General features: G+C 60.7%; 197 protein-coding genes, 5 pseudogenes and 3 riboswitches (2 of these 205 only partly in view). Of the genes and pseudogenes, 118 read left to right on the forward strand and 84 right to left on the reverse strand.

Features of this window, described 5'->3' with window-relative positions; translation table 11 throughout:
- The 4 genes from RCO24_RS09960 to RCO24_RS09975 form a co-directional block, all read left to right on the forward strand.
- Positions 1-452, forward strand: the 3' portion of a protein-coding gene (locus RCO24_RS09960; protein ID WP_308961760.1) for an FHA domain-containing protein. It extends 283 nt beyond the left edge of the window; only the last 452 of its 735 coding nucleotides appear in the window; its start codon lies beyond the left edge, outside the window; it ends in the stop codon at positions 450-452.
- A 109-nt stretch (positions 453-561) separates the two neighbouring features.
- Positions 562-1,317 (forward strand): FHA domain-containing protein, encoded by a 756-nt coding sequence (locus tag RCO24_RS09965; RefSeq protein WP_308961761.1) that lies wholly within the window; start codon positions 562-564, stop codon positions 1,315-1,317.
- 107 nt (positions 1,318-1,424) lie between these two features.
- Positions 1,425-2,243: a protein phosphatase 2C domain-containing protein gene (locus RCO24_RS09970; RefSeq protein ID WP_308961762.1), complete on the forward strand. Its 819-nt coding sequence runs from the start codon at positions 1,425-1,427 to the stop codon at positions 2,241-2,243.
- 76 nt (positions 2,244-2,319) lie between these two features.
- Positions 2,320-2,805, forward strand: coding sequence for a hypothetical protein (locus RCO24_RS09975; protein WP_308961763.1), 486 nt, complete (start codon positions 2,320-2,322; stop codon positions 2,803-2,805).
- A gap of 12 nt (positions 2,806-2,817) precedes the next feature.
- Here RCO24_RS09975 and RCO24_RS09980 read toward each other — a convergent pair whose 3' ends face one another.
- Positions 2,818-3,285: a hypothetical protein gene (locus tag RCO24_RS09980; protein ID WP_308961765.1), complete on the reverse strand. Its 468-nt coding sequence runs from the start codon at positions 3,283-3,285 to the stop codon at positions 2,818-2,820.
- Between the two features lie 274 nt (positions 3,286-3,559).
- Between RCO24_RS09980 and RCO24_RS09985 the strand changes: the two are divergent.
- The 14 genes and pseudogenes from RCO24_RS09985 to RCO24_RS10050 all read left to right on the forward strand — a co-directional run.
- Positions 3,560-4,225: pseudogene (locus tag RCO24_RS09985) on the forward strand (response regulator transcription factor); the annotation flags it as partial.
- Between the two features lie 110 nt (positions 4,226-4,335).
- Positions 4,336-5,598: a flagellar hook protein FlgE gene (locus tag RCO24_RS09990; protein WP_308961766.1), complete on the forward strand. Its 1,263-nt coding sequence runs from the start codon at positions 4,336-4,338 to the stop codon at positions 5,596-5,598.
- A 35-nt stretch (positions 5,599-5,633) separates the two neighbouring features.
- On the forward strand, positions 5,634-7,103 hold the full coding sequence (gene flgK, locus RCO24_RS09995) for a flagellar hook-associated protein FlgK (RefSeq protein WP_308961768.1): 1,470 nt from the start codon (positions 5,634-5,636) through the stop codon (positions 7,101-7,103).
- A gap of 10 nt (positions 7,104-7,113) precedes the next feature.
- The gene (locus tag RCO24_RS10000; protein ID WP_308961769.1) at positions 7,114-8,163 is read left to right on the forward strand and encodes a flagellar hook-associated family protein; all 1,050 of its coding nucleotides are present in this window, start codon (positions 7,114-7,116) and stop codon (positions 8,161-8,163) included.
- A 36-nt stretch (positions 8,164-8,199) separates the two neighbouring features.
- Positions 8,200-8,547 (forward strand): flagellar biosynthesis regulator FlaF, encoded by a 348-nt coding sequence (gene flaF, locus RCO24_RS10005; RefSeq protein ID WP_308961770.1) that lies wholly within the window; start codon positions 8,200-8,202, stop codon positions 8,545-8,547.
- The gene (locus tag RCO24_RS10010) at positions 8,544-8,975 is read left to right on the forward strand and encodes a flagellar biosynthesis repressor FlbT (protein WP_308961771.1); all 432 of its coding nucleotides are present in this window, start codon (positions 8,544-8,546) and stop codon (positions 8,973-8,975) included. The genes flaF and RCO24_RS10010 overlap by 4 nt, the downstream gene beginning before the upstream one ends.
- Positions 8,972-9,409: a flagellar hook assembly protein FlgD gene (gene flgD, locus RCO24_RS10015; protein WP_308961772.1), complete on the forward strand. Its 438-nt coding sequence runs from the start codon at positions 8,972-8,974 to the stop codon at positions 9,407-9,409. Before RCO24_RS10010 ends, flgD begins: the two co-directional genes overlap by 4 nt.
- Positions 9,406-9,672, forward strand: coding sequence for a flagellar biosynthesis protein FliQ (gene fliQ / locus RCO24_RS10020; RefSeq protein ID WP_308961773.1), 267 nt, complete (start codon positions 9,406-9,408; stop codon positions 9,670-9,672). The genes flgD and fliQ overlap by 4 nt, the downstream gene beginning before the upstream one ends.
- 178 nt (positions 9,673-9,850) lie before the next feature.
- Positions 9,851-11,938, forward strand: coding sequence for a flagellar biosynthesis protein FlhA (gene flhA / locus RCO24_RS10025; protein ID WP_308961774.1), 2,088 nt, complete (start codon positions 9,851-9,853; stop codon positions 11,936-11,938).
- Positions 11,935-12,690, forward strand: coding sequence for a flagellar biosynthetic protein FliR (locus RCO24_RS10030; protein ID WP_308961776.1), 756 nt, complete (start codon positions 11,935-11,937; stop codon positions 12,688-12,690). Before flhA ends, RCO24_RS10030 begins: the two co-directional genes overlap by 4 nt.
- A 6-nt stretch (positions 12,691-12,696) precedes the next feature.
- A complete protein-coding gene (locus RCO24_RS10035) occupies positions 12,697-13,104 on the forward strand; it encodes a hypothetical protein (RefSeq protein WP_308961777.1) in 408 nt (135 codons plus the stop codon).
- A 44-nt stretch (positions 13,105-13,148) separates the two neighbouring features.
- Complete coding sequence (locus tag RCO24_RS10040; RefSeq protein WP_308961778.1) at positions 13,149-13,550, forward strand: rod-binding protein; 402 nt, start codon at positions 13,149-13,151, stop codon at positions 13,548-13,550.
- A 3-nt stretch (positions 13,551-13,553) separates the two neighbouring features.
- Positions 13,554-14,027: a hypothetical protein gene (locus RCO24_RS10045; protein ID WP_308961779.1), complete on the forward strand. Its 474-nt coding sequence runs from the start codon at positions 13,554-13,556 to the stop codon at positions 14,025-14,027.
- Positions 14,024-14,485 (forward strand): hypothetical protein, encoded by a 462-nt coding sequence (locus tag RCO24_RS10050; RefSeq protein ID WP_308961781.1) that lies wholly within the window; start codon positions 14,024-14,026, stop codon positions 14,483-14,485. Before RCO24_RS10045 ends, RCO24_RS10050 begins: the two co-directional genes overlap by 4 nt.
- A 44-nt stretch (positions 14,486-14,529) precedes the next feature.
- Here the strand turns inward: RCO24_RS10050 and fliI are convergent, their stop codons facing one another.
- From fliI to RCO24_RS10065, 3 genes are all read right to left on the reverse strand, one after another.
- Positions 14,530-15,858, reverse strand: a complete 1,329-nt coding sequence (gene fliI / locus RCO24_RS10055) for a flagellar protein export ATPase FliI (protein WP_308962414.1) — start codon at positions 15,856-15,858, stop codon at positions 14,530-14,532.
- A 131-nt stretch (positions 15,859-15,989) separates the two neighbouring features.
- Positions 15,990-16,715 carry a flagellar basal-body rod protein FlgF gene (flgF, locus tag RCO24_RS10060; RefSeq protein WP_308961784.1) on the reverse strand — a complete coding sequence of 242 codons (726 nt, stop codon included), beginning with the start codon at positions 16,713-16,715 and terminating at the stop codon, positions 15,990-15,992.
- A gap of 1 nt (position 16,716) precedes the next feature.
- Positions 16,717-17,511 carry a DUF1217 domain-containing protein gene (locus tag RCO24_RS10065; RefSeq protein WP_308962416.1) on the reverse strand — a complete coding sequence of 265 codons (795 nt, stop codon included), beginning with the start codon at positions 17,509-17,511 and terminating at the stop codon, positions 16,717-16,719.
- A 283-nt stretch (positions 17,512-17,794) separates the two neighbouring features.
- Here RCO24_RS10065 and motA point away from each other — a divergent pair, with 283 nt between their 5' ends.
- The 4 genes from motA (at position 17,795) to RCO24_RS10085 (ending at position 20,772) form a co-directional block, all read left to right on the forward strand.
- Positions 17,795-18,673 (forward strand): flagellar motor stator protein MotA, encoded by an 879-nt coding sequence (gene motA, locus RCO24_RS10070; RefSeq protein ID WP_308961785.1) that lies wholly within the window; start codon positions 17,795-17,797, stop codon positions 18,671-18,673.
- A gap of 80 nt (positions 18,674-18,753) precedes the next feature.
- On the forward strand, positions 18,754-19,134 hold the full coding sequence (gene fliN, locus RCO24_RS10075; protein WP_308961787.1) for a flagellar motor switch protein FliN: 381 nt from the start codon (positions 18,754-18,756) through the stop codon (positions 19,132-19,134).
- 74 nt (positions 19,135-19,208) lie between these two features.
- On the forward strand, positions 19,209-20,291 hold the full coding sequence (flhB, locus tag RCO24_RS10080; RefSeq protein ID WP_308961788.1) for a flagellar biosynthesis protein FlhB: 1,083 nt from the start codon (positions 19,209-19,211) through the stop codon (positions 20,289-20,291).
- A gap of 10 nt (positions 20,292-20,301) precedes the next feature.
- Positions 20,302-20,772 (forward strand): hypothetical protein, encoded by a 471-nt coding sequence (locus RCO24_RS10085; RefSeq protein WP_308961789.1) that lies wholly within the window; start codon positions 20,302-20,304, stop codon positions 20,770-20,772.
- 188 nt (positions 20,773-20,960) lie between these two features.
- On the opposite strand, the gene RCO24_RS10090 is transcribed toward RCO24_RS10085, so the two are convergent.
- On the reverse strand, positions 20,961-21,206 hold the full coding sequence (locus tag RCO24_RS10090) for an usg protein (RefSeq protein WP_308962418.1): 246 nt from the start codon (positions 21,204-21,206) through the stop codon (positions 20,961-20,963).
- A 205-nt stretch (positions 21,207-21,411) separates the two neighbouring features.
- Here RCO24_RS10090 and RCO24_RS10095 point away from each other — a divergent pair, with 205 nt between their 5' ends.
- The 19 genes from RCO24_RS10095 to RCO24_RS10185 all read left to right on the forward strand — a co-directional run bounded on the left by RCO24_RS10095 (position 21,412) and on the right by RCO24_RS10185 (position 38,881).
- On the forward strand, positions 21,412-22,050 hold the full coding sequence (locus tag RCO24_RS10095) for a MarC family protein (RefSeq protein WP_308961790.1): 639 nt from the start codon (positions 21,412-21,414) through the stop codon (positions 22,048-22,050).
- 143 nt (positions 22,051-22,193) lie between these two features.
- Positions 22,194-22,574 (forward strand): flagellar basal body rod protein FlgB, encoded by a 381-nt coding sequence (gene flgB / locus RCO24_RS10100; protein ID WP_308961791.1) that lies wholly within the window; start codon positions 22,194-22,196, stop codon positions 22,572-22,574.
- 3 nt (positions 22,575-22,577) lie between these two features.
- Positions 22,578-22,997, forward strand: coding sequence for a flagellar basal body rod protein FlgC (flgC, locus tag RCO24_RS10105; RefSeq protein WP_308961792.1), 420 nt, complete (start codon positions 22,578-22,580; stop codon positions 22,995-22,997).
- Positions 22,997-23,335 carry a flagellar hook-basal body complex protein FliE gene (locus tag RCO24_RS10110; protein WP_308961793.1) on the forward strand — a complete coding sequence of 113 codons (339 nt, stop codon included), beginning with the start codon at positions 22,997-22,999 and terminating at the stop codon, positions 23,333-23,335. Before flgC ends, RCO24_RS10110 begins: the two co-directional genes overlap by 1 nt.
- 22 nt (positions 23,336-23,357) lie before the next feature.
- On the forward strand, positions 23,358-24,146 hold the full coding sequence (gene flgG / locus RCO24_RS10115) for a flagellar basal-body rod protein FlgG (protein ID WP_308961794.1): 789 nt from the start codon (positions 23,358-23,360) through the stop codon (positions 24,144-24,146).
- Positions 24,147-24,170: 24 nt separating this feature from the next.
- On the forward strand, positions 24,171-24,665 hold the full coding sequence (flgA, locus tag RCO24_RS10120) for a flagellar basal body P-ring formation chaperone FlgA (RefSeq protein ID WP_308961795.1): 495 nt from the start codon (positions 24,171-24,173) through the stop codon (positions 24,663-24,665).
- Positions 24,662-25,774, forward strand: coding sequence for a flagellar basal body P-ring protein FlgI (gene flgI / locus RCO24_RS10125; RefSeq protein ID WP_308961796.1), 1,113 nt, complete (start codon positions 24,662-24,664; stop codon positions 25,772-25,774). Before flgA ends, flgI begins: the two co-directional genes overlap by 4 nt.
- A gap of 80 nt (positions 25,775-25,854) precedes the next feature.
- Positions 25,855-26,814 (forward strand): MotE family protein, encoded by a 960-nt coding sequence (locus RCO24_RS10130; RefSeq protein WP_308961798.1) that lies wholly within the window; start codon positions 25,855-25,857, stop codon positions 26,812-26,814.
- An 11-nt stretch (positions 26,815-26,825) separates the two neighbouring features.
- Positions 26,826-27,584 (forward strand): flagellar basal body L-ring protein FlgH, encoded by a 759-nt coding sequence (flgH, locus tag RCO24_RS10135; RefSeq protein ID WP_308961799.1) that lies wholly within the window; start codon positions 26,826-26,828, stop codon positions 27,582-27,584.
- 11 nt (positions 27,585-27,595) lie between these two features.
- Positions 27,596-28,087 (forward strand): flagellar basal body-associated FliL family protein, encoded by a 492-nt coding sequence (locus RCO24_RS10140; RefSeq protein ID WP_308961800.1) that lies wholly within the window; start codon positions 27,596-27,598, stop codon positions 28,085-28,087.
- Positions 28,084-28,821 (forward strand): flagellar type III secretion system pore protein FliP, encoded by a 738-nt coding sequence (fliP, locus tag RCO24_RS10145; protein ID WP_308961802.1) that lies wholly within the window; start codon positions 28,084-28,086, stop codon positions 28,819-28,821. Before RCO24_RS10140 ends, fliP begins: the two co-directional genes overlap by 4 nt.
- A 174-nt stretch (positions 28,822-28,995) precedes the next feature.
- Positions 28,996-29,919: a flagellin gene (locus RCO24_RS10150; protein ID WP_308961803.1), complete on the forward strand. Its 924-nt coding sequence runs from the start codon at positions 28,996-28,998 to the stop codon at positions 29,917-29,919.
- A gap of 351 nt (positions 29,920-30,270) precedes the next feature.
- On the forward strand, positions 30,271-31,194 hold the full coding sequence (locus tag RCO24_RS10155; protein ID WP_308961804.1) for a flagellin: 924 nt from the start codon (positions 30,271-30,273) through the stop codon (positions 31,192-31,194).
- A gap of 164 nt (positions 31,195-31,358) precedes the next feature.
- The gene (locus RCO24_RS10160) at positions 31,359-32,285 is read left to right on the forward strand and encodes a flagellin (protein ID WP_308961805.1); all 927 of its coding nucleotides are present in this window, start codon (positions 31,359-31,361) and stop codon (positions 32,283-32,285) included.
- A 282-nt stretch (positions 32,286-32,567) separates the two neighbouring features.
- A complete protein-coding gene (gene fliF, locus RCO24_RS10165) occupies positions 32,568-34,253 on the forward strand; it encodes a flagellar basal-body MS-ring/collar protein FliF (protein WP_308961808.1) in 1,686 nt (561 codons plus the stop codon).
- Positions 34,250-34,858, forward strand: coding sequence for a hypothetical protein (locus RCO24_RS10170; RefSeq protein WP_308961809.1), 609 nt, complete (start codon positions 34,250-34,252; stop codon positions 34,856-34,858). Before fliF ends, RCO24_RS10170 begins: the two co-directional genes overlap by 4 nt.
- The gene (locus RCO24_RS10175) at positions 34,855-36,084 is read left to right on the forward strand and encodes a MotB family protein (protein WP_308961810.1); all 1,230 of its coding nucleotides are present in this window, start codon (positions 34,855-34,857) and stop codon (positions 36,082-36,084) included. The genes RCO24_RS10170 and RCO24_RS10175 overlap by 4 nt, the downstream gene beginning before the upstream one ends.
- Positions 36,081-37,373 (forward strand): hypothetical protein, encoded by a 1,293-nt coding sequence (locus RCO24_RS10180; RefSeq protein ID WP_308961811.1) that lies wholly within the window; start codon positions 36,081-36,083, stop codon positions 37,371-37,373. The genes RCO24_RS10175 and RCO24_RS10180 overlap by 4 nt, the downstream gene beginning before the upstream one ends.
- On the forward strand, positions 37,370-38,881 hold the full coding sequence (locus RCO24_RS10185) for a flagellar hook-length control protein FliK (RefSeq protein ID WP_308961812.1): 1,512 nt from the start codon (positions 37,370-37,372) through the stop codon (positions 38,879-38,881). The genes RCO24_RS10180 and RCO24_RS10185 overlap by 4 nt, the downstream gene beginning before the upstream one ends.
- Before the next feature lie 389 nt (positions 38,882-39,270).
- On the opposite strand, the gene RCO24_RS10190 is transcribed toward RCO24_RS10185, so the two are convergent.
- Together RCO24_RS10190 and RCO24_RS10195 are read right to left on the reverse strand one after the other, a co-directional pair.
- Entirely contained in the window at positions 39,271-39,471 is a 201-nt protein-coding gene (locus tag RCO24_RS10190) for a hypothetical protein (protein WP_308961813.1), read from the reverse strand.
- 228 nt (positions 39,472-39,699) lie between these two features.
- A complete protein-coding gene (locus tag RCO24_RS10195) occupies positions 39,700-39,978 on the reverse strand; it encodes a hypothetical protein (protein WP_308961814.1) in 279 nt (92 codons plus the stop codon).
- A 163-nt stretch (positions 39,979-40,141) separates the two neighbouring features.
- Here RCO24_RS10195 and RCO24_RS10200 point away from each other — a divergent pair, with 163 nt between their 5' ends.
- Positions 40,142-40,945 (forward strand): lysozyme, encoded by an 804-nt coding sequence (locus tag RCO24_RS10200; protein ID WP_308961815.1) that lies wholly within the window; start codon positions 40,142-40,144, stop codon positions 40,943-40,945.
- A 70-nt stretch (positions 40,946-41,015) separates the two neighbouring features.
- Here the strand turns inward: RCO24_RS10200 and RCO24_RS10205 are convergent, their stop codons facing one another.
- The 19 genes from RCO24_RS10205 to RCO24_RS10295 form a co-directional block, all read right to left on the reverse strand.
- Positions 41,016-41,945 (reverse strand): protein-glutamate O-methyltransferase CheR, encoded by a 930-nt coding sequence (locus tag RCO24_RS10205; RefSeq protein ID WP_308961816.1) that lies wholly within the window; start codon positions 41,943-41,945, stop codon positions 41,016-41,018.
- A gap of 81 nt (positions 41,946-42,026) precedes the next feature.
- A complete protein-coding gene (locus RCO24_RS10210) occupies positions 42,027-42,392 on the reverse strand; it encodes a response regulator (protein WP_308961817.1) in 366 nt (121 codons plus the stop codon).
- A 203-nt stretch (positions 42,393-42,595) separates the two neighbouring features.
- Positions 42,596-43,075 (reverse strand): chemotaxis protein CheW, encoded by a 480-nt coding sequence (locus tag RCO24_RS10215; protein WP_308961818.1) that lies wholly within the window; start codon positions 43,073-43,075, stop codon positions 42,596-42,598.
- Entirely contained in the window at positions 43,072-45,705 is a 2,634-nt protein-coding gene (locus RCO24_RS10220; protein ID WP_308961820.1) for a chemotaxis protein CheW, read from the reverse strand. The genes RCO24_RS10215 and RCO24_RS10220 overlap by 4 nt, the downstream gene beginning before the upstream one ends.
- A 40-nt stretch (positions 45,706-45,745) precedes the next feature.
- Positions 45,746-46,261 (reverse strand): hypothetical protein, encoded by a 516-nt coding sequence (locus RCO24_RS10225; protein WP_308961821.1) that lies wholly within the window; start codon positions 46,259-46,261, stop codon positions 45,746-45,748.
- A gap of 357 nt (positions 46,262-46,618) precedes the next feature.
- Entirely contained in the window at positions 46,619-47,575 is a 957-nt protein-coding gene (locus RCO24_RS10230; RefSeq protein WP_308961823.1) for a flagellar motor switch protein FliM, read from the reverse strand.
- Positions 47,575-48,612, reverse strand: coding sequence for a FliG C-terminal domain-containing protein (locus RCO24_RS10235; protein ID WP_308961824.1), 1,038 nt, complete (start codon positions 48,610-48,612; stop codon positions 47,575-47,577). The genes RCO24_RS10230 and RCO24_RS10235 overlap by 1 nt, the downstream gene beginning before the upstream one ends.
- Before the next feature lie 234 nt (positions 48,613-48,846).
- A complete protein-coding gene (locus RCO24_RS10240; protein WP_308961825.1) occupies positions 48,847-49,446 on the reverse strand; it encodes a L,D-transpeptidase in 600 nt (199 codons plus the stop codon).
- Positions 49,447-49,743: 297 nt separating this feature from the next.
- Positions 49,744-50,130: a DUF4186 domain-containing protein gene (locus RCO24_RS10245; RefSeq protein WP_308961826.1), complete on the reverse strand. Its 387-nt coding sequence runs from the start codon at positions 50,128-50,130 to the stop codon at positions 49,744-49,746.
- Between the two features lie 64 nt (positions 50,131-50,194).
- Positions 50,195-52,048 (reverse strand): tetratricopeptide repeat protein, encoded by a 1,854-nt coding sequence (locus RCO24_RS10250; protein ID WP_308961827.1) that lies wholly within the window; start codon positions 52,046-52,048, stop codon positions 50,195-50,197.
- Between the two features lie 133 nt (positions 52,049-52,181).
- Positions 52,182-53,558 (reverse strand): HAMP domain-containing sensor histidine kinase, encoded by a 1,377-nt coding sequence (locus RCO24_RS10255; protein ID WP_308961828.1) that lies wholly within the window; start codon positions 53,556-53,558, stop codon positions 52,182-52,184.
- Complete coding sequence (locus RCO24_RS10260; RefSeq protein ID WP_308961829.1) at positions 53,545-54,222, reverse strand: response regulator transcription factor; 678 nt, start codon at positions 54,220-54,222, stop codon at positions 53,545-53,547. The genes RCO24_RS10255 and RCO24_RS10260 overlap by 14 nt, the downstream gene beginning before the upstream one ends.
- Positions 54,223-54,844: 622 nt before the next feature.
- Positions 54,845-55,405, reverse strand: coding sequence for a hypothetical protein (locus RCO24_RS10265; RefSeq protein WP_308961830.1), 561 nt, complete (start codon positions 55,403-55,405; stop codon positions 54,845-54,847).
- 56 nt (positions 55,406-55,461) lie between these two features.
- On the reverse strand, positions 55,462-55,749 hold the full coding sequence (locus RCO24_RS10270; protein WP_308961831.1) for a hypothetical protein: 288 nt from the start codon (positions 55,747-55,749) through the stop codon (positions 55,462-55,464).
- 73 nt (positions 55,750-55,822) lie between these two features.
- Entirely contained in the window at positions 55,823-56,932 is a 1,110-nt protein-coding gene (locus RCO24_RS10275; RefSeq protein ID WP_308961832.1) for an AI-2E family transporter, read from the reverse strand.
- 46 nt (positions 56,933-56,978) lie between these two features.
- Positions 56,979-58,553, reverse strand: coding sequence for a GTPase (locus RCO24_RS10280; protein ID WP_308961833.1), 1,575 nt, complete (start codon positions 58,551-58,553; stop codon positions 56,979-56,981).
- Complete coding sequence (locus RCO24_RS10285) at positions 58,550-59,839, reverse strand: DUF697 domain-containing protein (protein ID WP_308961835.1); 1,290 nt, start codon at positions 59,837-59,839, stop codon at positions 58,550-58,552. Before RCO24_RS10285 ends, RCO24_RS10280 begins: the two co-directional genes overlap by 4 nt.
- Positions 59,840-59,961: 122 nt before the next feature.
- Positions 59,962-60,348 (reverse strand): c-type cytochrome, encoded by a 387-nt coding sequence (locus RCO24_RS10290; protein WP_308961836.1) that lies wholly within the window; start codon positions 60,346-60,348, stop codon positions 59,962-59,964.
- 79 nt (positions 60,349-60,427) lie between these two features.
- On the reverse strand, positions 60,428-60,634 hold the full coding sequence (locus RCO24_RS10295; protein WP_308961837.1) for a hypothetical protein: 207 nt from the start codon (positions 60,632-60,634) through the stop codon (positions 60,428-60,430).
- Between the two features lie 144 nt (positions 60,635-60,778).
- Here RCO24_RS10295 and RCO24_RS10300 point away from each other — a divergent pair, with 144 nt between their 5' ends.
- Positions 60,779-61,165 carry a hypothetical protein gene (locus RCO24_RS10300; protein ID WP_308961838.1) on the forward strand — a complete coding sequence of 129 codons (387 nt, stop codon included), beginning with the start codon at positions 60,779-60,781 and terminating at the stop codon, positions 61,163-61,165.
- A gap of 84 nt (positions 61,166-61,249) precedes the next feature.
- On the opposite strand, the gene secD is transcribed toward RCO24_RS10300, so the two are convergent.
- The 3 genes from secD to RCO24_RS10315 all read right to left on the reverse strand — a co-directional run bounded on the left by secD (position 61,250) and on the right by RCO24_RS10315 (position 65,584).
- Positions 61,250-63,772, reverse strand: coding sequence for a protein translocase subunit SecD (secD, locus tag RCO24_RS10305; RefSeq protein WP_308961840.1), 2,523 nt, complete (start codon positions 63,770-63,772; stop codon positions 61,250-61,252).
- A 102-nt stretch (positions 63,773-63,874) separates the two neighbouring features.
- The gene (locus RCO24_RS10310) at positions 63,875-64,201 is read right to left on the reverse strand and encodes a hypothetical protein (protein WP_308961841.1); all 327 of its coding nucleotides are present in this window, start codon (positions 64,199-64,201) and stop codon (positions 63,875-63,877) included.
- 192 nt (positions 64,202-64,393) lie between these two features.
- The gene (locus RCO24_RS10315) at positions 64,394-65,584 is read right to left on the reverse strand and encodes an acetyl-CoA C-acyltransferase (protein ID WP_308961842.1); all 1,191 of its coding nucleotides are present in this window, start codon (positions 65,582-65,584) and stop codon (positions 64,394-64,396) included.
- 194 nt (positions 65,585-65,778) lie between these two features.
- Here RCO24_RS10315 and RCO24_RS10320 point away from each other — a divergent pair, with 194 nt between their 5' ends.
- The 5 genes from RCO24_RS10320 to RCO24_RS10340 all read left to right on the forward strand — a co-directional run bounded on the left by RCO24_RS10320 (position 65,779) and on the right by RCO24_RS10340 (position 71,129).
- Positions 65,779-67,080: an MFS transporter gene (locus RCO24_RS10320; protein WP_308961843.1), complete on the forward strand. Its 1,302-nt coding sequence runs from the start codon at positions 65,779-65,781 to the stop codon at positions 67,078-67,080.
- Between the two features lie 125 nt (positions 67,081-67,205).
- A complete protein-coding gene (locus tag RCO24_RS10325; protein WP_308961845.1) occupies positions 67,206-67,793 on the forward strand; it encodes a TetR/AcrR family transcriptional regulator in 588 nt (195 codons plus the stop codon).
- 107 nt (positions 67,794-67,900) lie between these two features.
- Positions 67,901-68,356, forward strand: coding sequence for a 2Fe-2S iron-sulfur cluster-binding protein (locus RCO24_RS10330; RefSeq protein WP_308961847.1), 456 nt, complete (start codon positions 67,901-67,903; stop codon positions 68,354-68,356).
- A gap of 18 nt (positions 68,357-68,374) precedes the next feature.
- On the forward strand, positions 68,375-70,543 hold the full coding sequence (locus RCO24_RS10335; RefSeq protein WP_308961849.1) for a xanthine dehydrogenase family protein molybdopterin-binding subunit: 2,169 nt from the start codon (positions 68,375-68,377) through the stop codon (positions 70,541-70,543).
- 100 nt (positions 70,544-70,643) lie between these two features.
- On the forward strand, positions 70,644-71,129 hold the full coding sequence (locus RCO24_RS10340; RefSeq protein WP_308961851.1) for a hypothetical protein: 486 nt from the start codon (positions 70,644-70,646) through the stop codon (positions 71,127-71,129).
- A 31-nt stretch (positions 71,130-71,160) separates the two neighbouring features.
- Here RCO24_RS10340 and RCO24_RS10345 read toward each other — a convergent pair whose 3' ends face one another.
- Positions 71,161-71,850, reverse strand: a complete 690-nt coding sequence (locus RCO24_RS10345) for an MOSC domain-containing protein (protein ID WP_308961852.1) — start codon at positions 71,848-71,850, stop codon at positions 71,161-71,163.
- A 207-nt stretch (positions 71,851-72,057) separates the two neighbouring features.
- Here RCO24_RS10345 and RCO24_RS10350 point away from each other — a divergent pair, with 207 nt between their 5' ends.
- Positions 72,058-73,404, forward strand: coding sequence for an FAD-binding oxidoreductase (locus RCO24_RS10350; protein ID WP_308961853.1), 1,347 nt, complete (start codon positions 72,058-72,060; stop codon positions 73,402-73,404).
- Positions 73,405-73,570: 166 nt separating this feature from the next.
- The gene (locus RCO24_RS10355) at positions 73,571-73,945 is read left to right on the forward strand and encodes a YbaN family protein (protein WP_308961854.1); all 375 of its coding nucleotides are present in this window, start codon (positions 73,571-73,573) and stop codon (positions 73,943-73,945) included.
- A gap of 25 nt (positions 73,946-73,970) precedes the next feature.
- Here the strand turns inward: RCO24_RS10355 and epsE are convergent, their stop codons facing one another.
- Entirely contained in the window at positions 73,971-75,158 is a 1,188-nt protein-coding gene (gene epsE, locus RCO24_RS10360; protein WP_308961855.1) for an exopolysaccharide biosynthesis GT4 family glycosyltransferase EpsE, read from the reverse strand.
- A gap of 424 nt (positions 75,159-75,582) precedes the next feature.
- Here epsE and RCO24_RS10365 point away from each other — a divergent pair, with 424 nt between their 5' ends.
- Both RCO24_RS10365 and RCO24_RS10370 read left to right on the forward strand, forming a co-directional pair.
- Complete coding sequence (locus RCO24_RS10365) at positions 75,583-76,905, forward strand: glycosyltransferase family 4 protein (RefSeq protein ID WP_308961856.1); 1,323 nt, start codon at positions 75,583-75,585, stop codon at positions 76,903-76,905.
- A complete protein-coding gene (locus RCO24_RS10370; protein ID WP_308961857.1) occupies positions 76,902-78,449 on the forward strand; it encodes an O-antigen ligase family protein in 1,548 nt (515 codons plus the stop codon). Before RCO24_RS10365 ends, RCO24_RS10370 begins: the two co-directional genes overlap by 4 nt.
- A gap of 47 nt (positions 78,450-78,496) precedes the next feature.
- On the opposite strand, the gene RCO24_RS10375 is transcribed toward RCO24_RS10370, so the two are convergent.
- The 3 genes from RCO24_RS10375 to RCO24_RS10385 all read right to left on the reverse strand — a co-directional run bounded on the left by RCO24_RS10375 (position 78,497) and on the right by RCO24_RS10385 (position 83,361).
- Entirely contained in the window at positions 78,497-80,125 is a 1,629-nt protein-coding gene (locus RCO24_RS10375) for a hypothetical protein (protein ID WP_308961858.1), read from the reverse strand.
- A gap of 138 nt (positions 80,126-80,263) precedes the next feature.
- Positions 80,264-81,664: an oligosaccharide flippase family protein gene (locus RCO24_RS10380; RefSeq protein ID WP_308961859.1), complete on the reverse strand. Its 1,401-nt coding sequence runs from the start codon at positions 81,662-81,664 to the stop codon at positions 80,264-80,266.
- A 248-nt stretch (positions 81,665-81,912) separates the two neighbouring features.
- Positions 81,913-83,361, reverse strand: coding sequence for a polysaccharide biosynthesis/export family protein (locus tag RCO24_RS10385; RefSeq protein WP_308961861.1), 1,449 nt, complete (start codon positions 83,359-83,361; stop codon positions 81,913-81,915).
- Positions 83,362-83,845: 484 nt separating this feature from the next.
- On the opposite strand from RCO24_RS10385, the gene RCO24_RS10390 reads away from it, so the two are divergent.
- Positions 83,846-84,841 (forward strand): glycosyltransferase family 2 protein, encoded by a 996-nt coding sequence (locus RCO24_RS10390; RefSeq protein ID WP_308961862.1) that lies wholly within the window; start codon positions 83,846-83,848, stop codon positions 84,839-84,841.
- Between the two features lie 26 nt (positions 84,842-84,867).
- Here the strand turns inward: RCO24_RS10390 and RCO24_RS10395 are convergent, their stop codons facing one another.
- A complete protein-coding gene (locus RCO24_RS10395) occupies positions 84,868-86,991 on the reverse strand; it encodes an NAD-dependent epimerase/dehydratase family protein (RefSeq protein ID WP_308961863.1) in 2,124 nt (707 codons plus the stop codon).
- A 92-nt stretch (positions 86,992-87,083) separates the two neighbouring features.
- A complete protein-coding gene (locus RCO24_RS10400) occupies positions 87,084-88,079 on the reverse strand; it encodes a glycosyltransferase family 2 protein (RefSeq protein WP_308961865.1) in 996 nt (331 codons plus the stop codon).
- A 396-nt stretch (positions 88,080-88,475) separates the two neighbouring features.
- On the opposite strand from RCO24_RS10400, the gene RCO24_RS10405 reads away from it, so the two are divergent.
- Both RCO24_RS10405 and RCO24_RS10410 read left to right on the forward strand, forming a co-directional pair.
- Complete coding sequence (locus tag RCO24_RS10405) at positions 88,476-94,475, forward strand: non-ribosomal peptide synthetase (protein WP_308961866.1); 6,000 nt, start codon at positions 88,476-88,478, stop codon at positions 94,473-94,475.
- Positions 94,476-94,644: 169 nt separating this feature from the next.
- Complete coding sequence (locus RCO24_RS10410; protein WP_308961867.1) at positions 94,645-95,652, forward strand: hypothetical protein; 1,008 nt, start codon at positions 94,645-94,647, stop codon at positions 95,650-95,652.
- A 56-nt stretch (positions 95,653-95,708) separates the two neighbouring features.
- Here RCO24_RS10410 and RCO24_RS10415 read toward each other — a convergent pair whose 3' ends face one another.
- From RCO24_RS10415 to RCO24_RS10435, 5 genes are all read right to left on the reverse strand, one after another.
- Complete coding sequence (locus tag RCO24_RS10415; RefSeq protein ID WP_308961868.1) at positions 95,709-96,827, reverse strand: Wzz/FepE/Etk N-terminal domain-containing protein; 1,119 nt, start codon at positions 96,825-96,827, stop codon at positions 95,709-95,711.
- Between the two features lie 87 nt (positions 96,828-96,914).
- The gene (locus RCO24_RS10420) at positions 96,915-97,685 is read right to left on the reverse strand and encodes a hypothetical protein (protein ID WP_308961869.1); all 771 of its coding nucleotides are present in this window, start codon (positions 97,683-97,685) and stop codon (positions 96,915-96,917) included.
- A 6-nt stretch (positions 97,686-97,691) separates the two neighbouring features.
- Positions 97,692-98,879 carry a glycosyltransferase family 2 protein gene (locus RCO24_RS10425; RefSeq protein ID WP_308961870.1) on the reverse strand — a complete coding sequence of 396 codons (1,188 nt, stop codon included), beginning with the start codon at positions 98,877-98,879 and terminating at the stop codon, positions 97,692-97,694.
- Positions 98,867-100,225, reverse strand: a complete 1,359-nt coding sequence (locus RCO24_RS10430) for a glycosyltransferase family 4 protein (protein WP_308961871.1) — start codon at positions 100,223-100,225, stop codon at positions 98,867-98,869. Before RCO24_RS10430 ends, RCO24_RS10425 begins: the two co-directional genes overlap by 13 nt.
- Positions 100,226-100,235: 10 nt before the next feature.
- The gene (locus tag RCO24_RS10435; RefSeq protein WP_308961872.1) at positions 100,236-100,733 is read right to left on the reverse strand and encodes a flavin reductase family protein; all 498 of its coding nucleotides are present in this window, start codon (positions 100,731-100,733) and stop codon (positions 100,236-100,238) included.
- A 336-nt stretch (positions 100,734-101,069) separates the two neighbouring features.
- Here RCO24_RS10435 and rfbC point away from each other — a divergent pair, with 336 nt between their 5' ends.
- The 5 genes from rfbC to RCO24_RS10460 all read left to right on the forward strand — a co-directional run bounded on the left by rfbC (position 101,070) and on the right by RCO24_RS10460 (position 106,351).
- The gene (gene rfbC, locus RCO24_RS10440) at positions 101,070-101,624 is read left to right on the forward strand and encodes a dTDP-4-dehydrorhamnose 3,5-epimerase (RefSeq protein WP_308961873.1); all 555 of its coding nucleotides are present in this window, start codon (positions 101,070-101,072) and stop codon (positions 101,622-101,624) included.
- Between the two features lie 43 nt (positions 101,625-101,667).
- The gene (gene rfbB / locus RCO24_RS10445) at positions 101,668-102,729 is read left to right on the forward strand and encodes a dTDP-glucose 4,6-dehydratase (protein ID WP_308961874.1); all 1,062 of its coding nucleotides are present in this window, start codon (positions 101,668-101,670) and stop codon (positions 102,727-102,729) included.
- Positions 102,730-102,735: 6 nt separating this feature from the next.
- Positions 102,736-103,614 carry a dTDP-4-dehydrorhamnose reductase gene (rfbD, locus tag RCO24_RS10450; protein WP_308961875.1) on the forward strand — a complete coding sequence of 293 codons (879 nt, stop codon included), beginning with the start codon at positions 102,736-102,738 and terminating at the stop codon, positions 103,612-103,614.
- A 36-nt stretch (positions 103,615-103,650) separates the two neighbouring features.
- Positions 103,651-104,523, forward strand: a complete 873-nt coding sequence (rfbA, locus tag RCO24_RS10455) for a glucose-1-phosphate thymidylyltransferase RfbA (protein WP_308961876.1) — start codon at positions 103,651-103,653, stop codon at positions 104,521-104,523.
- Positions 104,524-104,917: 394 nt separating this feature from the next.
- Positions 104,918-106,351: an undecaprenyl-phosphate glucose phosphotransferase gene (locus tag RCO24_RS10460; RefSeq protein WP_308961877.1), complete on the forward strand. Its 1,434-nt coding sequence runs from the start codon at positions 104,918-104,920 to the stop codon at positions 106,349-106,351.
- Between the two features lie 78 nt (positions 106,352-106,429).
- On the opposite strand, the gene RCO24_RS10465 is transcribed toward RCO24_RS10460, so the two are convergent.
- Positions 106,430-107,179 (reverse strand): WecB/TagA/CpsF family glycosyltransferase, encoded by a 750-nt coding sequence (locus RCO24_RS10465; protein ID WP_308961879.1) that lies wholly within the window; start codon positions 107,177-107,179, stop codon positions 106,430-106,432.
- A 482-nt stretch (positions 107,180-107,661) separates the two neighbouring features.
- Here RCO24_RS10465 and RCO24_RS10470 point away from each other — a divergent pair, with 482 nt between their 5' ends.
- The gene (locus RCO24_RS10470; RefSeq protein ID WP_308961880.1) at positions 107,662-114,156 is read left to right on the forward strand and encodes an SDR family NAD(P)-dependent oxidoreductase; all 6,495 of its coding nucleotides are present in this window, start codon (positions 107,662-107,664) and stop codon (positions 114,154-114,156) included.
- A gap of 111 nt (positions 114,157-114,267) precedes the next feature.
- Here the strand turns inward: RCO24_RS10470 and RCO24_RS10475 are convergent, their stop codons facing one another.
- From RCO24_RS10475 to RCO24_RS10495, 6 genes and pseudogenes are all read right to left on the reverse strand, one after another.
- Positions 114,268-114,480 carry a hypothetical protein gene (locus tag RCO24_RS10475; RefSeq protein WP_308961881.1) on the reverse strand — a complete coding sequence of 71 codons (213 nt, stop codon included), beginning with the start codon at positions 114,478-114,480 and terminating at the stop codon, positions 114,268-114,270.
- A gap of 118 nt (positions 114,481-114,598) precedes the next feature.
- Positions 114,599-114,874 (reverse strand): annotated as a pseudogene (locus RCO24_RS19250) (4'-phosphopantetheinyl transferase); the annotation flags it as partial.
- Complete coding sequence (locus tag RCO24_RS10480; protein ID WP_308961882.1) at positions 114,871-119,550, reverse strand: MupA/Atu3671 family FMN-dependent luciferase-like monooxygenase; 4,680 nt, start codon at positions 119,548-119,550, stop codon at positions 114,871-114,873. The pseudogene RCO24_RS19250 and the gene RCO24_RS10480, both read right to left, overlap by 4 nt.
- A 316-nt stretch (positions 119,551-119,866) precedes the next feature.
- On the reverse strand, positions 119,867-121,909 hold the full coding sequence (locus tag RCO24_RS10485) for a glycosyl transferase (protein WP_308961883.1): 2,043 nt from the start codon (positions 121,907-121,909) through the stop codon (positions 119,867-119,869).
- A gap of 70 nt (positions 121,910-121,979) precedes the next feature.
- On the reverse strand, positions 121,980-127,673 hold the full coding sequence (locus RCO24_RS10490; RefSeq protein ID WP_308961884.1) for a hypothetical protein: 5,694 nt from the start codon (positions 127,671-127,673) through the stop codon (positions 121,980-121,982).
- 111 nt (positions 127,674-127,784) lie between these two features.
- Positions 127,785-128,750, reverse strand: a complete 966-nt coding sequence (locus RCO24_RS10495; RefSeq protein WP_308961885.1) for an SDR family oxidoreductase — start codon at positions 128,748-128,750, stop codon at positions 127,785-127,787.
- Between the two features lie 406 nt (positions 128,751-129,156).
- Here RCO24_RS10495 and cobF point away from each other — a divergent pair, with 406 nt between their 5' ends.
- From cobF to RCO24_RS10510, 3 genes are all read left to right on the forward strand, one after another.
- Positions 129,157-129,924: a precorrin-6A synthase (deacetylating) gene (gene cobF, locus RCO24_RS10500; protein WP_308961886.1), complete on the forward strand. Its 768-nt coding sequence runs from the start codon at positions 129,157-129,159 to the stop codon at positions 129,922-129,924.
- An 85-nt stretch (positions 129,925-130,009) separates the two neighbouring features.
- Positions 130,010-130,232, forward strand: a riboswitch (cobalamin riboswitch).
- Positions 130,233-130,464: 232 nt separating this feature from the next.
- A complete protein-coding gene (locus RCO24_RS10505) occupies positions 130,465-132,762 on the forward strand; it encodes a TonB-dependent siderophore receptor (RefSeq protein ID WP_308961887.1) in 2,298 nt (765 codons plus the stop codon).
- 1 nt (position 132,763) lies between these two features.
- Complete coding sequence (locus tag RCO24_RS10510; RefSeq protein ID WP_308961889.1) at positions 132,764-134,278, forward strand: PepSY domain-containing protein; 1,515 nt, start codon at positions 132,764-132,766, stop codon at positions 134,276-134,278.
- 12 nt (positions 134,279-134,290) lie between these two features.
- Here RCO24_RS10510 and RCO24_RS10515 read toward each other — a convergent pair whose 3' ends face one another.
- Together RCO24_RS10515 and cobO are read right to left on the reverse strand one after the other, a co-directional pair.
- Positions 134,291-135,751: a cobyric acid synthase gene (locus RCO24_RS10515; RefSeq protein WP_308961890.1), complete on the reverse strand. Its 1,461-nt coding sequence runs from the start codon at positions 135,749-135,751 to the stop codon at positions 134,291-134,293.
- Positions 135,752-135,756: 5 nt separating this feature from the next.
- Positions 135,757-136,371, reverse strand: a complete 615-nt coding sequence (gene cobO, locus RCO24_RS10520; RefSeq protein ID WP_308961891.1) for a cob(I)yrinic acid a,c-diamide adenosyltransferase — start codon at positions 136,369-136,371, stop codon at positions 135,757-135,759.
- Between the two features lie 124 nt (positions 136,372-136,495).
- A riboswitch (cobalamin riboswitch) is annotated at positions 136,496-136,690 on the forward strand.
- 35 nt (positions 136,691-136,725) lie between these two features.
- On the opposite strand from cobO, the gene RCO24_RS10525 reads away from it, so the two are divergent.
- Genes RCO24_RS10525 through cobJ form a run of 9 tightly spaced genes read left to right on the forward strand, consistent with a single transcriptional unit; the run spans position 136,726 to position 146,025 of the window.
- Positions 136,726-136,911 carry a CbtB-domain containing protein gene (locus RCO24_RS10525; protein WP_308961893.1) on the forward strand — a complete coding sequence of 62 codons (186 nt, stop codon included), beginning with the start codon at positions 136,726-136,728 and terminating at the stop codon, positions 136,909-136,911.
- A gap of 12 nt (positions 136,912-136,923) precedes the next feature.
- The gene (locus RCO24_RS10530) at positions 136,924-137,682 is read left to right on the forward strand and encodes a CbtA family protein (RefSeq protein ID WP_308961895.1); all 759 of its coding nucleotides are present in this window, start codon (positions 136,924-136,926) and stop codon (positions 137,680-137,682) included.
- 34 nt (positions 137,683-137,716) lie between these two features.
- A complete protein-coding gene (locus RCO24_RS10535; RefSeq protein ID WP_308961896.1) occupies positions 137,717-138,094 on the forward strand; it encodes a DUF1636 domain-containing protein in 378 nt (125 codons plus the stop codon).
- Positions 138,091-139,128, forward strand: a complete 1,038-nt coding sequence (gene cobW, locus RCO24_RS10540) for a cobalamin biosynthesis protein CobW (RefSeq protein ID WP_308961898.1) — start codon at positions 138,091-138,093, stop codon at positions 139,126-139,128. Before RCO24_RS10535 ends, cobW begins: the two co-directional genes overlap by 4 nt.
- 11 nt (positions 139,129-139,139) lie before the next feature.
- Entirely contained in the window at positions 139,140-142,583 is a 3,444-nt protein-coding gene (gene cobN, locus RCO24_RS10545; protein ID WP_308961899.1) for a cobaltochelatase subunit CobN, read from the forward strand.
- Complete coding sequence (gene cobG, locus RCO24_RS10550; RefSeq protein WP_308961900.1) at positions 142,580-143,860, forward strand: precorrin-3B synthase; 1,281 nt, start codon at positions 142,580-142,582, stop codon at positions 143,858-143,860. The genes cobN and cobG overlap by 4 nt, the downstream gene beginning before the upstream one ends.
- Positions 143,861-143,873: 13 nt before the next feature.
- Positions 143,874-144,506 carry a precorrin-8X methylmutase gene (locus tag RCO24_RS10555; protein ID WP_308961901.1) on the forward strand — a complete coding sequence of 211 codons (633 nt, stop codon included), beginning with the start codon at positions 143,874-143,876 and terminating at the stop codon, positions 144,504-144,506.
- Positions 144,503-145,261 carry a precorrin-2 C(20)-methyltransferase gene (locus tag RCO24_RS10560; protein WP_308961902.1) on the forward strand — a complete coding sequence of 253 codons (759 nt, stop codon included), beginning with the start codon at positions 144,503-144,505 and terminating at the stop codon, positions 145,259-145,261. The genes RCO24_RS10555 and RCO24_RS10560 overlap by 4 nt, the downstream gene beginning before the upstream one ends.
- On the forward strand, positions 145,258-146,025 hold the full coding sequence (gene cobJ / locus RCO24_RS10565; RefSeq protein ID WP_308961903.1) for a precorrin-3B C(17)-methyltransferase: 768 nt from the start codon (positions 145,258-145,260) through the stop codon (positions 146,023-146,025). Before RCO24_RS10560 ends, cobJ begins: the two co-directional genes overlap by 4 nt.
- Here the strand turns inward: cobJ and RCO24_RS10570 are convergent.
- Entirely contained in the window at positions 145,989-146,756 is a 768-nt protein-coding gene (locus RCO24_RS10570; RefSeq protein WP_308961905.1) for a cobalt-precorrin-6A reductase, read from the reverse strand. The genes cobJ and RCO24_RS10570 overlap by 37 nt on opposite strands.
- Here RCO24_RS10570 and cbiE point away from each other — a divergent pair.
- From cbiE to RCO24_RS10600, 6 genes are all read left to right on the forward strand, one after another.
- On the forward strand, positions 146,749-148,005 hold the full coding sequence (cbiE, locus tag RCO24_RS10575) for a precorrin-6y C5,15-methyltransferase (decarboxylating) subunit CbiE (RefSeq protein ID WP_308961907.1): 1,257 nt from the start codon (positions 146,749-146,751) through the stop codon (positions 148,003-148,005). The two genes, RCO24_RS10570 and cbiE, sit on opposite strands and share 8 nt — an antisense overlap.
- On the forward strand, positions 148,002-148,409 hold the full coding sequence (locus RCO24_RS10580) for a cobalamin biosynthesis protein (protein WP_308961908.1): 408 nt from the start codon (positions 148,002-148,004) through the stop codon (positions 148,407-148,409). Before cbiE ends, RCO24_RS10580 begins: the two co-directional genes overlap by 4 nt.
- On the forward strand, positions 148,406-149,209 hold the full coding sequence (gene cobM, locus RCO24_RS10585) for a precorrin-4 C(11)-methyltransferase (RefSeq protein WP_308961910.1): 804 nt from the start codon (positions 148,406-148,408) through the stop codon (positions 149,207-149,209). The genes RCO24_RS10580 and cobM overlap by 4 nt, the downstream gene beginning before the upstream one ends.
- Positions 149,210-149,212: 3 nt before the next feature.
- The gene (gene cobA / locus RCO24_RS10590; RefSeq protein ID WP_308961912.1) at positions 149,213-150,004 is read left to right on the forward strand and encodes a uroporphyrinogen-III C-methyltransferase; all 792 of its coding nucleotides are present in this window, start codon (positions 149,213-149,215) and stop codon (positions 150,002-150,004) included.
- Positions 150,001-151,329 carry a cobyrinate a,c-diamide synthase gene (locus RCO24_RS10595; protein ID WP_308961913.1) on the forward strand — a complete coding sequence of 443 codons (1,329 nt, stop codon included), beginning with the start codon at positions 150,001-150,003 and terminating at the stop codon, positions 151,327-151,329. The genes cobA and RCO24_RS10595 overlap by 4 nt, the downstream gene beginning before the upstream one ends.
- A gap of 83 nt (positions 151,330-151,412) precedes the next feature.
- Positions 151,413-151,625, forward strand: a riboswitch (cobalamin riboswitch).
- 280 nt (positions 151,626-151,905) lie between these two features.
- On the forward strand, positions 151,906-154,146 hold the full coding sequence (locus RCO24_RS10600; RefSeq protein WP_308961914.1) for a TonB-dependent receptor: 2,241 nt from the start codon (positions 151,906-151,908) through the stop codon (positions 154,144-154,146).
- 46 nt (positions 154,147-154,192) lie between these two features.
- On the opposite strand, the gene RCO24_RS10605 is transcribed toward RCO24_RS10600, so the two are convergent.
- The 11 genes from RCO24_RS10605 to RCO24_RS19255 all read right to left on the reverse strand — a co-directional run bounded on the left by RCO24_RS10605 (position 154,193) and on the right by RCO24_RS19255 (position 163,560).
- Entirely contained in the window at positions 154,193-154,741 is a 549-nt protein-coding gene (locus RCO24_RS10605) for a DUF3299 domain-containing protein (protein WP_308961915.1), read from the reverse strand.
- 75 nt (positions 154,742-154,816) lie between these two features.
- The gene (locus RCO24_RS10610; protein WP_308961916.1) at positions 154,817-156,076 is read right to left on the reverse strand and encodes an ABC transporter permease; all 1,260 of its coding nucleotides are present in this window, start codon (positions 156,074-156,076) and stop codon (positions 154,817-154,819) included.
- Positions 156,073-156,840: an ABC transporter ATP-binding protein gene (locus tag RCO24_RS10615; protein WP_308961917.1), complete on the reverse strand. Its 768-nt coding sequence runs from the start codon at positions 156,838-156,840 to the stop codon at positions 156,073-156,075. The genes RCO24_RS10610 and RCO24_RS10615 overlap by 4 nt, the downstream gene beginning before the upstream one ends.
- Positions 156,837-157,442, reverse strand: a complete 606-nt coding sequence (locus RCO24_RS10620) for a DUF2796 domain-containing protein (protein ID WP_308961918.1) — start codon at positions 157,440-157,442, stop codon at positions 156,837-156,839. The genes RCO24_RS10615 and RCO24_RS10620 overlap by 4 nt, the downstream gene beginning before the upstream one ends.
- A 131-nt stretch (positions 157,443-157,573) precedes the next feature.
- On the reverse strand, positions 157,574-157,942 hold the full coding sequence (locus RCO24_RS10625) for a hypothetical protein (protein WP_308961920.1): 369 nt from the start codon (positions 157,940-157,942) through the stop codon (positions 157,574-157,576).
- A 243-nt stretch (positions 157,943-158,185) separates the two neighbouring features.
- Complete coding sequence (locus RCO24_RS10630; protein WP_308961921.1) at positions 158,186-159,028, reverse strand: ABC transporter permease; 843 nt, start codon at positions 159,026-159,028, stop codon at positions 158,186-158,188.
- Positions 159,025-160,209, reverse strand: coding sequence for an ABC transporter substrate-binding protein (locus tag RCO24_RS10635; RefSeq protein ID WP_308961923.1), 1,185 nt, complete (start codon positions 160,207-160,209; stop codon positions 159,025-159,027). The genes RCO24_RS10630 and RCO24_RS10635 overlap by 4 nt, the downstream gene beginning before the upstream one ends.
- Positions 160,210-160,231: 22 nt before the next feature.
- Entirely contained in the window at positions 160,232-161,005 is a 774-nt protein-coding gene (locus RCO24_RS10640; RefSeq protein WP_308961924.1) for an ABC transporter ATP-binding protein, read from the reverse strand.
- A complete protein-coding gene (locus RCO24_RS10645) occupies positions 161,002-162,120 on the reverse strand; it encodes an acyl-CoA dehydrogenase family protein (RefSeq protein ID WP_308961925.1) in 1,119 nt (372 codons plus the stop codon). The genes RCO24_RS10640 and RCO24_RS10645 overlap by 4 nt, the downstream gene beginning before the upstream one ends.
- Complete coding sequence (locus RCO24_RS10650; RefSeq protein WP_308961926.1) at positions 162,117-162,689, reverse strand: carboxymuconolactone decarboxylase family protein; 573 nt, start codon at positions 162,687-162,689, stop codon at positions 162,117-162,119. The genes RCO24_RS10645 and RCO24_RS10650 overlap by 4 nt, the downstream gene beginning before the upstream one ends.
- A 274-nt stretch (positions 162,690-162,963) precedes the next feature.
- Positions 162,964-163,560 carry a HutD family protein gene (locus tag RCO24_RS19255; RefSeq protein ID WP_374990942.1) on the reverse strand — a complete coding sequence of 199 codons (597 nt, stop codon included), beginning with the start codon at positions 163,558-163,560 and terminating at the stop codon, positions 162,964-162,966.
- Positions 163,561-163,789: 229 nt separating this feature from the next.
- Here RCO24_RS19255 and RCO24_RS10655 point away from each other — a divergent pair, with 229 nt between their 5' ends.
- The 6 genes from RCO24_RS10655 (at position 163,790) to RCO24_RS10680 (ending at position 168,922) form a co-directional block, all read left to right on the forward strand.
- Positions 163,790-164,683, forward strand: coding sequence for a branched-chain amino acid ABC transporter permease (locus tag RCO24_RS10655; protein ID WP_308961928.1), 894 nt, complete (start codon positions 163,790-163,792; stop codon positions 164,681-164,683).
- Positions 164,680-165,729, forward strand: coding sequence for a branched-chain amino acid ABC transporter permease (locus tag RCO24_RS10660; protein ID WP_308961929.1), 1,050 nt, complete (start codon positions 164,680-164,682; stop codon positions 165,727-165,729). Before RCO24_RS10655 ends, RCO24_RS10660 begins: the two co-directional genes overlap by 4 nt.
- Before the next feature lie 4 nt (positions 165,730-165,733).
- Complete coding sequence (locus tag RCO24_RS10665) at positions 165,734-167,005, forward strand: ABC transporter substrate-binding protein (RefSeq protein WP_308961930.1); 1,272 nt, start codon at positions 165,734-165,736, stop codon at positions 167,003-167,005.
- Positions 167,006-167,071: 66 nt separating this feature from the next.
- Positions 167,072-167,824: an ABC transporter ATP-binding protein gene (locus RCO24_RS10670; RefSeq protein WP_308961931.1), complete on the forward strand. Its 753-nt coding sequence runs from the start codon at positions 167,072-167,074 to the stop codon at positions 167,822-167,824.
- Positions 167,824-168,528: an ABC transporter ATP-binding protein gene (locus tag RCO24_RS10675; protein WP_308961932.1), complete on the forward strand. Its 705-nt coding sequence runs from the start codon at positions 167,824-167,826 to the stop codon at positions 168,526-168,528. The genes RCO24_RS10670 and RCO24_RS10675 overlap by 1 nt, the downstream gene beginning before the upstream one ends.
- 46 nt (positions 168,529-168,574) lie before the next feature.
- The gene (locus RCO24_RS10680) at positions 168,575-168,922 is read left to right on the forward strand and encodes a carboxymuconolactone decarboxylase family protein (protein WP_308961933.1); all 348 of its coding nucleotides are present in this window, start codon (positions 168,575-168,577) and stop codon (positions 168,920-168,922) included.
- 95 nt (positions 168,923-169,017) lie between these two features.
- Here the strand turns inward: RCO24_RS10680 and RCO24_RS10685 are convergent, their stop codons facing one another.
- Complete coding sequence (locus RCO24_RS10685; RefSeq protein WP_308961934.1) at positions 169,018-169,920, reverse strand: LysR family transcriptional regulator; 903 nt, start codon at positions 169,918-169,920, stop codon at positions 169,018-169,020.
- 116 nt (positions 169,921-170,036) lie between these two features.
- On the opposite strand from RCO24_RS10685, the gene RCO24_RS10690 reads away from it, so the two are divergent.
- From RCO24_RS10690 to RCO24_RS10700, 3 genes are read left to right on the forward strand one after another with little or no spacing between them, the layout of a single operon-like run.
- A complete protein-coding gene (locus tag RCO24_RS10690) occupies positions 170,037-170,762 on the forward strand; it encodes an SDR family oxidoreductase (protein WP_308961935.1) in 726 nt (241 codons plus the stop codon).
- On the forward strand, positions 170,756-171,241 hold the full coding sequence (locus RCO24_RS10695) for a RidA family protein (protein WP_308961936.1): 486 nt from the start codon (positions 170,756-170,758) through the stop codon (positions 171,239-171,241). Before RCO24_RS10690 ends, RCO24_RS10695 begins: the two co-directional genes overlap by 7 nt.
- 46 nt (positions 171,242-171,287) lie before the next feature.
- Positions 171,288-171,845, forward strand: coding sequence for a cytochrome P460 family protein (locus RCO24_RS10700; RefSeq protein WP_308961937.1), 558 nt, complete (start codon positions 171,288-171,290; stop codon positions 171,843-171,845).
- 159 nt (positions 171,846-172,004) lie between these two features.
- Here the strand turns inward: RCO24_RS10700 and RCO24_RS10705 are convergent, their stop codons facing one another.
- The 4 genes from RCO24_RS10705 to RCO24_RS10720 all read right to left on the reverse strand — a co-directional run bounded on the left by RCO24_RS10705 (position 172,005) and on the right by RCO24_RS10720 (position 175,854).
- The gene (locus RCO24_RS10705) at positions 172,005-173,174 is read right to left on the reverse strand and encodes a benzoate/H(+) symporter BenE family transporter (protein WP_308961938.1); all 1,170 of its coding nucleotides are present in this window, start codon (positions 173,172-173,174) and stop codon (positions 172,005-172,007) included.
- A gap of 294 nt (positions 173,175-173,468) precedes the next feature.
- Positions 173,469-173,903 carry an MgtC/SapB family protein gene (locus tag RCO24_RS10710; RefSeq protein WP_308961939.1) on the reverse strand — a complete coding sequence of 145 codons (435 nt, stop codon included), beginning with the start codon at positions 173,901-173,903 and terminating at the stop codon, positions 173,469-173,471.
- 165 nt (positions 173,904-174,068) lie between these two features.
- Positions 174,069-174,449, reverse strand: coding sequence for a hypothetical protein (locus tag RCO24_RS10715; RefSeq protein ID WP_308961940.1), 381 nt, complete (start codon positions 174,447-174,449; stop codon positions 174,069-174,071).
- A 400-nt stretch (positions 174,450-174,849) separates the two neighbouring features.
- The gene (locus tag RCO24_RS10720) at positions 174,850-175,854 is read right to left on the reverse strand and encodes a hypothetical protein (protein WP_308961941.1); all 1,005 of its coding nucleotides are present in this window, start codon (positions 175,852-175,854) and stop codon (positions 174,850-174,852) included.
- A gap of 268 nt (positions 175,855-176,122) precedes the next feature.
- On the opposite strand from RCO24_RS10720, the gene RCO24_RS10725 reads away from it, so the two are divergent.
- From RCO24_RS10725 to terL, 3 genes are read left to right on the forward strand one after another with little or no spacing between them, the layout of a single operon-like run.
- Positions 176,123-177,493, forward strand: a complete 1,371-nt coding sequence (locus tag RCO24_RS10725; RefSeq protein WP_308961942.1) for a DNA methyltransferase — start codon at positions 176,123-176,125, stop codon at positions 177,491-177,493.
- The gene (locus tag RCO24_RS10730; protein WP_308961943.1) at positions 177,490-177,861 is read left to right on the forward strand and encodes a DUF5681 domain-containing protein; all 372 of its coding nucleotides are present in this window, start codon (positions 177,490-177,492) and stop codon (positions 177,859-177,861) included. Before RCO24_RS10725 ends, RCO24_RS10730 begins: the two co-directional genes overlap by 4 nt.
- Positions 177,851-179,242 (forward strand): phage terminase large subunit, encoded by a 1,392-nt coding sequence (gene terL / locus RCO24_RS10735; protein ID WP_308961944.1) that lies wholly within the window; start codon positions 177,851-177,853, stop codon positions 179,240-179,242. The genes RCO24_RS10730 and terL overlap by 11 nt, the downstream gene beginning before the upstream one ends.
- 29 nt (positions 179,243-179,271) lie before the next feature.
- Here the strand turns inward: terL and RCO24_RS10740 are convergent, their stop codons facing one another.
- Positions 179,272-179,775, reverse strand: a complete 504-nt coding sequence (locus tag RCO24_RS10740; protein ID WP_308961946.1) for a hypothetical protein — start codon at positions 179,773-179,775, stop codon at positions 179,272-179,274.
- Between the two features lie 182 nt (positions 179,776-179,957).
- On the opposite strand from RCO24_RS10740, the gene RCO24_RS10745 reads away from it, so the two are divergent.
- From RCO24_RS10745 to RCO24_RS10765, 6 genes and pseudogenes are all read left to right on the forward strand, one after another.
- Complete coding sequence (locus RCO24_RS10745) at positions 179,958-180,176, forward strand: helix-turn-helix transcriptional regulator (protein ID WP_308961947.1); 219 nt, start codon at positions 179,958-179,960, stop codon at positions 180,174-180,176.
- A gap of 5 nt (positions 180,177-180,181) precedes the next feature.
- Positions 180,182-180,454, forward strand: coding sequence for a hypothetical protein (locus RCO24_RS10750; RefSeq protein WP_308961948.1), 273 nt, complete (start codon positions 180,182-180,184; stop codon positions 180,452-180,454).
- A gap of 518 nt (positions 180,455-180,972) precedes the next feature.
- Positions 180,973-183,795, forward strand: coding sequence for a hypothetical protein (locus RCO24_RS10755; RefSeq protein WP_308961950.1), 2,823 nt, complete (start codon positions 180,973-180,975; stop codon positions 183,793-183,795).
- Entirely contained in the window at positions 183,795-184,973 is a 1,179-nt protein-coding gene (locus tag RCO24_RS10760; RefSeq protein ID WP_308961951.1) for a cytochrome c peroxidase, read from the forward strand. The genes RCO24_RS10755 and RCO24_RS10760 overlap by 1 nt, the downstream gene beginning before the upstream one ends.
- Positions 184,974-185,063: 90 nt before the next feature.
- Positions 185,064-185,192 (forward strand): annotated as a pseudogene (locus RCO24_RS19260) (hypothetical protein); the annotation flags it as partial.
- 3 nt (positions 185,193-185,195) lie between these two features.
- Positions 185,196-186,058, forward strand: a pseudogene (locus RCO24_RS10765) (PQQ-dependent sugar dehydrogenase); the annotation flags it as partial.
- Positions 186,059-186,201: 143 nt separating this feature from the next.
- On the opposite strand, the gene RCO24_RS10770 reads toward RCO24_RS10765, so the two are convergent.
- The gene (locus tag RCO24_RS10770; protein ID WP_308961952.1) at positions 186,202-186,735 is read right to left on the reverse strand and encodes an inorganic diphosphatase; all 534 of its coding nucleotides are present in this window, start codon (positions 186,733-186,735) and stop codon (positions 186,202-186,204) included.
- 521 nt (positions 186,736-187,256) lie between these two features.
- On the opposite strand from RCO24_RS10770, the gene RCO24_RS10775 reads away from it, so the two are divergent.
- Positions 187,257-188,201: a sensor histidine kinase gene (locus RCO24_RS10775; protein WP_308961953.1), complete on the forward strand. Its 945-nt coding sequence runs from the start codon at positions 187,257-187,259 to the stop codon at positions 188,199-188,201.
- 5 nt (positions 188,202-188,206) lie between these two features.
- On the opposite strand, the gene RCO24_RS10780 is transcribed toward RCO24_RS10775, so the two are convergent.
- The 3 genes from RCO24_RS10780 to RCO24_RS10790 all read right to left on the reverse strand — a co-directional run bounded on the left by RCO24_RS10780 (position 188,207) and on the right by RCO24_RS10790 (position 190,996).
- Complete coding sequence (locus tag RCO24_RS10780) at positions 188,207-189,235, reverse strand: AI-2E family transporter (RefSeq protein WP_308961954.1); 1,029 nt, start codon at positions 189,233-189,235, stop codon at positions 188,207-188,209.
- A 58-nt stretch (positions 189,236-189,293) separates the two neighbouring features.
- On the reverse strand, positions 189,294-189,659 hold the full coding sequence (locus RCO24_RS10785) for a PRC-barrel domain-containing protein (protein WP_308961955.1): 366 nt from the start codon (positions 189,657-189,659) through the stop codon (positions 189,294-189,296).
- 497 nt (positions 189,660-190,156) lie between these two features.
- Positions 190,157-190,996: a hypothetical protein gene (locus RCO24_RS10790; protein ID WP_308961957.1), complete on the reverse strand. Its 840-nt coding sequence runs from the start codon at positions 190,994-190,996 to the stop codon at positions 190,157-190,159.
- Between the two features lie 387 nt (positions 190,997-191,383).
- Here RCO24_RS10790 and RCO24_RS10795 point away from each other — a divergent pair, with 387 nt between their 5' ends.
- The 5 genes from RCO24_RS10795 (at position 191,384) to RCO24_RS10815 (ending at position 196,028) form a co-directional block, all read left to right on the forward strand.
- Positions 191,384-191,638, forward strand: a complete 255-nt coding sequence (locus RCO24_RS10795) for a hypothetical protein (RefSeq protein WP_308961958.1) — start codon at positions 191,384-191,386, stop codon at positions 191,636-191,638.
- 1,250 nt (positions 191,639-192,888) lie between these two features.
- Positions 192,889-193,971, forward strand: a complete 1,083-nt coding sequence (locus RCO24_RS10800) for an FAD-dependent oxidoreductase (protein ID WP_308962420.1) — start codon at positions 192,889-192,891, stop codon at positions 193,969-193,971.
- Positions 193,972-194,192: 221 nt separating this feature from the next.
- Positions 194,193-194,441, forward strand: a complete 249-nt coding sequence (locus RCO24_RS10805; protein ID WP_308961959.1) for a hypothetical protein — start codon at positions 194,193-194,195, stop codon at positions 194,439-194,441.
- 79 nt (positions 194,442-194,520) lie between these two features.
- Entirely contained in the window at positions 194,521-195,444 is a 924-nt protein-coding gene (locus RCO24_RS10810) for an SDR family oxidoreductase (protein WP_308962422.1), read from the forward strand.
- Positions 195,445-195,524: 80 nt separating this feature from the next.
- Positions 195,525-196,028: a ferritin-like domain-containing protein gene (locus tag RCO24_RS10815; protein WP_308961961.1), complete on the forward strand. Its 504-nt coding sequence runs from the start codon at positions 195,525-195,527 to the stop codon at positions 196,026-196,028.
- A 242-nt stretch (positions 196,029-196,270) separates the two neighbouring features.
- Here RCO24_RS10815 and RCO24_RS10820 read toward each other — a convergent pair whose 3' ends face one another.
- From RCO24_RS10820 to RCO24_RS10830, 3 genes and pseudogenes are all read right to left on the reverse strand, one after another.
- Positions 196,271-196,459 carry a hypothetical protein gene (locus RCO24_RS10820; protein ID WP_308961962.1) on the reverse strand — a complete coding sequence of 63 codons (189 nt, stop codon included), beginning with the start codon at positions 196,457-196,459 and terminating at the stop codon, positions 196,271-196,273.
- Positions 196,460-196,810: 351 nt separating this feature from the next.
- Positions 196,811-198,394 (reverse strand): annotated as a pseudogene (gene metE, locus RCO24_RS10825) (5-methyltetrahydropteroyltriglutamate--homocysteine S-methyltransferase); the annotation flags it as partial.
- Positions 198,395-198,557: 163 nt separating this feature from the next.
- Positions 198,558-199,523, reverse strand: a complete 966-nt coding sequence (locus RCO24_RS10830; RefSeq protein ID WP_308961964.1) for an AraC family transcriptional regulator — start codon at positions 199,521-199,523, stop codon at positions 198,558-198,560.
- Between the two features lie 317 nt (positions 199,524-199,840).
- On the opposite strand from RCO24_RS10830, the gene RCO24_RS10835 reads away from it, so the two are divergent.
- From RCO24_RS10835 to RCO24_RS10865, 7 genes are all read left to right on the forward strand, one after another.
- Positions 199,841-201,766 (forward strand): TonB-dependent receptor, encoded by a 1,926-nt coding sequence (locus RCO24_RS10835; protein ID WP_308961966.1) that lies wholly within the window; start codon positions 199,841-199,843, stop codon positions 201,764-201,766.
- A 2-nt stretch (positions 201,767-201,768) separates the two neighbouring features.
- On the forward strand, positions 201,769-203,025 hold the full coding sequence (locus RCO24_RS10840; RefSeq protein WP_308961968.1) for an MFS transporter: 1,257 nt from the start codon (positions 201,769-201,771) through the stop codon (positions 203,023-203,025).
- On the forward strand, positions 203,022-204,188 hold the full coding sequence (locus tag RCO24_RS10845) for an FAD-dependent oxidoreductase (RefSeq protein WP_308961969.1): 1,167 nt from the start codon (positions 203,022-203,024) through the stop codon (positions 204,186-204,188). The genes RCO24_RS10840 and RCO24_RS10845 overlap by 4 nt, the downstream gene beginning before the upstream one ends.
- A gap of 13 nt (positions 204,189-204,201) precedes the next feature.
- Entirely contained in the window at positions 204,202-205,155 is a 954-nt protein-coding gene (dmeF, locus tag RCO24_RS10850; RefSeq protein ID WP_308961970.1) for a CDF family Co(II)/Ni(II) efflux transporter DmeF, read from the forward strand.
- A 254-nt stretch (positions 205,156-205,409) separates the two neighbouring features.
- The gene (locus tag RCO24_RS10855; protein ID WP_308961972.1) at positions 205,410-205,679 is read left to right on the forward strand and encodes a DUF3489 domain-containing protein; all 270 of its coding nucleotides are present in this window, start codon (positions 205,410-205,412) and stop codon (positions 205,677-205,679) included.
- A gap of 1 nt (position 205,680) precedes the next feature.
- Positions 205,681-206,157 (forward strand): DUF2924 domain-containing protein, encoded by a 477-nt coding sequence (locus RCO24_RS10860; protein WP_308961974.1) that lies wholly within the window; start codon positions 205,681-205,683, stop codon positions 206,155-206,157.
- Entirely contained in the window at positions 206,144-207,874 is a 1,731-nt protein-coding gene (locus RCO24_RS10865) for a recombinase family protein (protein WP_308961975.1), read from the forward strand. The genes RCO24_RS10860 and RCO24_RS10865 overlap by 14 nt, the downstream gene beginning before the upstream one ends.
- A 338-nt stretch (positions 207,875-208,212) precedes the next feature.
- Here RCO24_RS10865 and RCO24_RS10870 read toward each other — a convergent pair whose 3' ends face one another.
- Positions 208,213-208,914, reverse strand: a complete 702-nt coding sequence (locus tag RCO24_RS10870; protein ID WP_308961976.1) for a hypothetical protein — start codon at positions 208,912-208,914, stop codon at positions 208,213-208,215.
- Between the two features lie 2 nt (positions 208,915-208,916).
- A complete protein-coding gene (locus RCO24_RS10875; RefSeq protein ID WP_308961977.1) occupies positions 208,917-209,423 on the reverse strand; it encodes a Pycsar system effector family protein in 507 nt (168 codons plus the stop codon).
- A 290-nt stretch (positions 209,424-209,713) separates the two neighbouring features.
- On the opposite strand from RCO24_RS10875, the gene RCO24_RS10880 reads away from it, so the two are divergent.
- Genes RCO24_RS10880 through RCO24_RS10890 form a run of 3 tightly spaced genes read left to right on the forward strand, consistent with a single transcriptional unit; the run spans position 209,714 to position 212,956 of the window.
- Complete coding sequence (locus RCO24_RS10880) at positions 209,714-211,240, forward strand: adenylate/guanylate cyclase domain-containing protein (RefSeq protein WP_308961979.1); 1,527 nt, start codon at positions 209,714-209,716, stop codon at positions 211,238-211,240.
- Positions 211,241-211,242: 2 nt separating this feature from the next.
- The gene (locus RCO24_RS10885) at positions 211,243-212,052 is read left to right on the forward strand and encodes an E2 domain-associated cysteine-rich protein (protein ID WP_308961980.1); all 810 of its coding nucleotides are present in this window, start codon (positions 211,243-211,245) and stop codon (positions 212,050-212,052) included.
- Positions 212,024-212,956, forward strand: a complete 933-nt coding sequence (locus tag RCO24_RS10890) for a TIR domain-containing protein (protein WP_308961982.1) — start codon at positions 212,024-212,026, stop codon at positions 212,954-212,956. The genes RCO24_RS10885 and RCO24_RS10890 overlap by 29 nt, the downstream gene beginning before the upstream one ends.
- A gap of 627 nt (positions 212,957-213,583) precedes the next feature.
- Here the strand turns inward: RCO24_RS10890 and RCO24_RS10895 are convergent.
- Together RCO24_RS10895 and aspT are read right to left on the reverse strand one after the other, a co-directional pair.
- A complete protein-coding gene (locus tag RCO24_RS10895; protein ID WP_308961983.1) occupies positions 213,584-215,200 on the reverse strand; it encodes a bifunctional aspartate transaminase/aspartate 4-decarboxylase in 1,617 nt (538 codons plus the stop codon).
- A gap of 40 nt (positions 215,201-215,240) precedes the next feature.
- A complete protein-coding gene (aspT, locus tag RCO24_RS10900) occupies positions 215,241-216,929 on the reverse strand; it encodes an aspartate-alanine antiporter (protein ID WP_308961984.1) in 1,689 nt (562 codons plus the stop codon).
- Positions 216,930-217,403: 474 nt separating this feature from the next.
- Between aspT and RCO24_RS10905 the strand changes: the two genes are divergently transcribed.
- Entirely contained in the window at positions 217,404-218,924 is a 1,521-nt protein-coding gene (locus RCO24_RS10905) for an OprD family outer membrane porin (protein ID WP_308961985.1), read from the forward strand.
- Positions 218,925-219,417: 493 nt separating this feature from the next.
- Here the strand turns inward: RCO24_RS10905 and RCO24_RS10910 are convergent, their stop codons facing one another.
- The 4 genes from RCO24_RS10910 to RCO24_RS10925 all read right to left on the reverse strand — a co-directional run bounded on the left by RCO24_RS10910 (position 219,418) and on the right by RCO24_RS10925 (position 225,574).
- On the reverse strand, positions 219,418-220,020 hold the full coding sequence (locus RCO24_RS10910; protein ID WP_308961988.1) for a hypothetical protein: 603 nt from the start codon (positions 220,018-220,020) through the stop codon (positions 219,418-219,420).
- Between the two features lie 88 nt (positions 220,021-220,108).
- The gene (locus RCO24_RS10915) at positions 220,109-221,170 is read right to left on the reverse strand and encodes a trypsin-like peptidase domain-containing protein (protein ID WP_308961989.1); all 1,062 of its coding nucleotides are present in this window, start codon (positions 221,168-221,170) and stop codon (positions 220,109-220,111) included.
- 81 nt (positions 221,171-221,251) lie between these two features.
- Positions 221,252-221,719, reverse strand: a complete 468-nt coding sequence (locus RCO24_RS10920; RefSeq protein WP_308961990.1) for a hypothetical protein — start codon at positions 221,717-221,719, stop codon at positions 221,252-221,254.
- Between the two features lie 822 nt (positions 221,720-222,541).
- Positions 222,542-225,574, reverse strand: a complete 3,033-nt coding sequence (locus RCO24_RS10925) for a TrlF family AAA-like ATPase (RefSeq protein WP_374990952.1) — start codon at positions 225,572-225,574, stop codon at positions 222,542-222,544.
- Between the two features lie 516 nt (positions 225,575-226,090).
- Here RCO24_RS10925 and RCO24_RS10930 point away from each other — a divergent pair.
- The 3 genes from RCO24_RS10930 to RCO24_RS10940 all read left to right on the forward strand — a co-directional run bounded on the left by RCO24_RS10930 (position 226,091) and on the right by RCO24_RS10940 (position 229,373).
- Positions 226,091-226,822 carry a hypothetical protein gene (locus tag RCO24_RS10930; protein WP_308961992.1) on the forward strand — a complete coding sequence of 244 codons (732 nt, stop codon included), beginning with the start codon at positions 226,091-226,093 and terminating at the stop codon, positions 226,820-226,822.
- Between the two features lie 587 nt (positions 226,823-227,409).
- Positions 227,410-228,612 carry a site-specific integrase gene (locus RCO24_RS10935; RefSeq protein ID WP_308961993.1) on the forward strand — a complete coding sequence of 401 codons (1,203 nt, stop codon included), beginning with the start codon at positions 227,410-227,412 and terminating at the stop codon, positions 228,610-228,612.
- Positions 228,613-228,641: 29 nt separating this feature from the next.
- Positions 228,642-229,373 (forward strand): hypothetical protein, encoded by a 732-nt coding sequence (locus RCO24_RS10940; RefSeq protein WP_308961994.1) that lies wholly within the window; start codon positions 228,642-228,644, stop codon positions 229,371-229,373.
- An 87-nt stretch (positions 229,374-229,460) separates the two neighbouring features.
- Here RCO24_RS10940 and RCO24_RS10945 read toward each other — a convergent pair whose 3' ends face one another.
- Positions 229,461-229,742, reverse strand: coding sequence for a hypothetical protein (locus RCO24_RS10945; protein ID WP_308961996.1), 282 nt, complete (start codon positions 229,740-229,742; stop codon positions 229,461-229,463).
- Positions 229,743-229,914: 172 nt separating this feature from the next.
- Between RCO24_RS10945 and RCO24_RS10950 the strand changes: the two genes are divergently transcribed.
- Positions 229,915-230,686 carry the 5' portion of a toll/interleukin-1 receptor domain-containing protein gene (locus RCO24_RS10950; RefSeq protein ID WP_308961998.1) on the forward strand. 44 nt of this gene lie beyond the right edge of the window, so the window shows 772 of its 816 coding nt (coding positions 1-772); the start codon lies at positions 229,915-229,917; its stop codon lies beyond the right edge, outside the window.

Below are 230,686 nucleotides of genomic sequence, written 5' to 3' on the forward strand. Positions count from 1 at the left end.
TGCGGCGTCGCGGGGACAGTGAGCCGCTCGAGGTTTCGCAACAGCGTACGCAGGTGCGCCGCGTGCGACGTGAAGCGGCGGCCGAGCCGCGAGATGGCGTCCGCACCGGGCATATTCCGTTGCGGCCGCTGGAAGCTTGGATCGAAGTCGTCAACCGCGGCGACGTGGCGCCGTCCTATTCGGACCAGCGCTACAATCTCGGACGTACGCTTCTCAGAATAGGGCGCGAGACCGACAACGACGTGTGCCTCGAAGACAAGACCGTCCATCGTTATCACGCCGCCATCCATCGGACGGAAGATGCCGAGTTCGTCATCACCGATCTTTCGAGCGCAAACGGCAACGGCGTGGTGATCAACGGGCGGGCGGTCGCGGAAGCGCGGCTCGCGAGCGGAGATTTGATCGAGCTCGGTAATGCGCGGCTGAAGTTTTCGGCAGCACCTTCGGGTTGAGTGTCGCGAGAGAATGCAGGGTCTCGGCCCTGGAGGTCCACTTCGGTTTCGGAGCGTTGCGACTGTCGCGCTTTCGGAAGCCGCATAACAGATGAAGGAGGACACGATCATGTCTGGGAGCGCAGGCGGGCCGCAGGGCCAACGTTCGGGTTTTCTCGGGTCGCTCAAGGACGCGCTGGTGGCGGCGAGCCGCGAGGACACGGCGCGCCAGCAGGCTGAGGTCGCGCGGGTTGCCGCTGCGGCAAGCGAGGGCGTGATCGCCGTGTCCGGTCCGGATGCGGCCGCGCAATTGCCTCCGCCGCGCAGCGATGCCGCGCCGCCGAGCGCCGCCGAGGCCGCGCGCGAAGCACGTTCCCCGCGGGTGACGGCGGAAGCCCGCCATGTGGAATCCGATGCGCCTCCCACGACGCGCGTCGTGCGGGCCGCGCCGAAGCAGGCGGAGCCGGCTTCGCGGACCACACTCGTGCGCGGCAAGATGCAGGTGACGCGCGGGGCGTTCGACCAGGATCCGGTGGTGGGATGGTTGGTCGTCGTCGGAGGTCCCGGCATCGGCCAGTTCCGGCCGATCTTCGAGGGCAACAACTCGCTCGGACGCGCAGCCAGCAACCGTATTCCGATCGATTTCGGCGATGACGCGATCTCTTCGGAGGAGCAGGCCTATATCCGCTACGATTCGGCTGAGCGCTCGTTTCTGTTCGTGCCGAACCTTGCCAAGACCAATGTCGTTTCCCTAAATGAGAAACGGCCCACGGGCGCCGTCGAGCTTGCGCAGATGGACGTCATCACCATGGGCCGGACGCAACTTGTGTTCGTGCCGTTCTGCGGTGCCGATTTCGATTGGTCGGCGCTGCAAGAGCAGAGCTGAGGGTTTGGCGGGTTTGATTTCGGCCCGATCCTGCTCTCTCATTTTACGAGCTTGATGTTTCGCGCTTCGGACAATCAGGGTTCGAAGCGACTATGGTCCAAGGACGAATGCTAGATTTCGATCACGCAAGCCGCACCACGAAGGGTGCGCGAAATTATCAGGAAGACACGGCTCTTTTCTGGACCGGCGGGGAGGCTCGTCCTTCCGTTTCCGATACGTCGGCGTCGAATGGAGCGGCCGTAGTCGCCGTGCTTGCCGACGGCATGGGCGGGCATGCGGGCGGCGCGTTGGCCAGTCGCATGGCCTGCGAGAGCTTCATCAAAGCCTATGTCGATCAGCACGGACCGAACAAGGAGCGCCTGATCGAGGCGCTGACGGCGGCCAATCAGGCGATCGCAGACACGGTCGACGCCAATCCGATGCTCGCGGGCATGGGGTCGACCCTCGTCGGGGTGACGTTCGGCTCCGAGGGTATCGAGTGGGTCAGTGTCGGCGATAGTCCGCTGATGCTCTATCGGCGCGGCGAGATTGCGCTGCTCAACGAAGATCATTCTCTGGCGCCGGAGCTGGATCGCCTGGCGGCGGCCGGAGCGATCTCCGAGGACGAGGCGCGGCGCGATCCCCGCAGGCATATGCTGCGCTCGGCGGTGACGGGAGATGACATCGACCTTGTCGATCTGTCGCGTCGGCCGCTCAAGGTCGAGCCGGGTGATTACATCATCCTGGCCAGCGATGGTCTGCAGACGCTGGAAGCAGTCGAGATCGAGCGGATCGTGGCGGCTTATGCCGACGATGGCGCGGTTGCCGTCGCCAATGCGCTGATCCGCGCCGTCGAAGCGCTCAAGGATCCGCATCAGGACAATGCCACCGTGGTGGCCGTCCGTCTGGCGCCGCATTCGGCGGTCCAATCCTCAAACGACTCCTGACGCGCAGCGCAAGGCCCATACAAGGCATCGAATTCAGGATGTTCCCGGGGCAACCGTGCCTCGGGGAGAACCGATCTTGGTTTGGCCAACGCGCGTTCGACGCCGTGCCGACAAGCATGCCTTCGAGCAGGCTCTCGACGAGGCGCGTCTCGATCCGCACGGCGAGCCCATATTGTTCGACGATTCGAGTTCGGCCAGTTCGGCGACTGGCCCTGCCATCGGAAGCCTGGGCGACATCACAACGGCGTCTGGTTATGTCGCGCGCGAGTCGCTGGTGCGCGCTTACGATCTGGAAGGCGATCCGGGCGAGCAAGAGGCGGAGCAAGAAGAAGAGGTCACGGCGGTCCCGGTCGAGCGGCCGAGCGAGGCGGCCCGAAAGCTCAAGGAGACCCTCGTGGGCAAGGAGCACGCGCCGGGCGATCTCAGGAGGCTACGGCGCAGGTTTGCCTCTCAGAACCATCCGGATCGCGTGACACCGGAGTGGCGTGCAGAAGCGGTAAGCGCGATGGCGGAGATCAATGCCGAGATTGATCGGGCGCTGAAGCGGGCGAAGCCAGCGTAGGGGCTGTGCAACTTACTTGATGCGATAGCCGCTCTCGGCCGTATACATCCCGTCGATCGCATCCTCCCAACTGAAGGCGGCGAGGTAGTCGTTGCAGCTTCCCATGACGCGGGTCGGGTAGGCCCGCATGTGCTCGACGCGACCGCTGTTGAACCAGACCGTCACATAGAGCGGGTCTTCACCGTCTCGGCGGAGGATCTCGTTGACGCGGAACACGTCGTCGATGAAGCGCATGAACGAGCGGCGCGGGCAGTACTGCCAAGCTTGCCGCAGGCCTTTGACCTGGATGTAGTCGGGCGGTCCGAGGACCGATTGCAACTCGGTCTGGTTCATGCCCGGGGCGACGCGGGCGATTGCTTCGACGCGGAAATCGTACCGGTAGGCTTGGGCGTTGCCGGTGGTGCAGCCGGCGGCGAGGAACAACAGCATGGCCAACCCAAGCGTTTTCACCTGAGGCCGCTCGCGAACGTGAATCTGCATTGTCGCTCCCACTCAGAGACCGGGCACGCCAGCGATTAGAGCGGGGTCTGCTTGTGCCAGGCTTGAGCTTGGTCTTTCCCCCTCCGTATACGCAATATCGCAGTGAGTCTCAGTGCCGCAGGTGATCTCTTTGCGCAACACTTCAAGAGTGATTCGAGTCGGATACGGAGAAATCCTCAACAAATCGTTGATCGAAATGGCGACGCACTGCATCCCGGTTAAGTGGGGTTGCGTTTTGTGATTCGGGGGGTGCCGATGGGCGGGGGAACATCATATGATCGTCGTCGTGGACGAGCGGGCGACCGTTACGGAAGGGTATGTATCCTGGTTCAGTAGAGAGGGAATCTCGGCGTGCGGGCTCACGTCGGGCGAGTTCGAGAGCTGGGTCAGCGCCGTGTCCGAATCGGACATGAGGTCGGTCGAGGCGGTCCTTCTCGGTGAGTGCGGGAATCGGAGTGTGCTGGCGAAGACCATCCGCCGCCGTTCGACAGTCGCAGCCATCATCGCCATGAACGAGAATCGGTCGCTCGAGGAAACGCTCGATCTGTTTTCCGTCGGCGTCGACGATGTGGTGCGCAAACCCATCCACGTTCGCGAGATCATCGCACGTGTCAAAGCCATTCGCCGCCGTGCGAGCGGGGCTGCCGATTTCACGGATGTCGGCGAGATGCGCGTGTTCTTCGACGGGCGCGATCCGGAAGTGAAGGGCGAGGTTCTACAACTTCCGAGGCGCGAGCGGCGCATTCTGGAGTATCTCGTCAGCAACCGCGGTTGCCGGATCAACAAGACGCAGATCTTCAACTCGGTCTACGGCCTGTTCAGCGAGGACATCGACGAGAACGTCGTCGAAAGCCACATCAGCAAGCTCCGCAAGCGGCTTCGTCACCGGCTTGGCTACGATCCGATCGATTCGAAGCGCTATCTCGGCTACCGGCTCGTCGTCGATGCAGCCTCGGACAAAAGGGTTGAAGCTGGTGAATCCTCCAGCTTCGCGCAAGATGGTGATGATCTAATCGATAGGTCAGAGCTATTCGCAAAGGACTTGGTCGGATGAGCATTTCGGGGATGATGCGGACGAGTGCGTCGGGTATGGCTGCACAGTCCAGCCGGCTCGGCACAGTGTCCGACAACATCGCCAATGCGAGTACGCATGGTTACAAGCGGGCATTCACCGAGTTTTCGACGGTGGTGCTCGAGTCGGGCTCCGGGTCCTACGTGCCCGGCAGCGTGGACACGCAGGTCCGTTACGGCATCACCCAGCAGGGCGGCTTCGACTACACGACATCGTCGACCGACCTTGCCGTCAGCGGCAACGGGTTCTTCCTGGTCAATGACGCAGCCGGAAAGACCTTCCTGACGCGCGCGGGTTCGTTCGTGAAGATCGCCAATGGCGATCTCGTCAACGCCGCAGGCTTCACGCTTCAGGGTTACCCCCTGAATGGCGGCGTGGCCGCTGTTTCGGCCAACGGCACGACCGGCTTGCAGAACGTCAATATCAGCGGAATGGCGCTGACGGCGACGCCGTCGACGAGCGGCACGTTCTACGTGAACGTTCCGGAAGATGCCGAAATCGAAACGGATCTGCCGTCAGGCAATGCTGCAACGGCAAGTTATTCCGCCAAGACGTCGATGACCGTGGTCGACAACGTCGGTCGCGAAGTGACGATGGATATCTATTACACGAAGACCGCCGACAACACTTGGGAAGTCAGCTTCTTCGACGCATCCGAAGCCGATGCCACCACCAAAGGCTTCCCATATGGCAGCGGTCCGCTCGCGTCCGAGACGTTGACCTTCGATCCCTCGACCGGTCAGCTCGACACGGCGTTGCCGAGCCCGACGTACATGGATATTCCCGTCCCGAACGGTCAGACCTTGCGCCTCGATATGGCCGAGACGAGCGAACTCGCGGACGATTTCCAGATCGGTACTTCCGAGGTCAACGGCAACGAGCCGAGTTCGGTTGAGAGCGTGGAGTTCGCTGACGATGGGACGCTCTATGCGGTTTACGGCAATGGCGCGCGCGTCGGAATTTACAAGATTCCGCTCGCCACGGTGGCCAGCCCCGACAATCTGACGCCAGAAGCCGGAAACACCTATTCTGTCAGCGCGGACTCCGGAAACCTGCAGCTTGGTTTTGCCGGCACGGGCACTTTCGGAACCATCAAATCTTCGCAGCTCGAGAAATCGACTGTCGATACCGCGACCGAGCTTACGACCATGATCGAGTCACAGTTCGCGTTCACCGCGAACTCGAAGGTGTTCCAGACGGGTGGTGAGCTGATGGAGGTCCTTGTCAACCTCAAGCGCTAAGGCGTTTGGGATGAGCTAGGGGGGATGCGCGCGCGATGAGCCTATCGGCTAGTTTGTCCACCGCAAGTTCGTCCCTTTTCGTATCTGGCGATCAGACCTCGGTCGTTTCGAGGAACATCGCCAACGCGGACAAGGCATACTATACGCGCAAGTCCGTCGAGGTCGTCACGATCCCCGGATCGGGCGTTCGCACGTCCGGCATCACGCGCGCCGAACAGCCTGTGCTGTTCCGCCAGATTCTCTCTTCCACCTCCGCCGCAGCAACGCATTCGGCCATCGTCGACTCGCTCGATCTCCTGAACGCGACGGTCAACGACGTCGAGCTCGATGCGTCGCCGGCCGCGCTGATCAACAAGCTCCTGAACTCCCTGCAGAGCTATTCGGCCCAGCCGCAAAGCAAGCTTGCGGCCGAAGCGGCGGTTCGCGATGCGCGCAATCTCGCCGATGGCCTCAACGGTGCGGCGGCCACCGTGCAGCAGGTGCGCAACGACGCGGATACCGGAATTCAAGCGTCCGTCGATCGTATGAACACGCTGTTGGCGCAGTTCCAGACGGTGAACGATCAGATCGTCAAGGGAACGGTCAGCGGCAGCGACGTTACGGACTTCCAGGATCAACGCGATCAAATCCTTGCCAGCCTCTCGAACGAGCTAGGCATCAGGACGGTTCCGCGCGAAAACAACGACATGGCGATCTACTCCGACAGTGGAGTGACGCTGTTCGACAGGTCACCGCGCAGCGTAACGTTTGCTCGCACTTCCAACGTGTCGCCTGGCCTTCCCGGCAATGCCGTCTTTATCGACGGTGTTCCCGTTACGGGCGCCAATGCGACGATGCCTTTGCAGTCGGGGCGCATTGTCGGCCTCGTTCAGGCGCGCGACGACCTATCGCTCTCCTACGAAGCGCAGCTCGATGAAATGGCTCGCGTGCTCGTTACGGCTTTCGCCGAGTCCGATCAGGTCGGTGGCGGTCCGGACGTGCCGGGCCTCTTTACTTATGCAGGTGCGACCGGCATTCCGGCCGACGGCGTGCTGGTTAGCGGGCTCGCGAAGGCCATTCGCGTCAACGCCAACGTCGATCCCGATCAGGGCGGAACGGCGACGCTGCTGCGAGACGGCGCCATTTCCGATCCGCTGGATACGAACTACGTCTACAACACGAACGGATCTGCGAGCTATACAGATCGCATCGATCAGCTCATCGAAAAGATGAGCGCCGACTATACGTTCGACGGCGCGGCCAAGCTGGCGACGGGCGGAAAGCTCGCCGATTATTCGTCCACGTCCGTCGCCTGGCTCCAGGAGGCGCGTAAAGTCTCGGACGATGCCTATCAATACCAGAATACGCTGAATCAGCGGTCGTTCGAATCCTACAGCAAGCTCACGGGCGTCAATCTCGACGAGGAGCTTTCGCTGATGCTCGAACTCGAACGTTCGTTCCAGACCTCGTCGAAGCTGATAAGTGTCGTCGATGAAATGTACAGAGCGCTTATCGGAGCCATCTAGGTAGAGCGCCATGAAAACAACCACAGTCTCAACGGCAGCTCTGACCAACGCGACGCGGGAAACGCGTACGAACCTGCAGGTCAAGTTGGCCGAGGGCCAGAAGGAAGCGACCACCGGACGTCTCGCCGACGTGGGGCTGAGCCTCGGCTATCTCACGCAGCGCACGGTTTCGCTCCGGCAGGATCTCGACCGGCTCAACACCTTCAAGGATACAAACGCCGTCGCTTCGTCCCGATTGGAGCTTACGCAGACGACGCTCGAAGGCGTGGGAGAGGCGGCGCAAGAGTTTCTGCAGACGCTGGTCGCGGCGCGCGCGTCGCGGTCGAGCGACAATGTCGCTATCACGGACGCCAAGCAGAAACTCACCTCCTTTAACGCGGCGATGAATACCGCCGTCAACGGCGCTCATATCTTTGCTGGCGTCAATACAGACGTGAAGCCTCTCACCGACTACTACGGAACGCCGACGTCTGCCGCCCGGACGGCGATGGCCGATGCGTTTGTCAACGAGTTCGGGGTGGCGCAGTCGCAGTCCGGCGTGGAGAGCATTTCAGGGGCGCAAATGTCGGCGTTCCTCGACGGTGCTTTCAACGATCTTTTCGACACTGCGAACTGGACGGCAAACTGGTCGGCGGCTTCGGAGCAAAACATCACGAGCCGGATCAATAGTAACGAGCGAATTGCAACTTCGACAAACGCCAACGAGGCGGCGTTTCGCTCGATCGCCGCGGCCTACACCATGATCTCCGACATCGGCCTCGAGGAACTGAACGAGGAGGCCTATCAAACGGTTCTCGACAAGGCCATCGCTGTGGTCGGTCAGGCCGTTGGAGACCTGACCCAGGTTCGTGCAGGTCTCGGCACGTCCGAAGAGCGTATCGCGGCCGCGAACGAGCGCATTGAAATTCAGGTGACGATTATGAACGAGCACATCACGACGCTCGAGGGTGTCGACCCCTATGAGGCGACTGCCAACGTGAATGCCCTGCTGACGCAAATCGAAACGGCCTACGCACTGACTGCCCGCCTGCAGAATTTGAGCCTGATCAACCATATCTGAGGACCAATGCAACCGTCCGGAGACTTGGGAACATAAATGTACAAGTTCTACTACAACGAGGTTCTTGACGAGAACCCCAGAGAAGCGCGTGAGAACGAGCGGACGGCGCTCGAACGCTCGATCGAACTCCTGCAGCTCGCCGAGAAGGCGGGGCCGCAATCTCGCGAGGCGGTCGATGCGATCTACTTCGTGCGCAAGCTATGGGGGATTTTTATCGAGGATTTGGCAAAAGCCGAGAATGGCTTGCCGCCGAAGCTCAGGGCGGACCTCGTTTCCGTGGGTCTATGGGTGATGCGTGAGGCGGAGGAGATCCGGCAAGGGCGTTCTTCTAATTTTGTCGGATTGATCGATGTGTCGAGAACAATTTCAGAGGGATTGAGATGAGCGATACGACACGCGTCACGCTTCGCGCCGGCGAAAGGATTTTCCTCAACGGCGCCGTCTTGAAGTTCGAAAGCAGGACGTCTTTCGAGATCCTCAATGACGTTCCGTATCTGCTCGAAAGCGAGATCATTCACGCGCAGCAGACGGTGACGCCGCTGCGCCAGCTCTATTATATCCTTCAGACGATGGTGATGGAGCCGGCGGGCATCGAGATGGCGCGAGGCGTCTACATCGATACCATGCGCTGGTTGATGCAGACGTTCGCGAATCCCATCGTTCTGGCCGGTCTCGAAAAGATCAGCAAGCAGGTGGATGACGGTTCGCCGTTCCAGGCGCTGAAGACGCTGCGCACGTTGGTTCCGATCGAAGACGCGATCATGGGCAGCAATCGCAGTGCCGAACTTAGAGTGGTGGGAGCGGGTGCATGACAACGGTTGGTACTTCGACATCGACGACCACCACTACCAATACGAGCACGACGACCGGTACGTCGACCGGAACGTCCACGCTCGGCTATGACGCGTTCCTGAAGCTGCTGACGGCGCAGATGCAGTACCAGGATCCGACCAAGCCGATGGATTCCACGCAATTCGTCTCTCAGCTGGCGTCGTTCTCCAACGTCGAGCAGTCGGTGAAGATGAATGCGAAGCTTGACGCGATCGTCACCCAGAATGCTCTCGGTCAGGCAGACGGGCTCATCGGCAAGGTCGTGACGTCCGCCGACGAAAAGGTGAGCGGCAAGGTGGTCGCAGTGCGGATCTTCTCGGACGGTGCGCAGGCTGTGCTCGAAAATGGCAAGACGGTGCTGATGGAAGCCGGTGTGAAAATCAGCAATCCGACGGAAGAGGCTGCTGCAACATGAATCCAGCCGACGCACTCGACATCGGGCAAGCCGCCATCTGGACCGTCGTGATTGCGGCCTCTCCTGCCGTCGTCGCTGCCATGCTCGTCGGCATTTTGATCGCGCTCCTGCAGGCGCTGACGCAAATCCAGGAAATGACGCTCACGTTCGTGCCGAAGATTATCGCCATTCTGGTCGTGACCTCGTTCACGGCTCCGTTCGTCGGCTCGGTGATCTTCGCTTTCGCCGAGCAGACCTACGCACGGATCCCCAACGGGTTCTGACGTAGGGTCGCTAAAGTATCGCGGGGCTTTGCTTTTTAAGCCTCGATCCGGCTGCGGAGACCTTCGCGCAAGGTTGGTCGATCAGACTCCCCCTCTGACGAGGAATTTTTGCGAGACCGTTGAATCGCGCATAGGCCCGGCGGGGGCTTAGGCGATCTCGGTCTAGCTCGGGGGTAGTATGGCCACGACCGTTGCTGTTCCAGGCGCAGCGTCCAGGGGCAGCACACGCGACATCGGGTTTGCGGTCGGCATCGTCATTATCTTGACGGTGCTGTTCCTGCCGCTGCCGGCGATCATGATCGACATCGGCCTGGCCTTCTCCATCGCCTTTGCCGTGCTGATCCTGATGGTCTCGCTGTGGATTCACCGGCCACTCGAGTTCTCTGCCTTTCCGACGGTTCTGCTGATCGCGACGATGCTGCGATTGTCGCTCAACGTGGCGACGACGCGCCTCATTCTGTCGAACGGCGCCGAGGGACATGCGGCGGCCGGGCACGTCATCGCCGGCTTCGCCAACTTCGTGATGGGCGGCGACTTCGTCATCGGCGTCGTCGTGTTCGTCATCCTGATCACTGTGAACTTCCTCGTCATCACCAAGGGCGCCACGCGTATCGCGGAAGTGGGCGCCAGGTTCACCCTCGACGCGATCCCTGGCAAGCAGATGGCTATCGATGCCGATCTCAATGCGGGTAACATCGACGAGAAGGAGGCGATGAGGCGCCGCCGCGAGCTGGAAGAGGAAAGCGCCTTCTTCGGCTCGATGGACGGTGCTTCGAAGTTCGTGCGCGGCGACGCGATCGCGGGCCTCATCATCACCGCCGTCAACGTGTTCGGCGGAATCATCATCGGCGTGACGCGTCACGAGATGGATCTCGCGCACGCCGCCGACGTGTTCGTGCGGCTGTCGGTCGGCGACGGTCTCGTCACCCAGATTCCGGCGCTTATCATCTCGCTGGCGGCCGGCCTTCTGGTGTCGAAGGGCGGCGTACGCGGCTCTGCCGAAATGGCGGTGTTCAGCCAGCTCGGCAACTATCCGCGCGCACTTGCCGTCGCAGGCACGGTTCTGCTCGCGCTTGCCATTGCGCCAGGCCTTCCGTTCCTTCCGTTCGCACTGCTGGCGGGCGGGCTCATCTTCGTCTCGATTTCAATTCCGAAGAAACTCGCCGAAGCCAAGGCCGCCGAGGACGCGGTCAAGGCGGAAGCAGAACGGGTATCCAAGGAGGAAGCGCGGCAGTCGGTCAAGGAGCAGCTCAAGACGGCCGAAATCGAGATCTCGCTCGGCAAGCAGCTCTCGACGGCCTTGCTTTCCTCGCAAGGGGAACTCGCTCATCGCGTTGGCCGCATGCGCCGCGCCTTCGCCAAGCAGTACGGCTTCGTGGTGCCGGATATCCGCATCACCGACGATCTCGCTATTCCGAGCAAGACCTACCAGATCAAGATCCACGGCACGGTGGTGGCTTCGGAGGAACTGCGCATCGGCGACGTTCTGGTCATTACCGGCGACGGGCCGGTTCCGGACGTTCCGGGCGACGAGGCACGCGAGCCGGCGTTCGGCATGAAGGCGCTCTGGGTTTCAGAGATGTTCGCCAACACCGTCAAGCGTGAAGGCTTTAATCCGGTCGATCCGATGTCGGTGATGCTGACGCATCTGCGCGAGGTGATCCGCGGAAACCTGTCGCAGCTCCTGTCGTACAAGGACATGCGGTCTCTCATCGACCGGCTGGAACCCGAGTATCGCAGGCTGGTCGACGAGATCATACCGTCACAGCTTTCCTATTCGGGGCTTCAGGCCGTTCTCAAACTCCTGCTCGCCGAGCGTATTTCGATCCGAAATCTGCATCTCATTCTGGAGAGCATCGCGGAAATCGCGCCACACGTGCGGCGCGCGGAGCAGCTGGCCGAGCACGTTCGCATGCGCATGGCCCAGCAGATCTGCGGCGATCTTTCGGATGCGGGCGTCCTCAAGGTTCTGAGGCTCGGCAATCGATGGGATCTGGCGTTCCATCAGAGCCTCAAGCGCGACGTCAAGGGCGATGTGGTGGAGTTCGACATCGATCCGCGCCTCATCGAGCAGTTCGGAGCGGAAGCTTCCAAGGTGATCCGCGGACTTCTGGACCAGGGGCATCAGTTCGTGCTCGTCTCGGCCCCGGATGCGCGGCCCTATGTTCGCATGGTCACCGAGCGCCTGTTCCCGACGTTGCCGGTGCTATCTCACCTCGAAATTGCGCGCGGCGTGCAGGTCAAGGCTCTGGGTACGATCTCGTGATCCCGATCAACGCAGGAACGGTGCTGCTGACGTTCCTGATGTTTTGCCGGATTGGCGGCTGCCTGATGATCATGCCGGGCTTCGGAAGTCCGCGCGTGCCGGTGCAGGTGCGCGTGTTTCTGGCGGTATCCGTCACGCTGGCTCTGGCTCCGCTGGTCATCCCGGTGGTGCAGGGAGATCTCGCGAAGGCCACGCCGCCGACTGTTGTGCAACTCATTCTGTCGGAGACGCTGATCGGTGCTTCGATCGGCGTGATGGCGCGCATTTTCTTTCTTGCGCTGCAGTTCATGGGAACGGCTGCCGCGATGCTGATGGGCTTCAGCGGCATGGCCGATCCTCCGGTCGAAGAAGGCGAACCGGCGCCGGCGGTCGCGACGCTGCTCACGCTCACCGCGACGGTTCTGCTGTTCGTCACGGGTTTGCACATCGAGGTGATGCGCGCGCTGATCGCTTCGTATTCCGTGATCTCGATAACGGATCTTTTCGATCCGCAGTTCGCGCTCGCGAAAGTGACGGATGCGGCCTCGGATTCGTTCACGCTTATTGCGCAGCTGACGAGCCCATTTCTCGTCTACTCGCTGATCATCAACTTTCTGTTCGGCATCATGAACAAGATGACGCCGCTCATTCCGGTTTACTTCATCTCGGCGCCGTTCGTACTGGCGGGTGGGCTGCTGCTGCTCTACTTCACGTTCAGCGAAGCGTTGACATTGTTCATAAGCGGGTTCCAGACGTTTCTTGCCAACGGGTAAGCCTCTATGCGCGACCGGGTCCGAAGTCTCAAACGTATCGTCGAGGTCCAGAGGCATCTGCACAGCCTGGAGGAACTCAAGTACGCTCGTCTCAAGCAATCGCTCGACCAGTGCCAATCGGAGCAACGCGAGTTGGCGAACGCGCTCTCCGGCGAGGACGCTCTGCATGGGCTGTTCACGGACGTGACGGTTCGGCGCCTCAAGTCGCTTCAACAAGAGGAAACCAAGCTGCTCCCGGTCATGGAGGCGCAGGCGCGGGTTCTGCTCGCGCACAGCGGGCGGCTGCGCAATTCGGAGCGGCTTTCGGAGGAATTGGCGGTCGAACTGCGTCGGGTGGAGGAGCGCGAAGAGCTCGAGGAGCTGCTGGAAGCGCGATTCGCACTGAGCGGCGCAAGCTCCAAGCAAGACGCCTGAGTCATGGTGAGGGGAAGAAGTGTCCCCTGCGAGAGGGCCGTAATTTGGCCGCTGAACTTACAGTTCGACCGGTTGGAGACGCGAAGGCCGCGAGCGAGCCGGCGCTTTCGTCACGTGCAGGACACGTGCGCAAGACGCCCGACGCGGCCCAGAAGTTCGAGTCCTTCGTGCTCCAGAGCTTCATTCAGGAGATGATGCCGGATAGCTCGGAAAGCGTTTACGGCTCGGGGATTTCCGGCGACTTCTGGAAATCCATGATGTCCGAAAAAATCGCCGAGCAGGTTGCCGAGCGCGGAAGTCTCGGGATCGCCGACTATGTAAGGGCCGGGCACGTGGTGCCGGTTCGACCGGGCGGCTTCTCCTCGCATGAGGTCCTGAGCCACCTATCCACTTTGAACGGTTCGGTCGGAGGGCCGTTCGAGACGAAGATCAATTCCGGAGACTAAGCCATGTTTCAGCGTAATTCCCAGCCCTCACACCCCGCGCAAGGCAAGCCCGCAAATGGCGGCCCGGCTTTTGTGCCTCCAGCGGCTAGTGCCGCTGCGGCGCCAGCTGCGGCTCGTGGTCCCCTTTTGCCGATGGTCGAGATCTCGATCCAGAGGCTGGAGGAGATCGTCGAGCAGGAGACGTGGGCGTTGAAGAACCGGCAAGCTATCAACCTCAAAGACTTTAACGACCGCAAGAGCCAGGCTTTGCTCGAACTGACGCGGACGCTGCGTAACTTCCAGAGCGTGGGCACGAGTCCGGCACTGGTGGAGCGTGTCGGGTCGCTCAAAGCGAAGCTTGCGGCCAACCAAGCCATGCTCAAACTCCATCTGGAGGCGGTGCGCGAGATCTCGACCTCGCTTGCGGATGCGATCCGCCATTCCGAGTCCGACGGGACCTATACGCAAGCGATTTCGCTCGCCTACAGACGCTCATGATCAAGCTTTTGGCCATAGGTATCTGGGTTTCGATGGTGACGGTGGGCGCCGTCTTCGGCGTGCTCCAATTGCAGAAGAACAGCGGAACGGGTGAAACGGCCGCTTCTGACAAAAAACTCGAGGAACTCAGGACGAAGGCGATCAACGTGCCGATCATCGGCGGCGGCATCATTCAGGGCTACATGGTGGCGCAGTTCGTGCTGACCGTGGACAAGAACGTGCTGGTGCAGGTTCCCATCAACCCCGAGGTCTACGTTCTCGACGAGGCGTTCAAGACGATTTACGCCGGCGAGCAGGTCAACTTCCAGAACATGAAGAAGCAGGATCTTCCGCTGCTCGCAAAGCGGATCGGTGAGAACGTCAACAAGCGTCTCGGGGTCGAGATGGTTCACGACGTCCTGATCGACCAGCTTTCCTACATCCCCAAGAAAGACGTTCGCGGGCCGCCGAAGCTGTAAGATTTGGCAGCGGGCAGCGGGCAAAAGGAAGGGTGGCGCGCGGCTTATCGCGTCGCGACTTTCTGCCCGTCGTCCTTGGGATCGGGAGCGAGGGCGCGGGCGATCTCCTGGAACGGATCGACGCTCGGCTGATCGCCCAAAGACTGCTTCATGGCCTCGTATAGCTTCGGAACGATGTCGATGGCTTTGTCCAGCTCGGCGTCGGCGCCCTTCTGATAACCGCCCATGAGACGTAGATCTCGCGTGTCCTCGAAGTGGGAGATCATCGCGCGCAGCATCATCACGAGCTTTCTCTGCTCGGCCGACCATACGGTATTGGCGAGACGCGAAACGGACGTCAGCACGTTGACGGCCGGATAACGACCCTGGTCGGCGATCTTGCGATCGAGAACGATGTGGCCGTCGAGGGTGCCGCGGATGCTGTCGGCGATCGGATCGTTGTGGTCGTCGCCATCGACGAGCACCGAGAAGACACCGGTGATCGAGCCGGTTCCTTCGGCGCCGGGACCGGCCCGCTCCAGGAGCTTCGGAAGCTCGCTGAATACCGAAGGCGTATAGCCGCGTGCGACAGGGGCTTCGCCGGCGGCGAGGGCGACCTCGCGGGCGGCGTGAGCGAAGCGGGTCACGGAATCGATGATCAGCAGCACGCTGTCTCCCGCATCCCGGAAGGATTCCGCGATGGCAAGGGCCGTCTTGGGAGCAAGGCGGCGCATCATCGGGCTTTCGTCTCCGGTCGAGACGACGGTGATGGCGCGGCTGCGGTTCTGCGCGAGCGCGTCTTCCAGGAACTCGCGTACCTCACGGCCGCGCTCGCCGACGAGGGCGAGAACGACGGTATCGAAACCGCGTGAGCGCGCGAGCATCGACAGCAACGTCGATTTGCCGACGCCGGAGCCGGCGAAAATGCCGATGCGCTGTCCGGCGCAAAGGGGGGTGAACAGGTCCATCACCCGCACGCCAGATTTCAGAGGAGAGCGAACGCGCTCGCGGCTCATGGCGGCCGGCGGCTCGGCGTCGAAGGGATAGGAGCGGGGGCCTTCGAGCAAAGGCCCTTGTCCGTCGATCGCGGCGCCGAGGGCATTCAGAACGCGGCCCTTCCACGAGGCGTGGGGCCGGAGGGATTGACTTCCATGCTGCCAGGCGATCTCGCCGGGCCCGATCTTGAGATTGGCATCGAAGGGTTTGACGGTCGCGCCTTCGCCATCGATGCGGACAACCTCGCCGAGCTGCGGCGTGGGACCGGATCCGAAACTCAGGCAATCGCCCAGCTTCAATTGACGCGAGAGGCCGGAAATCTGCACGTAGGCGGGGGTGACTTGCGTAACGATACCGCCCATCCGCGTCAGCGGGATCGAGGTGGAGGCATGGGTCATCCGCAGCGCGAGCCGATCAAGGAGATTTGGCTGGCGCGGCGGGGACGCGGTTTTGTCGTCCGGTGCCTTGGTGCTTGCGGCGGCGTCAGTCATTGTGGAGTCTCGGCGCTTCAGGGGCCATACGGATTACGTCAGCTCGTCTCGCCGAGTGTTTTGACGGCCGAGGAGAGAACCTGCTCGGTCTGGCTCATGGCGTTGCTGATCGAGTCGAACGACCGCTGGATCTGGATCAGGCGCGAGATTTCGGAAACCGGATTGACGTTGGCCTGTTCCATGAAGCCCTGAACCACGCGCGTCTTGTTGAAGTCGAGCGCGGGTTCGGCTGCCATGTCCGGAATGACGCCCGAGTTCTCGAAGCGCACCAGATTGGCCTGCTCGGGAATCGTGAACAGGCCGATGACGCCGACGCGAGCCTGCCCCTGGGTTATGGTTCCGTCGCTCGAGATGCTCGGTGCCCCTCCGTTCGGGTTGAGCTGGATGGGCGCGCCGCCGACATCGAGGACGGGATAGCCGTTGAGTGTCCTGAGCTCGCCTTCGGGGTTCATCATCATGCGGCCGTCGCGTGTGTAGACGGGGCCGTTGGGGCCTTGAATGCCTAGCCAGCCATCTCCCGAGACCGCGACATCGAAAGGATTTTCAGTGCGCACGAGCTCGCCGGATTGCCGGTTGATATAGGTTTCGCGGGCGGTCACGAAGGCCGTGGGTGAATCGGTTTTGGGTGAGACGAGCTGCTCGAACTTGATTTCCTCGGAGCGGAAGCCTGCCGTGTTCACGTTGGCCACGTTGTGCGCGAGCGTGTCGAGACGACGCATCAGCGACATCTGGCCGGAAAGCGAAACGTACAGGCTGGGCTGCATTTCAGCGGCCTCCGAGTTTGAGGGTTTGCAGGCTGGCGAGGATATCGGCGGAGATGCCGATAGTGGTGGGGCTTGAAATCAGGGGCATCGCAAGCGACGACGAGAGCGACGAGGCGGCGGAACCGTTTTCCAGCTCCCACATGGACGTGAAGCGCGAGATGAACGTCTCCAGCTTCTTCGGATCTTTGAAATCGCTGACGTCGATGCGTTTGCCATACATTTCCGCCTGCTTGTCGATGTCCATCAACGACGTCTGGGCGGGAATGTTGAATGCTGTCTGCACAACCTTGAGCAGGGCTTTGTCGGCCAGGATGCCCATGGTGCTCGATATGGTAGGGGCCTTGCGGGCGAAGTAGAGGGCGAGACGGACGCCTTCGTTCTGCTCGCCGGATTTCTGCTCGAGCGATTGGCGGACAAAGCGGTCGACGGTGCCTTGCTGGGCTTCGGCGGTTGTGGTGGCGTTCTCGCCTTTGGCGGCAAAGTTGAACGTCGCCGCCAACTCCTTGAAGCGCTGATCTGCCAATGTGTTGGCGAAGGCTTTCGGGTCGGATGTGCCTTCGTTCAGCACCTTTTTGACGAACGCCTTGGCGTAGGTCATGTCCTCGAGGCCGAGGGCCTTCATAGCAAACCGAAAAACGCGGTCGTTGTTGACGAAATCGTCGACCGTTTTGATTTGCCCGATATGCTCCAGATAATATTTCGATTCGCGGGCGATCTGAGGATCCTTCGCGAGCGTCGATAGAGATCTCGTGAGGTCCTTTGCGATCAGTTTGTAGCTGTCGGATGTCGTGAGCACGGTATTCGAGCCTCGCGTGTCTCGGGTTGCCAGATTGGTCAAACCGCCTTGCCTCAGGCTGACGTCAATTCGTGCTGCAACTAGCCGGGGCCAATCTCTACGGTTCGATGTCGGTTTCGGGGAGTTCAGGGGACGCGACTGCGCTTTCGACGTGACTTGCGGAGGCTGCTCGGAGGCAGGGGATGGCCGGGGATATGCACCGCGTGGCCACAGGCCTGATCAGGCTCGCACAAGGAGGTACCCGCTAGTAATGCGTTAACAACCTTTAAAGCGAGGTTAGCTCGTGACGATCGTCCTCGGTCTTGTGGTTATGCTGGTGTGCATGCTCGGTGGCTTCATGGCCATGGGCGGGCATGTCGACGTGCTCTGGCAGCCTTGGGAATTCGTCATCATTCTAGGCACTTCGCTCGGCACCTTCATCGTTGCCAACCCCATGAAGGTGATCAAGGATACCGGCAAGGCGTTTGGCGAGGCGTTCGGCAATGCGGCGCCCACGGGGCGGCAGTATCTCGATATCATGGGGCTGCTCTATTCGCTGATGCGGGAATTGCGCAGCAAGCCTCGCAACGAGGTCGAGAAGCACATCGACATGCCGGCGGAATCCCCGATCTTTCAGAAGTTCTCGTCCGTACTGAAGAACAAGGATCTCACGATCTTCATCTGCGATTATTGCCGCCTCATCATCATCGGCAATGCGCGTACCCACGAGGTCGAAGCGCTGATGGATGAGGAAATCCAGACGCTTCGCAGTGACAAGCTCAAGGCTTATCAAGCCATCACAAATATTGCCGACGGGCTTCCCGCCGTCGGCATCATCGCGGCGGTGCTGGGCGTCGTCAAAGCGATGGGTGCCATTTCGGAGCCGCCAGAGGTTCTTGGCCATCTGATTGGTGCGGCGCTGGTCGGCACCTTCGCTGGCATCTTCTTTTCTTACGGCGTGTTCGGGCCGATCGCGACGAAAGTGAAGGGTGGTCGCGAGAAGCAGATGCGTCTCTACATCGTGACCAAACAGACACTTCTTGCATTCATGAACGGGGCCATGCCGCAGGTTGCGGTGGAGTATGGCCGCAAGACCATCTCCGCCTACGAGCGTCCGACGATCGACGAGGTCGAGGCCGAAACGGTCGGCGGCGGTGGCGGAGAAGCGAAGAAGGCGGCGTAGTCCGTGTTGCCGTGCGGTTGTCCCGCCTCTGCGGGTGAATGAAAACTAGCAACAGTCGAACTCAACTCAGGTAGATCGCGATGAGCCAAGAGGGTTCCGAATATCGTCCCGCCGCAGCCGAGCTGCAGTCGATTGCTGATTCGGCGCAAGATCCGGCCGGAGAGGCCGCGGCAAAGCCGGTCGCGGGCCAAAAGCCCCGCCATCTCGAAACGGTTTTGCAGATTCCCGTCTCGGTGAAGATCGTGCTCGGGTCGGCCACGATGCCGGTGGCCAACGTTCTGAAGCTTGGCCGTGGCGCGGTGGTGCCGCTCGACCGGAAGGTCGGAGAGCCGGTCGACGTCGTCGTCAACGGTCGCGTCATTGCACGCGGCGAGGTGGTGGTGCTCGACGAAGACAATTCCCGCTTCGGCGTGTCTCTTACCGAAGTGATCGGAAGCGCCGCGCCGACGCGCGTCGCCTGATTTCGGTTTTTGAGCCCGCCTCGCGCGGCCGTCTCTCGCTAGCTCTCGTCATCTTCTGAGCAGGTCATACCTCGATGTCAGAGGCACCAGACAAAGAGAGTAAAACAGAAGAGGCAACAGAGAAGAAGGTTCGCGACTCACTCGAGAAGGGCCAAGTCCCTCACTCGCGCGAGGCGACCACGCTGGCCTCGATGCTCGCCATTCTGATCGCCGTCTACTTTTTGCTTGCCGACAACGTCGTCAAACTTCGCTTCTCGCTCGAGAGCTTCATCGACAATCCCGGCGGGTTCGTAATCAATAGCGGGGCGGATGCCTCTGCCATTCTCTACGTGGCCGCGTTCGAAGCCGCCAAGGTGGTCGGGCCGGTCGTGCTCGTGATTATGGTTGCCGGCATTGCGGCCTCTTTCCTGCAGAACCAACCCCAGCTCGTGGTCGATCGCATCGAACCTAAGTTCGAGCGCATCTCCATCAAGAAGGGGTGGAGCAGAATCTTTGGTGTTCAAGGCCAGGTCGAATTCCTGAAGAGCTTGTTCAAGCTCTCGATCGTCGCGGTGGCCGGCTACATCGCGCTCGGAGGATCGTACCGGGAGATTTTCAACGCGCTCTTCATGGAGCCTTCTGCGATCCCGAGCCTTATGCAGGATCTCAGCATTCAGTTCCTTTTCGCGGTGGTGGTGACGACGTCGGTGCTGGTCGGAGCGGACCTCGCCTGGTCGCACTTCTCGTGGCGCAAAGAGCTCATGATGACCAAGCAGGAGGTCAAGGATGAGCATAAGCAGGCGGAAGGCGACCCGCTGATCAAGATGCGTCTCAGGTCGCTGCAGAGAGACCGTTCACGCCGCCGGATGATGGCGGAGGTGCCGAGAGCGACGCTGATCGTCGCCAACCCGACGCATTATTCCGTCGCTTTGCGGTATGTGAGGGAAGAAGGAGGCGCGCCAATCGTTCTAGCTAAAGGCAAGGACCTCATTGCGCTCAAGATTCGTTTCATTGCCGAGCAAAACGGCATTCCAATTTACGAGGATCGTGCTCTGGCACGCTCGCTCTACGCAAGCGTCGAGGTGGATAAGATGATTCCACCGGAGTTCTACAAGGCCGTGGCCGGCGTCATCCTGTTCCTGCAGCAGCGGGGACAGCAGCCTCGACGGACCATGTGAGGATCGAGATATGCTGAAACAAGGCAAAGACTATTCGCGCGAGCGTGAGAAGGCACTGGCCGATGGCATGAGAGATGTTGCCTCGGAGCTGAGGCTCGTCGATCCCGCCGATTTCATCGCCTACATCCGGACCGAGCAGTTCGGCAATATTCGCAATCTCGTGAATTCTTCGACGGAGATGTTCTTCAAGCCCGGCACGATTTGTTTTGGGCTTTCCGGTGAGGTCGATCTGCCCTGGGGATGCACGCCGTGCGTCTCGCTCGATATGGAGTTCCACCACCTCAACGTTTCCGCCTACTTCCGCCTTGTGCTGCAATCTCTGCAGGCGGGAATCGAATTGAGCTACGTCTCGTTCGAGGGAGGATCGGAAGACCCGGACCGGAATACCGAACGCCTGATCGAGGCCATCGACGACGCCCGGCTCGTTCCGCACGGGCGTAGCCGCCGGCCACAGGCCGAAGCCGCGGCGGAACGGCATTAAGCTCTCGACCCACCGCCTCAGAGAAGAGCCTGATCGCGAGAGCATGATTGCTCTTCTTCGAATAGCAATCCCGCTCTCGTCTCTTGATGAGATCGATGATTCACGCTTCGGACATTTCCCGGCGCTGCCGATTCACGCCGCGCCAGCGTCGCGACGATCGGAGCGCGTAGGTCCGAAACGATCATGGTCTAGTTGAGTCTGAACTCGGCCCCGATCAGCTTCAGCTCGCGAGGTTTGATCAGACCAGCGTGAGCGACGAGCACCTGGTGCAGCTTTCCTTCGAGATTGTTCGTCCAGAAATCGAGGAAGCTCTTGAGCTTCGGAAAGCGTGGATGGAGGTCGTACTCCTGCCAGATGTAGCTCTGCATCAATGAAGGATGATCGGGCAGGCGGTAGATGATTTCGGCGGTGGTCAAGCTATAGCCCGCAAGCATGCGGACAAAATCAGTGTCGGCGGTGCTCAAGGTCGGCTCCCGGGTTGCCAGGTTCACCGGAATAGTGTACGGCAAGCGCGGAAATTTTCAATATTCATATGTTTATTCAATTACTTAGCAGCAGTCATGACGTATTGCTAACAAGCTGCCTAGTGCAATTGCATCGCTCGGGTAGACTTGCCCGATCCGTAATCGGACTCCCGAGATGCTTGCCGCGGCGCTGACCAGCTTCACGACCTTTTTCGCGACCATCGGGCCGATCGAGGCCGCGGTGCTGTTTGCGACACTGACGCCTCAGATGGCGGAAGCGGAGCGGCGGCGGATCGCGGTGCGTGCCACCCTCATCGCGGCGGTGATTCTCTTCTCTTCGACTCTCGCTGGCGGTCCGCTGCTGAGGCAACTCGGCGTTTCCATTCCGGCGCTGCAGACGGCCGGGGGAATCATTCTGCTCATGATCGGGCTCGACATGGTGTTTGCGCGTCCCACGAGTGCGTTCAAGTTGACCCCTTCGGAAGGGGTGGAGGCGCAACGCAAAGATGACGTAGCCGTGTTTCCGCTGGCCACGCCTCTGCTCGCCGGTCCTGGCGCGATGAGTGCCGGCATTCTGCTGGCCGCCAACGCACATGGCGATGCCGTCGCGCTTTCCATGACACTTGTGGCCCTGACAACGGTCATGGCGCTTACGTTCGTCCTTCTGCTTGTTGCGCATGATCTCTCACGCTTTATCGGCGTGACGGCGCAGAGGGTTCTGATGCGGGTGTTCGGTATCCTGCTGGCGGCGATCGCGGTGCAGGCGCTGTTCAACGGCATCGGTGCAAGCGGGCTGATCGCCTCCCGCGCCTAGAGATCAAACGCTCCCCTAGGTGTTAACACTTTCTGCGGCCGAGTCTTTCTCGGCCGGGTCCGAGGTCGTGCGCAAGGCGATCACAAGGTTCGGACAAGATTGTCGCCCTACAACCGATGGAGGGTCAGGCGAGGCGCGCGCTCATGGATTCCATCAATTTCTTCTCGGTCGCATCTCAGCAAAACCGCTGGCTGTCCGTGCGTCAGTCCGTGGTTGCGCAAAACATCGCGAACGCGAATACGCCCGGCTACAAGGCGCTCGACGTCGAGCCGTTCGAGGCGGTGCTGAATTCCTCCGGTATCGAGATGCGCAAGACGCAGTCGAACCATATGACCCCCACCAGCGGCACCGGAAGCGATGCCGAGACGGAAGAAGCCGCAAAGTGGCAAGTGGTTCACTCGGGAAACAGCGTCAGCCTCGAAGAGCAGATGCTGAAGTCCGGTGAGGTTGCCGGCTCTTATGCGCGCAACACCAGCGTCATGAAGACTCTTCATCGCATGCTGCTGGCTGCTTCGCGGGGATAAGCCATGGCCGATCCGATGCAAGTTGCGATCAAGGTGGCCGCCTCGGGGCTCGAGGCGCAGTCGCGTCGCATGCTCGTGGTTTCGGAGAACCTTGCCAACGCTTCGTCGACCGGCAGCACGCCCGGCGCAAATCCCTATACGCGCCAGACCGTCAGCTTCGAATCGGCGCTCGACGATGTTTCGGGCGCAAACCTGGTTCAGGTCGACCGCGTCGATACGGACAAGAAGCCCTATCGCATCGAATACGATCCGAGCCATCCGGCTGCCGACGAGCAAGGCAATGTCAAGCTGCCGAACGTCGACATGCTCGTCGAGCTGGCCGACATGCGGGAAACGAACCGCTCTTATGAGGCCAACCTCCAGGTGGTCAAGCAGGCGCGGTCTCTGATCTCGATGACCATCGATCTTCTCAGGAGCTCATGATGCTGGACGGCGTCGGTAAGCTTTCTCCGTTTGGAACGCCGGGCACCGGCACTGCGCAGGGGCTCGCGCAGCCGACGCCCGTCACGGGTACGCCGAATGCGGTCAAGACCGAGGCGCTGCCCACGGATTTCGGAACCGTGCTCGGGCAGATGACGCTCGATGCCATCAGCACACTCAAGACCGGCGAGCAGACCGCGATCGCGGGCGTGCGCGGGCAAGCTACGACGCAGCAGGTGGTCGAGGCCGTGATGGCTTCCGAGCAGACGCTGCAGGCCGGCATCGCGATCCGCGACAAGGTCGTTTCCGCCTATCTCGAAATCAGCCGCATGACGATCTAGCGACGCAAAACAGGGCAAGTTCATGAGAGCGCTTTCCATTGCTGCGACGGGTATGAATGCGCAGCAGACAAACCTGGAGGTGATCGCGAACAATATCGCGAACATCAACACCACCGGTTTCAAACGGGCGCGAGCCGAATTCACGGACCTCCTCTACCAGGCAGAGCGGGCGGTGGGTGCGCCGGCGCGCGGAGGCGGGGCAAACGTGCCGGAAGGCGCCTATGTCGGCCTCGGTGTTCGGACGGCCGCGGTTCGAAATCTGCATGAGCAAGGCTCGCTCGTGCAGACGGGCAACAAGCTGGACGTTGCTATCAACGGACGCGGCTGGTTTCAGATTACGGGCGGGGACGGCGAGACGTTCTATACGCGCGACGGTGCCTTCAACAAGAACGACCAGGGCCAGATCGTAACCCTCGACGGTTACGAGGTGCAGCCCACGATGACGGTTCCGCAGGACGCGACCGATATCACGATCAACGAAAGCGGCGAGATCTACGTCACGGTCCCCGGACAGAACGAGCCGCAGCTGCTTGGCCAGCTGACGCTTGCCTCGTTCGTGAATGACGCGGGTCTCGAGCCGATGGGCGGCAATCTTTACAAGCAGACGCAAGCATCCGGCGATCCCGTTACCGGTGTGCCGACGGATCCCGGCTTCGGAAAAATCCATCAGCAGTATCTTGAGAACTCGAACGTTGATGCTGTGAAGGAAATCACCAACCTGATTGCCGCGCAGCGCGCTTACGAGATGAACTCGAAGGTCATTCAGACCGTCGATGCGATGTACGGCACTGTCGCCAACAACATGCGTTGAGTCGCGAGAGGAGCGGTGACGATCATGGCTGAGGCAATCCGCTCCGTTTATCGCCGGTTCGCGGCGATGACGGGCACGGCTCTGGTGGCCGCGGGTGTCCTCGCGGCATCGCTCGGTTCCTCAGCTGTTGCAGCCGATTTCGTGCTGCCGGTTCCGCGCGTCACGATCTATCCGGGCGACGCGATCAACGACGCCATGCTTATCGAGCAGGAATTCCGCGGTGCGGATGTGAAAGGTTACGCGGTTTCGCGCGACATGCTGGTCGGAAAGGTTTCGCGCCAGACGTTGCTGCCGAACCGCCCTATCGCGCAGACCGCGATCCGCGAGCCGTTCGCCATCAAGCAGGGCGAGCCGGCCGTCGTGGTGTTCATTTCGGGTGGGCTCGTGATTTCGGGAACAGCCATCCCCCTTCAGGCGGGTGCCGCTGGTGAAATCATCAGCCTGCGCAACACGGAGAGCGGCACGACGATCCGCGGCAAGGTGCAGGCCGACGGTACGGTGCGGGTAGGGATGCAATGATGAGAGCGCTCGCGCTTATCGCTCTCGCTCTTCTGGCCAGCCTGCCCGCGAATGCGGGCGGAAGCTCGGGTGTGCGCATCAAGGACATCACCGCGATCCAGGGTGTGCGCGCCAATCAGCTCATCGGATACGGTCTCGTCGTGGGTCTCAACGGTACCGGCGACAGCTTGCGCAATTCGCCGTTCACCGCGCAGTCCCTGCAGTCGATGCTCGATCAGATGGGCGTCAATATCCGAAACGCCAATTCACGCACACGCAATATCGCCGCCGTTCTGGTGACCGCCGATCTGCCTCCGTTCGCGGGGGCGGGATCGCGGATCGACGTTACGGTGTCTTCGCTCGGTGATGCGACGTCTCTCGCCGGCGGTTCGCTGGTCATGACGCCACTTAACGGCGCGGATCAGGCGATCTATGCGGTTGCGCAGGGTCCGGTTGCCGTCAGCGGCTTCTCGGCGCAGGGGCGGGCCGAGTCCGTCAGCCAGAACGTGCCGACGACGGGGCGAATTCCCAACGGCGCATTGGTCGAGCGCGAAGTCTCGGGCTCGCTCGACGACGAGGCGACGCTGGTTCTGGAGCTGCGCAACCCGGATTTCAGCACCTCTGTGCGCATCGCGGATGCGATCAATACCTATACGTCGCAGAAGTACGGGCAGCGTACGGCGCGCGAGCAGGATTTGCGCAGTGTCGTGCTGCAGCGGCCCCCACGCGTTGGTGCGGCGCGCTTCCTGGCTGAGATCGGCGAACTCGTGACGGAGGCGGATGGCCCCGCCCGCGTCGTGATCGACGAACGGACCGGAACTGTGGTGATCGGGCGCGAGGTTCAGATCGCAACGGTTGCCGTCTCGCATGGCAGCCTCACGGTTCGTATCACAGAAAGCGCGAAGGTCTCGCAGCCGGAGCCGTTCTCAGACGGGCAGACGGTGGTGGTTCCGGAGAGCTTCGTCTCCGTCAACCAGGAAGGCGCAAACCTCGCCATCATGGGTGGAACAAATCTCGAAACGCTGGTTCGGGGACTCAACATGATGGGTCTGAAGCCAACAGGGATCATCGCCATTCTGCAGGCGATCAAGACGTCGGGGGCTCTGCAAGCGGAGCTGGTCGTGCAATGACGTGGGCGCGCGAAATCGTCGAAAACCTTGAACGCGGTGGCGGGCCGAGATTTGCTGTTTGCCTAGCTGTGGCGGGACTCATGCTTGGGTTTTCTACGCCAAGTGCCGCGCAGCAGGGGTGGGTGCCGACCGTCGCGACGGCGCCCGGCGGCAGTTTCCATACGCCGCCCGCGGCCGGAAACCGGATGTCGTCGCAGATCGACCCGCGCTACTTCCCCTCCCGCACTTCTCCGCCCGCGCAAGTTCGCAATCCACTGCCGCAAGGCGCCTGGTCGCCAATCATAACGGGCGGAATCCCCGAGCCGATGCCGGCGGAGCCCAAAGTCATCACAACGCCGACTGAAGTGACGCAGGACCGCGTCGTGCCTCCGCTTCAGCCGTTGACGCCGATCCGTCCGCTTACGGCTCCGAAAGCGGTGGCTTCTGCGGAAGGCATGCAGAATTCCAAGGCCGCACAGGGCGCCAATCCAGCCCCGGTTCAGTCGGATGCTGCTGCGCCGGCGGCAGAAGACGACAGCAACGCATTGTTCAAAAAGCCCGGTCCGCTCGATACGCCGCCGCCGAATGCGACCGCAGCGCAACAGTACTGTTTCAATACCGTCGATACCGCGGCCGATGCGCGTTTCGCGTGGCAGGCCAAGAAAATCAAGGAAATGGAGGCGGCTCTCGACAAGCGGGCCCAGCAACTCGAAGCCAAGACCGAGGAATACAAACTGTGGCTTCAGCGGCGGGATGAATTCTCACGTAAGGCCCACGAAAAGCTGGTGGGGTTTTATTCGCGGATGCGTCCTGATGCGGCGGCGGTGCAACTTGCGACGCTCGACGAGGAAATGGCCGCTGCCGTGGTGACCAAGCTCGAGACGAAAGTGGCAAGCCAGATCATGGGTGAAATGAACCCGGAGCGTGCCGCCAAGATCGCGACGATCATCTCGGGTGCCGCGAAAATTCCGCCCGATCGGAGGCGTGCCACCGGTCAGTCCGAAGGCGCACCGCCCGGTCCTCCAGATGGGGCAACCCAGCCGGAGCAGCCACGATCATGACGAGGTGAGCCATGACGACGACTTGTCTTTGGCCTAAGCCGGTGCCGTCGAGGCTACCGGCCTTCGTCATTGTTGCGTTGACGCTTGCGGCGGGCGGGTGCGCCAACAAGATTGAAGATTTCGGACGGCAACCGGAGCTAAGCGCGGTCGGTGCGGGCTTGCTCGCGGACAGGGTTCCGCTTCCGGCCGAGCCTGTGCCGCAGCCTTCCTATCGCCCCGGCAATTCGATCTGGCAGGACGCGAGCGCGGATCTGTTCCGGGATCCGCGCGCGCGCAAGATCGGCGATGTCGTTACGGTCAAGATCGCGATCAAGGACAAGGCCAGGCTCGACAACAACTCCAAACGCTCGCGGGATTCCAAGAGCTCGCTCAAGCCCAAGATCGGCTACGATCTACAGACCTCCGGTGGTCTCAATCATTCGGGCGATATGAGCGTCGACGTCGAGGCGGAAGGCGAGACCTCGACCGATAGCAAGGGCGGCATCACCCGCTCGGAGAGCATCGAGCTGCTTATCGCCGCCGTCGTGACCGGCGTGCTTCCGAACGGGAACCTCATCATCAGCGGCAGCCAGGAGGTTCGCGTCAACTTCGAGGTTCGCGAGCTCAGTGTTGCCGGTATCGTCAGGCCGCGCGACATCTCGACGGAGAACGCGGTCGAGTACGACAAGATCGCGGAAGCGCGGATCTCCTATGGCGGGCGCGGCCGGATCACCGAGGTGCAGCAGCCCGCGGTCGGCCAGCAGCTGTTCGACCTTCTCACGCCGTTCTGAGGAGCGCTTCAGTGGCGAAGGACGACGGTAAGGACAAAAAGGGTGGAGGCGGTCTGGTTGGGCTGATCGTCGTGACCTTGGTCGCCCTTGGCTTCGGTGCCGGCTTCGGTTTTTTTCTGGACGGGCAGATCAAGGGCTCGGCCGAGACCAAATCGGCGGGTAAGGAGAAGGATGCTCCAGCGCCGGAAGCGGCGAGCCCGACTGTTTCGGCATCGAGCAAGATCGTCGCAATGGCGCCTATCGTCACCAACCTTGCACAGCCGAACGATATCTGGATCCGGATCGAAGCCTCGATCCTGGTGGACGGCATGGTGCAAGGAGGAGACGCGCTGGCGGCTCAACTTTCCGAGGACATCGTCGCTTATCTCAGAACCGCGGCGCTTGCCCAATTCGAAGGGCCGAGCGGCTTTCAGAATCTTCGCGAGGATCTGATGGATCGGGCGACCATTCGTGACCGCCAGCACATCAAGGACATCATCATTCACGGGGTCGTTCTGGAATGAGACGAGTCGTCCTGCTTTCCCTGTTCCTGGTGCTCATTCCCGGCGTAGCCATGGCTCAGGCGCTGAATTTCGAAGGGCTGCTGCCGGCGGGCGAGCAGACAGTTACCGGTCGCATGGTGCAGATCATTCTGATGATCACCATGCTTTCGGTGGCGCCGGGTCTCCTGATGATGGTGACATGCTTTACCCGGTTCGTAATCGTGCTGTCTCTGCTGCGTACGGGGCTCGGCCTTCAGACGACGCCGGCCAACATGATCCTCGTCAGTCTTGCGCTGTTCATGACGTTCTATGTCATGGCGCCTACCTTCGATCGGGCCTGGCAGAATGGGCTCAAGCCGTTTGCGGAGAACAAGATCACCGAGGAGGAGGCGTACGTTCAGATCACGCAGCCGCTGCGTGAGTTCATGCGTGCCAACGTCAGGCCAAAAGACCTGGAGCTTTTCGAGGATCTCGCGCAGGAGAGGTTCGGCGCCCGGCCGGCGGATGCGGAGGTCGAGCTTCGCGTGCTGATCCCGGCTTTCATGATTTCAGAGCTCAGGCGCGGCTTCGAGATGGGCTTCCTGGTGGTGTTGCCGTTTCTCGTCATCGACCTCATCGTGGCGACGCTGACCATGTCGATGGGCATGATGATGCTGCCACCGACGGTCATGAGTCTTCCCTTTAAAGTGCTGTTCTTCGTGCTGATCGACGGATGGAATCTCTTGATCGGTGGGCTTGTCAGATCGTTCCCGTGAGGCAACGGCGAGAATTTTACGTAGGGAGGCAAGTCCCCATTAACCGTGGATCAATACCTCCGCGCTATATCTATCTTCAGTGGCAGATTGGGTTCGGGGGAAAGGCCCTAAGCACGGTGCCGCGTGTAAAACGGCCGTAGTCGCGGTCTGAGTGGTGAGCGTAAGGGTAGTAACATGAGTAGCATCAATACGAACATCGCGGCGATGACCGCGTTGCAGGCGTTGAATAAAACTAACGCCGATGTGCTGAACACACAGAACCGGATTTCCACAGGTCTGCGCGTTGCGAGCGCGTCCGACAACGCCGCGTATTGGTCGATTGCTACCACTATGCGTTCCGACCGCGAGTCGATTTCCACGGTTTCCGACGCTCTCGGTCTCGGCGCCGCAACGGTTGATATCGCGTCGAAGGCGCTCGAAACATCGGTTGATGTTGCAAGCCAGATCAAATCGAAGCTCCTTGCTGCACGCTCGCCCGGCGTCGATCGCGGAAAGATCCAGGCCGAGATCGAACAGCTTCAGTCCTCGCTGCAGGACACCGTCAATGGCGCTACTTTCTCAGGCCAGAATTGGCTCGCCGTCGACTCGACCGGCACGACAAGCCGCACCCTCGTCTCCTCATTTTCACGGGATGCAGCTGGTGATATTTCGATCGGCACCATCTCGGTGGATGTCGGCGCGACAGGCTCGATGATGATCGATACGTCGGGTGGCGGCGCCGGTGTGCTCGATTCCGATCGCACGGTCACGAGCGGCGGTACATATACCATTCTGACCCTCGACATCAGCACGCTCACGGATGACACCGCTGATCTGGCGGATCTCGAGGACTATATCGCTGGCGTCGATGATGCGATCAGCTCGATTACCGGTGCGGCGACCGATCTTGGTGCCGTCAAGACGCGAATCAATCTGCAGAAGGATTTCGCCGACAGCTTGATGGATGCCATCGATACGGGTATCGGCACGCTCGTCGATGCGGATATGAACGAGGAATCGACGCGCCTCCAGGCTCTCCAGGTTCGCCAGCAGCTCGGTGTCCAGGCTCTCAGCCTGGCCAACCAGTCGGCTCAGTCGATCCTGTCGCTGTTCCGGTAAACGCGAGCGTCTTCGCGCCCCGTACGCCGCCGTTTCCTTACAGTCCCCTTCCGGAAAGCCGCACCTCAACGAGGTGCGGCTTTTCTTTTTTGCATTTTTCATCCGGCAGGCCGAGCCTTTGCGCTCCCAAAGGGGTCTCGGGATCCGGCTTAATATTCAAAATCTTACATCTTGATTCGTGTCCCCCGACCTAGCTTGCGCGGGGCTGTTCCTGTGGGCTCTTTGTGCCAGTTTGGGCCGATCTGGTGATTTTGAGGCACGATTTAACGGTTCAGTAAGCACCCCTGAGTATTTTCGATTGGGAAAGCCCGACTTGGAAGCGGGACCATACGAGTCGGAAGAGGGACAGATATGAGCAGCATCAATACGAACATCGCGGCAATGACCGCATTGCAGGCGTTGAACCAGACCAACAAGGAAACGCTGGTCACGCAGAATCGCGTTGCGACCGGCTATCGGGTCGCAAATGCCTCGGACAACGCCGCCTACTGGTCGATCGCGACGACGATGCGTTCGGATCGCCTCGCTCTTTCCACGGTTGCCGACGCACTAGGTCTCGGCGCCGCAACGGTCGATGTTGCAAACCAGGGCATCACCTCGGCGATCGATACCGCGAGCAAGATCAAATCCAAGCTTGTCGCCGCCCGCCAGCCGGGTGTTGATCGCGCCAAGATCCAGGCCGAAATCGAGCAGCTCCAGAGCTCTCTGCAGAGCTCGGTCGATACCGCGACATTCTCCGGCCAGAACTGGTTGTCGGTTGACAGCACCGGAACCACGACTCGCAGCCTCGTCGCTTCGTTCTCGCGCGATGGTGCGGGGGCGATCACGATCGGCACGATCAGCGTCGACGTCGGCGCGACGGGCTCGATGCTGGTCGACTCTTCGGGCGGTGGCCAGGGTATTCTCGACTCGGACAAGACGGTCACGAGCGGTGGCACCTACACCATTTTGAGCCTCGACATCAGCACTCTGACCGATGACTCGGCAGATCTCGACGATCTTGAGGACTACATCTCGGGCGTCGACGAGGCGATCACGGCGATGACCAATGCGGCAACCGATCTCGGTGCCGTCAAAACGCGTATCGACCTCCAGAAAGAATTCGCAAAGAGCTTGATGGATGCCATTGATAAGGGCGTCGGCCAGCTTGTCGATGCGGACATGAACGAGGAATCGACCCGTCTGCAGGCTCTGCAGGTTCGTTCGCAGCTCGGCGTTCAGTCGCTCAGCATGGCGAATCAGTCAGCGCAGTCGATCCTCCAGCTCTTCCAGTAAGCTCTACACGCTTACTCCCGCTTCCACGTTTAAGCCGCGCTCCTCTCCCGGGAGCGCGGTTTTTGCGTTTCAAAGGGCCTTCAGAACGCCTTCCCTCCGTATCGCAATCCCCACGCAAGGTTCACATTAAACAATGAGTCACGAATCGGGAATGGGGCGCTGGAATGAGCAGCTTAAATACCAATATCGCGGCTATGACCGCCCTGCAGACCCTGAGTTCGACCAACAGGGAAATGTTGGTCACTCAGAACCGAGTCTCTACCGGTCTTCGCGTCAAGGATGCTTCGGACAACGCCGCGTATTGGTCCATCGCCACGACGATGCGCTCCGACAATATGGCGGTCTCGACGGTCGCCGATGCTCTCGGGCTTGGTGGCGCAACCACGGACGTCGCTGTTACAGCGATGAACAACGCGATCGAAGCCGCCAGCAAGATCAAGGCTAAGCTGGTCGCCGCGCGCGAGCCCGGTCTCGACCGCGGTAAGATTCAGAGCGAAATTTCCGCCCTTCAAACGGAACTGCAAAGCACGGCCGAATCAGCGGTTTTCTCCGGCGAGAACTGGCTCAACGTCGATTCGACAGGGCCTACGGTCAAGACGATCGTGGCTTCGTTCTCGCGCGACAGCACGGGGGCGATCTCGATTGGAACGATCGAGGTCGATGTTGGTGCAACTGGCACGATGTTGTTCGATACGTCGGGCGGTGGCGCTGGCATTTTGGATTCGGACAAGACCGTAACGAGCGGCGGCACCTACACGGTAGCGAACCTCGATATCACGGCCATCACTGATGATCCGGCTGATTTGCAGGATCTCGAGGATATGATTTCAGGGGTGGACGACGCGCTCAGTGCGATGACAGATGCGGCGACGGTGCTCGGCGCGGCAAAATCGCGGATCAGCTTGCAAAAAGAATTCGTCGCCAAGCTCATGGACACGATCGATACCGGTATCGGCCAGCTGGTCGACGCCGATATGAACGAGGAATCGACGCGACTGCAGGCCTTGCAGGTACGCCAGCAGTTGGGCGTGCAGGCGCTCGGCATCGCGAATCAGTCCGCTCAGCAAATTCTCAAGCTGTTCCAGGGTTAGAGCGCTATCCCTTCGGTTCCGACATGAATTGAACCGAGATCGCCATTCGCCGCGACCTCGCTTTCTGTCGTTTAGGCGTATCTGTTCGACAGTATTGATTTCGGGCCCGGATCCCATCACCCGCGCGCCCTCAGAAGGCCACGCCATTCCGCCCCGGCGTGGCCTTCGCGTTTTTATCTCGTTTGATCGCCGGAACCTGAGAGCGGCAATTCCCGCGCAAGCTTCTTTGCCCAGAATCCTTTCGGCGTCATTCCAATAATCCGCGCAAAGGGTTGGGTCGGCATGCTCGGACTCGAACAACTGGACAGACTTTGGGCCAACCTGCTGGCGCTCGGTACGAAGCGCCTGGCGGCGCTCGGCCTTGTCGGTCTTGCCGTGTTCGCATCGGTCGGGTTCGGCAGTTTCTATCTCAGCCGCTCCGACTATGACACGCTCTATTCGGGCCTCAGTGCGCAGGATGTCAGCCGTATGGGCGCGGTGCTCAAGGAGGCCGGCATCAACTTCGACGTCAACTCGGAAGGGACCAAGATGATGGTCCGGCGCGAGGAGACGGCACAGGCGCGCATGCTGCTGGCCGAGAAGGGGTTGCCGTCCAGCTCCAACGCCGGCTACGAGCTGTTCGACAAGCTCGGCCCCATCGGCCTCACCTCGTTCATGCAGGAAGTCACACGTGTCCGTGCGATCGAGGGCGAGCTTGCGCGCACGATACAGGCCATGAAGGGCATCAAGGCGGCGCGCGTTCACATCGTGCTGCCGGAAACGGGATCTTTCCGGCGCGGGCGGCAACCGGCGTCGGCTTCGGTCGTGATCCGCACCGAGATGTCCGCCGACTCCTCGACGGCGCAAGCCATTCGCCATCTGGTTGCGGCGGCGGTTCCGGGCCTCACCTTGGACGACATCAGCGTGCTCAACACCGACGGCACGGTGCTGGCTTCTGCGGGCGATTCCAGTTCGTCCTCGTCGGCGCGTAAAATCGAGCTCGAAAAGACCGTAAGCAAAGATCTTGTCGACAACGTGCGCAAGACGCTTACGCCATATCTCGGGCTAGATAACTTCGAAGTGAGCGTCGCGGCGCGCATCAACACCGACAAGCGCCAGACCAACGAGACCTCGTTCGATCCGGATTCGAAGGTCGAGCGCTCGCTGCGGGTGGTCAAGGAGAGCGGCAGCCAGCAGGATTCGACCAGCAAGCAGCCGGTGGGCGTTGAGCAGAACGTACCCGATCAAGGCGCGGCAGGATCGGGCGGCGATCAGTCCAAGCGGACGAACGACCGGCGTGAGGATCTCACGAACTATGAGCTCTCCTCCAAAACCGTATCCACTACCAGCGAGGGGTATCGCATCGATGCCCTGACCATTGCCGTCGTGCTCAATCGCAAGCGGCTTCTGGCTTCTCTCGGCGAGTCCGCCACCCCAGAGGCGGTTCAGGCACAGGTGAAGGAAGTCGAGCGGCTGGTCGGAACGTCTGCGGGTGTGGACACGAAGCGCGGCGATCAAATCAGCGTTGTGGCCGTCGAGTTTGCCGAAGACACGCGCATGGCGGACGCCTTCAACAGCGCAAACCTCATGGGCCCGCTGATCGGTTTGGCTACGGGCTTGATCAAGGCGGCGACGGTCCTTGGGCTGGTCCTGATCGTGGTCATGTTCGGTTTGCGGCCTGTCACGCGTATTCTTCTCGATCAGAAGGAAGCGCAGCTCGCGGGTGGTGCGCTCGCGGCGGCCGGGGCCGGCGGGATCGACGATGGTTCTCTCTTGATGTCGGGCGACGATGCGGAGGCGGCTGCACTGGCCGCGGATTCTGCCGCGACGGCCGAGCTTCTCGGAATCAAGACCGATCAGAATCTCATCGAGGATATCACCTCCGACGTCATGCGGCTCTCGCAACGGCGGCTTGAGCAGATGGTCGCGCTCGATGAAGAGCAGGCCGCAAACATCCTCAAGCAGTGGATGCGGGAGCGGGCCGCATGACGAATGCGCTTCCCGTTGCCTTCTATTTGAAAGATCTGAGCGGAGATCCTGGCGGGCGGGGGATGCGAGGCGCGCTCGGCGCCGCGGCAGATGGCGCCTCGGAAGTCGAAAAGCGCATCAGCGACGCTCACGCCTTGGGAATTCTCGAAGGCCGGGCGGCCGCGCAGGTCGAGACCGAAAAAGCCCTCGCCAACCAGGCCGCCCAATTCGAGCGCAAGCTCGCAGCCGAGCGCCAGAAATGGACCGCGGATCAGGGCGCGCGTCTCGGGGATGCGGTTTCCAAGGCTATGCAGGATATCGAGCAGGGAATTGCCGATCAGGTCGGGCGGGTGTTGGGCCCCATCGTCGCCGAGCGGATCCGCATCAAGGCGGTGGAGGAGCTTTCCCTCTCGCTCAATGCCATGCTGGCCAAGGGCGACTACGCGAAGATTACGATCACGGGGCCTAATGACCTCCTGTCGGTGATCGAGTCTCGATTGAACCAGCATGATGGGGTTTCGTTTGTCGACGCAGAGGGCGTCGACGTTACCGTTCACGCCGACGAGACGATCGTTGAAACGCGGATCGGGGTCTGGGCCGAAGCGATCGAAGAGGACAACTCATGAGCGCTGATGGCGATGTGTCGACGCCGCACGAAGTCGTTATCGTACGGCGACGCGGCGGAGACGGCGAGGACGGACATCACGGCGGTGCCTGGAAGATCGCGTTTGCCGATCTGATGACGGCGATGATGGCGTTCTTTCTCGTGATGTGGCTTCTCAATGTCTCGGACAAGGAGAAGATCCAGCAGATTGCGACGTATTTCAATCCGTTGAAGCTCAACGCGAAACGCCCGACGACGAAGGGTGTCGAGAACGAAGTCGAAGTCGACAAGTCGGCGCCGACCACGGTGGGACCGGAACCGAAAGGCGCCAACGTCAGCACCGTCGACGACAAGGACAAGATGCAGGGCGCGTCCAAGCCCGGCGGCGACGGCGAGCTGGCGGACGGCGTGGCTCACAAGGCCGAAGAAGAGCTTTTCAACGATCCTTACGGCGTGTTGGCGCGGCTCGCTCTCAAGGCGTCCGAAGAAGAGGATCAGGCCAGCGCGAAGAGCGAAAGCGCGACGTCGGGTGGTGGCGATGCCTATTCCAACCCGTTCGAACCTTTTGCCGACCGGCCGGCAATTCCCGAAAAGAAAGAGGCTTTGAACGAGCCTTCGCCGATGACGCTGAACGAGGGGACAGCCTTTCCGGGGACCCCCGGCCTCGAGGAGCCGCTCGAGGTGAAGCCGGAGGAGACCGAAGCAGGCAATCCTCCGAAGCAAGCAGCCACGGAACCGCCGAAGCAATCAGATGCGCCGCCCGAAGCGCAAACCGAGCAGAGCAAGGCTGAGGTTCGAGCACTCGAAGGTGAGATCAGGGAGGCGCTTCGCGGACTTTCGCCCGAGAAGAAGCCGTCTATCGACGTGAAGATGATCGACGAGGGGCTTCTCATCAGCCTGACCGACGATTTCCGCTTCGGTATGTTCGCAAGCGCTTCCGCAGAGCCGCGGCCAGAACTCGTCGTGGTGATGGAGAAGCTCGCCAAGGTTCTGGCGACGCGCGACGGCAAGATCGTCGTGCGAGGTCATACGGACGCGCGCAAGTTCCGAAACGAGAAGAACAACAATTGGCGTCTCTCGATGGATCGGGCCCAGATCGCCTACTACATGCTGGCGCGGGGCGGAATAGTCGAGGGACGCTTCGATAGCATCGAAGGACACGCCGATCGCAATCCGAAAATTCCGTCTGATCCGAATGCGGCGGAGAACCGCCGCATCGAGATCCTGCTGAGGACACCCCGGTCGTGATCGTTCGCGCTGTTCCAACTTTGCTGTTTTCTCTGGCCTGCCTGTCGGCAGGCTTGGGTCTTGCCTATGCGGCCGAAGATCACGGAAGCGGCTCGCACGAGGCTCACAAAGAGGCTCCGAAAGACGCGAGCGGATCTCCTCCGGCGGGCGAAGGTGAGGCGGCGGGCGAGGAAGCTGCGGAGGTTCTTCCGCCGCTGTGGCCCGAGACGCCGGTCGTCGAAAACGATAAGCAACCCTTTATATTGCTCCGCAAGCTGCGTTCCGTGCAGGACAAGGTGGCGGCAGGAAGCGTTTCGGCGCACGAGGAGCAGCGGCTGCTGCTGCGCGACTACGGCGAAGAGATGCGGTCGCTTCCGGTTGGTGTGTGGGACGATGTCCGCAACGTGCGCGCCGCCATTTTCTTCGTTCTGAGCGGTGGCGATCCGGCCGTGCTCAAGACCGTCATCGGCCGGGAACGGACTCCGTTCGTCGAGCGCCGGCTGCTCAAGGGCGCGCTGGCCTATGGAGAAGGCCGACTGGTGGATGCGCTCAGCATGATCCACAAAATCGAAGCGCGGAAGCTCGATCCTCTGCTTGGCGGCATGGTCGCTCTCATTCAAGGAACGCTCGTCAGCAAGAAGGATGGCGTCAAGGCCATCGCCTATTTCGACGAAGCACGGCTTCTTTCTCCGGGAACGCTTATCGAGGAATCGGCGCTCAGGCAGCAAATTCTTCTGCTTGCCCGCAATGGAGATCTGAAGCGCTACGATACGCTCGTAGACCAGTATTCGCGGCGGTTCCCGAATTCACTGTTCGCACGCAATTTCCGCAGGCAGTTGTTTGCCGGCGTTGCGCGGGAGACTTTCAAGCCGGCCTCCGAGTGGGTCACACGCACGGAGACCGAGTTGATGAAAGTTCCGGCTTCGGAACGCGTCGGCCTTTATCTGTCGATCGCGGAAGAGGCAACGAAAGTCGGCAATACCGGTATCGCGGGCTTTGCTGCAGGAAAAGCGCGCGGGCTGGCGCAGGCCGGTAGCCTATCAATGCAGCGCGCCAAGCTGTTCGAGGGCGCGGCTCTCGTGACGACCGCGGATTTCGAGGCGGGCGTGAAGCTTCTTGGCGAGATCAACGTCGAACGACTCCGGACGTCCGACCGCGAAATTTATGATGCAGCCATGGCAATTGCCCGGTCTGTCGGAAAATGGCCGCAGGTCAGCCAAGTGCCGGATGACGCGCCTTTGGAGGCTGTCGACCGGGCGCAGACATTGCTTTCAAAAGTCGATTCGTTGTTGGGAGGATCACCGCAGTGAGTGCTGCACAGGCCTTGACGTCGGGTATGCTCGCTCTCTCCGGAAGCGTGCGGTCGAATGATGCGGTGCGCACGGAAAAGGGCGCGACGTCGTTCCGTGACGAGCTCGAATCCGCTTCGCGATCCTCTGCGGAGCCGCCGCGGGACAGTGCTTCTGCGTCTGAGCCGTCGCGCGCCTCGGCTGCGAAGGATCGCTCGAATACGCGTGAAGACCGCACCTCCAACGAGCGTGAGGACGACGAGCAGGGCTCCCGCCGCGAGAGCGATGCGACGTCCACTCCGGATCAGACGGCGGCCAAGGATCTTTCGCTGGTGCTGGCTGCGCTCGGGGGAACGGCCCAAAGCCAAGAGAATGGTGCCCCGTTCGATGACGCTCTCGTGGCTTTGAAGAGTGTCGTCGCGGATCCGGCGCTGGTTGCTGAGAACGGCGCGCAACTGGAACAAGGCCCCGTGCTTCCAGGCGAGCCGGGTGAGGTGAAGGATGCGTTCGATGCGGCCAAGCTGCTCGCACTCCTAAAAACTGCGCCCGACGTTTCTCGTGCACCTGGCGCAGAGGTTGCGGTCGAGGGCGGTGAGTTTACGGCGACGGTTCTTGGGCAGGAGACGCATCTCGCGGTCGAGATGCCGGCTGAGTCCGGTGGACAGAAGACGCAGGAAGCGGGTCCGGTCAGTGTTGCGCAGTTGCAGGCTAGCGCGGCAGAAGGATCGCCGGATACGGAGCGGGCAGCCGGCAAGCTTGCGAACGAAGCGGCGTCCGAGGACGGCGAGCCCGGATCGACCCGGCGTGGCGGCGCGCCGACGCAGGACACGCGCAGCTCCGTCGTTCGAGGTTTTGCTGAGCAGGGCGTCGGTGGCCAGGATGGGCGTCAACAGGAGGGCAGCGGCTCTTCGAATGGAAATTCTCAACAATCATCGACAGGCGTGTTCGCGACGATGGTGAGCGGGGCGCGCAGCCAGAGCGTGCAGCCGGCAGATGAGGGAGAGGTTACTCTCTTCGATCCTTTGAGCGAGCAGATCGCGGCAGAAGTGCGCGCGGAGTTGCGCGCCGATGGATTGGGTGAAACCTCTTCCGACGGCGTCGTGAAGGTTCTTCACCTGCAGCTGAAGCCGGCCAATCTCGGGGCCGTGACGGTGCGGCTCGCGCTCAAGGACAACGCGATCTCGATCCATATGGAAACCCAGCACCGCGATACGCTCGCGGTCATCGAACGGGAGCGTGAGGCGCTGGCCGGGGCGTTGTCGTCGGCCGGGTATACGGTCGATGGCATTACGGCCGCGCCGCAGAGCGATATCCTGCGTTCGAGCGGGGTGCAGACCGGCTTCGGCGATCAGGGCGCTTCGGGTTCGCAGGGCCAGGTCAATCAGGGCCAGGGGCTCGCCAGCTCGTCCGGGGAACAGGGACGCCAGGGGCGGGGTTCTTTTGGCGGCAACACCTATTCCAACCCGTCCGACGGTAAGGCTACCGGCGATGCCGGTGCACGGGGGAATGGAGTTGGGCTATATGTTTAAGGGTGCGTAGACACCCCGTTCGTTGTGCGAGTTCAGTATGAGCGTCATTCCATTCACGTCTGGTCGAAGAGCGACACGAGCGATGACAACCACAGGACTTCTCGGGCCATTCCGGCTCGCCTACGACGATATCACCGACACCATTCCGCGGGTGGCGCCCGGCGCTTTCGTGCTCGGCCACAAGGGGCCGGATGGGCGGTTCTATGCCGACTACGTCGGCCGGGCCGATCAGGATGTACGCGATAAGCTTCTGCAGCTCATCGGATCAGGCAATCTGTTCAAGTACAGATGCCTGACCTCAAGCGAAGCTGCGTTCCATGCGGAATGCGAGCTCTTCCATGACTTCCAGCCACCCGGAAACCGTATGCATCCGGACAGGCCGGCGGGCACTAATTGGGAATGTCCGAGGTGCCGCTTCTTTCGCCTTCAAGGGCGAGCATAGCCATGATGTCGCTCAGCGCGGCCTGATAGCCGTGGTGCCAATAGGCGCGCTCGGGCGTATGGGCATCGAGATGGCGCTGGTCGACGTCGGTATAGGGCGCTTCTTCCTCCAGCCACTCGCGAATGTTGTCGCGGCGCTGGCGAAGCATTGTCACACTCGTTTTCTGATACATGTTTGATCCGACCCTGACCCAAGTTTTTTCTGCTCACCGCTTGGAGCGGCAGCGTTCCTGTTTGTAACCCAGGCCCCATTGCAACCGGCTTAGGCTCGGCGCGAAAAGTTGGCTCAAATTTTACAGGGTTTTTGTGCCAGTTCGGGACGGTCGGAAAGGTTTGAGTCAGGATTTGCGAGCTGGAGCGTCCCAAAGTGGGTTTGCTCAGTGGATCTCGGGTAGCACGTCGCCGATGCGGCGCGTTCCCTTCGGCCGGTGGGAAGCGGCTTCCTTGGCCTCAGCCGGTTTCTTTGCAACGATCTCGGCGGCAAGACGGTGAATCCACGCGTCTATCGTTGCGTCCGGGCTGCGGCCCTCGGCGACGTCGCTGGCAACGGCATTGGCAAGCGCGCGAGCCAGTGTTGCGGCGCGCGTTTCCCCCAGCGGGCGGGACAGCTCGCCAAGAGCAGAAATTCGGGCGCGAAGGTTAGCTGAAAGCTGCATGGTTGCACCAAACGAAGACATATCCGTTCTACGCAACTGCCGTGCCAATACGTGGCCGGATCGAAGGGCGTGATTGCCAGGCCCCAAAGGCGCCCGGCCGAAAGTCAGCTTTGCGCAAGGGCCTCGGGTTAACAAGACTGGTCGGAGGCCACAGATCCCTGCCATGCACAGCTTTTATCTGGATGCGATCCGCAACTTTGAGGGCTTTACGCCCAAGGCGAGCTGGGACTATGCGCAGCACACAAATGGTTTCGGGACCAAGGCGCAGTTCGCCGGCGAAGTAATCGATCGCACGGAAGCCGAGCGCCGTTTCCAGGCAGAGGTTTCGTCGGCGCGCTCCATCGTCGAGAGGGCGGCGCCGAACGTCGACGACGGCACCAAGGCGGCTCTGACCTCTCTTACCTACAACGCGGGAACGGCGTGGATCGACAGCGGTCTTGGCGATGCCGTACGGCGTGGCGATCTCGACGCGGCGCGCGACATCTTTCAGAAATACAACAAGGCTGGCGGAGAGGTGCTCCCCGGTCTCGTCAATCGCCGTGCGCAAGAGGCGCTTTGGATCGGAAATCCGGACGGGGTTACGCTTGCGAGCGCGTCCGGGAGCTCTGCTCAGAGTGCCACCAGCACGGACGTGCTGCCGCCGATCGTTGTCGACCGCGACGAGAGCGCCATCCGGGTCGCGGAGATGCTACAGACGCGTACGCAGCCGGATCAAACCGCAGCGTCCGCAACACAAAGCAAGACCGAAGGATCGGTGTTCGACCGGGCGCCCAGAACGGAGCGCATCGAGGTCCGCAGGGTTCTTTCGAATGTCGCGAATGATGCCCTGGCGGCTCTCGTCGACGCCGAGCGTCTCGGGCCGGGCGGTGTTGCCGACGTGGCTCGGCTCGCACAGCTCGGCAGGGGGAGTGAGCTTGCCGGCTTCTCCGATCGAGACGCCCGTGAAAAGGAAACGCGGCGGATTTGACCGCCGCGCGTGATGTTTCCCAGAGAATGAAGCCCGCTTCGGATCGATAGGATCCGAAGCGTTTTTTGTTTTAACCGGCGGTGCGGAAGCGGTTTGCAGCCGACAACGCCGTCGCGCCGAAGCCTGGGGGCAAAGCGCTGGCGGGGGGTGTTGCGAAGCGCGTCGCGTGATCCGACTGGATGGGCGCTCCTGCGCCGTTGCGTTGGAAAATGCCGCGGTGCTCCGGATGAGCGACCAAGTCGGTCTTGAGGCCGATCAAGCTTTCCGATGCGCCGAGCGTCAGGAAGCCATCGGGGGCAAGAATACGCGACATACGTCCCAGAATGTCCATCTTGCGAGCGGCATCGAAGTAGATCAGCACGTTGCGGCAGAAGATGATGTCGAAGCGGCCGAGAGAGGTGTAGTCGGCGAGGAGGTTCATCTGGCGGAAGGTGGCTTTCGAGCGCATCGCGTCGGAAATCTGCCAGCTATCGCCGATCTGGTTGAAGTGGCGCAGGAGCATCGGCGTCGGGAGACCGCGCTGAACTTCGAACTGCGAGTAGATACCCTTGCGGGCCTTGTCGAGCACTTGGTCGGAGAGGTCGGTGCCGAGAATTTCGATCTTCCAGCCGGCCAGCTTTGCAGCCTGTTCCTCGATGATCATAGCCAGCGAGTAGGCTTCCTGACCGGTCGATGCGGCCGCGGACCAGATGCGGAGGCGCCGCTCGCTCTGACGCGCGGCGATCATCGCAGGGAGCATGACGCTGCGGAACTGATCGAAGGGGCCCTTGTCGCGGAAGAAGTAAGTCTCGTTGATCGTCATCGCCTCGATGACGTCTTTCGCGAGCTTCGGCGATTGCCCTTTCTGGAGGATGAGCACGAGCTCTTCCAGGCCTGAAAGCTTTTCGCGCCGGACGATCGGCATTACGCGGCTCTCAACCAGGTATTTCTTGCTCTGTTCCATCACGAGGCCGGATGACCGGCGGAGGAACTCGCAAAGTGCGTCGAATGCTTGGGACATGTTACGCTTCGCTTATTGTATTGGTTGGGCCGATCGCGGCGAACTCGACATCGCTATGTCTCGTGCGCGAGCGCAAAGACTTCACACCATGCCGATCTGTTCGAGCTTGGTGCGGATGATTTCCTGATCGAACGGCTTCATGATGTATTCGGTGGCGCCGGCTTCGAGGGCAGCGATGATCTTGTCGCGGGTGTTCTCGGTGGTGCAGAAAACAACCTGAGGCTGGTCGCCCTGCGGCATCTTGCGAAGCTTGTGCAAGAACTCAAGGCCGCTCATGACCGGCATGTTCCAGTCGAGCAGGATGAGATCAGGAAGGGCTATCTCGCATTGCTCAAGGGCGTGGGCGCCATCGCGCGCCTCAGTCACCTCGAAGCCGATGTTGTCGAGAATCTGCTTTGCGATCTTACGGATGAATGCCGAGTCATCCACCACGAGCGCTTTCTTCATTTTACTCACCCTGTTACGCAAGTTTACGCTTCCGTGCGGCCATGATGCACACTTCAGGTTTGTAAAGCCTGAAGAAATCGCGGTCGCTTTAGTGAAATCGATGTTTCCCGCTTCGGGCTGATAAGGCCCGAAGCGATCATGGTGATCTTTAGTGAGACCGATGATTCACGCTTCAGGCTGGTAGGGCCTGAAGCGATCATGGTCTAGTTCGCAAAGTCGAACAGAGCCCCGATGTTGAGAGCGGGGATCAGGAGGTTGCCGACCTTGTACAGGCCGGCCATGAAGCGAGAACGAGCCGGATCGAAGTGGGCAGGGATCTGCACCTTCATCGAGGCGTCGAGCGTCAGCACATCGCCGACTTCATCGACGATGAGCGCGAAGTTTTCGCCTTTGTGCTCGATGCCGATGGCGAGAGAGTTCTGGAACTCGTCCACCGGGATTCCGAGGCGGCGACGCAAGCTCACCGCCGTCACGATCTTGCCGCGCAGATTGACGAGGCCGACGATGTCGATCGGTCCGAGCGGAATGGGCGTGACGCTGGTGATGCGGAAGATGGTCTGGGTGTGCAGCACGGAGAGACCGAAGGCCTCGCCGCCCGCAAACACCGTGAAATAACTTTCCTCGCCCGCGGTCGGAACGTCGGAGACCGACTGAACTGCTAAAGCGGCGCTGGTATTGCTCATGCTGCAAGCTCCACGCTCATGGCCTTGGCGTCGGCGGCTGCATCCAGTGCGTATGCGAGCGTTTCGAGAAGGGCATGACGGTCATGTTTGCTCAGAAGCGCGATCATGCCGTTTTCGGTGGCCGATCGCGACGAGCGGTTGGTCGGGTTGCGGCTCAGCCCGATCGCAGGAGTGCGGGCCGCATCCTTGCGATCCTTGAGAGCGCGCAGGAAATAAGGTGCCGACAGAGCCGGTGCATCACCGTCGAGGATGACGGCATCGAACGAAGACATCTGGTTCAGAAGTTCGTTGATGTCCGCCGGGATCGTGACGGCGACAAGGTTATAGCCTGCTGCCGAGATGGCGGGGCAGAGCATGTCGCGAACGAGCTGATCGTCGGCAGCGAACAGGATGCGCTGAGGCGCCGTGCTCGACTTGCCGGGCGGGTCAGCCATTCGGATGAAGTGTGATACGTCAACCAACTCGACAGCCTCGCCGCGAATTTCGGCGGAGCCGACCAGCTCGGAATTGGCGCTCGCGAGTTGGATCTCGAGCTTTTCTTCCAGAATGTCGACGATCTCGTCGGCCATGAGGCCGATTGAGCGGTTCTCGGTCGCGACGACAAGCACCGGATACGACGGCTTCGACATGTCGATCTCGGGAGAAATCGGAACGATCGGCATCAGGCGGCCCTGGAGCAGCACCATGAGGCGGCCGTCCGAGCTTTCGATGCGGCTGGTCTCGACCATCTCGATGCGCGAGACGAGCGACAGCGGCAGAACTTTCGAAGCCCCGGCGCCGGCGCGGAACATGACAAGGCGACGGCGTTCGGCCGCGCTCTGGTCGCGAGCCTGATCGCGCTTCTTCTCGGTCGACTTCTCGATGCCGAGATTGCCGGCGATACCGGCGGGATCGAGAATGAGAACGACCGAGCCGTCACCGAGGATCGTGTGGCCGCTGAACACCTTGAGGTGGGCCAGCGAAGCGCTGAGCGGCTTGACGACGATTTCCTGGATGTCGGCAACGCTGTCGACGATGATACAGAACGAATCCGTGCCGACGCGCATGACGACGGCGAGCTTGTCGCTCTCCTCCTTGGCGGCGTCAGCTCCGAGGCCAACGACCTCGCGAAGCTCTACGGCAGGAATAACCTCCTCGCGCAGCTTCAGAACAAGGGCGTTCTGGACGTCTTGGATGAGATCCTTGTAGTTTTTGCCGAGGCTGACGGCCTCGACGACCGAAGTCTGGGGAAGCGCGAAACGCTGGCCGGCGACTTCGATGATCAGAGCGGGCGCGATTGCGAGCGTCAGCGGGATGCGCAGCGAGAAGCGGCTGCCCTTGCCTTCGACCGACGATAGCGTAACCGATCCACCGATGGCTTCGATGTTCGAGCGGACGACGTCCATGCCGACGCCGCGGCCGGAAACGTTGGAAACGACCTGCGCCGTCGAGAAGCCAGGCTCGAAGATGAAGCGGTAGATCTCCTCGTTGCTCATGTTACGGAGATCCTGCTCCGTAGTGAGGCCCTGCGAGAGGATCTTCTTCTTGATACGCTCGGTATCGAGGCCTTTGCCGTCGTCCGAGATGTCGATGGTGATCTGGCCGGCTTCGTGGGCGGCCGAAACGCGGATCTCGCCGCGCTCGGGCTTGCCCTTTGCCAGGCGCTCTTCCGGCCGTTCGATGCCATGATCGGCGCAGTTGCGGATCAGGTGAGTCAACGGGTCGCGGATGACTTCGATGAGCTGACGATCGAGCTCGGTGTCGGCACCCTCGGTGATGAGATCGATGCTCTTGCCGAGACTGGTCGAAAGCTCGCGCACGAGGCGCGGAAGGTTCGCGTAGATGCGGCCGACGGGCTGCATGCGCGCCCGCATCACGGCATCCTGAAGATCGCTCGTGAGCGTCGAGAGGTGCTGCAGCGGTGTTTTGATGGAGTCGTCTTCGCGGTGGCGCGCAAGCTCAAGGAGCTGATTGCGGCTGAGGACGAGCTCGGACACGAGCTGCATCATGCGCTCGATCGTGTCGACGGAGACGCGGATGGATTCCTGGTTTGCGGTCGATCCGCCTTGGGCGCGGTTTTCCTTCGGCTGTGCGGCCGACGAAGCCTCGGACTTCGGGGCTTCCTTGGAAACGGCGACGGGTTCCGGAGCCGGTGCGGCGGCAACGGGATGGGCGGGTGCGGCTTCAACGACGGGAGCAGCGGTCACGACCGGGGCGGCCGCGACGGAAGGCTTCGTATCCGCTTCGGCCGACGCGGCAGCGGCGGCGGCTTCCGAGCCCGCAGCGTAGTAGGCTTCGAGCGCATCGATGATCGCGGCGTCGTCGCCTGGCGGCTCAGAGCCGTGAGCGCCGATTTCCTCGATGATCGTCTTGATGCGGTCGATGGCAGCAAGAATGAGCGTCACGGAGTGCTGCGTCGGCGGAACGCCGTCGCGCAGCATGCCCATCACGGATTCGGCGGCGTGGCCGACGCGCTCTAAGCGCTCGAGGCCAAGGAAGCTCGACGTACCCTTGATGGTGTGAACAAGGCGGAAAATGCTGGTGATCAGAGATGCGTCGGAGGGGTTGCGCTCGAAATGCACGAGCTGTGTTTCCGCCCCTTCAATATGCTCCGTCGTTTCCGTCAGAAAATCTCGTAGTAGCTCGTCCATTAGAAGTCCCCCTCGGCGTGTTACTTGCTCCCCAGCTTATTTAGGCCACACACGGGATGAGACGATCAGCCATGCCCTGCGGAGATTCGGCCGGCATCTCTTTGCCATTGTTTACGAGGTCGGAGGCGCGGTTGAGGGCACTCCGGATCGCACACGATGCGTTCTCACAGAAATCGGAAACGCGCGAGGGATCGAGCTCGCCGTCGGGGCTGCGATGGGCGCGGATGACATCGATGCTGGCCATCGCCATGGCGTTGATGCCGTCGATGATGCCTTCGAATTCGCGACGGAAAGATTCGTCGAGACCTTCATAGATCTCGAGCGCGCGGGCGCTGCCGGGAAGCTGCGACTTCGCGAAGTACTCGCGATATGTGACCGGGTTCCATTCGAGCAGCTCATCGAGCATTTCGGGAAGGAGGGTCGGCAGGTTCTCGATCAGGAGGAGAATTTCGTTGAAATGATTGAGGTAGTCGTTGGCGATCCCGGAGGCGGGATTCACGAGGCAAGCGGCGCGCTGTTCCAACGAGTCAACGTGTGCAGTTTCATTCTCAGCCATATTTTTTGCCGCCCGCTTTGAAGTTTCGTCCATCCGTAAGCGACGATACTCCACGGCGATGACTAAAAATCAGTTACGAGACCCGCAAAAGGGCGCAATCTGATGAACATCGTGTCAATCTGGACGAGAGTGTTGTCCCTGCCGGAGAGGGCACAGCGCGGCCGTTAAAGCGAGTTTGCTTTTCTTTGAAACGCAATCCCGCTCTAGGTTTTTGATGAGACCGATGATTCACGCGATCTGCCCGATAAGGACAGAGGCGATCTTGGTCCAGGAGAGCCCCGTCTGCCGTGACACGTAAATCGCTTGCGCCGACTCGCGCTTCGGGCGCGTGGCGTCGTTCGTTAAAAATGCGTAAACTCAGCGCGCCGGGGAGCCGGAAATCAGATCCGACACAAGCTCTTTCTGGCGATCGATGGGCTGCTCGACAACGAGGGCGAACTGGCTCTTTGATTGTGCAAGTCGGCACCAGAAGATGCGTTCGTCCTGGCATTCGAGAGCGATCAGGCTCTTGGTGTCGGCATCGAGCCGCAGGATCTGGCCAGGCTCGAGGGCGGCGATCTCGTTTAGAGTCATTTCGGGGCCTTCGAGTACGCCGGTGAGCAGCATGGTGGACGAGGCGAGCCCATCCTGCATCTTCTTCTGCCATTCCGGATCGACGCTGGTGCCGTCCAGGGCGCGGGTGCGCTCCAGCAACTTGCGGATCGGGTAGAGCGCAGATTGCGGGATGATCATGAACATGCGCCCGCCGTTGTCGAGGATCTGGAACAAGATCTGGACGGAGATGACAGGAACGTCGGTCTGGCCGAGAATCTGGAAGTCGAGCTTTGTCTCGAGCTTTTCGATGTCGAGGTTCACGGGCGTGATCGGATTGAGAAGGTCCTCAAGCTCCGGTACCACGAGGCTGAACACGCTGCGGGCCAGGCGCGCTTCGAGCGACGTAAACGGACGATCGGCCTCGAAGGCCGGCATGCTTCCGTCGCCGCCGAATGCCGCGTCGATCAGAGAGAAAATGAAGCGACGGTCGAGACCAATGACGATCTTGCTGTCCCATTGGCGGCAGTAATAGATACCGGCGATGCTGTCTTCGTAGGATTCGAGCACGTCCCACGAATTGCCGCTTTCGACCTGGTTGACGAAAAACGACGACGGGACGTTGCAGTAATCGCGGAACCGCTCCGAGAGCGTGGTGACCAAGCGTTCGAGCACGCCCTTCAGAACGTGCAGGCGTTCGACCTCGAGCTTCGGCGGCTCGAGCAGTCTGTCGGTGCCGGGCTGGCCGCCAGATTCTCGGATCTCTGCGTATTCTTCCCGCATTACTCGTCCTCCTCCGTCGTGCCGATTTCAATGATGCCTTTTTCGATCATTTCCATGGCGGCATCGGCAATGGCGCGGCGTGCCTTCTGAATTTCCTTCGCACTCGGCTTCTTGCCGGTTGCGATTTCCTGCTCGATCATACGGCGGGCGCGTGCGGGTGTGGCTTCCAGAATGAGATCGATCATGCGCGGTTCGGCGCCGAAGAGCGCTGCGATCGTGCGATCGGCGGGTACGACGTCGAACAGCGTGACGAGCGCCGGCTGAGACAGGCGGAGCAGGTCGTCGAACGTGAAGAGCAGGCCGCGCACGACTTCCGCCTCCTTGGGGCGGTGCTCATCGAGATCGGTCAGGATCTCGTCCATCTGCTTGCGATCCATCTTGTTGATGATATCGGCGAGACGCGCGTGGATGGTCGGGCCGGTGTTCTTGGCGCTCTTGTAAAGCAGCTCTTCCTTCACGGCGCCTTCGAGCAGAAGGATCGGTTTTTCGAGCACGATCTTGAGCGCCAGCATGCGCCGCATGATCTCGTTGCGCAGCGGCGTCGGCAGCATCTTGAGGGTGGCGGCGGCGTAAGCAGGCGGCGTGCGCGACAGCACGAGGGCCGAGACCTGCGGATGCTCCTTGGCAAGGTATTGGGCGGTGCTGAGCTCGGGCACTTCGCCGAGCTTGATCCAGATCGACTGCAGCGACTTCGAGCGCACCTGAGACATGATCTCGGCGATCTGCTCGGGCGGCACCACGCCGGACAAGAGCTGCTCGACCTCGTTGGCGGTGGCGACGAGATCGCCGCCGGTCCGCAAGCTCATGGCAAATTCCTCGATCAGCGTATCGAGGGTTTGCTTGGTGACGGCGCCGAGGTCGGTGGCCGTCTGCGCGATGAGTTTGATGTCGTCTTCGTCGAAATGCTTCAGGAGGCGCGAGGCCACCTTCTTATCCATGCAGAGCAGGAGAGCGGCGACCTTCTTGGGGCCGGTCAGCTCCTGCTCGGATGGCTCATCGCCTCTGCCTGATCGTCTTTCGGCGTTCGCCTGGCTCATCGGTCGCTCAAGGGCCATCGTTGAAGGCGCCGTTTGCCCACGTACCGCGGCGGCTGCTCTGTTGCTACAACCCCTTGCGGCACAACGCGTCGGACGTCTTTGTGCCAGACGGAAGCCTAAGCTAAAGACTTCGTCGATTTGCCTTGAGCGAAGCTTGTGCTTTGGGGTGCGCTACAACTCTGGTGAGCCTTTCTTACGCGGGCTGTGGCCCGGCAACCTCCACCTGTGCAGGGCTCAGCTAAAGCGCTGCCAGGTTACGGTGACTTTCGTTCCCACCGGCACGCGCGGATAGAGGTCCAACACGTCCTCGTTGTACATGCGAATGCAGCCCTTGGAGGCGGCGGTGCCGATGGTCCAGGGTGCGTCGGTTCCGTGGATGCGGTAGGCCGACGAGCCGAGATACAGCGCGCGCACGCCGAGCGGGTTCATCGGATGGCCGCCCGGAACCCAGCTCGGAAGGCGCGGGTTCTCGCGCAGCATGGTCGGGGTCGGCGTCCATGAGGGGTTTACGCGCTTGTCGGAAACGCTCGTCACGCCCGCCCAGCGGCTCTGTTCTCGCGGAACGGCGATCGGGTAGCTGATCGCCTCGCCGGGCTTGTGAATCCAGTAAAGCCTTTTATCGCCGAAGGAGACGATGATTTGGCGCGGCTGATATTTCGAGCTGAAGCCGACGACGGAGCGCGATCCGCCGTCCCACAGAAACGAGAACAGGTCTTGCGCCGAAGCGCGCGACGGCGCGAGCGTGACAAGGGCCAGCGCCATTGCGGCCAGCATCGTGAAGTTCAAGTGGCGCGACGCGCGGATGGCTTGGCCTCTGGAACACGCGATCGTCATGCGAAAGGTCTCCCCCGTCGGTGTTTCGATGAAATGTCTGCCCGTCTTGTCTGGCGGGGATGGCGTGCGCAAAGCTCCCCGCATCCGACGCGATTTGCAAGATAGGGTGGCTTTGAGGCCATTTACGTGCAAGCTCGGGCTATTCCGTATTTGGCGTTAACAGCCGTCCCCGTCGTTGCATATTTGCATCTTTCGGGCGGTCTGTCAGCTTGGCGCCTGCACTCGAGCGTGTTTGCTTTTCTTCGGATCGCAACCCCGCTCTAGGTTCTTGATGAGACCGATGATTCACGCTTCGGTCTAGAGCAGGCGCGGCTCCTGCGGCTCGTGACCGGCGTTGGTTTGCCGGGTGAGCCAGCGTTCGATTACCGCAACGGTATAGTCTACTTCAGTATTTTCCATAGCCCGATCGTTCGGGATGCCGTGCCATTTGGTGAGGCAGCCGCGGCAGCACGTAGCGGTTGCGTGCTGGGCGATGAACACCGGATGTCCCCGAAACGGCGTCTGTTTTCCATCGTTGGGCGGTTTCGCCGGCGCTAAGCGCTTGCCGATGAAGTGGCGTGCATGATCGCGCACGGCATCGACACCCTTGCTTGCGAGGTAGTCGCGTTCGCGAGGCCCCAGCACGAACCGCTGCCGGAACGGCGATTTCGCGAGGCGGGCCAGGATGTCGTCGATGTCGTTCATGATGGACCGTGCATCTCGCACTCGCGGCCAGGGTTGGATGATGTGTCCGCAGTCGGCTCGGAACTCACGCGCTTTGCGCGGCGCACCAAGCCTGCCACGATCTTCGATACGCCTGCTCCATGGCACGCGTCAGGCTCTCGATATCGCGAAGCTGTGATTGCTCGCATCTCAAACGCAGACCGGCTCGAACTTCTGCGAGGCCTTGCAGATCGCTCGCTGCTTTCTTTGCTTTGGCGATGTAGGCGGCATCGGATTCGGTGATCCAATCGTGAAGGCCGAGGGCGCCGAGCAGGCTTGCGCCGAGGCGGCCGACCGGCGGGCGATCGACAAGGGTCAGAACCGGGGCGCCCATCCAAAGCGCTTCGAGCGACGTGGTTCCGGCATTATGCGGAAAGGGATCGAGCGCGATGTCGATCTCGTTGTAGCCCGCGAGAACCGCTGCGTGGTTCGGGGTGTCGCGCAGGTCGAGTCGCTCCGAGCCGATGCCGTGGGCGAGGAAGCGCTGTCTCACGTCCTCCTGGGTGCTGGCCGCTCCGAAAGGCTTGTTGTCGAGGCGCAAGCGGCTTCCGGGACAGGCCTGAAGGATTTCGGACCAGACCCGGACGACGCGATCGTTAAGGCGGATTGGGCGCCCGAAATAGCCGAATGTGAGGTGGCCGTTCTCAAGGGCGGGGAGTGGGCCGACGGGCGGCATGGTCCGCGGCGGCTCGTAAGCCACGAACGGGCGTCCCAAGGAAACCGGCCGCTCGCTGATATGCTGCTCCGTGCCCGGCGGCAGCAGGATATCGTCGGCGATCAGTCCGTCCATGGCGCGGAGGCCGGTGGTGGTTCCGGTTCCGATGACGTACGAGAGCTGCACGGGTGCGGGCTTTCGCGCGAAGACAAGCTGGCGATTTCCGGGCGAATGACCGGCGAGATCGATCAGCACGTCAATCTCGTCGTCCTGGATCAGCTGCGCAACGCGATCGTCGGGCAGGCCGGTCGTCTGCACCCATTTCGAAAGCGCCTGGAATTTCCGGCTGGTTTCGTCGACGTGGCGGACATCGGCGTAGCAGGTAATATCGAACGCGTTGCGGTCGTGGCGGGCCATCAGCGGCAGCATGAAGACAGCGACCACGTGATTGCAGAGATCGGGCGAAACATAGCCGATCTTGAGTGGGCGATCTGGGTTCGGTGCGTTGGTGTGTTTTACGCGCGGGGCGAAGGATTTTGCGTAGGTGGCGTCGTAGGCACCGGACGCTGCGCGCAAATCGGCCGCGGACATGTCCGGATCATAGGTCAGGCAGATCAGGAAGCTCGAATGAAGCTCCGGGTTCGGGTCTCGCGCGAGTGCTGAGCCATAGACCTGTTTTGCGTCCTTGAAGCGCCCGAGATTGGCGAGCGCGCTGCCGAGATTGCGCACGGCGCCGGCGTGATATCCGCGCTCCAATGCTTTACGGAACGAGATGGCTGCGGCCATGAGGTCGCCCTGCCGGAATTGAGCGTTGCCAAGCGTGACGTAAACCTGGAGCGTATCAGCGCCATCGGCGATGGCCCGCAGAGCCATGGCGTGCGCTGCGTCGTGGTTTCCGAGATCGACGAGAACGTTCGCATAGTTTGCGGCGGCATCTGCAAACTTGGGGTCGAGCGCAAGCGCGCTTTCGTAGGCGGCGGCGGCTTCGGTGAGTTTCGCGGTGGCCCGATAGGACGCGCCAAGATTGGTCCAGGCTGATGGCGTAGGATTTATGGCGATCGAACGCTTCAGCGCATCGACCGCGCCGTCAAAGTCGTGCCGCTGGTAGAACAGGATCCCAAGTCCGAACAGGGCGACATCGGCATGCCGACCTTCGGCCAGGCATTTGCGCGCCAGCGTCTCCGCTTCGTTTTGTTTTCCTGCTCTCAGTAGGGAGGTGAGAAGGACCGCATCATTGTCCGTCATGGGCAGCAGCGTTGGTCCCTTCCGGTGAGTGAACGAGACGGGGAATCACTTTTAATTCCTTAGCATTCTTCACATTGTGACCCAGAGGTTTTTCTTCGACAGCGGAGCTGTCGAAGAGCTGCCGACACGCCTTTCATGAGCGCTGGGGAAACGTGATCGAGACCTTGAGGCCGGGCCCGTTGTCGGTCAGATCGACGGTGGCGCCGTGCAGATCGGTGATCGCCCGGACGAGGCTCAAGCCAAGGCCGTGACCCGGCGTCGTGCGCTCGCGTTCAAGGCGGTAAAACCTGCGGAATACGTTTTCGTGCTCGTCGCCGGGGATGCCGGGGCCGTTGTCGGCCACTGTGAGTATCGGCCTGCGTTGAGAGCCCGAAAGTGCGAGTTGGATGGAGGTTCCAGGCGGGCAATGCTGAATGACGTTCTCGATCAGATTGGCCACGAGCTGAACCAGCAGCTCGTGATCGCCCCGGATCGTCAGCGCGGAAGCCTGTGCCTCGTCCCAGACGAGCTTGAAACCACTGTCTTCGATGACGGGGGCGTAGGCTTCGCTGGCGTCACCGAGCACGCGCCGCAAGTCGATGTCGACGAAGCGTGCGCGTCTGTCGCCTGCTTCGAGCTGGCCGATGTTCAACAGCGCTTCGAAGGTCGAGACGATACTATCCACCTCCTCGATGGCATGTTCCAAGACTTGCCGGATGCCTGGATTTTCGGCTTCTGCCTCGCAGGCACTTTCGAGCTGCTGGCGCAGGCGCGTCATCGGCCGCTTGAGATCGTGGGCGATATCGGTCGAGGACTGGTTGGCGTTCAGGACCAAGCGTTCGAGCTGGGTCAGCATGGCGTTGATGCGTTCGCTGACCTCATCGAGATCATGCTGCGGGAGCTTGATCGGGACCCGCTTGTCGAGGGCGCCGGCGGATACGGCGGAGAGCGTCTGAGCGATGGAATCGATGCGTTTCTGGGCGCCGCGCGCAAGATAGATACCGGAGCCGACGCCGAGCACGACGGTGGCGAGCAGGCCCCAGCCGAGGCTGCGCATCAGAATGAGGCGAGCCTGCCGGACTTCCCGGTCGCTGCGGCCGATCAGCAGCATGCCCTTGGAGACCGGCGTCCAGAGCGCGAAGAAGCGGTCGCGCCCGGTTCCATTGCCGGCAATGTCAGGAAGGTGGGAGCGCTCCAAGGCGCGCCAGCCTTCGAACGGGCGTTCGGTGCGGATGTTTCCGGCCACGACCGTGCCGTTGGCGTCCTCGACGGCAAAGATGCTGTCGGTATCGCGGACGGATTCGGCTTCGTCGGTGACGACGCTGACCAACTCGTCGAACCCGTAGCGGCGGTCGATGGCGAGGAGCGCATCTCGTGTATGGACGATGCGGGCGCGGACGCCTTCCTCCAGCCCGTCGGCAAGATTGGCGATCAAAACCGCGAACAGCACCGTGACGCTGACCGTAATGATCAACGTGAAGGCGACGGCAGAGCGGACTTGCGTACGCCGGAAAAGATCACGGATTGTCATTGATTGAATAACCGCTGCCGCGAACGGTATGGATCAGCGGCTTTGCAAAGGGCCGGTCTATTTTTGCGCGCAGGCGCGAGATGTGCGTTTCGACGACGCTGGTGCGCGGGTCGAAGTGGAAGCCCCAGACGCGCTCGAGCAGCATGGTGCGCGTGACGACGCGTCCTTTGTTGCGCATAAGCGTTTCGAGCAGAACGAACTCCTTGGGTTGGAGATCTATGCGTTCCTGTCCGCGTTTTACCGTGCGGCTCGCGATATCGAGTTCCAAGTCTCCGGCGCGAAGGACGTCGCCGTCGGAGCGCATCGGCGCGCGCCGTCCGAGCGCGTTGACGCGAGCAAGAAGCTCGGCGAAGGCAAACGGTTTGACGAGGTAGTCGTCACCGCCGACGTCCAACCCCTGGACCCGGTCGTTGACGCCACCGAGCGAGGTCAGGAACAGGATGGATACGCGGCTGCCAGCAGTTCGCAGCGTGCGCGCGAGGGAGAGCCCGTCGATGCCGGGAAGCATGCGGTCCAGGATGACCAGGTCGTAGTTTTCGCGGATGGCAAGCGCGAGACCGTCTTTACCGTCCGATACGACATCGATGGTGTGTCCCGCCTGGACCAGTCCATTCGACACGTATCGGGCAGTCTCCTTGTCATCCTCGACCAGAAGTAGCCGCATGCGCACTCCCTCTCCCCTGTTTTTACGACCTTAGAGCGTGTTTGCTTTTCTTTGAATCGCAATCCCCGCTCTAGGTTCATGAAGAGGCCGATGATTCACGCTTCGGCCTTTTCCGGCGCTGCCGATTCACGCCGCGCCCGATAGGGGCCGCGACGATCGGAGCGGCGCGTGGGTCCGAAGCGATCATGGTTTAGCAGCGTTTTGAGAAGCTGGCCTAGATGTTTGATTTGGAGCGCAAATCTAGGTGGGACATGCTTCGATTTTGAATGCGGGGCCGGTCGCAGATAAAATTAGAGCCCGAACACCGCATTGGCGCTCGGGCTCCGGATACCCAGCAAGGGTGGGGTACCGTTCAGGGCAGCACGCGAGGGGGGACCATTGTTCAGGAGCTGGCTGTGGCACACCCAAGTGGGTGCCCACACTCTGTGACGCCCTGAAAATGATCTTAGGCAGGCATTCTTACCCGCGCATGTCGGATACCTTACAATTCCCGTAAGCTCGCAATTGATCCCATGTTCGACTTTGGCGCTCCGTTAGGTTGCCTCGGGTTTTGCTCGGGGGTGGAGTTGCGGGTCCGGCCTCCACACCGCGGCCAACCTCCCTCGGGCAAGACCTAGTGCTGCTAAGCGGCAGGCGGAGCAGCTGCCATATCGGCCGGCATCTCGACTTCTCCGGCGCCTGCCGCCGTTGCGGCCGTGTCGTCGGAGGTTTCCGCAAAGCGCGAGATTACGAAGCCAATCAACGCAAGGATCAGGATCAACGGCAGGTTGCGGCCAACGCCACGTGCGATGCCGGGCAGCGCCATCGGTGCAGCCGATGACAGAAAAGCTCGAACCTCCGGTGTCAGGAGGTCGGATGCAAGGAGATCCGCGCTTTCGTCGGCCGTTTGGCCTGCATCTCCTGATGCTGCGGCAGCTGACGGCTCGGCTGAGGTTGCGCTCTCGGCGGGGCGGGCTTCCGTATCGACGGCTGCCATGGTTACGAGCCCGATCACTCCGAACAGCGCGGCCATGATGGAGTAACCGGCGACCGCGCCGTACATGTCGACGAGCTTCACAGTCAGTGCGGCGGTGGCGAAGCCGCCGGCGATCAGAAGGGGGATCGCAACGGTGACGCGGCCGACGTATTTGGCGACGACCGAGTCGATCTTGTTTTCGGCGCGCTTAAAAAGGCCTTGTAACATGCCGCGCTTCTCCCGTTGTCGCTTCCTGACTGTGCTTCAGCTTCGCGTGCCAGTCGTTAGGACTTCCAAAGCGCGCCGATCACAAAGCCCAAACCCGCGGCAACAGCCAGTGTCGTCAGCGGCTGATCCTTGACCGATTTATCGAGCGCGGTTTTGAAGTTGTCGGCGACGACCTGAACCTGCTCGGTCGCTTGGCGACCCTGATCCGCGACATTCTGAACGACGCGTTCAATATGCTCGCCTGTTTTCTCGGCCAGGTTGGCGGCCTTTTCGGAAAGCTCATCGGCGGTGCGGGCGTACTCGCCGGACGTGCGTTGGTTCGTGGTCGATGTTGACTGTGCCATTGGTACGTCGCTCCTGTTGAGGTGGGATCAGCCTTCCGGCCGCTCCCCTAACGCAATTGGGCGGCTGTTGGTTTCATCCGGGAAGTTCGGGCGTGTCTTTGGGAAACAGATGACGAAACGTGACGATGGTGGTCATCAGGATCGGAACCGCCACGAAGGCTCCGATCGGTCCCCACATCCAGGCCCAGAAGCCGATGGCAAGAAACACCGCAAATGGGTTGAGTGTCATCTGGCGGCCCATGAGCGTTGGCGTCAGGAAATGTCCTTCGATCGTCGTCATGACGATGAAGACAAGGGGGGCAGCCAGGGCTTCGGAGATGGTTGGAAACGTAAACAGGCCAATGAGAAACAGCACCAAAACCATGATCGCCGGGCCGATGTAGGGAATGTAGTTCAGAACAGCCGCAAGCACGCCCCACAGGAGTGGATTGGGCAAGCCGACCACGTAGGCGAGAATGGTCGTCAGGGTGCCGAGGCAGATATTCACGACCGTGAACGTGCCGAAATAGATGGTCGTGTTGCGTTCGATGTCGGACAGGATCCTGAGAGCCGTGAGGCGGTCTTCCCGGTTTGGAAGAATGAGCACGGAGCGCGCTTTGATTTTCTTCTGGTAGATCATGTAAAATATGAGGGCGCCAAGGAATAGGATGCCCTGCGTTACCGCTGGCGTGAGGATGCCTACGATACCGCGCACGATGTTGGTATTCTCTTCGACATGGAGCCCGCTGCCGCCTTGTCCGGTGGCTTGACCGATTGCACCCAGAACTTCCTTCAGAAATTCGAGCGGCTGGCTCATCGACTGCAGCTTCTGCTTGATCATGGCGCCGAGTTCGCTGGCACGGCCGAGCCAATAGGTCAGCGGCAGCGACAGGAGCGTGACGACCGACAGGATCACCAACACGATCGCAAGCGTGAGCAGCAGCACGGATACGCCTCGCGGGAGGCCTTGGCGCTCCATCCAGGCGACGACAGGAAGCAGGATGTTGGCGACAACCCAGGCGAGGATGACCGGTACGGCCACGTCTCGCATCAGATAAAGCGCGGCAAGGAGAGCGAGCGCAAAGATACCGGTCACCGAAACGTTGGCGACCATCTGCCAGTTTTCGGCTGTCGTTCGTTTTTCCACCTCGGGCGAGATTTCGGCAGGCGTCCGTTCAATTCCGGCTTCGGCAACCACAGCCATGGCGTTCTCCCGTGTTTGCCGGCATTCGTGTTCGCCGGTTCATGTTCTATTTCGAGCGCGCAGGATTTCTTCTGAGTGAGCCTGCGATTGCGCGTCTCGCACCGCTTGCCTGGGACCACACCGATTTCCACGTCCACGCGTCCTTGAGATCGTGCAGACAGCGCAGAAGCTGGGCGCGCATGGCTTCGGGCAGAGCTTCGGCAATCTGTTGCCAGACCTGCTCAACGTTGTAGGGCGCCGCTGGGTCCACCAAACTCACGGGGACGACTTCCGCGGCATCGAAACCGAGGTCGTGGGCAGCTGCTTCAAGAGCGGAGCGGATGTTGCGGGCCTTTTCCTGCTCACCGCTGCCGATGTCGTAGGGAGGCGACCATTCGCTGAACGGACGTAGGCGATCGATGTGGGTCGCGACCAGGATCACGGGTGGGCGGCGGCGATTGAGGCGCGCGGCGAAATTGAGCCGCAACGTTTCGAGGGCTTTGCGATCGGGCTCCCGGTCGGCGCGGTGGGCGCCGATCACCCAGAGCACGAGATCGCTATCGGTCGCTTCCTCCATCAAATCTCCAAGCGCGCTGGCATCGTTGCCGATGCCGGGGCTGTCGATGACGAGGGCCGCGGGAAAGCCTTCGCGCGCAAGCAAATACGGCGTGAAGGCCGAGGTGGTGGGAAGGGTGTCGGTCGCGGCCTTTGCCTCGCGGGCAAGCGCATTGACGAGGCTGGACTTGCCGGCGCTGGTCTGGCCCGCCACCAGAATGCGCAGCGGTTCGGCTCGATGCTGGCTCAAGGCGTCCTGATCGGCGGCGGTTTCCGGCGATACGTAGCTCGCAAGCGCATCCGATCTGACGCGGAGCCTGCCGCCATAGAGATCGATGGCCGCTCGTCCGATCTCTGAGACATAGGCTTCCGTGAGACGCCGAGTGACGGCATCGCGGCCCCATTGCATCATGGCTTTCGACAACTGCTCGCGCGCTTCCTGAGCGGCGGCTGTTGCGGGATTTATGAGCCGGATGACACGCCAGACATCGTAGGCGCGCTCGGCCATCCCGATGGCATCGCGCCAGCGGTAGAGGGCAAGTGCCTGGGCAACCGTCAGCCGATCTCCGAACGGCACGCTGTCGAGCACGAAAGCTCTAAGCCTGCGGCTGACCCGCTCGATGATGGCGAGGGCTTCCGGCGTGGTGAATTGCCAGAGCGGGTCAGTGCGGCCGGGATGAAGGCGATGGGCGACCGTCTCGATTGCCTCCTGGCCGAGTTTCAGCAAACCATCGGTGCTGGCAATGCGCGTTGGGTCGGTGCGCCCGGCCAGGGCCAAGACATCGCGCCAGGCTTGCTCTTCGATCGGCGACCAGCCGAGCTTGCTGGCCATGTCGGTATCTATCGACGTTGGCGCTTGCTCTGTTTGCGGGGCTGCCGGTTCCGGGAGGAGCTTGCGCTGGGTCACGTAAACCGCCAGGACGGCGGCGAGCGCAAATCCGGTCCAGTAAATCAGGTAGCCGTTCTGCCACAGCCAGATGCTGCCGAGCGGTATCAGTGACAACGCCGGAACGAGAAGTCCGAAGGCGATCAGGATGAGGGAAGCCGTGCGCCGGGCTCTCGGTTGACGTGGAGGGCTCTCGGTCACGGCTGCGCCTCGCGATCCTGGTCTGAGCGTCGGCGCTCTTTCGCCATGCGGAAGGCTTCACGCAGGGCTTGCTGGTAAGTGTCGGCTATGCCTTTTCGATCGGTGGTGCCGAGGCGACGACCGTGCAGATAGAAGACGGCTGCCTTGCCGAGCGCATAGGTGACGGCGAAGCTTGCAGCTGCGGATGCGGCGGCTCCGGCCGTTTGCCCGTAGACCGGCAGCATCTTCGCGAGTTGGCGCAAGCCGATGCTCGTTGCGACCTTGGCCAGCGTTCCGGCGCCGAGGGCTGCGGATAGCTCGGCGTATGCGCGGCGGTCCCAGTCGATGCCGTAGAGGCTTCCCAATTGCCCCAGCATGCGAGCTTGGATCGTGGACGACGCAATCGTGCCGGCAACGGGAAACGGAACGAGGTCGCTACCGCCCGCTGCTACGGCGTGGCCCATGACGATCGGATCGGCGGAGCGAGCCTTGGGGTCGGCGTGAAATCCCGGCATGGCCGAGAGGGCGGACCGCATTCCGGCCGGCGCGACGGTTGCGAGCGCTTCCGTCAAGGCTTCGAGCCCGTAGTCGCTCGGCGGAAGCCTGTCGTCGGCTTTGGTGAGATCCACCGGAACGAACAAAAGTGCGCCGCGGCCCGGAATTTTATCCAGCAACGTCCGCTGGTAGGCGAGGCTGCGCATGAGATCTATCGGAATGCGCTCGATCGCCCGGCGCTGTTCAGGCTGGCTCGCGGATGCGTCGGCAAATGGATAGGGGAGGATATGGCCTGCGCCGGAGGGATAGCCGTCGTGTAGGCTGGTTTGCGCGATGACGATCGGCCAGTCCGGGTGGCGGGTCCGAACTTTGCGGAGGGCGTCGATCAATGCGTCTTGCGCAGGATCCATGGCGCGCATTGTCGCGAGCACGAGGTGCGCATTCGATTCGGCAAACGCCAAATCCTCCGCAGGGTCGTAGTCCGCTTCGCCTAACCCGCGCGTATCGAGGAATCTCAATACCGGCATTTCTCCCGGAAACGCATAGATGCGGGCGGTACGCGTGCAGGGACGAAAGCCGTCGCCGATATCGGCGTCGGTGCTTTGCGTGATCGCGCGAATAACAGATGTTTTTCCGCTTTGGACTTTGCCGAGGAGCCAAACGACAGGGGCGTGCTCGTTGGCGTGCTTCGACCAGCTTTCGCTTTGCGCTCGTGAGGATGCGGGTGCTTCGCTCGCGGGCACATCGGCGGAAGCCCTCCCGCTCGACAGGCTGGGCAGCACGCCCCTCAGCGCAGCAGCCCATTTCGCCATGGCAGCCTCTCGATTCGAAGAAGGTGACGTCGATGTCTCTGCGCCGCAGGACTTTCATGAGGCGCACAGGACAACGCTCGAAGAACACGTAAGTTCCCCGAGCGTCATCATCAATACCGAGTTCAAGAGTTGGATTGCGTCTTCAGAAAGTCGATGATGAGCTTCCGCTGCTCGGCTTCAGGTACGCCCGCGAACGGCGTCATGGTGGTGCTGGATGCGAGCGACTTCGGATCTGCCAGGAACTTGTCGAGCGTGGCTTCATCCCAGGTGATATCGGCTGTCAGGCTGCCGGAATAGTTTCCGAAGTCCTTAACCTGGCCGGCTTTCGCTCCGAAAATGTTATGAAGCGTCGGGCCAAGGCGGTTGTCATCCGGCTTCGTCGAATGGCAGTTGCGGCAATGGGTGTTGAACGCAACCTGGCCTGCGTCGCCTTCCCCCGCGGCGATGGTCGAAAGAAATGGAACGGCGAGGGCAGCAAGACATCCAAGCGTCAGGAGTGTGTTTTTCATTGTTTTAGCCTCCTCTTTTTTGTTGGAGGCGTAACGCGTGGGGGAGAGTTCTAGTTTCCTGGGGCGAATACGGACGTATTCAGGTGTGTGCATACGTTTTCGCGGGCTGGCAGGTGTAGCGCGCGACGTAAAAATTCGGGTGTGCTTCGACCCACTTTGCGCCCTCGATCTGGGACGCAATCAAGCATCCGATCGCTCCGACATGTTCGTCGAGCTGGATCGGATTGGCCTCCCGGCAGGAGGCACCGATAACGACTGAGCACACGGTGAATATCAGCTCATACATGATGCTCTCCGGCATTTTTTGTTCTTCTTGAAGCGGTAATTCCGCGGCGCTCGATGCGGTTCCATACGCTTCTTACACACCGCCTCTGCCGGCTGATGTGTGGAACAGATGAATGCCGGTTCCCGTTTCTTTCGAGAGATGCAGATGAACTTGGAGGTGCAAGCCATGGTTCTGCGCCGGAAAACTACTTTTGTGGTTCCGCACGGAGCGCTTGTTGCGGCCGCGATCGGCGCGGTGGCGTTTTTGGGCTCTGTTTCCGCCCAAACACCTTCGCCCGGCGCTCCGGATGTTCCACCGGAAGTCATGGAGCCGCCGCAGGAAAGCACGTCGCCGCCTGCCGACCCCAGCACGGATGGACCGGCTCCCGAGGAGCCGTTGTCGAAGGAGCTTGAAAAGCGGCAAGGCGTGATCGAGCCTCCGCGCGGAGTCGATCCGAAAATCGAGAAGCCGGTTCCTGAGGACTTCAAGAGCAAGACGCCCGTTCTGCCACCGCCCGGTGAGGGTGGAACGCCTGATGCTCCGGCGAAATAAAAGGCGGCTAGTGCATGGCACCGGCCGCCTAACTATTCGTAGTGGCGAAGGTGGGCGGAACGGTAGGTTCCACTCACCTCTTTCCTATCGTGCCGGCAAGGCCTGCTCGGGTGTAGCCGATGCCGGCCGTCCCCCGCGCAGGTATTTTTCGCCGATGTTGAGAAGGATCGGCGCCGCGATGAAGATGGAGGAGCTCGTCGCGAGGACGAGGCCGAACAGCAGCGTCAACGCGAACTCCCGCAACGCCGGTCCGCCGAACATCGCGAGCGGGGCGATCGACAGGAACAAGGCCACGGACGTTCCGATCGTGCGCGACAGCGTTTCGTTGATGCTGCGATCGACGATCTCGCGGAGTGGCGTCTTCTTGTAGCGCACGAGATTCTCGCGCACCCGGTCATAGACGACGACCTTGTCGTTGATCGAGAAGCCCATGATGGTGAGGATGGCCGCGATCGACGTCAGATTGAACTCGAAGCCGGTGAGTGCGAGGAAGCCCACCGTCTTCGTGAGATCGAGGAACATCGTCACGATCGCGCCGACGGCGAACGGCCATTCGAAGCGGAACGAGATGTAGCCGAACATCGCGATGGCCGCGAGGCCGAGCGCCCAGAGGCCGTCACTCAACAACTCTGCGCCGACCGAAGGACCGACAACTTCAACGCGGCGGATTTCCGACCCAGGTGCAGCCTGCTGGACAGCTTCGCGTGCCTTTTGCAAGGCTGCCTGCTGCTCGGCGGGGGCGCCGTGCGGGTGCTCGAAGCGCAGCATCACGTCGTCGTCGCTGCCGAAGCGCTGGACCTGAACGGGGCCGAGGCCCGCATTCATAAGTGCGCTTTGCAGCGCGGATGCATCGGCCGGGCCTTGCGTTTTTGCTTCTATGGCGACGCCGCCCGCAAAGTCCACGCCCATCTTGAGGCCGGGGTGGAAGGCGAGGGCCAGCGACGCCAAGCTGATCGCCGCAGAGATGATCAGGCCGGAATAGCGCGCCCGCATGAACTGGATCGTCGTGTGATCCGGAAAGAAGCGGAAGCGTGTTCCGATGGTCAGAGACTTAGGACGATTACGCTTGATCCATGCAGCCGTCAGCAGCCGCACGAGAACGATGGCCGTGAAGATCGAAACCACGATGCCAAGGCTGATGGTGACGGCGAAGCCGCGGATGGCGCCGACGCCGACGATGAACAGGATCAGCATCTTGATCAGCGTGGTGATGTTGGCGTCCATGATCGTGGTGTAAGCGCGGCGGAAGCCGGTCTCGATCGACGAGATGACGCCGTTGCGCTTGCCGAGCTCTTCGCGCGTTCGCTCGTTGATCAGGATGTTGGCGTCCACGGCCATGCCGAGGGCGAGCAGGATGCCGGCCATACCGGGCAAGGTCAGGGTCGCGCCCATCATCGACAGGCCGGCGATGGTGAGAGCCAAGTTGACGAGCAGGGCTGCCGCGGCGAACAGGCCGAAGCGGCCATAGGTCAGGATCATGAATCCGACGACGAGCGTGAAGCCGGCGATGATCGAGTAAAGGCCTGCGCGAATGGCATCGGCGCCGAGGCTCGGCCCAATGGTGCGCTCCTCGACGATGGTCAGCGGCGCGGGCAGGGCGCCGGCGCGCAGCAGAACAGCGAGATCGTTGGCTTCCTCGACCGTGAAGTTGCCGCTGATCTGGCCTTGTCCGCCAAGAATGGGCTCGCGGATCACGGGCGCGCTGATCACCTTATTGTCGAGCACGATGGCGAACGGCTGCCCCACATGCTTGGTGCTGACATCGGCGAAGCGCCGGGTGCCGATCGAATCGAGGCCAAAGTCCACGACCCATCCGCCAGCATTGCGATCCATGGCGGCGGTTGCGCGCGTTAAGTTCATGCCATCGACCTCGACATGCCGGCGCACCGGAAGCTTTGCTGCGCCTTCGGACCTGTTGGCCATCGGCAGCAGCTCGACTTCGGGGCCTGCAGCGGTGCCGTCCGGGGCAACGAGGCGGAACGTCATTTTCGCGGTAGAGCCGAGCAGGCGCTTGATGCGGTCGGGATCGGAGACGCCCGGCAACTCGACGAGCACGCGGTTTTGACCCTGACGGGCCACCACGGGTTCGTTGACGCCAGTCTCGTCGATGCGGCGCCGGACAATCGAGATCGACTGCTGGACGGCTTTTGTCGAGAGGTCGGTGACGGCCTGCGGGTTCAGCGTCAGCGTGAGTGTCTGTCCGCTTTCAGAGGTCGTGAACACCTGCGTACGATTGGGGCCGTCGACGCGCTCGGCGAGAATGTCGCTCAAGGCCTGACGCGCGGATGCAGGCGTCGCGGTATCTGCAAGCGTGACCGACACGCTGTCCTTGCCGGCCACGATCGACGTGAAGGGGACCTTTGCCTTGCGCAAGGCTTCCGCGGTCGAGGAGCGGGCGCTCGCGATGCGCTCCTTGACGACCGAATTCATATCCACTTCGAGCAGCAGATACGATCCGCCCTGAAGATCGAGGCCGAGATTGACGCGGGGTTGTGGAACCCAGGCGGGGAGCGTTCCGTGTGTCAGGAGGTTGGGGATGCTCAGCAAAATGCCGAGCAGGCAGACACCCAGGATCAGGGATGTCTTGAAACGTGAAAAATGGAGCATGGTCGCATTCCGATATGGCCGAAGCCGCCGGCGCGAAGCGCGCGGCGGTCGACGAGAATTTTCATTTTTTGAAAGGGCTTGAGAGGCGGCCTAGGCGGCCAATCAGGCGAGAGGAGGCGCGCGGCTCAAACCGTTGCGGATGCGCGCAACGTCGATCGGCAAGCCGAAAGCATGCGGACGGATCGGACTTGTAAGAAATAGGGCAGGCGAGAACGTGTCATCGCCGCCAAACGCGACCGAGGAGTCGCCGCCTCCGAAGCCCAAGGAAGGATCGTAGGCATCGAGCCGCACCGAAACGGGTTTTCCGGTGGAGCGAGCATCGGTAGACGCTTCGGAGACCGACGGGCCACCCGGCAGGCTCGTGCTGACGCCGAGCGCAGACGCAGCGCCGGCCAGCATGCCGAGCACGACCGCCAGAAAGGCAGCCAAGGGGCTACGTCGCGTTTGCCGAATGTCCGGCCTGATCGTCACGGGTGCGGTTCCAATGTCTGACGCCCTCAACATAGGGGACCCGCTGGAAATAGCTAGGGCGCATTCCGCCGCCCCGGCGCGGAGCAGAATGCGCCCTAGTTAATTGTTCGAGCTACCTTTTATCGGCAAGATTTTGGCTGAACGCTGGAGCTAATTTGCAAGCTCGATAGCGATCGCGGTCGCTTCGCCGCCGCCGATACAGGCCGAGGCCACGCCTTTTTCCGCGCCCCGCGCGCGCAAGGCGTGGAGGAGCGTTACAATCAGGCGTGCGCCGGTCGCACCGATCGGGTGGCCGATGGCGCAGGCGCCGCCGTTGACGTTCAGGCGGTCACGCGGAATGCCGAGATCCTTCTGGGCTGCCATCGCGACGGCGGCGAAGGCTTCGTTGATCTCGTAAAGATCGACATCGTCCGTGCTCCAGCCAGCCTTGGCCAGAACTTTGCGGATCGCGGGAATGGGCGCTGTCGTGAACCAGGCGGGCTCCTGGCTGTGGGTGGCGTGCGCGCGGATGTAGGCCATGACCGGCAGTCCTTCCCGTTCCGCCACGGACCGCCGCGTGAGTACGAGAGCGGCCGCGCCGTCGGCGTTGGCCGACGCGCTTGCTGCCGTGATCGTGCCGTTGGGCCGGAACGCGGGGCGTAGCTTTGCGATTTTTTCCGGGGAGACCTTGAGCGGGTTCTCGTCCGTCGTGACGGTTCTGGTCTCACCCTTTGCCTCGATCGCGACGGGCGCGATCTCGGCTTCGAAGGCACCAGACTTGATGGCGGTTTGGGCGCGCGTCAGGGTTTCGATGGCGAACGCATCCTGATCGGCACGCGTCAACTGATAGGCTTCGGCGGTGGCTTCGCCAAAATCGCCCATGCTGCGGCCCTTCTCGTAAGCGTCCTCGAGGCCATCGAGCAGCATATGATCGATGATGCGATCGTGACCGGCCCGATAGCCGCTGCGGGCTTTGGCGAGAAGGTATGGCGCGTTCGACATCGATTCCATGCCGCCCGCGACGATGATGTCGGCGGAACCCGCCGCAAGAAGGTCGTGCGCGAGCATCGTCGCCTTCATGCCCGAGCCGCACACCTTGTTAATCGTCGATGCGGCGACTGCGTCGGGGAGTCCGGCCCCGCGCGCGGCCTGACGTGCGGGAGCCTGGCCTTGCCCGGCGGAAAGCACGTTTCCGAACAGAACCTCGTCGACCTTTCCGGGTGCCAGATTAGCCCGTTCGAGCGCGGCGCGAATGGCGTGGGCGCCGAGCGCCGAAGCGGAAAGCGAGGCGAGATCGCCTTGAAACCGGCCAAGCGGCGTGCGCACGGCCGAGGCAATGACAATCGGATCTTGCAGGGTCATCGTGTTTTCCTCCGAACACTGGCGAACCGGCTATTCGTCGCGGGGAAATTATTATATGATGGCCATAATGCAAGATCGGTCGCATCATTGTGATGCTGTGTCGCGGTGTCGATCGGCTTCAGGGTCGTTGTGGGCCGGCGAAGGTTTCGAGGGGTGCCGTTGCCCGGCGCGGAAGACAAGACAGAGGGGTTCCAGTGATATCTGGGTCGGTTTCACAAGCTCTGCAGCGGCGCGGCATTCACTACGGATGGGTAGTCGTCGCCGTCACGTTTCTCACCATGCTGGTGACGGCTGGAGCCGTCGGTGCGCCCGGCGTTTTTATTGAGCCGCTGGAGAAAGAGTTCGGATGGCGGCGCGACGAGATTTCGTCGGCGCTTGCGATCCGCTTTCTGTTGTTCGGCTTGATGGGGCCGTTCGCGGCGGCGTTCATGAACCGGTTTGGCGTGCGGCGCGTGGTGGTTTTCGCGCTGTCTCTGATTGCGGTTGCGTTGACGCTCTCGCTCTGGATGACCCAGATTTGGCAGCTCATTCTGCTGTGGGGCGTCGTTGTCGGGATCGGCACCGGATTGATGGCGATGGTGCTGGGTGCGACCGTCGCCGTGCGCTGGTTTTCGGAGCGGCGTGGATTGGTGATGGGCTTGCTGGCGGCCAGCTCAGCGTCGGGGCAGCTGGTGTTTCTGCCGTTGCTGGCGCGCCTGACCGAGACCGTCGGGTGGCGTTCGGCTCTAGGGCTGGTCTGCGGCGTTCTCATTCTCACCGCGCTCGTTGTTCTCGCGCTGATGCGGGAGCGGCCGTCCGATATCGGGATGCCGGTGTTCGGGGAGCGTGAGGTCTCTTCTCCGGCTGTGAGTTCGGCGAGCCTCGGCCAATCTCTGCTGGTTCCGCTTCGGGTGCTCGGCGAGGCGGCGCGCGTGCCCGTGTTCTGGGTGCTGTTCGGCACGTTCTTTGTTTGCGGGGCGAGCACCGCGGGCCTTATCCAGACGCACTTCATCCCGTTCTGCGGAGACTATGGCTACACGGCCGTCGGTGCGGCCGGCATTCTCGCGATGATGGGTATCTTCGACTTCTTCGGGACGCTCGGGTCGGGTTGGTTGTCGGATCGTTTCGACAATAGGTGGCTGTTGTTCTGGTATTACGGCCTTAGGGGGCTCTCGCTGATCTACCTTCCATTCAGCGATTTTACGCTCCTCGCTCTCACGATCTTTGCGCTGTTCTATGGGCTCGATTGGATCGCGACGGTGCCTCCGACGGTGAAGCTTACGGCCGAGCGTTTCGGCGATGGCAAGGCGAACATCGTATTCGGCTGGATCTTCGCGGGGCATCAACTCGGATCGGCGACGGCGGCTTACGGCGCCGGGCTGTCACGCACGGTCTATCTCTCCTATCTTCCGGCATTTTTTGCGGCGGGGCTGCTTTGCCTCATAGCCGCGCTTGCTTTCGTCGTGCTTCGGCAAACAGAGGGGCCGAGGCGGGTTGCGTTGGCTCAAAGCCAGTAATGAATTGAAACACGATTGTCTTGGCGCGGGCGGAAGCTCTCAATATATGAAGATGGAAATATAAACGCTGCAATTGAAGCGCCTCGCGACGCGAGGAAGAAGAAAAGTTCGAGGAGGAAGCCATCATGCCGCGGGTTTCGCGCAAGGAAGCGGATCAGCATAGGGTCGATATCATTCAAGCTGCGTCGCGCCTCATTCCGCAATTCGGCATCGATGGCGTCAGCGTGCCCGCCCTGATGGCAGAAGCGGGACTGACGCACGGCGCGTTTTATGGACATTTTGCGTCGAAGGAAGCGCTGGTGATCGCGGCGTGTGACGAGGCCTTCGAGAAAAAGCGGAAGTACTACGACGATATTTCCGTGCGCCACGCGAACGAGCCCGACGCCACGCGCGCCGCCTACATCAAGCGCTATACGCGTGCGACGCATCGCGAAGAGGTCGCCGACGGTTGTCCGATTGCGGCGCTGTGTGGGGACGTGGCGCGAAAGGAAAGAAAGGGGCCGATCCGCGCGGCGTTCGTTGCCGGGGTCAACTCGCTGATTGAACGGATGTCGCTTTTGCTCTCGCGGCGAAAGAAGAAGGCCTCACGCGAGGAAGTGATCGCGACACTGAGCCTGCTGGTCGGCGCGCTGCAGCTTTCTCGCGCAACCGAAGGGCATGCCGTCTCCGACGAATTTTTGGCCGCGGCGCGCAAGCATCTGTTGGATGCCTAATCTTCGCTAACTACGTGGCTTATGGTGTCACACTATTTTACGGGTTGCGGTTTTAAATGACGCCGATAATGTAGCAATTCCAAACTACAGCGTGAGTGAGGCATCCTATGGTAGACCTCAAGGTAAACGGGGCCGCGGTTTCCGTCGATGCTCCCGACGATATGCCGCTGCTTTGGGTGATCCGCGACATTCTCGGAATGACAGGCACGAAGTTCGGCTGCGGTATTGCGCAGTGTGGCGCCTGCACGGTGCATGTGGACGGCGAGGCGACGCGATCGTGCGTGCTGCCCGTTTCCGATGTGGCGGGAAAATCCATCACGACAATCGAAGGCATCGGAAGCACGCCCGAGGGCAAGGCCGTTCAGCAGGCGTGGTTGAAGATGGAAGTCGTGCAATGCGGCTACTGCCAATCGGGTCAAATCATGTCTGCCTCCGCGCTGATTGCAGCGATGCCCAACCCGTCGGACGGCGACATCGATGGGGCCATGAGCGGAAACATCTGCCGATGCGGAACGTATGTCCGTATCCGTGAGGCGATCAAAGACGCCGGTAAGTCTCTCTAGATCTCTTCGGAGGACGCCATGCTCGACACCCTCGATGTTCGCGAGCCGTCGTTCTCGCGGCGCACCTTTCTCAAGGCGACCGCGGCTGTTGGCGGTGGCCTCATCATCGGCTGGATCCCCGAGGCTGGAGCCGATCAGGCTTCGCTGTTTGCGCCCAATGCCTTTATCCGGATTGATCCGGCCGGCAAGGTGACCGTTGTTTCTCCGGCGATCGAGATGGGACAGGGCACCTATACCTCGTTGCCGATGCTGGTTGCGGAGGAGCTCGATATCGATCTCGCCAACGTGACGGTCGATCATGCGCCGCCGGATGCGAAGCACTACGGCAATCCGTTGGTGTTTGGCGTGCAGATGACGGGCGGATCGACATCGGTCCGGGCCTTCTTCCTGCCGCTGCGACAGGCCGGAGCGGCGGCACGGCAAATGTTGATCCAGGCCGCGGCTGCATCGCTCAAGGTCGAGGCTGCTTCGCTTTCAAGCGAGCCGGGTTTTGTCGTCCATGCCGCGAGCGGGCGTCGTGTAGCCTATGGCGATCTGGTGGACGCGGCTGCAAAATTGCCCGTGCCGGCAGACGTGAAGCTCAAGGATCCCTCGCAGTTCCGGATTATCGGCACCCCGGCCAAGCGCCTGGATGTCTCGGGCAAGGTCGATGGGACCGCGACATACGGCATCGATACCAAGCTGCCCGGCATGAAGATCGCGACTGTGGCGGCGTCCCCGGTGTTCGGCGGGAAGGTCAAGGGGTTCGACGAGGCTGCCGCTCTCAAGGTGCCCGGTGTGCACCAGGTGGCGAAGATCGACAATGCGGTCGCCGTGTTTGCCGATCACTATTGGGCGGCGAAGACGGGCCTCGAAGCTGCGGCCGTCGAATTCGACGACGGGCCGCACGCCAAACTGACTACGGCCGATATCGTCGCGGACATGGCGAAGGCGGCGGAAAAGGACGGCGCGGTCGCGCGCAAGGACGGCGATGCGGCCGGGGCTTTCGCAAAAGCGGTCATCAAGGTTGAAGCAACGTACGAAGCCCCATTCCTCGCGCACGCGACCATGGAGCCGATCAACTGCACCGTTCACGCAACGGCTGATGGTTGCGATGTCTGGGTTGGCACGCAAGTTCCGGCAATTGCGCAGACGGTTGTTGCCAAGACGCTCAATCTTCCGCTTGAGAAGGTGCGCATTCACAATCATCTGCTCGGCGGCGGTTTCGGTCGCAGGCTCGAGGTCGACTTCATCGAGCAGGCTGCGCAGTTCGCGGCTCAGGCGAAGTTTCCGATCAAGGTGGTCTGGAGCCGTGAGGAAGACATCCAGCACGACATGTACCGGCCTTACTACTACGACCGGCTGAGCGCTGGCCTCGACGATCAAGGCCTGCCTGTTTCCTGGCAGCATCGTATCGTCGGCTCGTCGATCATCGCCCGTTATTTCAACATTGAACTCAAGGACGGCATCGATGTAGATGCCGTCGACGGGGCGATCGAGCTGCCCTATGCGATCCCGAACGTGCTGGTCGAATACGTTCGCCACGAGCCGCCCGGCATTCCGACGGCGTTCTGGCGCGGCGTCGGGCCGACGCACAACATCTACGTCATCGAGAGCTTCATCGACGAGCTTGCCGCGAAAGCCGGAAAGGACCCTGTCGAGTACCGGCGCGCGCTGCTTCAGAAGAATCCCCGTGCGCTCGGCGTGCTGGATAAGGTCGCCGAGATGTCGAAGTGGGGTACATCCCTTGGTCCACGGAAGGGGCGCGGCGTTTCGGTTCAGTTCGCGTTCGGCTCCTACTTTGCCGAGGTGGCGGAGGTCACGGTTTCGGACAAGGGCGTCGTGCATGTCGACAAGGTCTATGCGGCCGTCGACTGCGGCGTGGTGGTCAATCCCGACACTGTCGTTGCCCAGGTTGAGAGCGGCATCATATTCGGCATCACGGCCGTTCTGCATGGCGAGATTACGCTGAAGGACGGCCGGGTCGAGCAGAGCAACTTTCATGACTACGAGATGCTTCGGATCGATCAGGCTCCGGAGATCGAGGTGGCGATCATCAAGAGCAGCGAAGCGCCGGGCGGAATTGGCGAGCCGGGAACGTCGGCTTTGACCCCTGCCGTGCTCAACGCGGTGCATACCGCTACTGGCGTGCGTCTTCGCAAGACGCCGATCAAGTCGGCAGACCTCGCCGTTTCGAAAAAGGAGTGATTCCGAACGCGCCGGAACGCACGCGCTCTGGTCAGTTATTCCTTATTGTGATCATATGTATTCACAAGACGGTGGCGTTTGGGGCAAACGGGGGGCGGAGATGGTTTTCGGTCTGGATGGTTTCACACTTTTTCATATTTTGCTCAGCCTGATCGGAATTTGCGCTGGCTTCGTTGTCCTCGGCGGGTTTCTGGCGAACGCCAAGCTCGATGGTGCCACGCATGTGTTTCTCGCCGCGACAGTGGCTACGAATGTCACGGCGTTCGGATTTCCGATCTCGCAGATCCTGCCTTCCCACATTGTCGCCGGTATTTCCCTGGTCGTTCTCGCTGTGGCGCTCTATGCGCGCTATGGCGCTCAGCTCGCGGGGGCGTGGCGCTGGATCTACGTGGTCACGGCGACGGCGGCGCTCTATCTCAATGTGTTCGTGCTGATCGTTCAGACGTTCATCAAAAATCCCGCGCTTGTCGCCATCGCTCCGACGCAGTCGGAGCTTCCTTTCGCGGCAACGCAAGGTGCAACGCTGGTGGCGTTCGTCGTGCTCGGCTGGTTGGCGGTGCGCCGCTTCAGCGCTCTGCGCGCGTAGGCTTTCTCGAACGCCGAGTAAGGCCGGCGTCTCAGGTCTCGCCGGTGAGGCGCGGAGCCCAGTCCTCGGTGGCGCGCGTTTCGATGCGCCGCGTCGCGAGCTTCCTCCAGCCTTCCGCAAGTTCAGGAATTTGCGCCATTTCCCGCAGTTCGTCGTAGTGGCGCGTATCGACATAGAGCAACCGGGTCAGGCGTGACAGGGGCCAGCTCTCCTGCCGCCGCTCTACGAGCTCCAGCGGAGTGTGTTCTTTGGCGTCGCCTTCCTCGAGAACGCGGTAGTACCAGCCAGTACGGCCACGGGCTTGCGTCAACGCAGACATGTCACGCCGATCGAAGCGAGCATTCAGTTTCCAGCAGGGCTGGCGGCCCTGGCTCACCTGCAGCAGCGCTGAGCCGAAGCGCACGATATCTCCGATGTGGACGTTGTGCTCGGTCCAGCCCGAGGTCGACAGGTTCTCGCCGAAAGCTCCCTTTGCCCCGAGCAGCGGATGCGGACCTATTTCGTCTGCCCAATCGGAATAGTGATCGAACGGGTATTGGTGGATCGCCTTCTCGCGGCCGCCGTGGTTCTTGAGGTCGGCCTGCTCGTCGCCAACGAGGCCCGTGTACGTCAAGTGCCAGGGGCCGGCAAGCGGCGCTTTGGCAATGGCGCTCAGTCGTCCTCTCTGATCGATTGGGGCGGGCTTGCCAGCGAGGACGATGGGGCGGGCGGCTTCAAGCATCGGCATCCTTTCGTGGTTGTTCCTCACAACAGGACCAGTTGGGAAAGCTGGAAGGCTTTGTCAGCATACAGGCGCGACGCGCACCCGCGATCTCAGTCACTTCGACGCGCCTCCGCCAATATTGTTTAGTGGGAACCATATTCCTATTGTAGGACAGTCGCGATCCGGGCGTTCCGCTGGTGCGCTCGCCACAAGGACGTTCACGTCATGACGAGCGATACGCCTGACCTCACCGTCTCCGCCCTGGCGCGGGGGCAACATTCTCAGGCGCGCGGGCTTGTCTATCGTCCATACTGGTGGGACGCCGCGCCACGCGCGACTTCGACCCAGAGTCCTCGCGCTGTGTGTGATGTCGCGATCGTGGGGTCCGGGTTCACGGGGTTGTCCGCTGCGCTGACACTTGTTCGGAACGGCCGCTCGGTCGTGGTGCTCGAGCGCAACGAGCCGGGCTTCGGCGCGAGCACGCGCAACGGCGGACAGATCGGAAGCGGAAATCAGAAATTCCGGGTCAAACGCCTGATCGATCTGAGAGGCCGCAAGAAGGCGGAGGCGATGCTGCGCGAAGGCGTGCAGATGCTCGACTACATCGCGCATCTCGTTGCCGCCGAAAACATCGACTGCCACTTCGTGCGTTGCGGCCGTTTTCGTGCGGCGGTCCGGCCCGAGCACTACGACGCCATGGCGCGCGATATGGACGATCTCCGTAAGCTCATTGGGGTCGAAAGCCACATGGTGCAGCGTGCCGAGCAGCATTCGGAAATCGGATCGGATGCGTTCTTCGGCGGGTCCGTTCTGCCGGGAGATGCCTCGCTGCATCCCGGCCTCTACCACGCCGGTCTGATGCGGCGGATCGAGGAAGCCGGCGGCCAGATCGTCGGTGGTGCGGCTGTGCAGGCTATTCACGTGGACGGGGCGGGGTTTTCCGTCAAAACCGCGCGCGGGGATGTCGTCTGCAGGAACGTCATCATCGCCACCAACGGCTACACGGACGGTCTCGTTCCGGAGTTGGGGCGGCGCATCGTTCCGATCGGCTCGGGGCTCATTGCGACTGGCGAGATTCCGGAGCAGACCTTTGCGCGACTGATGCCGAAGAACCGGGTCTACGGAAATACCAATCGGGTTTTCTATTATTTTCGTGCGGCGCCGGACGCGCGGCGGGTGATCTGGGGCGGGCGCGTGGGCCGCTTCGCGTCCAATACATCGCCGGCAGCGTTCCGGCATCTGGCGCGCGACCTGCTGCATGTGTTCCCGGATCTCGCGGACGTTCCCGTTACGCACGCGTGGGATGGCATGATCGGCTACACCTACGACGAGGTACCGCATCTCGGGCGAACGGCGCGTGGTATTCACTACGCGATCGGGTATTGCGGTACGGGTGTTTCGCGAGCCACCTATTTTGGAAACAAGATCGCGCTTCAGTTGATCGGCGACAGCGCGGGAACGACCGCGTTCGACGATCTCGCATTTCCGAGTTTCCCCGCGCATCCCGTGGCGAAACAAGCCGTCCCGTTCTTCGAAGCGTGGTATCGGGTCCGGGACGCAACGAATTTGTAACGGCGACGTCGCGACAGGTTGCTTTGTCAGTATCTCTCGATGCCGCCCGGTCGATTGGGTGTCGCGGGGCTCGGCAAGCGGCGGAATCCTTTCTATACTGTTGTGGTCGATTTAGGGGCTGGTCCGTGCGGAGGCCTGCCGACAACTCAAGCGGGGGAACATTCGCGTGCGACGGCTCGCCTATATTGCGGTTGGAGTTCTCGCGACGCTTCTCGCCATCGCCGGTGCCATTCTACCCGGCTTGCCCGCGACGCCATTCCTGCTCGTCGCGTTGTGGGCGTTCTCCCGATCCAGCGACAGATTGCTGGCATGGCTCGATCGCGTGCCGCTGCTCCGGGCCGCGCTCGCCGAGGCACGGCGCTTCGAGGAGCGGGGGCGCATTCGCCGTGAGGTGAAATTTACGGCCGTCGCCGTCGCGTGGGGCTCGGTGGTGTTCACCGCCGTGGCGTCGGATTTCTCGCGTCCGGTTCTTCTCGGCGTCGTCACGGCGGCAGCTTTGGCCGGGTCGATCGCGATGTGGTGGATTCCGACCGATCGGTGATCGCCCGCGCTCAGGGAGAGAAGCGCTAACTCTGAGCGAAGGCGTTTGCGAGCTCGCCTGCCGTGATCCGATAGTCGAATGCGCGAAGCGCTTGTTCGCGTGCGCCCTGTGCCAGCCGAGTGCGAAGCTCAGGATCTCGGGAAAGACTCTCGATGGCTTCGGTCAATCCGTCGACATCTTTCTGGTGGACCAGAATACCGGACTCGCCGTTTGCGATCATGTCCTCGGTGCCGCCGATGCGGGAACAGATGACGGGAACGCCCGATGACATCGCTTCCATGACGCTGACAGGGGCTGCTTCTCCGAGGCCGACGCTTGACAGCACGAAAGCGTTCGCGCGGTTCAGCAGTGCGATGACGTCTTGCTCGGAGCAGTTTCCGGGGAGATCGACGGCCTGTTCAAGACCCAGCTCCGAAATTGTGCGCTCGATTTCCGCCCGATGGGGGCCTTCGCCGGCGATCGTATAACGGGCATCCAGCCCCTTGTCGCGAACGCGCTTCAACGCAGCGAGCGCGAATTCGTGCCCTTTGGCTGCATTGAGTCGCGCGACCGTGACCATCAAGAAAGGCGCGTTTGCGGGCTTGCTGTTGGCGCTTGGCTTGAAGCGTTCAGTGTCGACGCCCATCCAGATGACCGGCACGCGGTCCTCGGTCAGATCCGTCGCGGAGAGCACCTGCTTCTGCAGCGGGCGCGTTACAGTCGAGACGAAGCCGGCGCGTTGCATCTTTTGGCGATGGTCCGTCCCATACACGGGGAGGTCGCCATGAAGCGTGAGGCTGTATTTGGGGCCGCCCAATAGGTTTGCCATCGCGGCAATGTGGGCGGCGTTCGCACAAGAGTGGACATGGAGGTGCTCGATCGCGAATTCTTCGCATTTCGCGGTCAAATCAGCCGCGCAGCCGAGAAGAGCGGCGACCTTGAGGCGGCCCGATGTGGAGCTTTCCGGCAACGAGGCTGCATAGGACAATGCGGCGGCGGCCGCTCGCGGGCGAGACGCCAGAATGCGTGCGGTCTCTCCAGGGCGCGGGGGATAGACATAGTGGGTCGTATCGCGCGCTTCCTGCGCAAACGCGTGCAGGCAGGCGTTTTCGGGCGGTCGCCGTGTCGAAAACGGCTGAACCGTGTGCCCAAGCTCTCGCAGGGCGGTCATTTCCCGCCAAAAGAACGCGTGTGTCTGGCCAGGCCACTCAGGCACTAGGTAGCCAATTCTCATTCCGTTACCTGGTTCTCGTCGATTCGTCGGGTCTTGGGTTTCGGCTCTTTCCGGCGAGCTTAGCCGCGCTTCAACCGGCGCGTATCTTTTTCGGACCTATGGTCAATGGCGAAGGGATTTGATCTTGCCGATGCAAGCTATCGGCGCGTGATATGCAACTCGCATTGCTTCGAGGTGGCGGGTCTCCGGTCTTGAACCGTTCTGTGGTCTTCCTTGCCGGCTGTTAACCAGGTTCCGTGGCCCTTGTTCTCCGGGCATTTCATCGAATTTATTCTTTGGTCGTGAAGGTTTCCTATCATGGAGCGTCGTATCTTCCGTGTCGGAACACTTTCCGGATTTGGGTTGCCCTCCCGGGAGACGGGTTCGTCTCCATGTTTTCGGCTGCGCAGCGCACCACCTTAGGGACTTGTGAAGGAGCAGACGCTTGACTGAGGGCAGCGGGAAAATACATGCGCTGCTCGTTGTCGAGCAATGCAATCCGGAATGGCCTTCGGTTCCGTTGGTCGGCTACAAATTCTACCGTCATATTTCCGAACTCGTGCGCGTTACCCTGGTGACGCACGTCCGCAACGAGCAAGCGCTTCGCGCTCAGCATCCGGATGCGGATATCGTCGTCATTCCAGAAAGCGCGTGGACCGCCGGGTGGCACAGGATCGCAACGCGGCTCAGCACGATCCGCGGCAGCACGATCTGGCCGCTCTATCATACGCTCACCTATCCGACCTATGCGGAGTTCGATCGCAAGGTTCTGCGTGCGGTGGGGCAGCGCATCACGCGCGGCGAGTTCGATGTCGTGCATGCGATTACGCCGATGATGCCGCGCTACCCCTACAGCGTGCGAAAAGTCTGCGGGCAGACGCCGCTCGTTATCGGACCAGTCAACGGCGGCGTGCCCTATCCCGCAAGCTTCGGGACGGTCGCGAAATCCGAGTTCTCGTTCCTGAACTGGCTACGAACGGCGGGACGATATCTGCTTTCGGGGTACCGCCAGACCTACGAAAACGCCGCCTACGTGTTCTCCGGCTCCCAATTCACCAAGGGTCTCCTGGAAGATCTTTTCCGCCTGAAGCGCAGGGTCGAGGTGCTGGCGGAGAACGGATTGGACGCTTCCTTTTTCGCAACGCCGGCAGGCGACAGCGCTCGACAGGAGAGCGATAAACTCGAAATTCTGTTTGTCGGTAGGCTGGTACCTTATAAGGGCGCCGATATTGCCATCGACGCTCTTGCGGCACTTCCGTCCGCGTCACGCGAGCGGGCGCGGTTGACGATTGTCGGCGATGGGCCTGAGCGGGCCTCGCTCGAGGCGCAGGCAAAAGGGGCGCAGATCGATCATCTGGTCCGGTTTGCCGGCTGGGTGCCGCAGCAGGAAACGCTAGCTTACTACCGATCGGCTGATGTGTTCTGCTTCCCGTCCGTCCGCGAGTTCGGCGGGGCGGTGGTGCTCGAAGCGATGGCGAACAAGCTGCCGTGCATCGTCGTGAACAACGGTGGTGTGGCCGAGTATGTGACCGAGGCGGCGGGCTTCAAGGTCGAGCCGCTTTCGAGGGAGCATGTCGTGGCGGATGTCGCGCGTGCCTTGCAGAAGATGATCGAGGCGCCTGGCCTTCGACAGGCTATGGGCGTTGCCGCGGGGCAGCGGGCGCGGGACTACGCGTGGTCCGGCAAGGCGCAGCGTATCGTTGAGATCTATCAGTCTCTGCTGCGCGAGCAACCAAGACAGGGCGTTTCGCAAGGATCGGTCGCATGAGCGCAAGCCTGTCCGGTGCGGTTTACGCCATCGTCGGATTTTCGGCGCCTTTTGGGCTGGCGCCGCGCATCGCGCCGCCATTGTTCCTGGCACGTTGCTTGGCCGTTTGGCTTTTCACAGCGCTGATCCTGTTCTTTCTCGACGACCCGCTTGCCGTGTTGGCGCTTTCCGGACTGGTGCTGTTGGTCCTTGCGCCGTCCGATTCATTGCAGAGGCTGGGTTTCTTCTTTATCGCGGTGCCATGCCTGCCGGCCTACTTGCAGGTGTACCTGCCGTTTCCGGGCATAAACTGGCTGATCATGCTGACCTACTACAAGGTCGTCGTGTTCTTCGTGCTGGTTCCGATCCTGTTTCGATCGTCTCCTCAAGGCAATCACCGAGGCGACTTTTCTGTCGCTGACGCAAGTGTCGTGATTTACATCATCCTCACGGTTGCGTTGGTTACGGTGTCGATGGGGCCGACAGCCGGGCCGAGATTTCTCATCGATCAGTTGCTCGTGCTCGGGATCCCGTATTTCGTTTTGAGCCGGACCATTCGCAGCCAAGAGGATTTCGATTTCTGCTTTCGGGCGATCCTCTTCGTTTCTCTTATTCTGGCTTCCATCGCGATCATCGCCACGCTGAAGCAGTGGGATTTCTATCGGCTCAAGGAACCGCCTTCGGTTTTCTCGATCCCGGATATCCGCTCAGGTCTCATCCGTATCGCCGTGACCGCGAACACGCATTCCCTCGGCTATCACCTGGCGCTCGGCTTTCTTTTTCTCGAGTATCTGAAGGGCGCGCTTACTCTCGGGACGCTGCGGTTGTGGCTGTTCCGCGGCATGCTGCTGGCTGGTCTCGTCTCAACCGACTCGCGCGGCGCCATGCTGGCACTTGCGGTGGCGATTTTCGTCTATGTCGTCATCATGGTCCGGAAAGCCTTCATCCGCTGGGGTCTGCTGCTTTCGCTCGCGACGGCAATCATTGCCGGCGGGTTGTGGCTCATCACTACCGAGGATGCGTCCGGTGTGGATGCCTACAACAGCGTCGGATATCGGCAGCTGCTTCTTCAGATCTCCATCCAGCACATTCTGGAGAACCCCGTTTTCGGTGACCTCCATTTTCTGCTGGATCCGAAATTCGGTGTGCTGCTGCAGGGGCAGGGCATCATCGATATCACCAATTTCTATCTTCAGGTCGCTCTTTGCTTCGGGTTGGTGGGCTTGGCACTCTTCGGCGCGATCTTCGCTCCCACTTTGCTGGGGCTGACGCGTACGATTGCCAGATCGGCCGCGGCGCGTTCCGATGATCGCGATCGTATTCGCAAAATCAGCGCTCTCCTGTTGTCGGCGACTGCCGGCTGGTTCGTGCTCGTCGTGACAACCAGCGACGTGGCTCTAACCCTGCATTTGGGTCTTATCCTCATCGCAATGTCGCGGGCGATGTTGCGTCTCGAGGCATCGCAGCCCGTGGCGAAGGTGAAGCGCGACGATCGAACGCCTTCGCTGCGGGGTTTTGCCTATCGCGTCATTCGCCCTGAAGGCAGTGCGGGTGGGACTGGCTAGAGCTTCGCCCAGCGGGGTGGCCGTTCAGCGTTGTGGGATCACGGCGACTATTTTGTCGGATTGGCCTTTATGAAGGTCTCAAGCGCGTCTGCCTTCGGCGCGTCCGCCAGTGGCTGGTTCAAATATTCGCGGGCGCCCCAATTGCCCCACTTCGAATAGCCGGACGTGTTGACGAACTGCATGAACATGCCGCCGCCAGCCTTTTGCCACTGCGTGAGGTAGGCGAGGTAGAGATCCTTCATGGCGGGATGCCGGTTCGCCGCGGCGAACAAGGCATTGATGCGCTCGTTGTTGACGACATTTCCCACGCCCACCAAGTGCTGACCGCCCTCATATGCGATAAGGCTTACGCCGAAGCGGTCCGCGACTTCCTTTTGCCGCGTGAGCCAATCCTGGACCTCAGAAAGTCCGCGGCCGTGCAACTCGGCTATAAGAGCTTCGGGCGTCATCCCCTGCACGCGGGCTTCTTCGGCCTGATCGCCTGCATAGCCGCCGAGGTATGGAGCGATCGCGAGGGCGTCCGTCGAACGGTAGGCGTCGTTGAAACCGAGTACGGTCTCGGAGACCCAGTAGTTCGCAGCCTGAGAGGCCATGACACGCACGAGACGAGATGTTCCGGAGAACACCTTCTCCCAGATCTGGAAAATCTCGACTGAGCGGCGGGAGTAGAACCTGAGCTGGGCTTCGAAGGCGTTGCTGGAAAGGCCGAGCTTGGCGCCTTGCTCCCCCGCATAGCGTGATTGATCGAAAATGGAGTTCCACACTTCGTTGGAATACTCGATGTAGACGAGCCGATCGGGGTCGAGGTGATCGCGCACGTACTCGGCGAACTTTTCGACGTAGTTGTCATCGGCGAGATGAGGAATCGTGAACCACGGATCCGCCTTCAGCGTGTTGGCCAGCTCGACCATGATCTCCACGGGCACGCCCTTCATCGTGTAGTGGGCGTCGGTCACCTTGGGGCGCTGGTCGAACGTCGTGATCTTGGAGTTGTTGGTGTCCATCCAATCCATGAAGCGCAAGGCGCGATAGGATTTGATGCTGTCGAGGAACTCCGGGAGAAACAGCGATTTTTTTGGGTCGGCGTCGCCGGCTTTCGGCGGGCAGGGTTTGTCGGGTGCGCCGTCGCATGTGCTGTCCGGGGCGATGATCCGAATGTTGCGGATGTAGTTGTCCGGATTGGTCGCTTCCAGCGTGAGGGAAATGCCGCCTGCCTTAGGGTTCGCCCACAGAGTCAGTTTTCCGGGCTCGACCGCGGTTATGCGCTGGGGGAACGACGTCAGTTTTCCTTCGCCGTCGTACAGGACTTCGTATTTTCCCGCCGGATAATGCTTCTCGCCATCGTGCCAGTACATGACGGTGCGGGCGATCTGCCCCGGCAGCAGCGATTTCACCCAGCCGTGCTCGTCGAGATTCAGCTTTCGCCCGTCGTCCCAGGTGTTGCCGGAGGAGGATACCCAGGGGCGCGATTGCTTGAATGGATCGGTGAAGGTCCACTCCGCGCTCCAATCGACGACGCCGGTCAGATTGGTTCCGATGGGCGAAGTGGCGTTCTGCTCGGAGCCGACGCTTTTGATTTTGGGTTCGGCAGCGGCGACATCCTGAAAAGGAAAAGCCAGCGCGAGGGCGAGACCGCATGCGAGGGATATTGTGCGGGACAAGAGGTTCTGGAACATCAATCCTCCGCGGCGCGATCAATCGCGATGAGACCGTTATCTGTTCCACAACTTAAAGCATTGAGGTCTGCCGGCCTGCCGATGCTTGAGGACATGACTAACGATTGCTCGTTCAGCATGTCGTCGCGGATGTGGGCGTCATCCGGCAATCAGGCGAACGACCTCGATAAAGGCCAACCCCGCCAGATAGCCCGCGGGCCAAGCCGGAAGAACGAGCAATTCGTACTTGAGATCGAGGAGGCCGAGCTTCCTGATCAGCCAATAGTGAAGCGGCAGGGCTGCGATCGGATGCAACGCAACGGCGTAGATCGCGCCCTCCAAACCGTAGGCATTGAAGAGGATCGGCAGCAGGATCGCCACAGCGACGAGCCGGATGATATTGATGGCGGCCTGGTACTCGGGCTTTCCGATGGCGACGTAGGTGGTCGTGAAAACGTTGTACCTTGCGAAGATGAGCGCGAACGAGAGGATCTGCAGAAGCGGGCCGGCACTTTCGTAACGGTCGTCGTACAGAACGTGAATGATGCCTGGCCCGAGCGCGAAGAGAAGCCCGGCGGTGCCGAGATACCAGATGTCGAAAGGCGGCCTCAGGCGCGCCAACTGCTCGCGCAGCCGGGCGCTGCTGGTGCGGGATGCTTCGCTCAAAACCGGAAGAACAACGCTCTCGAAGAGGCGGGAAATCAGTCCGTCGACCGCGGTGTAGAGGTTTAGTGCGATGGCGTAGATGCCGAGCGACGCCGCGCTGATCACGGCGCCGAGATAGGCGCGGTCCATGTTGACCGCCAGCACGAACGCGATCGAAGAAACCAGTATCCAGATTCCGAACTTGTAGACCTCGGCAAGGGCCTCGCGGTTCAGCATGAGGCGGTTTGAGATGCCCGGCAAATACATGTGGCTGAGCACGGTCGAGATCGCGGCCGCAAACAGGCCGCCGGCGACAAGCGACCAGATCGATCTCGTCAGGAAGCCGAGCGCGATCATGACCAGCAGGCCGACAACTTGCGCGATGAGATCGATGATGATGATGCCGCGCAGGTTCAGATTGCGGCTGGCGGTGATGTAATTCGACGATTGAAAGCCGCCGATGACACCGGCTAGGGACGCCACGACGAGCACGAGAGGAAGCTCCGGCGAACCGAGCGCGGTGTCGGCTGCGAAGATATTGTAGCTTGCGGCGATGTGAAGACCGGCTGCGATCAGGATGCATGTAACCAGCATGGCCACGCCGCGCAGCACCTGGATGGTCCAGACCGTGTTCAGGAATATGGGGTCGTCGCCGCGCCGGCTCTGGATGATGGCCGGCCGGAGCCCGATGTCGGAAAGCAGGCCGAGAATCATCTGGATCGTAAAGACGATGCTCATGAGCCCGAACATCTCGGGGGCGAGCAGTCTCGTCATGATCAGGTTGCCGCCCAGACGGATGATCTGGCTCAGGATCTGAGCGACCATGCTGAGGCTTGCGGCCTGGAATATGCGGCCGTGAACGAATCTGTCGCGTAGAGAGGAAAGCCCCGCCCATGAGAGCGCATCGAATCGCACGAGATGCACTCCTCGCATCACTTCTAGAGTCTGAAGTCGGTCAAGCGACTGCTAGACATCATCGCCGGGGCGGCATGGCAAGGGGTTCCGGCAGCGCGAGATTAATATGTGCTGGAATTGGCCTTGCGGTCCCTAAGTTTCAACCGCGGCGGATGCGGACGTAAGGGGTCGTTCAGTATGGAGCGTGAAAGCGCGCAAAAAAGCGGCGGTGCAGCAACTCATGTTGCTGCACCGCCGCCTTGCTATTCTTAGTAGTTCGGCCGGCTAATGAAGTCGGTCGTCGACGAAGACGTACGACGGAAGATGGCGGGCGGATCGATCGCCGCATCCTCGATCATGCGCTGGGCCTTTTCAGCGGCGTTCGCGTCCTTGCCGCCGTTGACGGGCGCGCGTCCGCTGTCGACCACCGCTCCGCTGGTTTCCTGGCCCTCGGAGACGATCACGACGTCGCCGGGCAGGACTTCAGTAAATACCGTGGCGGGGATGGTCTGGACGCCAGCGCGGCTTTCGCGGGCGATATGATATTGAAGCTTCAGCACATCTTGATCATCGGCGTTCGCGCGAATGCCTGTCGCGAGCTCCAGCTGCGCAACCTCGCGCTCCAGCGTATCGATACGCTCGCTCAGGGCGGCGCGGCGCTGCTGGGGCACCATGACGAGCTGCTGTTCGACGTTGCTCAGGCGGGCGCGGGCGCGCTCGACCATCGCATGGGTTTCAGCGTAGCGGACTTCGCCGGTCATAAGCTGAGATTTCTGCTCGAAGAAGCGTGCGTTGGAGATCAGCTGCTTCTCCCTTAGGCCCTCGACGCTCGCGAGCTGGGAGCGGGTCATGTCGAGCTGGCCGAGAACGATGCGTTCCTGCTTCTCGGCGGCTTCGAACTCGCGCTGGGCGGCTTCACGGTCACGCCGCAGACCCACGAGCTGCGTTTCCATCATGTCGCGCTGTTCGCTCAGCATATCGTTCTGGCGCGAGACGAGCGCGGTAAGCGCGGTCCGCTCGGTTTCCGGCGAGTTCTTGATCAGCTGCGAGATGCGCTCGGTCGTAAGGCCGATATCGGTGCCTTCCCGCTCGGCCTTCAGGCGAGCGAGCTGGGCAAGCGCGAAGGTGAGCTGAGTCTTGGACTGACGATTGGCAACGGTGTGGAGCCCGCCGCCGCCGGCAGCCGCGGCATCAGACGAACGCGTGACGCCGCGTGCAAGCGAGATCGCCTGTATCACTTTGAGACCCGGACGCCATTCCATGGCGCCGGCTTCCGTAACCTGTCCCATAATGAAATAGGGGCGGAATTTCGCGATCTCGACGGCGACCGTTACGTCGCTACGCGCCAGGCTGCTCAGCTTCGATGCGAGCATCTGCTCGAGATCGGCGGGCGTCATGTTGCCGATTTCGATGCGGCCAATGCGCGGAAATGACAGGGAAAAATCAGGATCAATGGCGTAGTCGCCGCTAAGCTCCTGGTTGCCCCAGACGCGAACGCGGATGCGTTCAACCTGGGACATGTCGAATTGGGGCCGCTTGTTCAGCGGGGTGGCGAGCGAGCCTGTCGGCTCCTTGAACTCGACCTCTCTGATGCCCGATGCCTTGGAAGACAGGTCATGAGACGGGGCAACGGAGGCAATGTCGACGCTGGCAGACCTGAGCGTTTCGCTCACGTGCGAGCCGTCTCCGAAGCTGTCGGCCAAAATGGCGCCCGGCAAGATGCTTGCTGCAATGCACGCACCGACGATTACAGGTACACGAATACCCCGCCCGGCAGGGCGGCAAATGGTTTTACTCTTCACGGACTCCACCCTTCCGCTACGATGTCCGCCCACTGAAGAAAAGGGCGTACGTCGTGCTCCTTATGTTGATAAAAGCCAGGAGCGGATCGTGCCAAATTTGCACGACTACTTACCGAAAAGTATGACCTGTTACAGTCATGTGCAACATAAATATTATGACTTTGTTTACGGTGGTTAACTTGTGAGCCCATTGCGCATCTCGGTGTTGCAAAAATCGAATTCGGGGGTCTCGCACCCCTTTGCAATCCAGTGAGAATTTGGGTTGCATCTTGCGTGCCAGTCCAACGCCCGCGATGGCGCTAACCCAAACACAGAGGCCGTTCTTCCGATGGCTGTTTGTTGTGATAAAGATTGTTGGGTGTGTGCGGTGCACAACGCACCCCTATTTTGAGTGGAATTCATGCCTTCCGAGCCGGTCAGCAACGTTTCCGTCGCCATTGCGCTCGTTAACTATTGTACCCGCGATCTCACGGTGGATTGTCTGCGTTCGCTCGAAGCGGAAATCGCGGACTGGCCGGATTGCGAGGTCGTCGTCGCCGATAATGCGTCGCCTGACGGTTCGGGTGCCGAGATCGCGCAAGCGATCGAACAGAACGGCTGGTCGCGTTGGGCGCGCATGCTGCCGATGCCGAAGAACGGCGGGTTCAGCTACGGCAACAACGGCGTGATCCGCGAGCAGCTCGCACGCACTACACGGCCTCGCTACATCTGGCTGTTGAATACGGACACGATCGTCAGGCCGGGTGCGCTCAAGACGCTGGTCTCCTTCATGGAGGCAAACCCGAAGGCAGGTTTTGCCGGCAGCCGACTCGAGCATCGGGACGGTACGCGCCAATGCTCGGCGTTCCGTTTCCACTCGATCGGAGGAGAGTTTGAGTCGAGCGTGAATGTCGGTCCGGTGAGCCGACTCTTGAAGTCGTCGGTCATTGCCCCGCCGCTGACCGACGAGACGACGCGCTACGACTGGCTATCTGGGGCGAGCATGCTCATCCGCACCACCGTGTTCGACGACATCGGGCTCATGGATGAAGACTATTTTCTCTACTACGAGGAAACGGATTTCTGCCGCCAGGCGCTCAATCACGGCTGGACCTGCTGGTACGTGCCGCAGAGCCGCGTGGTGCATCTGGTCGGGGCCAGCACGGGTGTCACGTCCGCGGCCGGCAGGATCAAGCGGCGCGCGCCGTACTGGTTCCAATCGCGGCGTCGCTATTTCATCAAGCATCACGGCGTGGTCTACGCCACGCTGGCCGATGCGGCGCTCGGCGCCGGCACCGCGCTCTCGATGCTGCGTAATGCGATTCAGGGTCGAGGCTCATCGAGCCCTGAATATTTCCTGTCGGATCTCGCGCGTCAAAGCGCGCTTTTCAACCGCTCACTCGGCGAAAAGCAGTAACGCGCGGCGCGCCGGTCGCTGGCCGATCAGCGCATGAAGTGATCGACGGACGCGTTGATGCCCTCGACCAGCCGCTCGTAGCTGCCCGCCGGCTTCCAGCCGAGAGCCTTCTGCGTTGCGCTGCTGTCATAGCGCGCCCGGTGGGTTCGCGCGGCCCAATCGTTGAAGCTCACTGCGCGCCGGTTGGGATGGCGGATCGCGTGCTTGGCGGTTTCCTTCGCGGCGTCGATCGCAAACAGCTTCCAGACGGGTCCCTCCCGCGCGTCGAGCTTCACGCCGGCGCGGTCTTCGATAGCCGCCACATAATCTCTAGCTGTCATGAGAGGGGCGTCAGTTAGAAGGAAGGTGTGGCCTTCGATGCCTGGCGCATCGAGTGCGCGGTCGAGCGCGTCGGCAACATCCTCGACCAGGACCAACGGAATGGGATTGCGGCCATCGCCCCAGTAGGTGACGTCGGTGTCGGAGTTGAAGAGGCCGACGCCCCAGTGCGCGGGGGGGCTGCCCTGGCCGATGACGATGCCCGGGCGCAAGACGACAAGCGGCAGGCCGCGCGTGCGATGCATCTCGTTCAGCATCGCTTCGCAAGCCGCCTTGGAGCGCGCGTAGTGATTGCGCGTCTCGATATTGCCGTCGAGCGGGGTGTTCTCGGTGATCACGTCACTGGCGTCGCCCGACGCGTAGGAGTCGATCGTGCCGGTGTAGATGAAGCGTTTGACGCCGTGCTTGAGGGCTGCTTCGGCAAGGGTGCGGGTCGGGTTGATGTCGTTTTCGATGTAGTCCTGCCAGCGTTTTCCTTCGGCCTTGGCAAGGTGATAGACGCTGTCGATCCCGGCGAGCGCCTTTTCGAGCGTCGCCGGATTGCCATGCGATCCTTTCAGAATATCGACGCCAAGCCCCGCAAGATTGATCTCCGCAGAGGCGGGATTGCGGGTGAGGACGCGTACGCCAAGGCCTCTTTTCGTCAGGCGTTCGACAAGGCGCCGCCCGATAAAGCCGCTGCCGCCGACGACGAGAACGCTCGGCTCCCGTTCGGATGGCAACGTTGTGCTCTTGGGCTGGGGCGCATGGGCGTCGGGCGGGAGGTTTGCGGTCGCGACGACGCTTTCGCACAGCTCCATGACCTGGGCGCCGAAGATGCCGTCGTGGCGAGAATCCAGGGTGCCGGATCTGACACCGGCATAGAAGCTTTGGACACTGCCGGCGATGCTTTCCCCGAAAGGATCGGAGGTCGGTTGTTTGCGGAGTGTCGCCAGAGCATGACGAAGGAAGCTGCGTCCGGCGTCGCGAGACAGGGCGTGGCCGGCGGCGCGCGCGGTCATGACGTTGTCGAAGATGGGATTGGCGCTTCTGGTCCGCTCGATGCGGCCTACGCCGCGCTCGAAATCAAAATGAGCGATGCCGCCGCTGCCGCGCACCTTGAGGCTGCGATCCTTTTGCCCGGGCGTAACCGACAGGTTCAACACCACTGAGGAGCGGCCGGCCTCTCCAATAAGATTCCAGTGGCGATAGACGCGCCGGCCTCCCGGCAGATCGATAGGGGATCCGGCGTGGCCGGCGGTTGCCCTGACCGGGCCGACCAGGTCGATCACGAAGGCGGCGAGGTGCGGACCAAGCTCGAAGACGAGATTTTCGGGCGCGGCGAGAATCCAATTGTCGAACGGCCCGAACTGGATCAGCGGCAGCTGATAGAGCCAATCGACGGCGAGGTGATCGACAGTGCCCAGCGTGCCGCCGCGGATCGCATCGCGAAGCGTCTCGTAAGCCGGCATGAAAAGGAAGTTGTGGTTGACGCCGAGTTTGACGCCGCGGGCCGCCGCTTCTTCGCTGAGGGCGCGGCAAGCCGCGGATCCGAGCCCCATGGGTTTTTCCAGGAAGACATGCTTGCCTGCTTTAATCATGCGGCTCGCGGTGTCGATATGCAATTCCGGCGGAAGAAGGATATGCACGGCGTCGCAGTCGGAGGCTGCGACCTCGTCGAGGGATTGGAAGACTTTCGGAATGCCGAACAGGTCGGCTGCATCTTGCGCGCGTGAGATCGTTTGATCGCAAACCGCGTGGAGTACGACGCCGTCCGTCGCCTTGAGCGCCTTAGCGTGTGATTGAAGGATGTAACCGGCGCCGATAAGGCCGATCTTGAGCGGTTGCGTCATTGAGTGTTCCGAATTGGGGGCGAAGGAGCAGTGTAAATCATGCGGATGTGACGGCGTATGCGGTGGTGAAGCGCGCCGGCTGCAATTCTAGATCATGCCGGACGCGGACCTTTGTATTCGATGATGGGCGAAGCACGATTGCGCCAGCGGCCATAATGAAAGGTTGCCAGCCCGTGGAACTGGGCGATTTTTCCGAGCATCAGCAGCACGGCACCGGCGGCAGCGACTTTCGGGCTCAGGCCGCGCTTGAGCTGGCGGAAAAAAAGTTGCCCAATCTTAACCGGCCAAGGCAGGAGGACGATGGCCGCGGCCACCCACCAAAGTGGGTGATGCAAGATAGCCAACACCACAAAGACCGCGAGCGCCAGGGGCATGATCGCGCCCCAGACAATAATGCTGCGGCAGGCACGCGGCCAATCGGGCCAGCGGGCGTCCGGGTGTAAATGGGCCATCTCGGCGTAGGCATGTCCGGAGCGTCGGATGCGGGTCCAGAACTGCGAAAAATGGATAATGTCGACGTCGTGGAGGGTCATCTCGGCGTCGATGCGCTCCAAGTGCCATCCCTTCTTTCTCAGGCGCATGGACAACTCTGAATCCTCGCCGGCAATCATGGTCTCGTTGTAGCCGTCCACTGATTTCAGGGCCGCGACGCGGAATAGGGCATCGCCGCCGCAGCCCGCCGCCTCGCCGATCGGCAGATCCCACTCGTCGTCGCAGAGCGCATTGTAAACGGATCGATCAGGATGGCGTTCGCGGCGCCGGCCGAACACGAGGGCAAGGTTGGGGTTGGCCTGCAACGCTGCAACGGCGCTTTCGATCCAGCCCTTCCGTAGTTCGCAGTCGCCGTCGGTCATCTGGAGAAATTCGAGATCCGGGTGGGCCTCGAGAATGACACGCATGCCCGCATTGCGCGCGCGGGCGGCCGAGAAGTTCGGTGGGGTGGACAACTGAACGATCGTGGCCCCGGCATTGCGTGCGTTCGCGACGCTCTCGTCGCTCGAACCGGAGTCGACATAGACCACGGGCGAAACAGACTGCGACCTAAGGCAGGACACCAGTCTTTCGCCTTCGTTGCGGCCAATGATCACGCTTCCGATACGGGGCGTCGTATCCGACCCCCGCTCAGTCCCCACTCTTTCCATTCCTTCCCGCGCCCTCTGCAGAATGGTCCCACGTCCACATACGCAGCTCGGTGTCGTGCAGATGCACTGCAAGCCGGTTTGGAAGAAGCCTAGTTAGGGACATGATCAGCATAAGTTGTCGCTATTTTGAATTAACACTGGCGATCTAAGTAAATTCCTCTTTCGCGATCGAGGGTGTAAAATTTTAAGATAACTTCTTTTCTTCTTCGGGTTTGAAAGTTGAGCGCTACAATCTGTGGCGCGTGTCGGTCGTCGATCAAGTAGTGGCTGCGCGATAACGTGACTCATATCAAACTTTGGAGTGGAGCAATTTCTTCCTCCATTCAGCCGATGGATGTGCGGGTGGTTGAGTCCGCCGTCGCTGAACCGCGCGACCTGCGCGCACTCTTTTTCCGGCAGTGCGCGCGCTTCGGCGCAGCGGTCGCCTACACGGTGCTTGCCGACGACCTGAGTGTCGCAAACGCGATTACGTTCTCGGCTCTCGAAGGTCGGGTTCTGTCTCTCGCGTGTGGGCTCGCGGCGCGATGCCAAACCGGCGATCGCGTTCTGCTCGCACTCGATAACGGGCTCGATAGCGTCGAGCTGTTCTGGGCCTGCATCGTTGCGGGGCTCGTTCCGGTGCCGGCGCCGGCGCCGCGGCAGTTTGCCGATGCCGGTTCCAGGCGTCTCAACGGCATTGTCGAGGATTCGGGGGCTGCGCTCGTCATTTCCGCGGCGGAGCATCGAGACGAGTTCGCGCATTTGTCGGTGCCGTGGATTTCGCGTGACGCCCTCGACTCGGCTGGTCTGCGCCTTCCCGATGTGGCGATCTCTGGCGATGATCTCGCTTATCTCCAATACACGTCCGGTTCGACTAGCGATCCGCGCGGGGTGGAACTCACCCATGCCAACGTGATGTGTCATTGCGCCGAACTGAGCCGTGCGGTGGAGGCGAGCGAGGCTCCGACCAGTAGTTTGAGCTGGCTTCCGTGGTTCCACGATTTCGGCCTTGTGCAAGGCGTTCTCTCTCCGGTCTACCTCGGCATCACGTCCTATCTGATGCCAACTGCGACCTTCATGCGCCGTCCGCTGAGCTGGCTGGACGCGATCGGGAAGTTCAAGATCTCCTACAGCGGCGCGCCGGATACGGGGTTCCTCGCTTGCGTGAAGGCGCTGTCGCGAAAATCCGGTTGGACGGGCGATCTTTCATCGTGGTCGCTCGCGACGAGCGGAGGCGAGCCCGTGCGCGCAGAGACCGTCGAGAGTTTCTCGCGGGCGTTCGCGCCGCACGGCTTTCGTCCGCGGAGCCTGGCGCCGGCATACGGGATGGCCGAAGCCGTGCTTGCGCTCACCATCAAGCCTGGCGATGAGCTGCCGCTGGTGGTGGTGCTCGATGCTGCTGCTCTCGACCACAATCAGGTACAAGACGCGACGGCCGAGACCTCTCGATCGCGGCGGAGCCTCGTCGGGTGTGGGCAGCTTCTCGACGGCGTCGAGGTTCGCGTCGTCGATCCGGAGCAGGCTGAGGAGTGCGCGCCGGGCACGGTCGGGGAAATTTGGGTCAGCGGAGCGAGCATCGGACGCGGCTACTGGGGCAAGCCAGCTCTCAGCGAGGAGACGTTCGGCGCCCGGCTTGCTTCCCAAGGCAGAACGGGACCGCGCTACCTGCGCACGGGAGATCTCGGCTTCGTGCGCGACGGGCAGCTCTTCATTTCGGGCCGGCTCAAGGACATCATTGTCGTGCATGGCCGGAATCTCTATCCGCACGACATCGAGCTGACTGCGCAGAATGCGCATCCTTCCATTCGCGCGTCTGGGGTCATTGCTTTCGGCATCGAGCGTCCGGAAGGAGAAGCGGTCGTCGTTTTGGCCGAGCGCGCTGGCCACCGCGATCCCGATGGCGCGCGCGATCTCGTGGATCGCATTCGGCGCGAGGTGAGTGCGGAGCACGGCGTCGAGGTGCATGACGTCGTGCTGTTGAAGCGCGGAACCTTGCCGCATACATCCAGCGGGAAACCGCAGCGTTCGGCGGCAAAGCGAGCGTATCTGGGCGGCGAATACAGCGACGGCTCGAGCCTTCCCAAGGGCGTTGGAGAGCTGGCGCGGGGGCCGAACGATGCGCTTGAACGGATCGTCGCCGACGCTTGGATATCGGTGCTCAATCTGGATCGTGCCGATGTCGATGCCGACTTCTTTTTGATGGGCGGAAACTCGCTGATCGCCACGCAGCTCGTTTCGCGCCTCAATGCGGCCTGTGGCGCCGATCTTCCAGTGCGTGCGGTGTTTGAAGCGCCAACCATCTCCGGTCTCGCGCAAAAGTTGCGCGACGCGCCCGGGCGTGGCGGCGCGAAGCCGTTGCTCACGGCGCCTGTCGAGCACAGCGGCAAGGCAGCGGGGTATCCGCTGTCGTTTTCGCAAGAACGTTTCTGGTTCGTCTCGCAGCAGGTTCCGGAGAGCACCGCCTACCACATGCCGCTCGCCTTGCGGTTCAAGGGCGTTCTGGATGTGCCGGCGCTCGAAGCTGCCTTCACGCGCATCATAGATCGCCACGAGATCTTGCGGACCACGTTCAAGGGAACTTCGACGGGTGTCGAAGCCCGCGTGCATCCGGCGACGCCGTTCCGGATTCGATGCAGCAAGCTCGAAGCTTCGGGCGCGAGTGCGCGCGTATCCGACGAGGCGTTGGAACGCCACCTTGCGCGTCTTGCGCAGGAGCCGTTCGATCTGGAGCAAGGCCCCCTCATTCGGGCATACCTCGCCGAGCTCGGCCCCGATGAGGCGGTCTTGCTCATCGTCATGCACCACATCATCGGCGATCAGTGGTCGTTTGCCGTTCTCGCGCGGGAACTCGCGCATTTCTATCGCGCCGGGCGTGGGCGCGCGTCTGGCGAGGCTGGGACGTTGCCGCCGCTCGCTCTGCAGTATGGGGATTTCGCGGCCTGGCAGCGCCAGACATTCGAGGGAGACCGTCGCGAGCTGGAAGAGCACCATTGGCGTGCGCTGCTTGAGGGCATGGAGCCTCTGCAGATTGCGTCCGACTTTCCGCGTCCACATCAGCAGCTCTATCGTGGCGCGCAGGTGCGTGTGCCGTTCGATCCCAAGCTCATCTCCGAGCTGACCGCGCTTGGCGCCCGTCATTCCGCCAGCCTCTCGATGGTGATGATGGCGGCGCTCAATGTGCTGATGCAGCGCGTGACGGGGCAGAGCGATGTTTCCTTCGGCGTTTCCGTGGCCGGGCGCAATCAAGCGTGGTCGGAGGCGCTGATCGGAACGTTCGTGAACGTTCTGCTCTTCCGTACGGAGGTCGACAAGTCGCAGGATTTTTCGGCGCTTCTCGGACGGGTGCGCGAAACGGCGCTCGACGCGTTCGCGCATCAGGACATGCCGTTTGATCAGTTGGTCAAAGTGCTCAAGCACCAGCGGGACGCGAGCCGCGCCCCGCTGTTTCAGGTGCTGTTCAACATGATCAATGTTCCGGTTGGAAAGCTCGACTTTGCCGATCTCGATGTCTCGCGCGTGAATTTCGATGCCCGGTCGTCGCAATTCGATCTGGCGGTCATGATCGATGCCGAGCACGATTTTTCGATCTCTTTCGAATATGCCGTCCAGGTGTTTCAGCGGGAAACGATCGAGCGTTTCGCGGCGCATTATCTGAAGCTGCTCGAGGCCGTCGTCCGCGCGCCCCAGAATACAGCCGTCGTGCAGCTTTCCGTGATGGATAGCGCGGAAACAGCGAAGGTTCTGGCACTCGGCCGTGGGCCTGATCTGGAGCTGCCAGTCGAAACCGTTACCGATTGGTTGCGGCCGGCCTTTGCGAAGTGGAAAGATGAGGCCGCCGTCCTTTTCGAGGACGAGAGCGTGTCGTATCGGACGCTCGATCGCGCAGCTTCGGCAGTGGCGCGTATGCTGCGCCAACGCGGGATCGGCCGCGGACACAAGGTCGGTCTCTACGTGTCGCGCACGCCGGCGATGCTAGCGGCGCAGCTTGGCGTTCTGAAATCGGGGGCGGCTTATGTTCCGCTCGATCCGATCAATCCGGCGCAGCGGCTCGAATATATCGTTCGCGATGCTGAGCTGAGCCTCATTCTGGTGGATGGCGAAGGCAGTGCGTCGCGGGCTTGGATGGAGCGTGTTCCAGCTCTCGACGTGGCGGCGTGCATGGCCGACGCGGAGTTCGACGGGGGCTCAGTCGACGCCGATGCTCCGAACGATCTCGATGCGCGCGGTGACGACCCTGCCTATGTCCTCTATACCTCGGGATCGACCGGCGAACCCAAGGGCGTGCTGGTGTCCCATCGCTCGCTCGTCAATCTGCTTCAGAGCGTAACCCTCGAGCCCGGTCTTTCGAGTTCCGATCGCGTTCTTGCGATTACGACGCTGAGCTTCGACATTTCCGTGGTCGAGACGCTGCTTCCGCTCGGTGTCGGTGCTTCCATCGTTCTGGCGGGCCGCGATGATATCGTTGATGGCTCGGCGCTCCTGCGCTTGATCGACGCTCACAAGGTGTCGTTCGTGCAGGCGACGCCTTCGACATGGCATCTGCTGTTGAACGCGGGCTGGAAGGGTTCGCCGAGCGTCAAGAAGGTGGTGGTCACGGGAGAAGCGCTTCCGCAGAGTCTGGCCGTGGATCTCGTCGCACGCTGCGGCGAGGTCTGGAACATGTACGGGCCGACGGAAACCACGGTTTGGTCGACGGGCGGCAGGGTGGAAGATCCCGAAGGGCGAGGCATATCGATTGGCCGGCCGCTCGCGAATACGCAGACCTATGTTCTCGATACCGATTTCCAACTGTGTCCGATCGGGGTCGAAGGTGACCTGTTCATCGGTGGCGTCGGGGTGAGCCAGGGCTATGTGAACCTCCCGGATCTTACGGCCGAGCGGTTCCTGCCCGATGCTTTGGGGCCGCAAAATGCAAACGCCCGGATTTATCGAACCGGCGACCGAGCCCGTTGGCTGAATGACGGAACACTGGCGCATCTCGGCAGGTCGGATTCGCAGGTCAAGCTGCGGGGCTACCGCATCGAGCTTTCTGAAATAGAGGCCCATCTCGCGCGCCACCCGCAGGTTGCGCGCGCGGCGGTCTCGGTTCGGGAGGTCGTGGCCGGCGATCCGCGGCTGGTCGCCCATGTCGTGCCGCGCGGCAAGGGCCTGACGGCGGATACGCTCCGGCAGCATCTCTCCCGCTTCCTGCCGGACTACATGCTGCCCCAGCACATTTCGCTGATCGATGCTCTGCCGCTGCTGGCGAGTGGCAAGATCGATAGCAAACGCCTCGCGAGCCTGCCGCTTCAGGCGCTTTCGTCTCGCACGATCACGGCGCCGCGCACATCGGAGGAGCTTGCCGTCTGGGAGATCTGGCGGGACGTTCTCGGCATCGACGATTTCGGCGTGCACGACAACTTCTTCGATCTTGGCGGCCATTCGATGCTTGCCGTGAGGGTGGTCAACCGGGTGCGGGCCGAGTTCGATCGGACTTGCACGATTCCGATGCTGTTCCAGCATCCGACGGTTGCCGATCTCGTTGCCGGGATGCACGCGCGCGCCGATGCCGAGACGCCGCTTGTGGTCGCTTTACAGGAGCTTGGCGAAACGCCGCCGCTGTTCTGCATTTGCGGCATTCATCTCTATCAGGATCTCGCCAATCACCTTGCGCCGCACCGGCGGGTATATGCGCTGTTCGTGCCGAGCGAGATCAGCATCCTCAACGGTGATGCCGATCACGGGGCGCTGTCCGTCGAAGCCATCGCGGCGGACTACATCAAGGAAATCCGAAAGAAGCAGCCGAATGGGCCCTATTACCTGGCAGGACTCTCGTTCGGAGGACTGCTGGCGTTCGAGGTTGCTCAACAGCTCCGGCGCAGGGGTGAGGAGGTGGCCTTCCTCGCCATGTTCGATACGATCATGCCGATGGGGCGACTTGAGGTTGTCGCGTTCAAGGCGCTGCATCATATCCGTAGGCTGCCCGAGGTTGGCTTTTCGCGGGTCTTTGCGCGAGGGAAATCGCTGATATCGGAAAGCGTCTCCGCGGCCCGGTACCATAGAGTTGTCAGCGTCGCGTCTTTGGATGCTGCGGTTGCCGAGGAAGCACGCCAGATGGCTTTGCGTAACGAGGTCTATCTTCGCGCGGCAAGGCGCTACAAGGCCCGTCCTTACGATGGCGAAGCCATTCTGATGCGCGCGGAGGACAGTAAGATACCGGACACGACAAATCTCTGGCGGCGTGTCATCAACAAGCTTGATGTGCTGAGCGTGCCCGGCGATCACCTGGGCATCCTGAAGTCTCCGTACGTCAGTGTCGTTGCCCGGCATCTTCTAGCGAAGCTCGGAAGCGACACGTCCGAGGAGCGGTCTTCTATCGGCTAGAGAGGCAACGATGTCTGTGAGCTGCTGGACGTTCTTTCCCGTCGGGCAGCGTCGTGGTGCGCTCTCGGGGTGTTTGCGGAGGTTGTTCGCACTCTTCGTTGCCTCGATCGCGAGCGCATCTGCAGCCTGGCATATGGCGAGCGCTGAAGACCGAGAGGGGCCGGCAATCGTGAACCCGGGATTTCAAAGGCTTGGACCGACGTCGACGCTGTCGGTGGTTTGGGTCGGCCACAGTCTCATGGAGCACAAGGCCGAGTCGAGCTGGGGGCAGGTCGATTTGATGTCGCTCGTCGGCAAGTTTGCCGAGAGCCGCAAGCTTTCCTACGCAATGACGGATCACACGCTGTTCGGCTCGCCGCTTTCGGCCCTATGGCGGGGGAAGCCGCATTCCTTCTCGCGGGACGCCAGCGAAATGATCGCCAAGCGTGAGACCCTCGAGCGCGATGCGGCCCGATACGATGCGATCGTTCTCACGGAGGCGGTGCCGCTCGCCGGGACGATGAGGAACGAATTCAGCCCCTACTATCTGCGTCGTTTTTCTTGCGCCGTGCTCAAGGCCAACCCGCGTGCGCGTGTCTACCTCTATCAGACATGGGTGCACTTCCAGGGATCGCATCGGGACAACGCGAATGCGTCGTCGGGCGCTTTCGATTGGCGGGCCGAAATGAAGGCGGAGCGCGTGCTATGGGACGAACTGGCGGATGCGGCGCGTAAGCCCGCCGTTGCGGCCCCGCATTGGTTGAGCCGTCTTGGCTGGTCGTCGATGTCCGACGGGGGGTGCGCGAACGAAGATCCGATCTATTCGGTTCCGGTCGGAAATGCGCTCTTGGCTTTGGATGAGCGGTTGTCAGCGCTCACGACGGGCAATCCGTTTCAGTGGCCCGACGGCCGGCCGTTCCAGATGACGGATATGGTCGCAAATCCAAAGGTCATCTCGCAGGCTGGGGCTTCGGCTTTGCGTGATCCCGCGAAACCGATGGACGACATCCACGCGAGCTTTGCCGGAATCTATTTCTCGGCGCTGGTGCACTTCGCGACGCTCTACCGGCAAACGCCGGTGGATTTGCCGTATCCGTCTGAGCTGGGCGAAGGACTCGCCAAGTCGCTGCAGTGTGTTGCGTGGGAAACGGTTATAAGCGATCCGCGCGCTGGCGTGTCGGGTGAGGCGGGCTGCTGACGCGAGCTTGCTCCGCCCCGTCGAAGGGCGCGGACGTTGCCCGTAAGTTCAATCTTCTAAGCTGCTTTGGCGGCCGGGATCTTGCCAATCCGTGCGACGACCGGGAGGCCCGCGACGTTCTCGTGATCCTTGCGCGTTCTCAGGCGGCCGTCGAATAGCTCGACGAGGAACACGAGCCCGCAGGCCGTGAGGATGCTGAGCAGGATGCCGGCGATCGCTGGTTTCTTGGCGATGCTTTCTCCGAAAATCGGATCTTTCGGGCGACCAATCACCAACAGATTGTCCGGTGAATCGAAGATGCTCACGTAATTGCTGCGGGCCGGGTTTGCCTGTTTCCTGAGGCTTTCCTGCCGATCGAGCGCCATCTGGTAGGACGCATAGAGCCGCTCTAGCTCCTGAACCAGCCTTGGGTCCGTGCTGATCGCAGTCCGAAGGCGTTCGGCCGCGTCGGCTCCCTTGCCGTTTTCAGGAGTGTTGCCAGGGACAGCCGGGCGGCTGATCCAGTCGCCGGCCGAAGGACCCGCAGTGCGCCGTTGGTCCATCGCCCATAGCTGCTGAAGCTCAGCCCGGACCTGGAGCGGGGTCTGGAAGCCGGCTCGCTCGATGGCGCTCATCAGAGCGTTTTCCGTGAGGGCGACGTCTTCGCTTCTGCGCATCAGCATGAATTGCGGCGCGCTGAGCACGTTCTGCTCCGGTCCCGTCAGACCTTCCATCAGGCGGGAAATCACGACTTCGAGGCTTCGGCCGAGGCCTTGCGGACGGCGGCCCTGCAAGCTGATCTCGAGTACGGAGGTGCCGACGAGCTGAAGCGACAAGGAGGCCGCGAGAATGCGCGTCTGAATCAGCAGCTCGGCGGCCGAGCTCGGCGGCTTGTAGTCGGTCATTTGCGGCAAGAGGTCGGTCAGAACCTGATCGCTCTTGAGCCAGGCTTCCAACGCCCGGACTTGCTCGGCCGTATTCATTTGCTGGATGGGGCCGGCGCCGCCGGCCGTGCGGTTTGCACCCTGAAGCAACAGGAGGGACGTGGCGGTATACTTCGTCGGAGCGAGCTTTACCGCGACCACGCCGAGAATTCCGGCAACAAGCACGGGCAGGCACAGCAGGAGCCACCGGCGCCGGATGACGTCGATGACGAAGACGATGTGCTCGCGAAGCGTTTCGGTCGGGATGCCCATTTCTGGGGTAACTCCAGTTCGTGCTGCCGTGTCGTTTCTTTAATCTCGGAAGCTGGCCCCGCACGCCAGAATACCGTCTGTTGTTCCTTAACGGTTCAGTAAACCGCTGGCCGGAAGTTTCCAGTCGTTGAGGATCAGTCCGTTGAGCGTCAGGCCGACAACCTTACAGGTCTCGACGCATTCGCTGAGCTCGTTGCGCCGTAAGGCTCCGGTGAGGCAGACGAGGAAGACGAGATCACAGACGCTGCCTAGAACGCTGACGGAGGTATCGGGTAGTCCGGTTTTATGAACGATGGGCGGAAGATCCACGATGATCATCTGCCCGGGCCGGCTCGTCGCTTTTAGCGCTTTCGAAAGCTCGCTAGCAGGCAGTGGCGTATCAATTCCCGCGCTCGCCAGATCGACGAAGGAGATCGAGGGGCGAACCTCTTCGGCGAGATCCGATATGGAAGGAAGGGCGGCGGAAGACGACGCGCCTGAGGCCGAAAAATTCACGCGGCTCGCATCCACCAGCATGGCCTTCCGGTCAAAGCTTGCAAATGCGCCGGCGAGTTGGCGGCTCGTAACGCTCGCACCTGCTCCCCGGTGAGCACCAACGATACCGATGATGCTTGCGGCTTGTGAGTCAGACTCGGCGATAATACTCATCAGGTTTCGCGCACTCGTATGGTCTCCAAAGGAGAGCGTTGGGTTTTCCTTCGCAGAGGCCGCGTTCTGCGTTTCTCTTTGCGCTTCCTCTGTTTCGGACACGTCTCTTTGCTCAGAGATCGCGCTGTGATCAGCGGTCCGTCTCATGAGAAAATTGCTCAGGCTTCTAGATGCGAAGGCAGGATTGGGCGTGCGTTCTAAGAGCGTCATTCTGGCCTAATCTCTTTTCGACCTAATCCAGGATATCCGTTTCCCCCGGAGTATCTGAGCATATAGCGGTATCTTTAAAATGACATAAGCAGGTGCGCGCGCCAATTCCGTTAATGTAATGTTATCCCTACCTACGCTTTTCCAGGCTAGAAAAATGGAAATGCCGAAAAAGGCGGCGGCAAGTGCGCTCACAGCGAGGGCGGCGTGACCGCCCCAGGCGATGGCAAGAAGAGATGCGAAAAGCACGGCCATCAGCGCCATCGCTTGTAGCGCTAGAGGTGGCACGGCGGCATCCAGTGCGAGAGCGAAAAGTGGAACGTTTCCAGTGCGTAAGGCCTCGAAAAGAAGGCCTGGGACCCGACGCCTGATCGTCGTCAGATGGCCAGTCTCCCAGCGTGCGCGCTGCGTCTTGGTTCCTTCGGCGCTGGTCGGGAAATGGCTCGTGACGCGGGCGGTCGGGCTGAATTCCGTAGCAAATCCGACGCGCGCGAGATCCAATCCCAGCACCAAATCTTCGGTCAACTCTCCGGATTTGAGGTCGACTTTAGAAAAGGCTTTCCAAGGAAATGCCATGCCGGTTCCGGCCAGTTGGCAAGGTAGGCCAAGGCGGTAAAGCCCAAGCGGGCGGAGGTAGTTTTTGGTTTTGGCGGCAAATACGGCGATGGCGCGGCCCGGAGACGAGCTTCCGGCTGGAGAAAGCAGCTCGTAGTGGGCTTGCACGGGGCGGCCGATTTCGTGGGCCCTTGCGCCGATGGTGCGCAGGCATCCGGGGTCGAGGCGGCAATCGGCGTCCACGATGACGACGACGTCGGGGGGCGCGTCGGCGAGGTGGCGGATACCGAAGTCGAGGGCGTAGCTCTTGCCTCTCAGGTGTGTGTCGGAGCGTCGGATGACCTCGGCGCCGTGCGCTTCAGCGATCTCCGCGGTGGCATCGGTGCAGTTGTCGGCGACGACTAGCAGCCGATCTCCCGGCGACAGCTCATTCGAAATGTTGCGTAGCGTATCGGCGATGACGAGAGCTTCGTCGTGGGCTGGGACGAGGACGGCGAGGCTGGGACGGGCGTCGCTCGGGCCACGAAAGGTTCTACCCGGGAGAACGGCGGCAACAATCTCGATCAGCAGCACCGCAGCCGGGATGAGCAGCAGGATGCCGGCGCAAGTCAGAACAAACGTGACGATCTCTAGGATTGCCATTCTTCGATCTCGTCCGGTACGGTCTTGCTTTCAAAGAGACGAACCAGCTTCGCGGCCTCGACATCGATATCGTGGCGCTCAATGACGCGCCGGTAAGCCGTCTCTCCCATACGCTGCAACGTATCGGCCGGGGTGCTCAGGCATTCCTCCATGGCCTGGACCAGCGGTGTGATGGCCGCGGCTGGAACCAGCCAGCCCGTTTCGCCCGGCGTGATGAGCTCAGGAATGCCGGCCACATATGTCGAAATGACGGGGCGGCGCAGCGCCATGGCTTCCATGATCACGACGGGAAGGCTTTCCTGGAAGCTCGGCAGCACGAGGGCTTCGGCGGCGAGAATTTCCTCGCGCACGGCGGCGCTGCTGATCCAGCCCGTGATGGTGACGGATTTTTTGAGGCCAAGCGCGGCAATGCGGCTTTCGATTTCTGCACGCATTTCGCCGTCTCCGGCGAGCACGAGGTGGCATTCACCGATCTTCGATTGCAGGCGGGCGAATGCCTCGAGCAGGATCAGCTGTCCCTTCTGCTCGCAAAGACGGCCGACGCAGACCAGCCTGCGCTTGGTCGGGGGAGGTTCTTCCGCGGCGGCGCGGAAATCCTCTTCCAACCCGCAGTGGATCACCTTGATCTTGCTCCAATCGGCGAGGCACGCTCTCCGGAAGAGTTGCGCGCGGCAGTAGGAGTTGACGGCAGCCACGAATTTGGCGCGGCCGATCTTCTTGTCGAGATGCAGGGCGTGGGCTTTGTCGAACTCGTCCGGTCCGTGCACCGTGAAGCTGTATGCGGGCCCGCCCAGCATGTGGACGAGCATAGCGACCTCGGCGGAGTTGGTTCCGAAATGGGCATGGACGTGAGAGACGCCGGCAGCGCGGATCCACTCGAGGATGAGGCAAGCCTCGGCAAGATACATCAAGTGATACGGCGCGGAGCGTTCCGCGCCGCGTGACAGGCGCAGCGCCTCACGTAGCGCCTTGGCGAATTGCCCGGGGTTGGCGAGCAGAGCTCGCCATGTCGCCTTCAGAATGGGGGGCAGGCCGTCTTTTAGGGCATGGCGCGTGCGGGCGCGTTCGGAGATGTCGTCGGCGTCTACAACCTCGGCATCCCAGCCGCGGATCGCGATCCGTTCGACCGGCACCCCCTGCCGCTCAATGGCCAGGATTTCGCGGCGGATGAAGCTGTGGCTCACCTTTGGATACTGATTGACGAGGTAAGCCACCTTGAACGGGTGGGGTGCGGCTTCCTTGCGCGCCGTTTCGCTTTCAACTCCAAGGTGCGGCGGAGACAAAGAACTAGTGCTCGACACCTCGCGATCCATGGTCAGGCTTTCCAAGCTGTCTCTTCCCGACACAGGCGGTGTCCTATTTTGTCTTAGCCGCCGCGAGGAATGCCTCTTCGCGCTCGGGCGCTTCCAATCCGATGTAGCTGCCACGATGATAGAGAAGAGGGTTCGCGTCGGCCGAAGCGGATCCTGCAATAACCTGGCCAAAGAACACGGTGTGCGAAGACGCTTCCCGATATTCGGAGAGGCGGCATTCGAGATGGCAGACCGCAGAGGCGAGAACGGGCGCGCCGGTTACGCCGACAGACCACTCTCCGGTTTCGAAGCGCTGCTCTCCGGAGGCTCCCGCCATTCCCGAGAACACGCGCGCGATGGTTTCCTGACCGGTGGCGAGCGCATTTACACTAAAGAAACCGTGTTCGATGATGAGGTCATGGGCGGCGGCCGCACGATTGACGCAGACGATCACGGTCGGTGGCAAGTCGGTCAACGAGCACACGGCACTGGCCGTGAGGCCTTTCCGGTGTCCCGGCGTACCGGTCGCGACAACGGAGACCTGTCCAGCAATGTTTCGCATGAGGTTGCGAAACTCATGACGGTCAATCGGTTCGGCGTTCATCGAGGTTCCGGAAAGCCAGGGCCTGAAGCAGGGCTGCCATTAGCCTGTCCCAAGGCGGTTTGTCTTTTCGATCTCGCCATCACGGACCGTGCCAAGTATGCCAAGCCATACCGGGTGCTTATATCCGAAACCGTCAATAGAGTTAAGGACTTCCGGGAGCAGTGCTTTCCGGCGTGTGTTCGCCGCTCTTTTCCATCTCGTAATAAACCGAATTCCGCGGCAGTTCTTGCGCCAGTCATGGAGAGGAGCATAAGGCTAGCGCTGGGTAAGCAAGTGTAGAGGAAGGCGCCGCAGGTGGTCTTCGAGCAGTGTCTCATTCCGGACGTGATCAAGATCACGCCGAAACGTCATGGCGACGCCAGAGGGCATTTCGTCGAGCTTTTCCGCGAGGACCTTTTCAGGTCCAACATCGGGAATGCTTCGTTTGTCCAGCACAATCAGTCGTTGTCGCGGCCGGCCGGTACGGTGAGGGGGCTGCATTATCAAGTAGCGCCTGCCGCCCAAGGCAAACTCGTGCGCTGTGTTCGCGGCGCCATACTCGATGTTGCGGTGGATCTGCGCCGGTCGTCGCCGACGTTCGGGCGGCACGTTGCGGTCGAGCTTTCGTCGGATACCGATGTACAGCTCTGGATCCCGGAAGGATTTGCCCACGGGTTCTGCACGCTCACGCCCGATGCGGAGGTTTGGTACGCCGTGACGCATGTCTACAGCCCGGCACACGAACGGGGCGTCTTGTGGAACGATCCCGAACTCGGGATCGAGTGGCCGGTTGCCGCGGAGGCTGCCACAGTGGGGCCGCGCGATCTCGTGCAGCCGAAGCTCCGCGAATGCGCGGCCGATTTCGCCTAAGACTCGTTTCCTCAGCCCTGATTGACAGTTTGGAGATGCGATAATGCGGGTGATGGTGACGGGCGGGGCGGGATTCATCGGATCCGCTTTGGTTCGCTATCTCGTGGGGGAGGTCGGGGCCGAGGTTCTGACTTTCGACAAGCTGACCTACGCGGGCAATCTCACGAGCCTGCGGTCGATCGAGAACGCGCCCAATCATCGTTTCGTTCGCGCCGACATCTGCGACCGTCGCGCGGTCGCCGCCGCGCTCGAGGATTTTCAGCCGGACCGGATCTATCATCTGGCTGCCGAGAGCCATGTCGATCGATCGATCGACGGGTCGGCAGATTTCATCCAGACCAACATTGTCGGCACTTACACCCTGATCGAGGCTGCGCGGCATTATTGGCTCGGCCTCGACGCGGACAGGAAGGCGCGCTTTCGCTTCCTGCATGTCTCGACCGACGAAGTTTACGGCTCGCTCGAAGATGGAAGCGGGCTCTTTACCGAAGAGACGCCCTACGATCCCAGCTCTCCCTATTCGGCATCGAAAGCGGCTTCCGACCACCTTGCGCTTGCCTGGTTCCGAACGTACGGGTTCCCGGCGCTGATCTCGAACTGCTCCAACAACTATGGGCCCTATCATTTCCCGGAAAAGCTCATCCCGCTGGCGATTCTGAATGCGCTTCATGGCAAGCCGCTGCCGGTCTACGGCAACGGCACGAACGTGAGGGACTGGCTTTACGTGGAGGATCACGCGCGCGCACTGCATCTCATCGGCAGCGAGGGGCAGCTTGGGCAGAAGTACAATGTCGGCGGCAGGAACGAGCGGCGAAACATCGATGTCGTGACCACGATCTGCCGCATCCTGGACCGAGTACGTCCGGCGGAGGAGCCGCACGAAAAGCTGATCCGTTTCGTGACCGATCGCCCTGGGCACGACTTCCGCTATGCCATCGATGCCTCGCGGCTCGAGAACGAGCTCGGCTGGCGGGCGCGGGAGAATTTCGAGACGGGCATCGAGAAAACCGTGCTCTGGTACATCGAAAACGAGTGGTGGTGGCGTCCGCTTCGCGACAAGGTCTACGCGGGTGAGCGGCTCGGCACCACGGCTCAGGCCGTGTAGCGTCTCATGCGCATCCTCGTCACCGGCAAGACAGGTCAGCTGGTTCAGTCGCTCCAGGAACGCGGTCCCGCTTTCGGTGCGGAGATCGTGGCTCTCGGCCGGCCCGAATTCGACCTTGCGGATGCAGGGCGTATCCAAGATCTGTTGAGCGCGGCGCGGCCGGACCTCATCGTATCAGCCGCGGCCTATACGGCCGTCGACAAGGCCGAGAGCGAGCCTGAGCTGGCTTTTGCCGTCAACGCAGAAGGGCCGCGCGCCCTCTCGATCGCCGCTGCTGCCCTCGGGGTACCGGTGATCCAGATTTCAACCGATTATGTGTTCGACGGCTCGAAGACCGAGCCGTGGACGGAAGCCGATGCGCCGGCGCCAGCCAGCGTCTATGGCGCCTCCAAGCTCGCGGGAGAACAGGCGGTTCTTGCGGTTTCGCCGCGAAATGTCGTGGTTCGCGTGGGGTGGGTTTACAGCCCGTTCGGCGGCAACTTCGCCAAGACAATTCTTCGCCTGGCTGGTGAACGCGATGTGTTGCGAGTTGTCGCCGATCAAGTCGGTGGACCAAGCTCGGCGCTCGACATCGCCGATGGCGTGCTCACGATGGCACGCAACGTGCTTTCCCAGCCAGAACGGGACGATCTCAGAGGATTGTTCCATATGGGAGCAGGTGGCGAGGCAACTTGGGCCGAATTCGCGGGCGAGATCTGCGATTGGCTCGGGGCACGAACGGGGCGGACGATCGTTGTCGAAAAGATCACCACCGCAGACTATCCGACCAAAGCGCGGCGTCCGGCCAACTCCCGGCTCGACAGCAACCGGCTCGAGAACGTTCACGGCTTCCGCATGCCGCCCTGGCGCAACTCCGTCGCGCCGGTTCTGCAGCGGCTGGTTTGAGGCGGAAACTCAGGTCTTCAAGTCATCGAGGGTATCATGAAGGGCATCATTCTGGCTGGCGGAAGCGGTACGCGCCTGCACCCGATGACGCATGTCACGTCGAAGCAGCTGCTGCCGGTCTACGACAAGCCGATGATCTATTATCCGCTCACCACGCTGATGCTGGCAGGTGTGCGGGAGATCCTCGTAATCTCGACGCCGCACGATCTGCCGCACTTCCAGCGGCTCATGGGCGACGGTTCGCAGTGGGGGCTTTCGCTTAGCTATGCCGAGCAGCCGAATCCCGGCGGGCTTGCGCAGGCCTATATCATCGGCGCGGACTTCGTGGCCGGACAGCGCTCCTGCTTGATCCTGGGCGACAACATCTATTACGGCCACGGGCTGCCGGAGCTTCTGAAGGTGGCAGTGGGCCGCGAGCAGGGCGCAACCGTTTTCGCCTATCACGTGACCGACCCCGAGCGTTACGGCGTGGTTCAATTCGATGGTTCCATGAAGGCGCTCTCGATCGAGGAGAAGCCTGCGAAGCCGAAATCGAATTGGGCGGTGACCGGGCTCTACTTCTATGACGAGGGTGTCGTCGATATCGCCGCCAATCTAAAGCCTTCGCCGCGCGGAGAACTGGAAATCACCGACGTCAACAAGGCGTATCTCGAAAAGGGCGCGCTTTCCGTCGAACTGATGGGGCGCGGCTACGCGTGGCTCGACACCGGCACACCGGACAGTCTCATCGAGGCTGCGGAATTCGTGCGGACGCTCGAAAAGCGGCAGGGCTTCAAGATCGCATGCCCGGAGGAAGTGGCGTGGCGCATGCGCTTCATTGATGACGCGCGGCTCGAGGCGGCAGCCGTCAAGCACGGCAAAAGTGCGTATGGGCAGTATCTCTCAAGCCTGCTGACTTCAGCCTGCTGACTTCCGGTCTCTAGAGGCCCTTCGAACGACAGGTGAGCGACAGAACAGTGCGCCGCAGCAATGTTGGCGCACTTTTTGTGCGTGGACGGCCATTTTTGGCGGGCTGTCTGATTAATTATCGGCCGTTTTGTTTTTGTCACAATCGAGCACTACGCTCTCCCACGTTAACCAATCTCTCCAAATATCCTTTCGAAAACGTTGAAGTAACGGAATATTATCCAAACGTGTCAGTACCGGCGCGCGACGGAAGGTTTGTATGTTGCGGCGCGGTGAACTCGGCATGGAACCTGCATTTGATGTATGACGTGAGATTTTTGCGGCACAGCAAGTTGTCAGTATCGTATTGCGTGGTCCATTTCCGATGGCTGAAAGTAATGTACATGTAGACTCAGACTTGGCCGGTATTCGTAAGCTTTCTCCGGTCAGCGCGTCTCGGTCCCACTCGTCGTTAAAGTTTGATATCTTCATCAGGTCTCTCGCTCTTGCGGAGGCTGGCTCTGTTATATTTGCAGCCGTTGTCTCGAAATACCTCTACATTGATCTTTTCCTCGCGCAGGATCAGGCCGTTTGGCTTTATCTGCTGCCGGCGCCGCTTTTGGCCGTCACGCTCTATCTCTTTATGAAACAGGCGGGACTCTATGAGGCCGGTGCGTTGACCGAGCCGGCTGTTGCCTACGGAAAGCTGTGGGGCGCGCTGACGATGTCGCTCCTGGTCCTGCTCGGCACCCTCTACGTCTTCAAAAGCGCCGAAGGGTACTCGCGTGGTTGGTTCCTCACCTGGTTCGCCTTGAGCGCGGTCATGCTTGTCGCCGTACGGGTGGCGGCCAAGAAGCGCCTGCGGCGCATGGTCGGAGCCGGGCGGCTGATCCGGCGTGTGGCCATTTTTGGGACGCTCGACTTCATCGCGAAGATGAAGGAGGACATCGAAAGCTCCGATCCCTCGATCGTGGTCGACGGTCTTTATCTCGCGAAGCCGGCGGTGATCGCTTCCTCGGAGGTGTCGTTCGAGGGCGGGCTCGCCGAGCTCAAGACGGCACTCGCCGAAAAGACCTACGATTCCGTTTTCATCGGTCTCCCTGCCCAGGATACCGCGCGCATCCAGGCGGCCGTTAGTGGCTTGGCCTCCTACTCGACCGAACTCTTGCTCTGCACGGAGCTCGATCCCTATCCCGTCGTGGTTCATGGATCGCGGAACTTCGGGCAGCTTCGGACCAACGTGGTCAATCTCGTGCCGCTGTCCGAGAACCATGGGTTCATCAAGGCGTCGCTCGACTATGTCGTTGCTGCGGTGGGGCTCATTTGCCTTGCGCCGCTTTTCTTGCTGGTTGCGCTCGCGATCAAGCTCGATAGCCCTGGTCCGGTGTTTTTCCGCCAGCGCCGGTATGGGCAGAACAACCAGGTCTTCCGGATTTTCAAGTTCCGCACGATGGCGGTCACGGAAGACGGCAAGCACGTAAAGCAGGCCGAGCGCAACGATCCGCGCGTGACGCGTGTTGGGCGTTTCCTTCGTCGCAGCAGTATCGACGAGCTTCCGCAGCTTCTCAACGTTCTGACCGGCGACATGTCGATCGTTGGGCCGCGCCCACACGCACTCGCGCATGATCAGATTTTTGAGGAAAAACTCGATCTCTTCTCGCGCCGGCGTCGCGTTCGTCCGGGCTTGACCGGATGGGCGCAGGTTCACGGATTCCGCGGTGAGACGAAGACGACCGAGGACATCCGCAGCCGTATGCAGCACGATCTCTACTATATCGACAACTGGTCGATCTGGCTCGATATGGAGATCATTACGCGCACCGTTTTCGTGCTATTCCGCGGAGCGTACTAAGGCCTGTCCTTTTCAGGGGCGAAGTCGCGGCGCTGTGATCGTTTCAAGCTTGTGAGGTGAGACGCGAAAACCGCAGGATCAGCGGCGCGCCAATCCGTCGAGCAGGACGCCCGGGAAAACAAACAAGCACTCGAGATAGCGACGGGCGAGACGGCGCGGATTGTTTAGAACGCGCCACAGCCATTCGAGGCCCGTTTTCTGAAAGAACTCCGGTGCGCGGCGCTGTTGACCGGCGAGGAAATCCAAGCCGGCGCCGATGCAGATGAACGAAATTCCTTCCATCTCCTGCGCGCAGCGATCCGAAAAAATCTCCTGCTTGGGAGCGCCGAGCGCGACGAAGCAAATACCTGCGCCGGAATTTCTGATGAAATCCATTCCCTCGGCGGCTTGATCGGACAAAACGTCGAGTCCGTGCTCTGGTGCGTAGACGCCTGCGATGGTGAGATTGGGTTCGCGCGCCTTCAAGTATCGCGCGGCAGCGGTGAGTGTATCGAACGTGGATCCGAACAGCAGGATCGGCAGGTCGCGACGGCTCGCCTCGGCGCAGAGAGGTTCGATCAGATCGGCGCCGGTCGTGCGCTGGACGCGTCGTCTTTGAAGAAGGCCGGACAGAACGATCGGGAAGCCGTCGGCAAGTACAATGCGTGCGCGTTCGTAAGCGGCGCGGAAGGCTCCGTCACGGCGCAACTTCACGATGTGATCGAGGTTGAGGGTAAAGACGGAGAAAGCCTTGCCGGAGCTTACGTCGTCGCAAATGCGGGCCGACGCCTCCGGTAAGGAGAATGTCTGGACGCTTACGCCTTCAACGAGAAATGGTTCGGTATGCACGCCCTGATATGCCCGCTATTGCAGACCGTTTTGCGTAACGGACGTGTCCCATAACACGCGCCGTCGCTCGGACTTTAGGTGGAAGATAAATCGTGGTTTATGCATATGGTTAAGAATTCTGATCAAAGAGGAGGCCGTCCGGCGCTTATTTGCGCGATTTTCCGGAGCTTGCGCCCGTTATAATATCTCATGATTTCAATATAATGAGTACGGGTATCAAATTTTTGACGGCGATCGTGTGGTACTTTCATCACTCGCGCTTTTCGACCCTTAATCCGTCGACTGTGTTTTGCAGTTAAGGTCTTTTTCGGATAGGATATCTATTGCTTGAGGTGATCAACTGGGCGGGTGGTGCCGCCTAAGGGGTAATTTCTTAATTTTTGCTTCCATGTCGGTTTTCGCGGCCGCTTTAGGCAGGTGGAATTGGCGTGTTTCCTGCAGCCGTTGGCTCGCTCAGCTGATTGACCGGAGACGTGATTAGTATGTCTGACACCGAGAACGGCGTGTCCCAAAGCGATATCGCCATCGTCGGGATGGCGTTGCGCGTTCCTGGCGCCCGGTCGGTCGACGAGTTTTGGAGCAATCTCCGGGCCGGTGTGGAGTCGATCGAGACAAGGTCGCCGGAGCAACTATTGGCCGCGGGCGAGAGCCCCGACAACATCCGCCGCAAGAACTACGTCCCGCGCACAGCCGAGCTGCCGGGCCTCGAACACTTCGATGCCGAATTCTTCGGATTCAGCCCGAAGGAAGCTGCGATCATGGATCCGCAGCATCGCCAGTTTCTCGAATGTGCCTGGGAGGCGCTGGAGGATTCGACCCGAACGCCCGAGCGCGTGGCCGGTCCGGTCGGCGTGTTCGCGGGTTGCGGCATGGGCAGCTATTTCTATTTCAACGTCTGCAGCCACCGCGCGCTGGTCGAGAAGACCGGCATGTTTCTTTTGCGCCATACCGGAAACGACAAGGACTTCCTGTCGACGCGCGCGTCCTATGTGTTCGATTTGCATGGGCCGAGCGTCAACGTGCAGACGGCGTGTTCCACGTCGCTCGTCGCCATTCACTACGCGTGCCAGAGCCTGCTCAACGGCGAGTGCGAGATGGCGCTTGCGGGCGGCGTGACGATCGAGCTTCCGCATCGGCGCGGCTATCTGTTCCAGGATGGCGAGATCCTTTCGACGGACGGACATTGCCGCGCGTTCGATCATCGTGCCTCGGGCACGGTGTTCGGAAGCGGAACCGGCGTCGTGGTGTTGCGGCGGCTTGCGGATGCGCTTGCGGACGGGGATCCGATCCACGCGGTGATCAAGGCGACCGCTATCAACAACGACGGCGCGAGCAAGGCGGGCTATCTGGCGCCGAGCGTCACCGGGCAGGCGGAAGCCATCGTGGAAGCTCAGACACTGGCGGGTGTCGAAGCGGACTCGATCGGCTATGTCGAATGCCACGGCACCGGCACCTATCTCGGCGATCCCATCGAAATCGAGGCGCTGACGCAGGCGTTTCGCCAGACAACCGAGAAGCGCGCGTTCTGCCGCGTCGGATCGGTTAAATCCAACATCGGGCATCTGGATACGGCGGCGGGTGTCGTCAGCCTCATCAAGGCGGTGCTCGCAGTCAAGCATGGCGAGATGCCGCCGACCTTGGGGTTCGAGAAGCCGAACCCGGCGATCAATTTTGCGAGCAGCCCGTTCGTCGTGAACGATAAGCTGACGCCGTGGCCGGCGAGCGCCGCGCCGCGCCGCGCGGGCGTCAATTCGCTCGGTGTGGGCGGCACCAACGCGCATGCGGTCATCGAGCAGGCGCCAGCGCGCAACGTTGTTGCCAAAGCGGTCGCCGATGTTGGTCCGCAAATTCTCGTGCTGTCGGCAAAGAGCCGCAAGGCGCTCGACGATGCAGGCCGCAGGCTGGCGAGGCACATCGAAGCCAATCCAGATCTCGCGCTGCAGGATGTCGCGCATACGCTGTTCGACGGGCGACGTCATTTCGAGCATCGCCGCGTGGCAGCGGTCGCCAACCGCGCCGATGCAATCGCGTTGCTGGATCAGCCCGACATGCATCGCGTGTTCACGCACACGCCTGTCGAGGGCAAGGCCGAAGCCGTTTTCCTGTTTCCGGGTGGCGGCGCGCAGTATCCGCACATGGCGCGGGCACTCTATCGGGACGAGCCGGCTTTCCGGCGCGTGGTTGATGAAGGGCTTGGCTACCTTCCGGCACCCGTCGCGCAGGAGATCCGCGACATCTGGCTGCCCGCTGGCGGCGTTTCGGCGGAAGGCGCGGCAGAGCTCTTCCTGCGTCCCTCGCTTCAGCTTCCCGCCATTCTCATTGTCGAGGTTGCGCTCGCCCGTCTTTGGATCGGCTGGGGTGTGAAGCCGACGGCGCTGATCGGCCATTCGATGGGCGAAAACGCGGCCGCGTGTATCGCCGGTGTATTGAGCTTCGAACGCGCGGTAAACCTCGTGCGTCTCAGGGGCGAGCTGTTCGAGGAAATTCCGCCGGGCGGCATGCTTAGCGTCGCGCTTGCGCCGGATGCCCTGAGGGCGCGTCTGCCTGAAGCGCTCGATGTCGCGTCCATCAACGCGCCGGAGCTTTGTGTCGTGTCGGGCTCAAACGAAGCGCTCGACGCGTTCAAGCAGGAACTGGTCAGGGACGGGATCGAAGCCAGCCGCATTCCGATCGATATCGCCGCGCATTCGCGGATGCTGGCGCCGATCCTCGAACGCTTCGAAGCCTTCCTCAAGGCGACGCCGCTCTCCGCACCGAACATTCCCATCGTCTCGAACCTGACCGGCACCTGGCTCAACGCTGCGGAAGCGCGCGATGCCGCCTACTGGACGAAGCATTTGCGCTCGACGGTGCGGTTCGGCGACGGCATGGCGCTGCTCGCCACGAACCCGAACCGGATTTACGTGGAGGTCGGTCCGGGGCGAGTACTGGGATCGCTGTCGAAGGCACAGGGCATCCCCGCCAATCAGGTGATCAACAGTCTGCCGCACGCCGACGAGGCGATCGACGACAATCTGCACGTCCTGACCGCGCTTGGCCGGGCGTGGGCGACAGGGCTCGCGGTTCCGATCGAAAGGCTCTGGGCTTCGGCAGATCCGCGTCGCGTGAATCTGCCGACCTATGCGTTCCAGCATCAGAGCTATTTCCTCGAACGTGTGGCGAGCGCAAGCGCCGCCGACGAGGAAGCGTCTCCGGTCAAGATTCCGGATATGACTGGATGGGGCTGGCAACCTGTGTGGAAGCAGTCTGCGGCCAACGTGGAGTTGGAAGCGGAGACAGAGCCGACGTCCTGGCTCGTGTTTCTCGACGACGGCCCGCTTGGAAAGCAGTTCGTTTCCCGCCTGCGCCTCGAAGGGCATTCGGTTGCGACGGTTGGAATCGGCGATGCGTTCGGCGTACGCGGTGAAGGCGACTATGTCCTTTGTCCGGAGCATGGACGCGAAGACTACGACGCGCTGTTGAAACATCTCGCCAGCAATGGCGGTCTGCCGGAGCGGATCGTTCATCTGTGGCTAGCCACCAGCGACGAAAGCTTCCGGCCTGGATCTAGCTTCTTTCATCGCAACCAGGAGCGGGGTTTCTACAGCCTGTTCTTCCTGGGGCAGGCGCTCTCGGAAGCGGGTATCGCGACGCCTTTGCAGATTTCTGTGATCACCAACGGCATGTTGCGTGTCGGCGACGAGGCCTTGACCTATCCCGACAAGGCAACGGTCCTCGGGCCTGCCCAGGTTCTGCCCCGTGAAATGCCGAACGTCTCGGTACGCGTGATCGATGTTCCGCGCAGCGAAACGGGTGCATCTAGCTTCGTGCAGCGCCAGCGGGATCTCATCGTCAAGAGCCTGCTCAGTCCTCAGGGTGCGGCGGACGATACGATCATCGATCGGATCCGGGACGATGTGCTGGCGGAGAACGGCAGCGAGATCGTCGCCTATCGCAAGGGTCGGCGCTGGACGCAAAGTCATGGGGCGGTCACGCTCGACAAGCTTTCTGAGGGCGCCGAAGCGTTCCGCGAGCGTGGCGTCTATCTGATCACCGGCGGTCTTGGCGAGCTGGCGACGGCCTGCGCCGAGGATCTCGCGCGACGCTTCAAGGCGCGCCTCGTGCTGATCGGCCGTACGGCGCTGCCGGATCGTTCGGAATGGCCGAGCTATCTCGCGGCTTATGGGGAGAAGGATCGGATCGGCCGCGCGATCGCAGCCATCCTCAGGATCGAGCAAGCCGGCGGCGAAGTGCGCGTGGCTCGCGCTGACATCACCAATTCCGAGGCCATGCAGGCCGTCATTGCGGAGACGAAAGCGCATTGGGGCGCGATCAACGGCGTGCTTCACACGGCCGGCTTGGTCAAGGACGACCTGATCGCGCTCAAGGCGCCCGCCGATATCGAGGATGTGTTCGCGCCCAAGATTCTCGGCACGCTTGTGCTCGCCGAGCTTCTCGATCCCGAGGCGCTCGACGTCATGGTGCTGTTCTCGTCCACGAGCACGGACACGGCGCCGGCCGGTCAGGTGGACTATGTCGCCGCCAATGCTTTCCTCAATGCGTTTGCAGAGAGCCGGGTGGGTTCGCGGACCAAGACGATTGCGATCCATTGGGGTGTCTGGAAGGACGTCGGTTTGGCTGCCCGCGCGATTGCGCGCGCCGAGCACGAGGATGTGCCGTCGAGCGTGGAGGCCGCTCACGCACCGCTGTTCGATCGCCGCGTGCTTGGCGAAGCGGGTAAGGATGACTGGCTAGAGGCGCGTCTCGACAGCTCGCGCCATTGGGTTTTGAACGAGCACCGTCTCAAGAGCGGGCAAGCGATCTGGCCCGGAACCGGATACATCGAACTTATCGCCGAGGCGATGGCGGAATACCGCATCGACGGGTCGTTCGAGGTTGAGGATCTGACGTTCCTGCGTCCGCTGCACGTGCCGGACGACGAGCCGCGCACGGTGCGTATCGGGCTTCGCGCAGATGACGGCGTCTATCAATTCTCAGTGGATAGCGAGCAGGGAGAGAGCGGGGCGGTTGGGCTCCAGCGGCACGCCGAAGCGCAGATCAAGGTTCTGCGCGCAAAGCCTGCAGTATTCGATCTCGAGCGTGTTCTGAAGTCGTGCACCGAGAAAGCGGTGACAGCGCAGGATCGGGCGCTCCGCTCGGCACAGGAAGATCATCTTCGGTTCGGGCCGCGCTGGCAGGTTCTGCGCTCAATCGCGTTCGGGCGCGGAGAGGCGCTGGCCAAGCTCAAGCTCGGCGACGATTTCGCGAGCGACATCGATCACGGTTTTCTTGTTCATCCCGCACTCCTCGATATCGCGACCGGCTATGCGATGGATCTGATCGACGGCTATTCGCCGACGGCTGGCCTGTGGGTACCGATGACCTACGGGAAGATCCGCTTCCATGGCGCGCTGCCGGCTGCGGTTTGGAGCCATGTGCGGCTCAACACCTCAAAGGATCTCGGGCCGGGCTACGCAACGTTCGACGTTACGATTGCGGATGAGACGGGCCGGGTGCTGCTCGAGGTCGAGGGTTTCACGATCAAGCAACTGGGTGCGGGCGTAGATCTTGCCGCGGCGCTCAATGAGGATAACGCGAAGGCGCTCCACGGGGCTAAGGCGCATACTGAAGCCGAGCTGTCTCCGGCGCTCGCGCGGCTCGCCGCGCAGGTCGATCAGGGCATTCTGCCGGAGGAAGGCTTCGAGGCTCTACTGCGTGCGGTTGGCAGCGGCAAGCCGCAAGTGATCGTGAGCTCGATGGATCTTGGCGCGCTCAAGCGCGCGGCTTCTCGCGCCGAGGTTCAGCAGGCGGCGTCTGCAACATTCGAGCGGCCGGATCTCGGCGTCGATTTTGTGGAGCCGAGCACTGAAATCGAACAGGCGCTGGCCGGCTTCTGGACGGAGCTGCTTGGCGTCAAGAAGATCGGTATCAACGACAGCTTCTTCGATCTCGGAGGGCATTCGCTCATCGCCGTGCGTCTGTTCCGCATGATCAAGGCTGCGTTCGCGGTGGATTTCCCGATCTCGGTTCTGTTTGAGGCGCCGACGATTGCTCAATGCGCGGCCTTGATCGAGAAGGCTGGCGGCAAGAGTGCGGGTGGGGCCGACGCCGGCAGCGGAGGGACGGTCACGGCGCTCGAGCAGCCACGTCATCTGCATCTGGTGCGCATGGACAGCGGGAAGGATCCGCGACGCACGCCGTTCTTCCTTTGTGCAGGCATGTTCGGCAACATCCTGAACCTGCGTCATCTCGCCGTGCAGATTGGTTCCGATCGGCCGGTCTATGGCCTGCAGGCGCGCGGCATCTATGGCGGTCAAGCGCCGCATGAAACGTTCGAGGAGATGGCGCGAGACTATCTGGCCGAGATTCGCTCGGTGCAGCCGCAGGGGCCTTATCTGATCGGCGGCTTCTCGGGTGGCGGTCTCGTCGCCTACGAGATTGCGCAACAGCTTCTCGCGCAAGGCGAGGAGACGGCGCTCGTCGTGTTGCTGGATACTCCCTATCCGGATGTGCCGGTCCTATCGATCCAGGACCGCATCCTGATGAAGTTGCAGGATATCAAACGCGACGGCGTCTCGTTTGTTGGAAAGTGGATTCGCCACCACATTGAAGGCCGGCAGCGGCGGGCTCAAATGCGGAATGCCGGTCAGGGCAAATCGGTCGAGCAGTTCCACAACGAAGAGATCGAATCCGCATTCCGCCGCGCGCTGGGGCGGTATCAGGGCACAGCCTACGGTGGCTCCGTGCTGCTGATGCGGCCGAAGCTCGTCGTCGGCTATCAGATCACCGGTGGCCGCGCGCTCAATATCGAGCGCAGCCTGCTGCGCGATGACAACGGCTGGCGGCGGTTCGTTGCGAACCTCACCATCCAGGAGGTTCCGGGCGATCACGACGGTATGGTGCTGGAGCCGAGCGTGCGCGTGCTGGCAGGACGTCTCCGCGAAGAGCTGATGCGTGCCGATCGTAGCCGGTCGGTGCAGCAGATCGCGGCGGAGTAGATCGGCCGCCGCGTTCGTGTGTATGCTCCGAGGCCTGGGTGCTCTCATCTCTTGATGAGACCGATGATTCACGCTTCAGGCTGATAGGGCCTGAAGCGATCATGGTCTGGCTCACAGCGCGATGGCGCAGGCCAAGAGGCCGTTCGCGATGCGGATGCCGCCCTGAGCCGAAGCTTGCGGCGCGCCGCTCAGGAACGATGCCGTGAACAGGCCGCGATAGAGATCGACGGTGACGCCGATCTCCTCGAATTCCAGCATCGCGCGCGTCAGTGGGAATTGGGCTTTGAAGGCGCATCCCCCGCGCTTCAGCCGGCATGGCTTCAAGCCAGGTGCGCTCCTCTGATCGACAGACCGTTTCCCAGAGATCCAAGGGAAGCGGCTCGGCCGGTTCTAGGTCGATGCCGATCGACCGGATTGCACTATCTGATCGCGCCACCGCGGCCGCGGCATAGCCGTCGGTGTGGGTGATGCTGCCGATGAAGCCTTGCGGCCAAATCGGCGTGCGATCGTGGCTCGCGAGGATCGGCGCAGGCGCAACGCCCAGCTTTGCCAAGGCCTCGTGGGCGCAGACCCGGCCGGCGAGAAATTCGCGCCGGCGCTTTTCGACAGCGCCGGCAACACATTGGGCTTCTTCCGGGAACTTCGCAGCCGGTGTTTCCGCGATCGGCTTCTCGCTTATCGCGACGCGCGCATCGAGGAGGCCTGCAAAGATGCTCACGATGCTCGTGTCCGCTCCGGTGCTGCGCGTCGCCCGAGCATCGCCTGCCGACGCGCGGCTGCGCGATCTGCAACCTGGCCGAGATGCTTGCTCGCCTGACCGCGGTCCTGAATGTGTCCGGCGAGACCGGCGACGGTCGGGAAGCGGTAGATGTCGGTGATCGTAAGTTCCGGCGCGACATTCGCCTTCAGATCGCGATGGAGCTGTACCGCCAGCAGCGAATGTCCGCCAAGCGTGAAGAAGTTGTCGAAGGCACCGACACGCTCGACACCGAGCAGCTTCTTGAAGGCGTCGGACAGGCGCACCTGAAGATCGTTCTCGGGCGCAATGTACTCGACCGTGGGCTTGGCGCGGCTTGCTTCCTCAGGACGCGGCAGGGCCTTGCGATCGACCTTGGCGTTCGGCGTCAGCGGGAACGACTGCATGGTCACGAAGTGCGCGGGAACCATGAAATCCGGAAGTGCACTGCGCACGTGGGATTTCAGCTCGGTCTCCGGAATGGGATCGCGCTCGTAGCGCACGTAGGCCACGATGCGGACGTCGTTCGGCTCGTCCTCGCGGGCGACGACGACCGATTCCGCCACCGCGGGATGCAGCCCGATGCGAGCTTCGATCTCGCCGAGCTCGATGCGGTAGCCGCGGACTTTGACCTGATGATCGGCGCGGCCGAGGAAGTTGATTTCGCCGTCGTCGCCGATGCGGACGAGGTCGCCGGTTCGATAGATGCGTCCGCCTGCCAGGAATGGGTTTGCCGTGAAGCGCTCCTGGGTGAGGTCGTCGCGGCCGAAGTAGCCGCGGGTCACGCCGTCGCCGCCGATATACAGCTCGCCAGCCACGCCTTTCGGAACGAGGCGGCGGGCTTCATCGAGGATGTAAAGCTGCGTGTTGGCGATCGGCGTTCCAAGCGGTACGGCGCCTTCGCGGCCAGGCAATGCCGGTCCTGTCGAAGACCAGATGGTGGTTTCGGTGGGCCCATACATGTTTTCGACCGTCGCGTCGGTGGCCTTGCGCAGATCGTTCAACAGTGCGGGCTGGAGTGCTTCGCCGCCGATGAAGAGATGCTTGACGGCGTGGAGAGCTTCCCGGTCCTCGTCGCTCATCAGGATCATGGCGGCCATCGACGGCGTGCACTGCATATGCGTCACGCCGTGGTTGCGGATGAGGGTGGCGAGATTGCTGTCTTCGCCAAGGTTGAAGGGCTGCTCAGAGCTTTGCGTGCGCACGGCCGCGACCACTTCGGCCAGCGGTTCGAGGGCGTGAAGAGCGGTTTCGGTCGGGACGCCGAAATCGATGAGGCAGGCGATCTCATCGACGCCGATGGCCTTAAGCTGGTTGGCACGCGCGAGGGCGTCGTCGACGGTTCCGAACAGGCCGCTGTCGTCGAAGTAGCGCAGGAACGCGAATTCGATGATCGCGTCGAATTCTTCCGGATCGAGCGACTGCAAGTCGATATCCATCGGCTTGGTGACGCCCTGCGGCTTCTTGAAGGCCGGGAACGCCCAGGCGTACTCCTTGATCAGCGCGGCGGCGCTCCGGAGATAGGCCTTCATCGGCTCGCGAGCCGCAGCACGCACCTCTTCGCGATCGCTGCCGATTAGCGTGTGGAGCATCAGCGTTACGGTGTAGTCGGCCGGGTTGCGGCCGGTCTCGCGCAACGTTTCGCGGTAAATTTTGATCTTGTCGGCAACCTCGTCAATCGACTGGCCGAGCAAGTGCGTTAGCACGTTGGCTCCGGCGCGGGCGGCGTCGCGATAGGTGTCGGGGTTACCAGCGGTCGTCACCCATACCGGCAGCTCCTTGCTGACGGGGCGCGGCTGAGTCAGTACGTCGACTTTCTTTCCGCCCGGCGCATCGAATTGCACGGCTTCGCCGCGCCACAGGCGGCGCACCACGTCGATGTCGCGGAGGAGCGCTGTCTTGTTGTTCGGCGGCGCGTTTTCCGGGCGCAGCAGGAAGTCCTCGGGCATCCAACCGGAGGCGAAAGCAATTCCCGCGCGGCCGTTGCTGATGTTGTCGATGACGGCCCATTCCTCGGCGACGCGAGCCGGGTGGTGCAGCGGCAGAACGCAGCTTCCGGCGCGGATGTCGAGGTTGCGCGTAATCGAGGCAACTGCTGCGCCGGTCACCGACGGGTTCGGATAGGGGCCGCCGAACGCATGGAAATGGCGTTCCGGTGTCCACACGGCGCGGAAGCCGTGAGCGTCAGCGTAACGTGCGCCTTCGAGCAGTAACTGATACTTGCGCGGCCCGGCCCCGTCGTCGTTGCCCCAGAAATAGAGGCTGAAATCGATCGGGGATCTTCCGCCGCTCGCCGGCTTTCCGGCCGCAGCTGCGCGATGCTGGTTCGCGTGAACGACGACTGCGAAGCCGTTGGCGAGTGTCCAGAAGAGTTCCAGCACCGAGATATCGAACGACAAGCTGGTGACAGCGAGCCACACCGGCTGCTGGCCGGGCGCAGGACGCGGGATGCGGTCATCCATGCCGGCGAAGAAGTTGACGACGTTGCGATGTTCGACCATCACGCCCTTCGGACGTCCGGTCGAACCCGACGTATAGATGACGTAGGCGAGATTAGCCGAATTAAGCGGCGTTGACGGAGAGGCGGGCGCTGCGGGCGAGGATGCCGCCTGCTGGACAGAGAGAACGCGGATGTTGGCGGACTTGACCGGCGGATCACGGCCTTCGTCGCTGAGGATGATCGAAAGGCCGCTGTCCTCGATCATGAGCGCGACGCGATCTTTCGGATAGGTCGGATCGAGTGGAACGTAGGCCCCGCCCGCCTTCAAGATCGCGAGCGCGCCGACGACGAGGTCGCAGGACCGGGAGACATGCAGACCCACCAACGTATCGGGTTTCACGCCGAGCGAGGCCAGCGTGGCGGCGACACGGTTTGCGCGGTCGTCCAGCTCGCGATACGTCAGCGTTTCGCCGTTGCAGATTAGGGCGGTTGCACCCGGCGTCTCAGCAGTCTGGCGCTCGATGAGCTGATGCACCAGTGTGCTGCGATCGTAGGCCCGCTCGGTTTTGTTGCGTTCGATCGTCAGCTCCTGGATTTCGTCGGAGGTGAGGATCGGGAGGTTGGCAACGGGCAAAGCCGCATCGGCCGTCTCCAAGGCCGCGAGAACGGCGCGGAGTTCGCGCGTGATGGTTTCGACACTGGGGCGTGCCAAGCGCAGCGTATCGGCGTGGATGAGGAGCTCGCTACCGTTCGCCGGGACTACGAAGGTCAGAACGCTGCCGTCCACTGCGCCGGTGGTCGTGGTGTCGGCCGTTTCGCGCACGGCAACGAGGGCACGCGGGGCTGCCGCGAGTTTCGGCGTGCAGCTGACGAGGTCAGCCGGGTATCCCGGCCTGCGGCGAGCTTCTGAAAGCTCGGCTTCCACCATCGCAGCCAGGGCTGCGATGGTTGTGTGTTGATCGACGTCGAAGGCGAGAGGTACGGCGGGCGCCAGATAGCCTGCGTTGGCGCGGCTTTCAGTTGCGAGGCGGTCGTCGGTGTAGGCGATCCGGAAGCGCGTGGCATTGCCGGTGCGCGCAAAGAAGGCCGCGAGGGCGGCGATGGTGCGATCAGAAGTCCAGCCGGCAGGGAGAGGAAGACGGAGCGTTTCAAAGCTCGTGCTGCCGCACGCCGGTTGCGGTGCGAGCCCTTGGATCTCGGGATTGGCGGCGCCACTCAAGCGATCGCGGAAATAGCCTTCATGCTTAGCCAGCGTAGCCGCCAGCTCCGTCAGCCGGTCGGCTTCGGCGGTGGACAGCACTTCGAGCTGGTGACCAGCTTGTAAAATGCTGCCGAGCGGAATCGATGCTCCGGCAGCATCCCGAAGGCTCTTGATGCGAACGAGGCCATCGGCGGCGGCAATGGTGGCGCCGTTGCTGTCTATAGAGACAACCGTTCCGGGCTGCGCGCCTGAGGTTCCCGCAGTTTCGATTTCAAGCTCGGTGACGGCAAAGGCGCCGTTGCGCGTCTTGATCTTCGGCAGGCAGAGCGGATTGGCGTAGCGCTCGCCGAACGTCAACGCGCGCACGAGGCGGCTGATGTCGTTCGTCGATTGGCTGAAGTCGATGGTCGCGGCGGCCTTGGGTCGGGCGTTCTTGGCGTAATAGGTCCGCTCGCCGAACGTCTGCGGCTGGCCGACAAGCGTGCCGGCTTCGATCTTGTCGATCAGCTCCGTAAAGGAAGCGATGCCGGCTTCGAAGCATTTGGTGTTGAGGGTGAGGGCGGTGTCGTCATCGCTGATGTCGATGGCGCCCTCGGCGTAGATGTCGCCTTCGTCGATCCCGTCCGACAGCGCGTGCCAGGTGACGCCGTAGCTCGTCTCGCCGGCGAGAATTGCCCAGGCCGGCGTGTTGAGGCCGGCATAGCGTGGCAGCGGGCCGTCGTGGAAGTTCGCGGCTCCGGCACCGGCCTTTCGCCAGACGCCACCGGGAATGATCCGCAGGTTGGCGATGCTGAAGAACCAGTCATAGGCATAAGGTGCCAATGCAAGTTCAAGGTCTTTGTCGGGTGCCAAAGTGGGAAGGCCGTGAGACTTCGCCCAGGCGGCGATCTGGTCGTTCGCGGTCACGACCGCCGCAATGGCGTGGCCGCGGTCGCGCAGGGCTTCACTACACTGGATCAAGAGCGACTCGTCGCCCATCACCACACACGCAATCTTCTTGCCCGCGCTTTCAGTCATTTATACCCTGCAAAATCAAATAGATACTTATGCCGCCTGGGCGGTCCGGCCGAAGCAAGACGCGTCGCGCTCAAGGCGCTCAGCCGGTGCTTCTCGTGTCGCCGATCCCGCGAAATCCCGTCCGTTCACACACCATACTCTGCATTTTTGCATTGCGGCAGGTGAGCCGAGCGATTGGTGAAAGCATGCAATTTTCGCATTATTCCCGGATGATTTCGCGCAAGCACGCGGAGGAAATGCGCAAACATAGTTAACGCGGGGTGCACGACCAAAATTGGAGATCCGGATCGCGCTGAGGATGGACTGCGGATCGGGTTTAGCTGCCCGCCGGCTCTTTCCGCAGACGGGTGTCGGCAGGCATGCGAATCCACGTCGCCCATTCGTCGAGCTTGTCGCGATAGGCGGCGCACAGGTTCTCACGAGCGGCGGGGGATTTGCCCGTCGCGGCCAGCTCGAGCCCGATGTCGAAGTACTCGTTCATGTTCGCGAAGTCGGGTTTCGGCAGTCTGCCTTCGACAGCATCGGCCCACATCACGCGGAACAGTGCTTCGAGCTCGCGCACGAGCCGGGGCGTATCGAAGAGCGTGGATGAGGTGCGGGTCGCGAGAAGGCGCTTCTTCAACTCGTCGACTTGGGCGCGGTCGCGTCCCAATGCGATTGCGCGCGCGACATAGCTGGCTTCGCTGTCGCAGACGAAATCGCCGAGACCGGCCGCATGCACGAGGCTTGCGCAGACGCGCGAAGCGAATGTGCGCCCCGGATAGGTCAGCACGGGGACACCCATCCACATCGCATCGGAGGCGGTAGTGTGGGCGCCGTAAGGCGTGTTGTCGAGGAACAGATCCGCGAGCTGATAGCGGGCGAGATGCTGCGGGTTCGGCATCTTGTCGGCAAAGATCAGCCGCTCGGGGGCGAGGCCGCTCGCGGTTGCGACTTCGCGGAGGCGTGCGTCGGCGCTGCTGCCGCCGCTCAGGAGCCAGAGCACGCTATCAGGCACTTGCTGCAGGATGGCCAGCCAGCTGCGGAACACCTCCGGAGTGAGCTTCTGGCATCCATTGAGGCAGCAATAGACGAAGCGGTCGGCCGGCAATCCGGCTTCCTCGCGGGTCGGCGGCTCGCTCGCGACGACGCGCTTCCTGTCGTTGGGCTGATAGCACGGCAGGCGGAGTACCTTCTCCGAGTAGAAGATCTCGTCTCCTTCGGGAAGCACGATCGGATCGGCGATGACGTAGTGGTGATGCGGGCTTCCCATGGTGCCGGGGAATCCGAACCAGTTCACGGTGACGGGTGCCGGACGGTACGAGAAGATGCGGGACCGGGCGTCCTTCGTGTAGCCGTTCAGGTCGATCAGGATGTCGATGCCGTCCTCGCGGATGCGCTGGGCGGCCTGCTCGTCGGTCATGCGCGTGATGTCGATCCACTTGTCGACACTCTCTTGCGCCCTGCGCTGGGTCGGGTCGGGCCGATCGATACCGCAATAGTAAGCGGTGATCTCGAAGGCCTCCTTGTCGTGCGTTTCGAGCACGTCGGCCATCGCGAAGCCGACTGCGTGCTCTCGCAGATCCGACGAGACATAGCCGATGCGCAGCTTCTTCCTCAAAGAAGCGCGTTCCTTTGCGACGCTCGGCGCGCAAAGTGGTGCGCGAGAGGCGCCGGTCAGTTCGCGGCTGTACTTGAAGGCGCGGGCAAGCTGGAACATGGGATCGTTGCTCAGCACCGCCAGGGATAGCGGTGAGATCGATGAAAGCAACGTTCGCACGGAAACATGCTCGGATCCGGCGATCACCGGCCATTTACACTGCCGTTGCCGCAAGGCGATCCAATGCTGGACGACTTCCGGCTGATCGTCGTCGATGTCGAGGGATTGGCGCAGAGCGTCTTCGGCCGGTTCGTCCTGCTGAAACGTTTCGAGGACGCGGCCCAACTGCTGCAGGGCGATGAGCTTGTGCTTGACCGCGTTGCCTTCGATCAGGCCGGTTTGCGAGACGAGCTGCAGCCATTGGGTGACGGCCGCACCGACCTGGCCGTCATCCTCCAGCAGCCGGCCGAGATTGATATGGGCCGGCAGGAAGTCGGCCTTCAGGCTGAGGCTGGCGCGCAGCGCGTTCATCGCGCCATAGCGGTCGCCGGATTTGTTCAGGACGACGCCGTAGTTGAAGTAGGCGGCGTGCAGTAGCGGGTTGGTGGGATTGCGCGCGATCCAATCGCGATAGAGGTTCGCGGCGCCGGCGATATCGCCGTGGGCTTCGCGAACTTCGGCAAGCCCGAAGAGATCACCGATGTTCGCGGTGTTGGCGTCGGGCGCAACGCTTACAACGGGGATGCCATCCTTGTCGGGGGTGTGCGCAATGAAGTTCATGTTCGTAACTCACTATGGACGCGAATGCTGGTGCTGAGATTCTGATGGTTCGTATCGCTCACCGTGGCGCCTATGACGCCGCGGCTTCGAGCGCTGTGCGTTGCTCGGGCGTCATGCTGCCGATCTGCGTGGTCGTGAATGCTGCGATCTGGTTTCCGTTGAGGGATCCGATCGTGGTGGTGGTCAATCCGCTGATCGCGGTGGCCGTCAGCAAAGAAATCTGCGTGGTCGTCAGGCCTGCCACCTGGTTGGTGGTGAACGAGGCAAAGACGCTCGGTGACAATGTGTTGAGCTGTTGCGAGGACAGCGCGCCAATCTGGACCGATGTCAAGGCGCCGAGCTGCGATGTGTTGAGTTGAGACAGCGTCGTTGTCGACAGGTTCACGACCTGTGACGTGTCGAGGGCGGCGATCTGCGTCTGGGTCAGCGCGCCGACCTGGGTTTCGGTCAATGCGCGGATCTGGACGCGCAACAGGCCCTGAATCTGCGTTGCGGTGAGTGAAGCAATCTCCGTGGTGCTCATCGCGCGGATCTGGGTGGCGTCCATGGCGGCGATCTGAGTGGATCGGAGGCCCGCGAACTGCGTCGCTTCCATGGTGCCGATCTGGGTCTCGGTAAGGCCCAGGATGCCGGTGGTCGAGATCGCGCCGATCTGTGTCGAGTTGAGCGCGTCGAATTGGGTTGCGGTCAGGCTCGCGATCTGGGACGCGGTAAAGCCGCTGATGCCGGTGCGTGACAGCAGGCCGATCTGCGTCGTCGTCAGGCTCGAGAGCTGGTCCGGTGTCAGAGACGAAATTCCGGTCGCGGACAGGCTCGAGAACTGCGTACTGGTGAGTTCGCGCAATTGCGTGGAAGTGAGACCCGCGATTGCAGTCGTCGACAAACTTGCGATCTGGGTCGGTAGAATATTCGCGACCTGCTCGCTGGTCAGTGACGAAATCTGAGCCGTGGTCAGGCCGGCAATGGCGGTGGTCGAAATGGAGCCGATCTGCGACGTCGTCAGCGCGCGCAGCTGAGCCGTGCTCAATGCCGCGATGGCGGTCGAGGTCATGCCGTCGAATTCGCTCGGCGAGAGCGCCTGAAGTTGCCGTGTCGAGAGGCTTACGACCTGGTCGACGCTCAAGGCCGCGATCTGTTTCGAGGTCAAGCCACCGAGCTGCGTGGTGGTGAGAGACGACAGCCGCGTCGTCGAGAGGGCGTTGATGGCGGTCGTCGAGAGACCCGCGATCTGCGCCGCGCCGAGAGCGGAGAATTGCGAAGCAGACAGCTGCTCGATCTGGGTTGCGCTGAGGCCGGCGAGGCCTGTCGCGGAGAGAGCCCTGACCTGGGTTGTCGTGAACGCGGAAAGCTGTGTGGTGGTCAGGCTTGCGGTCTGCGTCGAGGTCAGTCCGTTGATGGCGGTGGCGCTCAAGACGCGGATCTGGTCCGTCGTCAGGCTTGCGAGCTGGGTCACGGACAGTGCAGCGATGCCGGTCGTCGAGAGCGCGGCGAACTGCGTCGTGGTCAGCGCGGCGAGCTCTGCTGCGGAGAGGCCGGAGATCGCGGTTGTCGACAGGGCGCCCATCTGGGCCGCCGTCAGGCTAACGAGCTGCGACGTCGAAAGGCTCGTCAATTGGGTGCCGGTCAGGCCGGCGATCGAGGTGGCGGTGAGAGACCGAAGCGCGGTGGTCGACAACGCGGCAAGCTGCGTCGTCGCGAGGGCGGAGACCTGATCGGATGTCAGGCCTGCCATCTGCGTCGTGCTGAGGAGCGCGATCTGCCCGGTGCTCAGCGCCGTGATCTGGTCTTCGGTCAGCCCCTTCATCTGGGTGGCGGTGAGGGCCGAGAACTGCGTCGAGGCTAGTCCGGCGAGCTGCGTCGCGGTCAAGCCGGAGATGGCGGTTTGCGAGAGAACCGCGATCTGCGTCGCGGTGAAGGCTGCGAGCTGGTCGCCCGTCAAAACGGGAATCTGGGTCTCGGTCAATCCTGCCAAGGCCACGGTCGTCAAGGCGGTCAGGCGGGTCGCGGATTGGCTCGCGATCTGCGTCGTCGTCAGTGCCGCAACCTGTGCGGAGGTAAGTCCACGCAGCTGCGACGTGGTGAGGCTCGACACCTGATCGACGCTCAAAGCTGCGACGGCGGCGGTCGAAAGCCCCGCGATCTGGGTCGAACTCAAAGCGCCGAGCTGGGTCGAAGTGATGGTGCCGACCTGGCTTTCGGTCAGGCTTTTGAGCTGTGTTGCCGTCAGTCCCTTGAGCTGGGTTGTGGTCAGAGCGCTCAACGTGGTCGTGGAAAGCCCGCCGATCGCCGACGTGGAAAGCCCGGCTACCTGCCTCGAAGTGAGGGTTGCCAGCTGGCTCGGGCTCAAGCTCGATGCCTGCGTTGCGCTGAGGCCTGCGAGCTGCTCGGGCGAGAGCAAGGCGAGTTGCGTGGTGCTCAGGTAGCTAAGCTGGGTGGTGGTCAGTGCGCCAAGCTGGGCCGCAGTCAGGCCACGAATAAGCTTTGCGTCGAGGGCTTCGATGCCGGACGCGGTGAGAGCTGCAACGGACGCTGTCGAAAGCCCTGCGAGCTGCGTCGAGGTAAGGCTTGCCAGCAGTGTCGTCGTCAGCTGTCCGACCTGGGTTTCGTTCAGTGCTGCGAGCTGGGTCGCGGTGAAGCCGTCGGCCTGCCACGTGGTGAGAAGTCCCAGCTGCTCGTCGGAAAGACCGGCGATGGCCGATGTCGACAGCGCGCCAATCTGCGTCGATTGCAGAGCGGCGAAATGGCTGGTGGAAAGCCCTGCGAGCTGGGTCTCCGTGAAGCCGCGCATCTGGGTCGTGGACAAGGCCGCGAGCTGCGTCGTTGAAAGGGCGGCGAGCTGCGTGCTTTCGAGCGCAGCGACTTGCACGGATCTAAGTCCGCGCATTTGCGTGGCGGTGAGCGAATTCAGCTGCGTCGTGCTCAACGTTCCGATGACGTCCGGCGAAATACCGACGATCTGTGTCGATGACCAGCGGGCCAACTGGTCCGGTGTCAGGCCGGCAATATGGCTGGCGTCGAGGGCGCCGATCTGCGCCGCGGTCAGGCCGCTGAGCTGTGTCGATGAAAGAGACTGCAGCGCCGTGACCGACAGGCCGCTGATGGCTGCTGTCGAGAGGCCGGATATCTGCGTGGCGGTGAGGGCCGCGAGCTGCTCGGGGCTCAGCGAGACGACCTGATACTCCGACAAGGCTCTTATCTGGGTCTGTGTCAGGCCGCTGAAGAAATTCAGCGACAGCGTCATGATGTCTTCGACGGCAAGGCCGCTGATGCCGTCCGCCGAGAGCGCGCCGATCTGCGTTACCGACATGCTGGCGAGCTGTGTCGAGGTGAGGTTGGCGATCTGCGAATTGGTGAAACCGGCAATCGCGCCAGTCGAGAGCGCGGAAATTTGTGTTTCGGACAACGCCCGGATTTGTGTGTCGACAAAGGCCGAGGCTTGGACTGCGCCGAGCGCGCTGATCTGCGTCGTCGTCAAATAGCCGATGTTCTCGGCCGAAAGGCCGGGGATCGCAGTTTTCGACAGCAGAGCGATCTGCGTCGGCGTCAAGGCGGCGACCTGGGACGAGGTGAGGGCTGCAAGCTGCTCTTCGGTGAGCGCCTTGACCTGATAGTTCGCGAGCTCGCCGATTTGCTGCGGGCTCAACGAGGCGATCGAGGTGGGCGGGAGGCCACTGATCCCGGAGCTCGAAAGTGCTGCGATCTGGCTTGGACGGAGGCTTGCAAGTTGATCCGGCGACAACGCCGCGACCTGCGTCGCACTCAGGCTGAACAGCCCGGTTGTGGTAAGCGCGGCGATCTGCGTCGTCGAGAAGGCGGCGATCTGGCTTTCGGTCAGGCCGCGGATCTGGGCCGTCTTCATGGCGGCGATCTGGGTCGTCGTCAGTGCGGAAATGTCTTCGATTTCGAGGCCGCTGACCGCCGTTGACGTCAAGCTCGCGACTTGAGCGACCGAGAGAGCACTCAACTGGTCGGGAGAGAGAGCTGCGATCTGGGTATCGCGCAGCCCGCTGAGCGCCGTGCCGGTGAGCGCCGCTATCTGGGTCGTCGTCAGCGCGGCGACCTGAGCGGGATCGAGCGCGGACATCTTGGCGGCTGTCAGGCCGCCGATTTGCGTGGTGGTAAGGGACCGTACCTCGGTCGCCGACATCGCATTGATAAGCGTCGTGCTGAAACTGGCGGCTTGGGTGGACGTGAGCGACGCGATCTGCGTCGTCGTCAGGCCGCGGAAATCGGTGATGGTCAGGCGCCCGATCTGTGCGGCGGACATGTCGGAGATTTTGAGCGCTTGAAGTGCGGTTGACGACAAAGCGCCAACCTGGGTCGAGGTCAGCGCCTTGACCTGAGCCGACGTCAGCGACGCAATTTGCGTCGGCGTCAACGTTGCCAGCACGGTCGTCGTCATGCCGGGGATCTGGCCGGTCTTCAAGCCGCGGACTTGGGTGGACGTGAATGCCTGAAGCTCGGTGTCCGTCAGCCGGTTGATCGACGTTGTCGATAGCGATCCGATCTGGGTCGAGGTGAATGCAAGAATCTGCGTTGACGACAAGTTGTCGAACGCTGTCGTCGTGAGCTTCGCGAGTTGCGCGGCCGAGAATGCCGATGACTGAAATGCCTGGATAGATTGAGCGGGCAGCGCGTTCAGCTGAGTCGTGGTGAGACCAGCGGCCTGGGCCGAGGTCAGCACGCTGAGCTGTTGCGACGTCAGGTTTGCCAACGTGGTTTCGGTTGCGCCGGTCATCTGGCGCGCGGTCAACCCGCCGATCTGCGTGGTCGAGAAGGATTGCAGAACCGACGAGGGTAGGCGGTTGATCGATGTCGTCGAAAGCGCGGAAATCTGCTTGGCGCTAAGGGATGCCAGCTGCGTCGTGGTGAGATTGTCGAAGGCGGTCGTTGTGAGCGTTGCGAGCTGAGTGGTGGTGAAGCTCGAGGCATTCAGCGCTTGAATCGAAGCGGGTGACAGCCCCGTGAGTTGGGTCGATCTCAATCCGCCGACTTGAGTGGATGTCCAGGAGGCCAACTGGTCGGGCGTGAACTTGGCGAGGGTATCGGCCGAAGCGCCCACGATCTGCTTCGCCGTCAGACCGGCGATCTGCGTCGATGTCAGCCCCTCGACCTCGGCGGTGGACAGCAGGCTGAGCGATGTCGTGGAAAGACCGGCAATTTGTGAAGAGGTGAAGGCCGCGATCTGCTCCGGAGACAGGTTGTCGAAGGCAGTAGCGGAAAGGCGAGAGACCTGGCTCACTGTCAACCCTGCGACGTCCAGAGCCTGGATCGATTCCGGTGACATCGCGTTGAGCTGGGCCGACGAGAAGCCGCCGACCTGGGTCGTGCTGAAAGACCCGATCTGAGTTGCCGTGAACTTCGCGATGGTCGTCGAGGTCAGGCCCGCGATCTGGGTCGCGGTGATGCCGTCGAGCTGGGTCTGTGTGAGCGCCTGGATCTCGGTTGTCGTCAGCGTATTGATCTGGGTGGCGGTGAGGGCTGCGAGCTGCGAGGACGTGAGGGCTTCCAGATCGTCCCCGACGAGAACCTCGAACAGGGCGAGACTGAGCTTGTTCAAGCTGACCGGAGACAGCGACGAAACTGCCGTTGCCGTCATTGCTTCGATGTTGGTGGTGCTGAGTGCGTTGAGCTGCGTCGACTTCAGGGCAGCAGCCTGCGTCGAGGTTAGCGCCTCCATGTCCGACGTCGTCAGGTCGCGGAAGGTCGTTTGCGAAAGCTTCGCGATCAATGAGGCCGACAGACCGGAGAAAATGGATGTCATGGCTCTCTACCGCCGCTCGCCCCACAGGCGGGATTGATCTAACTCTTTCATCTCGCTTTCGCCCCGCCGATGATCGCTCTGCCCGTGTCTCTCCGAATCAGCCGTGTCAGCCTAAACTTCTACCGTCGCGCTGTCTGCGTTCGCGAGTACGCGATCAAAATAGGAAATCGTTCTCTTTAGTCCCTCGCGCAGCTCCACTGTCGGAGACCAATTGAGCGCGGCTTTGGCTTGGGAGATGTCCGGCCGGCGTCGCTCGGGATCGTCGGCGGGCTTGTCGCGGAAGCTCAGCTTCGATCGCGATCCCGTAAGTGCGATGATCTGCTCGGCGAGCGTTCGGATCGAAATTTCACCGGGGTTGCCGAGATTGATCGGGCCCGTAAGCGTTCGGTCGCTGTTCATCAGGCGGATCATTCCGTTGACGAGGTCGTCGACGTAACAGAATGATCGCGTTTGATTTCCGTCGCCGTAGATGGTGATCGGCTCGCCCTTCAGCGCCTGCACGATCAGGTTCGATACGACGCGTCCGTCATGGAGCTGCATGCGCGGCCCGTAGGTATTGAAAATGCGCGCGACCTTGATCTCGAGGGCGTGTTGGCGGTGGTAATCGAAAAAGAGTGTCTCGGCGCAGCGCTTGCCTTCGTCGTAACAGGAGCGCGGTCCGATCGGATTGACGTTGCCCCAGTAGTCCTCCGTCTGCGGATGGACGGAGGGGTCGCCGTACACTTCGGAGGTCGAGGCTTGAAAGATCCGGCAACGCAAACGCTTGGCGATGCCAAGCATATTGATTGCTCCGTGGACGCTGGTTTTCGTGGTCTGGACGGGATCGCGCTGGTAGTGCACCGGCGACGCGGGGCACGCGAGATTGTAGATCTCGTCGACCTCGATGTAGAGCGGGAACGTCACGTCGTGACGCAGAAGCTCGAAGCGGGGATTGCCGAGCAGGTGCTCGATGTTACGCTTGGAGCCGGTGAAGAAGTTGTCCACGCAGACGACATCGTGCCCCCCGGCGATGAGCTGGTCGATGAGGTGCGAACCGATAAAGCCTGCGCCGCCCGTGACTAGGACAGTTCTTCTCACGTGAGCAATCCCCTCCAACTGCGCACGAGATCTCACGGCATCAGAAAGCGCAGGTGAGTGCGTCGCCGCACTTGCTAATCTTTTGAACTCTCGAATGGAAACATGCTGATGTCAAACCGGCTTTCCGCATCGAAACGGTTCAGAAACAAATACGATGGGGATAACTCGGGGAGGTGCTGCTTTGCTCGTTCGCTTGCGCAGTTTGGGGTGATCCCACGCGGTCGGATCTCGGCGGCGCGGCCTCGATTTTGTGACTCGTGTTTTATGTGTTTAATCCGTGGGATGGCTCATCTGTCTTGCGCGACTGGACAAAGCCTCGTGCTCCCACTAAGCGGCGGTTCGTCAAGGCCAAGGAAAAACGCCTTTCCGCCGGTCAGAACTGCCCGGCCTGTAAATGGATTTCCGCATGCGAACTCTCAGTGTCATCGGTATCGGCTCGGGCGACCCTGAGCACCTGACGGTGCAAGCCATCAAGGCAATGAACAGGGCGCGGGTTTTCTTCATCGTCGACAAGGGGAGCGAGAAATCGGCTCTCGTCGATGTCCGCACCGATATCTGCAGCCGGTTTATGGAGCATTCGGACTATCGGTTCGTCACGATCGACGAGGCGACGCGGGATCGCCGCCCGCAGGACTACAAAGCCGAAGTGGGGAAGTGGCATCGCGAGCGTGCGGACCGCTATGCGGATGCGATCCTCGAAAACCTCGGCGAGGACGAGTGCGGAGCGTTTCTCGTGTGGGGCGATCCCTGCTGGTACGACAGCACCATCCGCATCTTACAGCTGATTTTGGAGACGGGCCGGGTCGCGTTCGACTACGAGGTCATTCCGGGCATCGCGAGTTTTCAGGTGCTCGCGGCGAAGCATCGTGTGCCCCTCAACGAGATCGGCGAGGCCGTCAAGATCACGACCGGGCGCAAGCTTGCTGACGAAGGAGAGGCGCGCAGCGCGGAAAGCCTCGTGGTGATGCTCGACGGGCAGTGTGCGTTCAACACGGTGCCTGCCGCAGAGTATGAAATTTTCTGGGGCGCGTATCTTGGCATGCAAACCGAGGTTTTGCGCGCCGGGCCGCTCGAGGATGTTGCCGACGAGATCGCGCGCGTTCGCGAGGAGCGGCGGGTCGCGAACGGATGGATCATGGATACCTATCTGCTGAGGCGCATCCGCGATGCGTAGCGGTGAAGACGCGTTTCTGTCGCGACACTTCCGCGCCTGACACGCGCGTTTCAGAATTTCCGTTGACACCGTGGCTCAAGTCATCTGCAATAGGAACTGTGACGGTGATGTCATGCGCGCAAGCGTGTGATGTCTAAGAGGGAACACGGTGAGATGCGAACCGCATCGATCCCGTGGCTGCGCCCGCAACTGTAGACGGCGAGTTTCTTCCACATATGCCACTGGCGATCCGCGTTGGATCCCGGGAAGGCCGGAAAGAAACGCTCGAGCCGTGAGCCAGGAGACCTGCCGGCACAAGTCGCCCATCCTTCGTGCGGGACGCGCGGTGGAACGGTTACCCGTAGTGGCGACTGATGTGCAACCGATTGGGAGCAACGTCAGGCATGCCTAGGGTCGATCAGATGTTAAGTCTCTGATGAATTTAGAACTGGCTTGAAATTCTTGCGTGTCGCGCGTGCGCGACATCGCGACGGATTTCGTTTGAGCCAGTGCATTGGCACGTTTTGCGCGGCTCCCGTCATCAATCGCGACGGGACCTCTATGTCTGTTCAGAAAAGACGATCACCAGTCAAAACCTCTCGTTCGAGCCTGCTTGCGCTTGCTGCCGCCGCTTCGGCGTTTGCGGGTGAAGCGAGTGCGCAAACCACCTCCGCTGCGCCAGCGAGTGAGCCGACCGCGCTTCCGCCTTTGGAGGTGACGACGGCCAACAAACAGAAGAAGAAGGCCAAGGCTTCCGCCAAGAAGGTGACTGCCGGCGCCACGCAGAGTGCCGCAGCTGACGCAAGCGCGGGAGGTGGAGCCTCGGCCCAGGGCGAGACCAAGCCCGGTCTCAATCTCGATGCGCCGGCCGGCACCGGCAGCCGTCTCGGTCTCTCTCCGCTCGAAACGCCAGCCAGCGTCGAGGTCATCCCGGGCGACACGGTTCGCGACCGCGGGCAGACAAGCGTCAATCAGGCGGTGACGCAAAATGCGGCGGGGTTTACGTCAACCGCGGCACCAGGAAACGGGGGTAGCGGATTGGCGGCGCGCGGGTTCGCCGGCCACGGTTCGGTGATGCAGCTTTATGATGGTACGCGGCTTTATGTCGGTTCGGGGACGGTAACGTTCCCGTTCGATACCTGGTCGGCCGAGCGCATCGAAGTGTTGCGTGGGCCTGCGTCAGTGCTCTACGGCGAAGGCGCTGTCGGAGGCGTGATCAACGTCGTACCGAAGAAGCCGACCGACTATTTCACGCACGAGGCGGAGGTTGCTGTGGGAACGGACGCGACGCGCCGGTTTGGCGTCGGATCGGGTGGGCCGATCAACGACAAGCTGTTCTATCGCTTCGATGCGAGCGGCATTCAATCGGATGGCTGGCTCGAGCGAGAAAGCGATTTCAGCTCGCTCGCGCTTTCAGGGGCGCTCACCTATCGCCCGACCAGCGATCTCAACTTCACGATCTCTCATGATCATGGCGACCAGTCGCCGCTGCGCTATTGGGGTACGCCGCTAATCAACGGCACTATTCCGGAAAGGCTGCGCGACAAGAACTTCAACGTACGCGATAGCGACGTGAGTTATGTCGACAACTGGACCCAATTCAAAACCGAGTGGAGCCCGACCGACTGGCTCGAGATGCGCAACGTGGCCTATCGGCTGACCAGCAACCGGCATTGGCGCAACGTCGAATCCTATGCCTACCAAACGTCAGGTCCGTTCGCGGGGCGGGTGCTGCGGTCCGATTACATCGAGATCTTTCATGATCAGGAGCAGATTGGAAATCGCTTCGACGCGACTGTCCGTACACCTATTGGCGGTGGCGTCAAGAACGAATTGGTTGTCGGCTTCGACGTCAACAGCATCGATTTCCTGAACAGAAGCAACTCGCCGTTTGCAGGAACTTCTTCGGTCGATCCCTTCAATCCCGATCCAGGTTGGTTCGGCGATAAGAACAATGTTCCCGCTGTCGCGCGCGTGGATTCCGAGACGTTCCAGCATGCGTTTTTTGCCGAGGACCGTTTGACGCTCTCGAAAGAACTGACTGTCGTCGCCGGTATCCGTCTCGACAAAGTCTCGCTTGAGCGCGCCGATCCAAATGCAACTCCAGCGCCCACCTACTTTGAGAAAGACTTTTCGGAAACCTCGTGGCGGGTCGGCGCGGTCTATACACCTGTGCCGGGTCTTGCGTTTTATGGGCAGTATGCAACAGCCGTCGATCCGATCGGCGGCGCTCTGCTCAGCTTGAGTCTTACGAACTCGCAGTATCAGCTTGCGACAAGCCGGCAGTATGAAGTCGGCGTCAAACAGTCGTTCTGGGGCGGGCGCGGAGAATGGACGCTTGCCGCATACGACATCGAGAAGAACAATATCCTGTCGCGAGATCCCGACAACCCGACGCTGACCAGGCAGATCGGGCAGCAATCGTCGCGAGGTGTCGAGGCGTCTCTGGGGCTCCAGCTCACGGATACTCTGCGTTATGACGGCAACGTGGCCGTGCTCGAAGCTCGGTTCGACGAGATGATCGCTGCCGGTGGCGTCGACTACACTGGCAACCGGCCGCCCAACGTGCCGGAGCAGGTGGTCAACAGCTGGCTGACGTGGGCTTTCCTTCCAAAGTGGGAAGCTTACGCAGGCGTGCAGTGGATCGGTTCCGTTTACAACAACGATGCAAATACGCTAAAGCGCCCCGCGTCGACTGTCGTGAATATGGGCCTGAGCTACGACGTCACCGACAAGAGTGAGATTGCGCTGCGCGTGTTCAACGTGTTCGACGAGAAGTACGCGACTGGCGGCAGTTCCACCGAGTGGCAACTTGCGCCGCCGCGCTCGGCCGAGCTCAGCTATCGTATCAAGTACTGACATGGGACGTTTTGAAACCAATATCGCCGCGTCGTCCGGAGCCTCGCGGGGTTCCGGGCGGTCGTGGGCGAAGACCGCGAAGCGGTGGCTCTACTGGGGCCACCGCTGGCTCGGTGTCATCACCTGCGTGCTGTGCGTGATGTGGTTCCTGTCGGGGCTCGTCATGCTGTACGTGCCGTTCCCGTCCTGGACGGATCAGGAGCGGCTGACGAATCTGCCGGTCATCGATGCCGGGCGCGTCGCTGTTAGGCCAGACGACGCGATGGCGACGGCTGGCGTCAAAACGTTGCCAACGATCTTTCGGCTCGAGATGCTCGCCGACGAACCGGTCTATCGCATCGTCGCGGCGGGCGGTCCTGCGACGATCTCGGCCGTGACAGGACTTCCGGTCTCGCAGGTCGATGCCGAGCAGGCCCGGCGGCATGTGTCAGCGGTGTTCCCGAATGCTGCTCCGCGGCTTTTGGAAACGCTCGACTATGACCAGTGGACGGTGACGCGCCGGTTCGATCCGCACCGGCCGCTCTACAAGTTTGTGCTCGACGACGGGCTCGGCACGACCGTCTACGTCTCCTCGAAAACCGGCGAGATCGTGCAGAACGCGACGGGCAACGAGCGCTTCTGGAACTGGCTCGGCGCGGTGCCGCACTGGATTTATTTTTCGCCGATCCGCAAGGACCAGCAGCTGTGGCGCCAATCGGTCATGTGGCTTTCGGGGCCCTTGATCATCGGGGCGATCACGGGGCTGTGGATCGGTATTCTGCGGCTTCGCGTGCGGCGGCCCTACAAGGGCGGTCGTGGGACGCCCTATCGCGGCTGGATGAAGTGGCATCACGTCGGCGGTCTGATCGGCGGCGTATTCCTGACGACTTGGATCGCGAGCGGGTGGCTATCGGTCAATCCCTTCAGTCTCTTCGCGCGCACGCAGTTTTCCGACGTGCAACGCGTCGCGTATGCGGGTTGGAGCGAAGGCCATGTCTATGGCGTCATGCCGGCTGCTATCGCGGAAGCAGGTCGCCGCGTGCCGACTGAGGTTTCCTTCGTCTGGGTCGGCGGGCAGGCCCGCATGATCGTCCGCAACGACGCAAGTGTTCTGCTTGCCGATCCGAAATCCGGCGAACCCGCTCCGATTGCCGATGACATGCTCGTTAAGGCTGCGCGACAGGCGTTTCCGTCCGCGTCCGTGGTCGCGGGAGAGCGCCTGACCGAGGAGGAGATCTACTGGTATTCCCATCACCACAAGCGGCCGCTGCCGGTCGTCAAGGTGGTGTTCGACGATCCCGATGCATCATGGCTGTTTCTCGATCCGGCGACGGGCGCCATCGCCGGGCTGAGCGATAGCGATGCACGCACCTATCGGTGGCTGTTCAACTTCCTACACGATTACGACTTGCCGATTCTGCTCAGGAACCAGCCGGCGCGAGATATCCTGGTGTGGCTGTTGTCGATCGCAGGGCTTGTGGTGTCGGTGTCTGGCGTGGTGATCGGATGGCGAACTTTGGTCCGCCAATGCGGCTGAAATCACTGACATTCAGCGGTTCGCGAGTTCGAGTAGGCGGTCGCAGGCGACGTGCAGTTCGATGTGGGTGGCGAACTGGTCGAGCACGTCGTCGATATCCGCGTCGTAGTTGAGCGACGAGGTTTCGGCGCCGATCGAAGTCAGCAGGGCGGCGCGGAATGCATCGTCGGCAAAGAGGCCGTGCACATAGCAACCGGAGACGTGGCCTAACGCGCTGATCGCGCCTTCGGTGCGGCTATCCGCAAAGCGCAGCATCGGCTTCGCGCAGCCGGCGCCCGTCGTGCGGCCGATGTGCATTTCGTAGCCGCGGAATGGCGCGCCGCCTAGCTCGGAGGTTCCGCTGACCTCGACAAGAACTTTGTCGCCGTCGAGCACGGTTTCGATGTCGAGGAGGCCGAGGCCATCGACCGATCCGGGCTCGCCTTCGATGCCGTTGGGGTCCGATACGCGTTTGCCGAGCATCTGGTAGCCGCCGCAGATGCCGAGCACGCGGCCGCCGCGGCGAACGTGAGCGGCGAGATCGATATCCCAGCCGGTGTCTCTCAGCGTTGCGAGGTCGGCCATCGTCGCTTTCGATCCGGGCAGGATCACGAGTGTCGCGTTGCCGGGAATGGGAGAACCTGGATGGAGGAACTTGAGGTCGACACCGGGCTCGAGGCGTAACGGATCGAAATCGTCGAAATTCGATATGCGCGGATAGGCGAGAACGACAATTTGGATGGGGCCGTTTCGGGGTGCGATTTGCGGCGCGGCCAACGCGAGCGCGTCTTCGGCGGGCAGCCGGTTGGCGTTCGAGAAATACGGCACGAGGCCGAACGAGGACCATCCCGTCAGGCGCTCGATTTCGGACATGCCCGCTGCGAAAAGCGTGGGGTCACCGCGGAATTTGTTGACGATGAAGCCGGCGATCCTCGCGGCATCGTCGGGCGCGATGACGGCCTTGGTGCCGACCAGGCTTGCGATGACGCCGCCGCGGTCGATGTCGCCGACCAGGATCACCGGCACGTTTGCCGCTTGCGCGAACCCCATGTTGGCAATGTCGCCGGCGCGTAGATTGATCTCGGATGCCGATCCGGCGCCCTCGACGACGACGATGTCGGCTTCTTCTCCGAGCTTACGAAAGCTTTCGAGCACGGAAGCCATGAGACGGGGCTTCATGGACTGGAAATCGCGGGCTTTGGAGGTTCCCACGACGCGCCCTTGAACGACAACCTGGGCGCCAATGTTGCTTTGCGGTTTCAAGAGCACCGGGTTCATGTGAACCGTCGGTGCGACCCGAGCTGCGCGCGCCTGCAGGGCTTGCGCACGCCCGATCTCGCCGCCGTCAGCGGTCACGGCGGCGTTGTTCGACATGTTCTGCGGCTTGAACGGCCGTACCTTGAGGCCGCGATTGGAAAACGCGCGACACAGTCCTGCGACCAGCAGCGATTTTCCGACATCCGAGCCGGTGCCTTGAAGCATGATCGCTTTCATGCGCGTCAGAACTCGATGCCCTCCTGGGCCTTTACGCCAGCGGCGAAGTGGTGCTTCACCAAACTCATCTCGGTCACGAGATCGGCGGCTTCGATCAATTCGGGTTTGGCGTTGCGGCCGGTCACGACGACGTGGAGGTCGCCGCGGCGTTTCTTGAGGGCGGCCACTACCTCCGACAGATCGAGGTGGTCGTAGCGGAGCGAGATGTTAAGCTCGTCGAGGATCACGAGCCGAATGGCGGGGTCGTTCATCAGGTTTTGAGCAATCTGCCAAGCTTCACGGGCGGCCGCGACGTCACGCTCTCTGTCTTGCGTTTCCCAGGTGAAGCCTTCTCCGAGCGTGTGCCAAACCACCTGGTCGCCGAAGGCTTCGACGGCCTTGCGCTCGCCGGTTTCCCAGGCTCCCTTGCCGAATTGCACGACGCCCACTTTGAGCCCACGGCCGAGTGCGCGCAGAAGAAGACCCCATGCCGCCGTGGATTTTCCCTTGCCCTTGCCGGTGTGAACGATGAGCAGGCCCTTCTCGATGGTCTTCGAAGCGACCTCGGCATCCTGCACCGCCTTGCGGTTCGCCATTTTTTCCCTGTGGCGAGCTGTGTCGTCGGTTGCGGTGGCTGTCATTGGGCGCTCCTCGTGTTTGTTGTCGCCTCTTATGCAACAGGGCGCGGTGCGGCGTGAAGGGTGGTGTGACGCCTCGTCAGGCTTAGGCTTCCGAAATGCCATTGACGCCAGCGTGCGGATACCCCTTTACTGTCCGGGTGACGGTTCCCCTTAGGGGATTGAACGGGAATGCGGTTACTCCGTAACGGAGGCCTCCGCAGCTGCCCCCGCAACTGTAGTCGGCGAGCGAACGGCATAAGTAACCACTGGGAAACCGGGAAGGTTGCCGGACGCGCAAGAGCCGTAAGCCAGGAGACCGGCCGTCGCAATCCAGATGCTCAACGGCCCCGGTGGGGTGGCCAAGGAGAGGTTTCCATGAATTCGCAAGCGAATACCGCCGTTCTCGCACCCGTCGCCGACAAGGCCGAACGCCTCCGCGTTGCCCTGATGGCGTTTGCAATCGGTGCAGGTCTTGTTTTGACTGCGGGGTTTGCCCACTCCGACACCATTCACAACGCCGGCCACGACACGCGTCACGCTCTCAGCTTTCCCTGCCACTGAGCGAGTTCACCCGTGATAACCCGCGTTCTGTCGGTCGGCCTTCTGGCCGGCTTTGCTGCTGGGCTGCTCGTAGCCCTGGTTCAGCATTTCACAACGACGCCGTTGATCCTTGCGGCGGAGAAATTCGAAACAGCGTCAAACCCCGCTGCGATGTCACGTGACCGGCTGGCGTCCGAAAGCGGCGTTGCGCGTCTCGTTCTCGTGCATTCCACCCATGACGATGCAGCGGCCGGCGGGCATGAGCACGACGGTTGGCAGCCTGCCGACGGCTTCGAACGCACGTTCTTTACAACCACCGCGACTGTCGCGACGGCCATCGGGTTTGCCTTGCTGATGCTGGGCGGGTTGTTGTTTGCGGATGGCCGTATCGACACGCCCAAAGCTTTGAGCTGGGCGGCGGCGGGCTTTGTCGTGACCGGGCTCGCACCCGCGCTCGGCCTTGCGCCGGAATTGCCGGGCATGCAGGCGGCCGGGCTCGTGGAGCGGCAGATCTGGTGGCTTGGGACGGCGGCTGCGACGGCGCTGGCGCTTTGGCTTTTCTTCCAGACGAGCGCCGCGTGGCTGAAGGTTGTGGCTGTCGTTTTGCTGGTTGCACCTCACGTTATCGGCGCGCCGCATCCTCATCACTTCGAGACGAGCCGCGTGCCGGCTGAGCTGGCCGCTCGTTTCGCCTCTGCCTCTCTCGTCACGCACGCGATCCTGTGGGCGCTTACGGGATTGGCTGTGGGATGGCTTTGGCAGCGCGGAGAAAATTCGCGCCGGGCGGGTTAGGCCGGTGCAGGAGCGCGCGATGGATCAGTCCGCGATGACGATTTTTGTCTGCGTCTCCTGCCGCGGGCAGGGTGAAGGCGAGGGCGGCTCGGGCCTCGCGCTTGTCAATGCGCTGCGGGACAAGTTTGCTGCCGCCTCGGCCGAGGGCGTCGCTGTAAAGCCGGTCGAGTGTCTGGCCGTCTGCAAGCGTCCGGCTACGGTTGCGATGGTGGGTGCCGGGAAGTGGACCTATCTCGTCGGCGATCTCACGGCCGCGGATCACCTCGACGAGATCGTCGAGGCGGCGCTGTCGTATCAGCGCTCCGAAAATGGAATTGTGCCCTGGAAGGAGCGACCGGCTTCGTTCCGCAAGGGCGTCGTCGCGCGGATTCCTCCGCTTGGCTTCGAAATTCAGGAACAGCAAACGACATGAAGACCTTGGCAAAAGTGCCGTGCAGCGTGATCACCGGCTTTCTCGGTGCGGGCAAGACGACGCTGGTGCGGCACATCCTTCAGAATTCGTCCGGGCGCCGGCTCGCCGTTATCGTCAACGAGTTCGGCGACGTCGGCATCGATGGCGAGATCCTGAAAGGATGCGGTGCGGCGGACTGCACCGAAGATCGCATCGTCGAGCTTTCGAATGGATGCATCTGCTGCACGGTCGCCGACGATTTCGTGCCGGCCATCGAGCAGCTTTTGAACCTGCCGGAGCCGCCGGAGCACATCCTGATCGAAACCTCCGGCCTCGCGTTGCCGAAGCCGCTGGTGCAGGCGTTCAACTGGCCGGCGATCGCGTCGCGGGTGACAGTCGATGGCGTAATTGCCGTTGTCGATGGAGCGGCAGTCGCGGCCGGACGCTTTGCCGACGATCCGGAAGCGCTTTTAAGCCAGCGCCGGGAAGATGCCTCGATCGATCACGACAATCCGCTCGAGGAGGTCTACGAGGACCAGCTGCTCTGTGCCGATCTCATCGTTCTCAACAAGACCGATCTGATGACGGGCGACGATCGCGGCCGCGTTGCGGGCGAGATCAAAGCCGTAGTGCCGCGTGCGGTCAAGATCGTCGAGGCCAAGGGCGGCGAGATCGATAGCGCGGTTCTGCTCGGGCTCGGTGCTGCGGCAGAAACGGATCTCGCTCAGCGGCCGTCGCATCACGATCAGGAAGAAGGTCACGACCACGACGACTTCGAGACGTTCATCATCGACATCCCGCAGCTCGACCAGCCGGGCGATTTGATCGAACGCGTCAAGAAGACCGCCGATGCGCACGACATTCTGCGCGTCAAAGGATTTGCGGAAGTGAAGGGCAAGCCGATGCGGCTCCTTATCCAGGGCGTCGGCTCGCGCTTGCAACATCAGTTCGACAGGGCGTGGCATGCCGGTGAGAGCCGTCAGGGCCGCCTCGTCGTCATCGGGCAAAAAGGCCTCGACCGCGAAGCCATTGCGCAGTCGATTGCCGGAACCTAGGCGCATCGCCGATGCATTTGCTCGCTATCGATTCAGGAACGCTCGATGAAGCGGAAGCTGCGATCGATCTCGGGCAAACGCCGGCCGACGTGGTCTGTCTTTCGTTCAGCGATAGCGATCTCTCGGCGATGGCTGCGGCTTGGCGCGCGGGACAAGGTGCCCATCCGACGTTGAGGCTCGCGAGCCTCAAGAAGCTTCGCCACCCGATGTCTGTCGATCTCTATGTCGACAGCGTTGTGGCGCACGCGAAGATCGTCATAGTGCGGAGCCTCGGCGGGCTCGACTATTGGCGTTACGGCTTCGAGCGCCTTGCCGCGCTGGCGGCGCGTCGCGGCGTGCTGCTTGTGGCGCTGCCGGGAGATGACCGGCCCGATCCCCGTCTCGTCGCGCTTTCGACCGTGGATGAAGAGTTCCGCGCGCAGTTTGAGCACTACTTCCGCGAGGGTGGTGCGCAGAACGCAGCCGGCATCTTGCGCCTTGCCGCGCGGTTGATGGGGCGTGATGTCGTCAACGACAGTCCGGTTCAGCTCGGGCCGATCATGGCGCTTTCGGAAAGCGGCGATGCCGTTCCGCTTGCGCATTATGCGGTCGGCGCATCCGGCCGGCCGGCGGCATTCGTTTTGTTCTACAAGTCGAGCTTGCTTGCGGCCGATATTGCGCCGATCACGCGGTTGCTCGCCGTGTTGCGCGACAAAGGCTTGGATGCCATCGGGATCGCGGTCACCAGTCTCAAGGATCCTGAGGTTGCCGCCGGTCTGTCCGCGTTCATCGCGCGGGCGCAACCTGCCGTCATTCTCAATGCAACCGCGTTCTCCGCGATGCGTGCGGACGATACGACGGTGCTGGATCAGGCCGATTGCGCCGTTTTGCAAGTCGCGCTCGCCGGCCACAAAAGCGCAGCGTGGGACGCTTCGCCTCGCGGACTTTCGGCAACCGACCTCGCGATGAATGTCGTGCTGCCGGAGCTGGACGGCCGGGTGTTCACGCGCGCCGTGTCGTTCAAGGCCGAGCTGCCGTTCGACGCCGATCTCGAATACGCGGTGCAGGTTCATGCCCCGCAGGAAGATCGCATTGCCTACGTGGCCGATCTCGCCGCAGCCTGGGCCAGGCTTCGGAGAACGCCTGCCGCATCTCGCCGCCTCGCGATCATGCTGTCGGACTATCCGGGGCGCGGGGGGCGCACGGGATATGCCTGCGGTCTCGATACGCCGCAAAGCGCGAATGCAATCCTCGATGCCTTGAGGAGTGCCGGCTACCACGTCGGCGCAGAGCTTCCTTCGGGGGAGGCGATCATTGCGTCGCTGTCGGGGCTCGCGGCGTCGGATACCGTCGACGTTTCCATCTCCGACTATCGGCGGTGGTTGGTGGCGTTGCCGATGCGTGTGGGAGAGGCCATCACCGCCACGTGGGGCGAGCCGGAGCAGGATCCACTCTGTTCGAACGGTTGCTTCCGATTTCGTTGTATTCGGGCCGGCAACGTCGTCGTCGTGTTGCAGCCGGATCGTGGTTCGAGCGGTGACCGGAAGTCCGGCTATCACGATACATCGGTCCCGCCGCGGCATGCCTATGTCGCGCTCTATGCCTGGCTCAGGGAGCAGGAGAAGATCGACGCGCTCGTGCATCTCGGTACGCACGGCACGCTCGAATGGCTGCCCGGCAAGGCGATTGCGCTTTCTCAGAGCTGTTTCCCCGAGGCCGTGCTCGGCCCCGTGCCGGTCATCTACCCCTTCATCGTCAATAATCCGGCGGAAGCGGTGCAGGCCAAGCGGCGGATCGCGGCCGTTACGATCGGCCATCTCACTCCCCCGCTTTGCGAAGCCGGTTTGCATGGACCGCTCGGAGAGCTTGAAGGTCTGATCGAGGAATACGCGGATGCCGATGGCGTGGATGCGCGGCGTCAGGCGCTTCTCGAACGGGAAATCCTGGAGCGGGCGTGGCGCTCCGGTTTGGCGGAAGATTGCGGTCTCGTGCGCAGCGAGACGCCGCGAGAGCAGATCGCGAAACTTGATGCGCAGCTTTGCGACATCAAGGATCTCGCGATCCGCGACAGCCTGCATGTTTTCGGTTGCCGGCCTTCGGACGAAGCCTCACGCAACCTCTCCGACGCGATTTCGGCGTCGCTAGGTGGATCGCAGGACGCGGCGAGTAAGGATGCGATCGAGGATCTGATAGAGGCGTGCGCAAAGCGTGAGCGAGATGGGCTGCTCGCCGCTCTCGACGGCCGGCGTGTCGCGCCGGGACCGTCCGGAGCGCCGACGCGCGGACGCCGCGACGTTCTGCCGACAGGCCGTAACCTCACCGCGACCGATCCGCGCGCGATCCCGACGCGGGTTGCGACGATCGTGGGTGCGCGCGCGGCCGAAGAGGTGGTGCGCCGCTACATGCAGGATCACGGCGAGTATCCGCGCTCGGTCATGGTCGACCTATGGGCGTCGGCCTCTCTCAGGACGGGTGGCGACGACATCGCGCAGGCGCTCGCTTATCTCGGCGTTCGCCCGCAGTGGGATCCGGCCTCCAACCGGGTGACCGGGATCGAGGTCATTCCGCTTGCCAAAATGGACCGGCCGCGGATCGACGTCACGCTCAGGATCTCGGGCTCGTTCCGCGACATCTTCCCGGCCCAGATCGCGCTTCTGGAACTCGCGGTTCGCCGCGTTGGCGCACAGGACGAGCCGGATGACTGGAACCCTCTTGCAGCCGAACGACGCGCAGGGCGCGATCTCGTCCGCATCTTCGGCAATGCGCCGGGCGCTTATGGCGCGGGTGCGGCAGAAGCTATTCTCGACCGGGAGGGGTCGACGCGCGCGGATATCGCGCAGGCCTATCTCGCGGCTTCGACCCATGCCTACGGCGGCGATGAACAGCCGCAACCGGCGGCGCAGCAGTTCGCGGAACGGCTGGCAGCGATCGATGCGCTTGTGCATCCGCAGGACGACAGGGAGCGCGATCTCCTGGATGGTGACGGAGTTGCCGATTTCGTCGGCGGCTTTGCCGCAGCGGCGGCGGAGATCGGCCGGTCCCCCAGTCTTTACCATCTCGACACCAGCAAGCCGGATACGCCGGTGGTGCGGACGGTTGAGGTCGAGATCGCGCGGATCGTTCGAGGGCGGTTGACCAATCCGCGGTGGATTGCCGGCATGCTTAACCACGGCCATCGCGGTGTGTCCGAGGTCGCGCAGGCGGTCGATGCGCTCTATGCTTTTGCCGTGTCTGCGCCGCTTGTTTCAAATCACCTGTTCGAAAGCGTGCATGAGGCGTATATCGCTGATGAAAGCGTTCTGGCGGCGCTTCTCGAAGCCAATCCGGCGGCAGTGCATGCGATCGTTCTGAGGCTGGAAGACGCAATCGCCAGACGTTTGTGGACGCCGCATCGTAACGCCGTGCATGGCGAACTTGCGGGGGCTCTGCAACATACCATGAGATCTGCGGCGGGCGAGGCTCGGATTGTCCCATGAGGGCCCAGCGTCAAAACTATAAAAAGGGGTGGTGCCCCGGCGTGCGGCGCCCGATGGAAACGGGTGACGGGCAGATCGTGCGCATTCGCCCGCGCGGTGGTTGCCTGCGTGCAACCGATCTTACGGAGATCGCTTCGCTCTCGCGGCTGCACGGAAATGGCCTCATCGATCTGACGCGGCGCGCCAACGTCCAGATGCGCGGCCTGACGCCTGAGAGCTTTCCGGCTTTGGTGTCGGAACTCGATCGTCTGGGGCTGGCGGATGAAACCGAGGCTGCCGAAGCCGCCCGTAACGTGATGGTCAATCCGCTCGCGGGGCTTGATCCTGCGGAAGTGATGGATGTTCGTCCGCTTGCACGCGCTGTGGAAGAGATGCTGTCGCGCAAGGTGGGCGGTTTCCGGTTTTCCGGAAAGTTTGGTTTCGTCGTGGACGGCGGTGGGCGCTTCTCGCTGGATGACGAACGAGCTGACATCCGCATTCGTGCCGTTGGCTCTGCGGAGCGGCCGCGGGTTGCGATCGGGATCGATGGTGCCGAGGGCGTGCTGTGGCTGCGGCTGCTTGAGCCGGGGCAGGTGCTTTCGGCGGTGGAGCGGCTCATCCACGCGTTCGTCGCGTTGACCGAAGAGGTCGGCGACGTGCGTATGGTGGATGTGCCTGGGCAAGTCGTGCTTGCGATTGTGCGGGCAGTCGAAAGGTTCGGTGAGCCGGCGGGTGCGCTCGAATTCGCGCGGACGAGCACCCAAAAAACGCTCGGCGCGATCGTGCTCGACGATGGACCGGTGGTGGTCGGACTCGCGGCGCCATTCGGTCGTGTCGAAGCGGAAGATCTGCTGGCGGTGGCGGAACGTGCAATCGCGGTCGGGGCTTCCGAGTTTCGCGTCTCGCCGTGGCGCTCGTTCTACATACCCGTTCCCGATGAGCAGGCCGCGCAGCATCTCAGCGATTATGCGCGTTCTCATGGTTTTCTGCTGAATGCAGATGAACCACTGTTGTCCATCGACGCCTGCCCTGGTTCTCCAGCGTGTGCGTCGTCGACTGTGGACACACGGGCCGCCGCACGCGCCCTGGCGCCGCTGCTCGGGCAAATCGGATGTGTCTCCGCTCATGTGTCGGGATGCAACAAAGGCTGTGCGCGCTCGAAGCCTGCGGATCTTGTGCTGATCGGCGAGGGCGAGCAATTCCGCGTCGTTCGCAACGGCACCATCAACGGCCCGACCGTGGGCTATCTCCCGCCCGACAACATTCAGAATTTGGTCGCGCTCGCGCGCGTCTTCTAGGAACACCAGCACCATGCTTACGAAGCGCTCCTATATCAGCGATGGAGCCGAGATCTATCGGAAGTCGTTCGCGATGATCCGCGAAGAGGCGGACCTTCGCAATTTCAACGGACACGCCGAGAAGATCGCTGTCCGCATGATCCATGCCTCGGGGATGGTCGAGATCGCGTCCGACATTGTCATGTCCGACGATTTCGTCGCCAAGGGGCACGCTGCGCTTCGCGCCGGAGCGCCGATCTTCTGCGACGCCAAGATGATCGCGCAGGGGATCACGCGCAGCCGCCTTCCTGCGAACAACGAGATCGTGTGCACGCTCGACGATCCCTCCGTTCCGGGGCTCGCTGAAAAACTCGGGACGACCCGCTCGGCGGCGGCTCTGGAGCTGTGGCGGCCGCGCCTCGGCGGCTCGATCGTCGCCATCGGGAACGCTCCGACGGCGCTGTTCCGGTTGCTCGAAATGCTCGACGAAGGCGCGCCGCTTCCGGCGGCCATCATTGGCATTCCGGTCGGGTTCGTGGGTGCGGTGGAATCCAAGGAGGCGCTCGCCGAGGATGGACGCGGGGCGTATCTCATCGTCAAGGGACGCAAGGGCGGAAGTGCGATGACAGTGGCGGCGATCAACGCACTGGCAAGCGAGGCCGAATGAGCGATCTCGATCATCTTGCCGGCTCGGCCGTCGGCGGCACGCTCTATGGGATCGGTGTCGGGCCCGGCGACGTCCGGTTGTTGACGCTCAGGGCCGCGGGGCTCGTGCGGAGCGTCGATGTGCTCGCCTATTTCGCGAAGCGTGGCCGCAAGGGAAATGCGCGCAGCATCGTGAGTGCGCTCATTGCGGATGGGCGCGAGGAGCTGCGGCTCGAATATCCCGTGACGGACGAGATTCCCGTCGAGCACGACGACTACCAATCGCAGATCGCCGAATTCTACGCCGCTACTGCGGCCACGATCGAAGCGCATCTCAGCAGCAAGCGCTCGGTCGGGCTGCTCGCCGAGGGCGATCCGTTCTTCTATGGCTCGTTCATGCACATGTGGCGGCGGCTGGACGGGCGCTATCCGGTTGAGGTGGTTCCCGGTGTCACCGGCATGTCGGGATGCTGGACGCGCGCCAATGCGCCGATCACGTGGGGTGACGACATCTTGACGGTGCTGCCCGGAACGCTGGATGAGCATGTGTTGACCGAGCGTCTCAAGACATCGAACGCCGCGGTGATCATGAAGGTGGGGCGGAATCTCGCGAAAGTTCGGCGCGCGATCTCGGCCGCCGGGCTTCTTGCGCGGGCGATCTATGTGGAGCGCGGCACGATGCCGGAGGAGCGTATCCTTCCGCTTGCGGATCTCTCGGCAGACGTTGGACCCTATTTCGCGATGATCATCGTGCCGGGCGAGGGGCGTAAGATATGACCGGTACGTTGACAGTTGTCGGATTGGGCCCATCGGGCACCGATTTTACGACGCCCTCGGTGCTGAAGGCACTGGAAGAGGCGACGGACGTCGTCGGCTACTTTACGTACGTCGATCGCCTGCCGCCGGCCGGGCCGCATCAGCGGCGTCATGCGTCGGACAATCGTGTCGAGATCGAACGGGCGCGTGTGGCTTTGTCGCTCGCGGCGGAAGGGCGGCGCGTGGTTGTCGTGTCCGGTGGCGATCCCGGCGTATTCGCGATGGCGGCGGCTGTTTTCGAAGCGCTCGAATACGGGGAGCCTGGTTGGCGTGCGCTTGATGTGCGTGTCGAGCCGGGCATCACCGCGATGCTGGCGGCTGCCGCGCTGGCGGGAGCGCCGCTCGGCGGTGACTTCTGTGCGATTTCTTTGTCCGACAATCTCAAATCGTGGGCGACGATCGAACGGCGGCTCACGGCTGCGGCCGAAGGCGATTTCGCCATCGCCATCTACAATCCGGCCTCGCGCGCGCGGCCGGAGCAGTTGGGACGGGCCTTCGATCTTCTGCGGCGCTGCAAGCCGGCGGAAACCGTCGTGTTGTTCGTGCGAGCGGCCGGCAGCAGCGAGGCGGCGCTCGACATCACGACGCTAGGTGCGGCCGATCACACGAAGGCCGATATGCGCACGCTCATCATCGTCGGGTCGAGCCAGACCCGGCTGATCGAGCGGGCCGACCAAACTCCGTGGGTTTACACGCCCCGCTCCGAGCAGGTGCGCGCGTCATGATGCGCGATCAACCACGCATGGGCTTCGGCGGCCGTCGTGACGGCAGTTCCGCATGCCTTATGTGGGCGGTTGATCATGATCACGGGAAGTCCCAAGTCGCGTGCCGCTTCGATTTTTGGATAGGTCGCCGTGCCTCCGGAATTCTTGGAGACAAGAACGTCGATCCTGTTGTCGCGCAGCAGAGCCGCTTCGCTCGCGCGGTCGAACGGGCCACGGGCCGCAATGAGATCAACCTTCGGCGGAAGGCTCGCGCTGTCGGGCGCTTCGATGCTGCGGATCAGGTAGGTGTGCTGCGGCGCCGCGGCAAATGCCGCGAGGCTTTGGCGGCCGATGCTGAGGAACACGCGGCGCGGTTGGGGGCCGAGCTCCCGAGCGGCGGCGTCGGCATCGGGGACATTGGTCCAGCGGTCGCTCGCGGTGGCTTCCCATTCAGGGCGCAGGACGGTGCAAAGCGAAAGGCCGAGGCGCGTCGTTGCGGCCTGAGCGTTGGCGGAGATCCTAGCCGCGAAAGGATGCGTCGCGTCGATCACGGCTTGCGTTTTGTTGTGCTGGAGCCAGTCTACGAGCGCGTCTACGCCGCCGAAGCCGCCGACGCGGGTTTCGATGCCGCTCGGGAGCGCGTTTGCCGTGCGGCCGGCGAGAGACAGGATCGGATGAAGCCTTCCGTCGCCCGCGATGTGGCGGACAAGCTCGGATGCTTCCGACGTGCCTCCGAGGATCAAGATGCGCATTGACGACAAACCTGAAAGCGAACAGGCCGCAACTTGCACGCCTCGGCGCTGGTTGTCCATCATCGGTCTCGGCGAAGATGGGCTCGACGCGCTTTCTCCAACGGCACGGCTTCTCATCGAGCGCGCCGAGGTCGTGATCGGCGGGAGCCGGCATCTCGAACTCGTGCGGGGGGCCATTCGCGGAAAGGCCTGGCCGTGGCCAAGCCCGATCAGCGAGGCGTGGCGGCAACTCGAAAAGATGCGGGGGCGCTCCGTCGTCGTGCTCGCGAGCGGCGATCCGTTCTTCTATGGCATCGGCACGCAGATCGCGGCGCTGTTTCCCGACGACGAGACGCTGTGCCTGCCGCAGCCTTCCTCGTTCAGCCTCGCCGCGGCGCGGCTCAGGTGGTCGCTGCAGGATACGGCGCTCGTTACGCTGCATGGGCGCCCGCTCGAAGGTGTTGTGCGCTATCTGCAGCCCGGTGCTCGTATTCTCGCGCTGTCGTGGGACGGGGAAACGCCCGGCAAGCTTGCGGCCCTGCTCAGCGCGCGGGGCATGGGCGCTTCCGAGATCGCGGTGCTCGAAGCGCTGGGCGGACCACGTGAGCGCATTCGGCGCACGCGTGCGGCCGACTTCTCGCTTTCGCATATCGATCCGCTCAATCTCGTGGCCATCGAGGTGTCGGCAGAGGCTGGTGCGAAGGCGATCGGTTTGGCGTCGGGATTGGACGACGCTCTCTTCGAGCATGATGGCCAGCTGACGAAACGCGAAATCCGCGCTGTCACGCTTTCCTCGCTTGCGCCGAGGCAAGGTGAGTTGTTGTGGGATATCGGGCTTGGTGCCGGATCGGTTGCGATCGAATGGCTGCTTCGGCATCGCTCGATGCGTGCGATCGGTATCGAAGAGCGCGGCGACCGGGCCGAGCGGGCGGCGCGGAATGCGGCTGCGCTCGGTGCGCCGGATCTCCGGATCGTGACGGGCAAGGCTCCAGCCGCATTCGAGGATCTGGATTCTCCGGATGTCGTGTTTATCGGTGGCGGCTTGAACGATCCCGGCGTGTTCGAGGCGGCCTGGGCGGCGCTCAAATCCGGCGGCCGCCTGGTCGCCAATGCGGTCTCGCTCGAATCCGAGGCGATGCTGATCGGGCTTGCGGGCAAGTTCGGCGGCGATCTCGTGCGCCTCGGCATCGAACGAGCCGAGCCGCTCGGCGGCATGACGGCCTGGAAGCCAGCGCTGCCTATCGTTCACTGGCGTGTGAGCAAACCATGATTGCGGCAGGCATCGGTTGCCGGCGTGGGACGCCGGTGGAAGAGATCGAGCAGGCGCTCACGCTCGCGCAAGACACATTCGGCGTTTCTGGAGCGAACATCGCTGTGCTCGCGACCGTTTCGTCGAAAGCCGAGGAGCCGTCGCTTCGTGCCTTTGCGTTGCAGCGCGGTGTGCCGCTTCGGTCGTATTCGAAGGAGAATCTCGAGAGCATGATGGGAGAAGTGGTGTCCCCCTCCGAGCGTGTGCTTCGCCTTGCCGGGATTGCTTCGGTCGCCGAGGCGTCGGCCTTGATTGCTGCCGGGCGCAATGCGCGGTTGCTCGGCGCGCGGATCTCGACCGCCACCGTTACATGCGCGCTTGCGGAAGGGGATGGGCCTCTTCAAGAGCAAGAGGAACAGCCATGACCATTCACTTCATCGGCGCCGGTCCTGGGGCCGCGGATCTGATCACCGTCCGCGGGCGCGATCTGATTGCGCGTTGCTCCGTGTGTCTCTACGCGGGCTCGCTGGTGCCCAAGGCGCTGCTCGATCATTGTCCGGCAGGCGCGCGCATCGTCGATACGGCGCCGATGGCCCTCGACGAGATCGTGGGAGAGATGCAAAGAGCGACCGAGGCGGGAGAGGACGTCGCGCGGCTGCATTCGGGCGATCTCTCGATCTGGAGCGCGCTTGGCGAGCAATTGCGCCGTCTCGATGAGCTTGGCATTCCGTATACGTTGACACCGGGCGTACCTGCGTTTGCAGCGGCGGCAGCTGCGCTGGGGCAGGAGCTGACGCTTCCTGAGGTGGCGCAGACGGTCGTGCTTACGCGGACGGGTGGCGGACGGGCATCTGCGATGCCGGATTCCGAGACGCTTGCGGCGCTGGGAACGGCCAGGGCGACGATGGCCATCCATCTTTCCATCCATGTCATCGGCAAAGTGGTAGACGAACTGGTTCCTTTTTACGGGGCGGATTGTCCGGCGGCGGTCGTGGTGCGGGCTTCGTGGCCGGAAGAGAAAATCATTGTCGGGACGCTGGCGACGATCGCGGGGCAGGTTCAGGAAGCAGCCTTGGATCGGACCGCGCTGATCGTGGTCGGGCGTGTGCTCGGACATCGCGAGTTCCGCAACAGCGCGCTTTACAGCCCCGACTATCGCCGCCGGTTTCGAGAGCCCGCTGCGCAAAGTGAGCGCGATGGCGTGGTGCCTGAGAGCAAGACCTAGAACATGCAGGATCTACCTGACAGTTTTCCGTCGTTTCCAGTATTCGCGCCGGGTGAAGTCTGGCTTGCGGGCGCAGGCCCCGGCGATCCGCGCCTTTTGACGCTGCTCGCGCTTCATGCGCTCCGCAATGCGGACGACGTCGTTCACGATGCGCTGGTCGATCCGCGCATTCTGGAGCTTGCGTCTAAGCGCGCGACGATCACGAACGCCGGTAAGCGGGGAGGCAAGCCGTCGCCGCACCAGACCGACATCAACGAGGTTCTGATCGCGCGGGCGCGGGATGGCCGTCGCGTGCTGCGTCTCAAGGGTGGCGATCCGTTCGTGTTCGGGCGCGGCGGGGAGGAAGCACTTGCACTCGCTGAAGCCGGCATTCGCTATCGCATCGTTCCGGGTTTGACCGCCGGGCTGGCTGGCGCGGCACATGCCGGCGTTCCCGCCACCACGCGCCTCAGCAATCACGCCGTCATTCTGATGACGGGGCACCGCGCCTTCGACACGGAGACGATGCGAGAGTTCGAGATCATGGCGGCCACCGGCCAGCCGATCATGCTCTATATGGCGATGTCGCGCCTTGCGGAGATCGCAGAGGCGTTCATCAGGGGCGGGCTCGCGCCGGATACGCCGGTCGCGATTGTCGAGCATGCGACGCTCGAGAGCGAAAGGGTCATCGACAGCCGGCTCGATACCGTCGCGGCAGACGCCATCGCGCATGGCTTCGGGCCACCTGCAATTGTCGTCGTGGGCTCGATTGCCGGATTGCGGCCAAGGATCGCTGCGGGGATGGCGACCGCATGACGTTGCAATTTCCGCCCGGCTTTATCGTTGCGGCCACGCATTCGGGCGCCGGCAAATCGACGGTGACGCTTGGCCTGCTCGCGGCCTTGAAGCGCCGTGGCCTGATCCCTCAGCCGTTCAAGACGGGGCCGGATTACATCGATCCCGGGCATCATCAGCTCGCGGCAGAGCGCCCTTGCTTCAATCTCGATACCTGGGCGATGCCGGCTCCCGCGCTTCGAACGTTGGTTGCCGACGCGTCCGTCGGTGCCGATGTCGCGGTTGCGGAAGGCGTCATGGGGTTGTTCGACGGCGTGGACGACGACGGCAAATCGGGCCGCGCTTCCACCGCCGATCTTGCGGCCCTGACCGGATGGCCGGTGGTGCTTGTCATCGACGTGCAAGGCCAGACGGAGACTGCGGCGGCGCTTGCGGCAGGATGCGCAAATTATCGCTCCGATGTTCGCGTTGCAGGTGTCATTCTCAATCGCGTGGCGGGCGCGCGGCATGCAGCGCTGATCCTGCCGGCGTTCGAGCGCCTCGGCATCAATGTGGTGGGGGCCATTCCGCGTCATAAGGGATTTGAGATTCCCGAGCGCCATCTCGGTCTGGTTCAGGCGGTCGAGATGGGGGAGACGGAGCGGCTGTCCGTATTGGCCGACGTGTTCTCGGACGCGATCGACATCGACGCTCTGCTTTCACTTGCGGCAAAGCCTTCGTTTTCCGATGCCGCTTCAACGCCTTTGGGGACGTCTCCTGGCCCTCCGGGTTCACGCATCGCGGTTGCTCAGGACGAGGCGTTTTCCTTCACCTACAATCATCTGCTTCTAAGCTGGCGCCGGCGCGGGGCCGAGATCATTCCGTTCTCGCCGCTTGCAGACGAGGCGCCCGATCCGGCGGCCGATGCCGTCTGGCTGCCAGGCGGCTATCCCGAGTTGCACGCCGGCAGGCTTGCGAACGCGTTTCGTTTCAAGGAGGGGGTCGCGCGTCTCGCCGCCAAATCCGTTCCCATTCATGGCGAGTGCGGAGGATACATGGTTCTGGGCGAGGGGCTCGTCGATGCGAACGGCGAGCGGCATCAAATGCTAGGATTGCTCAAGGCTGAGACGTCGTTTGCGGACCGGCGGCTGCATCTCGGCTATCGCGATGTCCGACTGCTCAGCGACTGCGTGCTGGGTGCGCAGGGGACGCAATGGGCTGGACATGAGTTCCACTATGCGACGCTTGTCTCCGATACAGGACCGGCGTTGTTCGACTGCCGCAATGCGGGCCAACAGGCGCGCCGTCCCTTGGGGTCGCGCATTGGCTCGGTGACCGGAAGCTTCGTACATCTGATCTGGGCCTGAAGATCCTGTGGCCGTTCTGCATCCCGGCCGGTGATGTCCTCGAGTCGAGACATTTCACTGTTGAACCTTCCACATTCCTGAGTGCACAGTGAAGGCGTGATGGTTCCGGCGCTTGATCATTCAAACGCCGGATTAATAGGGAACACGGTCAGACATCTGTCGAATCCGTGGCTGCGCCCGCAACTGTAGACGGCAAGCTTCTTTCGCAATGCCACTGGCGGCTTATGCTGCTGGGAAGGCCGACTGAAGTGCTTGAGCCGTGAGCCAGGAGACCTGCCGCCACAAGTCGCCCACCTGATGTGCGGGACGCGCAAAGGGACGGTCACTCGTAGTGGCGACTGATGTGCAACCGGATGGAAGCAGCTTCAGGTCGCCTCATGGGCAAAGTCTCGCGCAATTCAGAAAACCCGATTGTGGGTCAAGCTATCTGTATTTCGATACAGCGAGCGTTATTGCGTTCGGCTCGCCCACGTCAGTACGATTCCAAGCCGCTTCCCGTCCAAGGACCGCCGACGGGGACCTTCTGTGGAAACAACATTTCATCTTTCAAAACGCTTCTTTGATGCTTCTCTGAGATTGACCGCGTCCGTTTTCGTGCTGTCCGCAACTGCGGGCGGGGCGCAGGCGCAATCGTCGGATCCGCTGCCGCCTGTCGTTGTCGAAGGCGCCGCGCCGAAGAAGAAAGCCGCAAGCAAAAAGCCGGTAACACAGCCGGTGTCCGTGCAGGCTGTCGAAGCGCCTGCGGCAGTAAAGCCAGTCGATACAGGCACCGGCGGCGCGCCGAACGAGAGTTCTCCGGGGCCCAATCTCTCCACGAAGGGGACGAGTGGAAGCCGTCTCGGGCTGACGCCACTCGAGACGCCGGCCAGCGTGGATATCATTTCCGGAGAGACGGCACGCGAGCGCGGACAGTTTTCGACCGTGGACGCCGTGACGCAGAATGCGCCGGGGTTCAGCAGCGTCGCCATGCCCGTGCTCGGCAGCGCATTTGCCGCGCGCGGCTTCCAGGGCAACAACTCGGTCATGCAGCTTTATGACGGAACGCGGTTGTTTCCGGGAAGAGGCAGCATTTCGTTTCCATTCAACATGTGGTCGGTCGAGCGGATCGAGGTTCTGCACGGCCCAGCATCGGTGCTGTATGGAGATGGCGCTATCGGCGGCATCATCAACGTCATTCCGAAGAAGCCGATCACCGAGGGCATGTTCAACGAGGCGCAGATTTTCTTCGACAGCAACATGACGCGTCGCGCGTCCCTCGATAGCGGTGGTGCGATTTCCAAGGCTGTTTCCTATCGGTTCAACGTGAGCGCGGATGCGTCTGATGGGTGGGTCGATCGTGGCGAGTCCGATAACCTCGGGATTTCGGGAGCTCTGCGCTGGCAGGCGACATCGGATCTCGTGTTCACGCTTTCGCACGACTATGGCGATCAGGAACCGATGAAGTACTTCGGAACGCCCTACCGCAATGGTGTGTTCGACAAGCGGACGAAGGACAACAACTACAACGTGGCCAACGCCATGACCGAGTTTCGCGACAGCTGGGCCCAGTTCAAGACCGAGTGGAAGGCGAGCGATGCTCTGTCGTTCCGCAACGTGGCCTACATGCTCGATAGCCGGCGTGAGTTTCGCAACGCTGAGGATTACCTTTGGGGATACTCTGCTCCGAATCTCGTCGATCGAGAAGGTATCCATATTCGCCAGAAGCAGGAGCAAATCGGTAATCGCTCGGATGCGACTTTGCGGACCGGCTTTGGAGGAATTGGCAACGAGACCGTCGTCGGTTTTGACGTGAACCGGGCAAAGTTCGGCTACGCGAGCTATTTCGACATGGCCGCTCCTGTCGATCCTTACGATCCCATCCCCGGTACGTTCCCCGATCCCAATCGGCTCGTCCCGGGCTTCGCATCCGAGCTCGATCAGAAGTCGGTATTCGCGGAGAATAGGATCATCTTCAACGAGCATGTTTCTGTGGTCGGAGGCGTTCGCTGGGATTCGAGCACGTTGACCAGGGACGATCTGCAGGTTTCCGCCAACGGCTTCGAGAAAGAATTCAACTCGTTCAATTGGCGGGTCGGCGCAGTCATTACGCCGGTACGAAATCTTGCGTTTTTTGGTCAGTATTCGGTTGCGACGGACCCTCTCGACGTTCCGCTGCTCGACTACGCGAAAGATATTTCGAATCTCAAGCAGACCAGTGGTCGTCAATATGAAATCGGCGTAAAGCAATCTCTGTTCAACGGAGCGTTCGAGTGGTCGCTTGCGGCCTATGACATCGTCAAAACCGATCTGCTTGTCCGCGACTACAGCACGTTCCCCGCGGGTCTCCTTCAGATTGGGCAGCAGTCTTCGCGGGGCGTCGAAGCGACGGTGGGTCTCGAGCTTGGGCGCGGTTGGCGTGTGGATGCGAACGGCGCTTTGCTGAAAGCTCAGTACGACGAGTTTTCGTACATCGATTTCAGCACGTTCGAGATGGTCGACCACTCAGGAAATGTTCCGCTCTTGGTGCCTGAGAAAACGGCCAACATTTGGTTGACGTGGGATTTTGCGGCAGGCTGGCGGGCGAGTGCTGGCTTGCAGTACGTCGGAGAGGCGTTCGCAAACCACGCGAATACAATCGAGCGGCCGGCCTATACCGTCACGAACGTTGGCCTTCAATGGAAGCCGACGGACAGGGCAACCCTCGACTTCAGGATCAAGAACGTGTTCGACGAAGTCTATGCGCCTTACGTTCGTTCGTATCCCTATGACGACAATATGGTTCAAGGCTGGATTGCGCCGCCGCGCACGTTCGAAGCTGCGCTAGGCGTCAAATTCTAAGTCTGGTGGAATGGTAGCGTGTTCACGCCCTGACCTCCTGCCGAGGTCAGGGCGTGATGCGTTCGATTTCGTCGGCTTCGATGCTGTAGCCCGCATCGGCGAGGCCCGTGAAAGCGGTTTCGGTCTTGAGTGTTCCAGTGACCTTCACAGGGTCGAACGAGCCCGAGATCTCGATGCCGCGTGCGGATTTCACGTAAATGATCTGGTTTGCGGGTGGTGGCGGGACGTGAATGCATGCGCCCACGAACGGGACAAGCAAAAACTCCTTGATGCTCGTCGCCTCGAAATCCAGCGGCACCACGTAGCCGCCGATCTGCACGTTTTTGCCGTTGAGCTCGGCCACGACGGCCGGCGGCGTGCCTGCTCCGGGCTGTCGCCGCTTCATCGACATGAACTTGCCTTCCGGTAGTGGCGGCGGCGCAGGTTCGCCGTTGTCGCTTTTGCTCGGTACGCCAGAGAAGAAGGTTCGCGAACTCGGCGCCGCGGGGGCTTTCGCGGGAACGAGCTGAGCCCACTTGAGCGCGAGTGGCGCGTCCGCCGCGCCGGCTCCTCCGCAGACGAGGAAGAGGGCCGCGAGACCCGCGGCGAAGGTCATTGAAGTAGATCGCGTCACGTCTCTCGGTTCCCTTTGGTTCTCTAGACCATGATTTCTTTTCTTTGCGATCATGGTCTAGGTGCGGATCATCATGCCGTCCGCGACTGACAGGCGGTAGGCCCTGAGAGCGGGCAGCACGGACGCCACGACGCCAGCGAGGACGATCGCGGCCAGGATGGTCAGATCCGACGTGGAAGGCAGGCCGATGTTCACATCCAGACCATAGGCGCGATCGATCACGGGGCGAAGAGCGTACAGAGATATGTAAAGAAGAAGAGTCCCCAGGATCACGCCCGCGAGCGTCAGCAGCGTGCCTTCTACGACGAGCAGGCCAAGAATGGTCGTGGGCCGGGCTCCGACGGACCGCAGGATCGCCATTTCGCGGCGCCGCTCGTTGAGGGACGTCAGGATCGTCGTGACCATGCCGAGCAACGCGGTTGCGACCACCATGGCGGAAATGATCGAGAGAGCTGTTTCGGCCGTCGAAACCAAGCCCCACAGCTCCTGCAGGGCGGCTCCGGGAATGATCGCCGACAACGGTTCCTCGCTGTAGTCGTTGATGGCGCGTTGCATGCGGAATGTCGCGAGCTTCGACTTCAGGCCCACGAACGCGGCAGTTATTGCTTTCGGTGCGAGCTGCATCTTGCGCACGTCGTCGGCTGAAACGCTTTCTCCCGGCGCGGGCATGCCGTTCTGCCAGTCGACGTGGATCGCCTCGATCGCCTCGAGGCTCACGTGCAACGTCTTGTCGACTGGCGTTCCTGTTTTGGCGAGGATGCCGGACACGCGGAACGGCTTGTCCTCATGCTCGACGAACGACACGCTACCGACGCCATGGGCGACGACAACGCGATCGCCGACCTTATAGCCGAGCGCGGTCGCGACATCGGCGCCGATCACGACGTCGAACAGATCGTTGAATTGTGCACCGGCGGCGAACGCGAGTGGCTGGCCGCGGCGGTATTTATAGCGGGCGAAGTATTCGGGCGTGGTGCCGAGAACGCGGAAACCGCGATGGCTGTCCCCTAGCGAGATTGGCACGATCCAATCGACATCGGGTTGCTCGGCGATGTCCTGATAGCTTTTCCAGGTGACGTTGTTGGTGGCGTTGCCGATCCGGAATACGGAGTAGAGTAGCAGTTGGAGAGAGCCGCTGCGCGCTCCGACGATGAGATCCGTGCCGGAGATGGTGTCGGCGAAGCTCTGACGGGCGCCGGTTCGAACCTTCTCAACGCCGAGCAGCAGCATGACGCTGATGGCGATCCCGAGCACGGTCAGCACGGCGGTGAGGGAGCGATTGCGCAAGGATTGAAGGGCGAGACGCGGAATGATCATGCGGTCGCCCTTTCCGCCACGGCGATATCATCGAACCGAACGACGCTATCGAAGCGGCTGCCGAGGGTCTCGTCGTGGCTGACCATGATGAGAGCCGATCCCGCGGCGGAAACCTCTGAAAATAGCAGGTCCAGGAACGCGATCTGTCGGTCCCGGTCGAGAGCCGAGGTCGGCTCGTCAGCGATGATGATCTCGGGGCGGCCAATCAGGGCGCGTGCGGCTGCAACGCGCTGCTGCTGGCCGACGCTCAAGCGGGAGGCGGGAACGTCCCGGTAATTCGCTTCGCCGAGCCCGAGGCTCGTCAGAAGACGTTGTGCCTCGGCTTCGACGCTTCCCTTCTCCTCGGCTCGCGCTCGCCGCTTTGCCGAGAAGCTCAGAGGCAGCACGACGTTGTCGATAACGGAGCCATAGGGCAGCAGGTTGAACATCTGGAAAATGATGCCGAAGTGCTCGGCGCGAAAGCGATCTCGCGCGGCGGAGGATAGCGTCGACGTGTCGGTGCCGAGGATTTCGACGCGGCCTTCATTGGGAGTGACGATTCCGGCGAGCAGGCTCAGGAACGTCGATTTGCCGGAGCCGGAGGGCCCGACGATCAGCATTCTCTTTGCGGGCGGAAGCACGAAATCCTGGATCGCAAGGGAAAAGGCGCTCGGCCCTTTCCACGTAAAGCGAAGGTCCGCCATCTTTACGATGGCGGGGTCCGATCCAATGTGTGCGTGCGACTGCTCGGCGCGCCGAGGCTCAACGGTTGGCAACGAACTCATATGGCGCCTGCGAGATCCAGTACTGGCTTCTCACGTGTGACCTCAAACTTGTTCTGGGCTTTCTCGGTCACGACGCTGACGTCCAGTTCCTTGGCTCCTGCGAATGCCTTGAAATAGTCGAACGCGATCGAGGTGATGTTCTCGGGCTTGGCGCATTCGAGGGCGTACGTCACGTGGAAGGCGTTGTGAGCGCTTTTGCCGTCGTGATCATGGCCGTCCTTGTCGCCGTGGTCGTGATCATGGGCGTCGGCTTTTTCGTCTTTGCCGTGCGCGTGCTCACCTCCGGATTCCAGTTCGACCTTGGCATCCGAGAGCTTGCATTCGGCGGCAGCGGGAATCTTGAACAGAGCCAGCGGATCGGTGAGCTGCGCTTTTGCTTTCGCGAGGGCTGCCTTCTGCTCGGCGCTTTCGGCGCTGTGCTCGAAGCCGACGATATCCATGCCGGGGGCTTCCAACTCGATCGACACACGCGTCTTCTCGACGGCAATGTTCAACGTGCCGTGGCCGTGGACATGGGCGCCAAGCTCGCGATGTTCTTCGTGGGCAAACGACGGCGCAGCAGCGGCAACGCTGAGGACAACAACAAGAGTGCTTGCTTTCATTGGTTTCACCATGGGTCGCAATTCGATTGATCGCGGCGTTCGCATCCGTCCTGGAGCGGTAGCCGTACGGAAACTGGAGAGGACAGCCAATACCCCCTGCGCATCATGCCATGGGGGTATTTCCGGCTGTGTCAGGCAAAGCGATCGTGCGGGGGACCGCGGGCGTCAAAGGAGGACGTGGCGAGATCGGGCATGGCATCGACGTCGTGGCCGATCAGCACGTCTGAGAGATGCAAGGCCATGCTCGGCATGGATACCGGTTGCGGGAGATCCGATGCGCCGAGAAGATTTATTGCGGCACAGATGACGCAATCTGAATGCTCGGGCAATCCCGGCAGGCAAGTCTTGGAGGCGGGCGCGAAGAATGTGTGAGCTTGAAGGCCGACGCGCGCGTGAGAGACGGGGCCGGCGTGCACATGGCCGAATACGGCGGTGAACTGAACCGCCAGCGCGAGCAGAGCCAAATATCTGAGACCTTGGCGACGCCTCAAGAGGCGCATTCCCGGAACTCCCGAATCCTCGAGCCGATATGAACGGTGAAGAAGGCCCGTGCGTGGCGGAGCGGCAGAGCGCGCTTCGCCGAGACCCGCGCGCCCGCACCTTGCCGCATGCCCTCGGCGAAACAAAGCGGCCAGCGCGTCTCGGATATTATAACATGTAGAGTGGTTCGATTGAGGCGAACAAGTGTGTTCTGAAATATTTATATTTTTCAGATATTTACGTGGCGCCCCGGGGTTGGCGCGTCAGGCTGACGATCCCGGTAGCCAGCGCCGATGTAGGGCACGGGCGGCAGCGTCGAGCAGAAAGCCCAGGAAGCCGATCACGATCACCATCGCCATCAGCTCGGAATAGGCGAGGCGGTCTCGGGTATCGAGGACCATGTAACCGAGGCCGGCCGAGACACCCAGCATCTCGCACGGCACCAGCACGATCCAAAGGATGCCGATGGCAAGCCGCACGCCGGTGAGGACATGCCCGACCACGCCGGGGATCACCACGTGGATCAGATTCTCCCAGGGCGTGGCGCAGAGGCTTTTCGACAGCGTGAGCCAGGCCGGATCGAGATGACGGACGCCGGCAGCGGTGTTGAGCAGGATCGGCCAGACGGCGGCGAACGTCAGCAGGAAGTAAATCGGATAGTCGCCGACGCCGAGCAGCATGACCGCGATCGGCATCCACGACAGAGGCGAGATCATGCGCAGGAATTGAAAGGCCGGGGAGGTCGCGGCTTCGACTGTCTTGTTAAGGCCAACGATAAGGCCGAGTGGAACGCCGATCGCCAGCGCGAGCGCGAGGCCGACCAGGATGCGCTTCAAGCTGACGCCGATATGGAGCGGCAGGTCGGAGCTTGCCAGAAGAACGAGCAAGCTCTCGAACGTCGCTCCGGGAGCAAAGCGTGCGGCAAGTCCGCCCTCCGGCGCCAGGAGGGCGGTTGCGATCCACCAAACGAGCACGATGGCGCCGATGCCGGCAAAGCCCTGCACGAAGCGAGCCGTCAAGAGGCGGCCGAGCAGAGTTCCGCGCTCTGCCGGCTGCCTCCGATGGGTTGCGTTCGTTGTCGCGATGCCGCCGGCCACTTCGCTCACGTGACGATCACTTCCTTTCGCTCGAAGCCGTCCGGAAGGCCGAACGCGGCGAGGCCGCCGTTGGCCAGCACGGCCTTCTTGACGAAGCTGTCATCGACGAGATCCTTGGCGGCGAACGCGGGATCGAGCGCTTCGAGGAAGCCCTTGTCGCCTTCGATTAGCGTGCGCTTCAGGAGCTTCACCAGCTCTTCGGTGTAGCTCGGGTAGGGATAGGGCTGGAAGTCGATGCGGCTTTCGTTCCAGTCCTTGTGGACGATCGCGCCGGAAGCCAGGTAGTCGGTGAGGTCGGTCTTCTCGGGCGCAAGCACTTTCTTCAGGACTTCGACGGTATGCGGCGTGTACTTGTTGGCACCGTCCTTCGAGAGCAGCTTCGCGGTTTCGACGCGGTTGGCGCGAGTCCAGACCTGGGCCTTCACTACCGCATTGACGATCTTCTGCGACCACTCGGCACGCTGGCTCAAGTCGCGCTCATGCAGCAGCACCACACAGCAGGCGTGATCCTTCCAGACGTCTCCGGTAAAGCGCAGAACCTTGCCGACTCCGAGCGCTTCGCCCGCGGCGTTGAACGGCTCGGCGACGATGTAGCCAGCGATGGTCTTGGCGGCGAGGGCCGGTACCATGTCCGGCGGCGCCAGGATGACGAGGTTGACCTCGTTCGGAGCCGGGTTGTCCTTCTTGGAAACAGGTGTCAGTCCGTTGGCGCGCAGGAGCTCCTGCAGCACGACGTTGTGGATCGAGTACCAGAACGGAATGGCGACGGTCTTGCCGCCCAGGTCCTTCACCGAGTTGATGTCCTTGGCAACGGTGAGCGCGGAGCCTGCGGTGTGGTTCCAAGCCACGATCTTGGCCGGAACCTTGCTGCTGTAGCGAGCCCAGACGGCGATCGGCGACAGGACGTGGACGACGTTGACCTGACCGGAGATGAAGGCTTCGACCAGCTGCGCCCAGCTCCTGAGCAGAACGGGCTTCTCGGCCTTGATGCCTTCGGCTTCGAAATAGCCGTTGGCGTGGGCGACGAGCAGCGGCGTCGCATCGGTGATCGGGAGATAACCGATCTTCACCGGCTCGTCCGGCGCCTGGGCGCGGGCTTCGAAGCTTTTCAGAAACGGCAGCGCGCCGCCTGCGGTGAGCAGGGCGGAGAGCTTCATGAGGTCGCGTCGCGAGAAGAATTCGTCGTTCATGTTGGGTCCCCTAGATGCGTTTTTAGTGATGACGAACTACGGCCTTGTGCAACGCCTGGACGATGTCGATGCGGATCCGACCCAACTCGGCCACGCTATCGTCTCGGGGTTGCGGAAGTTCGATTTTCCATTGGGCAAGCTGACGCGCCGGAGCGCCGCCGAGCAGCACGATGCGATCGGACAGGAGAAGCGCCTCGTCGATGTCGTGGGTGACGAGCACCGTGGCGGTGCGGAAGTCGCGGACGACCGTCAACAACAGGCGCTGCATGTCGGCGCGCGTGATTTCGTCGAGCGCGCCGAATGGCTCGTCAAGGAGAAGAACCTGCGGTTGGCGCGCGAGGCAGCGTGCGAGGGCGGCCCGTTGCGCCATGCCACCCGACAACTCCGCCGGTAGACGGTGGCGGGCGTGCTCGAGGCCGACGCGGCGGATTGCGGTTTCTATGCGCACGCGCCGGTCATCGGCTGCGAGGCGGGGTTGACGCTTGAAGCTCAAGCCGAAGCCGACGTTGCGCTCGAGCGTGAGCCAGGGCAGAAGCCCGGGGTTCTGGAAGGCGATCGCGACGCGTGGATGTACGCCTTCGATCGCGCTGCCTGCGACGGCGACGCGGCCTGCGCTGGGGCGCTGCAGGCCGGCAAGAACGCGGATCAAGCTCGATTTTCCGACGCCGCTCGGCCCGAGAATAGTGACGATCTCGCCGGCGTTGAGGGCAAGCCCGAAGTCAGCGAGAACCGGGCCGGAATTTCCGTACCCGAGCGTGATGCTATCGGCTTCAAGAAGCGGCGTCGCAAGAGTCATGCAAGCGCGCTTTCGATTGCCGGCGCGGATGTCTTGGCCGCTGCCAGAGCGGTCTTGAGCTGGACGAGGCTAGGCGTGACCACCGGTATGAACGCGGCTTCGCGCCATCTCCGGGCGAAGCTTTTGCCTGGACCGGCGAGATAGGCACGGCCGCCGGATGCCTGCAACTCGAGACCGACGGCGGCTTCGGTGATTTCGGCCAGCACAATGCGGATACGGAACAGGGATGCCGGGTCCGCCAGGAAGCGGTGGTTCTTCAATCCCTCGAACAGGGCACGCTCCTCGACTGCGAGGGATGCTGTCAGCTCCGCAATCGGATGGGCTAGCACGTGGCGACCCGCGCCTGCGGCGGCGCTGGCTTCGTGAAGCGCGCGACGCGCCAAGCCGATGGACATGCCGCATTGCATGCCGAGAAAGGCCGGGCGCACCTGTTTCAGCCAAGCATGCGCTTCATTGCTGATCACGTCATCGGCGGTGAGCCGCGTATTCGAGATCGTGATTGCCGCCGTGTTGGAAGCGCGCAGCGCGAACAAGTCGAGATCGGGCGAGCGCGCGACGCCTGGCGCATTCGAGGGAAGCGACACGATCAACGCACTGCCATTCTCATGAGAAACGGCAGCGGCTACGTGAAAGCCTTCGGGGCGGAGGTTGGTGACCCAGGGCAGTTTTCCATCGAGGACGAGATCCGCCTCTTCCGCGCGCGCCGTGATCTGCAGCTCCTCGAGCCCAGCCAGGAACTTCATTGCGTTCGAGAGGCCCGTGGCTCCGGCGATCCGGCCCGCCACAAGCTCAGGCAGCAGGCGCTCGCGGAGCCCCACGTTGTCGCTCTGGAGCAGATATTCGGTGTAAGTGCGATGCCCCCACAGCACGAAGCCGGCTGCGAGCGACAGGGACGAAACTTCGGCAATGGCCGTGACGGCGTCGGTGAGATCGCCGCCGGTCCCGCCGATAGATTGCGGGATTCCAACACGTGTGAGGCCGCCTTGAGCGAGGGCGGGTAGAATCGCCGCTGGAGGCTCTGTGCCGGTATCGAGCCCGTGAGCGGCCTCCTCCAGCCACTCCGCGGTGGCGGGATCGAGGTGTTGTCTGCCAGGATGTGCGGGGCTCGCGCTCATTCCGCAACGGCGGCGAGCGTGCCGTTCCAGCGATAGGGTTCGAGCTGCGGATTGAGAGACGGCTGGCCGAGGTTGTTGGCGAAGTTGCACAGTGTTGCGAGGCTGACACCCAGCACGACTTCAAGCGCGGCTTGGTCGTTGAAGCCGGCGCTCTTGAAGCTCGCAAGCGCTTCGTCACTGACGGCGCCGCGGCTTGCAATTACTGCGGATGTGAAGGCGGCGACGGCCGCGAGCTTCGGGTCCGATGGGGGCGCCAGCGAACGGAACGCTTCGACGGTTTCTTCGTCGAGGCGGGCCTTCTTGTAGGCGATGGCGGTGTGACCGGCGACGCAGAACCCGCAGCCGTGAGTCGCTGCTGCTGTGATCTGCACAGCTTCGCGTTCGGCGAGAGTCAGAGAGCTTTTCGCGTTGATGCCCGAAACAGTCAGATAGGTTTCGAGCGCGACTGGGGCGTTGGCTAGAACGCCCAGCAGGTTCGGCAAATAGCCGTTGTTTTTCTCGGCTGCCGCGAGCGCGTCCTTGGCTTCTACGGGAGCACTTTCGACTGTTTGAAGAGGAAGGCGCGACATCGGTCCCCACGTTTTGCGGTGATTTTCCGATCACATGTATTAGGGGCGTGAATGTCGCGCAAGGTGTTATAAGTATTGCATTTTTTGTGATTTAGAACCGGGATCTCCAAGGTGCGTCCGACGCCGTTGTTCCAATCCTCCGGCGCTCGGTTTCGTAGTTGTCGCGCGCGGTGACGGAGCGGGTTCAGGAAATTTTTCAATCAATTTTTTCCGGGTCGCGTGGGTTGGCCAGGACAGCACCGGAAGCGTTGCGGGTTCCGGCGCGCTGCGTGTCTCATGCGATCGGGGAGAGGATAGCTGCGAACACGCGTGCGCCTGCTGCTCCTCGTGTGACTTGAACGGTCCAATCTCCGGCGCCTTCCAGACATGCGGCGTCGCCTTCGTCGAGTTCGATCGTCTGCGTTTCCATGCCGACAGAAGCGGACCCTTCGAGAGCAAAGAGCAACGCGACGTCACCATCGGCGGAAAGCGAGCGTTTTTGGCGGTCCCCAATCACCGAAACGTCGGCACGAAGCGCGACGCGGGAAAAAAGCAAATTGAGGACCCGGCTCGGTCCGGACTTCACAGTGCAATCCGTTGCGGCGTCTCCAGGAAACGAGGTGGGAACGAACGGTCGCTCTATGAGCAGATCCTTCTGTCCCGCAACGGAAAGGTGGAACCCAGGACCCTCGAGCAGGGTGAGCACGCGATCGATGCCCGGCAGAAAGGAGAAGGGAACAGATCGCTCGATCAGAGCGGTCGAAAATTGCCATTGGCAGTGAGGCGGAGCAGAGCCTGCGGGCGCGTTTGCAATCGTCCATGAGATGCCAGCCGCGTTCGGCCAGCGCCCTGGCACAAAGGCAGATTTCCGTATTTTCGTTCCGTCCGTCATTTCCCCTCCGCACGGCTTGCGACCCGCCGCAGCGCCTTATCTTTGGTCAACCTATTTTCTCGCGATCCGTCCAGATAAAAAATAACTCCATTTTTCTGAATAAGAATATTCCCGAAATGCATCGGCCGGCTGATGGAATATTCAAATATCGAATGCACTATTTATTATTTCGTGTCGCGCCTCCCATTTCATAAAAGCACCCCACACTGAGAAGCGTGTCGGGGGACACATGACATTAGAGATGTTCGCGACCGTGGCGCTCAACGGCCTGACGGTCGCGGCGCTCTATTTCATTGTCGCCATTGGCTTCTCGCTGATCTTCGGTCTGATGCGCACCGTCAACATGGCGCATGGCACTTTGTTTCTGGTCGGCGCCTATGCCGGTGTGGCGGTGTTCTACCCTCTCTACGATCAGGGATTTTCGTACGCCTGGATTGTAGCTCTCGCTGCCGGTATCGCCGGCGCAGCCGTGTTCGGCGTTCTGCTCCAGGTGACGTTGCTTGGATGGATGCAGGGGCAAGAGCTGCGCCAGACCCTGGTCACCATCGGCATCTCCATCATCGCTGCCGACCAGTTGCTTGCGATCTTCGGCGGAAACAGCCAGCAGTTCTTTCCGCCCGATGCGCTGTTCGGATCGGTTTCGGTCCCGCTGGTTCAGACCGGGCATTATTCGACCTTCCGTCTGTTCCAGATCGCGGTAGCGGCGGCCGTCGGCGTCGGGCTGTGGCTCATTTTGCACAAGACGAAGCTCGGCATCATCGTGCGGGCCGGCGTTGACGATCGCGCCATGCTGTCGGCGTGTGGTGTCAATGTCGCACTGGTGTCTGTTCTCGTGTTCGCGATCGGCGCAGCACTCGCCGGCCTGGCTGGTGTCGTCGGCGGAACCGCTCAGCCGTTCGGGCAGGAGAAGGATGTCCAGTTCCTGCTGACATCGCTCGTCGTCGTCATCGTCGGCGGAATGGGGTCGCTGCCAGGGACTGCGCTCGGTGCGTTGCTGGTCGGGATGGCGGAGCAGTTCGGTCAATCGCTGTTTCCGACCTATTCGGTGATGTTCACCCTGCTGTTGATGGTGATCGTTCTGGCGATCAGGCCCCAGGGGCTTCTGGGCAAGAGGCTCACATGAGTACCGGAAACGCCCTTCGCTCTTCGAGCGCGCTGGTAACGGTCTCTGTTCTCGCGGTGTTGGTCGCGCTGCCGTTCGTGCTCACGGAGTTCTGGACGACGAACATCCTCGTGCGCGCGATGGTGTATGGGATCGTCGCCTTGTCGCTGACATTTCTGGCCTACTACGGCGGACTGCTGTCGCTTGCACAGATGGTCGTGGCTGGCGTCGCGGGCTATACCATCGCCGTGTCGGTTCCCGGCGCCATCCCCGAAAACTCGCTTCAGATCCCTTATTCGCTGGCCATTCCGCTTGCCGTTGTACTTGCGACGGTCAGCGGGTTGCTGATCGGGGCCATCGCGGTGCGTACGCGGGAGATCTATCTCCTGATGATCACGCTCGCGATCGCGGTCAGTTTCTACTTCTTCGTCCAAGCCAACGTCGAATACCTGAACGGCTACGAGGGTATCCGCAATGTTCTGGGCCCGGATATCTTCGGCGTTCCGCTGAGAACGCCGTACGTCTTTTACTTCGTGGCGCTGGCGACCTCTTTTGCGCTCTACGCGTTGGTTCTCTACGTCAGTGGGTCGCAGTTTGGGCTCGTCTTGCAGGGTATCCGGGACAATCCGCGGCGACTTTCGGCGCTTGGATACAATGTCGCCCATCACCGGATCGCAGCTTTCGGCGTTGCCGGTTTCATCGCCGGGATCGGCGGCGTTCTGATCACGATCTACAACATCGGGATCTCTCCCGGAACTGTCTCGACCCACTCGACGATCAGCATCTTGATCATGTCCGTCATTGGCGGATTGGGACATCCGATCGGTGCGTTCATCGGAGCGGTGATCTTTACGATCATCGATACGTTTGCCGCAGACCTCTACGACCGCGACCGCTTCAACACGCTTATCGGCGTCGTGTTTCTCGCCATCGTCGTGGCCTCCCCGGACGGTGTGACCGGACTTGCAAAACGTGCGGGAGACCTCCTGCGCGGCCTGCGTCTCATCGCACCCGGAGCGGTTGCTGCCGACCCAACTCTTCAAGCCAACGTACCTTCAAAGGATTGAGACCATGACCATCAAGCCCAACAGACGACAAGTTCTGCAAGGCGCCGCTGCTGTCGCAGGAACGGCAGTTTTTGCGCCCGCCATTCACGCCAACCCGGCCCCGATCAAGCTCGGTACGCTCGCTTCGCTCGAGGGGCCGCTCGCTATCAACGGGCAGGATGCGTACCGCGTCGTCGAACTTCTGCTCGAGGAAGCCAACTACACGGCAGGCGGCCGCAAGATCGAGTGGATCCGCGAATCTTCGAATGCGAAGCCGGACGTGGCGCTCGCCCGTACGCGCAAGCTCGTCGAGCAGGATGGCTCCGACATCGTTCTTGGGCCGCTGTCGGGAGCCGAGGGTATCGCGGTGCGCGACTATTCGCGCACCGTTCCCACGAAGACCTTCATCAACGGTTCGTCTGCGTCGCAGGATAACACGCTGCGCAATTCGTCGGAAAATTACTTCCGCTTCAGCACAGACGGCACCCAGTGGACCGCCGGGCTCGGCGAGTATGCCAAGAATACGCTCAAGATCGACGAGGTTACCGTCGTCGCGTCCGACTACGCATTCCCCTACTCTCAGGTGTTCGGCTTCAGCCTGGAGTACACGCGCGCTGGCGGCAAACTCAACTATCTGTGGACCCCGTTCGGAACCTCCGACTACACCTCGCTGATTGCGCAGATCCCAAAATCGTCGGGCGCGCTCTACGTCGTGTACGGCGGATCCGACGGTCTGGCCTTCCTGACCCAGTACGCCCAGGCTGGCGGTTCGCTGCCGCTTCTCGGCGGCACGCTGCTGGCGGATCAGACGCTGTTTGCCGCGCGTGGCCCGCATCGGAAGGTTCTCGAAGGGACCGTTTCGGCCGGTCCGATCGGCGATTACTACGAGAACGACGTGTGGAAGGATTTCCTGGCCCGCTACACCAAGCGGTGGAGCAAGGATATCGGCCAGCAAACGCCGGGCACACTTGCTTTTGCCTACTCGGTCAACCTCCAGGCCACGCTGCTGGCGCTGAAGGCCGTCGACGGCGATCTCAGCAACGACCAGGCTGCGTTCCGCGAGGCGCTGAAGAAGCTCGAGTTCAAGAACTACATCGACGCCCACGTGAAGCTCGACCACAACCGGCAGGCCATCTCCGACAACTTCCTCAACAAGGTCGAGGTGCGTGACGGTCGTCTGCAGACCGTGGTGTTCAAGAAAATTCCGAGCGTGAATCAGACGCTCGGCTTCCCCGAGGACAAGTACATCGCGCTTGGCGCGCCCTCCCGGAACAACCCCGGCAACGTGCAGATCTAACGCAAGCCGAAGCATCCTTGTCGCGAAGGGGCCAACCCGTTGGCCCCTTCGTTTTTGGAGTGTCCCGTGACATCACGTCTTCCCGCGATAGAACTGAGCAAGGTCAGCCGCCGGTTCGGTGCATTGAAAGCTGTCGACGATGTCACGCTTTCGGTGGCCGAGGGTGAGAGGCGGGTGATCCTCGGGCCTAACGGTGCCGGCAAGACGACGCTGTTCAACGTCGTATGCGGGGACTATGCGCCGACTTCCGGCCGCATTGCCTTCTTCGGGCAGGACATCACGGCGCTTCCTCCCTATGCGCGAGCCCGCCGGGGGATCGGCCGTACCTATCAGAACTCGCTGCTGTTCAACGGCCTCGATGTTCTCGAGAACCTCTATCTCGCGGTGCGGGGTGTGAAACCGAGACGTTTTTCCTTCTTGCGTCCTTCGCGGGATGATCCGCACGTCAAGGCTGCCCGCGACATCGCGGATCGCATGCGGCTCAGCCACAAGCTTCACGTGACCGTCGACGATCTTTCGCATGGTCAGCGCCGCCAGCTGGAAGTCGGCATGGCGCTCGCGTCCGATCCGAAGCTTTTGATGCTCGACGAGCCGGCAGCCGGCCTTTCGCCGGGAGATAGGCCGGAGCTTCTTCGGCTGCTGAGGGAGCTGCCGCGAAGCCTCACCCTCATACTCATCGAGCACGACATGGATATCGCGCTGCCGGTCGCCGATCTCGTCACGCTCATGAAAGACGGTTCCGTGGTGATCGAGAGCACGCCCGACAAGGTCGAGCACGATCCGGCGGTCCAGGCTATTTATCTCGGAGAGGCGGTCTGATGCTTTCGGTTCGTGATCTCCGGGTCAGTTTCGGTCATGCCGAAATCCTGCAGGGTGTTTCGCTCGATGTCGGCGACGAACCTTTCGCCGTCGCGGGGCGCAACGGGATGGGCAAGACCACCCTCTGCTACGCCATCATGGGCATGGTCCCGGTTCAAAGCGGCGGTGTGGTCTTCGACGGAGCATCGATCGAGGGCAAGAGCCCGACCCGCGTCTCGCGCAGCGGCATTGCCATCGTTCCCCAGGGGCGGCGCGTGTTTCCCTCGCTGACGGTGGATGAACATTTGCGCCTCGTCAGCCGTGGCAAGAACGCCGCCTGGAGTATCGAGCGCGTCTACGACACATTCCCGCGCCTCGCAGAGCGCAAGGGCAACGGAGGCTCGCAGCTCTCGGGCGGCGAGCAGCAGATGCTCGCGATCTCGCGCGCTCTTCTGCTCAATCCCAAGCTGATTATCATGGACGAGCCGTCGGAAGGTTTGGCCCCGGTTCTGGTCGATCATCTGATCGAGGTTTTGAAGAAGCTCGCCAACGAGAAGATCGGGCTCTTGCTCGTCGAGCAGAACTTGCGAGTCGCTACGTCGGTTGCTTCCAATGTGGCGATCATGTTGAGCGGGCGTATTGCGGCGACGGTTCCCGCTTCCCAGCTCAGCGCAGACGAAGCTCTGCAGCGCAGATATCTCGGCGTCAGCACTGGCTCGCACTGATGTACTGACGCCCTTAGGCTACGCCACCAACACGGAGATCCGCGACATGTCGCTCGATTGGAAGCGCCACCTGACCGAAGCCTTCGACAACATCAAAAAGCTCGGCTTGCTGAGCCCGCAGACACTCTCCGGCTACAAGGCGCTGCACGCGGCCGGCGCCGAGACCAATCACCTGTCGACCAAGACACGCGAGCTCATCTGTATTGCCGTGGCCGTCACCACGCGCTGCGACACCTGTATCGCCAATCACGTCGAGAAAGCCATCGCGGCCGGTGCGACGCAGGAGGAGATCGCGGAAGCGCTGGGCGTGGCGGTTGCCATGAACGCCGGTGCGGCACTTGCCTATTCCGCCCGCGCGATCGAGGCCTACACTTCGTTCTCGGAAAAGTTATAAAGGGCGAGGACGGGGGATGCCCGCGCGGGTGCTGAAAGGGTTTGATGTCTTTTGCATCCAGCGGGTGAACGGTCACGCGGCTAGGGCCGAAGTAGTCATCCCAACGGGAGCCACAGCGGGCTCTTCCAGGCCTGCAACTCTTCGAGGAAGACCTGCAGCTTGGCCGGCACAAAACGACGCGTCGGATAGACCGCGTGAATGAAGATCTCCGGCGAGGCCCACTCCGGGAGAACGCGGACAATCTCTCGGCGCTTGATCGGCTCGTCGCAGTAGGTCGACGGCAGTAGACCGATGCCGTGCCCTTTGTAGGTGAACGCGCTTACGGACTGGAAATCACGACTTGAGAGCGGACCCGATACCTGCAGCTTCACGGATTTTCGACCGCTGACGAGGTGCCATTCGGCCTCGTTGTTGCGTCCGTTAAGCAGAACGCAATGGTGATCGATCAGATCCTCTGGTTTGGCCGGCAGAGTCCGTTTCTTGAGGTAGGCGGGCGAGGCAACAAGGTAGCGAACACTCCGCCCGATCCGCTTGGCGATGATCGAAGAATCCTTGAGGTCCCCGAAGCGGATCGCGACATCGACGTTCTCCGCGATCAAATCGACGAACTGGTTGCTGATTGAAAGGTCGAGGCGGAGCCCCGGATACTTCTTCAGAAACTGGGACAGAAACTCGTAGAACGGTTCCTGCCCGAAGATCACTGGCACGGAGACCCGCATGAGGCCCTCCGGCATTTTCTGCGTGCGAGTGAGCGCGCCTTCGGCTTCGGAAAGCTGAGACAGCGGCTCGCTGCACTGATCGAAGTAAGCGCGTCCCTGCGCCGTCAGGCTGAGCTTGCGCGTGGTGCGCTGAAGCAACGTGACGCCAAGCTGATCCTCGAGCGAAGTAACTCTGCGACTGACCGTCGACACCGGCATGGCGAGCGCGCGTGCGGCGCGCGTGAAGCTCTCGAGCTGCGCCACCTTCACGAAGACAGCAATGTCATTCAGATCCGCCATGATCAGATTTTTGCATAAATGGAAAATAGAATACAGATATTTTCGTATTATCGATAAATCGGTTCCGGCGTACTTCCTTGGGCACAGACAAATCAACTCAGCCAAGGGAGGCGAACATGGAACGGAACAAGACAATCCTGATCACCGGCGCGTCGCAGGGCATTGGGGCAGGGCTGGTCAATGCCTTTATCCAGCGGGGCTACAATGTGGTTGCCACATCACGCAGCGTCAGCCGTTCGGCGGAAATCAAGGCATCGAGCCGGCTTGCGCTGGTCGACGGCGACATCGGCGATCGGGCCACTACTCAACAGGTGGCGGACACCGCCATCAAGACCTTCGGATCCATCGATGCCGTGGTTAACAATGCGGGCATTTTCGTCGCCAAAGCCTTCGTCGACTACACTGCTGAGGATTTCAGGACGGTTACAGCGACCAATGTGGACGGCTTTATCCATCTGACGCAGCTTGCGGTTCGCCAAATGCTCGCTCAGAAATCCGGCGGCAGCATCGTCAGTATAACGACATCGCTTGTCGATCATCCGATTGCGGGCTTTAATGCGTCGGTATCAATGATCACCAAGGGCGGCATCGATGCCGCCTCTCGAAGCCTTGCGATGGAATACGCCAAGGACGGCATTCGGTTTAATACCGTTGCTCCTGGCATCGTCGATACGCCGCTTCACAAAGATAATCCGAAGGACTTTCTCAAGACCCTTTCACCCATGGCGAGCATCTCCACTGTTCAGGAGATCGTCGATGCGGTCGTTTTCCTCATCGAAGCTCCGCACATTACCGGGGAGGTGCTGCACGTCGATGGCGGCGCACATCTGGGCAAATGGTAGCGATCGATAGAGCGCCGGCTGGCGCACAACAGCGACTTGAGCAACTCGGTATCGTGCTGCCTTCGCCGCCGACGCCATTGGGCGCCTATGTCGAAGCGGTTCAGAGCGGCAACCTGGTTTTCTTCAGTGGAATGCTGCCGGTTGTCGCCGGAGTGCCGCAGTTTCTCGGACGCGTCGGCGGCGACCTAACCGTCGCGGCCGGCCGGCAGGCTGCCGTGACGGCCTGCCTCAATGCGCTTGCGGCAGCAAAGGAGTTCCTAGGCTCGCTCGACAGAGTGGCACGCATTCCCAAGCTCGGCGTGTACATCGCGACCGATGGCGACTTTCGCGACCACCCGAAAGTTGCGGACGGTGCGTCGGAATTGCTCGAGCAGGTTTTTGGCGCGGACAAACTCTCGACGCGGATCGTGCTCGGCGTCTCTAGCTTGCCTCTTGGCGTGCCGATCGAACTCGAACTCGTTCTCGAAGCCCAACACTGAGCCACTTCCCGTCTGTGTCCTTGTTTTTTTGTCAGGGAGTATTTCGATGAGGAAAATTCCGCACTGGCTTCTGGTTATTACGCCTGTCGTGCTGGCCGTTCTCGGTGGCAGAGCCATTTCCGCGCAAGACAAATACACGGTGCAAGTGCCCAACGGGCTCGCGTTCTCCGAGTTCAGGGGATACGAGACTTGGGAAGTCGTTGCTCTCAGTCACGCTGGCGATTTGATGGCAGTCATCGTTGCCAATCCCGCGATGATCGACGCCTACAAGGCCGGCATTCCCGGCAACGGCAAGCCTTTCCCGGACGGCGCCAAGATGGCCAAAATACATTGGAAGGCGAAAACGAACGAGGAGGCGCCTTCCCAACCGCAGGTGACGGGCGACCTGCACGATGTCGACTTCATGGTGAAGGATAGCAAGAGGTTCGCGGACAGCGGTGGATGGGGCTATGGGGCGTTCATGTATGACACCGTATCGGACGCTTTCAGGCCCTACACGTTGAATGACGAGCCGCCGCAGGATCAAGACGCGAAGTGCGGGTTCGCGTGCCACACGATCGTGGAAAAGAAGGACTACGTTTTCACGGCCTATGCTCGGAGATGACAGGAACGCCCTACGATCGCTGTCCGCGCTAGATTAACTGTCTCGGCTTCATGTTCGAGCCTAGTGGGCAGATGCGAACTTTGCGGCCTCGCTCACTTTCGCTTGTGGGACTTTCCGGTGATCGGCAGGGCGTGTTCGCGACACTGATCCGGCATTCGGTCAGGATTTGACGCGGGCGAATGACTTGGCGCCGATCGCCAGCAGGCCCGCGAGCAGGCCCCAGAACGTCGAACCGAGCCCGTACAAGGCCAAGCCCGATGCCGTGGCGAGGAAGGTTATGATGGCTGCGTCGCGTTGCTCCTTCTCCTGAAGCATGGCCTCAATCGCACCGAGCAAGGCGGGAATAAGCGCGATGCCTGTCAATGCCGCTATCAAAGGCGGAGGCAGCGCAAGAAAAACGCGAACAAGTAGCGGAGCGAGGGCCGCCAGCAGCAGATAGAAGCCGGCGTAGAGAGCCGCGACGAGCCATCTTTTATCGGCGTCGGGGTGGGCGTCATCGTTTATGCAGATCGCCGCAGTGATGGCCGCGAGGTTGATTCCGTGGGCGCCAAATGGCGCCGCCGCCAGGCTTGCAACTCCTGTCCCGAGCAGGAGCGGTCTCAATGCTGGCGCGTAGCCAGAAGTGCGAAGCACCGCCAGGCCGGGGAGGTTTTGCGAAACGAGGGTAACAAGAAATAGCGGGATCCCCAGGCCAAGTATCGATTGCAAGTCGAATACTGGCAGCGCTGGATCGAGGCGCCCAAACGTTGGGCCCGCCGGCATCGATGCGAGATCGCCCCGAGCAAGCGCGAGCAACAAGCCCGCGACTAGAACGAGCAGGAGTGCATAGATAGGCGCGCGTTGTCGCGCGATAAGGAAAACGGCGACCAGCGCCAGGACGAGACTGGGATCGACCGTTCCCAACGCGAATAAGCCAAGGCAAAACGGCAGCAGAACGCCCGCCAGCATCGCTGAAGCAATCGCGGTGGGAATTAGCTGCGCCAACCGCCCCAGGGCTGGGATGAGACCAAGCGCGATCATCATGAGCGCGGCTGCAATGAACACGCCGACAACGGCCGGCCAGGCTAGCCCTGGCGCTGTTGCAGCGAGCAAGGCCGCGCCCGGCGTCGACCATGCCAACACAATGGGTATACGCAGCGTGAAGGATAAGGCCGCTCCCGCCAACGCGATCCCGAGGCAAAGTGCGGTAACGGCGGATGTGGTTTGTTCGACATCGGCACCGAGGGTTCGCATCGCCTGCACGACAAGAGCAATTGTGCCGCCGAAGCCGACAAGCGTCGCGATCAGGGCAGAAGACCACGCCGTCGGAGGCGGGAGTTTCGCAAGCATGGTCGTTGTCCTGAAGTTCGGGCCGCTAACGCGAGAGAGGGGTTAGTTCACGGCGGGCCGAGAAGCACCGAGCGGGGATCAGTTGAACTTACGGCCAGTTGTGGACATTTGTCCGTGCAGACGGTTGGGCCAACTGCGGCTGGTTCAAATGCCCACCTGATGGGGTTGACCAGACGCTATGGCGACGAGGACGACGGTCGAGTGCGCAATCCTAAGCTCATGCGCGGGCGTCTGAAGAAAGTGATTACGAAAGGAGTAGGGACAGCAAGATGACTGCGCTGCGGCTTCTGCAGCTTACTCGTCTTGCTGACTTTCCCGCCACTTTCTGACATGCGGGATGCGCGGGACAACCACAGCATAGGCTGATGCAATGACTGCAATCACGTACCAGCCAACGCCAATCGCCATGCCGATGGCTGCAGCGAACCAGATCGCGGCTGCTGTGGTTAGATTTTTTACACTGTTGTTGTCACTTTTCAGGATCATACCAGCGCCAAGAAAGCCAACTCCGGAGACCACTTGGGCTGCAATTCGAGCGGGGCTGTTCGGGTCGGCGACGGTCGATATGAATGTGAACAAGCAGGCACCAGCCATAACGAAGCAGTGTGTGCTGATGCCAGCGGGCTTGTTGCGAAGCTCCCTCTCAACTCCGATCAAGGTGCCGAGCACCAAGCACAGCGTGAGCTTGACAGCGAACACGCCTTCGAATCCAGTCAGCCAACTTCCCATTAATATCCTTGGATGATGCTTGAGCGTCGCTCTCGGTGCCAAACTGAGCAAACGCATATCTCACAGTTAGAGCGGGCCGATTGCTCGACCCGCCGCTGTTCTTCGTTATGAACGGAATGAACGGATGAACCGGATGTGATTTATCCGAGGCCGCATGCGACAGCTTTAGTCTCTGGTGATTGCGAACACCGAGAAATCTTTGTCGAGTCGGAAGTCATACTGACCACTCTTGCATTTGACGTCTTCGGCCTCCAGAACGCCGGATCCTTCGCTTTCCTTCTCGTAAGTTCCCCCCTCGCATCCCCACTGCGCGATGGCGTCCCTAATTTTAGCGATTTCTGCATCTGTGGGCTTGTCGTCTGCGAATGCAGGCGAGACGAAGATGGCAGCTATTGCAACAAACAAGAGTGCTTTCATGGTGTTCTCGTTGGTTCGGTTGATGCCGCCCCTTCTTGGGAATTCCTCGCGCGCAGGGTATGGCTCGATGCCTGACAGGCGGCTGACAGCTTGCTCGGTTCGAACGGCCGAACTTTCCGACGAGCCCACGGGATTGGCCTTGGTGCTTCTATTTTTTCCACGAGGCCCACACTGTCCGAGACAGACCTGACATCACATCCTAACCCGCGGATATGCCGGCACGATTTCGCGTCGTCGCGAAATTCAACGATATCAATGAGATTGTTGGCTGTGGTGGCAGTCAGGAGCGAACTCGTCTCCGCGAATTCCCTGATATCGAGCGATTTACAGGGAATTTCGTCGATTTTTCTTCTTCGATGGGCTTGTGCGTTATCTCAAAAGCCCGCTGGCACGGCGATTCTCTAGGCAATTCCCTAGCAGCTTGAACAGGGAATTCTATGGATGAAGCAATGATCGCCCGCGCTAGGAACAGGGAATTCAGCGGGGGAAGCAGGCAATTTGTGAGCAATGTGTCTGAGAGACTTCAAAGCTAGGTGCGGGCAATCATCTTGCGACGGCCGGCTTGTTGTCGTGCCGGAATCTTACCGTTGCGCTCCCACTCGGAAACCCATTTCGAGACCGTTCCCTTGTTGACGTTCCAAGTTGCCGCCAGGTCCTCTTGCGAGGCAACCGTTGCGCCGGTTGCGAGTCGGGCGATGAGGTCCTGTTCAGCCCTATCCTTTGAGATGGTCGATACCTGCCAACCGTTGCCGACGTTGCGTCGGTTGCGTGGTCTGTGCTTGGCCAGCGCACTCAGGCGCGTGGCTGAGCGTTCGGGCAACCGTTGACCGCCCAGTCCGTATCCCAGTGAAATTATCGATCCCAGCTCGAAGAAGAGCGTGTAGGCGAATGGCTCGATTAACATGAGTAAAGCTTTGGCCCGTGTCTTATCGGCTCCGAAAACCGCTGCCACCGCCGCCATTTTCTCCGCCTTTGGAGCGACGGGTTTGGGGGGACCTAGCTTGAAGAGGTCGGAGTTGTTTCCTTTGACTGCATCTTCATAGACGCGGATTGTTGCTGCTATGCCGTCACAGCGCTTGCCTCGACCCGTGGCGCACTCTCTCGCGTGCCGTTCGCGCGCTTCAGTGAGCATGGCGGTATTGGCCGATAGCGCTCTCTTCGTTGCGACGATTTGTTCGTTACGAGCTTCCACATCGAGGAGCCGAGCGTCACTCGACTCGGCTTGGCGACCGACTGAGTTGTAAACCGTCAAAGCGGTGCCGGCGACAAACAGGAGGCAAAATCCTAGGGCCGGGAGTCTGTGCCGTATTCTTGCGGCCTCGACCGCAAGGTGCCCCACGGCAATGGTCCCTACGACAGTAAACACGGTCAGGACATGTTCCATCGACCAATGGTGGCCTGCCGCTATGTCCTCGAGCAGAATGTACAAAGCGCCTGCGGTGAATGACATCCCGGCGGCAATGGCCAGTGATCGCTGTCCTGTTTTGATGGTCGAATGGCTAGGGGCGTAGGCCATTGTTGCTCCGATGCTCATGACGACTCGCGTCGGAACGACAATGCTCGACTTTGGCGCGGTATCAACTCGTAGTTCGTTGTTTCGTCTTGGAAATTTGACTTTCTTCGTCGCTGGGACCGCGGCGCATTGCCGCAAAATGTTTAACTAAATCAATGACTTGTGTCGCTATTTCGATGTTGCTATGGCTTTGTGTCTGTAAGTCTCTCGCATGATTGGCTCTATCTGTCGCGAAGACGCGTCATCTTTTCGCAAGCTTAGGGAGACGCGTGAGCTACGCGTTAATAATATGGCCAGTCGCTCGCCTACCAACATCAGATCTTTCCAGCATCCAAGAATTGAGCAGCGAAGTGTTGGGTCGCTAAAAGCAGCGGATCGCAACGCGCGTACGCATTCGGTCAAGCAGATAGGGCAGATCGCCGAAAGCATCCGTTCATTCGGCTTCGTTAATCCCGTGTTGGTCGATCAAGCTGGTCGGATCGTTGCGGGGCATGGTCGCGTCGAGGCGGCACGCAAGTTGGGAATTGCCACCGTCCCGGTCCTCTGTCTGACGCATTTGTCCGACGCAGAGTTGCGCGCTTATGCCCTCGCTGACAATCGCCTCGCCGAACTATCGGGATGGGACAAGGAGACCTTGTCAGTCGAACTGGCTGAGCTCGCCACGATTAACTGCAATTTCGACATGTCAGTCACGGGCTTCGATCATGCTGAGATCGATCTCGTTATTCAGACGCGAGAGAAGACGTGCGACCCCCAAGATGAGGTTCCGGAAGTTCCTGCGGCAGATGAGATCGTTTCTCGCATTGGGGATCTTTGGGTCCTAGGGCAGCATCGCGTCATTTGTGGTGACGCCCGTGATGTAGCTGTTGTGCGGCGCTTGATGGGCCGCGATAGGGCCCGGATGGTTTTCACCGATCCACCCTATAACGTTCCGATTGACGGGCATGTCTCGGGACTTGGTCGGGAGCGACACCGCGACTTTGCTTGTGCCAGCGGTGAAATGAGCGCCGGCGAGTTCACAAAATTTCTTGAGACAGTTCTCGGAAATCTGGCTTCGTTGAGCGGCAATGGATCGCTGCACTACGTATGCATGGACTGGCGGCATCTCAGTGAAATGACGAATGCCGGTGCGTCTGTGTACACGGAACTCAAGAACATGTGCGTCTGGAACAAGACCAATGGCGGAATGGGATCGTTCTATCGATCAAAACACGAACTCGTTTTTGTCTACAAGCATGGGAAGGCCAGTCACACGAACAACGTTGAGCTGGGTCGGTTCGGTCGATATCGATCGAATGTCTGGGAATACGCCGGCGTCAATACGTGGCGGAAGGGCCGTGACAAGGATTTGAAGGATCATCCGACGGTCAAGCCGGTCCTGCTTGTGGCTGACGCAATTCAAGATGCCAGCAATCGCGGTGATCTAGTTCTGGATGGCTTCGGAGGATCTGGCACGACACTGATTGCTGCTGAGCGCGTTGGGCGAAGGGCACGCTTGGTCGAACTCGAGCCGAAGTATGTCGATGTCACGATCCGGCGCTGGGAGAAGTCAACGGGCCAGAAGGCAGTACACGCAGAGACAGGCTTACTCTTCGGAGCGAAGGTGAACGGTGCGCGTCGGAGGTCTCAACGCGAGGCGGATCGGAGGTCGCGCGGATGAAGAGTTACGACGTTGGCTACGGAAAGCCACCTAAACATTCCCGTTTTAAGCGGGGACAGTCGGGGAATCCCAAGGGTCGTCCAAAGGGGGCCCGTAACCTCGATGTCGCGGTGCAAGAAGAGCTGAAGCAGCTCGTAACGGTGAGAGAAAATGGCCGTGCACGAAGGCTTTCGAAGCGGGACGTCATCGCCAAGAGTTTGGTCAACAAGGCCGTTCAAGGTGATCTGAAAGCACTGCAGCTCATCCTGAGCAAGGCGGATCGACAGGGCATTGATCCACCGCCGCTAAGTGAGCTGGAAACCATCGACAAGTCGATCCTTGAGCATTTTCAGCGACGACTGAAGCGGGGGCCAAACGATGCAGGATAGACTTCTCGTTGAGGCGCTTGTTCGCAACGACTTTCTGTCCTTCATCATGCGTACTTTCGATACCCTCGAAGGGGGCAAACCGTTTTTTCCTAACTGGCATATCGAACTCATCGCGGATCGTCTTCAACAAGCGTTTGATCGAAAAATCAAACGACTGATCATCAACGTACCTCCTCGCAGCCTGAAGTCTATTTGTGCTTCTGTGGCGCTTCCTGCTTGGGCCCTCGGGCGCGATCCGACCCTTCGGATTGTCTGCGCGAGCTACTCTCAGGACCTGGCCGGCAAGCTGGCGCGAGACTGCAGAACAGTCATGGACGCCGATTGGTACCGGCGGGCATTTCCGCACACGCGTCTCAATCGCGACAAACGGGCGGAGGGGGAATTCGAAACTACAAAGGGAGGCTACCGACTTTCCACGTCGGTCGGGGGCACGCTTACCGGCCGAGGTGGAAACTTCGTGATTATCGACGACCCCATTAAGCCACAGGATGCGTACTCCGATGCGAGGCGCCAGTCGGCGAATGAGTGGTTTGACTCGACGCTCTTGTCGCGGCTCAACGATCAGAAGACCGACGTCATCATTATTATTATGCAGCGCGTTCACATCGACGATTTGACTGCGCATGTGATGGAAAAGGGAGGCTGGGAGGTCCTCTGCTTGCCACTAATTGCAGAACAAGATGAGAGCTTCAGGCTTTCGGACGGCAACGCGGTCGGCCGCAAATCAGGAGAGTTACTTCACGCTGAGAGAGTGCCTCGTGAGGTTGCGCAGCAATTGCGCATTTCCATGGGGGAACTAGCGTTCTCGGCGCAGTATCAGCAGGCACCCGTTCCCGTCGCAGGCAATCTCATCAAGAGGCATTGGTTGCGAACGTATGATTGCCTTCCCAAAGGCAATATCATTCAGAGCTGGGACGTCGCGATGACCACAAGTGGCAACTCGGACTGGTCCGTCTGTACGACGTGGTGCGCCGACCGGAGTCGGAAGCAATTCTGTTTGGTAGATGTCCTGCGGGACCGCTTCGAGTTTCCGGCTCTGAAGCGCGCAGTGGTGCGGCAGGCTCAGCGCTTTGATGCGAAGACGGTTCTGATCGAAAAGTCTGGCGTTGGAATAGGATTGGTCCAGCAACTTCGTGACGAAGGGCAAGTGCTGCCGATCGGTCTGGCACCAGAGAACTCAAAGGTGGCTCGGATGGAGGCGCAATCGACACGTTTTGAATCGGGCTCCGTTCTTCTACCTACATCCGCTTCCTGGCTGGACGTCTATAAGACAGAGCTTTTGTCATTTCCGGGCGGACGCCATGACGACCAGGTCGACAGCACGTCCCAATTTCTGAATTGGATTGAGTCTCGCCGCCCTCGTGCCGGAGTGCTGTTTTGAGGTTCGAACATGGCGCAGTAAGCTTCAGGTCAGTCGAATTGCGAACGAGGGGTGTTCTCCGCGAGAGCATGCAAGACCGCATTGGCGAGATCGACGGCGGTGTTTACCCGAAAACTCTGGTAGCGATCTCGAGACCCTACAAGGATGTTGGGCGACAACGTGTACTTGTCTCGCTTCTCTTGTGAAAGGTCTCTGATCCGAGACATGGGGATCAACCAAGATGCGGTCAGAGCAATGGTCTCCGGGTCGAAGAGGACGCAAAGGAGAAGTCGATTGCCGAGCTCGCCGACTGAAGCCTTCCGGATATTGAACTGGACAGTGTTGCGCGCCGGGTTTGCGATTCGGGACTTAATCTGAATCGGCAGTTTGCCTTGTGTTTGTTTGTCGAGAACGATCAGATCTATACCGCAGTCGTCTGAGATCGGCACAAACGGCGACAATCGTCCAATTGATCCGAGGACGAGCATTGAAGCAACCAGCGCTTCCGTAACTTTGCCCTTTTGGACGGTGCTCAGGTCAAGATTGTTGGTCATGGCCTGTCTCCTTTTTCGCGACATGGGCGAAGCTGTTCCGCATTGAAAGCGACGCGGTGCCGATTTTGAGACTCATCGTCATCATAGTGACTTCGACCATTGGCTGAGCGGCCGTTAGAAGTCTAGAAAAATGAGACTCATCGTCTGTAGATTGATCGTCACTAACGCCGTTCCCTTCCGCCATGGATGTGCGGCGGCGGCTCGGCCTCAATTTGAAGAGACTCAGGGAGGAGCAAGGCTTCTCCCAGGAGGCGTTTGCCGATCACTGCGGTCTGCACCGCACGTATATCAGCGGCATTGAGCGCGGCGTGCGCAATCCAACCGTTCTAATTTTGGAAAGAATCGCCAAAGCTTTGAAGGTGTCAGCTGGTTCGCTGTTGGAGCCGATCAAGGGTCGCTGAACCGCGTGAAACTGTTTTCGCGGTTCCATCCGTACACAGGTCTTAACTGGGGCTATCTGCAGGAGCTGACGCGTTTCGCCGAATTTAGTTGCCCCCTTGTTGGGGACAACGGCGCGCGTCCGGAGGCAAGCACGCCTGTTTCGGAGCGCATCGGCTACAGGTTCGATCCAGGCCCCATCATTGTGAGGCTCGACGCTTTCAATCTTTTCGACGAGGAAGGCCAGATCGACGTCTATCGCGAGTCGCAACTCTCCGGGGAAGCAACTCTAGTAACCTGAGGGAAGTTGCGGCAAATAGCTGCCCAGGATTCAGACCCGCGCGTTTGGGGATGCCGCCAACGCGAGTTCTGCTTGAGGTGCTAGTACGATCAACGATGGCCGTCGTAGGAAGTCACCTACGGGCCAGAAGCAACCCATATGTGACTTCGGGTGCTGGTGCACCGCACAGAGGCGCATCGTCCCACTTGCTGACATACGAGTTGAAAACTTGTCGCAGCGCAGAGCGTAAGATCGATGTCTGCTTTTCCTCGAAGTTCGGCCGCCACGTTGATCGCGACGCTCCAATAGGCACTCGCTGCTTAGTGAGCAGCGTCGCGACTTAATCCGTGTACGCCACCTAAGGGTTTAACGCCCTGATCTCAATCAGAAGAGTGTGATTTTATTGTTGACTCAAATAATACGGTTTTTTACGACTGCAATGTGGCGGCCCTTGGGGAGCTGCTGTTAAGCCAGCCAGTGGATTTTTTGCGTTCGCAGTCGAGTCCCAGCCAGGCAGAGTTCGAGTACTGGGGGATTTGATGAAGAAGTCTGCCGTGACAGGCCTGCCTGTCGCATTGATGATTTGTGCGCTCTCCGTTGGGCACAGTTCTTTGGCTCAGCAAAACGATCCTACGCCGAACGAAGCGACCGCTGGGCAATCTAGTTCGGGGCCCTCAGACACAAGCTCAACCACGGCCATCCCGGACGTTGTCGTCACGACGACCATCAAGAAAAAAACTGGACCTAAGAAGAAAGTTGAGGGCACATCCGCGGGCGGCGGATCGTCCGATGCGGATCAGTCAAATCAATCAGCTGGGACAGATACTGGCAGCCTCTCAGACGCTTCCGAAGCGGAAACCACCGAAGGTGGCGTGATCCTGAGTGGGCCAGCCATTGCCGACACCGGCACCACAGTGTTCGACGCTAACAGCGTTCGCATGCGCACAGACGGCAGCGGCGACGCCAACACCTTTCTCCGCAATCTTCCGAACGTGCAGTATCAGAATGATACATCGACGGACGCAGGCGTGGGCAATCAATCGATCATCGATACTCGCCCGTTGCTGCTGTCTATCAATGGCGGACGTACTTACGAAAACAACCTCATCCTCAACGGTGTATCAATCAACAATATCACCGGACCGATCGAGCGGAGCACGACGACGCTCAACGATACGACACTCACCCCGAACATCGATGTGATCTTCGGTCTTCATCCGCAGCAGATTTACGTGCCGTCCGAATTTCTGGCCGAAGCGACGGTCATTGATAGCAATGCTTCTGCCGAGTACGGCGAGTTTCTGGGAGGCGTCGTCATTTATGATTTGGCGAGACCTCCGACGGACCGCTATCGCGCTAGCATCAACTACAGCCGCCAAACCGATGATATGGTGAGCTACATCCTTGGCACCGCGACGGGGACCAATCCGCTCGATCGTAAAGCTCCGACGTTCGAAAAGGACAACCTCGCGGTGTCGATCGGAGCGCCGATTACCAACCAATTCGGATTCATCGCCCAGGCCAGCCACAAGACCGCTGAGACCATCAAGCAAAAGGATTATACGCTTTACGACGGCTTTGTAACCGAAGACTCAGAGAACAATTTTTTCCGTGGTGCGGTGAGTCTCAGGACGGACATCGGAAAGTTCAACCTCGAAAGCTCGTTGACTGATTATACCCAGTACTGGGAGAGCTATGCGTATCGGGACCTGAGCATCGAAGTGCAAGGCAAGTCGTCTTCAACCCAACTCGAATATCTAACAGATCTACCGGGAATTCAGCTCGCGGGCCTTGGTCTTGGCCATGTCAAACTCGAGAGCCGCGCGTATTACAACTCGAGTGACACCGAGAACGCATCGCCTGGAGACACTGTTTGGAACTGGCGAGGAAACACGCGGTCCAAGGTCGGCGGAGTTTGGACGGAAACGTTCAATTCCGTGCTCCTGAGCGATTGGTGTCGCGCAGTGCCGATCGACACCTTGCCGACAAACACATCGGCCACGTCTTCCAACACCACCTGTCGAGAGGGTGGTTATGCCGACATGCTGCAAGGCCAGGACGACCTTGGCCTCAAGGCGCGACTGACCGGTGACTTGCTGTTCGGAAGCTTCAATATCGGCGGCGAGGCCAAGTCTATCGAAGGCCGCAGGGCGCGGCTCGAAGACTATACCCTCTACGGCGCTACCACATTTCTCACGGCGGCTCAGGTTGCCGCAGGGCAGGTTATCGTTTGTCCACCCGGCGACGACGCCTGCACTTCTGAGCAATTCGCGAGCAGCCGCAACATCAACCGCGCTTTCGATGTCGACGAGACCGTCAACGCCATCCATGGCTATGCCGAGGTCGATCAGACCTTGGGATGGTTCAACTTGCGGGCAGGTGTGCGTGTTGACTATGAAGACTACTTCGAGAATCTGAACGTGGCGCCGCGCCTTGCGGGAACAGTAACTCCGCTCAGGGGCCTCAGCTTCACCGGTGGTTTCAATCGCTACTACCAGGGCGAGTCGCTTTATTATGCGCTTCGCGACCAACAGCCACGCTCTTTGCCGAACTACTCCCGTACGCGCCGCGCTGACGGCACTCTCACCGATTGGACGACAACCCAGAGCAGCGCCTACTACGGCTACAAGGATTCTGATGTCGATACGCCCTATACAGACGAGTACACTGGAGCGGTCCGTATCAAGGAGCCGTTTCTCGGCGGCAACATTCGACTGCGCTACCTTGAGCGCTATTCGGAGGATCGCTTCTCTTCCAACCCGTGTCCCGGCGTATCAAACTGCATCGAGCTGAACAACGACGCCAATGCGTTCTATCGCTCAGCCATCGCCGAATACACGAAGTACTGGCACGAACTCAACACGCCGTTCCTAAGCGCAGCTGCGATTACCACGAACGTCACGTGGTCCGAGCAGACGACGTCGCGGAACACTTATCACGACGACTACGATGGCGATCAGTACATTCTCTACAACGGGCAGTCCTATACGCCTCTAACCTTCACCAACGTAACCGGGAACCTGGATATTCCGATCCGCATTGGCGCAACCCTCTCGACGAACTGGTTCGATGACCTGTTACTCGTCAACCTGAGCGCCGGATACAATTTGGGCTATCAGGGCGTCTACGATACCGGCATCAACCAGACCTTCGAAGGTCGGTCCCACGACGTTTGGGAAGACAAGGATTTTGGATCGCTGCTGATGCTGGACGTTTCTGGCCAGGTCAACGTTTCGGAAAACGCAGCGATCGAGTTTCAGGTCAACAACCTGCTCAACAACGCCGGCAATGGCGTGACGACCAACAACAATCCGTGGCTACTCGGCCGAAGCTACTGGGTTGGATCGACGGTAAGGTTCTGATGACTTTACTTGGGGCTAAGGCGTGGCATTTTCTGAACTCCAAATGGACGGCGGGTGCGATCGCGCTCGCCGTCTTCTGCATCGCGATGGCGACGATCGCGATGTTGAGCGCCATCCGGTCGCCTCGGCTTGACGCCGGCTTTCCATCAGCGGCCAGCGACGCGGATCTTCGTTCGCTACGCAAAGCATACTCCGGACCGCCCGCAACTTGGCCGCAACCGCAATTGCTTGCCGATGCCAGGTTTACCGAGATGGGTTCGCTCACACTCCACGCGCCGTCCGCAGGCAAAGCGCGCCTGCTCGCACGGCTTGGTTCGGAACTCTTCGAGGATCCGCGCCTCTCAGCGTCTGGACACGTCGCCTGCCAAAGCTGTCACAACCGAAGGCTCGGCTGGGGGGATGCACTCCCAACACCTTTCGGGCACGGGCGCGCAAAAGGTAAGCGCAATGCTCAATCGTTGTTTTCGGTTGGCTACAAATCATCGTTTTTCTGGGACGGCCGCAGCAATTCGCTCGAGGATCAAGCTCTCGGCCCGCTAACAGATCATAGCGAAATGGCCAACCACGACATCTCGGCACTACTAACGCGTATAAATGCTGTCGATAGGTATCGCAGTTCTTTCGCAGAGGTGACCGGTAAAGACACAATCGATCTCGATGCACTTACATCGGCTCTCGCCGCCTTTCAGCGCACGCTCGATCGTCGGACCCGTTTCGATCGTTTCGCCGACGGTGAGACAAGGGTCATGACCGATGTCGAAATCTGGGGACTGCATTTATTCCGTTCCAAGGCGAAATGCGCCAATTGCCATAGCGGGCCTACGCTGAGCGACGGCAGATTTCACAACCTAGGCCTTAGCTTTTTCAATCGGACGCTCGAGGATCTCGGACGGTACGGCGTGACGGGAGCGCCAAGCGACACCGGAAGATTTCTAACGCCATCTCTGCGGCATATTTCGAAAACTGGCCCCTACATGCACAACGGGATTTTTCCGTCGTTGTCCGGGCTCATCCGCTTTTATGAGGCGGGGGGTGGTCGCATCCGAGCCGATCTGCACGTTAACTCTGAACGGAAAGCACTTCTGGACGCCGCCGTAAAAAAATCTCCCCAACTCGAGGGTTTCGAGCTGACGCCATCTGAGCGTGCGGCACTCCTCGCCTTTCTTAACACGCTCTAAGACATTCAAGGACGAACTTACCGGGTGGTGCGGGTCGTGAGGGCAATATCTCGAACGATGTATTGGGCGATCGACGACACCATCGTCCTCATGGTGAAGAAGTACGCTGAGGATAAAAGGGGAAACGACTACCATCTTGACCGAGCCGTTGAACGTGTGGTCACAGAGAACAGGCCTGTTCCGGACTGGCCGTCAGCCTACAACGTACATCCTGTGGCAGCAGCCGATCTCAGGAAGAGACTCTTTGCATTGACAGCTGGCGAAGGTGCCGAGGCCGCGATCGGCACGGTTTTGCCTAACTCAGACACCGAGGGCGCGACAGAAATTCGCGAAGCCGGAAGCAAGATTGCCGATCTCCCGTCTTTGCCTTTCAACCATCACTGGACGAAGAGCCTTTTCGCTTCCCCAGATGGCACCAAGCTTTATGTGACCATCGGCTCAAACAGCAACGTCGCCGAAAACGGAATGGAGGCGGAAAAAGACCGCGCAGCTATTCTCGAAGTCGAGCCCGCGAGCGGGGCGAAGCGGCTGTTAGCTTCGGGATTGCGCAACCCGAACGGAATGGGCTGGGAGCCAACGACCGGCGTACTTTGGACGGTCGTCAATGAGCGAGACGAGATTGGCAACGATCTTGTTCCGGACTACCTAACGTCGGTCAAGGACGGCGGCTTCTATGGATGGCCGTACAGTTACTTCGGCCAGCATGTGGACGCACGTGTCACACCTCAGAAACCATATCTCGTCGCCAAGGCAATCGCGCCTGATTACGCACTTGGCGCTCATACTGCCTCGCTCGGCCTCGCGTTCTCGGGCGGCAGCTTGCTACCGGCGGAGTTACGGCAGGGTGCATTCATAGGGCAGCATGGATCTTGGAACCGCAAGCCACAGAGTGGCTATCAGGTTGTCTTCGTGCCGTTCCGCGACGGCAAGCCTGATGGACAACCAGAGCCTGCCGGCCCGTAGGTGTCGCCATCGACCGCGCTAGCGCGCTGCTAGTCGCGGACGACGTTGGCAATATCGTCTGGCGCTTGACGCCGGACAGCTCGCCCGCAAGCACCGGACACGTACCCGCAGGTGCAGACTAAACCGCGCCTTCTCAACAGCATATGGCAGAAGTATACGGCTGGAGGCAAAGACTCTCTTCCATAGACACTTACGAATATGAACGTCACAGCACGCCTGCAACGTGGCCGTAATTTCGTCGACGCATTTGCCATGAAGGTTGGCATCAAGGATCATCTTGCTCACCTGTCGTTGGTTGAGCGCAGGAGCGGATGTGAGCGATAGCGTCGGGCGCCGACTTCCATCCTTCGATCCTGGGCTCAGCACCAGCAAAGTAACCGGCAATCGCAAAAAAGCTTTCGATCTCCTGCTGAAACTGGCCGCTCAGTTCGCTCACCTCGCCTTCCGGAGCTTGATACCAGATGGGCACAACAATCAGGCGCGGATTGGAAATTCGGCCGAATGGCTTTTTCTGGGTAACCTCGACAATTCCGAGCGCCCTGCAATTCATGATCACTCCAGGATAGGTTCCTGTGCTGTGGAGGACCATAGCGTCAACCGGATCCCCATCCGCCCCCTGGGTTCCGGGAATGAAACCCCAGTCGAAGGGATATGCCAATCCCTGAGGCAACGCACGCTTGACGCGGAAGGCATTCAGATCCGGCTCAAACTTCAGCTTCACGGTTGCCCCGCGCGGGCTCTCAACGACCGTCCTGAGGAAACCGTCAGCATCAAAGGCAGCGAGTTGGTCGAGCCGCATTGCACAAATCCAGCATTTGGGCTGGCGGGCGTAACCTGGTTTCGACCGACCGCAAGCCAGCCAGAAAGATGAGGCCGGCAAAGCAGTCGCCGTCCCATGATCTAACTACCATTGCCAGTCTCATCGCTTGTGCGGATATGCCGAGGCCTGCTCCAAATGCAACAAGCTAAGATGGATGCGGAATGGCAAGCGCTTGTCCACTTTGAACTCGTTTCGGAGACGGGCCTTAAGCCGATCGCTTGGTGAAGGGATTGGCCAATGCCGATCAATCGTTGTCGCTCGACGCAAGGCGCCGATGCTCTGCATGAACAGGCGGCTCATTGTCTCCTCCAATCTTTGCAATTTTAACGCCGACCGGCCGCGAGTGTTCCTATGATCAATTCACTGATCGTACCGGGCGCTATTTATGGTGATACCTTGCGAAAATGATATCCGGCGTTTGTCAAAGAATTGCGTAATGTTCATTACTGACAAGCGGGTAATTCGTTTGTGATGGTGTCCGGTCAATCAGAGAACAAAAAATGGAAGCTTTATTAAAGCTACTGCCGCCCCCTCAGCCGCTACTGGTTCGCTATGGCATTACCGTTTTGATGGTAGCGCTGATGTTCGCTGTGAAATTGGGGATGCAGAATGCGACGGGACTGTACGGCTTTATAGTGTACGTACCGGCCGTTGTGGCGGCGGCGCTACTTTTTGATCGAGGCAGCGGCTATCTCGCGGTTGTCGTGAGTGCTGCATTCGTCGCGTCGAGCGTGCCGTGGACAGCGGACGGGTCAGATGCTCACCTATCGGCGCTCGCCAGTTTCATCATCGTAGGAAGCGGATTGGTGTTCATCAGCGAGGGACTTCATCGGGCGTTGGAGCGCGCAGAAGCAGCCACTCGTGAGCGAGATCTCTTGTTGGAGGAGATGAGCCACAGAGTGAAGAACAAATTCTCCATGATCAATTCGATCATTGGATTGCAGGCCAAAAATGCGCCGCCTGAAGCAAGAGTGGCTCTCGATGCGGTTGCCAGCCGCGTCCTCATAATTGCCAACGTTCACGACTTCTTGCAGCTCTCGCGTCATCAGGGGCTGGTGGCGATGTCCGGATATCTCACCAAACTTTGCGGAGCTCTTGCTGCGGCTGGCGCCCACATGCGGCCGATCGTGTTGGCGGTTGATGCCGTCGATGTGGAGTTTCCCCCACAGAAGGCTCTATCGATTGGGCTTATCGTCAACGAGCTGGTGACAAATGCCTTTAAGTATGCGTTCCCGGAGGATCGCGCGGGGACAATTCGGGTTCAGCTGCGTCGGATTGACGGCATTGTTGAGTTGATGGTGCGCGATGACGGCATTGGTTCCACTGGTGATGCTCACCCGGGGTTGGGTACCAGGCTAGTTAATGTGCTGGCAGCACAAATTGGCGCGTCCGTTCGGTGGGAAAATCAGGAATCGGGCTGCTGCGTGATCGTATCTGGCTTTTAGCGGCGTCAATCGGAACTCTGACGCCTCTCGCGTTCGGCCGGGATGTCGACACTTTTGCCTAGCGTCTCCCGCACATACAAGCGGCGCACAGCCACATCCCCGACAATGCTGAGTGGGTAGCCTAATAGGAGACCCAGCGGACCAAAAACAATTCCCATAGCCACCGTCGCGAACAGACCGACTGCTGCCGGCAACTCAACCACCCGACCTACAAGCAACGGCATGATGATGTTGTTCTCAAACTGCTGGATGATGACCGCAACGATCAGCGCCGCCACAGTCACATCCCAACTCACGGCTGATGCGAGCAGGAGCGCCGGTATCGCGCCGATGATCGGGCCGATGTAGGGGATAAACTCGAAGGCTCCCGCGATCAGGCCTAGTGCGAGCGGGGAAGGCACACCGACAAGCCACATGCCGACACCCGTCATCACTCCGATCAGACACATCGCGATCAGCTGCGCCCGTAACCACTGGCTCAGCGCGAACCCGCAATCCTCAAGTGTCGACGACATTACAGACTGCCAATGCTTGGGAACGAGGGCAACGAAACCGCGCCGATAGGTGTCCGGGGCGGCCGCAAGATAAATGCCGCCGACGATGATGAGGACCGAACTCGCCAAGGCGCTCAGCACACTAGAGCCCAAGGCCACCGCCTGAGACGCAAACTCTCCCAAGGCTGACCCGCCAACGCTTTGAGACAGCGCTTCGAGATTGAGATCTTGCGTAAGTGTGCGCAGCGCAGCCGGAGCTGCATCTAGGAGATACTCAGTCTGCTCCGCAAGGCGGCCACCGAACTGAAAGACAATGCCGGTCAAAAAAAAGACGATCAGCGACAGCGCTACAGCAATTGCAACGGGTTCGGGCATTCCGGTCGCGCCCGTAAGCGGCTTCATCATGGCGCGTAGCGCGATCGCACAAAGTGCTGAAGCGAAAATCAAGAGCAAAAGGTTGGATAGTTTCCACAACAGCAATGCGAGCACGCCGATAGCGAAGACAGTTAGAGCGCGTTGAACGAACATCCAATCTGTCATGGCCAGGCCCCGACACTTTTAAGGCGCGGAACCTGGCCACGACTTGGTATTCTCACTTCTAGGATCCCCAATAAACCGGGGCTCCGTAGTGTTCATGCGTCTTCTTTTCCCAACTGCGATCGGACCAGGAATCGTCGCTAAATTCTGGCGCATTACGAAGTTGGTCTTCGGTGATTCCAGTGCGATAGCCGGCAACTGTCGGGTCGTACGTTAAAGCTGACCAGGGGATCGGATAGTGGCTATGTGCTAGTCCTAGCACGCCGCCAAAACTCATGACGACGTAGACGACGCGGCCGGTCACTTTCTCGATAAGGAGATGATCGATCTCCCCGATAACATCGTCACCCGCTCCAAGAACGTCGGTGCCATGAATGTCCTCACTGGAAATCAATCGATGGTCTGGATGGGCTGTTGCACGAGCCATTGTTGCCTCCTTTGGGCTTGGTTGAGTCTGGAGGCGTAGGAAACGCCTTTCATCATAACAGCGCATGATCGAAAATCGTTGCGTATGCGGGCTCACATGACCCATCTGGCGTGCCGTGTAAGTGCGTGCCGCCAAAATCCGACGTGCCGAAGATCCGGACACTTAAGGAGCCCCGGAAAAGCTAGCTTCGAGTTTGTCCGTGAGACTGCTGGCGTGTTCTTGGGCACGTTCAACGATCGGGCATCTTGACGGCCACGCCGGCCGATCTGACTGCGGTTGCCTTTAGGCGCTATAGCCGCAGCGGCAATCCGTCATATTAGTCAAGGCCAGGCGATCAGCCGCGAGATGATTTAGTCAGTCGACGAGCCGCGTCTGTGCGAGTTGAACGAAACTCTCAGTTCAAGATGCCCAGGAGGTGCATCGCGATGATGGCGATGAGGGGAACACCCAAGAGCCAGAGGACTAAATCGCGAATCATGAAGTGTTCCTTTGATGTGTTAGGCGTCTTTTCGAAGAACAACGATCGAGAAGCGCGCCGGAATGCTGTGATCGCGGTGGTGTCCACCTCTCTGCGCCGCGTACCATGCGGCGGCCAACCCAAGCAGCAAGGCTGTTGCCGTCGCTAGGCCAGCCGCTATTGCTGTCTTTCTGGCCGTCTCGATGGCTTCGAGTGCCTTGGCGAAGACTTCGTCAACGCGCTTTTCTGCGGCTTCAGGCGGAAGGCCTGTGCGGGTGGCGACGATCTGGGTAAGGTAGGCCCTGTCGTCGGCCTCAATTGATCCATTAGCCGTCGATGCAATCAAGATACGGGTTAGCTCAGTTTCATTTAAGGGCTGAACTGGCCCGGAAGGCTGATTTGGAGGAAGGGCGCCGGGTGTCGGGCGAACGAGCGCGTCGACGGATGAAGCCACAAGCGCACCCCTGTCGCTTATTGCGGCCTTTCCAAGCTGGCCTCCGACCTGAGCAGCTGTGCCAGCTGCGAAAAATGCCAATACGACGCCAATGAACAGCGCGGTCGACCACACCAAGAGACCGTGGACGCCATCGCGAAACTCAACCTCGTCAGGATATGTGCTCCATGCTCCGCGCATGCGTCCGGCGATATAACCGCCAATCAGCAGTGAGAAGATGGGCACGAAAATGGCCCAAAACGCCGACAGCGTTGCGGCCCACTTACCATAAGATTGGGAAGGATACGGCGACAATAGAGACAACCCTATGGCTGCTCCAGCGGTGAAAAGCACAAAGGAGATGGCTGACGCGGCCACCGCTCCGGCTAGGATTGGGGCCCAATCGACAAAGTTTGTGCGAACGTCTGACGGAGGCGCTTCTGCCATTGTTGTTCTCCTTAACGCAAACCGAGTGCGCCAAGGACGAACATCACCACGACGACCAAACCAATGAGATAGATGATTTCATGCATGGGCTCACACTCGACGGCAACTGCACGCCATCAACACCCCCATCGATCTCTTTGTTCCGTTTTCGCATGACATGTTCATTTTGCATCTCAAGTTCGCCGCTCATTTTGGCGTTGCGGTACTGAATGCTTCGCTGCGAAGACGCGTTTCCCGGGAACTATACCTCCTAACACCGATTTAGATTCACCAAGGCGTCAGCGCTCCGCGAGCTCACGAGCTCAGCCGCGGACCAAGTGGTCCGGTCGGCTTACGCCCGACCTCAACTCAAATGCTGGCGTTCAACAACCCAGGAAGGAACCGCAGATGAAAAAGATAGTGTGTGCGTTTACGGCCTTGTTGCTATCCGCGTCGGTAGCGGTGGCAGGAGCCGAATCTGAAAAGTCGACCAACGATGCCGCCACCCCGGGCACTGAAGCCGGCCAGCCGACCTCTGATCGGAGTCCCGGTAAGAACACATCTGTTCCGCTCTCCCAGGCGACCAAGAAGGACGGCGAAACGTCTGATCGTACGCCATCCAAACATGAGGGACAGGACACGCCACCGCAGCAGCCCAAGTAACACTCATGCTGACCAGCTGTCGTCGCGAGCGGGGTATCCCATCGGGACCGAGAACTTGGCGGGGACAGAAGTCAAGCTGGATGAGTATTGAATGACGTCGGGGCAAAAGGATTAGGAGAGTGGCATGAGAAGAATAAAAGCAAGGATGCTAATGGTTGCCCTCGCGGGAGTGAGCTTCTCGTCGTTCGCAACGCTCTCGACCGCGGCGCCCGATGGAGACGGTCGTCCCGCCATTCGTGGAGATCGAGGGGGGAGCGGCGAAAAAGCCTTTCGCGGCGCCCCGCCGGATCGCGTTAATCGCGGCCCAAGCGACAGAGATTTTAAGGGCGTTGACGTCCGACGGAAAAGCGGCGTTAGGGTCGAAGGAGATCGGCGTCGCGATTGGAATGGCCCGGGTTATAGAGACCGTATTCGCAGAGGCCATCGCTATGCGTGGGGGCCTGGAATTTCGTTCTATCTGAGCGATGGATATTATTACGGAGATTGCGGGTGGTTGAAACGCCGCGCAATCGAAACCGGTTCTCGAGTGTGGTGGCGCCGCTATGAACGGTGTCGAATTTTTGATTAGCGGCGTTTTTGCCCGATCGCGAGCAAATGAATGGACCTCGGAGACACAGTGTCTTCGAGGTCCAGCGATTTATATGACGCGCGCGTTAGTCAGAACTCTTGATGGCAGCAACGACACCGCCGAAAATTGCTAGGCCCGCCAGGATGCAAATTGCGTCACGATCGGCGCAAATGCTTGCGATCGAACTCATTCTCGGGTGTTCGTCCGACACACTTCTAACGTGCTGGCCGTCAGCAGCGACCAATACGGGTGTTTGATGCGCGCAACCTGCGGGAAACGAGGAAATCAGCACCACGACAGCCAATCGGCAAAGTCTGGATAGCGCCAAGGTAGCCTCCTATCGAACAGCGGCCGCCCAAAAGCACACCTGAGTCGTCACGCTTTTACGCGATGAAATTTTGGTGGCCGATAAACGTCACGTTGGGCGAGTTGCGGTTCGGCAACAACCGTTACAGGAGCGAGGCAATGTGCAGTATGTGGGAACGGCTTTCCATGCCCACATGTTTAGCGGAGCCTGCACAAATAACTATCCCTCAAAACACTGAAGCCGGTTTAAGTGAAAACTCCCAAGAAAAATCTCCGAGGCGGTAGGCCTCTCTGGGCGGATTCACCTCGCATTGCCATCCGGTGCCGTTCTCGTCTTGCGCAGGAGCGATGTGACGTCGTCGTTGTCGGCGCTGGCATCAGCGGTGCGCTTGTCGCGCTCAAGCTCGCTGAGCAGGGCCACGACGTCGTCGTTGTCGATCGCCGAGCGCCCTGCCGCGGAAGTACGCTGGCAAGTACCGCGATGATTCAGTTTGAGCTCGACACGACGCTTTCGGATCTTGCCGACAAGATCGGCGCGGCTCGAGCTGAGCGTGCATACTCCCGATCATTCCGGTCTGTACGCGCGCTTGGGGATCTGATCGCGCGACTGGGTGTGAGTTGCGGCTGGAAAGAACGCAACGCTCTGTATCTCGCTGGGACCGAGAATGGATGGAGAGCGCTCGAAGCTGAGGCAGATTACCGGGCAAAGATTGGCCTGCCGTCCACGTTCCTCGACGGAAGCTCGCTCAAATCAGGCTTTGGCATCGCTCGAACGGGCGCAATTCTTTCCGAAGGCGCCGCCGAGGCCAATCCGGTTCAGCTCGCGACGGCCTGCTTGCGAGCGGCGCGACGGCTTGGAGCGAGAGTTTATGCGCCACACAACATTAGGCAGGCGTATCCGCACGCCCAAGGCGTCGACCTGGAAACGGAAGAAGGCGCAACGATTTCCGCACGCCGCGCAATATTCACCACCGGTTATGAGGTCGTCTCTGGAGTGCCACGAGCCAAGTTCGATATCACGTCGACCTGGGCTATCGCGACGCGCCCGCTCGCAGCAGCAAGTCTTTGGCCGGCTCGTTGCTTGATATGGGAAGCCTCCGACCCTTACCTTTACCTGCGCACAACCTATGACAACCGAATTCTCGCTGGTGGAGAAGATTCGGGGTTGCAAGACAACGAGCGGCGCGACGCGGCAATCTCGAACAAAGCACACCGGCTCCTTCACAAAATCGAAGATCTTCTTCCAGGTCGCAGACTCCAAATCGACTACGCATGGGCAGGTGCCTTTGCCGACAGCCCTACTGGCCTTCCTCACATGTCACCCGTAGAGGGTCTGGCGAACTGCTTCGCAGTTCTGGGATGCGGCGGAAACGGCATTACCTTCAGCGTGATCGCTGCAGACGTCGTTGCAGCGTGGGTGGCCGGGAGAACCGATAGAGACGCTGACCTGTTTTGCTAGCGATCGCTGCAGGCTACTTCCCTGCCCCGTTTAGCACCAATTGGCCTTAACGTTTGCTCAAGAGAGCCAGTACGGCGAGACGCAGAGCTTTAACTTGGCGAAATTTCTCCTCATCGATGCACCGACGGCCTATGCCGCGTCCTCTCGGCAAGCCAAATGGTGGAACCCGAACTCGACAGCGGAATTGATCGTAATAGCCGTTGTAAAAAGGCTTTTAGGCAATGATCAAACCTCAATACCGTACCGCGCAAAAAAAGCGGGATGAACCCGTTGGCAAAGGCAACGTCGTCGGACGCAACGTTACGCCGGACAGTGCCGATGCCCAAGAACGCCTTCGGGCTGACGATGACGCCGTTCGCGAGGCAGTCACGGCCAAGCACCACGGCGCCGGTCAGAATTCGGCTCTGCCAGGCCCTCCGATCTCGCCAGAAGTGCAAAAACAGATTCGGGATAAATCGCAGAAAAGCTGAATTTCAGCGGAGGATCACAATTGTGAGTGATCGCAACAGCGCCAATCGCGCAAAGCAAACTGCAGATGAAGGTCGCAAGATTCAGGCCGCGATCGATCGCAAGGGCAAGTCCAAGTCTCCGGCAAAGCAGCAGGGGGCCGTGCAAGCGGGCCAAAGGGACTACCCTGTGGACCTCGATGAGGTCCATCTGGTAAAGCCGGGAAACGAGGCCGATCTTGCAACTTCGCCCATGTATGAAGCCCCCCTGTATGTGGGATCCGCCAAGCTCGAGGGCATGAATGCCCTGATAAGCGGCGGCGACTCCGGAATTGGGCGTGCTGTAGCCGTGCTATTCGCTCGGGAAGGCGCAAACGTTGCGATCGCGTACCTTGAAGAGGAAGGTGATGCAAACGAAACAAAGCGCGCCGTCGAGGCCGAAGGGGCGCGTTGCATCCTTCTTGCGGGCGACGTGTCGGATCCCACCTTTTGCGAACAGGCCGTGGAGCAAACAGTGCGGTCGCTCGGATCGCTCGATATCCTCGTCAACAATGCTGCGTTTCAGGAGCATGCTCACGATATCGCCGATATCACTAATGAGCATTTTGACCGCACCCTCAAAACAAATATCTATGGCTACTTCTACCTTGCGCGAGCCGCGATCCCGCACATGAGAAACGGCAGCTCGATCATCATGACGGGCTCAGTGACCGGCTTTCAAGGGAGCAAAGAGCTGCTTGATTATTCAATGACCAAGGGCGGCATTCATGCATTCACGCGATCGCTATCGGCAAGCCTTCTCCCGCGCGGAATTCGCGTCAACGCGGTGGCCCCAGGTCCGGTGTGGACGCCGCTGAATCCGGCAGATCGTCCAGCGAAGGACGTTAAGAAGTTTGGGACTTCGACGCCGATGAAGCGTGCGGCGCAGCCTGAAGAAATCGCGCCGGCTTACGTGTTCTTGGCGGCTCCGACCTGCTCCAGTTACATCACGGGCGAGCTCATTCCCATCATCGGCGGCTATGACTGATCCTGTATGGAACAGACAACCTCATGGCGAGTTCGAGTTTCATGCTGGTTTTAAACCGGTCAAGCCAAGGAGGCACGCCAATGGGCTTTTTCACTCAAGACATTCAGACCATGGACGATCTCTTCGTACATACGCTGCGCGACATCTATTATGCCGAAAAGCAAATCGTGAAGGCGCTTCCCGATATGATCGAGAAAGCCTCGGGTACTCAACTCAAGAGCGGCTTCGAGAAGCATCTCAAAGAGACCGAGGGGCAGATCCAGCGGCTTGAGCAGGTGTTTAAGCTGCATGGCGTTGATGTGAGTGGCGTCAACTGCCCGGCGATCGACGGCATTCTTAAGGAAGCGAATGAGGTTGCAAGCGAAGTCGCTGACAAGGCGGTGCTCGACGCTGCTCTGATAGCCGCAGCTCAAGCCATCGAGCACTATGAGATCACGCGCTATGGGACCTTGGTTGCCTGGGCCAAGCAGCTTGGTCGCGACGATTGTGCTTCGCTATTGTTGCAGAACCTGGACGAAGAGAAAGCAACCGACAAAAAGCTCAGCTCGATGGCCGAGGCTCGGCTGAATCGCCGCGCGGCTTAAACGTCTGCATAGCGTGTGTCCGCCGGGCGAGAAGTGTGGTTTGCCTGGCGGAATTTCTATGAGGGGGGCAAGGGCGAGCCTGCCGCTGGCGTATGCGGCTCCCAAAGGAAAGCGTCAAGCGCGAACGAGTTTGGGCCTTCGCCCGCCTGATCGTGACTGCTTTTGGGTGCGACAGCCCTTCGAACAAAGCAGCTTCTTCAAACAAAAAAGGGCGGCATGATTGCCACCCATTCTACCTTTTCCTAGCGCCGCTGTTTGTCCTGGTCGTGCTCACGCCCTTGTTGACGCTGTCCATCTTGCTGCTGGTTGCGCTGCTTCTCAGCCGAGCCCGGACCACCTGTCTCGTCTTGCGGAAGGCCGCCTTGCTGTTGCTTCTTCGGGTTTTCATCTTTCCGGCGCTTCTGCTCGACATCCTGGTTCTTGTTCGTCATCTTGGGTCTCCTCTCATTCACTGAAAATGTTCAACTCAACCAAAGTCGGACTCGTTCCGATGAGCATTCTTACTTGTGCCTATTGCACAGCTCGATCACTCCAATGGGAGGTGCTTTGTCACAAGCACCGAACCAAGTTTGCTCCGGATCTGTCGCGGCGATGTTGGCTTCTGGGTATCAGTGGAGGGGGGCGTTGTCTGCAAAGGGCGGCCGAGCGGACTTAGCCGGCGTTCTCACTTTATTCAACCTGACGATGACCGCTTTCTCGGCAAAGCGACGGCCAGCGCTTGATTTTTCAATCTGTAGCGCGGTCTGCCATTCCGCGGCTTTGTGGACGTATCCTACCACCAATTAGGTCGCAGACACTTTTGTTGTGCGTGCGCGTTGGGCGGCGGCGACCATATTTCTGAGAGCGGGCACGACCTCGTCCCACGTTCGCGTTTTGAGTCCGCAATCGGGATTGACCCAGATTTGATCGGGCGCCAGGCGTTGGCCCGCCTTAGCGAGAAGCTTGCTCATATCCTCGACACAGGGGCAGCGAGGTGAGTGGATGTCATAGACGCCAGGCCCTATCTCGTTCGGGTATTTGAAATCGGAGAAGCTTTCGAGAAGCTCCATGTCCGATCGAGAGGTCTCGATCGAGATGACGTCAGCATCAAGCGCCGCGATCGACGGCATGATGTCGTTGAATTCGCAATAGCACATGTGGGTATGGATCTGTGTGTCGGGTCCGGCGCCAGCAGCGGCGAGGCGGAAGCAATCCACCGCCCAGTTGAGATAAGTCTCCCGCTCGGCGCGCTTCAACGGCACCCCCTCGCGCAAGGCTGGCTCGTCGATCTGAATGATTGGAATGCCGGCATTCTCGAGATCTGTCACCTCGTCTCGAATGGCGAGTGCAATCTGACGGCAGGTTTCCGCGCGGGGCTGGTCGTCACGCACGAAGGACCATTGCAGGATCGTAACTGGGCCCGTCAACATACCCTTCATGGGCTTTTGCGTTAATGACTGAGCGTAGCTCGACCATGTAACCGTCATCGGGTTAGGGCGGGCAACGTCGCCGAAGATAATTGGCGGCTTGACGTAGCGAGATCCATAGGACTGTACCCATCCGTTCTGCGTGAAAGCAAAGCCGTCGAGCTGCTCCCCAAAATATTCGACCATGTCGTTGCGTTCGAACTCACCATGGACGAGGACATCTATGCCGAGCTCTTCCTGCTTGCGGACGGCATCTTGGGTCGCGCTTTTGAGAAACGCGTCATAGGTATTGACATCGATTTCGCCGCGCTTGAATGCGGCACGCGCCTTTCGCACGGATTCGGTTTGCGGGAACGAACCTATGGTGGTCGTCGGAAAGGCAGGGAGAGCAAGGCAGGCCTGTTGGCGGGTTCGTCTCTCGGCGAACGGCGCGCCGCGATTCAGATCATTTTCCGTCACGGCCGCCGCGCGGTTCTTGACCGAAGTATTGTTGATTCGCTTTGAGCTGCTGCGCGATGCAACTGCCGATGCGCTCTCGGAGAATGCTTGAGATGCAGCGCCCCTGCATTGTGTAACTGCGGTCTTGAGTGCCGAAACCTCGCCAAGCTTCTGCTTGGCATAGGCGAGCCACGACTTGAGCTCGGCATCGATCTTCGTTTCGGATTCGAGATCGACGGGCGAATGGATCAACGAGCAGGACGGAGCGATTTGGATCGTTTCGCGCCCGCGGGTTGCGGTCGCGACCTCGATGACGCTCAAAGCCTTGGCGAGGTCGGCACGCCAAATATTGCGCCCGTCAATGATGCCGAGCGATAGAACCCGATCAAGTGGCCAGTGCTTCAGTACAGTTTCGAGCTGTTGGGGGGCCCGAACGAGATCGATGTGCAGGCCTTGGACGGGCAAATCTGCAATCGTTGCAAGGTTGTCGTCGAGACCGCTGAAATACGTTGCGATCAGGATTCAACGTGGTTTCGTTCGTTGCATTGGTGGCGGTGCATAGAATTGCTAGGGCGCTTCACTGGCTTCGCGCGAAGCAAGAGCCAGCTCACGGCGGCTTTGCGTCTTGAGACCCGGGAGTTCGCGGGCACATTGTGCTTTTTTACGCCCCCGAACGAGAGCTCCATCAACGAACGGGTGCGCTCAGCCGTCGTGGGGCAATGCCCTTGGCGTTGAAGAAGGCTTTGCTGAAGTAGCTAAGGTTTCCATACCCACATGCCAGCGCCGCTTCCGTGACGGACTTTCCTTCGCCGAGTAGTCGTTCGGCTTGATCCATCCGTACGTCGCGCAGATAGGCGCGGACCGAGGTTCCGATTAGCTCTCGGAATCCGGTTTTGAGCTTTGTTTCGCTCAATCCCACGCGCGAGGCCAATGCCTGGATCGTCCAGGGCTCGGCGAACGATCCGTCGAGAATCTTTCGGGCGGTGTCAATTTTCTCTCTCTCGCGGGCATTCAGGCGAACAGCATCGGGTCCGGCGCTGTGCAACACCGACAGTGTGAGGGCTAACGCCTCGAGCGCCTTTCCGCGCATGAAGACATCGCGAAGGCTTTGCTCGTGAATGTCACAGCCGAGAATGGTGCGCGCTACGTCGAACAGCTCTCCCGACATTGGAATTGATACGAGATAGGCGTTCTGGCTCGGGTTGCTGCGATCGATCGCCAGCGAGTTGCGAATAACGTCGACCATCGGTCCGAGAGTGCGCTGCAGATAGTCCGGCTGAAAGCGGATCTCGACGGCTTCAACAGGCTCGCCGGCTGCCAAGTGATCCTGTCCGCTGACCGGTCCTCCGCTCCAGAAAATAACGGCCGATCCGCTCAAGATATCTAATGGCTCCACGCCATCAATCTGTGCGCGCCCAATGCCGCTCAGGACGAGCGTGATCGAGAAGGTGGCGGGGCCGGAGGCTGGAAAGGATATGGCTTCAGATAGCGTACCGACAATGTTTGTCACGCTGATATCCGAAGAGCGCAGTTGAGGATGAATGAGCTGCGCTAACGCCTTCGTGAATTGTGTCGGCGGCAGCTCGAGAGATTGAGCAGCGAAGTCATGGTCCATCGCTGCGTGCAGTATGGGACATTCGACTGTGTTCATTTGGGCTCTCCACCGCCGCAAAAACGGATTGCGTCAATTGTATACCCGCTAGCGTTAGACGCGATCTTGACGGGAACAGTAAACATTTCCGGTTCGATATCAATCGCCCTGGAACCTTAGAAATGTTCTCAAGATATGCGGTCGCGGCAGTTGGAGCCTTCGTAACGCTTGGAGGCATGTCTGCACAAGCTCAACAAGCTGCCACACAGACCTCTGACACGGTCGAGCTTCCTCCGATAGAGGTTACAACAGCCAACAAACGACCTCAGAAAGCTCGTTCTGCTCCCAAGGCGGGAGGAACTGCGCCTACCTCAAATGTGGCCGCGTCGTCGGCCGAGACGGGCGTTGGCGGCGGAACGGGTCAGGGGAATGGCGCGCCTACCGAGACGGCCGATGCCAACGTATCCGTTCGCAATGCGGCAGAACTCAAGAGTGCTGGCGTCACGACGGTTGCCGATCTCGAGAAGGTGTTCCCGGGGCTCACCATCCGTTCGAGAGGCAACCGCGCCTACGCGAACATCACGGTGCGCGGCGTGACCTCTCCGGATTTCTACAATCCATCGGTGCAAGTCTTGATCGACGGAGTTCCCCAGGCGGCGTCTGCGTTCGCGCAGGACCTCGTGGATGTGGAGCGTGTCGAATTCCTGAGGGGACCTCAGGGCGTACTGTATGGCGCCAACGCGTTCGGCGGCGTCATCAACATTATTTCCCGCAAGTCGCGGGAAAACACCGCGCAGGTCGTCGGAACGGTCGGCAACCTCGAAAGATCGGTTGTTGCTACTGGCACAGCGGTGCTCGCAAAGAATTCGCTGTTCCTCGATCTCGGCGCCAAGCGGTCCCACGATCCGGGCGAGATCGATAATGCGATCACAGGGCAGAACGACATCGATACGTCCGACGTATGGAGCGGACGCGCCAGCCTTCGGTACGCGCCGACGCAAGGTCCGTTCGACATGGCTCTCACCTATGCGCGTGAAGAGGCGGACTCTAAGGAGGAAACCTATATCCGCGACGCCCTCCTCAAAGAGCGCACCTTTGATTTGCCAATTCCTCAGGGCCTACTGAAGCGTGAGGTCGATACGGCCTCGGCCGCATGGAACTATCGCTTCGCAAGTGGGTTCGCGCTAACCGGCATCTCAGCGTACCAAGACGTGAGTTACGATCGCGACACTTTCGGATACGCATTCCCGGAAAGCGAGGAGGCCTTCACGCAGGAGGTGCGTCTAGCGTACACGGGGCCTGGACCGCTCACGGGCGTAGCCGGCTTCTACTATCGAGACAGCGACTTCAAGCGCACATTTGAGGCAATTGGCTCCGAAAACAATATCGGTACCGAGAGCGTTGCCGGCTTCGGCGAGTTGACCTGGCACGTGACGAGCAAGCTCGACCTGATCGGTGGCGTGCGGGTGTCGCAGGACACGTCCACACTCGATTTTTCGCTTCCGGCCTTTGCCATCGAGCGTCACGGAGAGGAAACCTATTCGGCTGTGCAGCCGAAAATTTCTCTGGCCTATCAGATCAACGAGGCGACCCGTGTCTATGCGCTCGTTTCTGAAGGCTACAAGCCCGGCGGCTTCCAGCACGCCATCAGTAACCCAGGCAATCCCGCCGAATTCGAGCCCTACGATCCGGAAACGGCGTGGAACTACGAGGTTGGTCTAAGCACCCGCGTGTTCCGGAGCCTCGATTTCTCGGCAGCGGTCTATCACATCGTGTCTGAGGACAAGCAGATCTATGTTGGTCCGGTTGGGCTTCAAACGATAAAGAATGCGGGTGAGGCCGAGAGCACTGGCGTTGAGCTTGAAGCGACTTGGCGGCCCAATCGCAATTTGACCATTCTGACGACTGCCGCGTTCGGCCGTTCCGAGTTCACCGACTTCGTCGATGGCGCAAATAACTACAACGGAAACCGTGTTCCCTACGCGCCGGACGTCACAGCGACGCTCAACGCGCGCTATGTCTTAGACCAGCGCGTGCTGTCCGCCGAGCTAGCCTTCACGGGCAACATCCGCTACGCCAGCACGACCTATTTCGATGAGGCAAATGCATTGTCGCAGGAGCCCTTCGCAATCTACGACGCTGGCGTCGAGCTGAACTGGGACAACGGAGTTGGTGTCAAAGTGTTCGTCGATAACATCTCGGACGAGATCTATCGGGAATACAGCTTCATGTCCGGTCCCACGCAGCTCAGTATTCCGAGCGAGGGACGCTTTGTCGGTGTGACGCTGACGGCGAAGTACTGAATATGTCCATTGCTGACACCATGACGCGGACGCGCGGCGAACAGTTGCCGTTCCTCCGCGTCTTCGTTGCCATTGCGGGCATCTATATTGCTCAAAGCCTTGTCTCAGGGCTGGCTCTGCAATCCGTTCCGGCTGTTATGCGTAGCACCGGTGCAGCGCTCGATCAGATCGGCCTGCTCTACCTGGTGCTTATTCCGTGGTCCCTCAAATTTCTCTGGGCGCCGTGGTTGGAGACATTCCGGCTGGGCAAGGGAAGAAACCGATCCCGCGAGGTTATTATCTGGGGTCAGTGGTCGGTCGCGGTTCTGGTTGCCGCTGTGGCTCTAATCGGAACTGCCGACTTCCCGCTTCTTCTGACGGCTCTGTCTCTGGCAACGCTGGCTGCGGCGACGATCGACATTGCATGCGATGGTTTCGCCGTCGAACAACTCGCGGCGCATCACAGAGGTTGGGGTAACACCGCTCAGGTCGGCGGCTCCTATGTCGGCTTTATGCTAGGCGGCGGAGTCTACTTATGGCTCGTTGCCCACTCCGATTTTAGAACCGCGACGCTGCTGCTTGCCGCGATGATTGTGGTGCTGAGTCTTCCCTTTGTCTTCGTGAGGTTAGGACGCGATCCTGCTCCTCGTGATGAATTCGTTCCGCACACGCCATCGCTTGGTTTCGCACTGAAGCGGCGAGAGGTGCGTCTAGGTATCGTGCTCGTGATACTTGCCGGCTTAGGACCTAGGGCAAGCTCTAGCCTGCTTGGCCCCTATTTGATCGACAAAGGGTTGGATCTCGGAACTCTCGGTATTCTCAATGGCGCGGCCGCCGTGGGGGCGGGCGTAGCTGGGACTTTTCTCGGCGCACTTCTCGTACAAGCGTTCGGCGCCAGCCGCGCGACGGTCGTGGCCATCTTCCTTCAGCTTACTGTTCTCATATCGCTCACAGCGCTCATTCGCTTCGGAGCCGCCACGATTCCGGCGTTGATCGGCATTCAGGTTGCGCTCACGATCACCATGGCCGTGGGGTTCGTCGCATTCTATTCGCTTCTTATGGGGGCGTCATCTCTGCGGCAGGCCGGCGTGGACTTCACATTGTTTCAATGTGCGGATGCCGCGTGCGCGACCGCGAGTGGTCTGGCGGCGGGTGTGACAGCCCATTCGATCGGCTACGCGAATGTATTCGCATTGACAGTTGGCTCGTCGCTTATCGCGGCGATCGCGTCGCTTTATCTCGCGCGCCGCATTGAGAAGCCTGGAGGGCTCACAGAATGACTCAGAGGACGGCTCTCATTGTTGGGGCGGGTGTTGCGGGCCTAGCCGCGGCTTGGTGGCTCAAGAAGGTTGGGTGGAGCGCGGTGGTGATCGAGCGTGCGCCCGATCTCCGGACCGCGGGTCACATGCTTGGTCTTTCGGGGCCGGGCCTCGAGGTTGCCAAGCGCATGGGCATCGAGCCGCAGCTTCAGGCCAAAGCCTGTGTCATCAATGAGAACATTTATCGTGATCGGAAAGGGCGTGAACTTCTGCGTATGAAGTATCGGGAGTTTCTCAAAGAGCTGCCCTACATTGCTCTCCGCCGCACTGATCTAGTGCAAGCGCTGCATGACGCGCTGCCGCCAGATGTGGACATTCGCTTTGGTGCCACGGCGGAGAAGATCGTTGATCATGGCGATCGCGTTTCCGTGCAGCTCGCGGATGGAACTGAGCTAACGGGAGATCTTCTGATCGGAGCTGATGGGCTGCGCTCCTGGGTGCGTCGCGAAGTCTTCGGATCGGATGAGCGATTTTTCAAGGAGCTGGGCTATCGGTTCGCAACCTACGATCTGGAAGATACCCTTAATCTCGGCATTGATTTTCTTTCTTACACAGAGCCTGGACATATTGTCGAATACTACACGCTACGCGACGGGCGGATCGCGGCGCTTCACGCCTGGGTTACCTCCGAAACGGGCATCGTACCTGATGAGGCTCGATGGGCAGCGATCCGGCGCGCCGCGCGGACTGCGCACCCGCAAGTGCATGAGATCGTGGACGCGGCTCAACGCGGACCCCTGCCGCTGATCGACAACCTGACGCTTGTCGACATGCCGTCGTGGTCGGAGGGCCGCGTTGTGCTCCTGGGAGATGCGGCGCACTGCCTGACGCTGATCTCCGGACAAGGTGCGGGAATGTCCATAGCCTCGGCGGCCATGCTGGCCGAGGAACTCGGCAGCAAGCCGATTGATGAGGCACTGAGAAGGCATGACGAGCGACTGCGTCCCGCAATTGTGAAGCTGCAAGAAAGAAGCCGCAAGATGGGCGCGTTGTTCGTTCCAGCGAGCTCGCTGTCATTCCATCTCAGAAACTTTGCGTTGCGCCACATGCCGCGCGCTTGGCTCGGTCAGTATTTCATCAACGCCATCCGGTCCGAGATACTTGCCACGGCGGATGCAAGCTAGAGGATTTCGCGGCATGCACACCCAGTCTCTTGGCGTCTGGCAACACTCCCACGTGTTTCTCGGTGAGAGGCATGCACGCAATGAGCGGCGCGTGTGGCTTGTCGTTGGTTTAACGACTGTGATGATGGTCGCGGAGATTGTCGGCGGTGCGCTGTTCGGCAGTGTGGCATTGTCGGCGGATGGTTGGCACATGGCGACCCATGCGGCGGCTCTGACCATAAGTGGGCTTGCCTATGTTTTCGCCAGGCGGCATGCGCATAACCCGCGCTATACTTTCGGTACAGGTAAGTTTGGAGAGCTTGCCGGTTATACGAGTGCAATCGTCTTGGGTCTCGTTTCGATTGGGATTGTCTACGAGGCTATCGCGCGGATCTTCGATCCTGTGGCTATTCAGTTCAATGAAGCGCTCGCCATTGCCGGGATTGGACTTGGGGTCAATTTGCTCAGCGCGTGGCTGTTGGGTGCGCATGATCACAGTCACGGCGGTCATGATCATGATGACGAGCACGATCACCACGATCATGTCCATGGGCATGCGTCAGACGGAAACCTGCGCGCAGCCTTTGTCCATGTGATCGCGGATGCTGTTACATCCGGGCTCGCTATTGGTGCGTTGCTCGCAGCTAGCGTATTTGGATGGAATTGGATCGATCCGCTTGTGGGTATCATTGGTGCGGTTTTGATCGCGACATGGGCGATCGCGCTCATGCGCTCCACATCATCGGTTTTGCTCGATGTCTTGCCGAGTGCAGACATTGCTGCAGACATTCGCGGAAGGCTTGAGGTAAACGGTGATCGTGTCTCGGATCTGCACCTATGGCAGCTAGGGCCAGGGCACATTGGGGCTATCATTTCAATTGTTACCGACGATCCGAGACCGCCAGAACACTACAAGAAATTTCTTAGTCCTGTTCGCGGACTTTCCCATGTGACTGTCGAAGTGCTGCGATGCCACTCTCACGACTAGTCTTAAGGTGTCTGTCATCCTAGGCTATGTGACTGGACTTCTGTCGAAAAGCACGCATTTCTGGGTACACAGGCTGATGATCCGAAGTTCGTTGCCGATTGCGACTGCCTCGCGATTTGCGGGGTTCTGGGTCGTGCGAGCGCCAATTTTGGTGCTGCAAGACACGGAGCCGACAGATGCAAACCCCTCGATCTGAGTCCAAAGCGAAATCCGTACGCAAGACAGTGCCAAGTAAGCAGCCGCGGAAAGTGGTGGTGGCCAAGCCGAAGCCTCAACCCATTGCGGACGCCGCTCCCGCCACATTGACTTCTCGTACAACGAAGCAGGAACTCGTTCTATCGCTGCTCAACCGCAAAGAGGGTGCGAGCGTCGAAGACATCATGAAAGCCACGAGTTGGCAGGGGCACAGCGTGCGCGGCTTCTTTGCGGGAACGGTGAAGAAGAAGCTGGGTTTCACGCTGACCTCGTCGAGAGCCGAAGGAGAGGTTCGTCGCTATCGCATCGAGCTGCGCGGAGCGCGGTGACATGGCTCTGTCGGACGCTCGGCTTGCGAGTAAGCTTGAGACGCTCGCAGACCTTACGATCTTCGAACTCAGGATTGAGTGGCGGCGGCATCACAAGATGCCGCCGCCCAAGCGGCTGAGTCGCGATCTGTTGATCCGTGGGATCGCTTTTAAGCTCCAAGAGCGAGTGCTGGGGGGATTGTCGCGATCTACGCTCAGGAAGCTCGAGGGGCTGCGATCCTCTGAAGCGACAGCGCCTGCGGCCGCGTCACCGTCTCTTCGTCCTGGCACCAAGCTTATTCGGGATTGGGGCGGAGAAACGCATTCCGTTCTTGTTCTGAACTCCGGATTCGAGTGGCGCGGGAAGACCTATCGTTCCCTATCCACGATTGCGAGGGCCATCACCGGTGCGCATTGGTCCGGGCCGCGCTTCTTCGGCCTCAAGCGTCAATCGCGTTCACCCCGCCAATCCGCGGATGTCGAAAATGTCCAAGATTGATCGCGCGTCGACGCACCTTGCCGTCCCTTGCGCGATCTATACCCGCAAATCCTCCGAGGAAGGGCTGGAGCAAGAGTTCAACTCGCTCGATGCTCAGAGAGAAGCTTGCGAAGCCTATGCTCTCAGCCAAAAGCATGCGGGTTGGAGCGTCTTACCTGAAATGTATGATGATGGCGGCCTCTCAGGTGGCACCATGGAACGGCCCGCACTGCAGCGCCTTCTCGACGAGGTGCGCGCCGGTCGGGTCAAGGTGATCGTCGTCTACAAGGTGGATCGTCTCACGCGCTCGCTCGCTGATTTTGCGAAGATCGTCGAGGTGCTTGACGCGTATGGGGCGTCATTCGTCTCGGTGACCCAGCATTTTAATACGACGACCTCCATGGGTCGGCTGACGTTAAATGTTCTGCTTTCCTTCGCTCAGTTCGAGCGCGAGATCGCGGGCGAGCGCATTCGCGATAAGATCGCGGCCTCCAAGAAGAAGGGCATGTGGATGGGCGGCAATGTTCCGCTCGGGTATGATGTTCGCGACCGGAAGCTTATTGTCAATCCGGCGGAGGCGGACACCGTCCGGCACATCTTTCAACGCTACGCCGAGATCGGCAGCGTTTCGGCGTTGAAGCTCGAGCTTGATCGTGATGGCATTGTCAGTAAGCAACGCAGGGATGCGAGCGGGCGTTGCGCTGGGGGGTCCGCATTCACGCGTGGCGCATTATACCTGCTCCTACAGAACCGAATTTACCGCGGTGAGATCGTCCACAAGGGTGATGTCTTTGCGGGCGAGCACGAAGCGCTTGTCGAAAATGGCCTCTGGAATGCCGTCGCCGCGCAACTGAATCGGCACCGCCATGATCGAAGGATTGGAGCCGGTTCGGATGAACCCAGTCTGTTGGCCGGCTTGCTGTTTGATGGCAAAGGTCAGCGGCTCATGGCTTCGCACGCCGTCAAGTCGGGGAAGCGCTATCGGTACTACGTCTCTCAGGCGCTCGTGGTGGGCGCGCGCGCGAAGTCGCCAGACGGGATGCGCCTTCCTGCCGGAGACATCGAGGCGCTTGCGCTCGATCGCCTTCGGCAGTTTTTCGCCACACCCGCAAAGGTCAGTGATGCAGTGTCTGAGTTTAATCTTTCTGCTGCAACTCAACGGGTTCTGCTGAGCAAGGCGAACGAGCTTGCGAAGAGATGGGGTGAACGCTCGTACGCAGAACAACGTGGTCTGCTCATGAGAATTGCCGAAGCCGTCATCGTGCATGATGATGGTGTCGAGCTTAGGCTCAAGTGCGATCGGATCGCGACGGAGCTGGGCGCAGAGCTTGGCCAGCAGAGTGGTCAACAGAACGAGGGCAAGTCGCGTCTAAAACTCTGCTTCGAAGCGCAGTTGAAGCGGGTCGGAAACGGTTCCCGGTTGATTGTCGGAGCGGGGACAACCACAAACCGGGACGATAGGCTTGTCCGGCTCATAGCGCAGGCTTTCGAGTTTCGGGATCAGTTGTTCTCGGGCCGGTACGACAGTGTCGAGGATATGGCGGCTGAGTTGGGAACAAGCGGGACCTACGTGACGACGCTCGTACGTCTCGCGTTCCTGTCACCGAACATCGTCCGGGCGATACTGGATGGCCGTCAGCCTCCCGATCTGACGCTGACGCGTTTGATGACGGTTTCGAAAGAGCTGCCACTTGCCTGGTCGGCGCAGGGGCAATACCTCGGGTTCGCCGATTTCTGAGGCCGGTGGTGTCTTGTGGCACGAATTGTTGATCCGTCCCAGAAGCGGGCATCGAAATTGTCCCCGTCGATCCCCCTAGGCCGTCGTCGAAGAAGTCCGCTGTGAAGGGTAGAGCGGTACTAACGTCAAGCCAACAGCAGGAGGATCGATCGAGACCATGCCCCGTCCTCTGCGAAGTGAATATGCAGACGGCAGTCTCGCAGCAACGAATGGCCGAGGAGGATCTTCGGAAGCCCATGGCGGTGGCGGGGGAATATGGTCATCACCGACCGGTCACACCCATCGCGCCATTGCCAACATCGCCGCCGTGTACCTCGTCCCCTAGGGCACCCTCACACTCAGTAGGGCTTCCACTGCCAACTTGATCGGTAGATGCTCATATTGTTGCGTGCGGTCCACGTCCGCGCTTCCCACATGGGTTGTCCGTTAGCGCCGACTTTTGCGTCATTTTCCAGAGCACCATATACGGCAGCGGTAATCCACGAGGTATAGGCGCCATCCCTCAGAGTGCAGAGCTTTGCGGCATAATTGGCTGCGCGTCCGACCCACACCAGATCGTTGTCATTGCGCACGCCGATCCGCGCAATGAACAGTTCACTCGTGTCGACGCTGACGGAGTGCGCTGGCACGTAGGTCGTATTTGGATACTGGGCTTTCAATTTTGGTCGGATGATTTCGTTCATCGCGTAGTTGATCTGCAGAGCGCATTTTGCAGCTTTGGTGTTCTTCATGCTGCCGATGAAAACGGCCATGACGCGGTCGCCGTCATAGGCGGTAATAGCCCCACCGCGTGCTTTGATGATCCGCGCGCAGCACGTGAGGAACGCCTTGTAAACTTCCGCGGCGAACGCCGCCTGATACGTATCGACCAAGCCGGTCGAGTCCGCCATGTCGGCATTGAGCACGGTGCCGGCCAGCTTCACGGCATTGTTGCCAAGCCGCAAGTCAGCTGGCGCGGGAATTACTGTCCCATCGCGCACGCTCCACGGCGCGCGGAATATTGTCGCCACCTCTGTCGTGAGATCTTCCGCAAGTCCCATGGCTAGCGTACGATGAGTTCAGCGTGATGCGCACTCGCTGCGGCGAGCGCGGCGAACCACGTGGGCAGCGCGAGCGCGGTGGAGATGAATGCCCACTTCACCGCATCGAACTTGAGCGTGAGAATCTCGGCGTTGCGCCATACCTGTCCGAGTAGGTCATCGGTAAAGGTCGTGTCGGAGCAGGCGCACATTTCTTTCAGATACGTCGCCTCCGTACGGCGCGCGATTTCGCGAAAGTATACGAGTGACTGTTGGCCGCCATCAAGAACGGGGTAGCTCGCCCGGTAAAGGAACCAGACGCTCGTGCCGAGCGCGGCCACACTCAAAATGTACGCCAGTACGAGATACCAGACCTGCAGATCGGTAAGCCGTGCGTTTAGGGCAAGCAGCGCGAGCATCGCCACGTCGACGGCGAATAGCGCGGAGATCTTTGTGTCGACCCGCGGGAAGAAGGCGAGGACGCGATCGAGCTGATCGGTCGCGGCTTCACGAAGGGGCTCATCTTTCATCGCGCCAGTATACAGCGCAGAGGCTCTAGCGCGACGGTTGCGCGCTATTCATCCACATAACCGTCTAAAGCGTCGAGGCCGCTCGACCCTCATTTTCCGCCAAATCAGCGACAACAACGCCTGCAAGATCATGGAGCGCCCACCGCTGGGTTGAGCACGAGGGGACCTGCGCGCCTCGCGTGATCGCGGTCATTTCATGCGGGATTCGACTCCACTCCAGAATCATGTTCTTGGTACGTTCCAATGGCAAATTCGGCCGGATTGAACGCGCTGCCAAGGGGAAACCGTCCATGGCAAAAAACTGGAATCGTGACCGCGCCGCCGAGCAGATCGACAAGCGGCTGGACGAGGTCGAGACCGTGACTGTCGTCGATTTCAAGCGCGACATGTCGCTTGAGAACATTCCGACCAACAAAGCCTATCGTATGGACGCTGCTCACCTTTACGCGGACATACTTAATCTATTCGACATGCTCTGCGTTACTGAAGATGAAGGCGTCACCTGCCACCGCCGGACGCTTCGCTTCCTCAACCTGCACTACCGTGCCGTCAACCGGATCCTTTCGGAGTGCGATGCGCGGCGAGTCGACTTCCACAACCAACGTCTGCACGCCGTAGTGTCCAAGCCTTACAACGCGGAGGATGGCGCCGAGCGAAGCCGGTTGGAAAGGGCCGTCGCCATCGGGCAAATGATCATCGACGTGCTAAAACAGACCGGAGACGACGACGAGCAGGTCCCGAACGCTAAAATGCGGATCGGTATCGACACTGGACTGGCCCTTGCCGTCAACAACGGCCGGCGGGGAGGGCGGGAGCCGCTTTTCCTGGGCGAACCCGCCAACAGGGCCGCTAAGCTCTCGGCTGCCGGGCGGCAGCAGGGAATTTACCTCACCAACAAGGCACGCAAGGCAATCGGCCTGGAAGAGGTAGACCAACCCGCTGCCACCGCCTTGACGGACGATGAAATCGCCAAATGCAAGTCGGCGGCCGCCCTTCCTGTCACTGTCGACGAGATCGTGCAGGGCTGGCGCGATGATTTGAAGGCGAACCCGATCGGTACGTTCGAGTTCACTCGCCATACGCCGCCGCTTCGTACGCTCGATATCACTGCGATGACGCCCGGAAATTCGCGGCGGCAGGAGGCGGTCTCGCTCTACGCAGATATCGACAACTTCACCGCTTACGTCTCCGCTCACGTAAATGGCAACCCTGAAGATGTCGTCAGAGTTTTCCACGTGCTCCGCTCTGAGATGGATCGGGTGTCGACGGTCGAGTTCTACGGGCGCCGCGTGCGTTTTATCGGTGACTGCATTCATGGACTCATCTGCGAGGGCACGTCGCGCGAGACCGACGAGGAGGCGAGCGTCAGTACCGCTACACTCTGCGCCGGAGCATTGCGGTCCAGCTTCGGGCTGGCGCTCGAAAAGCTGAAGGATCGTGGGATCGATATCGCAGATCTTGCACTGGCGATCGGATTCGAGCTCGGCCCGATGACCGTAACGAGACTTGGGCTGAAAGGTGATCGCGTGCGCTGCTCGGTGAGCAGGGGCGTTCTTGCAAGCGAGGCGGAACAACAGCGCTGCGATGGCACCGAGACGGCGATCGGCCCACTGGCATATGAGGCGGGAACTGAAGGGGTAAAGAATCTCTTCGGCAAGACGCGCAAAGCGCCCAATCTGGATTACAACGAGGTCGTCGAGGCCCTCTCCGAGGATGGCGATGCGTCGGCCAAAGCCGCCCAGGAGGCAGCCTATGTGGCCGCCGCGCCTGCCATTGTGGAGGCCGCCCGCGTCATCGTCCGTCCTCACGCTTCTTAGACATGAGCGCGGTTGATCTTCTGGCGGCGAAGGCGCCCGAGTTCGGCGTTAGCGTCCGGAGCCGATCCGGCGCGCGGATGGAGGTGGATGTTCCGGTCCCGCTGCCCGATGGGACTGCGCCGTCTTACTGCGTTGCCGTGCAAGCCTCCGGGGCCATGGTCGGAGCCCGTGAAAGGGTTCCAGCCCGTCTTCCTGCGTTCTGTCCCGAGAGGCATATCAACAGCGACAGCAGTTTTTGCCTGGGATGGGCGGAGGTCGATCCGCTGGCGGTCAACAATGAAGGCGATGCCTGGAACTGGTGGGCGCGCCTTGTAAAGTTCTTGCGGCTGCAGGAGCGCGCTGCGCGACGGCGGCGGTGGCCCGATAGCCGGGCCTGGGCCCATGGAGCCGCGGCGGCCGAACAACTTCGCGCCGAGCGCGCCGCGGACCGGTTGGGCGAGCCATTTATCGACGATGTAGCGCGAAACCGGCTCACGATCGCCCGACACGGCTCGAGTTCGAACGGCCCCGCGCTCCGGGTCTACCGCAACGGCGTCTGGATTTTCTCTATATGGGAGCTCGCGAAGCGTCCGGTTAATCTGCGCCGCCGCTGTGTCTGCAAGAAAGGCGAGGGACGGCCTCTGGCCGTTCTGCGCAACTGCGGGACCCATAGCCAGGATGCTGCCGAACTCGCCTTTTCGCTGCGCGACCGGGAACGGGAGGAGGCCAAGTTCTGGAAAGCTCTTGAAGGTCGCATCTGCTGCGGGACCATGGACGGGTGCCCGCTCGCTTTAGGGGATCAGCATGGGAATTTCAGAAAGATTCAAGGATAAGTCGGACCTGATCGCGGCGCTGCTCCGCCAGCAGGTGATCGGGAACAATCGCGAAATCGCCGACGACGTGGCGCAGATTGGCGAGCTACTCGAATTTGAACCCGGTCAACAGCTGATCGAACAGGGCTGCGTAGACAGAGAGATCTATTTTTTGCTCGCGGGTGAGGCACGCGTCATTGTCAACGGCGTTCGCATGCACACACGGGGCTCCGGCGTTACGGTCGGCGAGATGTCGGCCCTCAATTCCACCATAGCTCGCTCAGCCACCATCGAGGCGGAGAAGGAGACGGCCGCATGGCGTATCACGCACGCGCGGCTTGAAGAGGTTGCTGACCGGCGCCCGGAACTGTGGAAACGGCTGGCCGTGGATCTGGCGGGGCGCCTGGAACAAAGAAACAGTTACGTGAACCGGGCAAATGTTGAGCCGAGACTGTTCATGATCTGCTCCGCAGAGGCTCTAGATATCGCTAAGTGCATTCGCATCGGCCTGAAACAGGTGACACGGCAGATTGTCATCTGGAGCGATGAGCAGATATTCGAGAGCGGATCATACCCGCTTGAGGCTCTGGAGAAGGAAGTCAATCAGGCCGACTTCGCGATCGCCCTCGCTGAGCCTGATGATATCATCCGCTCCAGAGATCGAGCTCAGGCGACTGTGAGAGACAATGTCATTTTCGAGCTTGGGTTCTTCATGTCGCGGCTGGGCAGGGCGCGCTCCCTGCTTCTCGTGCCGCGTGGTACCGACGTGAAGCTCCCGTCGGACTTCAAGGGACTGACACCTGTAGGATACTCCAAGGTCGGCCCAGGCGGCGACATGCCTGTGATACTGGGACCCACAATCGACGAGATAGGCAACATCGTCAAGAAGAAGGGTGTGCGTGCGTCCCTTGTAGAGGTTTCTTGAGCATCGAGTTTTTAGTGCGAGTATCGTCTAAGGGCAGCGTTGGGCGGCTCTGATTGGAACTCCCTCGGCAGCAGCCTTCATCGAAAGCAGGCGCGCATCGTCGGGTCCGTTGGAAGATTGTACGATGTGTATGCGAGCGCTGATTCCACGAATGGGAGCGCGGTTACTTTTGAACGCCCGCTTACGGTTCACGGCCAGAGCAGAACTGAATGTCCGCTTTGTTGGAAGCCGCGCTGAGGAATTTTGACGTGCTCGAGGTGTTTGCGCGGCGTCCTGAGATTACCGCCTTCTCGCGTTGATGTCCGATCGTACCCCGTCGGACTTGCCTGCCAATGCAGCAAGGCACGATTGGCAAATGTGCCGCGACGTCGGCTTGTGGAACGAACTTGCCATCCCCGCTTTGACCGGAAAGTCCCATTAGCCGACAATTCCGGCGTTCACTATTGCTCCATGCCGTATCAGCGGGTCAGGTCCGCTCACGGGTGACGAGCGGGCATCATGAGCTGGCGGACCGTCGCTGGTGACCCATAGCAAACATTCCTGACGCGTAGAAAAACAGCCGCAGCGAGAGATGCGGCTGTCGGGTGCCTTACGGCTGCCCTAGCGGCCCAGAGGACCGCATTCGTCTCACCCTTTGGGCGAATGAGTGGATGCTTCGAATGCATCGCGGTAACCCCGCGCCACGGACCTGACGCCGCGACCGATGTCTTCGTAGGCTTCGTCTGGGAGGTTCGCTAGCGACACGCGCAGAGACCAATCTGGCGCTGAAAACCCACCGCCGTTCAGGAGAACGACACCATGGGACTCAGCTAGTCTAAACGCCAAATCAAGCGGGTGAACGTTCTTCTTCAGATACTCTACCGCATCCTCTCCAATGTTCTTGCGAGCCCAAAATTCGAAGTCGATCAGGCCGTAGTAGGCATCGAAATTCTCGTTGGGGTTAACTTTGAGACCCAAGGTTTCGATCATTAGCCAGGCGCGATGATTGACGATCTCCTTGCAGGCCTTCTGATATGCCTTTTCCACGTCCATCATCTCGAAGAGTGAGAACAAACTCATCATGACTTGCTGCGGGAGTGAAAGCCCGGCGGTGTGATTCAGTGCCACGTCCCGGCTGTCGGCCACTATGCGATCGATGAATTTGACCTTGCGCGGCTCAAGCGTAAGCGCGCCATAGCGCTTATCCAGCGTCTTAAGAACAGCGTCAGGCAAATTGCCAAGAGCCTTATCGAAGATGTTGTCTTCGTGAACGGCGATGACGCCTAGCCGCCAGCCCGTGCATCCGAAGTACTTGGAATAGGAGTACACGCCGATGGTGTTGTGAGGTAGTTCGCCCAATAGAGAGCGGAAATCGTCGACGAATGTGCCGTAGACGTCATCCGTCAGGAGCATCAGGTCTGGCCGCTTCGTCTTGACGAGGTTAGTAAGCTTCCCAATCGTCTCTTTGCTCAATGCCATCCCGGTCGGGTTGCCTGGGTTGACGATAAAGAAGGCCTTGATCTTCGGATCTTCGAGTTTCTTGATTTCCTCGTCCGTGAACTGGAAGCGGTTTTCCTGCGGAGCCTTGATGTGCACGGTCTTGAGATCGTAGTCCTCAAGATGTGTCATCTCCAGATATGGCGTGAAGATCGGCGTTCCGAGCGCAATCGTGTCACCGGGCAGCAGTAGCCGATTGGCCTTTAGCGTTTTGAAGATGTAGCACATCGCCGCCGTGCCTCCCTCGACGGCGTACAAATCGAATTTGCCGGGCGGCCGCGGATTGCCGCACATCGCCCACATTAAATACTCATGCACGATCCGCTCATTGTGCACCAGCATGCGGTCGGGGACCGGGTAGTTGTCGCCGATGATCGAGTCGACCAATTCATGGAGGAAGGCGTCTCGATCAAAGTCGAATTTGTCTGTCGCAAAATCGACCATCGAGCCAAGAAACGCAGCGCCTGGTGCGTCTTCATGCTTCGCTAGCCAGTCATCGAAACGTTGGGCGATACCATCTTTCTGGGGCATTCCGCCGACACCGGCAGGATGGTTCATCACTCGCTTACTTTCGGTGATCGCGAACTGACCAAGCAGAAAGAAACCCTCGCGGGGTGTGGTTGCAATCCAGTTAGGATTGCCCCGACCGGCATTCAAAAACGCGGACTGGGTCGTGCGAGAAGCTTCTTTGGCGAGTTTGATCAACTCGTCTTTGATTTCGAAGGGGCTCAACGCTTCAAACTTCTTCAGGGTGGGAAGATCGGCCATTGTTTACTCCTAGCGCACAATTTGAGACGCAGAATTTCGACTAGGTGAGCAGCATAACCAGAACCATCCCCCACAGCGTCAGAAGCGTGTTCCCCACCGCATAGGTTACGGTGTAGCCAAGCCCCGGAATTTGGCTCTTCGCGTTCTCGTTGATCATTCCAAGCGCGGCAGTGGTTGTGCGCGCTCCAGCGCAGCAGCCGAGCAAAATGGCGTCATCGAATTTGAAGAGGTATTTGCCGACGTACATCGCAAAGATGAGCGGCACTGTCGTCACTGCTACGCCCCATAGGAACAAGCTGAACCCAAGTTGCTGAAGCCCGGCGACGAAGCCCGGTCCTGAGGAGATGCCGACGACTGCAATGAATACGTTCAACCCCACCGAGTTCATGAACCAAACCGTGGAGGACGGAATGCGCCCAAACGTCGGGTGCACCGAGCGAAGCCAGCCAAAGAAAAGGCCGGCTATTAGCGTTCCACCGGAAGTGGATAGAGTGAGAGGGACGCTGCCAACCTTGTAGACCATCGCTCCGAGTAGCGCGCCTATGGTGATGGCAGCCCCAATAAAGGCGACATCGGCCACGTCTGTCGCACGATCCGGATAGCCCAACATTTTTGTAGCGACGGCGACGTCTGGGGTTCGTCCAACCAGATTTACGATGTCGCCGCGCTGCAGCTGCGTGTTCGGCAAAATCGGGATGTCGGTCGCTGTTGCGCCGCGGGTAATTTTTCGGAGAAAGACGCCGCGCGCCCAAGGAAGTTGCGCCAGCTCCGCCAAGGACTTTCCGTCAACGTCCTTGGCGGTCACGTAGACGTCCAGGCCCTCTACAGGTACCGCGAGCAGTTCGCGGTCATCTATCTCTTCGGCAGCGGCGCCGATCAAGCTGACCAGGGCATCTCGGCGGCCAGCAACAGCGACCACGTCTCCAGGTCGGAGGATCTCGTCCGATGTAGCTTCCAGAATAGAGTCGCCCCGTCGTATGCGTTCGACGAACACCCGCTGTCCTGGCAGCAGCGCTTCTGCATCTCGAACGGACTTGCCAGCTGCCTGCCCGCCTTCAGAGACACGGAAGGCTCGCAATTCAAACTTGTGCCACGCCGTGACACCGCCGGTCGATTTTTTCCCGCCGCTCTTCTCCTCGTAACGCCTGCAAGCAGCCGGAAGGTCGATGCCCAACAGCGCTGGCCCGATCAATGCCAGAATGATCGCTGATCCAATCGTCCCGAAGATATATGTTACCGCGTAAGCGACGGGCATACCGTCGAGCAGTCTCTTTGTTTCCTCGGGCGGCAGGTTCAAGCGATTGATCGCGTCGGTTGCGAGCCCCATCGAGGCCGAGATGGTTTGGGAGCCCGCGTAAAGCCCCGCCGAGGAGCCGACGTCGTAACCGGCCATCCTCGCGCCGACATAAGCCGCAAGCAGACTAGCTAAGGCGACAATGGCGGCAAAAAGAGCCTGGGGTAGTCCGTCGGATGCAATTCCCCGGACAAATTGAGGTCCGACCCCATACCCAATGGCGAACAGGAAAAGAAGAAAGAAGGTCGGTTTAAGGGGACCGGAAACCGTTATGCCGATCTGGCCAATTATGACTGCCGATATGAGAGTTGCAGTTACTGCACCAAGTCCTAATCCCTTATATGTGAAGGAGCCAAAATAGTAACCGAGTGCCAGGGACAGGAAGACTGCGATTTCAGGGTAACTACGCAGTGTGTTTGCGAACCACTCGAACATGACGTCAGCCTCGAAAAAAGGTGAAATCAATTGCGTCCGCGCGGAAGCGCCGCGCAGAATAGCGTGTCGGATAATTCGAATTTTGCACAAGCGCCAACGGAGTTAAGCGCCGGAACGTCCGCAAGCTGCTCTTAAAATTTTTCTTTGGCAAGTGTGTGAATAAGGAGAAAAAGGCAAGTTGGATAATGATTTGCGGGACGCGACGATTTTTTACAGCGCTTCGCAATCGCAAAAAAGAAAAATAATGTCGATGCATTTCAGTTGGGTGCTCCGCAACAAACATCGAGAGCGCATTTGATCTAAGCTATCGCTAACCGTAGCCGACTTTTTTTGGCGTTGGTTCTTAGGCAGCGTCCCGTATCCAATGTAGATCGGTCAATGGCACTTATGCCTCTTGCACGTCCGTGAACGGATCAGGCACAATTCGGGCGATTCGAGTGCGTCAGTTTCCCACTCAGCAGCGTGGAGGTTGACATGGCACCAGCCTTGTTCCGGCGAGGCTCACGCGAAAGATCCTCTATACAAATTGCCGATTTCAGCGCTGTGTTGGCGGTTGCAATCTTTGCCTCGACTGGAACGACGCAACAAACGCTCGCCCAAGAGTATCTCTCGACCGTAGGCGCGGCGCTGAACAAAACACCTCCGGCAACAAGCTTCACTGGCCTTGACGATAACAAGCTCAACGAAAACGCGATTTCCACCGAGGTCCAACGCGTACCCACACCTGACTTGGCTGTGCCGGTGACACCTCCTCAGCGCTACATGCGCGAGGTGCTCTGGAGCGAGGTGCTTGGTCGAGAAATTCCGGACGACACACCGGCATTCTTCCGAGATACGCTGGTGCAGGTCGTGCCTCGCACCTACTACCTGTCGCGGGACAATTTCGACGGTACGACGTCGCAGGCAATGGCGGGCGGCGGATGGATTGCCTATCGATCTGGCCTGATAGGTGGCGTCCTCGGCGTCCAGGCGGCCTTCTATACCTCGCAGAAAATTTCCGGGGAGCCGGACGAGTCCGGGACGGCTTTGTTGACGCCGGGCCAGAACCCAATCAATACACTGGGGCAGGCTCTCGTTCGCGCGCGTCTCGACGGACAGGAATTCCGGGGTGGACGTCAGCTTATCGATACCCCGCTGATCAATCCACGCGACAACCGAATGGTCCCGCAGACATTCGAGGCGGTGACTGCGAATTCAACGCCAAGCAAAAGCCGAGCCTTCGATTATTCCGCCGGCTACATATGGCAAATAAAGCCGCGCGACTCTAACGACTTCGTACCTATGTCGGAGGCTCTCACCAACCCCGATGCGGAAGATGAGGGCTCGCCATTCGTGATGTTCAAGTACCGACCATTCGATGGGCTATCGACGATTTTCATGGATTACTTCATCGACGACTACATCAACTCGGGGTTCGCTCAGGTCGAGTTCATCCCACCGGGTCAAAAGGAAAAATTCTTCGGCTGGGGCATGGGCGCGAATGTCATCCCGCAGCAAAGCACGGGAGATGATTTGATCACCGGCGACTCGTTTTCAACATACCAGGGGTCTGCAAAGGTGCAGACGCGATTTGGCGGGTTGAACGTGTTCGTTGCGGGGTCAGCCACAGGAGACGAGTCCGAGATCCGTTCGCCCTTCGGAAGCAAACCCAACTATACCGACATGCAGCAGGTGTCGTTTGATCGAGCGGGCGAAAAGGCAATCGGAGGCGCCCTCATCTATGACTTTGCCTGGGATTTTGAGAGGCTCGCCGGTTTAACCGTTGGCGCTTGGTACTCAAGCGGGTGGGACGCGATCAACCCCACCACTGGCGCAAGCCTAGCGGATCGCGAGGAGTTCGATTTGTGGATGCAGTACCGACCGACGCAAGGGCCTTATAAAGGGCTGCGAACGAAGGTGCAGTACTCAGACGTCTGGCAAGACGGGAACGTTCGGGATACGCAGCCCGAAATTCGGATGGTAGTAGATTACACCCTGCTCTTCAAAAACCAGTGATGCCTCGACGTCGCCCGTTTCATTGCGAGCAGCGGCGCTGGCCGCCTGCCCCTTAGTAGATTGATACGCGGGGCGCTCAGTCGACGCCGGAGGCGAGAGGCCCCGGGGTCGCAGGCAACAATCTGTTCGGCGCGTCGCAAGCGCCGCGAAACAAATCGCTCGTCAAAAGCCGATTGCTGTTTACATGTCCGGCTCATGGCGACTGAAGGTCTGCTTTCGACTGACTTCCTGACACGCCATCTTCGAGCGCAGCGGGTCCGAGGAGAACCTTCGCGACGGCCGCTTTCTCGGCAGGGCAGTCATGATGCTTTGACCGCAAGGTCCCAATTGCTGACATCGCCACCAACAAGATCGCGCGTCGAGGCATCCGCCGATACATCAACGGTTCCAGGTCAAGAGCGGACATCCGACAGCGTTACCGAGAGACCGCGACGTTGAGGACGAAGACGATGAGGATGGCTCTCGTCGCAAGAGCCGGCGCTCGCGCTGAGTGTTATTTGCCTTCGAGCGCGGCCAAGTCATTTATCCGGTACACCTCTTTGAACGCGGCCATCCATTCGGGTCGGGAGTTGGCCTCCATCCCTTTGAGATTTTTGTCCATGAGTTCTTTGAAGGGACCTTCCTTGATTAGCTCTGGGTGGGAGAACAACATGTAGTTTACGAAGAGGGCCTGATGTTTGCTCCATTCTTTGAAGCAGTCGTGGTGCATCTTGGCGACCCAGAGAAGAAACACGTCGTTTATGGCTTCTAGGTTGGAGATGTCGAGCTCGGCGTCGGCGTCACGGTCGGCGTGTTTCAAGAAATTGTACGGCTTCTTGAAGTAGTTTTTCATCGCGTCTGCGAAGTGCTCTTCCTTGATGAAGTCGCGAAGGTCCCACTCAAGTTGGATTTTCTTGGCGTCGGCGTGGCCGCGCAGCAAGTCGTAGGCAGCCATCGTGTTGAGGTGAACGGCAAGGATGTCATCTTGGGCGAACGAGCCTTTCACGGCACTTGCAATAAGGCGTCTCGAGGCCGATTGTTTGTTGATGTTGGTCATAATGTCCTTGCTGGATAAAAATCGTTTGTCGATTGGAACGACGTCGCGTGCGAGTGTCACGACGTCTGAACGCCAAAACGGAACAATCCTCCTCGGCGCGTTCTCAACATCCTTGACGCCATGACCGGAGAAAGGATGCCCATGGCGGTTACAGCCCGGCCCCAAACACCTGACCGATGCCCTCGGTCTTATCATGCATGAGGGACAGCAGCGTTCTGCCGGTTTCACCCGGCTGATTGAGGGGAAGCCGCATCGCTGGTCCAAGCATGACGCCACTTGCGTCGCGCTCGCCCGACCAACTCTTACTGATGACGCCCCTGATGATGGCGCCTTCTCCGCCGAAGACGGGCGCTCCGCTCATCTTGCCCGGAATTTTTGCCTCGAACGTGAAGCACGGCCCCGGCACGGAAGACGCTTTCTCGATATGGTTTTGTGGGAAGAGGTTGGTGACTTCTCCGATTGAAACAAACAGTTTGGCAGCATGCTTTGCGATCCGTAACTTACCATCCTTGTACTCGATCGGGATGTCGCTCATCTCGGCGTAGCCGATAGAATAGGCGGCTTCTCCGATCGAAAAGGGATTGAGTGACATGTTGAGCGGCTGATGCGCGAGGCCGTTTGGCAGCTCATCGATCTTGCAAACCGCGACGTCGGTCCGATACTCCAATCGGTCGGGCTCAAACAGGAGAGGGCTCTTCTTCCAGTGGGCCCAAACCCAATATTCGCGGATCGGAAAGTATCCGAGGCCTTGACGGCCGAGTGGATCGACAAAGGGAATGAACACGCCAAAATTGAGCTCGTCATGGATACGGGGCTCGTTGTTCTTGTAAGCGACGCCATATCCCGCTTCGATAGGATCCATCAGAACGTGGCCGGCCGTGACGATAAGGCCCGAGCAACTGATGAGCGAGCCCGTCCCGATGCAACGGATCGCATCGTCACCCTGCCTCCACGCGACCACGGGAACGATGCTTTGCCTCAACAGAAATTCTGTCGGGCCGACCGACGCCATGACCTGTTCGAGGTTGTTGAACTGGCCTTGGGATAGCAACTCGATCCTGCTCTCGATCGAAAAATAGTCGGGGTCACAGTTTGCCTTCGGATGCAGTTCAAGGGCTCTCATTCCCGAAATCGCCCAAGTGCCCTTTTCGCGTGACCACATTGTTTTGAGAATCGATATTTGCGGTGCGATCATGGCGGCGTCGGCCATGCTGCTGGCATCGGACGTCTGTGTCATCTTCGGGCCGCTCCTCTGTGTGGAACGCGGGATGTGGCCGCCCATGGACGCAGACTAAAATCCCGGCGTCTGTTTCAGCCACTCGACTAAGTCTTCTAAAATAAAGATGCGCGTTTCTGGCTTAGCTTTTTGACGTTTGCGTGCAGGTGCTGCTTCGGGGCGTTTGGGGAGGGGTGAAGAGACATTCTCCTGCAGCGTCGCGGGCCGCGGTGCGGGAGGATCGGGGCGCACTTGCTCGGCCAATGGTTGCGAACGAGTTTCGGCAGGCGTGAGGTCTTGGGCGGGCTTTACGGCGACCTGAGACGGCGGCGGAGCTAGCGCACGCTCAGGCAGCGCGCCGGTTTCCAATCGTGACGGAGGGAGGGGAAGCTTCGCGTTATCTTGTGGCGGACCTCCCGCGAAGAAGAAGCAGAAATAACCCACGCCGCCTGTAACAGCCGTACCGATTGCAAATTTGAGGGCATCCCTCACCCCACCGAGGGCCACCTCTCGCGCGCCGTCTTTGACAATGTCGCTGGTCACAGAAATTCCTGACGACATGGCGCGTCGCAGGGTGGTGGGCTCTTCTTGCAAATTAGCCTCGACCGGGATTGCCGGTGGCGGGGCGGAACTCTCGGCTGCGACATGTTTTCTGGCGCGTCGGCCGCTTTTCCCTCCGGTCAACCGCCCGACGAAACTTAGTTGGTTGGGGTGGTCGTCGTACGACGAACGACGCATTCTCGCCATTGAGGCCTTACCGTTGTTCGGAACGCTCACTATCAGTGCGCGTGGAATGGCCCATCATCTACGAGCCGCAGCGCCAATAAAATTTGGAGAATAGCTCTCTTTAGCCGAGTCGCGAGTGATGGGAAAGGCGGTAAACCCTTTCGGCGTGTAGAAATAGTCGTGTTCGTCTTGAAGCAGGGAGGGTGATTGGCGTCCTGCGGTTGCATTATTGTCGAGTAACCACGGCTTTCCGCCGCTTTAAATTTGCGCCGTGCGCCTGCGCAGCAATCAATCGGCGGAGTGCGGAACGCGTTCGCTGAGGACCGAAGTTGATAGTGCCGTGATCGACGCGATCGACGGCTTCGCGATCAAGAAGCTTGGCAGTGGCTGCATCTTCGAGCGGACACGCGCTTGTGCCTTTCCGTCGGGGCCGCGCTACATCGACATCGCACCTGGCACCGGCCGGAGCACAATTTCTACTCAGGGAACACGGTGCTACATGATGCCGAAGCCGCGGCAAGCGCGTGCGCGACAGCTGGCAGGGCCGCAAGGCCCGCCCGCACCGCTCTCCAGAATGGTTAGTTGATTTCTCCTGGTGCCCGCCGGCAGGTCACGCCGGGCGGGCGAAACGTTTCAACTTTACGAGGCGAAGTATTTCGCCTCGCGATTGTCGAAGGCCGGCCGCGTCCCTTCCAACACGTCCACCAGATAACGGTTGATCGCCGGGGACTCGATCGCGCCCATCGTGTAGATCACCTCATTGCCGGCCGCGCGATCAATATGTGCGTGGATGATTTGCTCGGCATCACACACCACGGCGATGTTGGGGCTGTGCGTCACCATGATTATTTGCCGCCGCTTCTTCACGTCCTTGATCACCGGAATAAGCAGTTTGTACACGGTCTGGCTGTCCAGATTCTCTTCTGGTTGGTCCACGATGATGGGCTTGTGGCTCTTGTCGACCAGCAGATAGAAAACGAGCAGCAGGGTGCCGCGCTCGCCCGGAGAAAGATGGCTTAGTTCTTTCCCGTCGAGCTTGAGTGAGTATTCGGGCTCCAGATACCCAAGTCCCCACAGGAAGTCGTACAACGCCTTCACGTCGACATTCTTGCGCAGTTGGCTTGCGATGCTCATAGGCGATTGCTGCGCCGTCCGCATGTCATGTTCAAGGTGCGACACGATCTTGTCGATGTAACTGAGTGCCTCTTCATCGGTGTTGACGTCGAATTCACCGCCGATATCGTCGAGCGCGGTCCCCTTTTCCTTCCGGTAGAAGGAGCCGCCCACGTTCGCTGAAATGTACTTGTCGAAGAGCTCGCCTGCCAGATTCCGGACGATGATGCTGCTCTCAAACGTGAGCTTGAACCCCTCCTTGATGACCACACTCGAGCTGATGAGCTCCTGCACGGCGGCGAACATCGCCTTGTAGACGTCGCGTATCGCGGCGATGCTTTGGTGGATTCCCTTTGCGATCTCGCGGCGCTGCAAACGCAGCTTGTCGATATCTGCCGGCAGCCCGGTCCGTAGATAGGCAAGTTGGGCCTCGTAGCCCTTCAGCGTATCGCCCTTCTCCGGCGAGCCCTCGATGAGCGCGGCCCTCTCGTTCCACGCCCGAAGAGCCTCGTTGTATTCCTGGAACCGTTTATTCGGTGCATCGAGCTGGCCCTGCAGCGCCGTGATCCGCTCGAGGCACGCCGTTTTCTGCGAAGGCAGGCTGTCTGGCGCACCGCCATCTAGCACCGCGTCGACCGTGGTCTTCTCTTCCGTAAGTTTCTTGCGCGCGGCAACCAACATCGACTTATCAATCATGACGGTAACGAGTTTACCCAGCTCCAGGCCCAGGCGCTGCAGATCATCTGATGTTTCGCGACCGAGCCGCGCGTACTCGCTTCCGAAGGTATCGATCTTACCCTCGATCTTTCCGGCGAGCGCGATCTTTTCGGCGAGCGTCTTCTGTAGCTCTCGCTTCTCGGACGTCTCACTGTCGATCCGGTTGAGGGTGGCGCGCTCCTCGCCGAGCTTCAATGCGATCGCATCGAAAGCAACCTTTTGCTCCGCGCCGACTTCACTCGGCTGCTCCACCTTTGTAGGCGCGATGTCTTTGTGAGCTTTGAGCTCCTGCTGCTTTTCCGCGAGCAGCGCCTCGATCCGCGCCCGATAGTCGGGCGTGGACTTGTCTTCTAAGCGAACCAGATCCGTGTTTACGCGCGAGATCTCCCGCCGCGCGTTGGCGATCTGGCCTTTGAGCTCCTCGGTCTTGTATTCAATCAGCTCATCCAGCGTGTGCTTGCCCAGGCGATCGGCCTCATTGATGTGCGAGAAGATGACTTTGCGAAGTTCAGCCTGGAATTCGCTCTGCTGCCCGGGCTCTGTCTCGGTGCACACTTTCTCGAGATAGGTCTGCGGTATGTAGCGCACGCGCTCGACGCCGTTGGGATCAGGCTTCGCGTTCAAGCGAAGCGTGGTCTCCGTGCCGTCGGCCCACAATGCCCGCACCTCGAATTGCTTGGCGAGTTTACCGCTGCGTTCGCAGAATCGGTTTTTCACAAGGAAAGAGAAGTGCTCGGGATCGCAATGCGTGTTGCCCGCCAACGCCAGAATATCTGCGAGGGCGCTCTTGCCGCTGCCTTTATTGCCGATGATGGCCACCATGTCCGCATTCAACGGAACATCGCACGCGAACCACTTATCCGGCGTGTCGGCATCCGTACTACGAGTGATCTGTAGCCGGTCGATAAAGCGGGTCGCGTTGCTCCGCACCTCCTCCAACTTTGGTGGACACGCTCCGATGAAGATCCGGTCCTCCGGCTCGTGCAGGATCTGACGAAGCCCGGCGAACGTCGGATCGGCCTTGATCCAGCAGTATTTATCGGTCGGTTGGGATTTATGATCTTTCAGCCGTCCGAGCTCGTCGTTGACATTGTGCGAGTCGCTGCCCTTCACGCAGGGCTTCCTCACGCCGAACCATTCCCGGAACTGCTGTTCGGTGTATGTCGGGTGCTTCCACAAAAAGAAGTCCGTCTGGTTCTTGTTGGAAGAGCCTAGCATGTCCGCATCGCGGATCAGATTTAGTTTGAGCAGCTGATCCGTCTTTGGGTCGATGCCATCGATGCCGCCATACTCATCATAAGGCAACCAGACGAGAAAGCGGTCACGGAAGCTGCCATCCGCCTTCAGCCTCTTGAGGATGTCGTTGAAGTCAACCTGGACGCTGTTGAGTAAGAACGCGCTGTCCGCATAGCGGCCACCGATTGAGCTGCCGTCCACCTGTTGCGTCTTTAGGAAATTCTCGATGTCCTCCGGCGACAACTCCGGATCGAAGATGAGATGAAAGTTCAGACGCTGTCCGGACTTCCCGTGCTTGTTCATAAGCACATTGGTCATGCGGCACTCCACGACCGGGAGCAGCGCCTTTGATCTCAACTTTTCGAGCGCGTCGCGATAGGCCGCGTTACCTTCGGTGTCGCCGGCCGGATCAGAAAGACGACGAACGACTTCACGGTAACCCGCGACCGAAAAATAGTCGTTGATACCGATTACGTCGCAGTCGGCATTTCCGAGTTGGATGATGAACTGATTATAGTCGCCCTTGAAGCCATCGGAGGCAGGGCTATGAACATGAATGTCCCACTTGCGCCAAACGGCGCCTCGGGGCCAACTTTTATCGGGCACGGCGCGTCCCCCAAATGGATTGTCGAGCGGCGCCGTATTTCCCTGCAATTGGGTCTCAACATTCTGTGCGGCGACCGTATCTCCCTATAACCTGATGCGCTTGTGACTACCCTGTTCGACACCTTTTTTCCAGCCAATTTTACTCGGCGCGATCGTCCTCCATGCGCGATGACGCTGAATCAATGGCTTTAGCCGATGCACTTGTCCCCAAGCCGCAACCCACTACGGATCGCTCGTGAGTTGCAACACCAATCCTGCGGCACCGCCTCGTCTGCGCGTGGGTCTGTTGGCGCGCAATCCGCGCTTTCGTTAGCACATGCAGGAGATCGGCGTCGTGAGCCTGGACGAGCAGTCATTCCCTTTGGTAGAGGCCTGCTGGCAGCGGTAAATCCTGTTCTGTAGTGTTCAGCGACTGGGCTCGCGGAGCGGCAACTTGCGCCAGTGATGGAAGCCCGAAGGGCTGCAACGCAGTGCGGCGTGCAAGAGCGCAGTCGACGCAAGACGGGCGATGTGGACGTGAACGACAACGATCTCAAAATCCTAGGCCTAATTGTCGGCGTTTGGCTCGTTTACTGCCTTGGCGTGTTCGTGGCGGTCTTGTCGGGTGTTGATATCGGCACTGACGCGTTGGAGCTGTTGAAGGACGGCATCCCGAACTGGTTGCAAGCTCTGGGGACAGTCTTTGCTGCATACTTTGCAGCGAGAGCCTTGAGGGCATGGCGGGCGCAGGAAGAGTATCGGCGTAAGGTAACTCTCGCTGATAGGTTGATTGTCGACGTTGATGCGTACATGCGCGATGTGAGGAAACAGGTTGAGCTACGCCTGTATGATGACCCGCTCACAATCGCAGAGGCAGAGCACTTAGTGCAGACAATGGAGGAGCTTGCAATACGCGCCGACGAGAGAAGCGGTCAGGTGCGTGCGCATCTTGTGCTGGTTAAGGCTGTGCTGGGCGAAGAGGCTGGGGCTCAAGTGAGCAAGATTGTAGGCATATCAGTGATTCACGCAGCGCATATCAAACGGCTGAAGCGGCTCATCAAAGAATACAAACAAATCCTGGCGCCCGGCGCACAGACGGCAATGCTGAACGAGATAAAGAGCAAGCTTGAACGAGCCGGAGCGTATTCGCTCCACGGGTTCGGCAAACTTCCACCCGGAGGCGACAGGCTTAGCAGCGCTAACGAGCGCGAGCTAAGTAAGGCCTACACGACGCTGGATGATATGCTCGTGAAAATTCTCAGAGCCTAGACGATCCATCACTGATTGATGCAGACAGCCGCTTCGAAGCCAATAGCAGAAATGGTTCCGACATCTGGTCCGAGTGTCAAGACTGCCGTCCACAAGTCCGCTTGCTCGGCGGAACAGACGTGCCATCAGGATATAGGGCCTGGGCTTCGTGAGTTCGGTCAGTTTTGGGAGCCACTTCGCGCCCAGAGGATCTACAAGTGGTCAGGCGAAAAGTAGCCGTCGGAGACGGACGGGCCGGTTACGCGCGATTTTCGCCAAGACCGCGTCTCTGTTGGGCAGGCATTCGGTCCAGGGCCGGCTAACCCGCGGACATGTTGACACGATTTCGCGTCGTCGCGAGAGACGCGAAACACAACAATATCAATGAGATTGTTGGCTGGGGGACTAGGATTCGAACCTAGACAGGCAGAGTCAGAGTCTCATGCGGACCGCCCTGAGCGTCTATCACTAGCCATCAGCAGTATGCAATATCAGAAACTTACGCCTTCACATCGCCTCACCGACACCTTGCTAGTTTCACGGTTGTGGTCGCTAATTGGTCGCTAGAACGTGCCCTCAATTTCTTCCGTAGACTGGCTAGCGACCACATGCAAAAACCCTCGACAAACCGCAAGCGTATCGGCCTTGCAGCCGTAAACGCGCTGCCCGTGAACTCCATCGTTTGGGATGCTGATCTGAAAGGTTTCTGCATCCGGCGCCAGAGATCCGACGTCAGCTACATGCTCAAAACGCGAGTGAAGGGCCGCATCCGGTGGTTCACCATCGGCCGGCATGGGCAGCCCTGGACACCGGACACAGCCCGCAAACGCGCGCTTCAAATCCTCGCCGATCCATTAGTGGCTGACAAACCACCGTTGGAGACGACGCAGACCTTCTCGGCCGTCGCCGAGCAGTTCCTCGAGAACCACGGTACAAAAATCAAAGACAGCACCCTCCAGGAATATCGGTCGCTGGTGAACAACTACCTGCTGCCGGCATTCGGTCGCCTCTCACTGGATTCTATCACGCGGGCTGATATCAGCGAAGCTCACGCCCGGTGGAAAGCCAAGCCACGGGCGGCCAACCACGCGCTGTCCGTGCTGTCGAAACTCATGACCTGGGCCGAGGACCAAGGCTACCGCGCAGAAGGCACGAACCCCTGCCGCCGCGTCCAGCGGTACAAGGAGAACAAGCGCGAGCGCTTCCTGCAGCTCGAAGAGATCCGCCGTCTAGGCAAGGCGCTGGATGAAGCGGCCGACCGCGACCTCGTGGGGCCATTTGCCCTCGCCGCAATCCGGCTGCTCGTTCTGACCGGCGCACGCCTGAGCGAAATCCTTACCCTCGAATGGTCATTCGTGGACTTCGAGCGCAAGCTGCTCCTGCTTCCGGACTCGAAAACCGGCAAGAAGCCCATCGTGCTCAACGACGCGGCAATCGTCGTCCTCAAAGCTCTGCCGAGATTTGAACGCAACCCATACGTCATCGTCGGCAATCGCCATCGGCGGCACCTGATCAACCTCCACAAGCCGTTCCAGATTGTTTGCGGACTCGCCCGTTTGGATGGCCTGCGAATGCATGACCTGCGGCATACCTGGGCATCACTAGCGATTGCTGCAGGTGGTTCGCTGCCGGTCCTCGGCCGGCACCTGGGTCACATGCTTCCCCAGACAACCGCACGCTACGCACATCTCACCGATGACCCCGTTCGCGTTCTCGCGCAGTCGACGGGGAAAACGATCGACAGAGCGTTGAGAGGTCAGGACAGTAAGAAGCCTCCTAAGGCTGCTGGCAAGAAGCGGCCCCAAGTGTGATGTCAACGATCGAGGTATTCCCATTCCGAATGTCGAAGGCGCAGCTGGCGGCTATGCCCGACCGCGAGCGCACTTTGCTGATTCTAGTCGCCCACGCTTCCAATGAAATCAACGTGCTCGAGAAGTTGATCCTCATGACGAGCGCGGGGACTCCGCCCGAAAAATTCGTTGACCACGTTGAGGCCGCTCAAACTCTGATCGTATTGCGGTTGCTGATCGGCAAACTCAACGAGACGTGGCGGCTATTCAGCACTCGATTTCAAAGTGTCGCCGGGCTTCCGCAGACCTATCTCCCGCGGCTCACATCGAAAGCTCAGGATGACCTTGCCTGGCTTCGCAGATATTTCGGAAGAGAGAACAGGATTTCCGGCATACGAAACCAGTTCGCTTTTCACACGCCGGATGACGATGTTATCGAGGCTGCATTCCAGGACCTTGGCGAGACCGAGCCTTGGACCTTTTATCTGTCTGATCTTAGTGGGAACACATTCTACTACGCGGCGGAGATGGTGATCACGAGGGCTATCGCGCAATCCGCAGGGCCGGCCAGCGATGACATCCTTGCGAGCGAGCTTGCAGCGGTATTTGACGACACCATCGCCGTTTCTCGAAAAATCAAGGATCTCTTTAGCGAACTTATTGCGCTGATATGTGAGCAACACCTTGCATCCGGCGAACCTATCGAAGGCGTGCAATTGGAAGTTCCGAGGCTCCCCTACGTTCCGTTTTTTCTGGATGAGGATTCCTTGAAAGGGAAGTGAGACACCGGATTGGAGCCGACGTGCCTGGCACGCCGGCTCTGCGGAACGGTTGATACGCCCAACTTGAAAGCCCCGTTCCGGAATTCTCTACAAGCCGGTTGCGAACGGACGTTCGGTTGGCCAACTAACGCCGCGGCGCCGGCTGAACTCACCGAACGGACCTTCAAGGACGGCTATTCGTTCCTGCAGCGCACGCACCTTGCGACCGGCTTGGAGCGCTTCGTCTTGAGCGTCCCGCAAGGCTTCGAGGCATCCGCGATCCGGGTCGTCGGCGTGCATGCCAAGCATCTCGTCCACGACCATCAATGCATCCAGCCAATAGCTCTTGGCCTGCTGCTCCCACCCTCTAAGCTCCTGTAATGTCGCCAATATCACCTCCACGCTCAACATATGTTCTTGATTTGTTCTATACGGCTGAGAGGAGAATGTCGAGGCCTGGGCACCTGCTATCCACTGCTTCACCTAGCCCCCGCGCCATCTTCGCTTTTCCGGTGCCGACGGGTCACGTAACGCTCGGATAACTTACGGCTTGGAGGTTCATATGCCGACCGCAGCGCAACGGCTCGAGGTCGAGAACGCACTCAGACATTGGGATCGATACTGGGCGGGCAACAGCGTGTTGGATGCCTTCGATATCGATGAACTCGAGGGCCCGCGTGACCAACGCTTTCGGGCACGCCTTGCCCTCGTCAATGACCAGCAAATGGCGGAATTGCAGGATTTCTTCGACCTGCGCCGAGAGCGACACCGCATTTGGGGCCTAGGCTTTCGCCTCTTCGTAAGCCACATCGCACAGTCTGTTCAACAACTCCTCCCGCTCACCGAAGCCCTGAAGCGGTATGGCATCGTGCCGTTTCTTGCCCACGAGCACATAGCGCCTGGACAGCTTTGGCATCGTGAGCTCACCACTGCCCTCAGTTCCATGGATGCGTTGCTGTCGTTTCATAGTGCGGGCTTTGCACAAAGCCCCTGGTGTGGCCAAGAGGTGGGGTACGCATTGGGTCGCGGAGTGTTGGTGTTGCCCGTCAGAGGAGGTGAAGACCCCGGCGGTTTTGTCGGCGAGATCCAGGGCATTCCTTGGAACCCGCAAAACGTCCCGCGTACCGTCGGTCTGGTGATTGCGAACCTTAGGGAGAACCCTCAAACCCGCGTTGCGTTGGGCGACACCCTAGCAAGAGAGCTGAAATACTCGGGCAGCTTCGACCGGTCTGATTTTCTGGTGGAACAGCTGCAGCAGCTGGGTCCCCTAACCGAAGGTGCCCATCACTCCATCGGATTGGCGCTGAAATTCAATGACCAGGTCCGTGGTCGAA

The organism is Hyphomicrobium sp. LHD-15, assembly GCF_031157355.1.
Lineage (GTDB): Bacteria > Pseudomonadota > Alphaproteobacteria > Rhizobiales > Hyphomicrobiaceae > Hyphomicrobium_C.

Excerpts from the sequence above, each read along its gene's own strand:
- RCO24_RS09965 (WP_308961761.1), top strand. The coding sequence starts at position 562 with ATGTCTGGGAGCGCAGGCGGGCCGCAGGGCCAACGTTCGGGTTTTCTC.
- RCO24_RS09970 (WP_308961762.1), top strand. The coding sequence starts at position 1,425 with ATGCTAGATTTCGATCACGCAAGCCGCACCACGAAGGGTGCGCGAAAT.
- RCO24_RS09980 (WP_308961765.1), bottom strand. The coding sequence starts at position 3,285 with ATGCAGATTCACGTTCGCGAGCGGCCTCAGGTGAAAACGCTTGGGTTG.
- RCO24_RS09990 (WP_308961766.1), top strand. The coding sequence starts at position 4,336 with ATGAGCATTTCGGGGATGATGCGGACGAGTGCGTCGGGTATGGCTGCA.
- flgK (WP_308961768.1), top strand. The coding sequence starts at position 5,634 with ATGAGCCTATCGGCTAGTTTGTCCACCGCAAGTTCGTCCCTTTTCGTA.
- RCO24_RS10000 (WP_308961769.1), top strand. The coding sequence starts at position 7,114 with ATGAAAACAACCACAGTCTCAACGGCAGCTCTGACCAACGCGACGCGG.
- flaF (WP_308961770.1), top strand. The coding sequence starts at position 8,200 with ATGTACAAGTTCTACTACAACGAGGTTCTTGACGAGAACCCCAGAGAA.
- RCO24_RS10010 (WP_308961771.1), top strand. The coding sequence starts at position 8,544 with ATGAGCGATACGACACGCGTCACGCTTCGCGCCGGCGAAAGGATTTTC.
- flgD (WP_308961772.1), top strand. The coding sequence starts at position 8,972 with ATGACAACGGTTGGTACTTCGACATCGACGACCACCACTACCAATACG.
- fliQ (WP_308961773.1), top strand. The coding sequence starts at position 9,406 with ATGAATCCAGCCGACGCACTCGACATCGGGCAAGCCGCCATCTGGACC.
- flhA (WP_308961774.1), top strand. The coding sequence starts at position 9,851 with ATGGCCACGACCGTTGCTGTTCCAGGCGCAGCGTCCAGGGGCAGCACA.
- RCO24_RS10035 (WP_308961777.1), top strand. The coding sequence starts at position 12,697 with ATGCGCGACCGGGTCCGAAGTCTCAAACGTATCGTCGAGGTCCAGAGG.
- RCO24_RS10045 (WP_308961779.1), top strand. The coding sequence starts at position 13,554 with ATGTTTCAGCGTAATTCCCAGCCCTCACACCCCGCGCAAGGCAAGCCC.
- RCO24_RS10050 (WP_308961781.1), top strand. The coding sequence starts at position 14,024 with ATGATCAAGCTTTTGGCCATAGGTATCTGGGTTTCGATGGTGACGGTG.
- fliI (WP_308962414.1), bottom strand. The coding sequence starts at position 15,858 with ATGACCCATGCCTCCACCTCGATCCCGCTGACGCGGATGGGCGGTATC.
- flgF (WP_308961784.1), bottom strand. The coding sequence starts at position 16,715 with ATGCAGCCCAGCCTGTACGTTTCGCTTTCCGGCCAGATGTCGCTGATG.
- fliN (WP_308961787.1), top strand. The coding sequence starts at position 18,754 with ATGAGCCAAGAGGGTTCCGAATATCGTCCCGCCGCAGCCGAGCTGCAG.
- flhB (WP_308961788.1), top strand. The coding sequence starts at position 19,209 with ATGTCAGAGGCACCAGACAAAGAGAGTAAAACAGAAGAGGCAACAGAG.
- RCO24_RS10085 (WP_308961789.1), top strand. The coding sequence starts at position 20,302 with ATGCTGAAACAAGGCAAAGACTATTCGCGCGAGCGTGAGAAGGCACTG.
- RCO24_RS10090 (WP_308962418.1), bottom strand. The coding sequence starts at position 21,206 with ATGCTTGCGGGCTATAGCTTGACCACCGCCGAAATCATCTACCGCCTG.
- RCO24_RS10095 (WP_308961790.1), top strand. The coding sequence starts at position 21,412 with ATGCTTGCCGCGGCGCTGACCAGCTTCACGACCTTTTTCGCGACCATC.
- flgB (WP_308961791.1), top strand. The coding sequence starts at position 22,194 with ATGGATTCCATCAATTTCTTCTCGGTCGCATCTCAGCAAAACCGCTGG.
- flgC (WP_308961792.1), top strand. The coding sequence starts at position 22,578 with ATGGCCGATCCGATGCAAGTTGCGATCAAGGTGGCCGCCTCGGGGCTC.
- RCO24_RS10110 (WP_308961793.1), top strand. The coding sequence starts at position 22,997 with ATGCTGGACGGCGTCGGTAAGCTTTCTCCGTTTGGAACGCCGGGCACC.
- flgG (WP_308961794.1), top strand. The coding sequence starts at position 23,358 with ATGAGAGCGCTTTCCATTGCTGCGACGGGTATGAATGCGCAGCAGACA.
- flgA (WP_308961795.1), top strand. The coding sequence starts at position 24,171 with ATGGCTGAGGCAATCCGCTCCGTTTATCGCCGGTTCGCGGCGATGACG.
- flgI (WP_308961796.1), top strand. The coding sequence starts at position 24,662 with ATGATGAGAGCGCTCGCGCTTATCGCTCTCGCTCTTCTGGCCAGCCTG.
- RCO24_RS10130 (WP_308961798.1), top strand. The coding sequence starts at position 25,855 with ATGCTTGGGTTTTCTACGCCAAGTGCCGCGCAGCAGGGGTGGGTGCCG.
- flgH (WP_308961799.1), top strand. The coding sequence starts at position 26,826 with ATGACGACGACTTGTCTTTGGCCTAAGCCGGTGCCGTCGAGGCTACCG.
- fliP (WP_308961802.1), top strand. The coding sequence starts at position 28,084 with ATGAGACGAGTCGTCCTGCTTTCCCTGTTCCTGGTGCTCATTCCCGGC.
- RCO24_RS10150 (WP_308961803.1), top strand. The coding sequence starts at position 28,996 with ATGAGTAGCATCAATACGAACATCGCGGCGATGACCGCGTTGCAGGCG.
- RCO24_RS10155 (WP_308961804.1), top strand. The coding sequence starts at position 30,271 with ATGAGCAGCATCAATACGAACATCGCGGCAATGACCGCATTGCAGGCG.
- RCO24_RS10160 (WP_308961805.1), top strand. The coding sequence starts at position 31,359 with ATGAGCAGCTTAAATACCAATATCGCGGCTATGACCGCCCTGCAGACC.
- fliF (WP_308961808.1), top strand. The coding sequence starts at position 32,568 with ATGCTCGGACTCGAACAACTGGACAGACTTTGGGCCAACCTGCTGGCG.
- RCO24_RS10170 (WP_308961809.1), top strand. The coding sequence starts at position 34,250 with ATGACGAATGCGCTTCCCGTTGCCTTCTATTTGAAAGATCTGAGCGGA.
- RCO24_RS10175 (WP_308961810.1), top strand. The coding sequence starts at position 34,855 with ATGAGCGCTGATGGCGATGTGTCGACGCCGCACGAAGTCGTTATCGTA.
- RCO24_RS10190 (WP_308961813.1), bottom strand. The coding sequence starts at position 39,471 with ATGCTTCGCCAGCGCCGCGACAACATTCGCGAGTGGCTGGAGGAAGAA.
- RCO24_RS10195 (WP_308961814.1), bottom strand. The coding sequence starts at position 39,978 with ATGCAGCTTTCAGCTAACCTTCGCGCCCGAATTTCTGCTCTTGGCGAG.
- RCO24_RS10200 (WP_308961815.1), top strand. The coding sequence starts at position 40,142 with ATGCACAGCTTTTATCTGGATGCGATCCGCAACTTTGAGGGCTTTACG.
- RCO24_RS10205 (WP_308961816.1), bottom strand. The coding sequence starts at position 41,945 with ATGTCCCAAGCATTCGACGCACTTTGCGAGTTCCTCCGCCGGTCATCC.
- RCO24_RS10210 (WP_308961817.1), bottom strand. The coding sequence starts at position 42,392 with ATGAAGAAAGCGCTCGTGGTGGATGACTCGGCATTCATCCGTAAGATC.
- RCO24_RS10215 (WP_308961818.1), bottom strand. The coding sequence starts at position 43,075 with ATGAGCAATACCAGCGCCGCTTTAGCAGTTCAGTCGGTCTCCGACGTT.
- RCO24_RS10220 (WP_308961820.1), bottom strand. The coding sequence starts at position 45,705 with ATGGACGAGCTACTACGAGATTTTCTGACGGAAACGACGGAGCATATT.
- RCO24_RS10225 (WP_308961821.1), bottom strand. The coding sequence starts at position 46,261 with ATGGCTGAGAATGAAACTGCACACGTTGACTCGTTGGAACAGCGCGCC.
- RCO24_RS10230 (WP_308961823.1), bottom strand. The coding sequence starts at position 47,575 with ATGCGGGAAGAATACGCAGAGATCCGAGAATCTGGCGGCCAGCCCGGC.
- RCO24_RS10235 (WP_308961824.1), bottom strand. The coding sequence starts at position 48,612 with ATGAGCCAGGCGAACGCCGAAAGACGATCAGGCAGAGGCGATGAGCCA.
- RCO24_RS10240 (WP_308961825.1), bottom strand. The coding sequence starts at position 49,446 with ATGACGATCGCGTGTTCCAGAGGCCAAGCCATCCGCGCGTCGCGCCAC.
- RCO24_RS10245 (WP_308961826.1), bottom strand. The coding sequence starts at position 50,130 with ATGAACGACATCGACGACATCCTGGCCCGCCTCGCGAAATCGCCGTTC.
- RCO24_RS10250 (WP_308961827.1), bottom strand. The coding sequence starts at position 52,048 with ATGACGGACAATGATGCGGTCCTTCTCACCTCCCTACTGAGAGCAGGA.
- RCO24_RS10255 (WP_308961828.1), bottom strand. The coding sequence starts at position 53,558 with ATGACAATCCGTGATCTTTTCCGGCGTACGCAAGTCCGCTCTGCCGTC.
- RCO24_RS10260 (WP_308961829.1), bottom strand. The coding sequence starts at position 54,222 with ATGCGGCTACTTCTGGTCGAGGATGACAAGGAGACTGCCCGATACGTG.
- RCO24_RS10265 (WP_308961830.1), bottom strand. The coding sequence starts at position 55,405 with ATGTTACAAGGCCTTTTTAAGCGCGCCGAAAACAAGATCGACTCGGTC.
- RCO24_RS10270 (WP_308961831.1), bottom strand. The coding sequence starts at position 55,749 with ATGGCACAGTCAACATCGACCACGAACCAACGCACGTCCGGCGAGTAC.
- RCO24_RS10275 (WP_308961832.1), bottom strand. The coding sequence starts at position 56,932 with ATGGCTGTGGTTGCCGAAGCCGGAATTGAACGGACGCCTGCCGAAATC.
- RCO24_RS10285 (WP_308961835.1), bottom strand. The coding sequence starts at position 59,839 with ATGGCGAAATGGGCTGCTGCGCTGAGGGGCGTGCTGCCCAGCCTGTCG.
- RCO24_RS10290 (WP_308961836.1), bottom strand. The coding sequence starts at position 60,348 with ATGAAAAACACACTCCTGACGCTTGGATGTCTTGCTGCCCTCGCCGTT.
- RCO24_RS10295 (WP_308961837.1), bottom strand. The coding sequence starts at position 60,634 with ATGTATGAGCTGATATTCACCGTGTGCTCAGTCGTTATCGGTGCCTCC.
- RCO24_RS10300 (WP_308961838.1), top strand. The coding sequence starts at position 60,779 with ATGAACTTGGAGGTGCAAGCCATGGTTCTGCGCCGGAAAACTACTTTT.
- secD (WP_308961840.1), bottom strand. The coding sequence starts at position 63,772 with ATGCTCCATTTTTCACGTTTCAAGACATCCCTGATCCTGGGTGTCTGC.
- RCO24_RS10315 (WP_308961842.1), bottom strand. The coding sequence starts at position 65,584 with ATGACCCTGCAAGATCCGATTGTCATTGCCTCGGCCGTGCGCACGCCG.
- RCO24_RS10325 (WP_308961845.1), top strand. The coding sequence starts at position 67,206 with ATGCCGCGGGTTTCGCGCAAGGAAGCGGATCAGCATAGGGTCGATATC.
- RCO24_RS10330 (WP_308961847.1), top strand. The coding sequence starts at position 67,901 with ATGGTAGACCTCAAGGTAAACGGGGCCGCGGTTTCCGTCGATGCTCCC.
- RCO24_RS10335 (WP_308961849.1), top strand. The coding sequence starts at position 68,375 with ATGCTCGACACCCTCGATGTTCGCGAGCCGTCGTTCTCGCGGCGCACC.
- RCO24_RS10340 (WP_308961851.1), top strand. The coding sequence starts at position 70,644 with ATGGTTTTCGGTCTGGATGGTTTCACACTTTTTCATATTTTGCTCAGC.
- RCO24_RS10345 (WP_308961852.1), bottom strand. The coding sequence starts at position 71,850 with ATGCTTGAAGCCGCCCGCCCCATCGTCCTCGCTGGCAAGCCCGCCCCA.
- RCO24_RS10350 (WP_308961853.1), top strand. The coding sequence starts at position 72,058 with ATGACGAGCGATACGCCTGACCTCACCGTCTCCGCCCTGGCGCGGGGG.
- epsE (WP_308961855.1), bottom strand. The coding sequence starts at position 75,158 with ATGAGAATTGGCTACCTAGTGCCTGAGTGGCCTGGCCAGACACACGCG.
- RCO24_RS10370 (WP_308961857.1), top strand. The coding sequence starts at position 76,902 with ATGAGCGCAAGCCTGTCCGGTGCGGTTTACGCCATCGTCGGATTTTCG.
- RCO24_RS10375 (WP_308961858.1), bottom strand. The coding sequence starts at position 80,125 with ATGTTCCAGAACCTCTTGTCCCGCACAATATCCCTCGCATGCGGTCTC.
- RCO24_RS10390 (WP_308961862.1), top strand. The coding sequence starts at position 83,846 with ATGCCTTCCGAGCCGGTCAGCAACGTTTCCGTCGCCATTGCGCTCGTT.
- RCO24_RS10395 (WP_308961863.1), bottom strand. The coding sequence starts at position 86,991 with ATGACGCAACCGCTCAAGATCGGCCTTATCGGCGCCGGTTACATCCTT.
- RCO24_RS10415 (WP_308961868.1), bottom strand. The coding sequence starts at position 96,827 with ATGGGCATCCCGACCGAAACGCTTCGCGAGCACATCGTCTTCGTCATC.
- RCO24_RS10420 (WP_308961869.1), bottom strand. The coding sequence starts at position 97,685 with ATGACGCTCTTAGAACGCACGCCCAATCCTGCCTTCGCATCTAGAAGC.
- RCO24_RS10425 (WP_308961870.1), bottom strand. The coding sequence starts at position 98,879 with ATGGCAATCCTAGAGATCGTCACGTTTGTTCTGACTTGCGCCGGCATC.
- RCO24_RS10435 (WP_308961872.1), bottom strand. The coding sequence starts at position 100,733 with ATGCGAAACATTGCTGGACAGGTCTCCGTTGTCGCGACCGGTACGCCG.
- rfbB (WP_308961874.1), top strand. The coding sequence starts at position 101,668 with ATGCGGGTGATGGTGACGGGCGGGGCGGGATTCATCGGATCCGCTTTG.
- rfbD (WP_308961875.1), top strand. The coding sequence starts at position 102,736 with ATGCGCATCCTCGTCACCGGCAAGACAGGTCAGCTGGTTCAGTCGCTC.
- rfbA (WP_308961876.1), top strand. The coding sequence starts at position 103,651 with ATGAAGGGCATCATTCTGGCTGGCGGAAGCGGTACGCGCCTGCACCCG.
- RCO24_RS10470 (WP_308961880.1), top strand. The coding sequence starts at position 107,662 with ATGTCTGACACCGAGAACGGCGTGTCCCAAAGCGATATCGCCATCGTC.
- RCO24_RS10480 (WP_308961882.1), bottom strand. The coding sequence starts at position 119,550 with ATGACTGAAAGCGCGGGCAAGAAGATTGCGTGTGTGGTGATGGGCGAC.
- RCO24_RS10485 (WP_308961883.1), bottom strand. The coding sequence starts at position 121,909 with ATGAACTTCATTGCGCACACCCCCGACAAGGATGGCATCCCCGTTGTA.
- RCO24_RS10490 (WP_308961884.1), bottom strand. The coding sequence starts at position 127,673 with ATGACATCCATTTTCTCCGGTCTGTCGGCCTCATTGATCGCGAAGCTT.
- cobF (WP_308961886.1), top strand. The coding sequence starts at position 129,157 with ATGCGAACTCTCAGTGTCATCGGTATCGGCTCGGGCGACCCTGAGCAC.
- RCO24_RS10505 (WP_308961887.1), top strand. The coding sequence starts at position 130,465 with ATGTCTGTTCAGAAAAGACGATCACCAGTCAAAACCTCTCGTTCGAGC.
- RCO24_RS10510 (WP_308961889.1), top strand. The coding sequence starts at position 132,764 with ATGGGACGTTTTGAAACCAATATCGCCGCGTCGTCCGGAGCCTCGCGG.
- RCO24_RS10515 (WP_308961890.1), bottom strand. The coding sequence starts at position 135,751 with ATGAAAGCGATCATGCTTCAAGGCACCGGCTCGGATGTCGGAAAATCG.
- cobO (WP_308961891.1), bottom strand. The coding sequence starts at position 136,371 with ATGACAGCCACCGCAACCGACGACACAGCTCGCCACAGGGAAAAAATG.
- RCO24_RS10525 (WP_308961893.1), top strand. The coding sequence starts at position 136,726 with ATGAATTCGCAAGCGAATACCGCCGTTCTCGCACCCGTCGCCGACAAG.
- RCO24_RS10535 (WP_308961896.1), top strand. The coding sequence starts at position 137,717 with ATGACGATTTTTGTCTGCGTCTCCTGCCGCGGGCAGGGTGAAGGCGAG.
- cobW (WP_308961898.1), top strand. The coding sequence starts at position 138,091 with ATGAAGACCTTGGCAAAAGTGCCGTGCAGCGTGATCACCGGCTTTCTC.
- cobN (WP_308961899.1), top strand. The coding sequence starts at position 139,140 with ATGCATTTGCTCGCTATCGATTCAGGAACGCTCGATGAAGCGGAAGCT.
- cobG (WP_308961900.1), top strand. The coding sequence starts at position 142,580 with ATGAGGGCCCAGCGTCAAAACTATAAAAAGGGGTGGTGCCCCGGCGTG.
- RCO24_RS10555 (WP_308961901.1), top strand. The coding sequence starts at position 143,874 with ATGCTTACGAAGCGCTCCTATATCAGCGATGGAGCCGAGATCTATCGG.
- RCO24_RS10560 (WP_308961902.1), top strand. The coding sequence starts at position 144,503 with ATGAGCGATCTCGATCATCTTGCCGGCTCGGCCGTCGGCGGCACGCTC.
- cobJ (WP_308961903.1), top strand. The coding sequence starts at position 145,258 with ATGACCGGTACGTTGACAGTTGTCGGATTGGGCCCATCGGGCACCGAT.
- cbiE (WP_308961907.1), top strand. The coding sequence starts at position 146,749 with ATGCGCATTGACGACAAACCTGAAAGCGAACAGGCCGCAACTTGCACG.
- RCO24_RS10570 (WP_308961905.1), bottom strand. The coding sequence starts at position 146,756 with ATGCGCATCTTGATCCTCGGAGGCACGTCGGAAGCATCCGAGCTTGTC.
- RCO24_RS10580 (WP_308961908.1), top strand. The coding sequence starts at position 148,002 with ATGATTGCGGCAGGCATCGGTTGCCGGCGTGGGACGCCGGTGGAAGAG.
- cobM (WP_308961910.1), top strand. The coding sequence starts at position 148,406 with ATGACCATTCACTTCATCGGCGCCGGTCCTGGGGCCGCGGATCTGATC.
- cobA (WP_308961912.1), top strand. The coding sequence starts at position 149,213 with ATGCAGGATCTACCTGACAGTTTTCCGTCGTTTCCAGTATTCGCGCCG.
- RCO24_RS10595 (WP_308961913.1), top strand. The coding sequence starts at position 150,001 with ATGACGTTGCAATTTCCGCCCGGCTTTATCGTTGCGGCCACGCATTCG.
- RCO24_RS10605 (WP_308961915.1), bottom strand. The coding sequence starts at position 154,741 with ATGACCTTCGCCGCGGGTCTCGCGGCCCTCTTCCTCGTCTGCGGAGGA.
- RCO24_RS10610 (WP_308961916.1), bottom strand. The coding sequence starts at position 156,076 with ATGATCATTCCGCGTCTCGCCCTTCAATCCTTGCGCAATCGCTCCCTC.
- RCO24_RS10615 (WP_308961917.1), bottom strand. The coding sequence starts at position 156,840 with ATGAGTTCGTTGCCAACCGTTGAGCCTCGGCGCGCCGAGCAGTCGCAC.
- RCO24_RS10620 (WP_308961918.1), bottom strand. The coding sequence starts at position 157,442 with ATGAAAGCAAGCACTCTTGTTGTTGTCCTCAGCGTTGCCGCTGCTGCG.
- RCO24_RS10625 (WP_308961920.1), bottom strand. The coding sequence starts at position 157,942 with ATGCGCCTCTTGAGGCGTCGCCAAGGTCTCAGATATTTGGCTCTGCTC.
- RCO24_RS10635 (WP_308961923.1), bottom strand. The coding sequence starts at position 160,209 with ATGAACGACGAATTCTTCTCGCGACGCGACCTCATGAAGCTCTCCGCC.
- RCO24_RS10640 (WP_308961924.1), bottom strand. The coding sequence starts at position 161,005 with ATGACTCTTGCGACGCCGCTTCTTGAAGCCGATAGCATCACGCTCGGG.
- RCO24_RS10645 (WP_308961925.1), bottom strand. The coding sequence starts at position 162,120 with ATGAGCGCGAGCCCCGCACATCCTGGCAGACAACACCTCGATCCCGCC.
- RCO24_RS10650 (WP_308961926.1), bottom strand. The coding sequence starts at position 162,689 with ATGTCGCGCCTTCCTCTTCAAACAGTCGAAAGTGCTCCCGTAGAAGCC.
- RCO24_RS19255 (WP_374990942.1), bottom strand. The coding sequence starts at position 163,560 with ATGACGGACGGAACGAAAATACGGAAATCTGCCTTTGTGCCAGGGCGC.
- RCO24_RS10655 (WP_308961928.1), top strand. The coding sequence starts at position 163,790 with ATGACATTAGAGATGTTCGCGACCGTGGCGCTCAACGGCCTGACGGTC.
- RCO24_RS10660 (WP_308961929.1), top strand. The coding sequence starts at position 164,680 with ATGAGTACCGGAAACGCCCTTCGCTCTTCGAGCGCGCTGGTAACGGTC.
- RCO24_RS10665 (WP_308961930.1), top strand. The coding sequence starts at position 165,734 with ATGACCATCAAGCCCAACAGACGACAAGTTCTGCAAGGCGCCGCTGCT.
- RCO24_RS10675 (WP_308961932.1), top strand. The coding sequence starts at position 167,824 with ATGCTTTCGGTTCGTGATCTCCGGGTCAGTTTCGGTCATGCCGAAATC.
- RCO24_RS10680 (WP_308961933.1), top strand. The coding sequence starts at position 168,575 with ATGTCGCTCGATTGGAAGCGCCACCTGACCGAAGCCTTCGACAACATC.
- RCO24_RS10685 (WP_308961934.1), bottom strand. The coding sequence starts at position 169,920 with ATGGCGGATCTGAATGACATTGCTGTCTTCGTGAAGGTGGCGCAGCTC.
- RCO24_RS10690 (WP_308961935.1), top strand. The coding sequence starts at position 170,037 with ATGGAACGGAACAAGACAATCCTGATCACCGGCGCGTCGCAGGGCATT.
- RCO24_RS10695 (WP_308961936.1), top strand. The coding sequence starts at position 170,756 with ATGGTAGCGATCGATAGAGCGCCGGCTGGCGCACAACAGCGACTTGAG.
- RCO24_RS10700 (WP_308961937.1), top strand. The coding sequence starts at position 171,288 with ATGAGGAAAATTCCGCACTGGCTTCTGGTTATTACGCCTGTCGTGCTG.
- RCO24_RS10705 (WP_308961938.1), bottom strand. The coding sequence starts at position 173,174 with ATGCTTGCGAAACTCCCGCCTCCGACGGCGTGGTCTTCTGCCCTGATC.
- RCO24_RS10710 (WP_308961939.1), bottom strand. The coding sequence starts at position 173,903 with ATGGGAAGTTGGCTGACTGGATTCGAAGGCGTGTTCGCTGTCAAGCTC.
- RCO24_RS10720 (WP_308961941.1), bottom strand. The coding sequence starts at position 175,854 with ATGAGCATCGGAGCAACAATGGCCTACGCCCCTAGCCATTCGACCATC.
- RCO24_RS10725 (WP_308961942.1), top strand. The coding sequence starts at position 176,123 with ATGGCCAGTCGCTCGCCTACCAACATCAGATCTTTCCAGCATCCAAGA.
- RCO24_RS10730 (WP_308961943.1), top strand. The coding sequence starts at position 177,490 with ATGAAGAGTTACGACGTTGGCTACGGAAAGCCACCTAAACATTCCCGT.
- terL (WP_308961944.1), top strand. The coding sequence starts at position 177,851 with ATGCAGGATAGACTTCTCGTTGAGGCGCTTGTTCGCAACGACTTTCTG.
- RCO24_RS10740 (WP_308961946.1), bottom strand. The coding sequence starts at position 179,775 with ATGACCAACAATCTTGACCTGAGCACCGTCCAAAAGGGCAAAGTTACG.
- RCO24_RS10745 (WP_308961947.1), top strand. The coding sequence starts at position 179,958 with ATGGATGTGCGGCGGCGGCTCGGCCTCAATTTGAAGAGACTCAGGGAG.
- RCO24_RS10755 (WP_308961950.1), top strand. The coding sequence starts at position 180,973 with ATGAAGAAGTCTGCCGTGACAGGCCTGCCTGTCGCATTGATGATTTGT.
- RCO24_RS10760 (WP_308961951.1), top strand. The coding sequence starts at position 183,795 with ATGACTTTACTTGGGGCTAAGGCGTGGCATTTTCTGAACTCCAAATGG.
- RCO24_RS10770 (WP_308961952.1), bottom strand. The coding sequence starts at position 186,735 with ATGCGGCTCGACCAACTCGCTGCCTTTGATGCTGACGGTTTCCTCAGG.
- RCO24_RS10775 (WP_308961953.1), top strand. The coding sequence starts at position 187,257 with ATGGAAGCTTTATTAAAGCTACTGCCGCCCCCTCAGCCGCTACTGGTT.
- RCO24_RS10780 (WP_308961954.1), bottom strand. The coding sequence starts at position 189,235 with ATGACAGATTGGATGTTCGTTCAACGCGCTCTAACTGTCTTCGCTATC.
- RCO24_RS10785 (WP_308961955.1), bottom strand. The coding sequence starts at position 189,659 with ATGGCTCGTGCAACAGCCCATCCAGACCATCGATTGATTTCCAGTGAG.
- RCO24_RS10790 (WP_308961957.1), bottom strand. The coding sequence starts at position 190,996 with ATGGCAGAAGCGCCTCCGTCAGACGTTCGCACAAACTTTGTCGATTGG.
- RCO24_RS10795 (WP_308961958.1), top strand. The coding sequence starts at position 191,384 with ATGAAAAAGATAGTGTGTGCGTTTACGGCCTTGTTGCTATCCGCGTCG.
- RCO24_RS10805 (WP_308961959.1), top strand. The coding sequence starts at position 194,193 with ATGATCAAACCTCAATACCGTACCGCGCAAAAAAAGCGGGATGAACCC.
- RCO24_RS10815 (WP_308961961.1), top strand. The coding sequence starts at position 195,525 with ATGGGCTTTTTCACTCAAGACATTCAGACCATGGACGATCTCTTCGTA.
- RCO24_RS10820 (WP_308961962.1), bottom strand. The coding sequence starts at position 196,459 with ATGACGAACAAGAACCAGGATGTCGAGCAGAAGCGCCGGAAAGATGAA.
- RCO24_RS10830 (WP_308961964.1), bottom strand. The coding sequence starts at position 199,523 with ATGAACACAGTCGAATGTCCCATACTGCACGCAGCGATGGACCATGAC.
- RCO24_RS10840 (WP_308961968.1), top strand. The coding sequence starts at position 201,769 with ATGTCCATTGCTGACACCATGACGCGGACGCGCGGCGAACAGTTGCCG.
- RCO24_RS10845 (WP_308961969.1), top strand. The coding sequence starts at position 203,022 with ATGACTCAGAGGACGGCTCTCATTGTTGGGGCGGGTGTTGCGGGCCTA.
- dmeF (WP_308961970.1), top strand. The coding sequence starts at position 204,202 with ATGCACACCCAGTCTCTTGGCGTCTGGCAACACTCCCACGTGTTTCTC.
- RCO24_RS10860 (WP_308961974.1), top strand. The coding sequence starts at position 205,681 with ATGGCTCTGTCGGACGCTCGGCTTGCGAGTAAGCTTGAGACGCTCGCA.
- RCO24_RS10865 (WP_308961975.1), top strand. The coding sequence starts at position 206,144 with ATGTCCAAGATTGATCGCGCGTCGACGCACCTTGCCGTCCCTTGCGCG.
- RCO24_RS10870 (WP_308961976.1), bottom strand. The coding sequence starts at position 208,914 with ATGGGACTTGCGGAAGATCTCACGACAGAGGTGGCGACAATATTCCGC.
- RCO24_RS10875 (WP_308961977.1), bottom strand. The coding sequence starts at position 209,423 with ATGAAAGATGAGCCCCTTCGTGAAGCCGCGACCGATCAGCTCGATCGC.
- RCO24_RS10880 (WP_308961979.1), top strand. The coding sequence starts at position 209,714 with ATGGCAAAAAACTGGAATCGTGACCGCGCCGCCGAGCAGATCGACAAG.
- RCO24_RS10885 (WP_308961980.1), top strand. The coding sequence starts at position 211,243 with ATGAGCGCGGTTGATCTTCTGGCGGCGAAGGCGCCCGAGTTCGGCGTT.
- RCO24_RS10890 (WP_308961982.1), top strand. The coding sequence starts at position 212,024 with ATGGGAATTTCAGAAAGATTCAAGGATAAGTCGGACCTGATCGCGGCG.
- RCO24_RS10895 (WP_308961983.1), bottom strand. The coding sequence starts at position 215,200 with ATGGCCGATCTTCCCACCCTGAAGAAGTTTGAAGCGTTGAGCCCCTTC.
- aspT (WP_308961984.1), bottom strand. The coding sequence starts at position 216,929 with ATGTTCGAGTGGTTCGCAAACACACTGCGTAGTTACCCTGAAATCGCA.
- RCO24_RS10905 (WP_308961985.1), top strand. The coding sequence starts at position 217,404 with ATGGCACCAGCCTTGTTCCGGCGAGGCTCACGCGAAAGATCCTCTATA.
- RCO24_RS10915 (WP_308961989.1), bottom strand. The coding sequence starts at position 221,170 with ATGGCCGACGCCGCCATGATCGCACCGCAAATATCGATTCTCAAAACA.
- RCO24_RS10935 (WP_308961993.1), top strand. The coding sequence starts at position 227,410 with ATGCAAAAACCCTCGACAAACCGCAAGCGTATCGGCCTTGCAGCCGTA.
- RCO24_RS10940 (WP_308961994.1), top strand. The coding sequence starts at position 228,642 with ATGTCGAAGGCGCAGCTGGCGGCTATGCCCGACCGCGAGCGCACTTTG.